This window comes from Arthrobacter ruber, assembly GCF_002954225.1.
In the GTDB taxonomy this organism is placed as follows: domain Bacteria; phylum Actinomycetota; class Actinomycetes; order Actinomycetales; family Micrococcaceae; genus Arthrobacter_D; species Arthrobacter_D ruber.
The window spans coordinates 1-229850 of record NZ_PPTH01000017.1 but is presented as its reverse complement, the minus strand read 5'-3'; the positions used below and the strand labels follow the sequence as shown (position 1 = coordinate 229850).

The following is a 229850-nucleotide window of genomic DNA, read 5'->3' as shown; positions in this document are numbered from 1 at the left end:
CGGGACTCCCGGACCGGGAGGCCCCGCGGAGCCTGATGCAGGAGCAGGGCTGACGGCGTCAGACCCCGGACCCCGCGCGTCCGCCTAGGGCGCCTCGCCGGACTGGTGCGCCGCCGGGTCGAGCAGCTGCGCCAGGTGGATGCCGCGGCGGTCGCTCAGGTCCTCGATCTGGGTGCGGCACGAGTACCCGTCCGCGAGCACCACGGCGTCCTCCGTGGTCGACCGGATGGCCGGCAGCAGCTGCTGTTCGGCGATCTGGACGGAGACCTCGTAGTGCCCCCGTTCCACGCCGAAGTTGCCCGCAAGGCCACAGCATCCGCCCAGCTTCTGGACGGTGGCACCGGCCCGCTCCAGCAGTGCCGCGTCGGGACTCCAGCCCATGACGGCGTGGTGGTGGCAGTGGGGTTGCGCCACCACCACGGTTCCGGCCAGGGAGGGCGGCTCGTAGCCGGGCACGGTCCGGAGGAACTCCGCGAGGGTGTGCGTGGACCGGGCCACCGCACCGGCGGCCTCGGTCCCCAGCAGTTCCACGGCCTCCGATCGGAGCACGCCCGTGCAGGAAGGCTCGAGGCCGACGATCGGGACGCCCTCGGCCACGGACCGGTTCAGCACCTCGACGGTGGATCGCAGCGTCTTCCGTGCGGAGTCGAGCTGCCCCGTGGAGATCCAGGTCAGTCCGCAGCACAGGGGCTTCTCGGGAAGGCGCACCTCGTAGCCCGCCGCCTCGAGGACGCGCACGGCGGCCTGTCCTACCTCCGGCGAGAAGTTGTCGGTGAACGAATCGGCCCACAGCATCACCCGCCGGGCGGCAGGGGTAGCGGAGGGCTGACGGTTCCGGAACCAGGAGTGGAAGGTCCGGGGAGCGAACGCGGGAATGTTCCGGCGCTGGTCCACCCCTGCCATCCGCAGGCTGACCTGGCGGATGCCGGGCAGACCCGTGAGGAAGTTCAGCACCCGTGGCGCCCGTGCCGCGAGTCCGGCCCAGCGGGGCAGCCAGCCCAGTGAGTAGTGCGAGGCCGGGCGGAGCCGGCCCTTGTAGCTCTGGTAGAGGACCTCGGCCTTGTACGCGGCCATGTCAGTTCCCGTGGGGCAGTCCGATGAGCAGCCCTTGCAGGAGAGGCACAGATCGAGTGCGTCATGCACCTCGGCCGCCCGCCAGTTGGGTTTCCCCGCGCCGGCGGCACCCCTGGTGGCACTCCCGGTGACGGACCCGTTGATCATCTCCTGGAGCGCCCTGGCGCGGCCGCGGGTCGAGTCCTTCTCCTCGAGGGTGGCGATGTAGGACGGGCACATCACGGCGCTGTTGTCCGAGTGCGCCGCACGGCACAGACCCACTCCCGTGCAGCGGTGGACCGCCTGGCTGAAGTCCCCGGCATCGTGGAGGTAGCCGAACCCGAGACCGGTCCGCAACGGTCCCGCCTCCGCCACGCGTACGTTGGCATCCAGTGGTTCGGGGTCCACGAGGATGCCCGGGTTCAGGAGGTTGTCCGGGTCGAGGATCCCCTTCACCTTGCCGAAGAGGCCGATCGCTGCCGGTGAGTACATGAAGGGGAGGAGTTCGCTGCGGGCCCGGCCGTCCCCGTGTTCGCCCGAGAGGGACCCTCCGTAGCGGGCGACCAGTTCCGCCGCGTCGGTCAGGAACGCGCGGAACGCCGCCGCGCCGTCGTCTTGCTGGAACGGGAAGTCGAGGCGGATATGGACGCAGCCGTCCCCGAAATGCCCGAAAGGGAAGCCGGTGAGGGAGTGCGCCAGGAGCAGCTCGTCGAACTCGCGGAGATAGTCCCCGAGGGTCTCCGGTGGCACCGCGGCATCCTCCCAGCCGGCATGCGCAGGAGCGCCGGCGGGTGATCGCCCGGCGAGCCCTCCCCCGTCCTCGCGGATGCGCCAGAGGGCCGCGGCCTGCCGCGCATCGGTGATGATCCTCGAGTGCCGTGCGGCACCGATCCCGGCGACGCGCCGGGCGCGGTCTGCCACCTCGACGGGGTCGTCACCGGACACCTCGACGAACAGCCATGCGGCACCGCCCGGCAGTTCGGGAACCGCCTGCGGTCCCTTGCGGGCCCGCACCACCTGCACGATCCGGGAGTCCAGCCCTTCACAGGCCGTGGGCGCGAACGGCAGCACCGCGGGGACGGCGTCGCCGGCGGCACCGATGTCGGGGAACCCCAGGACCACCATGGTCTTGTGCGGCGCATCGGCCACCAGCCGCACGCCGGCCTCCAGTACGACGGCGAGTGTCCCCTCGCTGCCGACGAGCGCCCGCCGCAGGTCGAAGCCGCGCTCCGGGAGCAGATGCTCCAGTGAATACCCGGAGACTTGGCGCCCGAACCGGCCCAGTTCGGTGCGGATGGTGCCCAGCTCCGCGCCGACGAGGGAGCGCAGCGCGTCGGTCTCCGACGACGACGGCGTGCCGTCCGCGCCCAGGTGGAGCCGCGTGCCGGACCCGGTGACGACGTCGAGGTGCGTGACATTGTCGGCGGTGCGGCCGTAGGCGAGAGCGCGTGAACCGCACGCATTGTTGCCGATCATCCCGCCCACGGTGCAGCGCGTGTGGGTGGAGGGATCGGGTCCGAACCGCAGGCCCTGGGCCAGTGCCACCTTCTGCAGCGTGGCATGGACGGCCCCGGGTTCGACGACGGCGGTGCGCGCTTCTGCATCGAGCTCGAGGACCCGGTTCAGGTGTCGGCTGAAATCGACGACGACGCCGCGGCCGATCGCGTTGCCGGCCAGGGAGGTGCCGGCGCCCCGGGACGTGAAGGGGACACCGCGCTCCCGGCAGAGCTCGAGGGTGGTGAGCACCTCGTCGAGGTGCCGGGGGAAGACGACGGCTGCCGGCTGCACCCGGTACAGCGACGCATCGCTCGAGTAGACAGCCCGTGACGTCGCATCATCACGCGCATCCCTCACCCCACGGGCCCGGAGCTCGGAGGCGAGGGACCGGGGTGCCGAAAGCATCATTGCCATAAGTAACATGTTAAGCACCCGTAGCGCGTTTCACCCCGGTTCCGGCCGGCACCCCTGCAAGGAGCTCCATGACCTACGTCGTCCCGGTTCCGACGCCTCCCAGCCTCCCGACCAGCGGTGGCGCGCTCTTTCCCGTGCGGCGCGTGTTCTGCGTCGGACGCAACTACGGCGATCATGCGCGCGAGATGGGCGCCGACCCGAACCGGGAGCCCCCGTTCTTCTTCACGAAACCCGCTGACGCCGTTTTCGCGCCGCAGCCGGCGTCGGGGGATGCCGGTCCGGCAGTCCCCTACCCGCCACAGACGGCGGACCTCCACCACGAGGTCGAACTCGTCGTGGCGCTGGGTCGGGGCGGCACCGCCGTCGATCCTGCCGATGCCCTCGATATGGTGTGGGGCTACGGCGTGGGCGTGGACCTGACCCGTCGTGACCTGCAGTCCGAGGCGAAGAACCTTCGGCGTCCGTGGGATCTCGCGAAAGGCTTCGATCTCTCGGGGCCGTGTTCGCCCCTCCGACCCGCCAGTGAGGTGGAGCATCCCGACCGGGGCCGGATCTGGCTGGGCGTGGACGGTGTGATCCGCCAGGAGGGAGATCTCGGCGACCAGATCTGGACGGTGCCCGAGATCATCGCGCACCTCTCCCGGTCCGTCGCCCTGTCTGCCGGCGACCTCGTCTTCACCGGGACACCGGCGGGCGTGGGGGCGTTGACACGCGGAGACATGGTCACGGCCGGCATCGACGGAGTCGCCGAGCTCTCTTTCACCATCGAGTGAGCCGGACACCCCCGCGTCAGACCACCCGGCAGCCCCTCGCCGACCAAGTCCACGGCGCACTGCTCGGGCAGCTCGTCGACGGCCGGCGGAAACCGGACGAAGTACTCAATCTCGTGTATCTCGCCCGCGAATTCGGGGTCAGCCAGACTCCGGTCCGGGAAGCCCTGGCCAGGCTCGAATCCACAGGACTGGTGATCCGGGAAGCCCACAAGGGGTACCGGGTGGCGCCGCTGTTCAGCATGGACGATCTCCGGAAGTTCATGGACGCCCGTCTGGTCCTCGAGCCGGCCCTCGCCTACGAGGCAGCTCTGCGGGTCACCCCGGAGTTCCTCGACCGCCTGTCCGAGACCATCGAGCACCTCGAAGCCGGCGCCCACCTCCCCGGCAGCCCCCCGGTCACGAGCTTCCTCCGGGCGGACGAGCAGTTCCACGCGGCGATCGCCCATCAGGCCGACAATCCGTTCCTCGAGGACGCGTGGGGATCCTTCGGTGGCCAGGCGCAGCGGTTCCGGTTGTATGCCAGAACCAGTTCGACGGCACCGACCACCACCGCGGCCGAACACCGGGCGATCCTCGACGCCCTGACCAGGCGCGATGCGGAAGGTGCCTCCTCTGCCATCCGGGTTCATATCGAGAACGCCAGGATCCGTGCCCTGCAGGACCGCCAGGCGGTCGCCGCGGAGGACTGAGGGGGATGCACGGACACCGTGCGAGCCGCCCTCCTACCCGAGCGGCGTGAGGATCATGGCGGTTCCGGCCCTGCCGCAGATCCCGCGAAGATGCTCGAGAAGGCCCTCCGGGATCGGGATGCCGTTGTGGCTGCGGTCGGCGCGCGCAAGGGCTTCGGGTTCGCCGGGCAGGACGACGTCGGGCTCATCCCGCGTCATGAGGCGGACGAGGTCGTCGACGTAGCGCGCGGTGTCCCCATCCGCCGCCACACTTCTCGGATCGACCACCAGGACGAAGTGCCCGAGGTTGTCACTGTCGCCGTCGGCGAGCGGGAGCGCGGCCCCCGAGAACGCCGCGCTGAGCACCTGGACCATCAGGCTGAGCCCGAATCCCTTGTGTCCGCCGGTCTCGGCGGTGGAGCCACCGAGCGGGCTGAGCGTCCCCTCCTGCGTGGTCAGCAGGGAGTAGGCGAGGGCGGCATCGGTCACAGGATTGCCGAGCCGGTCGTTGACCCAGCCGGGAGGCAGGTCCCGTCCACTCAGTGCATAGGCCTTCACCTTGTTCATCGCGACGACGCTCGTGGACATGTCCACCACGAGTTCCCCTCCGCCTACCCGGGGCGCGGCGAAGGCGATCGGGTTCGTCCCCAGGATCGGCGTCGTGCCTCCGAGAGCCGCCACCACGGGTGTCCGCGTGGTCGTCGCCATGAGGGCTACCAGGCCGTGCTGCGCGGCGCTGCGGACGTAGTAGCCGAGAGCTCCCAGGTGGTGCGAATTGCCCACGGCCACCGCCCCGATCCCGGACTCAGCGGCCTTCCCGATGGCCAGTTCCACTGCATGAAGACCTGCCGGATGTCCCAGGCCGGCACCGGCGTCGACGACGGCGAATGCGGGGGCATCGCGCACCACGCGGGGAACGGCGTCGAGCCTCAGGCGGTTCTCCGACCGGAGCTTCTCGTACAGCATCAGCATCGAGACGCCGTGGGAATCGATACCGGCGAGATCGGTCTCCACCATCACCGTCGCCGTAGCGGCGGCGGACCCGTCCGGCATGCCCCAGGCACGAAGAACTGCGACGATCTGCTCGTGCACCTGGACGGCGTCGAAGCGCCGCGCCTCCTCCCCGTTCACCGGTTCCGCTCCTCCATCTCGTCGGCGATGCGCCGGCCGATCTCCAGCGCGGCGGTCGCTGCCGGCGACGGCGCGTTGAGCACGTGGATCTGGCGGGGCGCCCTGTCGAAGTAGAAGTCATCGACGAGGTCGCCGTTCCGGCGCATCGCCTGCGCGCGGACTCCCGCGTGGGTCGGCACGAGGCTGTCGTCGCGGAGATCCGGGACGAGCTCCCGGAGGCTTGCCAGGAACTTCTTCCGGGACAGCGAGCGTGCGACCTCGGAGAGCCCTACTTTCCAGAATCGCGCGCCGAGCTTCCAGAGCCCTGGCCAGGCGGCACTTTCGAGGACGTCCCGCGGGTTGATCGAGAGCCAGGTGTAGCCCTCACGGGCCAGGGCGAAAACGGCATTGGGCCCCGCGTGCACCCCGCCGCCGATCATCCTGGTCAGGTGGACGCCGAGGAAGGGGAAACTCGGGTCCGGTACCGGGTAGATCAGGCCGCGGACGAGGTGGGACTGGTCCGGGGTGAGCTCGAAGTACTCGCCCCGGAACGGGATGATCCGCACCTCGGGGGTGAGGCCGGCCAACCGGGCGATGCGGTCGCTGTGCAGGCCGGCGCAGTTGATGAGCTCGTCGGCGGAGATCTCCCCGGTGGTGGTGGAGACGGTCACGGACCCGCCATCGGTTGAGATACCTACGACCTCGGTCCCCAGGCGGACCTCACCCCCGGCCTCGCCGATGAGCCGTGCCAGCACGTCGCAGATTCCCCGGTAATCGACGATTCCCGTGGATTCGACCCGCAGGGCTGCCACGCAGGCGACATGGGGCTCGTAGTCGCGGGCCTCCTCGGGAGAGATCATCCGGCAGGGAACTCCGTTCGCGAGGCCGCGGCGGTGGAGCTCCTCGAGCGCCGGGACCTGGTCCTGCCGGGTGGCGACCACCAGCTTCCCGCAGATGTCCACCGCCACCCCGTGGTCCTCGGCGAAACGGCGCATCGACTGCGCACCCGCGGTTCCGAGGGTCGCCTTCAGGCTCCCCGGCGCGTAGTACAGCCCGGAGTGGATGACGCCCGAGTTGTTCCCGGTCTGGTGGTCCGCGAGCCGGGGCTCCTTGTCGACGACGGTCACCCGGTAGCCGCGTAGCCCCAGCTCATATGCGGTGGCCAACCCGACGATCCCGGCACCCACGACTACTACGGCGCTCTTCATCTGCGTGTTCCTCGTCTGCCATCGTCGTCGTATAGGACTGCGAACCTCCCGTAACTCTATATCTTCGGCGTCAACAATATAGAGTTCCAGCCGGACGCGGTCTGCTCGGCAGAAAGCCTGCTCCGCAGAACCCGCCGGAAGGACGTGCCCGTGCCATCTCCCCCGAACGGCCCTGGCCTCTACCTGCTGAGCTCCCTCGTCGTCCGCAAGGCCCTGGACGACGTCGTCCTCCCTGCTTTCGAGGTGGCTTCCGGCCTGTCGGTCCGGACCGAATACCTCCCGACGACCATCCTCCTCGAGAAGGTCGATGCCGGCGCCCAACCGGACGTGCTGATCGGGACCCGGGAAGCGATGCTCGACCTCGAGGCATCGGGCGTTCTCGCCGGCGGGAGCGCGATGCCGCTGGTGACGTCGGCACTCGGGCTCGGCGTGGCCCAGGGCTCCGATCCGCCGTCGATGGCGACCGGGAGCGACCTCGTCGCTGCCCTGCTCGGCGCCCGGTCGGTTGCCTTCTCGCGGGCCGGGCAGAGCGGGATCTTCTTCCAGGGGCTGCTCCTCCGGCTCGGCATCGCGGACCAGGTGCTCGAACGTGCCACGGTCCTCGACTCGGGGTTCACGGGTACGGCCCTGACGGATGGCCGCGCCGATCTCGCCCTGCAGCAGGTCAGCGAACTGCTGTTCGTGGAAGGCATCGGGACTGTCGTCCCCCTGCCGGAGGAATTCCAGCAGCACACCGACTTCTATCTCGCCCCCGGCCCCGGCGCGGCAGGCAAGGCTGCCGCGCGACGCCTCGTGGACCACCTGACGGACGGCCCGGCACGGAGCGCCTACCTGGCAACAGGTCTGCAGAACATCGGCGCATGACTGAACGGGATTCTGGCGGATCAGCCCACCTGCCGCTGCAGCCTCCGGCCGGGTAGGGACGGAATGAACGGGGGGCTGATCCCCCGAAAAGGCGACAGCCACCCACTCCCGATGGAGTGGGTGGCTGCCCGCGGTAACCCTGTCCTGCCGTGCGGGGCAGGTGTTACTCGCTGTGTCGGTGCTGTCGGAACAGGCCGCCGGAGGTCAGAGCGCTCCGCCGGTGGTGCGGTTCTTGTCCAGCAGCGGATCATCCAGGGTGTCGGCGGAGCCGGTCTGCCGGGTGAGGGTCGTGTCGTCGTCCTCCGTCGGCAGGAGGGCGTCCCTGGTGCTGGGAGACAGCTCGCTCTCCCCGCTCGTGTACACCACCGGTGCCGCGTCATCGACCGGCGTGATCGTCACGTCGGCTTCCGTCGTCGTGTCGTCGTTGTCCTTCTTGCTGGCGGCTACCCCGACGGCCGCAGCGGCGGCAGCGAGCCCGATGCCTGCAGCGACCTTGCCCGAGATCCCTGCCTTCCCGCTGTCCCCACGGGACGCGGCAGCAGCCTCGACGCCGGGCTCTCCGGTATCGATGCCGGTTCCGACCGTTCCGCGCCAGGCTCCCGTGGCGTATCCCTCGTCCTCGATGAACGCCTTGAAGCGGTTGAGGTCCCCCTCGGCCTGGTTCTCGATGACGTTGAGCTTGTCACCGATCTTCTCGACCAGGCCCTCGGGCTCGTACTCGAGGACGAGGTGAACCTGTGTCTGTCCGCCTCCGACGTCCTCGAAGGACACCGAACCGGCGTTCGTTGCACCTTCGGTCGCAGCCCACGACACCTTCGTGTCCGGCACCTGCTCCAGGATGGTCGCCTCCCACTGCCGGCGGACGCCGCCGATCTCCACGACCCAGTTCAGGCGCTCGTCATCGAGCTGCGTGACGGACTTGACGCCACCCATGAAGTGGGGGAATTCTTCGAACTGGGTCCACTGGTTGTAGGCGATGCTGACCGGGACGTTGACGAGAATGCTCTTTTCGACCTTCGTGCTCATAGCGTCTCCTTCGGGTTGGGACGAACTGCGGCTGGCGGGATGAACAGCAACCGATGCGATTCATCAGCCTGCTTAGTATATCGCGGATTGCGCATTTTGCACTCGAGCAACGGTGATGAGCTGCAACAGGAGGCTGATGGTTCAGCTGACCGCCTTCGCCACCAACCGGCGCAACTCCTCCTCCACCTCGCCGTTCCATGCGGTGATCGAGAAGGCATTGGGCCAGAACACGCCGTCGTCGAGGTTCGCGGCGTCGTTGAAGCCGATCGTCGAGTAGCGCGACTCGAACTTCGCCGCCGCCTGGAAGAACGTCACCACCTTCCCGTCGCGGGCGTAGGCCGGCATGCCGTACCAGGTCTTGGGCTCGAGGTCGGGTGCGACGGCGGACACCAGCGCGTGGTACTGCTCGGCGATCCCGCGGTCCGGCTCCGGCATCTCGGCGATCTTGTCCTGGATCGCTTTCTCGCCGGCGGCGCGGTTCTTGCCGCGCTTCGCCTCCGCGCGCATCTCCGCGGCCCGCTCCTTCATGGCCGCGCGCTCCTGCTCGGTGAAGCCCTCGGTCGTGCCGGTCTGACGTGCCATTGGCCTGCTCCCCTCGGTGGAATGTGCGGGCTGTCCGCCCGATGATGCACCCACCCTAGGACGGCGGTGCCTGCGGCTCCAGACCCTGATGCCCATCGTCCGCCCGGACTCCGGCGGGGTCGCGCCAGGTCCGCGATCCGCACCCGACGACGGCGGGATGTGCCGAAGCACGGTGGAACCCGGAGTCATGACGAGGAGCGGCCCAGCGGTAGTCGGGGCGCCCGCTGGCCAGGTCTCCGCCGAGGAAGCCGCCGATCACCAGGAATCCGCCTCCCGCGCGGGCGAGGGCCACTCCCGATGCGAATTCCTGGCCTCTTTGCTGAAACACGAGCCCCACCAGCCCCAAATAACCAGTAGGCTTACGAGGCCGGGCCTGACGAGCGGGCGGCCATCAGGAAATGCTGCCCCGTCGTCCCGGCAGGTCTCATCGTCTTTTCAGCACTTCCTGTGCCACCGGCAGCAATCGGCGGCACAGGTCCTCGCACACTCATTTGGGAGAATTCCATGACCACCGCAAATACGCCCCACGCGGGCGCACGTACCAATGTCCAGAAGGCAGCCCTCGCCGTCGGCGCGGTCTTCCTGCTCGTCGGCCTGCTCGGCTTCATCCCCGGCATCACCTCGGACTACGACACCATGCAGTTCGCGGGCCACGAGTCGGAGGCGAAGCTCCTGGGCATCTTCCAGGTCTCCGTCCTGCACAACATCGTCCACCTGCTCTTCGGTGCTGCCGGCATCGCCATGGCCCGCACCATCAGCGGCGCCCGCTCCTACCTGCTGTACGGCGGCATCGTCTACCTCGTCCTGTGGATCTACGGCCTGGTCATCGACCAGAACTCCGCCGGCAACTTCGTGCCCCTCAACGGTGCGGACAACTGGCTGCACTTCCTCCTAGGCGTCGGCATGATCGCCCTGGCACTGCTGCTGACCCGCGACCACACCCGCAAGACCGCACGCGCATAACCCTTCCGCCGGTCCTCCGGCAGAAGCCCGCCGCACCTCGGCGGGACGCACCACCAGCAAGGCCCCGGGACCTCGTTCCCGGGGCCTTTCTCGCGCCCGGCGGTGAGCAGAGCCGAGGAATTAGGACACGCAGGCGTGACGTTATTTCTTGCACTGCTGGTTAGGAGAACCTAACCTGAGACCGTGCCCCTGACAGAACCCGCCGCCACGCCCGCCCTCGACGTCGTCGACCTCGGCGTCTCGTACGGCAGCCGGCAGGTCATCGGGTCCGTCTCCTTCGGCCTGAAGCCGGGCACCGTCACGGCCCTCATCGGCCCCAACGGTAGTGGCAAGTCCACGCTGCTCCGCACTATCGCCCGCCTTCACGTACCCGACGCCGGAACGGTCACGCTCGACGACGGCGCCGACGTCCTCGCGCTCTCGCCCCGGGAGTTCGCCCGCACCATCACCCTGCTGGCCCAGAGCCGTCCCGTGCCCGGCGGACTCACCGTGCGCGAGGTGGTCGGCTTCGGCCGCCATCCGCACCGCAGCCGCTGGACCGGCCAGGACCCGCACGGCACCGCCGCCGTGGGACGCGCCCTCGAGCTCACCCGCACCACGGAGCTCGCCGACCGGCCCGTCACCGCTCTCTCCGGCGGCCAGGTGCAGCGCGTCTGGCTCGCGAGCTGCCTCGCCCAGGACACCGGCGTGCTGCTGCTCGACGAACCCACCACCTACCTCGACCTGCGCTACCAGGTGGAGATCCTCGACGTCGTCCGCGACCTCGCCACCGAGCACGGCGTGAGCGTCGGCGTCGTCCTCCATGATCTCGACCAGGCCGCTGCCATCGCGGACCACGTGGTGCTGCTCGAGAACGGCTCCGTTCTGGCGCAGGGCACACCGGCGGACGTGCTCACCTCCGAGAACCTCTCCCGCGCCTACGGCGTGCGCGTCGACGTCACCGTCTCGGGAGGCACCATCTCCACCCGCGCCGTCGGACGCCACAACACAGCCCCGGCGCCCGTCGCCTCCTGATCCCCCCGCGCACTCCGCGCTCCGAAGAGAAATGAAACCGATGACACAACCCAAGATCCTCGCTGCCCTCGCAGCGGTGGCCCTGCTCTCCCTGACCGCGTGCGGGACCACGGAGGAGGCCACCGGCAGCACACCCACCGAGGAGGAGGCGGCCGGCGAGAGCATCACCGTCACCGACGCGCGCGGCAAGGAGGTCACGCTCGACGGACCGGCCGACCGCGTGGTCGCCACCGAGTGGAACGCCGTCGAGAACCTCGTATCCCTCGGCGTCATGCCGGTCGGTGCCGCCGACGTCGAGGGTTACGCCCAGTGGGTCAGCGCCGAACCGCTCGACGCCTCCGTGGCCGATGTCGGCGTCCGCGGCGAGCCGAGCATCGACACCCTCGTGTCCCTCACGCCCGACGTCGTCATCGTCACGGACCAGCTCGTCGAGGGCGCGATCGAGCAGATCGAGAAGACCGTGCCCGTCGTCGTCGTGGCCGGCGGCGACGCCACCGACAACATCGGCCAGATGTTCGAGACCCTCGACCTCATCGCCACCGTCACGGGCACCGAGGACCGGGCCGCGGAGCTGAAGTCCGGGTTCGGGGCGACGATCGCCGACGGCAAGGCCGCCATCGAGGAAGCCGGCGGTGCGGGCACCCCGGTCGCCTTCTCCGACGCGTACGTCGACGCCGGCAGTGTCTCGATCCGCCCGTTCACCGAGGGCTCACTCGTGGGCAGCGTGTTCGCGCAGCTCGGCCTCACCGACGCCTGGACCGTCGAGGGCGATCCCGCCTACGGGCTCGGACAGACCGACGTGGAGGGACTGACCGCTCTGCCGGAGGACACCGCCTTCTGGTACATCGCCAACGACGCCTTCGGCGACCCCTACCAGGAGCAGCTCAAGGACAACGCCGTATGGACGTCCCTGCCGTTCGTCGAGGCCGGCAGGGTGACGCGCTTCCCCGACGCCCTCTGGACGTTCGGCGGCCCGAGCTCCATGGACCAGTTCGTGGACGCGGCGGTCGACGCTGCGACCGCCCAGGCAGCGAAGTAGTCCGGTGCCGCCGGCAATCCTGACCAGGCCCGCTCCGCGTCAGGCCCGGGCCGAGGGCCCGCGCGCGGGCGTGCGCCTGGTCGTTGCCGGCGGCCTCCTCGCCGCCGCCACGCTGATCCTCGCCCTCGTGCACATCACGCAGGGCACCTCGAGCGTCGGTGCAGGGGACATCCTCGGCCTGCTGCTCGGGAACGACGACGGCGCCACCGGCGCGGTGGTCGCCGCGAGCCGCGTCCCCCGGCTGGCGGCGGGGCTGCTCGTCGGTGCGGCGCTCGGGGCGGCAGGCGCCGTCATGCAGTCCGTCTCGCGCAACGCCCTCGCCTCCCCCGACACGCTCGCCGTCAACGCGGGCGCGCACCTCGCCGTCGTCGCCGTCGCCGCCCTCGGCCTGCAGGTGCCGCTGCTCGGATCGGTGGGCGTGGCCTTCCTCGGCGGTCTCGGTGCCGCGGCCCTCGTCCTCGCGCTCTCGGGCGCCGGGCAGTCCTCCAGCGTGCGCCTGGTCCTCGCCGGTTCGGCGATCGCGCTCGCGTTCCACGCCCTGACCAGCACCCTCCTGCTGCTGTTCTCGCAGGAGACACGCGGCCTCTTCGCCTGGGGCTCGGGATCCCTGGGTCAGAGCGGACTGGAGAAGTTCGTGCTGCTCGCACCGCTGGCCGGATTCGCCCTGCTCGTGCTGCTCGTGAGATCGCGCTCCCTGGACCTGCTGACCCTCGGCGACGACCAGGCCCGCGTGCTCGGGATCAATGTCCGCGGCACGCAGGTCCTCGCGGTCGTGCTCGCCGTCCTGCTGTCCGCTGCGGCCGTGACGATCGCTGGACCCATCGGCTTCGTGGGCCTCGCAGCCCCCGCCGTCGTGCGCCTCGCGGCCCCCCGGATTCCGGGCCTGCACCGGCACATCGCCCTGATCCCGGCGTCGGCCCTGATGGGCGTCTTCCTCGTGCTCGGCGCGGACGTCCTCCTGCGCGCGGCCATCGGCGCGGAGAGCGCCGTCGAGGTGCCCACCGGTGTGGTGACAACGGTCTTCGGCGCCATCTTCCTCGTGGCCCTCGCGCACCGCATGCGCTCCGACGGCCCCACCCGTGAGGCGCGCGGGGTGTCGCTGCGTACCGCCGGCACGGCGCGCGGCACGGCGGTCCTCGTGGTCCTCGCGGCGCTGCTCGTGATCGTCACGATCGCCGGATTCCTGCTGGGTGACGCGAAGCTCCTCCTCGGCGACATCGTCAACTGGATCTCCGGGCAGGCCGGTCCGGTGGTGTCCAGCGTGATGGACTCGCGTGCGCCACGCGTGGGGGCGGCACTCCTCGCAGGAGCCTCCCTGGCCCTGGCCGGGACGGCGATCCAGGCCGTGACGCGGAACCCGCTCGCCGAGCCGGCGATCATCGGCGTCTCGGGCGGGGCCGGCGTCGGCGCGGTCCTCGTGATCACCGTCGTCCCGCTGGCCGGCTTCTGGACCATCAGTGCGGCTGCCGGCGTCGGTGCCGCGGTGGTCGCCCTGATCGTGTTCGGGCTGTCCTTCCGCGGTGGCATGCAGACCGACCGGCTGGTCCTCATCGGGATCGGCGTCTCGGCGGCGGCGACGGCCGTCATCACGCTGCTGATCGTCCTCACCGATCCGTGGAACGAGTCGAAGGCGCTCACGTGGCTGTCGGGTTCCACCTACGGCCGGTCGCTGCAGCACCTCGTGCCCATGACCGTGGCGCTCGTGGTCGCGCTACCCGTCGTCGCGTCCCTCGCCCGCGCCCAGGACCTGCTGGCGCTCGACGAGGACACCCCGCGCCTGCTCGGCCTGCGGGTGCCGCGGACGCGGGTGGTGCTCCTGGCCGCCGCGGTGCTGCTGACGGCGTCGTCGGTGGCAGGGATCGGGGTGATCGGCTTCGTGGGCCTGGTGGCGCCGCATGCAGCGCGCGCCCTCGTAGGGGGGTCGCACCGGCTCATTCTCCCGACGGCGGTGCTGCTCGGCGCGATCCTGGTGTGCCTGGGCGACCTCATCGGTCGGACGGCGCTCGCCCCGGCGCAGCTGCCCGCGGGGCTCCTGACGGCGCTGCTCGGTGCGCCCTACTTCATCCATCTGCTGTTCCGGAGCCGCCTCGGCCGCTGACGTAAGGAGCGTGGACGGGATGCGGACGGAACCTGTCCGGCACCCGGGTGCCGGTAGTCCACCGTGGGGGCACAATCGGCGCATGACTCTTCGCTGGTACTCCACCGTCATCGAATCCACCGACCATCAGGCCCTTGCGCGCTGGTGGTCCGACGCCCTGGGCTGGGAGGTGATGTTCGAGGACGACGAGGAGGCGGTACTCGTGCCGCCGTGGGCCCGCGAGCTGGGGCCGAAGCTCTCCTTCGAGCAGGTGCCGCCCGGTCTCGTGTTCGTGCGCGTGGACCACGAGAAGAGAGGCAAGAACCGCCTGCACCTCGACTTCGCACCGCACACCAGCGAGGACCGTGACGCCGAGATCGAGCGCCTCATCGCCCTCGGAGCCCGGCGCACGGACATCGGGCAGGGACCCGATGTCAGCTGGGAGGTCCTGGCGGACCCGGACGGCAACGAGTTCTGCGTGCTGTCCTCGAGGGACCAGTAGGACCGGACGAGGACCGGTAGGACGCACAGAGGACAGGAAGCACCGGAAGCCTTCCGGCGCGGTGACTCCTGTCCTCTCGACCGGCAGGCACCCGGGCGAGGTGCCGGATGCCGTCTACAGGTCGACGCGATCCGTCTCGATGACTTCCTTGCGCACCTGGCCGCTGACCACTTCGTCATGGACGCGGGCCTCGCGGCGCACGCGGACGCGCTCGATCGGCACGACCTCCATCTCGACGCGGGGCCGCTCCTCGTACAGGACCACTTCGGTGGTGTCGCCGTTGAAGGCCGTCTCCACGGCGGAGTACAGGCGCCCGCGCTCGGCCTCGGTGAAGGTTCCTTCGCCGTCGTCGTAGAAGGGCTTGCCGTCCTTGACGGGCACGCGCTCGACGACGAGCTCCTCACGGCGGATCTGCACCGTCATGGTGACGTCCTCCGTGACCACGCGCTTGACGAGGCGGACACGCTCGGTCTCGCGGATCTCCGTGCCGACGCGCAGCTGCTCCTCGGAGCGCGTCATGGAGTAGTCGCCCTCGGGGCGGGAGGACTGCGAGCGCGTACGGTCCGTGTCGGCGGCGTTCGTGTCGGCGACGTGCGTGTCGGTGACGCCTGCCCGGTCCGTCACGACGTCGTCCTTCCCTGCCATCAGACCGTAGTAGCGCAGCAGGTGCTGCTCCTCCTCGGGGCTGAGGTGTCCGTCCTGGGACATCTTCGGGGAGTCGTAGACCTTGGCGTGCGAGTAGGGCAGGCGGATGTCCCGGCCCGAGAGCACGGCACCCTGCAGCGGCGCGAACGACTCCGGGTTGCCCATGGTGTGCGTGGCCACCGTGACCCAGCTGGGCTCTCCGGTGGCGTCGTCGACGTAGAGCTGGCCCATGGAGCCGAGGACGGCGCCGTCCTCGCTCAGCACGTTGGCCCCGGCGTTCATCGAATCCTTCATCTGTTCGAGCGTGATCATGATGTCCCTTTCGAGGAGGTTGGCTCTCCTTCACCGTAGGTCTCCCCAGAGGCGATAGCAAGCAGGCTTACTACCCGGATCCCGAATTCTTTCCCGGTGACCCTCGGTGATGCGCCCGGGCGGTCCTATCCTTTCTGCATGCAACTCCAGCGGAGATCCCTTCGGGCGGCGCGCGTCTCCGACGAATCGCACCGCGTCACCACCTTCGAACTCTTCTTCGACCTCGTCTTCGTCTTCGCGTTCACGCAGGTCACCGGCTTCATGGCCCACGAGCACTCCTTCCCCGGAGTGCTGCAGGGCATGATCATCCTGGGCCTGCTCTGGTGGTCCTGGGTGTCCTACTCCTGGCTCGGGAACCAGACGCACGTGGACGAGGGCATCATGCGCCTCGGCCTGTCCGCCGTCATGGTCGCCATGTTCATCGCGGCGCTCGCCATTCCCGAGGCGTTCACCGATCTCGAGGGTGGTCTCAGCGGCCCGCTCGTCCTGGCCCTGGCCTATCTCACCGTGCGCGTACTGCACCTGGTGCTGTACTTCTACGCGGCGATGGACGACAAGCCGCTCCAGCGGCAGGTCATCAAGACGTCGGTGGCGATGTTCGCGGGGTCCACGCTCATCATCGTCGGCGCTGTGATCGGCGGACCGGCGCAGACCTGGTTCTGGCTCGGCGGGCTCGTGATCGACATCGCCCTGACCTACCTGACCTCCTCGGGCGGGAACTGGCGCGTGCATTCCGCCGCGCACTGGACCGAGCGCCACGGACTCGTCGTCATTCTGGCGCTCGGCGAGTCGATCGTGGCCATCGGCGTCGGCGCCTCACAGGAGCCCGTGAGCGTCCCGATCCTCCTCGGAGCGGTATTCGGGATCGCCCTGTCCGTGTGCCTGTGGTGGCTGCACTTCGACGTCACGGCGATCGGGGCCGAGCACCGGTTCGCCGCCCTGCAGGGTCAGGAGCGGACCTCGGCCGCCGTCGACGGTTATACCTACCTGCACCTGCCGCTCGTGGCCGGGATCATCCTCTCCGCCTTCGGAGTGGAGGACGTCCTGGCGTATATCTACAAGACCGAGGACTTCGGCCTCCTGGGATCCTTCGCGCTCTTCGGCGGCGCCGCCCTGTTCCTCCTCGGCAGTTCTGCGTTCTGGCGCAGGATCGGTGGCGGCTGGAAGAAGTGGCGCCTCGGCGGGGCGGCGGCGCTCCTCCTGCTCATGCCCGTGGGTGCCCAGCTGGCACCCCTGGGAGCCCTCGCCCTCGCGGCCGGGATGGCCGCGCTGCTCGTGGCTGCCGAGAGCCTGCTGTACGCGGAGGCCAGGACGTCGATCCGCGAGGGTCACCTCGACGGCCCGCACTGAACCGGCGATCGCCCCTAGGCGTCGTGCCGCAGGGCGTAGGCGGAACTGGGCAGGGAGTCGATGTTCCAGTCGGCGTGCGACGCCGGGTGGTCGGACGGCGCGTCCGTGCGGATGATCCGCAGGAGGTACCGAAGCAGCAGGGTCGTGAGGACGATGGCCAGAAGGATCAGGAGGAGGTTCATGCATCGATCCTCATCCTCTCCGCCAGCGAAAAAGAGTGGCAGAAACGACCCATAACGCTCAAAAACTGCCATACTGCTGGCATGCTCACCAAGGTCGCCGTGATCGTGCTCCCGGACCTCTCCATCTTCGAGTTCGGGGTGGTCTGCGAGGTGTTCGGCGTGGACCGCTCGTCGCTCGGCGTGGGCCTCCCCGCCTTCGACTTCCGCGTCTGCACGCCCGCTCCGGGCATGGTGCGGACGTCATCGGGCGTCTCCCTGCAGGTGGATGGCGACCTCACGGGCGTCGACGACGCCGACCTCGTCGTCATGGCTCCCTACTCGGCGGACACCGTGATTCCCAAGGCCGTCCTGGAGGCCCTCCAGGCCGCCGACCGGCGGGGTGCGCAGATCTTCTCGGTGTGTTCGGGCGCCTTCGCCCTCGCGGAGGCCGGGCTGCTGGACGGACGCTCCGCGACGACCCACTGGCGGTACACCAGGAGCCTTGCCGACGCCTATCCCGGCACCCGCGTGGACGAGAACGTGCTCTACGTGGAGGACGGCAACATCCTCACGAGCGCCGGTACGGCCTCGGGCATCGATGCGAGCCTGCACCTCGTGCGGCGGGAGTTCGGCCCACGGGCCGCGACGGCGATCGCCCGTGGGATGGTGGTACCCCCGCACCGCGACGGCGGGCAGGCCCAGTTCATCGAGCGGCCCGTCCCCACCGGCTGCGGGGCGTCGATGGAGGAGCTGCTGGTGTGGCTCGCCGACCACCTGGACCAGGACATCTCCGTGTCGACGCTCGCCCAGCGCCTGCACATGAGCGAACGGACCTTCGCCCGCCGGTTCCGCGCCGAGACGGGCACCACGCCGGCCGCCTGGCTCACCGGGCAGCGCCTCCTGCGGGCCCAGTCGCTGCTCGAGGAGACGCGGCTGACCGTCGACGCCGTCGCCCGGGCCTCCGGCTTCGGCCAGGCGGTGCTGCTCCGCCACCACTTCCAGAAGGCCCTCGGCGTGAGCCCCGCCGCGTACCGCCGCACCTTCCGCGGATCCGACAAGGGCTGCGACCTCGACCTGCACGACCTCGAGGAGCAGTTCGGCGGGCACCCCCTCAGCCGGTGAGCGCCCGGATGACGAGGAACACCACCGGCAGGTAGAGCACCCCGGCCACGGTCTGCAGCGTGATCATCGAGGCCATGAGCCGCGCGTCCCCGCCGAGTGCCCGCGCCATCACATAGGCCGACGACGCCGTGGGCAGGGACAGGAACAGGATCACCGTTGCCGCGGGCTCCCCCGTGAGGCCGAGTAGCAGGCATCCCGCGATCCCGAGACCCGGCAGCACCGTGAACTTCACCGCCGTCGCCAGCAGGACCGCGCCCACGTTGCGGCCCATGCTCCGCAGGTCCAGCGCCGCGCCCACGCACAGGAGTCCGAGCGGCAGCGACGCCGTTCCGAGGGCCCGCACGAACTCGGCGGCGCCCGGCGGCAGCCCGATCCCCGTGATGTTCAGCATGATCCCGATCACGCAGCCGAGGATCAGCGGGTTGGTGGCGATGCTCCGGACGGTACCGGCCATCGTCAGCGGTTCCGCCCCGTAGCGCGCGAAGGCGAGGGTGCAGAGGACGTTGACGAGCGGCACGAGGATGGTGTTCGCGATCGCGGCGAGGGCCACGCCGTCGGCCCCGAAGAGGGCGAGGGCGATCGAGAGGCCGAGGTAGTTGTTGAAGCGGATGCTGCCCTGCACCACCGAGGTGAAGGCGGGTCCGTCGAGATCCAGCCATCGCTGCGCGACCGCGAGCCCGAGCGCCGTCAGGACGACCGGTCCGGCGAGGATCGGCGCCATCAGGGCGATCGGCAGACCCGCGAGATCCGCCGTCGCGGTGCCGCTGATGAACAGCGCCGGCAGGAGGAGGAAGTAGCAGAGCCGCTCGGCCGGGGGCCAGAAGGCCGGCGCCAGGAAGCTGCGCGCACGGAGGACATGGCCGAGGGCGATCAGGCCGATCACCGGACCGAGCGCCACGAAGGTCTGCAGGATCACCGGGTCACGCCCGAGGGCTGGGCCGGACCGGTCACCAGCCCTGTGCCGTGAGCCAGTCGGCGGCCAGGCGGCTCCACTGCTCGGCGGCGCCGGCCCCGGTCGCCAGCCCTAGTCCGTGCTCGCCCTCGGCGAAGACGTGCAGGGCGTGCGGGACGGCGTGCGCTGCGAGCGCCTGGCCGAGCAGGTACGCGTGCTCCACAGGGACGGCCTCGTCCTCGGCGGTGTGCCAGACGAAGAACGGCGGGGCATCGCCGGTCACCAGGCGGTTCAGCGATGTCTCCGCGCGGAGGCGGCCGCCGGCGTCGGGCCCGACCAGCTCGTCCTGCGAGCCCCGGTGGGTCGCGAGTTCCATCGAGACCACGGGATAGCAGAGGACGGCGGCGTCCACGCGCTCGCCGCCCTCGGCGGAGGCCGTGAGGGCCGCGTGTCCGGCGAGGTGCCCGCCGGCCGAGAACCCGAGGAGCGCGAGGCGCTCCACGCCGGCGGCGCGGGCGCGGCGGATCTCCTCGCGGACGGCGTCCAGCGGGCCGGGATGCCGGGTCTGGACGGGATAGTAGAAGACGCTCGCCGAGAAGCCCAGCGAGCGCAGCCGTTCGGCGATGACCTCGCTCTCGGTGTCGGACAGCATGCCGTAGCCGCCTCCGGGCAGGACGATGACGTGGGAAGACTCCATGCCCCCACCGTACTGGTCAGCACGCGGCGCCACTCCCGCCGACGGGCGTTGACGGCGCCCCTGCGGTCGGCGTCGGCATCCGGGAGCCACCAGCGGCATCCTCATGCACGAAGGGGTACGAACGATGAAAGCCCCTGGCCGGAGGGCCAGGGGCTTTCGGTACGTCCGGAGGTGCTGTCAGCCCTCGCACTCGGTGCAGTACTTGTCGCCGTTCTTCTCGCGCGCAAGCTGGCTGCGGTGGTGAACCAGGAAGCAGGACATGCAGGTGAACTCGTCCTCCTGCTGCGGGATGACCTGGATCAGAAGTTCCTCGTGGGAGAGGTCGGCCCCGGGAAGGTCGATGCCTTCGGCGGTTTCACCGTCCTCGACATCGATCAGCGCGGTCTGCGTGGTCGCGCTGCGCTGAGCCTGGATGGCCTCGAGGGACTCGTTGGCTGGCTGGTCTTCCGGACGGACGCGTGGTTCGTCGTAGTCGGTTGCCATGGGGGTAGATCTCCTTCTGTGGGCGGGAATACGCCCAGATGCCACTCTCAACCTCGGAAGAGGCGGAAGTATTCCATATACCGGGTGCACATTACCCGGTGCGGCTGGGACTTTTCTCCATGGATCGCGCTTCGAGATCCACGCCACATCAAGTGACGCCACAGCCTCGGCGTGATACACACATCCCGGACGTGCCGTCGTCGTAGGGTTGGACGCGACCCCCTCCCCTCCCGTCCCAGGAGCTTCCATGGCCATGGCACTCGATCTCAGCGGCAAGACGGCATTCGTCACCGGATCCACGCAGGGTATCGGCCTCGCGATCGCGGTGGGCCTCGCCCGCGCCGGCGCCCGCGTGGGGGTGAACGGGCGGAGCACCCGCAGCGTCGCGCGCGCCATCGAGACCATCCGCCGGGACGTGCCGGAGGCCGACCTCGTCGCGGTCGCCGCCGATGTCACCACCGACGACGGCGTCGCCGGGGCACTCGGCGTCCTGCCCGCCGTGGACATCCTCGTCAACAACCTCGGGATCTTCGGCGCGCAGCCGGCCCTCGAGATCGACGACGCCGAATGGCGCCGCTACTTCGAGGTCAACGTGCTCACCGCCATCCGCCTCACGCGTTCCTACCTGCCGGGCATGATCCGGGCCGGCTGGGGCCGCATCCAGTACATCGCGAGCGATTCCGCCGTCGCCATCCCCGCGGAGATGATCCACTACGGCGTCTCCAAGACGGCACTGCTCGGCGTCTCGCGCGGCTTCGCGAAGGAGGCCAAGGGCACCGGCGTCACCGTCAACTCGGTCATCGCGGGCCCCACCCACACGGGCGGCGTGGAGGACTTCGTGTACCAGCTCGTCGACAAGGACCTCGAGTGGGAGGACGCGCAGCGGCAGTTCATGAAGGACCACCGCCCGCAGTCGCTGCTGGAGCGCCTGATCGAGCCGCAGGAGATCGCCAACATGGTCACGTACCTCGCCTCCCCGCTCGCCTCGGCGACCACGGGCGCGGCGGTACGCGTGGACGGCGGGTACGTGGACGCCATCCTCCCGTGACCCGCACCCGGACCCGAGCCCTCACCCCGAACGGCCCGCTCGAGGCGGGCCCGATGGCCGCGATCCTCGCGAACCATGCCATCCCGGGCTGCGAGGTCTCCGGCACGGGCTCGTCAGGCCGCTCGCACACGCGGATGCTGGCGACGCCGGGCGGTCCGCGCCGCATCACGGTCACCATCGGGCCCGACGACGTCGAACTCACGGCGGACACGGACGACGACGCCGCGTTCGCGCACCTCGTGCGCACCACGCGCGCCTGGCTGGACCTCGACACGGACGTGACCGCCGTCGCCCGTGCATTCGACGGCGACCCGCTCCTCGGCCCCCTCGTCCGCCGGCGCCCGGGACTTCGCGCCGTCGGGTACCCGGACGCCTTCGAGGCCGCGATCATGACGGTCCTCGGACAGCAGGTGTCCGTGGCCGCGGGGGCCACCTTCGGCGGACGGCTCGCGGCGGCCTACGGCACGCCGTCGGACACCGGACTCACACTGTTCCCCACGCCGCAGGCCATTGCCGACGCTCCGCACGAGGAACTGCGGGCCGCCGTCGGCGTGACCCGCACGCGAGCCGCGACGGTGCAGAACGTCGCGCGCGCCGTCGTCGACGGCCTGTCCCTCGACCCCGCCGGCGACCACGCCGCGGTGCGGAGGGACCTGCTGGCCATCCCGGGGATCGGCCCGTGGTCCGCCGACTACCTAGCCGTCCGCGTGCTGCACGACCCCGACGCCTTCACACCGGGCGACCTCGTGGCGCGGCGCGCGATGGGCAACCCGAGCATCCGGGACGCCGATCGCCGTTCGGAGGCGTGGCGCCCCTACCGCGCGTACGCCCTGTTCCATCTCTGGACCGCGGCCACCTACACGGGGGCCTAGGCCGGAGGGATCAGGCCGGGATCTTCCGGTCGCTGCGCAGCGCGATCTCCAGTTCGAAGCGCACCTTCGGGTCCTTCAGGTCCTCGCCGAACAGCTCGCGCAGCTGCAGGACCCGGTAGCCGACCGTCTGCGCGTGGATGCCGAGCTCCTCGGCGATCGGGGCACGCTGGCCCCAGTGCCGCAGCCAGGCCAGCAGCGTCTCCTCGAGCTTCTCGCGCTGGCTGTCGGGCAGGTCCGCCAGCGGCGCGAGCCTCCGACGGGCCAGCTCCCCGACGGCCGAGGGTTCGGCCGCGAGGACCACCTCTGTCATGTGATCGTCCGCCCAGACCGGAGGGTCTCCCGCGCCCTCGCGCGGTGGCAGCATGGAGGCGGCCAGAACCGCGAGGCGCAGCGACTGGGCCACGTGTTCGATCCCGCCTGCCGGTCCGATGGCCGCGCCCCTGCCCGTGAGCACGCGGTCGAGGTCGGCCCGCTGCCGCGGCCCCCGCCCGGGCACGAGGGCGACGGCGTCGGTCTCGCGCTCGATGACGATCGCTCCCGGTCCGAGCTGCAGCCGGAGCCCCTGTGCGCGATCCAGCGGCAGGGTCACCACGGCCACCCGCGCGGGCACAGCCCAGTCCGCGAGCGACGCCGCCTGCCGCAGCGCCGTCTCGTCCGCCCGGCCGAGCAGCAGCAGCTCCAGCAATTCGGCGCGGCGCCGGTCCACGGCCCCGGCGCGTTCGGACTGCTCGAACGCGTACGCCTCGGCGCTCACGGCGGAGAGTTCGTCGATGTAGGCCATGATCGACTCCCCGAGGTCCACGACGACGGCGGGGCCGAGGCCCTCCTCCATGGAGCGGCGCGACATCTCCCGGAACGTGACCCGTGCGCCCATCCGGTAGGCGCCGAGCAGTGCATCCATGCTGCGTCCCTGCCGGACCTCGCCGCGGCCGAGACCCGCGACCAGCTGGCGGCTCTGCTCCGACAGCGCGGGCAGGCTGGTGCCCGGCAGTTCGAGGAACCGCTCGAGCGCGGCAGCCACTCCCCGGCGCAGGCCGCGCCCGAAGTTCCCCTCGATGGGCCGGGCGTACGCAGGGACCAGCTGCGGCACCGCCTCGATGATGGCCTCGACGAGGTCCGCGGTGAGGGGCCTCAGGCGGTCGCTGACCTCCGGGGGGAGTGCGAGCCACGGCGGTTCCGGCGGCGGCGCCGCCAGCATCTCGTCGGAACTCACGAAACCAACCCCAATCTATTTCGTCAAGATAATTCTTCTCCGTCAACTCTACGCCCCGAGCGCACTGTTTTATCCGGGGAGGCTATATCGTTGGTTCAATGATCCGGTTCTCGAAGTTGGCGCGCGTGACCGCGGCGCTGACCACCCCGCTGACGGCGGAAGACTTCATGGCGCTCTTCAATCCCGTCTACTCCTCGCGCCAGCTGCGCGGCGTCGTGACGCGCGTGGTGCACGAGACCGAGGATTCCGCCACCATCTATTTCCGCCCCGGGAACGGCTGGCACGCGCATCAGGCCGGCCAGTGGGCGCGGATCGGCGTCGAGCTCGACGGCGTCCGGCAGTGGCGCTCCTACTCCCTGAGCAACGCCGCAGGGCACGACCCCGCCATCACCGTCAAGGACGCAGGAGCCGTGTCCCACGTGCTGGTCCGCGACACGAAGCCCGGCGACGTCCTGTTCCTCGCCCCGCCCCAGGGTGACTTCGTGCTCCCCGAGCACCCGCGCTCCCTGCTCATGCTCACCGCCGGCAGCGGCATCACGCCGGTCATGTCCATGATCCGCACGCTCATCCCGCGCAGGCCGGACGCCGACGTGGTGCTCATCAACTCCAACAGCACGCCGGAGAAGAGCGTGTTCCGCGAGGAGCTGGACGAACTCGCCGACCAGTTCCCCAACCTCACCGTCCGCCACTGGTTCACGAGCACCCGCGGCCGACTGGAGTTCAAGGCCAAGGCCATCGCGGAACTCTGCCCCGACTGGCGCTCGCGGGCCGCCTACGCCTGCGGGCCCGAAGGGTTCCTCAACGACGCCGAGGACCTGTGGGAGCGCGAGGCCGCCCTCGAGCGCTCGCGCACCGTGCCGGACGTCACCGCCGGAGCCGGGGCTGAGGCCTCCCGCACGGGCACGCTCACGATCGAGCGGTTCAGCACCGACCTGACGGCAGGAGCCGGGCACGACGGCGGCCTCGTCACCTTCGAGCAGTCCGACCGAGAGGTGCAGGCCGACGGCGACACCCCGCTGCTGGACATCGGCGAGGACGCCGGCGTCCTCATGCCGAGCGGGTGCCGCATGGGCATCTGCCACAGCTGCCTCGTCCCGCTCCGTGCCGGCCAGGTCCGGGACCTTCGCAGCGGCGAACTGCACAACACCCCCGGACAGCTCATCCAGACCTGCGTCTCGGCGGCCGCCGGGCCCGTGAACCTCGACCTGTAGACCCCCCCACAGAAGGAGCACCCTATGACCACCACGCTCACCCGCCCGGGCGCCCTTGCGGCGTCGGGCCACCCCCTGGTCCGCCCCGACGCCGCCAAGCACCTCACGGACGAGCAGGTCGAGGAACTCGGCCGCGAGCTCGACGCCGTCCGCGACGAGATCCTCGCCAAGCGAGGAGCCACGGACGCCGCCTACATCCGCCGTGTCATCAAGCTGCAGCGCTCCCTCGAGTTCGCCGGCCGCGGCACCCTGCTGTTCAGCAAGTACAAGCCCGCCTGGTTCGCCGGCACCGCCATGCTGAGCGTCGCGAAGATCCTCGAGAACATGGAGATCGGGCACAACGTGCTGCACGGCCAGTGGGACTGGATGCGCGACCCGGACATCCACTCCACCACCTGGGAGTGGGACTTCGTCACCCCGGCGCGTTCCTGGCAGCACACCCACAACGACCTGCACCACCGCTGGACCAACGTCATCGGCAAGGACCGGGACATCGGATACAACCTGCTCCGCATGGACCCCGACCAGCCGTGGAAGCCGTTCAACCTCGGCAACCCGCTGTACAACGCGATCCTGGCGCCGGTCTTCGAGTGGGGCATCGCGCTGTACGACCTCGAGATCCCCGAGTTCAAGGAGGGTCTGAAGTCCAAGGCGGACATGAGCCGCGACCTCAAGGCCGTGGGTGTCAAGGTGGTCAAGCAGTTCTCGAAGGACTACGCCGCAACCCCCGCCGTCGCCATGCTGACCGGTTCCGGCAAGCAGGCCCTCTACGGCACGCTCGCCGCCAACGCCATCCGCAACTTCTGGGCCCACGCCGTCATCTTCTGCGGCCACTTCCCCGACGGCACGGACACGTTCACGGAGGAGGAGGTGGACGGCGAGACCCGCGGGGACTGGTACGTCCGCCAGATGATCGGCTCTGCGAACATCTCGGGCTCGAAGCTCATGCACTTCATGACGGGCAACCTGTCCCACCAGATCGAGCACCACTGCTTCCCCGACCTGCCGTCCAACCGGTACGCCGAGGTGGCGGTCAAGGTCCGCGAGATCTGCACCCGCTACGGGCTGCCCTACACCACGGGCCCCCTGCCCAAGCAGGTCGGGTCCACCTGGGCGAAGATCTTCAAGCTCGCGCTGCCCAACCGCAAGCCGAAGGCAGCCACCGCGTAAGGCTCAGCACGCACGAAGGCGCCGTCGTCCCTTTCGGGGCGGCGGCGCCTTCGCATTCCTCGGCCGGGAGGACAGGAACGTCCGGTCGGACTTCTTGCGACAGCAATCCCTGTCCTCTCGACCCGATGACGGGCGCAGGCCCGGTCAGACGGCGGCGTCCTGCTCCGCGAGGATGGCGTCCACCTGCCCGAGGGCGCCCTTCAGCCCCTCCTCCATACCCATCTCCACCATCTGGTTGAGCTGTTCGAGCGACTCGAACCCGGTGACCAGCGTCATGCGGGTCCGGCCGCCGAGGTCCTCGAGCGTGACGACGGCGTGCGTCTCGCCGAGCTCGTCCATGGGTTCGCGGTCCTCGTTCGCGAAGCCGTCGTCGAACGTGAGGCGCGTGGGCGCGTCGATGGCGGTGATGCGCCACCAGCCGTGCGCCTTCTCGCCGTCGGGCCCCGTCATGTAGTACTCCGCACGTCCACCGGGCACGAAGTCGTAGGTGTCGAACGTCGCGGGCCACGTGGGCGGGCCCCACCACCGCTCGAGCTGCCGCGGGTCCTCCCAGATCCGCCAGACGCGCTTCACATCGGCGTCGAACTCGGCGACGAGCCGGAAATTCAGCTCCTGAGTATCCTTCTGCGCACTGATGACCGCCATGATGCTGCCTTCCTAGTTGCGATCCTCGTCTTCGGCGAGGATGTCCTCGATCCGGGCGACCCGTTGCCGCCAGATCCTCTCGTAATCGTCGAGCAGGCGGCGCGCCCTCTGCACGCCCTCCACCTCTCCCCGCACGATCTGCTCCCGTCCGCGCTTCTCCTTCGTGACGAGCGAGGCCCGCTCGAGCACGGCGACATGCTTCTGCACGGCGGCGAAGCTCATGTCGTACTGCTCGGCGAGGCCGGATACCGAGTACTCGGCGACGAGGACCCGCGCCACGATGTCCCTCCGTGTCGCGTCGGCGAGCGCCTGGAAAAGGCGGTCCACCTCGTCCTCCTGCAGCTGATCTACAACCATGTGGTTGTACGTTACGCCCGGTGCCGGTGTCCGTCAAGACCCCGGACGAGGAGTGTCGGACGCCCGCGTCGCACGGGCAGGAACGACCGCGGACAGCATGCGCGGGCGGCCATCCGTGCCCTCCCCCCACCGCCGGACAGCAGGACGGTGGCGTGACACCCGTTATGGCGGGTGCTCCGGGACCCTGCAAGACTGGGCGCATGACCCGCGGAATCTATGTGAGCGCCATGACCAACGGCTCCGGCAAGGCCCTGATCTCCCTGGGGCTGGCCGACATGCTGCACCGGCACGCCGACCGCGTGGGCTTCTTCCGGCCCATCGTCGAGGGCAGCGACCCCGCCGCCGATCCGATGGTGGGCCTCATGCGGCGCTCCTTCAACCTCCCCGAGAGCCGCGCCCGTGGGGGCCTCACCCGCGCCGAGGCCCGCGCGCTCCTCGTCACCGGCGACCGCGCCGAGATCGACGCCCGCTGCGTCGCCATCTACAGCGAGATCGCCGCGGAGTGCGACGTCGTGATCGTGGAGGGCACGGACCTCTCGGGCAACGACGCCGCCGTCGAGTTCGACCTCAACGCGCGCCTCGCCAACAACCTCGGCGCCATGGTGCTCGCCGTCGTCAGTGCCAAGGGCATGTCCGTGGACGAGGCGGCGGACGCCGTGGACGTCGCCCGCCGCGAGCTCGACGCCGCCAAGGTGTCCCTCCTCGCCATGATGGTCAACCGGGCGGCCGACGACGCCGTCACAGCCATCAGCGAGCACGTGCGCCCCGGGAAGTCGGGCCGACCCGTGTATGTGATCCCCGAGCTCGCCGAGGTCTCCCAGCCCACCGTCTCGGAGGTGTCCGCGGAGCTCGGCGCGCGGCAGATTGCCGGCAACTCCAACCTCGAGCGCGACGTCACGAGCATCCGGGTGGCCGCCATGAACGTGGGCAACTTCCTGCACCTGCTCAAGGACGGCGCCCTCGTGATCGTGCCCGGCGACCGCGCCGACGTGCACGTGGCCACCCTCGCGTCGTCGTTCTCCCCCGAGTTCCCGGTGCCATCGGCCATGTTCCTCACCGGCGGGCTCGCCCCCGAACCGAGCATCCTCGCCCTCCTGGCACAGGCGCCGTTCCCCGTCTTCGCGCTCGACGACGACACCTACACCGCCGCCCGGCGCGTCAGCGAGGTGCGGGGTGAGATCGCGAGCGGGCTGCGCCGCAAGGCGGCCTCCGCCCTCGGCGCCTGGTCGCGGCGGGTGGACGAGAACGAGCTCCTGGAGCGCCTCGAACTCCCGCGGCCGGTCAGCATGACCCCGCTGCGCTTCCTGCACGAGCTGATCCAGCGGGCACGGGCCGAGCGCCGGCACATCGTGCTCCCGGAGGGCGAGGACGTCCGGGTGCTGAAGGCCGCCGAGATCCTGCACCGCCGCGACGTCTGCGACCTGACGGTCCTCGGGCCCGAGGCCCGGGTGCGTGAGCTCGCGTCGGGGCAGGGCATCGACCTCACGGGCATCACGCTGATCGACCCGGCCACCTCCGAGCTGCGCGACGAGTTCGCGGCCGAGTACGCCCGGCTCCGCGCGCACAAGAACGTCTCGCTCGATCAGGCCCGCGAGCGCATGCTCGAAGGGGCATACTTCGGGACGATGATGGTGCAGCTCGGGAGGGTGGACGGCATGGTCTCGGGCGCGGCGCACACCACCGCGAACACCATTCGGCCGGCGCTCGAGTTCGTGAAGACGAAGGACGGCGCGAAGATCGTCTCCTCGGTGTTCCTCATGCTCCTGCAGGACCGCGTGCTGGTGTACGGGGACTGCGCGGTGAACCCGGACCCCGACGACGAGCAGCTCGCGGACATCGCAGTGGCCTCGGCGGAGACGGCCGCGCAGTTCGGGGTGGAACCACGCATCGCGATGCTCTCCTACTCCACGGGCGAGTCGGGCTCCGGTGGCGCTGTGGACGAGGTGCGCCGGGCCACGGAACTCGTGCGCAGGCAGCGACCGGACCTCGCGGTCGAGGGGCCCATCCAGTACGACGCCGCCGTCGACGCCTCGGTCGCCGCCTCCAAGCTCCCCGGCTCCACGGTGGCCGGTCAGGCGACGGTGTTCATCTTCCCGGACCTCAATACCGGCAACAACACCTACAAGGCGGTCCAGCAGTCCGCCGGGGCCGTCGCCGTCGGCCCCGTCCTCCAGGGGCTGCGCAAGCCCGTGAACGACCTCTCGCGCGGCTGCACCGTGGAGGACATCGTCAACACGGTGGCCATCACCGCGGTCCAGGCCCAGCAGCCCGCCTCCTGACCTGACCTCCCGCCCTACACGACAGGACCCCATGATCATCCTCGTCATCAATTCCGGCTCATCCTCGCTCAAGTACCAGGTCCGCGAGGGCGACGACGTCCTGGCCGAGGGGCTCGTGGAGCGCATCGGCGAGGCCGAGGTGCCCGACCACGCGGCCGCCCTCGACCGCGTGGACGGCGAGGTGGCCGCGGCGCTCGGCGACCGCGGGATCGACGCCGTCGGGCACCGCGTGGTGCACGGCGGCGAGCGGTTCAGCGAGCCCGTGCTGATCGACAACGAGATCACGCGGGCCATCGAGCGCCTGAACCCGCTCGCCCCCCTCCACAATCCCGCCGCCGTGACGGGCATCCGCGCCATCACGCACAAGTGGCCGGACCTGCCGCAGGTGGCCGTCTTCGACACCGCCTTCCACCGCACCCTGCCCGAGCACGCCTGGCGGTACGCCGTCCCCGACGAGCTCTACCGGAAGTTCGGGATCCGCCGCTACGGCTTCCACGGCACCTCGCACGCCTACGTGGCCCGTGGCGCCGCGGAACTCCTCGGCGCGGACACGTTCACGGGAGTGATCGCGCACCTCGGCAACGGCGCCTCGGTCACGGCCGTGCGCGACGGCGAGAGCGTCGACACGTCCATGGGCTTCACGCCCCTCGAGGGCCTGGTCATGGGGACGCGGTCGGGCGACATCGATCCGAGCATCCTGCTGTTCCTGCTGCGCGAGGGGTACACGGAGGAGGACCTCGACACGCTGCTGAACCGCAACAGCGGGCTGAAGGGCCTTACCGGCACGAACGACATGCGTTCCGTCGAGGAGGCCGCGGACGGCGGTGACCACCGGGCCGCACTCGCCCTCGACGTGGCCTCCTACCGGCTGGCGAAGTACGTGGGCGGCTACCACGTGGCCGTCGGCGGGGCGCAGGCCCTCGTCTTCACCGCGGGTATCGGCGAGAACGCCGCGGCCTTCCGCAGCGCCGTCGTCACCAGGCTCGGCGCCCTGGGCCTGGCGCTCGACGACGAGAAGAACGCGCAGCGCAGCAAGGAGGCCCGCGTCATCAGCACCGAGGCGTCCGCCTTCCCCGTCCTCGTGATACCGACCGACGAGGAGGCGGCGATCGCCGAGGCGACGGCCGCCGTCGTCGCCGGGTCCTAGCCGTGCCGGGAGACGCCCGCCTCGCCGGCATGCCTGCGTCCGGTGCCGTACCGTCGGGCGCACCGGCCGGTCACACCCGCTAGGGGAGATGTGCGGGAGGCTGGCCCTGGATCGTCTCCCAGGACCAGTTCGAGACGAGACCGGTTACCCCGAGCTCGCGCAGCCGCCGGTTCCCGAGCAGGCTGTCGTCGAAGCGCGCGCCGCCGCACCACGCACCCACGCGGGGCGGGCGGCCCGCGAGGCGGGTGAGCCGATGCACGACGTCGGTCACCTCGGAGGTCACCGTGGCGGGCGTGATGTCCTCCGCCATGCGGTGGGTCAGCGTATGGAAACCCAGCGGGTGCTTCCGTGCCAGCCGGATCAGCTCGTCGTCGCTCAGGGTGCCGGCGCGGTCGTCCTCGACCTCGACGGCGATGGGCAGGATCACGACGCGGAGACCGAGCCGTTCGCAGATCGGCACGATCATCTCCGCCGCGTCCCTGTACCCGTCGAACAGGAGGACGACGACCCGCGGGGGGAGCTCCTCGTCCCGGTCGGGTTCGAGGAGCCCCCGAAGCCTCGCCAGCTTGTTCAGCCGTCCGTCCACGGCCTCGAGGTGGTCCGGTGCGACGTCGTGGAAGTTCAGGGTCACCAGCGGGATCGCCCGGAGCTCGTCCTGCGACCATCCGGCGCCCTCACTCTCGAGCAGGAGTTCCCCGAGGACGCTCTGCAGGACGTACGCCTCGTACGTGAACGGTGCGGGTCGCCGGAGCGCCTCCGGAAGCCCCTCGAGGATGCCCGGGATCAGTGCGGACGGGTCCGCTCCGGCCGCGACGGCGGCGTCGTCGAGCAGCACCACCGGCGCTCCCCCGGGTTGCTCACCCTGATCGAGGATGTAGCTCTCGAGCTCGTCGGCGCTCTGGTCCGTGGTCATCGCATCGTCGCGGTCGTCGCGGTCGTCGCGGTCACGGACGCTCGCCGAGGACGAGCCGGGCGGTATGGCGGCCGGGCTCGCGGTACAGCGGCAGCAGCCCGGCAGCGACGGCGTCGACGGCGTCGCGGTCCAGCCACGCCGGCCCGCCGAGCCGCTGGACGGCGTCGGCCGTCAGGACCACTTCCCGCCACCCGTCCCCCTCGGGCCGCCGGCCTACACGGGCCAGATCGTCCCGGCCGCCGCCGGTCAGTCTCCGCACCCCCGCCTCGCCGATCCGGCCATAGGCCACCGTCTCCACCTCGGTCCCGGGCACCACGACCTTGACCGCCCGCGCCCCGCCCTCGCCGCCCTCGATCGATCCGGGGGGAGTCAGGTCGGCGACGAGCACCTCGAGACCGTGCTCGGCCATGATCGCCGACGGATCGGCCGTGGGGCTGGTCGGCAGATCGCCGAAACGTACGGTGGACCGGCGGGAGAACACCGTCGCGTCCAGGCGGGTCCATACCGCCGCCTGCTGCTCCGTACCGGCGGTCAGCCAGCCGACGGTCGCGTCGAGGACGCGCGCCTCCTCGGCGGCCGGGTCCACGACCGCCAGCGCGTCGTCCAGGTAGTCCTGCGGTGCGATGCCGCGGACGGCGGCCAGGGGGCCGTGCATGAACGCCTTGCGGGCCCGCGCCGACGCGAACTCGAGCACGGCCTTGCGCAGCGCCACGTCCCGGTCCGGGTGCGCGGCCTCGCCGCAGGCCGTGGCGACCACGAGATCGTCGCCGGGTGCGTGGCCGACGACGTACAGGTCGGGTACGCCGCGGTCGATCGACGCGATCTTGACCATCACGTCCACCCCGGCAGCGCGGAGGGCTCCGAGCGCCCGGCGGGTCTCGGCGTCCCCGTCGTCGGGGCCGAGTTCGATGACGGCACCGCGGTCGAGCGCCCGGAAGGTCAGACCGTTGCCGTCGCGCTGGAGGATCTCGAGGACACCGTGGACGACGGCCTGCCGCAGGCTCGTCCCCGCGCCCATCCCGTTGGCCACCGGCATCAGCAGTCGCTCACCCGTATCGCGCTCACCCAGCTCCGAGGGGCTGCTCGCGACGAGATCGACCGGCACGAGCACGGCCTGCCCGTCGAGCTCGAGGGTCGGCGCGCCGCGGGGGTCGCGGTCGTCCGTGCCACGGGTGGCGAGGGCGCGCCGCATCGGCACCCAGGTCAGCACCATGTCCTCCGAATAGGGGGAACCCGCCGGCAGTCCGAGTGTCCGCGGGTCGGCGACTCCCGCCGCACCGTGGCGACGCCGGAGCTCACTGTAGGACGCCGTCGTCCGCTCCAGCCGTCTGAACGCCAGGAGGGAGAAGGCACTCTCGACCGTCTCACCCAGAGCACCGACGCGCGCCTGTGCCGCCGACGGGCCGTACCCGACGCCGCCCAGAGCCACCCCCGGACCCCGCCACCAGGTGGCCCACGTCGGGACGCCGGTCCGGTCGAGGCCGTCGATGGCGAACTGGGCGCGCAGCCCCGGCAGCGCTGCCTCATAGGCTTCCGCGGCTGCCGTCAGCGCTTCCCCCGCCGACGGCGACGTGCTGCTCCTGTGCATCATGCACCCAGTAGAGCACACCACCGGCAGGCGCCCTCCGGGCAGGTGACATCATCCACCGCTGCCCTGCGTGGCCCCGCCGCAGGGCAGCGCTCGGGCAGACTGGGGCCATGACGACCCTGCGCATCACCCTCCTGTTCGTGCTGGCCGCCGGAGCGGAGATCGGCGGGGCGTGGCTGATCTGGCAGGCCGTCCGCGAGGGAAGGCCGTGGTGGTGGGCAGGGCTCGGCGTCATGGCGCTCGGTGCCTACGGTTTCGTGGCGACGCTGCAGCCGGATGCGAACTTCGGGCGGATCCTCGCCGCGTACGGCGGGGTCTTCGTGGCGGGATCGCTGGCGTGGGGGATGCTCGTGGACGGCTTCCGGCCCGACCGCTGGGACGTCATCGGCTCATCGGTCTGTCTGGTCGGTGTCGCGCTGATCATGTTCGTGCCGCGCCCGGCGGCGTAGCCGGCAGCGGCCTACGCCGCTCCCAGCAGCCGCGCGACCCCCGCCGCGAGCGCGCCGACCGCGACGACGACGAGGAACGGCGCCCGCAGCCACAGCGCGACCGCCGCGGCGGCCAGGGCGACGACCCGGGCATCGACGACGAGCACCTGTCCCGTGGCGAACGTGTTGACGGCCGTCAGCGCGGCGAGCAGGCCGATGGTCAGCGACCCGGCGACGCGGAGCATCCTGGGGTTGTCGAGCAGCTTCGCGGGCACGAGGAAACCTGCGAACTTCGTGGCGACCGACACCGCGCACGCCAGCAGGATCCAGCCCCAGAGGCTCATGCGTCGCCCCGTACCGGGCCGGGGACCCCGGAGGGGTAGGGGTCGACGTCGGGCTCCAGGCCCTCGGTGGCCGGACCGAGGCCCGCGAGGCCCAGGGTCGCGGCCACCACCGCCGCGATGAGGATCGGGACGCCCGGCGGTACGAGCGGGACGGCGACGAGCGTCACGACGGCGCACACGACGGCGATCGCGGCGGGCTCCTTCGCCCGGATCCGCGGCCAGAGCAGCCCGAGGAAGGCGGCGACGGCGGCGCCGTCGAGCCCCCAGCGGGCCGGATCGCCCATGGCGTTGCCCGCGAGCGCGCCGACGAGCGTGAAGAGGTTCCAGAGCACGAACACGCCGAGCCCGGCGGCCCAGAACCCGCGGCGCTGCTCGTCCGGGTCGGTCTGGCCCGTCGCGGTCGCCACGGACTCGTCGATGGTGAGGTGCGCGGCCGGCAGCTTCCGCCAGCCGGACGGGCGCAGCAGCACGTTGATCTGCATCCCGTAGACGCCGTTGCGGATGCCGAGCAGGGCGGCTGCGGACATCGCGGAGATGCCGCTGCCGCCTCCGGCGATCACACCGATGAACGCGAACTGGGATCCCCCGCTGAACAGCAGGAGGCTGAGGGCCATGGTCTGGAGGAGATCGAGCCCCGCGGTGACGGACAGGGCGCCGAAGGACAGCCCGTACAGTCCTGTGGCGATCGCGACGGAGAGGGCGATGCGCACCGCCGGAGACTGGAGAAGCGCCACATGTCAAGGGTAGGCGAGGCGGGCGCAGCTTCCCATCTGTGACGAACCGGTGAATAGTAGGAAAGGAAAGCCTACTTACTACCCGGAGGAGAACACCATGAAGGCAGTGACATGGCAGGGCAAGCGCAACGTCAGCGTGGAGAACGTCCCGGATCCCAAGATCCAGGACCCCACGGACGCGATCGTCCGCATCACCTCGACCGCCATCTGCGGTTCGGACCTGCACCTGTACGAGGTCCTCGGCCCGTACATGCACAAGGGCGACATCCTCGGGCACGAGCCGATGGGCATCGTCGAGGAGGTCGGCGCCGGAGTGACCAACCTGAAGGTCGGCGACAGGGTCGTCATCCCCTTCAACATCTCCTGCGGTTTCTGCTTCATGTGCACCCGCGGCCTGCAGTCGCAGTGCGAGACCACGCAGGTCCACGCGAAGGGATCGGGAGCTTCGCTGTTCGGTTTCTCGGAGCTGTACGGGTCCGTCCCGGGCGGCCAGGCCGAGTACCTCCGCGTGCCGTACGCCGACTACGGTCCCGTGAAGGTGGGTCACGAACTTCCCGATGAGCGCTACCTCTACCTCTCGGACATCCTGCCCACGGCCTGGCAGGGCGTGGATTACGCGGACGTCCCCGAGGGCGGCGTCCTCGCGGTCTACGGCCTCGGACCGGTGGGCCAGTTCGCCGCGCGGATCGGCAAGTACCTCGGCCACCGCGTCATCGCCGTCGAACCCGTGCCGGAACGCCGTGACATGGCCAAGCGCCACGGCATCGAGACCATCGACTTCACGAAGGACACGGCCGAGGAACTCCGCAGCATGACGAACGGCCGCGGTCCGGACTCGATCGTCGACGCTGTCGGCATGGAGGCGCACGGCTCACCCGTCGGCGCCTTCGCGCAGAACGCCCTCGGCATCCTGCCGGACAAGGTCGCGCAGAAGGTCATGGAGACCGGCGGCAGCGACCGCGTGGCGGTCCTCCACTCGGCGATGGACGCCGTCCGTCGCGGCGGCACGGTCTCCCTCAGCGGCGTCTACGGGGGATCCGCAACGCCCATGCCGCTGATGAGCATGTTCGACAAGCAGGTCCAGTTCCGCATGGGCCAGTGCAATGTGCGCCGCTGGACCGACGAACTGCTGCCGATCGTCGAGGAGCCCTCGGACCCGCTGGGCGTCACGGACCTCATGACGCACGAGGTCTCGATCGACGAGGCTCCGGCCGCCTACAGGAACTTCCAGAAGAAGACGGACGGCACCATCAAGGTGGTACTGAAGCCGCAGGGCGTCACGGCCTAGCCGGCACCCCGGCTCCGACGACCGACCTCACCGGTGACCCGGGTTGCTCCCGGGTCACCGGTGATCAGGCGCCGTCCTCGCCTCGGGCCGACCGCAGCGCATCGGCGGAACGCACGAGCGCCAGGTGCGAGAAGGCCTGCGGGAAGTTGCCCGCCATCCGGCCGTTGGCGGCGTCGTACTCCTCGGACAGCAGCCCGAGCTCGTTGGCGTACCCCACCAGCTGGTCCATGAGCCGGATCGCCTCGTCCTGCCGGCCGCTGTGCGCGTACTGCTCCACGAGCCAGAAGGAGCACGCGAGGAACGGGTGCTCGCCGGGCTCGAGTCCGTCGTCGGAGTTGTCCGTGCGGTAGCGCAGCAGCAGTCCCTGCCCGTTCAGGAGGTCCCGCTCGATCTGCGCGACGGTGCCGAGCATCATGGGGTCGTCGTAGTCGAGGAACCCCACCTGCGGGAGCTGCAGCAGGGAGGCATCCACCTCGGTGCCGCCGTAGACCTGCGTGAACGCGTTCAACCCGTGATTGAAGCCGCGCTCCAGGATCTCCTCCCGGAGTCCGTCCCGCAGCGCCGTCCAGTGCTCCTCGGGCCCGCTGAGCCCGTGGTCCCGCACCGCCCGCACGGCGCAGTCGAAGGCCGCCCACATCATCACCCGGGAGTGCGTGAAGTACTGCGGCGTGCCGCGCATCTCCCAGATGCCGTTGTCGCGGTCCATGAGGTGGTTCTCCGCGAAGCCGAGCAGGGCCCTCTGCAGGGGCCAGGAGAAGCTGTCCTCCGTCACGCCGTGGCCTCGCATCTTCTCCAGGGCCACCATGACCTCCCCGACGACGTCGGCCTGGTACTGGTCCACCGCGCCGTTGCCGATGCGGACCGGCAGGGAATCGGCGTAGCCCGGCAGGTGATCCAGTTCCCGCTCGGGGAGGTGCCGCTCGCCGGCGACGCCGTACATGATCTGCAGGTCCTCGGGATCACCGGCGACCGCCCGCAGCAGCCAGTTGCGCCACCCCAGCGCCTCCTCGGCGAACCCGTGGGTCATCATGGCCTCGAGCGTCAGCGCCGCGTCGCGCAGCCAGCAGAACCGGTAGTCCCAGTTGCGGGCGCCGCCGAACTGCTCGGGCAGTGACGTCGTGGGGGCCGCGACGATGCCGTCCGTGTCCTCGTGGGTCAGCGCCCGCAGCACGAGCAGCGAGCGCTGCACGGCGCCTGAGTACTCGCCGTCCCCGACGATGCTGGAACCCCACGCCCGCCAGTAGCTGATCGTGGTGTCCAGTGCCTCGTCGATGTGCAGCGCGGGCGGCGTGTCGCGGTGCGAGGGGTACCAGACGAGCTCCAGGTCGACGACGGCGCCCTCCGCGACCTCGAAGGTGCCCTCGTGGCGGTGGTCGGTGGCCCGCAGCCGGGGTCCGCGCAGCAGCAGCGCATCCGGTCCCGCGATGGCGAGGAGCATCGGGACGCCGTCGTCGGCCCCCTGGGTGACCCACGGGACGACGTCGCCGTAGCCGAAGCGGATCTCGAGCTCCTGGTGGAGGGTGACCGTGCCGCGCAGGCCCTGGATGCGGCGCACCACGTTGGCCCTGCGGTCCGTGAGCGGCATGAAGTCGGTGACCAGCACCTCGCCGTCAGGCGTCCTCCAGTGGGTCTGCAGGACGAAGGTCGAGTCGATGTAGCTGCGGCTCACCACCTCGGCCGCCGGATCCTGGGGGGCTACCAGCCAGCGGCCGTGCTCCGGTGTGCCGAGCATGGCCGCGAAGACCGAGTCGGAGTCGAACCGCGGGAAGCAGAGCCAGTCCACGCTGCCGGTCCGGGAGACCAGGGCACCGGTGTGGAGGTCGGACAGGAGCGCGTAATCCTCGATCGGCGATTGCATCCCCCCACTCAACCACAGCGGGCCGATGGCGTTGTGCGGTTACTGACCGTTGCCCAGCGCCAGCAGGATCCGTGCCGGGTAGTCCGAGGTCATCTCCTGCACTCCGAGTCCCGCGAGGAACAGGGCATCCTCCACGGTGTTGACCGTCCAGACCCGCACCCGCATCCCCTCGCTGATCCATCGGCGCACCCGCTCAGGATGCTCCCTGACGTACTCCACGCCCGGCCCCGCGATACCGACCTCGTGCCGGTCGATCAGCTCCTCGCCCTCCTTCAGCGCCCTCTGCAGGACGGTGATGAGGGCACCCTCGGCGATCGACCCGAACCGCAGGGCGTCGCGGACGTCCTGGGGTTCCACGTCGGCGACCAGCTGGCACAGCATGTGGTGCGGTGCCGACTCCGCGAGCTGCCGCATGGAGTCCGGGTTGAAGCTCATGAAACTGATCTCGAGGTTGCCCAGCCTCGAGGACTCCGGGTCCCATCCCTCGTCCATGAGGAAGGCGATCAGCGCCTCCTCCAGGCGCAGTCCGAAGGGGCTCGGGTGCTTCAGCTCGATGGCGAGCCGGAGAGGTCGGCCGGACCGGCGCAGCAGGACCAGGAGGTCGGCGAGCGTGAGGAACTGGTCCTCGACAGTGCCGTAGTCCGACGGGATGCTCACACCCTTCCAGGCGGACACGTCGAGCGTGCGCAGCTCGGCCAGCGTGCGGTCGGCCACGTCCCCGGAGCCGCTGGTGGTGCGGTCGAGTGTCGTGTCGTGGATGCAGACCAGCTGTCCGTCACGGCTCAGGTGGACGTCGCACTCCAGACCGTCGACCCCGTCCGCGAGCGCCTGCAGGTAGGCGGCACGCGTGTGCTCGGCGTAGGTGCCGCTGCTGCCGCGGTGGGCGAAGATCACAGGGGGCACGGACAAGCCCTTTCGGTCGTCGGTGGTGTCGGTATCACGGTACGTGACGGCGCCGGAGGTGCACCATCGGGCCGCCGTCGCCTTCTTCCCCGTAGGACGGCCTCGATAGACTCGGGAGGTGAATGCTCAGATGACCGGTACCGATGCCGAGCGGGCCGAGGCCCTTCGCCGGATGAAACTGCTGGCAACAGGTCTGCTCGCCGTGATGGCCGCCATCTTCCTGGTGGCCTTCGCCCTGCAGGACACCTACCCCTGGCTCGAGTACGTCCGGGCCGCGGCCGAGGGCGGCATGGTGGGCGCCCTCGCCGACTGGTTCGCCGTCACGGCCCTCTTCAAGCACCCGATGGGGCTGAAGATCCCGCACACCGCGATCATCCCGCGCAAGAAGGACCAGATCGGCGAATCGCTCGGGCAGTTCGTCGAGGAGAACTTCCTGTCCGAGGACGTGGTGCGGGCCAAGCTCGACTCCGCGCGGATCGCCCAGAAGGCCGGTGCCTGGCTGGCGAAGCCGGAGAGCGCCGACCGCGTGGCTGCGGAGGGCGCCGCCCTGATCCGCGGCATGTTCAGGGTGCTGGACGACGACGCCGTGCAGGGCGTGATCGAGTCGATGGCCCGCAAGCACCTGCTCGATCCGCCTTGGGGTCCGCCGGTGGGCAGCATCGCCGAGCGCATCTTCGCGGAGGGCCACCACCACCGGCTCGTGGACCTGCTGGTGGACCGTGCCGGCGACTGGGTGGACGCGAACTACGCCGTGGTCACGCGCGTCGTCGCCCAGCGCTCCCCCACCTGGGTACCGCGCCTGGTCGACGGCGTGGTCGGCGACCGCGTGCACGCCGAGCTGTCGAAGTTCATCCGCGCCGTGCAGGACGACCCGCAGCACGACGTCCGCCTCTCCATCGACAAGTACCTCCGGGACCTCGCGCAGGACCTGCAGCACAAGCCCGAGACCATCGCGAAGGCGGAGGAGATCAAGGGACAGCTCCTGGACGACCCCCGCGTGCGTGATCTGACAGCCCGCACGTGGGCCACCATCAAGAAGGCCCTGCTCGAGGCCGTGAACGACCCGGAGAGCGAGCTGACATCGAAGTTCAAGGCCGCCGTGCGGGACTTCGGCTCCCGCCTGACGAGCGACCCCGAGCTGGCGGGGAAGGTCAACCGCTGGATCGCCGACGGCGCCTCCTACGCGGTGCGCACCTACCGCAGCGAGATCGCCGGCGTCATCTCCGAGACCGTGGGGCGCTGGGACGCCGAGGAGACCTCCCGCAAGATCGAGCTTCAGGTGGGCAAGGATCTGCAGTTCATCCGGATCAACGGCACGGTGGTGGGCGCGCTGGCCGGGCTGTTGATCTTCACCCTCGCGAACGCGATCTTCGGTTAGGCCCGCTTCTGCTTCGACCCCGGGTCGGGAAGCTGCAGCACGTCGGCCAGCTCGCCGGGGATGGTCTGCGGCAGCGGGCCGAACGCCTGCCGGGTGGTCTGGATGACGGCCTTGCCCATGAGGTGGTTGCCTGTCCCGCCGATCACGGCACCGACCCCGAACGGCATGGCGCGTCCGAGCATGAAGCCTCCCTGCTTGGCCAGGAACTTCTTCAGGAACCGCCGCTGGATGGTTCCTGTGAGGGTCTTCACGAGCGACGGGGGCGCCGACTTGTTGACCAGCTGGCCCCAGTACTGCGGGGCGCCCTGCCCCGCGGAGGCCCCGAGGATGGAGCGGATCAGGGCGGTGCCCTCCTCGCCCATGAGGATCGCCATCACCATGGTCCGCGAGCGTTCGGGATCCTGCGTACTCACGCCGTGCAGTTCGGCGATCGATTCGGCGTACAGGGCCGTGGCCTCGAGGAACCCGACCGTCGCGGCGGCGGAGAGTCCGAGGGACGCTATCGTGCCGACCGCGGGCACCGCGGCGGTGGCCCCGACGGCGGCCCCGGCGGCCGTCGTCGCCCGCAGGTAATCCCGCTCGAGCAGGCGCGCCAGTTCCGCGGGGGAGGCCTTCGGATGACGGCGCCGCAGACGGCTGAGATTGGAGAGGATCAACGGCCGCTGGACGTCCAGGGCCCGCTCGATCCCCCGGAGGATCCCGGGCTTCGGGTTGCCGTCCTTGTCGAACAGCGTCCCGTTGGCAGCCTTCACGGCTGGGTTCTCCTTGTTCCTGCCAAACATCGTGGTCCTTCCGCGGGTGGATCGGCGTGCTCGAGTCGAGTCTAGGTGGGGGTGACAGGGTCGTGGTCGGGGTTCCGCTGGTGGCGCAGGGTCCTGCTATCGGGCCCTGCAACCGCAAAGGGCGCCACCGGTGTCCGGTAGCGCCCTTTCGTCAGCCGTCCCCCCGGGACAGCTGGTACCCGGAGCTAGACGCGCGAGCCGCGACGCTTGGTGATGGCGCCGTAGACGAGGAGCACGATCAGCGCGCCGATGACGGCGAAGAGGATGGACATCAGCGAGAAGGTGCTGCCGAGGTCGACACCCAGGATGCTGCCGCCGATGAAGCCGCCGAGGAAGGCGCCGACGACACCGAGCAGCATGGTCATGAGGATTCCGCCGCCCTGCTTACCCGGGAGGATGAGCTTGGCGAGTGCGCCTGCGATGAGGCCGAGGATGAGAAAACCGATGAAACTCATAAGATGCTCCTTCGAGTGATTTTCAGCGGGCCCCACGAGGAGGCCCACTGCCTGATAGTCCGATGCACCGGAGTGCAACTCCGCCCTACTGTACTTCATCAGCCTGCTTAGGATGCAATGGTAGCACCACGCTAATCCGGCTTATCAAGACGCCCGCCCCGATTTTGTCCGAACCGTTGCACGGACGCCGACGCCGGGCAGTGGACGCCCCAATCCCCGCTATGACGCGCACCACGCCCTATGCTGTCCTCCAGCGGGGCCGCGGCGGGAGGAAGCGGCGCAGGACGTTAACCGCTGGGGAATTCTCCCGAAACACTCGACACCGCTATCCGAAGGAGTTCTTGTAATGCGAATCGGTTCATCTATTTTCCTTATTGCACTGGGTGCAATTCTGGCTTTCGCCATTCAGGCGGATGTCATCAGCATCGTGGACATCAACCTCGTGGGCTGGATCCTCATGGGGGTGGGCGTGATCGGTCTCATCGCGTCCCTGGTCCTGGCGGCGCCGCGCCGGCAGAACCGCATCTCGGAGTCGCGTTCACTGGTGGATCCGGCCACCGGCGAGACGATCACCCGCCGCGAGACCCGCGACACCGGTCTCTGAGACCGTCCTGGAGGACCGACGGGCCGGAGCTCTGCTCCGGCCCGTTTTTATCTGTGTTTGTCTTCGAAACCGCGAATAAAGTGCTTGACGTCACATCACAATCGGCGGTAGAGTCACTCAAACGAAGATAAAGCCACATGCCGCGAGGTCGAAGCTCGCGGAAGACGACGGGGTCCCCATGTTCGCGGAAGAGCGCTACCGGCAGATCAGCAGCCTCGTCTCGGCCGACGGCCGCGTCACGGTCGCGGGCCTCTCCTCCCGTTTCGGGATCACCAAGGAGACCGTGCGCCGGGACCTCGCGCTGCTCGAGAGCGACGGCGTCCTGCGCCGCGTACACGGCGGAGCCATCGCCGGCAGCGGTGCAACGACCAACGAGCCCAGCCTCGTCAGCCGCTCCGAACAGCACTCCCCCGAGAAGAAGCGCATCGCCCAGGCCGCGCTCGCCCTCACCCCCGAGACCGGTGCGGTGGTGCTCGATGCAGGCAGCACCACCGAAGGCCTCGCCGAACTGCTCGTGGACGAGGCCCGCGCCGGACTGTCGGTCATCACGCACTCGGTCCCCATCGCGGCGCTCGTCTCCGGCGCCGGGCTGAGCGTCGAGCTCGTGGGCGGCCGGGTACGGGCCCTGACCAGCGCGGCAGTGGGCAGCAGCACCGTGACCCATTTCGCCCGCCTCCGCGCCGATATCGCCTTCATCGGCGCCAACGGCATCGGTGCGGACTTCGGCCTCAGCACCCCCGACGTCGACGAGGCGGCCGTGAAGACCGCCATCGTCGCCTCCGCCCGGCGCGTGGTGCTCCTGGCGGACTCGTCGAAGTTCGACGAGGAGACCCTGATCAGCTTCGCCACCCTGGAGGAAATCGATGCACTCATCACCGACCGCGCCCCCCGCGGCCCCCTCGCCGATGCTCTCGCCGACACCGATGTGGAGGTGATCGTGGCGTGATCCTGACCCTCACCGCGAACCCCAGCATCGACCGCACCGTCGCCATCGGCGCGCCCCTCGCACGTGGCGCCGTCCAGCGCGCCACCCACGTGGTGCAGGAGGCGGGCGGGAAGGGCGTGAACGTCAGCCGGGCCCTGACCATGTCCGGCACCCGGACGCTCGCCGTCCTGCCCGGCGACGACGACGACCCCGTGCTCGCGGGTCTGCGCTCGGTCTCCGTGCCCTTCCGCAACGTCGCCATCGGCGCAGCCCTCCGCACCAATACGGCCATCACCGAACCCGACGGCACGACGACGAAGATCAACGAACCCGGCCCCGAACTCTCCGTCGCGCAGCTCGAGGACCTCCTCGCCGTCGTCGTCGCCGAGAGCGACGGAGCGGACTGGCTGGTCCTCGCCGGATCCCTCCCTCCGGGCGTCCCGCCCACCTTCTACACGCGCGTCACCGCAGCGGTCCGCGAGACCTACGGGGCCTCAGCCCCCCGCGTGGCGATCGACTCCTCGGGCGAGCCGCTCGTCGAGGCTGCCGCCGGTGTCCCCGCACCGGACCTGCTCAAGCCCAACGCCGAGGAACTCAGCGAGCTCACGGGTATCGGCACCGGCGACGAGCTGGAGCTGGACCATGACTTGGCCGCCAAGGCCTGCGCGGTGCTCATCACCGCGGGGGTAGGGGCGGTCCTGGCGACCCTGGGATCCAGGGGCGCCCTGCTCGTGACGGACGCGGGGGCCTGGCACGCCGTGCACCCGCCCGTCACGGCACGATCCACGGTCGGTGCGGGAGACTCCGCACTGGCCGGCTACCTGCTGGCGCACAGCGCAGGCGAACTCCCGGAGAACTGCCTGCGCCAGGCCGTTGCCCACGGATCGGCGGCCGCCTCCCTACCGGGCTCCACCGTTCCCTCCCTCGACCAGACGACACCCGGCGTCGTCGTGGTCACGCCCCTCACGGTCACGCTGCCCGTGATCGAACCAAGCGCTACCGGGCCCACCGCTGGGTCCGCCGCACAGGAGGAAAACTGATGCCCGATCTCATCACTCCGGAGCTTGTCACTCTGGACACGGACCTGGGGACCGAGCGGTCCTCGGTGATCCGCTACCTCGCGGAGCAGGTCGCCGCGCAGGGCCGCTCCACGGAGGTCGACGGCCTGTACGCCGACGCCCTCGCCCGCGAGGAGAAGACCTCCACCGGTGTCCCCGGTGGAATCGCCATCCCGCACTGCCGGTCGAAGGCGGTCTCGGACGCCACGCTCGCCATGGCACGCCTGTCCCCCGCCGTGGACTTCGGCGCCAAGGACGGCCCCGCTGACCTCGTCTTCTTCATCGCGGCACCCGACGGCGCGGACCAGGAGCACCTGAAGCTGCTGTCCAAGCTCGCCCGGTCCCTGATCAAGAAGGACTTCACGGCCTCCCTGCGCGCCGCACGGACACCCGCCGACGTCGTCGCGCTCGTCAACGGCGCCCTCGGCCTCGGTGAGGTTCCGACGACGGCGCCGGCAGCGGGGGCGGGTGCCCACGCCGCCGGTACCGGCACCGCAGCCCAGCCCGGCGCCGCGCAGGCCCGTGAGGCCGCTGCGACGCTCGGCACATCGCCGGGCGGGACCGACACCACGGGACCCGCCGTCGAGCAGGGCCGGTCCACGGACACGGAGGTGCGGCGCCTCGTCGCCGTCACCGCCTGCCCCACCGGCATCGCCCACACGTACATGGCGGCCGATTCCCTGGTCGCCGCGGCGAAGGAGCGCGGAATCGACCTCCAGGTCGAGACGCAGGGCTCCTCCGGCGCCACACCGCTGGACCCCGCGGTGATCGCCGCGGCCGACGCCGTGATCTTCGCGGTCGACGTCGACGTGCGCGACAAGCAGCGCTTCGCCGGCCTCCCGGTGATCAGCGCCCCTGTCAAACGCGGCATCGACGAGCCGGGCGAGATGGTCGAGGAGGCCGTCGCGGCCGCCCGGAACCCGAACGCCCGCAGGGTCGCCGGCACCGCCGGCGGCGAGCAGACGGACGACAACGACGGCCGGGACGGCATCGGAAGCACCCTGAAGCGCGCCCTGCTCACCGGCGTCAGCTACATGATCCCGTTCGTCGCCGGTGGCGGACTCCTGATCGCCCTCGGCTTCCTGCTCGGCGGGTACCTCATCACCGAGACCGCCGACGCCGTGGTCCTCGAGAACAGCCTCACGAACCTCCCGGCCGGCGGACTCGGCGAGTACCTCGGGGCCGTGGCCTTCAAGATCGGCCAGCTGTCGCTCGGATTCCTGGTCCCCGCCCTCGCCGGCTACATCGCCTACGCGCTGGCCGACCGGCCGGGCATCGCGCCCGGCTTCGTCGCCGGTGCCGTCGCAGGGTTCATGGGCGCGGGCTTCCTCGGCGGGATCGTCGGCGGCCTGCTCGCCGGATACGTCGCCATGATGATCGGCCGCCTCTCGGTGCCGCGCTGGCTGCGGAGCCTGATGCCCGTGGTCATCATCCCGCTCGTGGCATCCATCGTCGCCTCGGGCCTGATGTTCCTGGTGCTCGGCGGACCGATCGCCGCCCTGACGGTGGGCCTGAATAATTGGCTGTCCGGCCTGACCGGTACAGCGGCCCTGGGACTCGGCGTCATCCTCGGCCTCATGATGGCCATCGACCTCGGCGGGCCCGTGAACAAGGTCGCCTACTCCTTCGCCGTCGCCGGCCTCGGAGCCGGGTCGCTCGACAACCCCGCACCCCTGCAGATCATGGCTGCCGTGATGGCCGCGGGCATGGTGCCGCCGCTCGCCATGGCGCTGGCCACCCTGATCGACCGCAACCGCTTCACGGAGCCCGAGCGCGAGAACGGTAAGGCCGCCTGGCTGCTGGGGGCCGCCTTCATCTCCGAAGGCGCCATCCCGTTCGCGGCAGCGGATCCCCTGCGTGTCATCCCCGCATCCCTCGTGGGTTCGGCGGTCACCGGCGCGATCATCATGGGGACCGGCGTCACCTCGCAGGCCCCCCACGGCGGACTCTTCGTGTTCTTCGCGATCGGTAACTTCGCGATGTTCCTCATCGCGGTCCTGGTGGGCACGGTCATCTCCGCACTGGCCGTGATCGCCCTGAAGCGCTACGCCAGGAGCAAGAAGAACACGCCCATCGCCGAGCCGGTTGCAGCCTGACCTCACGTCCGGTTGGCTGTACTGGAACACGCATTCACACGAAGGAGCACAACATGGCAGAACGCAAGGCAACCGTGGCCAGTCGCGTAGGACTCCACGCCCGTCCGGCCTCCATCTTCGCGGAGGCCGCCGGCGAACTCCCCCTCGAGGTGACCATCGCAATGGACGGTGAGCCCGCCGAGGAGGCGATGGACGCCTCGAGCATCCTGTCCCTCATGAGCCTCGGCGCCTCGCACGGCGACGTCGTGGTCCTGCGCGCCGAGGGCGACGGCGCGGAGGGGGCACTGGAGGGTCTCGCACGCATCATCGAGACGGACCACGACGCCGAGTAGGACGCGGGTCGGGGCGGCGTAGCAGGCCGCACCAGGAAGGGCACCATCTGCCGTGGATACGTGGCGGATGGTGCCCTTCGGCGTCCCCAGCGCTTAAGGACAAATAGGTGGGTCCACCCGTTCTAATGGACACACCTACCTGCCGGGTAACGATCCGCTGGCCCCCCACGGAAAGCGGCAGTTACATAATCATTATTCTCACACGGCATGATGAAACGGTGAATACCGGCAGGACACAATTGCGTCACTTTTATTGCAGCGGGCAAGCACCCCGACGCCGCGCCGACCGACGGTCCTAGTCGAGCCTCTTCGCCCTGGCGTTGCGCCGCCGGGCCAGGGTGTGACTCACCCAGATCAGGCCCAGGCCCAGCACGGTCAGCAGGATGGCCGAGAACGGCAGCAGGATGTCCCACGCCATCAGCTCGATCGCCGTCAGCCGCAGCAGGACGAAGACCACCACCAGCGAGAAGGCGAGGGCCAGCAGGGCGCATGCCACCCGGTGGATGGTGCGCGAGTGCCGGTCGGCCGCCGAGGCCACCGCGGGGACCACCAGGCACGCAGCCACGTACCCGGGGTAGAGACGTCCCACGGCGGCATACTGCTGCACGGTGTGCTGGTCCCCGAAGGCACGCAGGGCGGTGGAGCTGCCGGGCAGTTCGCTCGCCACGAAGAAGTACAGCGTCGCAGCGACGGTCACGCCGAGGGCCGCCAGACCGAAGGGGCCCACGATGAGTCGGCGGGCCGAGGACGACCCGAAGGCCGCGGCCATGCGGACCCCGAGCAGCACGAACACCGTGTACACGAGCAGCCGCAGGAGCAGGTTCGCGATGTTGACCTCCCCCAGGAGGGCGTCCACGGTCTCGTAGATCGGCGCGATGGAGAGCCCCACGGCGATCGTCAGGAGCACGAGGGCCACGAAGACCGTCCGCCCGCGCCCCTTCCGCACGCCCGGTATGCGGACCGCGGCCCCTGCGGCACACAGTCCCAGCGCCGCCCACTGGATGGTCGTGGGGGTCATCCGAGGTTCTCCCACATCGCGCGGTCCTTGCCGTCGTCGAGCTCCGCCCGGCGGAGCTGCTTGCCGAGCACGTCGAGCCGGTCGCGGGCGAGGAAGACCAGATCCAGGTCGCTCAGGGCACACAGCGCCCGGGCCCGGCCGTCCTCGGGCCACCCGCCCTCCGCGGGGGTGAGCAGCCCTGTCACCACGAGGCCGCTGGTCAGCGACACCCCGGCGATACGTGCGGCCTGCACCGCGATCTCGGGCGCGAGCCGCCCAGCGGTGAGCTGGGCGGAGAGGTTCTGCCGGGCCACGCCGGTGCTCGCGGCGAGCTGCTGGCGGATGTCCCCGGGATCGATCGCCTCGATCCATGCACGCACGGAGTTGCGGTGCGGGAACGGCGCGAGGTGCAGCTGCACGTCCGTGCAGGTGCTGTCCCTGTCCTCGCTGCGGGCCACGAGCAGGCGGAGAATGTCGATGTGCGAGACCTGGCTGACGAGTTCGGCGTCGGTCGGCGGTGCGATCCCGGCCTCGAGGTCCTCGTACCCCTCGAAGACGGAAAGTGCCTCCACGGGAGCGATCCCGTAGCCGCGGGCGATCGCGACGAGGGTGGGCGCGGACACCCTGCCCCGTACGAGCTGCTGGGCGAGCGTCGAACGCTTGACGCCGGCCTTGCGGCACGCGTCCGTGACCGTGTCCTGCGGGGCAATGCGGGAACGCCACAGCTGGAATGCCTTGGCTGTGACGGCCATCATCACCTTTCGATTGGACTTTTCGGGCTCGCGTAGAAGTATACTGAGATTGCTGGCTCCGATTTCTGCGATTCCCCCATACGCAGAACTCGGAGCCAGCTCCAATTAAGGCGACTTCCACACGGCGTCCGCTCCGGCTTCCACCCGGGCTCTCACCGCCCGGTGAATGTCCGGCGCGCGGCCGCGCCTACCAGCGGACCTTCTTCTCCGCCTTCCCCTGCTTGCTGCTCTCGTGCGCAGCCTTGACATGTGCCGCACCGGAAGCCGCGGTCGGATTTGCGCCGTGATTCTTCTTCGCGAGCGCGAGTTGCGCACGCGGATCGTCCTGCAGTCTGCGCGAACCGCCGTTCTTCGCCGCGGTCTCGTTCTCCGGACTCGACTGCCGGTCGGTATCGGGTTGCTCGTTCTGGGGCGTGCTGGTCATGGTGTTCCTTTCTGGTGCGTGCGCCCACGGAACGCCTCGGACCGGACGGCACGGCGCACGGAGAAACCTGCGCGACGGGTGCTGGAGGATCCGACAGATTCAGTGGGCGCCCTCGGAGGGGTGTCATCGACAAGTGGCGCTAGGGGTGGCTGGAGCCGGCCCCGCTACTGAAAAAGAATCGTCCTCATGCATCCGACCGTACACCCGGTCGTCCCGGGGCGACAAGGGTCGACTCCACCTTGGTGTGCAGGGACGCCGCTCAGCGCTGCCGGCCGCCGTGCAGGGTCACGTCGGCGTAGACCAGCCGGTGGTCGCTCGTGCGGAACGGGAAGATGCCGGTCAGTTCCGACCCCGGCGTGCCTGCCTGCGGCCAGAAGACACCCGATCCCGACACCCGCAGGGTGCGTGACGGGAGGACGTAGTCCACGCGGACGTTCCCTGCGGACCTGTCCTCGAAGTCGGCCGTGTCGTAGCGGGGGTCGCTGCGGTGCTCGGCATTCGCGCCACCCTGCAGCGCCGAGGCCTCCGTGGCACCCTTCGAGACCGGCATCGGGTCCTGGACGAGCTTGTTCCCGAGCAGACGGCCGATCGAGCCCGGGAGGGAGTCGCCGTCGAGGGGGTCGCTGTTCTGGTCGCCCATCACCACGAAGCGTTCACCGCGCTTGAGCCCACCCGTCGCACCGGCGTCGTCGTAGATGTACGAGGCATCGGCCCCGCCCGTCACGTAGTCCGACCAGAGACGGATCTCGTCGCTGTTCCGCCTGCCGTTGCGGTCCTCCTCCCCGTCGAAGACGGGAGGGGTGGGATGGCTTGCGAGCACGTGGACCGTCCTGCCCGCGATGCTGACGGGAACGTCCCAGTGCGACTTGCTGGACAGCGGCAGGACCGCCAGTTCGTTGGTGGAGTACCAGTCACCCTGCGCACCGGTCGCCGGATTGTCGGGCAGGAGCGCGCCCGGCATGTCCTTCCACAGGAAGTGCTGGAACGTCCGGACCGACTCCGTCTCGATGGGGTACTTCGAGTAGATCACCATGCCGTACTGGCCCTCGAACGCACCGAAGCCGAGGGCGTCGTCGGGCCCGCCCACACTGCCGTCATTGTTCAGGTCGAAGCCGCTCGGCACGCCCGTGTTGGACGGGGCTGTGTAGACGTACGGGTAGTCGAGCGGTTTCCTGCCGTTCTGGCCGACGCGGAGGTAGTTCTCGTTGAACAGGTCGGCGGCCCGGTTGCCGGGGACGTAGTCGAACTCGTTGAGGAGGACGACGTCGGGTCGGTTGATCTGCACCACTTCGGCGATCGCCTGCGCCTGGATGTTGCCCCCGGTCCCGAGGTCGCGGAGCAGCTCGCCCGGCGCCGTCCGGTTCAGGCTCGCGTTGTACGTCGCGAAGCGGACGTCCTGCCGGTCCCTGGATCCGGTGGCGGAGTCCACACTGAGGGTGTCGTCCGGCGGGGTCGCGAGCACGGCGGGCGCGGTTGCGATGAGCAGGGATGCAGCCAGCACGGCGGCCGTGCAGTGCGCCATGACGCGCATGATCCCTCCCCCTATTCCCGACCCGTCGCGACTGGACGGGTAGCACCCAAACTCGTTCGCTCCGGTAACTTGAATCCTAGTCGGGCAAGGCACTCCGGAGCCGTCGTGCAGGTAACGATTCAGGGTCATAAGGGAAGAGCGCGATGCCGCGCCGCGCGTCCTGTCCCAGGGGTTGCGAGACGGGATTCGGCGGTATCGAACGCCTGCTCCAGGCGGTCCACCGCCGCCGCATACCGCTCCACGTCGGGTGCGTCATCGCCGCCGTGCGCGGCATCGGCGGCCCGCAGGGCGCGGATCACGGGTTGCCCCACGGGGTGGCGGGGATCGTGCATGCCCGGGTGGTGGATCGCCTTCGCGGGGTCGAGATCGTAGTCCGCCCACCGGCGGAGCACCTCACCGTGACGCGCACGCAGCTCCGCCCACGCGTCCGTGCGCTCTGCCCTCACGGACGCCCTGTTCCGCCGATCATGGCGTCGCACCGACCAGGCCACCATGGCCGTTGTCACCGCCACTCCGACCACCCCCACCAGCACCGCGCCCGGGCCTCCGGCCGATCCTCCGGCGACGCCCACTCCCGTGATCACGACGACGCCACCGAAGCCCACCCAGAAGTAGTCGTCGGACCCTCCGCCGCGCTGCGAGACGGCATCGAGCCGCCATCCCGTGAGAGCCGCGACACCGGCCATCACGACGCAGGCAATCAGACTCCCGATCAGGGCAACCACGTCCACGGCCACTCCTCTGCTCGACACCGCTCGATCCCGCCCGGCCCGGCACCGCGTCGGCGCCCGCCGACACTGTGCTCCTCCTACCAGTGCAAACGAGCGGGAGCAGCGAGTCAATCCCCGGATCGGTGGAGATTCCGCCTGCTGCCATCCATCGATCCGTGACAGGCTGGGCCAGGTTTTTCGTCGTCGCGCCGTGCGACGCGGCCGCGATCCCGGTGCGGGAGAAGGAGGCACCCGGTGCCACTGGAGGTGCAGGCCTTCGCCTGGGGCGCGATCGCCGGAGCCGCACTGCTCATCGGGGCGGCCATCGCCTGGAAGTGGAAGGTGCCCCCACGCACCGTGTCCTTCGTGATGGCGTTCGGCGCCGGAGTGCTCATCTCCGCCCTCGCGTTCGAACTGGTCGCCGAGGCGCAGGAGGCCGGGGGGCTCGTCCCCACGGGGCTCGGCTTCCTCGTAGGAGCGGTGGCCTACGTGGGTGCCAATGCCGTCCTCGCACGGAAGGGCGCCCAGCACCGCAAGCGCTCGGGCGGCCAGCAGCCCAGGGAGACCGAGGACGCGGGCAGCGGTAACGCGATCGCGCTCGGTGCGCTGCTGGACGGCATCCCGGAATCGGTGGTCCTCGGGCTCGGGCTCGTGGCGAGCGGTACCGTGAATCCCGCCGTCCTCGTCGCGATCTTCATCTCGAACGTCCCCGAGGGTCTCTCGAGCAGCGCGGGGATGCGGAACGCCGGACGCGGCCCGCGCTACGTCTTCGGTCTCTGGGGCGGGATCGCCCTGGTCTCCGGGCTCTCCGCGCTCGCGGGCTACTCGCTGCTGGCCGGCGCCTCGGGCGTCACGATCGCGTTCATCACGGCGATCGCCGCCGGCGCGATCCTGGCGATGGTGGCCGACACCATGATCCCCGAGGCCTTCGAGAAGCAGCACATGCTGACCGGGCTCATCGCGGCCCTCGGTTTCCTCACGGCCTTCGTGGTCCACGAGGTGTCCGGATAGGCCGCTTGCACGAAGGAAGGGCCCCGGGAGACCCGGGACCCTTCCTCCGTACGACAGGTAGGCCCTGTGGGGCTCGAACCCACGACCCACGGATTAAAAGTCCGTTGCTCTAGCCAACTGAGCTAAGGGCCCGCCACACCGCCGCAAGCGGCGATGACCCGCTAACTTTATCGCAATCACTCCTGGTCCGAGGACTGCACCGCACCCGCCTTCCGGCGCGAAATTCCGCAGGAGTATCCTCGTTCCATGGACGGCGAATACACGAACAACAGCCCACGGCCGCACAAGCCGAAGCCCTTCGCTCCGGCTGACTTCGAGGTCTTCGCGGGCGGCGTGGATCCCTCGAGGGTCTCGGAGGCGGCCCATATGGCCGCCCATGCGCTCGTGCACCACGGCCGCGACGCCGAGGACCCGGACGTGACACGCCGCCTCGTCGAACTCGCCGACCAACAGGGCCTCGAGGCCATCGCGGAGATGTGGGCCGAGAGCCCGGCGCGGTCCCTGCCCGGTGCCCTGTGGCGCCTGTATGCCCTGCGTGCCGCCACGCAGCAGAACCCCGAGCGCATCGCCGCCTACTTCGCCTCGGGCAAGGAGGTGGCCCAGGTGTCCAAGGTCGTGGCCGGCGTCGCCGAGCCGCCCGGCGCCACCGAGATGACCACCATGGCCAACACCATCCTCTCCGGGGCGTTCGAGGGCGACTTCGATGTAGCACTCGAACGCTTCGCCGCGTTCTGTCGCGTCGTCGCACTCGGCCAGGCCAACCACGCCGACGACGCCGAGGTCGCCAACGGGCCCCACGCCGCGAGGCTGACCCGCAATTCGCACCAGCTGATCAAGACCGCCGAGGACCTCGAGCATGCCGCGGCATCCTGGCGGCGCGGGGAACTGGACTGACCCGCCCCGCGGCCCCGTGTTGACAGCGGCTCCGGGGACGGCAAGACTTAAAGCGGCGTCGGACCGTGGAACCCCCGGGCTTCAACACTCAGCCGCTTCGAGCGGCCTTCCGCCGAGAGGCGCTCCCGGTTCGGCGCCACTACTCTGCCACCGGGCCTGCCTGGTGAAACGTCCATATCCTGCGAGGAAGACTCCGTGAAACTACGCCTCTTCCCGCAGGAGAACGCTGGGCTGGAACTGCTCTCCCGGATGGCCCAGCAGCTGGTCCTCGGTGTGCGGACCATGTCCGCCATCCTGGGCGCGTCCACACAGGAGTACGACCGCCTCTCCGAGGAACTGCACCAGCACGAATCTGCGTCCACGGACCTGCACTTCGCCCTGCTGACGTCCATGCGCACCTCCTTCATCAACCCGCTGCCGCGCGAGGACCTCTACGTGCTGTCGAGGCTGCTCAACGAGGCGATCGAGAAGCTCGACGGCGCGGGCGAGCTCATCGCGCTGTACAAGCTGAACAAGCTGAGCCAGCGGGCCGCCGACCAGCTCGAGGTCATCAACCGGCAGGCCGAGCTGACCGCCGCCGCCATGCAGCGGCTGAACTCGATGGAGGACCTCGAGGAGTACTGGATCGAGATCCTGCGCCTGGCCCGGCGGGCGGAACGGACCCACCGCAGCTGGTGCGCCGAACTCCTGAACGACCACAAGCCCCTCGTGTACGCACGGCACCGTGACGTCGCGAACCAGCTGGTCGACGTCACGAAGGACATCCGGCGGGTCGCCACCCAGGTGGGCAGCATCCTCGTCAAGGAATCGTAGGTGGAGCCTCTCCTCCTCGGGACGGTGGTCCTCGCCGCGGGCGGCTTCGCCTTCCTCAACGGCTTCCACGACGTCTCGAACTCCGTGGCCACCGCGGTACGGACCCGGGCGCTCACACCGACCATCGCCGTCCTGCTCGCGGCCTTCTTCAATCTCGTCGGCGCGCTGCTCAGCACCTCGCTGGCGCTCTTCTTCACCGACGCCGGACTCGGGCTGCCCTCCGGGACCACCGGGCTCGGAATACTTTTGGCGGCGCTCCTGGCGGCCGGCATCTGGGGGGTCCTGACCTGGTATCGCGGCAAGCCGTCGTCGTCGACCCACGCGCTGCTCGGCGGCATCATCGGCGCGGGCGGGGCGTCGCAGCTCACCGATGGTCCGTCCATGGACGGCGCCGGGGAGGCGCTGCTGCTGCAGATCGCGCTGCCCCTCGTGCTATCCCCGGTCGTCGCCTACCTCCTGGCCTATGCGGCGGTGTTCCCCGCGACGTGGCTGCTGCGCCACGGGTCGCCCGGGAGCGTGAACCGGGGCAACAGGATGGCGCAGTCGGTCCTGGCCGGGGCCTTCGCCCTCGGGCACGGGCTGCAGGACGGCCAGCGGACCATGGCGGTCATCCTGCTGGCCCTGGTGGGTTCGGGCTTCGCGACGGGGTCCGACATGCCCCTCTGGGTGCAGGTGTTCGCCGCCGTGCTGCTGGCCAGCGGGTCAGTCTTCGGTGGGTGGCGCATCACGCACACCCTCGGCGATCGCCTGGTCCACATCGATCCGCTGCGGGGGATGACGGCGCAGGGGGTGAGTTCGGCGATGCTGTTCATCGGCGCCATCTCGCTGCACTTCCCGCTCTCGAGCACCCACACGATGGCCTCCGCGATCGTCGGGGCCGGCGCCAACCAGCGCTTCGCGTCCGTCCAGCGGCCGCGGGTGGTGCGCATCCTGCTGGTGTGGCTCGCGACGGCCCCGGTCACCGCACTGCTGGGCGCGGTCTTCTTCCTCGCGCTGAGCCCGCTGCTGTAGGACATCCGCTCCCCGAGCGGGGCCGCGCTACGCCGGCAAGGACGCGGGAACGACGACGGCGGCCCCCTCGGGAGCCGCCGTCGTCATGCTGTCGATGTGCCTATCCGAAACGACCGGAGACGTAGTCCTCCGTCGCCTTGATCGAGGGCTTGTTGAAGATGGTCGTGGTGTCGTCGTACTCGATGAGCTTGCCCGGCTTGCCGGTGCCGGCGATGTTGAAGAACGCCGTCTTGTCCGACACGCGCGCGGCCTGCTGCATGTTGTGGGTCACGATCACCACTGTGTACTCGGCCTTGAGCTCGTTGATGAGGTCCTCGATGGCCAGCGTGGAGATGGGGTCCAGGGCGGAGCAGGGCTCGTCCATCAGGATCACCTGGGGTGATACCGCGATGGCGCGGGCGATGCACAGGCGCTGCTGCTGGCCGCCGGACAGGCCGGACCCCGGGCGGGCGAGGCGGTCCTTGACCTCGTTCCACAGGTTCGCGCCGCTCAGCGACTTCTCCACGAGGTCGTCGGCGTCCGACTTGCTCATGCGCTTGTTGTTGAGCTTCACGCCGGCCAGCACGTTGTCGCGGATGGACATGGTGGGGAACGGGTTGGGCCGCTGGAAGACCATGCCGATCTGGCCGCGCACGGTCACGGGGTCGACGGCGGTGTCGTACAGGTTGTCGCCGTCGAGCAGCACCTCGCCCTCGACGCGCGCGCCGGGGATGACCTCGTGCATGCGGTTGAGGGTGCGGAGGAACGTGGACTTGCCGCAGCCCGAGGGGCCGATGAACGCCGTCACCGAACGGGCTTCGATGTTGATGTTGACGTCCTCCACGGCAAGGAACTTGCTGTAGTAGACGTTGAGGTCCTTGACGTCGATTCGCTTGGACATTGCTTCCTTATCGGTAATTGCAGCGAGCGGTCAGCGGCTGGTCTTGGGGGCGAACATGCGGGCGATGAACCGGGCGACCAGGTTCAGCAGCATCACCATGAGGATCAGCAGGAGCGCCGCGGCCCATGCGCGCTGTGTACTCGGATCGGGCGCCGTGGGAGAGGTCGGCGTGAGGATCTGGTAGTAGATGAAGGTGGGGAGCGTACTCATCCAGCCGCTGAAGACGTTCCAGTTGATGGAGCTCGCGAACCCTGCCGTCACAAGGATAGGCGCGGTCTCGCCGATGACGCGGGCGATCGAGAGGGTTACGCCAGAGGCGATACCGGAGATCGCCGTGGGGATGACCACGTTGGTGATCGTGCGCCATTTGCGCACTCCCAGGGCGTAGGAGGCCTCGCGGAGTTCGTTGGGCACGATCTTCAGCATCTCCTCGGTGGAGCGGACCACCACGGGGATCATGAGGACGGAGAGGGCGACGGCGGCCACGAATCCCGTCCGGGTGCCCGGACCGAACAGGAGCGCGAACAGGGCTGCTGCAAACAGGCCCGCCACGATCGAGGGGATGCCGGTCATGACGTCCACGAAGAAGGTGATCGCCTTGGTGAGGTTCTTGCCCGCCCCGTACTCGACGAGGTAGACGGCGGTGAGCAGGCCGATCGGCACCGAGATCAGGGTGGCCCAGAGGGTGATCTGCAGGGTGCCGAGCACGGCGTGGTAGGCGCCGCCCAGCACGGGTGTGCCGTTCTCCAGCGCCTGGTTGTCCGTCGCGCCGGTCACTCCGTTCATCGAGGTGAACAGGAAGTTGTAGCTGAGCCCCGGCACGCCCCGCTGCAGCACGGTCCACAGGACCGAGACGAGGGGCAGCAGCGCGATCAGGAAGGCGCCGTACACGAGGTAGGTGACGAGCCGGTCCTTGGCCTTGCGCTCACCCTCGGCCACCGCGGTGACGAGGGTGGCTGCGATCACGAAGACGACGGCGGAGATGACCGCCCAGCCGACCACGCTGAACCCGATGAGTGAGGCGAGCGCCGCCCCGAGGATGACGGAGGCGCCGAGCACCACCCATACGGCGTACGAGGGGAGGTGGCCGCGCGTGAGCTGGGACTGGCGACGCTGGAGTGTCTGGTTCGCTGCCATTAGTTAGCTCCCGAGAATTCTTTGTGCCGCGTGATGATGAAGCGGGCGATCATGTTGACGATCAGCGTGATGACGAACAGCACGAGGCCCGCCGCGATCAGTTCGTTGAGCCGCAGGCCGAACGCCTCCGGGAAGTTCAGCGCGATCTCCGCCGCGATGGTCTGGTTGCCCGTCCTGATGAGGCTGGCCCCGAGCGCGCCCGGCGAGAGGACCAGGGCCACGGCCATGGTCTCGCCCAGTGCGCGGCCGAGACCGAGCATGGTCGCGCTGATGATGCCGGGGCGTGCGAAGGGGAGCACCGCCATGCGGACCATCTCCCAGCGCGTGGCGCCCATCGCGAGCGCGGCCTCCTCGTGGAGGGTGGGGGTCTGCAGGAAGATCTCCCTGCTGAGCGAGGTGATGATCGGGATGACCATGACCGCCAGGACGATCCCGGCGGTGAGCATGGTCTTGCCGGTCTGGCTCGCGGGTCCGGTGAAGAAGGGGATCCAGCCGAGGTTCTCGGCGAGCCAGGTGTAGCCCTTGGCCAGCTGCGGTGCGAGGACGATGTAGCCCCAGGCGCCGTAGATCACCGAGGGGATGGCCGCGAGCAGGTCGATCACGTACCCGAAGGCCCGTGCCAGGCGGCGCGGGGCGTAGTGCGAGATGAACAGGGCGACGGCGATACCGATGGGCGTGGCGATCACGAGCGCGATGATCGCGGCGATGACGGTGCCGATGACGATCGGCAGGATGTAGGAGGTGAAGCCGTTCCCGCCGGTGATCTCCGTGGGGTCGGCGGTGAAGGTCGGTGCGGCCTGCACGAGCAGGAACACGGCGACGCTGAAGAGTACTGCCAGGATCAGGATGCCGGCGGTGAGGGAGATTCCGGAGAAGATCTTGTCGCCTGCGCGGCCTCGATCTGTCGACGCTTTCAGCGTATGGGTTGACACGTCTCTGCCTTCCAGGCGGTCGATTTCGGATGCAGTGACGGCCCGGTGGCGGGCCGAGGAGGGAAGGTCACTGCTGATTCCAGCCGTGAACGGCGGACGGTCCCGCCCGGTCATCATTAGACCAGACGGGACCGGATGCCTTCGCTAGGAAGCGACCTTGATGGAGTCGATGGCCGTCTTGGCCTTCTCGCTGAGGGTCGCGGACAGCGGGGCGTTGCCCGCGGAGGCCTCGGCCTCGGCCTGGCCCTCCTCGCTGATGACGTAGGTGCCGAACGCCTTCACGAGGTCGACCGTCTCCTGGGAGTCGTAGGAGGTGCAGTACACGTGGTAGCTGACGAGGACGACGGGGTAGGCGCCGGACTCGGTGGTGTCGCGCTCGAGCTCGAGGGACATGTCGGTCGCGGGGCGGCCCTCGACCGGCGTGGCGACCTCCACGGCCTTCGCGGCGGCGTCCGAGCTGAGCTCGGTGTACTCCTCGCCCACCTTGACCTTGGCCTTGCCGAGGTCACCGACCGCGGAGGCGTCGGCGTAGGTGATGGCGCCGTCGGTCGAGGTGACCGTCTGCACCACGCCCGAGGTGCCCTTGGCGTTCTCGGACTGCAGTTCCGCCGGCCAGGCACCGCTGACCTCGTAGGTCCAGTCCTGGGGCGCCGCGGCGGCGAGGTAGTCGACGAAGTTCTCGGTGGTGCCGGACTCGTCGGAGCGGTGCACCACGGTGATGGGGGTGTCGGGGAGCTCGACGCCCTCGTTCTGGGCGGCGATCGCGGGGTCGTTCCAGGTGCTGATCTTCTTGCCGAAGATCTGCGCGATGGTCGGGGCGTCGAGGTTCAGCTCGGTGACACCTTCGAGGTTGAAGGCGATCGCGATCGGGGAGATGTACGCGGGGATGTTGATCGCACCGTCGGGGCCGCAGACCTCGGTGGCCTGGGTCATCTCTTCGTCCTTGAGGTAGGCGTCCGAGCCGGCGAACTGCGCGCCACCGCTCAGGAAGGCCTTGCGCCCGGCACCCGATCCGTCCGGCGAGTACTGCACCATGGCGCCCTCGTTGGCGGACTCGAAGCCGGTCTTCCAGGCCTCCATCGCAGAGTTCTGCGAGGAGGCGCCGATGCCGGTCAGGGTTCCTGACACTGCAGTGCCTGCGGCGGCGGAGGAGGCTCCACCCTCCGCGGCGGGCTCGCCGGTGGCGTTGTCGGAACCACAAGCGGTCAGCGCCAGCGCGGCTACGGAGATAACTGCCGCAGCGCGGCCAAAGCGAAGAGCCTTCACTAGATATTGCCCCTTCCAGGGAGGTATTCATCGGTGCACGAATGGCACTCGGTAGAGATGTACGCGTTCTTGTACATCCTCAAGCTAGGCAGTGCAGGTAAAGAGACTGACCAAGGGACGTTAACGGAAGGTGAACAGCACGGGGCCATTGCCCCGCCCAGCCGGTTCCCAGTGGCGGATGAGACGAAGGTCTCGTCCCGGTGCACCTCCTAGACTGGGAGCATGCCGCCGCGCCAGGGACTCTCCGCAACCCTCGCCTTTCTGCGGAAGCGCTCGCGGATAGGGTTCAGGCGCAGTTCCAACTCCGTCATCCCGGCACTCCAGATGACCGTCTGCGCGGTGGGCGCCTACGCCTTCGCGGAGCAGATCCTGGGGCACAATGGGCCGCTGTTCGCGGCGACGTCGTCGATGATCTCCCTGGGCTTCTCCCGGGATCCCCGTCTACGGCGCGTCCTCGAGGTGGCGATCGGCTGCACCCTCGGCATCTCCGTGGGGGATCTGCTGCTCACCTTCTTCGGCACCGGCCTGTGGCAGGCCGCCGCCGTGCTGTTCATCTCGATCCTCCTGGCCCGGTTCCTGGACAGCGGGACCATCTTCACCACGCAGCTCGGGCTGCAGTCCCTGCTGGTGGTGCTGCTCCCGGCCCCGGAGGGCGGGCCGTTCACGCGGAGCGTCGACGCGATCGTGGGCGGCCTGTTCGCGCTCGTGATCACCGTCCTCCTGCCCCGCGACCCGCGCCGCGAGCCGAGGACGAACGTGCGCGGCCTCCTGGGTGAGTTGTCGGGTGTGATCCGCGACAGCGCCTCGGCGCTCCGGCAGAGCGATTCGACGCTGGCCTGGCACGCGCTGGTCCGGGCGCGGAACTGCCAGTCCCAGCTCGACACCCTGACGGGCAGCATGAAGGCCGCGCGGGAGGTCGCCCGCATCTCCCCCGCGTACCGGCGCCACCGCGACGAGATCGGGTCCCTGGGGAGCGCCATCGAGTCGATCGACCTCGCCATCCGCAACAGCCGCGTGTTCTCCCGCCGCCTGACCTCGGCCATCAACCACGCCGCCCTGACCGACGAGGCGATAGAGAGCCTCAGCCAGTCGCTCGAGGACACGGCCGACGCCGTCGACGCACTGAGCCGCGGCCTGTCGGCGCGGGATCCCGCAGAGAGGCGCCTCAACCTGCGCCGGGCACGCGAGGAACTGGCGGCCGTCGCCACCGATCTCCATCCGGACAGCCTGAACATCAGCCGGCTCGAGGGCGAGGGGCTCGTGCTCCTCCTCCGCCCGCTCGTGGTGGACCTGCTCGAGGCCACGGGCCTCACCCACGAGGACGCCGCGGACTACCTGCCCCGGCTCTGAGGCAGCACCAACGGCAGACGGTCACGGCGACTCTGTCGGTGCGCGCCGGTAGCCTGAAAGCATGCCCACGAAGACCTCCCCCGCCGCACGCGCGAGCCGCAGCAACGCGCCGAACTACCGCTGCGCCGAGTGCGGATGGACCACGGCGAAATGGGTGGGGCGCTGCGGCGAATGCCAGGCCTGGGGCACGGTCGAGGAGACGGGCCAGGTGGTCGCCCGCACCACGGCCGCGGCCGCGGTCACGACGCCCGCCCGGCGCATCGCCGACGTCGACGCCACACTGTCAGGGTTCCAGCCGACGAAGATCGACGAGCTCGACCGCGTGCTCGGCGGCGGACTGGTGCCGGGGGCCGTCATCCTGCTCGCCGGCGAGCCCGGCGTGGGCAAGTCCACGCTCCTGCTCGACGTCGCCGCGCGGGTGGCACGGCTGGGCAAGGACGTCCTCTACGTCACCGGCGAGGAGTCGGCGGCCCAGGTGAAGCTGCGGGCGGACCGCATCGACGCGGTGGCCGACTCGCTGTACCTGAGCGCTGAGACCGACCTCGGCCAGGCGCTCGGGCAGGTGGAGAAGATCGACCCGGCGCTGCTCATCGTGGACTCCGTGCAGACCCTCAGCAGTGCGGCCGTGGACGGCAGCGCCGGCGGCGTCACGCAGGTCCGCGAGGTGGCCGCGTCCCTCATCGGCGCGGCCAAGGCCCGCGGCATGACCACCCTGCTCGTGGGGCACGTCACGAAGGACGGGTCGATCGCCGGGCCCCGGCTCCTCGAGCACCTCGTCGACGTGGTCTGCCAGTTCGAGGGCGAACGCCATTCGCGCCTGCGCCTGCTGCGCGCGGTGAAGAACCGGTACGGCCCCACGGACGAGGTGGGGTGCTTCGACCTGACCGACGGCGGCATCGAGGGACTGGCCGATCCCAGCGGCCTCTTCGTCTCCCGTACCAAGGACCCCGTCTCGGGGACGTGCATCACGGTGACGCTCGAGGGGCGGCGGCCCCTGCTCGCCGAGGTGCAGGCGCTGCTGGCTGAATCGCCGAACTCCCAGCCGCGCCGGGCGACGAGCGGGCTCGACAGCTCGCGTGTCGCCATGCTGCTGGCGGTGCTGCAGAGCCGCGCGTCCGTCAGCCTGCACAAGGACGACAGCTACGTGGCGACGGTGGGCGGGGTCCGCCTGACCGAACCGGCCACCGATCTCGCCGTCGCCCTGGCCATCGCGTCCGCCAAGACCGACCACCCCCTGCCCGCGCGGCTCATCGCGTTCGGCGAGGTGGGTCTGGCCGGCGAGGTGCGTCCTGTGCCCGGGATCGGCCGGCGCATCCAGGAGGCGGAGCGCCTCGGGTTCACCCACGCGATCGTCCCGGCCTCCCCCGGCGGTACCGGCCCCGTCCCCAAGGGCTTCTCCGTACGGGAGGTCTCGACCCTCGCGGAAGCGCTCGCCCTCCTGTTCTAGGACGGTGGCGGGCCTGCCCGTGAGGATGCGGCACACGCCCCGAGGGCTCCGCGCCCGGAGTGTTACAGCGCTGCCACCAGGGCCGGTACTGAGGATTTCCTGAGCGCCAGTAGTATTATGTTCGGCTGCGCGGGTACTCCCGTGGCCTCTGCCTGCCGTCCGAGGTTCGATGGCGGCTGCCCGACTGCGCCGGGCCTTCGACAGCGCGGGCGGTGAAAGGATAGGCCATGGTTCGTAGTCCGGAGGACTCGCTGAAAGCCACCCTCGCCAGAGTAGCCCCGGGAACGCACCTGCGCGACGGTCTTGAGCGAATCCTGAGGGGCCGCACGGGTGCGCTGATCGTGCTGGGCTTCGACCGCACGGTGGACTCGATCTGTTCGGGCGGCTTCGACATCGGTATCGAGTTCTCGCCCACACGCCTGCGCGAACTGGCGAAAATGGACGGCGCCATCGTGTGCGACAAGGACGCGAGCCGGATCCTGCGCGCCGCGGTGCAGCTCGTCCCCGATCACACCATCGAGACGCAGGAATCCGGGACGCGGCACCGCACCGCTGAGCGCGTGGCGAAGCAGACCAACCTCCCGGTGATCAGCGTCAGCCAGTCGATGCAGATCATCGCCCTCTACATCGACGGTCTCCGCCACGTCCTCGAGGGGTCCGAGCCCGTGCTGGCACGCGCCAATCAGGCCCTGGCCACACTGGAGCGGTACCGCGCCCGGCTCGACCAGGTCACCAACTCCCTGTCCGCCCTGGAGATCGAGGCGATGGTCACCGTACGGGATGTCGCGGTCACGCTGCAGCGGCAGGAGATGGTACGCAGGATCTCCGAGGAGATCTCCCAGTACGTCCTCGAACTGGGCGTGGACGGCCGCCTGCTGTCGCTGCAGGTCGAGGAACTGACCACCGGGCTCGGCCCCGGTCCCGAGATGGTGCTGCGCGACTACATGGATCTCGGCAACAGCACGGTGCCGCTCGACGAGCGCGTCGCGACGCTGCAGGGCCTCAGTTCCACGGACCTCATCGACCTCGGGACCATCGCGAGCGTGCTGGGCTTCAACCCGTCCGTCGACTCGCTGGAGGCCGTCATCCAGCCGAAGGGCTTCCGCCTGCTCTCCGGGATCAAGGCGGTGCCGCCCGCCGTCGCGAACCGCCTCGTGGAGCACTTCGACGGGCTGCAGAACCTCATGGCAGCGAACATCGACGACCTCATGGCCGTGGACGGCATCGGCGAGCAGCGGGCGCGGACGGTCCGCGAGGGCCTGTCCAGGATCGCCGAGACGAGCCTCCTCGACCGCTTCATGTAGCGCTCGCCCGCGCTACCGCAGCGTGAACTCCACGGGGCTGCTGTCGCGGACCCCGAGCTTGGTGGTGAGCGCGTACTCGCCTGCCCCGGGCTTCTCGTCCGCCGGGGTGCAGCCCGGCATGCTGCGGTTGCGCCCCCACTCGAACCGCGCCCGCTCGTCGGCGCCCGCTTCGATGGTGTGCTCGAGGTCCTGCGAGGCCTGCTGGCAGTCGATGGAGGAGAACACGCGCTCGTCGCCGCTGGTCACCAGGAACTCCATCTGCGACGTGCCGACGTTCACACTGCAGGCCGTGTCCCCCGTGTTGCGGACCACGAGGGTCAGGACCACCATGTCATCCGGCCCGTACTCCTGCCGGTCGGTCTCGGCCTCGACCACCACCGTGCCGGGGTCGCATGCGTCGGCGGCGGACGACGACGTGGCCGAGGCGCTGGGTGACGGCGTCGCACCGGGTGTCGGGGTCCTGCTGGGTGTCGGTGTCGCCGTCGGTCCGGCCGGAGCCGTCGTCGCCGATGCGGTGGGGCCGGCCGACGGAGTCGGATCCGCGGAGGGGGTTCCGACCGGTGCCGGAGGGTCGCCCGCAGCTGTGTCCTGGCCACGGCCGAGCGCTCCGGCGAGCGCCGCGCCACCGACGGCGAGGGCCGCGACGACGAGGAGCGCGAGGAGGATCACGACCAGGCGCCGTCGGCGATAGATCGCTGGGCTCGGCCTCCGCCTGCTGCCGGTCCGTCCGCCCCTGCCGTGGTCGCCGCCGTGCCCCGTTGATGCCATCCATCAAGGCTAGGGAGGGTCCCGCGCATTCTTCAGGCCACCACGCCGGTGGATAGAGTATTGACCGAAATGACCCAGGAGCACCCATGACCCCCGGCAGCGCGACGAGTCCCGGTCCGGCGCGCCCGGCCGGTCGCACTTCCTCGCTCCCGCAGGATCGTCTCGCGCGGGACCTCCAGGTACGGGACCTCCATCTGCGGCTGACCGACTGGTTCGCGGAAGCCGCCCGGGATCTGCCGTGGCGGGACCCGGGGTGCTCCCCGTGGGGCATCCTCGTCAGCGAGGTCATGCTGCAGCAGACCCCCGTGGTCCGGGTCCTCCCCGTGTGGCGCGAGTGGCTGGACCGCTGGCCGAGCCCGGCCTCCCTCGCGGCCGAGCCCTCAGGAGCCGCGGTGCGCCACTGGGGCCGGCTCGGCTATCCCCGCCGCGCCCTCCGCCTGCACGCCGCGGCTGCGGCCATCGTGGCGCAGCACGGGGGCGCGGTGCCGTCCACCTACGACGAGCTGCTCTCCCTTCCCGGGATCGGCACCTACACGGCCGCCGCGGTGGCATCCTTCGCGTTCGGCCGCCGGGAGACCGTCGTGGACACCAACATCCGGCGCGTCCACGCCCGGCTCTTCGGTGGTGCAGCCCTTCCCGCCCCGGCGCTGACGGCCGCCGAGACGAAGCGGGCCGTCGAGCTGCTGCCCGACGACACCGCCCTGTCGGTGCGCTGGAACGCGGGCGTGATGGAGCTGGGCGCCGTCGTCTGCACGGCCAGGAACCCTCTGTGCGATGCCTGCCCGGTCCGGGACGCATGCGCCTGGGTAGCGGCGGGACGGCCGGCACCCGAGTACGTGCCGAAGGGCCAGGCCTGGGCCGGGACGGACCGGCAGGTGCGTGGCGCCATCGTCGCCGTCCTGCGGGACGCCGACGCCCCCGTTCCGCGGTCGATGCTCCTGGAGGCTCCGGTGGATCTCGCCATGGGCGCCGACGTCTCCCTGCAGCCTCCCGACCGCGGGCCGGGCGCGTTCGCCGCACTGCACGGGCTGCGCGCGCCCGCGGAGCAGCTCGAGCGCGCGCTCACCGGCCTCCTGGCCGATGGTCTCGCGGAGGAGGTCGACGGCGGGGTCCGCCTGCCGGCCTGAGGCGGACCCGCCGCACGGGAAGCAGGGCCCGGCGCCGCTCAGGCGGGTTCGCCGAAGCCGGACTCGACAGCCTGCCCGATGAAATCGACGGCCGCCTGCGCGTCCGGACCCCTGGCCTCCACCGTCACCGTCTTCCCCTGACCGAGTCCGAGGCTCATCAGCAGCATCACCGACTTGCCGTCCACCCCGTTGACCGTCACCTCCGCGTCGAGGTCCGCGAGGCCCGTGGCGAGCGTGGCAGCGGGCCGGGCGTGCAGACCCATCTGGTTCGGCAGGGTCCACGAGCCGCCGGCCGTCGGTCCTGCGGACGCCTCCGCTGCAGCCGACGACGCGCCGTCGGAAGCCCCGCCCTGCCCCGGGGACGCCGCGGCGTGACTGACGAAGGGCTCGAACTCCTCGGGGCGGACGGACACCACGGCACCCTCCGCCGCCCTGACCACCTCGTCGAGGGAAGCCCCGCCCTGGGCGTGCACGGCAGCCGCGATCGCTCCCTCCACCAGGGCCGCCTGGGCGAGCCGGACCGACTCCCGCGCCTCGGGCTCGAGGAACTCGAGCACCATCTCCGCCGTCATCACCGCGGAGCCGAGGTCGGTCAGGACCACCACGCCGTCGCCGCCCGAGGCCTGCTCGATCCCGGCCTGCACCCGCTCGAAGCTCGTGCCGATACGGGCGGGGCCCGGTCCGTCCTCCGCTCCTCCGGCGGCGACCAGGACGACGTCGGGCGCCATCTGCGCGGCCAGCTCGACGACGCCCTCGGCGATCTTCTCGCTGTGCGAGACGATGACGAGTGCGACGCTCACGCGACCTCGCCCCCGGCCGCCGCTGCGGCCGCCGTCAGGATCAGGGCCGACGACACCGCGCCCGGGTCCTGGTGCCCGGCACTGCGCTCACCGAGGTAGCTCGCCCTGCCCTTGCGTGCGATCAGGGGTTCGGTGGCCACCGCACCCGCATGGGCGGCGTTGGCGGCGGCCGCGAGCACCTCCGGGGCGGTCGCTCCGGCCTGGGCAGCGGTCTCGGCGGACTCGGTGGCGGGTGTCCAGGCGTCGACCATGGTCTTGTCCCCCACCTCGGCCTTCCCACGGGCCACGATGCCGTCCCGCGCCGCCCTGATCATGCCGGCGGCCGCGTCCGCATCGATCTCCCCCGCCTCCCCGAGGGACGTGGCGGCGCGGAGGAAGGCCGTCCCGTACAGCGGTCCCGCGGCTCCGCCGACGGTGGACATGAGCGTCATGGCGACCAGCTTGAGGACCGCCGCCGGCGTGGCGGGCGGCTCACCGGCGTCGAGTTTGGCGATGACGGCGCTGAACCCCCGGTCCAGGTTCTCCCCGTGGTCCGCGTCGCCGATCACCCTGTCGAGGTCGATCAGCAGGGCGCGGTTCTCCGCGACCACGCGCGCGGTCTCCTGGATCCACCGCACGGCCCACCGGGTGTCGAGGGATTCGGCCATCCTCATGCCCCCCAGCGCAGCGCGGCGGTGTGCACCGGGGTGTCCCAGAGCTCGAGCATCTCGTCGTCGGCCCGGAGGATGGTCAGGGATGCTCCCTGCATCTCGAGCGCGGTGATGTAGTTGCCGACGAGGGACCGCTCGATGCTGACACCGAGGTCCCCGAGAAGCTGTGCGACCTTCCGGTACATGATGTACAGCTCGCTCGCGGGCGTGCCGCCCATCCCGTTGACCATCACGATCGTGCGGTCTCCGGAGGTCAGTTTGAGGTCGGCCACGATCGGGTCGAGGAGCCGCTGCGTGATGCCGTCGACCTCCTCCATGGCGATCCGGTGCCGGCCCGGTTCCCCGTGGATGCCGATCCCGATCTCGATCTCGTCCTCGGCGAGCTCGAAGCTGGGCACGCCCGCGTGCGGGACGGTGCACGCCGCGAGCGCGACCCCCATGGAGCGGACGCCGTCCACGACGCGCTGGGCCACGGCGGTGACACCGTCGAGGTCGTCGCCGCGCTCGGCGGCCGCACCGGCGATGCGCTCCACGAGGACGGTCCCTCCGACGCCGCGGCGGCCCGCCGTGTACAGCGAGTCTTCGACGGCCACGTCGTCGTTCACGAGGACGGAGCGCACCGACACGCCGTCGGCCTCCGCCATCTCGGCGGCCGTCTCGAAGTTGAGGACATCGCCCGTGTAGTTCTTGACGATGTGGAGGACGCCCGCGCCGCCGTCGACGGCCGCGGTGGCGGGGATGATCTGGTCGGGTGTGGGGGACGTGAAGACCGCGCCCGGGACCGCGGCGTCGAGCATCCCTCGTCCCACGAAGCCCGCATGAAGTGGTTCGTGGCCGCTTCCGCCTCCGGACACGAGACCCACCTTGCCCTGCACGGGGGCGTCCCTACGGGTGATGAAGAGCGGTTCCGGATGGACGGTCACGAGGTCGGCATGCGCGATGCCGAATCCTTCGACCGATTCGTCGACCACGGCTCTGGGGTCGTTGATGAGCTTCTTCACGACGGCTGCTCCTTGACTGCGAAGGGACGTTCTGACGGCCCTGCAGCCCGCCTTCCATGGACCACCCCGGCCACTGGTGACATTACCGTCCGTTCCTGCCCCTGCCTATAGCCCCGCCGTCGGGCGGAGAACGCCTGAGGGAGGGACCCGCAACGGGTTCCCTCCCTCAGGAGACCGAGCCGCTCGCTCAGGCGTGCGGCCGGGATGGATCAGTGGCCCTTAAAGGCGTCCTTGATGTTCTCTCCGGCGTCCTTGAGCTTGGAGGTCGCCTGGTCCTTGTGGCCCTCGGCCTCCAGGTTCTCGTCGCCGCTGGCCTTGCCGAGGCCTTCCTTGACCTTGCCGCCCAGGCCTTCGCTCTTGTTCCCGATCTTGTCATCCAGTCCCATGATTCGGACCTCCTTCAGCTCGGTGTACGGCCACCGGTTCCGGTGGCCTGCCCGCATCCCGTTCAGGAATGCTAAGCACTCTTACCTTATCCTCCGGGATCCGGGGAAAGCCAGCCGCCCCGCTCAGAGTTCCCTGATCATCCGCGTGTTCCCGAGTGTGTTGGGCTTGACGCGGGCCAGGTCGAGGAACTCCGCGACACCCTCGTCATGGGAACGCAGGAGCTCGGAGTAGATGCGCGGATCGATGGCGGACTGGTCCGCCATGACCTCGAAACCGTGGCGGCGGAAGAACCCCACCTCGAAGGTCAGGCAGAAGACGCGGCTCACCCCGAACCCGCGGGCCTCGTCCAGTAGCTCCTCGACGAGCGCGTGGCCCACACCGCGTCCCCTGGCCGCCGGGGCCGTGGCGAGGGTGCGCACCTCGGCGAGGTCCTCCCACATGATGTGCAGTGCCCCGCAGCCGAGCACCTCGCCGTCGTCGGACTCGGCGATGCGGAACTCGGGCAGGCCCTCGTAGTACGCCACCGTCTCCTTGGCCATCAGGACGCGGTCCTGGGCGAGCGGCTCGACGAGCGCCTTGATGGCAGGGACGTCCGAGGTGCGCGCGCGGCGGATGGTGAAGGGGGTCACCCGCTCCACTCTACCGAGCCCACCCCGCCACGCCGGGGCTGCTATGCGCCTCCGCCTCCCTACAGGACGGCGTCCCTGCAGGAACAGCGGAACCCGCCCTGGTGACCAGGGCGGGTTCCGCTGTTGCCGTTCCGAACGGGCAGTGCTACTCGGAGACGGTCGCCTCCAGGGCGGCCGGTGCATCCTCGAGCTCCTTGGGAGCTCCGTGGCCCACGAAGGTGAAGTGCGCATCGACGCCCTCGCCCTCGACGTCCACGTCGACGCGCTCCCCCGACTTCAGGTCCCCGAAGAGGATCTTCTCGGAGAGCTGGTCCTCGATCTCGCGCTGGATGGTGCGGCGCAGGGGCCGTGCACCCATCGCGGGGTCGTAGCCGCGGGTGGCAAGGAGGACCTTGGCCGCGGGGGTGAGCTCGATCGTCATGCCCTTGTCCGCCATGCGGCGGCTCAGGCGCTCGAGGAACAGGTCCACGATCTGGACGATCTCGTCCTGGGTGAGCTGCGGGAACACCACGGTGTCATCGACGCGGTTCAGGAACTCGGGGCGGAAGTGCTGCTTGAGCTCCTCCGTGACCTTGGCCTTCATCCGGTTGTAGCTCGTGGTGGTGTCGGACCCGGACTGGAAGCCCGTCATAACACCCTTCGAGATGTCGCGCGTCCCGAGGTTGGTGGTCATGATGATCACGGTGTTCTTGAAGTCCACCATGCGCCCCTGGCTGTCCGTCAGGCGGCCGTCCTCGAGGATCTGCAGGAGCGAGTTGAAGAGATCGGCGTGCGCCTTCTCCACCTCGTCGAAGAGCACCACGGAGAACGGCTTGCGGCGGACCTTCTCGGTCAGCTGGCCGCCCTCCTCGTAGCCCACGTAGCCCGGAGGGGCACCGAAGAGCCGCGAGACGGTGTGCTTCTCGGAGTACTCGGACATGTCCAGCGTGATGAGGGCGTCCTCCTCGCCGAACAGGAACTCCGCAAGAGCCTTGGCGAGCTCGGTCTTGCCGACGCCGGTAGGGCCGGCGAAGATGAACGAGCCACCCGGGCGCTTCGGATCCTTGAGGCCGGCACGCGTACGGCGGATGGCCTGCGAGATGGCCTTGATGGCCTCGTTCTGCCCGATGACCCGCTTGTGCAGCTCGGCCTCCATGTTGAGCAGTCGCGAGGACTCGGCCTCGGTCAGCTTGAACACGGGGATGCCCGTGGAGTTCGCCAGCACCTCGGCGATGAGTTCCTCGTCCACCTCGGCGATGTCGTCGAGTCCGCCGGACTTCCAGCGGCGCTCCTTGTCGCTGCGCTCGTCGTGGAGCTTCTGCTCCTTGTCACGCAGCGACGCGGCACCCTCGAAGTCCTGGGAGTCGATGGCCGACTCCTTCTCGCGCTTGACGTCGGCGATGCGCTCGTCGATCTCCTTAAGCTCCGGCGGGGCCGTCATCCGGCGGATGCGCAGGCGCGCCCCCGCCTCGTCGATGAGGTCGATCGCCTTGTCCGGCAGGAAGCGGTCCGAGATGTAGCGCTCGGCCAGCGTCGCAGCGCTGGACAGGGCGCCGTCGGTGATGGAGACGCGGTGGTGCGCCTCGTAGCGGTCGCGCAGGCCCTTGAGGATCTCGATCGCGTGCGCCACGGAGGGCTCGGCGACCTGGATGGGCTGGAAGCGGCGCTCGAGGGCGGCGTCCTTCTCGATGTGCTTGCGGTACTCGTCCAGCGTGGTGGCACCGATGGTCTGGAGCTCACCGCGTGCGAGCATGGGCTTCAGGATCGACGCGGCGTCGATGGCACCCTCGGCGGCACCCGCACCCACGAGGGTGTGGATCTCGTCGATGAACAGGATGATGTCACCACGGGTGCGGATCTCCTTGAGGACCTTCTTGAGCCGCTCCTCGAAATCACCGCGGTAGCGTGAGCCGGCCACGAGGGACCCGAGGTCCAGCGTGTACAGCTGCTTGTCCTTGATGGTCTCCGGGACGTCGCCGCGTACGATCGCCTGGGCGAGGCCCTCGACGACGGCGGTCTTGCCGACGCCCGGCTCACCGATCAGCACGGGGTTGTTCTTGGTACGGCGGGAGAGGACCTGCATGACGCGTTCCATCTCCTGCTCGCGCCCGATGACGGGGTCGAGCTTGGACTCGCGCGCGGCCTGCGTGAGGTTGCGCCCGAACTGGTCCAGCACCACCGAACCGGCCGGGGTCCCCTCCTGCTGGGGGCCGCCGGCCGCTGCCGGCTCCTTGCCCTGGTAGCCGGACAGCAGCTGGATGACCTGCTGGCGGACCCGGTTGAGGTCGGCCCCGAGCTTCACGAGGACCTGCGCGGCGACGCCCTCACCCTCGCGGATGAGACCGAGCAGGATGTGCTCGGTACCGATGTAGTTATGGCCGAGCTGAAGAGCCTCCCGCAGGGAGAGCTCCAGCACCTTCTTGGCCCGGGGGGTGAAGGGGATGTGACCGGACGGGGCCTGCTGGCCCTGACCGATGATCTCCTGAACCTGCTCCCGTACGGCGCCCAGCGAGATGCTGAGCGACTCCAGGGCCTTGGCGGCTACACCCTCGCCCTCGTGGATGAGGCCAAGCAGGATGTGCTCGGTGCCGATGTAATTGTGGTTGAGCATGCGGGCCTCTTCCTGGGCCAGCACAACAACTCGACGGGCACGATCTGTAAATCTCTCGAACATCAGACACACACTCCTAGCTAACGCGTAATTCGATGCTACGGGCACGGGGTGTGCTTTGGGCGCGTGTTCGCCACAGGCGAGATACCGCCGGAGGGCTTCCCCTCCGGCGCCCGGAGGGGGTGGTCAGCGCTGGGCGGCGCGGTACGCCTCCACGATCTCGCTGTTGACGCGTCCGCGGGAGGAGACGTCGTAGCCGTTCTCGCGGGCCCACTCGCGGATCTGGGCGGCCTCCTGGTTGCGGGCCGGGGCCGGCGCGGCCGGGGCGCTGGACCGCTGCTTCGAGGAGTTGCTGCGGCGGGCGGCGGCCACGTAGTCGCCAAGGGCCGCGCGGAGCTCCGAGGCGTGTGCCTCCGAGAGGTCGATCTCGTACTGCACGCCGTCCAGGCCGAAGCGCACGGTCTCGTCGGCCTCGCCGCCGTCGATGTCATCGATGAGAATGATCTTTACCTTCTGCGCCACAATGCTCTCCTGATTTTCCTCGAAATGAAATGACCCCTGGATGATTATGGGCCACTATTCAATCGAGGTCAAAGAAGGGCATTCACCTGGGATCTATTTCCGGATTGTCTTTCTTCTCGTCCGCCGCCGCACGGCCACGCGCGTCCTCGGCGTCCTGCAATTCCTCGGCCTTCGCCATGGCCTCGCGTTCCGCGCGGTCCGCGTTGAATATGGCCTTGATCACGAAGTAGAAAAGGACGGCCAGGCACACGGACGGCAGCAGGACGGCGACATATTCCATGATTACTGTCCCGCCTCGGGCTTGAGAATGGGGAAGAGGATCGACTCGCGAATTCCGGCGTTCGTGAAAAGCATCACGAGCCGGTCGATTCCGAGGCCTATGCCGCCCATCGGGGGGGCGCCGTATTCGAGGGCGCGCAGGAAGTCCTCGTCCAGCTGCATCGCCTCGTCGTCGCCGGCGGCGGCCTGGCGCGACTGCTCGGTCAGGCGGTCGCGCTGGATGACGGGGTCGATGAGCTCGGAGAACGCCGTGCCGCGTTCCATGCCGCCGATGATGAGGTCCCACGCCTCGATGAGGCGCGGGTCCTCCCGGTGCGGCCGTGCCAGGGGCTGCGCCGAGGGCGGGTAGTCGTAGACGAACGTCGGCTGGATGAGGGTGGGCTCGACGATCTCGGAGAACAGTTCGAGGACCATCTTCTCGGCACCCCAGGCCGGGTCCAGCGGGACCTCGTGCCGTTCCGCGACGGCCAGCAGCTCCTCCGCCGCCGTGTCCGGCGTGATCTCCTGGCCCACGGCCGAGGACAGGCCCGGGTACACACCGAGCCAGGCCCACTCGCCGTCGAGGTCGATCGTGCCCTTCGCCGTCTCGATGGTGCGCGATCCCAGCAGGTCGGCGCAGGCGAGGATCATCTCCTTCATCCGCTCGGCCATCACGAACTGGTCCGCGTACGCCTCGTAGCACTCGAGCATCGTGAATTCGGGGCTGTGCGTCGAGTCGACGCCCTCGTTGCGGAAGATCCGGCCGATCTCGTACACGCGGTCGATCCCCCCGACCACGGCGCGCTTGAGGTACAGCTCCAGCGCGATCCGGAGCGTCATCTTCTGGTCGAACGCATTCAGGTGCGTCTCGAAGGGGCGGGCCGTGGCGCCGCCGTGGACGAGCTGCAGGACGGGCGTCTCCACCTCGATGTAGTCGCGGCTGTTGAGCGTCTCGCGCAGGGTCCGGGTGATGGCCGCGCGGGTGCGCACCATCTGGCGGGCCTCCTCGCGCACCATGAGGTCCACGTAGCGCTGGCGGACCCGCGTCTCCTCGTTCACCCCGGCGTGCAGGGTGGGCAGCGGCCGCAGGGCCTTGGAGGCCATGGTCCAGGAACCCGCCATGACGGAGAGCTCGCCGCGCCGCGAACTGATGACCTCACCCGAGACCTGGACGTGGTCGCCGAGGTCCACGAGCGCCTTCCACTGCGCCAGGCTGTCCGCACCGATCTCGGCGAGGCTGAGCATGGCCTGCAGCCGCGTGCCGTCGCCCTCCTGCAGCGTGGCGAAGCACAGCTTGCCGGAGTTGCGGATGAACACCACGCGCCCGACGACGGCGACCTGCCGGCCGCTGGACTCCCCCGTCCCGAGCTCGGCGAACTGCTCGCGGACCTCGGCGAGGGAATGCGTACGCTCGGGCCGGACCGGGTACGGCTCCAGGCCGGCATCGAGCAGGGCCGCCCGCTTCTGCAGCCGGAAACGCATCTGCTCGTTGAGGTCGTCCGGGGTCAGGGTTTCGTCAAGGGTCACGGAACACAAGTTTACGGCTCCCTGCGGGAGGTGCGGCGGGGAGGGGGTGTGCGTCAGCCCACAGCCGGCAGGACGGCGTTGTCGATGAGCCGCACGGCGCCCACCCTCGCGGCGACCACCGCGAGTGCGGGGCCCACCGCGGCGTCGTCCCCCGGTGCAGGGTGCGCGCGCGGGGTGAAGGTGGACGCGTCGACGACCTCGAGGTAGTCGAGGTCCACGCCCTCACGGGCGTCGATCTCCGCGCGGGCGCCCGCGAGGTCGAGGGGCTCGCCCCGCTCGGCGCGGGCACGGAGGGATCCCAGCACACGGGAGAGGACGAGGGCGGCGCTGCGCTCCTCGGCGTCCAGGAAGCGGTTGCGGCTGGAGAGGGCCAGGCCGTCGGTGTCGCGCACGATCGGCACGCCCTCGATCCGGACGGGGACGTCGAGGTCGAGCACCATGCGGCGGATGAGCGCGAGCTGCTGGGCGTCCTTCTCGCCGAAGTACGCGCCGTAGTCCGCATCGGTCCCCGGCAGCCCGAGGTTGAGCAGCTTCGCGACGACCGTGAGCATGCCGTCGAAGTGGCCGGGCCGCGACGCCCCCTCGAGCACCTCCCCCGCACGGCCGGCGCTCACGCGGACCAGCGGCTCGCCGCCCGGGTACATGTCCTCGACGGAGGGGGCGAAGACGACGTCCACGCCGCAGGCCCCGAGGAGCCCCAGATCGGCGTCGAGGGTGCGCGGGTAGCGGTCGAGGTCCGCCTGGTCGCCGAACTGCAGGGGGTTCACGAAGATGGACACCACGACGACGTCGCTGGCGCGGCGCGCGGTCCGCGCCAGGGTGGCGTGGCCCTCGTGCAGGCCGCCCATGGTGGGGACGAGTCCGAGCGTCGGCCGGCCGGCAGCGCCGCGGCGCGACCGTGCGCCGTCGAGCAGGGCGGTGGTCGCCGCGCGCAGGTCGGCGGGAGTGGAGACGAGGAGCGGGGTGGCCGGGCGCGGGGTGCCGGTCGGTGTCACGGAGGGTCCTTCCAGGACGGGGTCGGGGTGCCGGTGGCCGGCGGGGATCGGGGACGCGCGGCGGGACGTCACGGACGCGGACCGGGAGCGCCGCCCGGCGTCGCGCCCGGTGACCCGTCCGCGGGGGTGTCGGCGAGCGCCGCGAGGATGGCCTCGCCCTGCGCGGGCGAGAGGACCCCGCGTTCGAGGGCCCGCAGGGCCGTCGCGCGTGCCATGCCGAGGTATGCCTGCCGGGTGTCGGGGGCGTCGTGCTGCTCGAGGGCGGCGCGGTGGATGCGGACCGTCCCGGCGTCGCCGCGGGCCACGGGGCCGGTCAGGGCGCCCTCGCCGGCGGACAGTGCGTTCTCGAGCGAGGCCTTCATCAGCGGGCCGAGCATGCGGTCGGGGTGCTGCACCCCGAGGTCGGCGAGGAGCTGCGCCGATTGGGCCGCGATCGTGACGAGGTGGTTCGAGGCGTGGGCGAGGGCCGCGTGGTACAGCGCGCGGGACTCCTCCTCGATGACCACGGGCTCGGCTCCCATCTCGACCACGAGCGCCTGGGCGATCGGCAGCACCGCGGCGGGGGCCGTGATGCCGAACATGCTGTCCGGCAGCCGCCCGAGGTCCAGGCTCAGCCCGGTGAACGTCATGGCCGGGTGGATGGCCAGCGGGATGGCGCCGGCCGCACGCGCGGGCCCGAGCACGGAGGTGCCGTACCGCCCGGAGGTGTGCACCACGAGTTGGCCGGCCTGCCAGGCCCCGAGCCGGGCGAGGCCCTCGACGAGGGTGGGCAGGGTGTCGTCGGGTACGGCGAGCAGGACCAGCTCGGCGCGTTCGATCACGTCCCTGACCTCCAGCACCGGCACCCCGGGCAGCAGGTTCTCAGCGCGCTCGCGGCTGGCCTCGGACACCGCGGAGACGCCGACGACGGCGTGGCCCGCCGAGCGCAGGGCCGCACCCAGGACGGAACCGACCCTGCCGGCTCCGACCACGCCGACGCCGAGCCGGCCGGGGCGCCTCGAGGCGTCAGCGCCGGCCATCGGCGTCCACCCCGCTCCCGCTCGGTGCCGGGACGTAGCGCGGCACGTCCGGCATGACCTCGGGCACGGCCTCGGGCACGGCCTGGGGCTCGATGGTGCCGGCCCCGCCGACACCAGGTGCCGCGCCGCCCCGGGCATCCTCGGGATGATCGCCCGGAGCATCGTCGGGACCGGCGGCGGGGCCCGCTGCCGGAGGTGCGCTTACCGGGACGGGTTTCATCCACTGCTCCGGCCCGCTGCGGCGGCGTGCTTCAGCGGCCCGCGCCGCCTGCCCGTGGAAGAGGTCCCACGCCGTGCCGGAGTCGGCCAGCGCCACGCGTGCGCTGACCGGACCCGGCGTGGTCTGCAGCTGGAGGTCGGACACCCCGAAGCGCCGGGCCAGGGGCCCCTGGTGGAGGGAGAGCGACTGCGTGCGCTCGTGCGGCACGACGACGAGCCGGCGCCACAGCACACCGGAGCGCAGCAGCAGGGCCGTCCCCGTGACCGCGAACCCGTTGCGGCGCCACGCGAAGGGGGCGAGCCAGCGGGCGCGGCGGGGCGTGGTGGCGAACCCCTCGTCGTCGTCGCGGCCCACCAGGCCGGCGGTGAAGACCTCGACGGGGCGCGGCGTCCCGGGCTCGGGGAGCACCAGCGCCAGGGTCTGCAGCACCTCGTCCCAGGTCCCGACGGGCAGCAGCGTGGCACGCGCCTGCCCCTCGGTGGAGGCCGAGAGGCCGTACCCCGCCACGTTCACGGTGACGCGGTACCAGCCCTTGGGGCGCCACAGCGGCGGCTGCACGATGCTGAGCGCCTGGACCCGGCCGGGCGGGACGGTCTGCGACCTCGTGTCGAGCAGGCCGTAGCGCATCCGGATGCCGTCCGGCGACGTGGCGGCACGGAAGTTGTAGCCCGTGTTCAGGGCGGACCAGTAGGCGCCGGCCACGCCGATGAGGATGGGGATGAAGGACGTCGCGATGATCGGGGTGTCCAGGGTGATGCCGAGGGTGATGATCACGGCGGCTGCCAGTACCAGGGCCACGGTGGTCCCGGACAGGGCGACCGCGCCGACCACCCGACCCGGCGGGATCGCCACCACCTCGCGCTCGGGCGCCTCGACGATCGTCCCGGGGTGCTCCGGGTCCTCGGAGACGCCCGCAGCCCGCGCGAGGATCGTGGCGCGCAGCCTCCTGGCGTCGTCGAGCTTCAGAAAGGCGAGCCGGACGGCGGATTCCCCGGCGTCGGCCACCTCGAACTTCAGTTCGGCCAGACCGAAGATCCGGGCGAGGAACGGCTGGACGATGTCGATCGCCTGTACGCGGTCCAGCCTCGCCTGCCGCTGCTGCCGGAAGACGACCCCGGAGTGCACGCGCACGTGCTCGGCCGTCACCTGGTAGCGCGTGAAGTACCAGGAGACGAGGAAGACGGCGGCGACCACCAGGACGACGGCGAGTAGGACCCCGGCGGCGAGCAGGACGCCGACGCCCTCGGGCAGGGGTCCACGGCCCCTCGTCTCGCCCGAGAACATGCCCTCGAACCAGTCCCTGCCGACGAAGTAGAGGATGGCCACCAGGACGATCCAGCCGCGCACCAGCGGCGAGATGAAGTGGACGCGGTGCCAGGCGTCACCGCCCTGACCGCCCGCGTCCGGTTCCTCGGGCCCTGCGGGCGCCGGCAGCGCGTCGGAGGGGTTGTTCATGGAGGTCACAGCCCGGCCAGCCTGGCTTCTCCCCGCGCGGACAGCTGCTCGCGCAGGCGTGCACCCTCCTCGGCCGGGAGTCCCGGGATCAGGGCGTTGGTGGCGGGGGACGCGGTGTGCAGCTTCAGCGTGCAGATCCCGTAGGCGCGCTCCAGGGGCCCGACGGCGACGTCGACGTACTGCATGCGGCCGTAGGGCACCACCAGGGTCCGCTGGAAGAAGACGCCCTGGCGGACGAGGAGGTCGTCGTCGCGCTCCGCGTAGCCGATGGCCGCCACCTGCCGCGGGAGCAGGAGGCCGCGCCAGACGGCGATGACCAGCACGAGGGCCGGGAGCCCCCAGGCCATCCAGTCGGGCGGGAAGGAGTCCCAGACGCCGGTGAGCCGCAGCACCAGCGGGACCGCGGCGAGGACGAGCCAGACCAGGGACCCGATGAGCCACCCGATCAGCCTGACGCGCAGGTACTTCGGCGACACCCTGGACCACTCGAGTCCCGACGGATCGATTGGTTCCCTACGCATATTCCCCCTCGCTGGAGCCCGGAGCGCCCGTGCCGCCGTCGTCGGGCGGGAGCCGGCAGAAGTCCTCGACCACCAGTCCCACCATGATCATGATGATCCCACCCGCCATCAGCGCAGCCGATCCCCAGAGGGGCCCGGTGGTCGAGCGCACCGAGAGCAGTGCCACCTGGTCCACGAAGATCCCCGCGTGCCAGCCCAGGCTCAGCGCACCCGCGTAGGCGCAGGCCTGCGCGAGGACGAGGGTGCGGGTCGCCAGGATGGGATCGAGCGGGCGGTCGTGGTCGCCGTTGCGCCAGCGCAGCACACGCCGGCCGAACACGAGCGTGATCCCGATGATGACCGCCGTCGTCACGAGCGACGTCAGGGGCAGGGTCGGCGTGCCGTAGCCGTTGCGGGTGGCGAGCCAGTTGACCAGCCACCCGACGACTCCGGCCACCACGCCCACCACGGCCAGCCATCGGAACCGAAGGGTGCTCACAGCGTCCTAGACTCCCTCGAAGGGCACCAGGCCCGCAAGGTCCTCGGCGTCGGCCGCGAGCTCCGCGACGGACCGGCCGTCCAGGCGTGCCCCCGCGTCCATCCACGCCCAGGGCTGCAGGACGAAGGCACGGGACGCCGCGCGGGGGTGCGGGATGATGAGCTTCTCGTCGTCGGACGTCCAGGCACCGTAGGTGATGATGTCGACGTCGAGCGTCCGGGGGCCCCAGCGGACGGTGCGCCTGCGGAGGTGGCTGTCCTCGACGGCCTGGCAGTGCGCGAGGAGCTCGTACGGACCGAGGTCCGTCTCCACCTCGATCACCATGTTGAGGTAGTCGGGCTGCTCCGGGCCGCCCACCGGCTTGGTCCGCACCACGGGTGAGACCGCGTGCAGGCGCACGTGGTCGGACTCCACGAGGTCGGCGACGGCCAGCGCCAGGGTGTCGTTGCTGGCGCCGAGGTTGCTGCCGAGGGCGAGCACCGACCGGACGGTGCTGCTCATGCCCGGCTCCGGCGCAGGGTCACGGCCACGTCGCCGAACAGCACCTCGATCGGCGCCTGCGGCTTGTGGACGGTGACGTCCACGGCCGCCACCGGGAAGGACGCGAGGACCGACGCCGCGATGGTCTCGGCGAGGGCCTCGATGAGGCTGAACGGCTCGCCCTCGATGATCCGGTGCACCATGAGGGCGAGCTCGCCGTAGTGGGCGGTCCGGGTGAGGTCGTCGCTGGTACCGGCCGGCCGCAGGTCGAGGTGGAGGACGACGTCGACGACGAACGGCTGCCCGTCGCGGCGCTCGTGGTCGAAGACACCGTGGTACCCGGTGGCGGTGATGCCTTTCAGCACCACGGCGTCGAGGTCCCCCGACGGGGAGCCGGGGCGGACGGGGGCGGCCTGGACGGTCACGGCCGAGGACCGGCGGCCGCGGCGACCTTGACGGCGTCGAGGGTAGCGGCGGGGTCGTGGACGCGCACGCCCCAGGCGCCGGCGGCGGCGGCCAGGGTCGCGACGGCGAGCGACGCGTAACCGCGCTCGCCGGGCGCGGCGACCTTCCCGGCGGAGGTCAGCAGGGTTCCCAGGAACCTCTTCCGCGAGGCGCCGACGAGCACGCGGTGGCCCATCCCCGTGAAGGCGTCGAGGTTGCGGAGGATCTCCCAGTTGTGCTCGTCGGTCTTCGCGAAGCCCAGTCCCGGATCGAGGATGATCCGGTCCGCCGCGACGCCGGCCTCGACGAAGCGGTCCCGCAGGGCGGCGAGCTCGGCCGCCACCTCGGCGACGACGTCGTCGTAGTCGGCCAGCGCGTCCATGGTGGCCGCGGTCCCGCGGCGGTGGGTGAGGATGTACGGGACGCCGCGTTCGGCGACGAGGGCCGGCATGGCGGGGTCGAACTCGGCTCCCGAGATGTCGTTGACGATCGCGGCCCCGGCGTCGAGTGCCTGCCGCGCCGTCTCGGCGTGCATCGTGTCGATGCTCACGAGGGCACCGGCCTTCACGAGCGCCGCGACCACGGGGAGCACGCGGGTGAGCTCCTCCTCCACGGGGACCTGCCGGGCGTTGGGACGGGTGGACTCGCCGCCGACGTCGATGACGTCGGCGCCGCCGTAGTGCATCCGCAGGCCGTGGCCGATGGCGTCGTCGGTGGTCGCGTATCTGCCGCCGTCACTGAAGGAATCGGGCGTGACGTTCAGGATGCCCAGGACGACGGCGCGGTCCGCGGGAAGGTCATGGACGGTCCTGGGTGTACGGACGGGCCGGATGACGGGGAGTGGCGAGGTCGCCGGCCCTGTCCCGGGCGCTGCTGCGAGAGAATCCATCAGGGTGGTCCTACCTTCCGAGTATGAGGCTCATGGCCTCGGCGCGCGTAGCCGTCTCGCGAATCTGTCCGCGCACGGCGGACGTGACGGTCTTCGCGCCGGGCTTCCGCACCCCGCGCATCGACATGCACATGTGTTCGCACTCGATGACGACGATCGCGCCCTTGGGCTTCAGGTGTTCCATCATCGCATCGACGATCTGCGTCGTCAGCCGCTCCTGGACCTGGGGGCGGCGGGCGTACACCTCCACGAGCCGTGCCAGCTTGCTCAGGCCCGTCACGCGACCGTCCACCGAGGGGATGTACCCGACGTGGGCGGCCCCGTGGAACGGGACCAGGTGGTGCTCGCAGGTGGAGTAGAACGGGATGTCCTTGACCAGGACCAGTTCCTGGTGGTCCAGGTCGAAGGAGGTGGAGAGGACCTCCCCGGCGTCCTGGTGGAGACCGGCGAACATCTCCGCGTACGCCTTCGCGACCCGCTTCGGGGTCTCCAGCAGGCCGTCACGGTCGGGATCCTCACCGATCGCCGCGAGGATCTCCCGGACCGCCCGCCGGATGCGGGGCTGGTCCACGGGGGATCCTGTGGCGACCAAGGCGGCATCCACCACTTCGTCGTCGAAATCTGTCACGGGTCGTCTCCCCCTTCATCGGCACTGGCCGCCAGCCCTCTGGCCGGCGGTGGACACTGCGGGACTAGCTGTCCCCGGCCTCCCGGTGGCCTTCGCCCGATGCGGGTGAGGGGAGCTCCGAGCCGTGCACGTCGAAGTCACCGGGCAGGTTCGCGTCCGCGATCTGGTCCTGCGGGGCCACGGACTCGGGCGCGGGCCTGCCGCTCTCGAGCGCCTCGGCGCGTTCCTTCGGTGACGTGACCGGAGGCAGCGAGTGCACGGGGCGGGTCTGCTTGGACAGCCACACCTCGCGCAGCTCGCGCTGCCGGATCGCCGAGAAGACCTCGGCGATCTCGGCCTGGTTGAGCGTCTCGCGCTCCAGCAGTTCCAGGGCGATGCGGTCGAGCACGTCGCGGTTCTCCGTGAGGATCTGGTAGGCCTCGTCGTGCGCGTTGTCGATGAGGCGGCGCACCTCCTCGTCGACCACGAGGGCGATCTGGTCGGAGTAGTCGCGGTCGCTGCCCATGTCACGTCCGAGGAACGGCTCGCCGGCGCCCTGTCCGAGCTTCACGGCGCCGATGCGCTCGCTCATGCCGTACTGCGTGACCATCTTGCGCGCGGTCCCGGTGGCCTTCTCGATGTCGTTCGAGGCGCCGGTGGACGGGTCGTGGAAGACGATCTCCTCGGCCACCCGTCCTCCCATGGCGTAGGCCAGCTGGTCGAGCAGCTCGTTCCTCGTCACCGAGTACTTGTCGTCGCTCGGCATGACCATGGTGTAGCCCAGGGCGCGTCCGCGCGGAAGGATCGTGATCTTCGTGACGGGGTCCGTGTTGCGCAGCGCCGCCGCCACCAGGGCGTGGCCGCCCTCGTGGTACGCCGTGATCTTCCGCTCGAGTTCCTTCATCACGCGGCTGCGCTTCTGCGGGCCCGCGATGACGCGGTCGATGGCCTCGTCCAGTGCGCGGTCGTCGATCAGCTGGGCATTGGAGCGGGCGGTGAGGAGTGCGGCCTCGTTGAGGACGTTCGCGAGGTCGGCGCCCGTGAAGCCGGGGGTCTTCTTCGCCACGGCCTTGAGGTCCACGCCGGACGCCATGGGCTTGCCCTTGGAGTGCACGGAGAGGATGTGTTCGCGCCCCTTCATGTCCGGGGCCTCGACGCCGATCTGGCGGTCGAAACGGCCAGGGCGCAGGAGGGCGGGATCGAGGACGTCGGGGCGGTTGGTCGCCGCGATGAGGATCACGTTGGTGGTGGCGTCGAAGCCGTCCATCTCGACCAGGAGCTGGTTGAGGGTCTGCTCGCGCTCGTCGTTGCCGCCGCCCACGCCGGCACCGCGGTGGCGTCCGACGGCGTCGATCTCGTCGACGAAGATGATGGCGGGAGAGTTGTTCTTGGCCTGCTCGAAGAGGTCACGGACGCGGGACGCACCGACGCCGACGAACATCTCCACGAAGTCGGAGCCCGAGATGGAGTAGAAGGGGACTCCGGCCTCACCGGCGACCGCGCGGGCGAGGAGGGTCTTGCCGGTCCCGGGAGGGCCGTAGAGGAGGACGCCCTTGGGGATCTTGGCGCCGAGCGCCTGGAACTTCGCGGGTTCCTGCAGGAACTCCTTGATCTCGAGCAGTTCCTCGACGGCCTCGTCCGCACCGGCGACGTCGTTGAAGGTCACCTGGGGCATGTCCTTGGAGATCAGCTTGGCCTTGGACTTGCCGAACTGCATGACCTTGGACCCGCCGCCCTGCATGCGGCTGAGGAGGAACCAGAAGATGACGCCGAGGATCAGGATCGGGAAGATGAGGCCGGCGAGGCTGAGCAGCCAGTTGCTCTCGGCGGGCTGGTCGGTGAAGCCGTCGACGTCCGACGCGTTGATGGCGTCGACGATGCCCTCGGCGCGCGCGGTGCTGTAGTAGAACTGGACGCTGCGGCCCTTGTCCTCGTAGTCCTCGCTCAGGGTGAGGTCGACGCGCTGCTCGCCGTCGTAGATCTTCGCCTGCTCGACCCTGTCCTCCTGCAGGAGCCTCAGACCCTCGTCGGTGTCGATCCGGGTGCTGGTGCCGAAGAGACTCGGGAGGACCAGGAGGAGTGCCACGACCGCCAGCACGATCCAGAAGACGGGACCCTTGAAGATGTTCTTGAATGTCATTCGTCTCAGGGCGGCAAGCCCTGTCCCTCCTGCTGATGCAAGTAAAAGTATGCGGGCGCACTGCCACGCGGGTGCCCCGGGGGCACCTCAACATATACACCGTCCGAGATGGAGCACGCGCGGATCGGACCGATAGTTCCCTCTAGGCGTACTGCCCGGCCGTCGCCGGGTGCGTCCTATTCGTAGACGTGCGGTGCGAGCGTGCCGATGAAATCGAGGTTGCGGTACTTCTCCGCGAAGTCGAGGCCGTAGCCCACGACGAACTCGTTGGGGATGTCGTAACCCACGTACTTGACGTCGATCTCCACCTTCGCGGCGTCCGGCTTCCGCAGGAGCGTGCAGATCTCGACGGAGGCAGGGCCCCGGGACAGGAGGTTCGCCTTGAGCCACGACAGGGTCAGGCCGGAGTCGATAATGTCCTCGGCGATCAGCACGTGCTTGCCCATGAGGTCCGTCTCGAGGTCCTTGAGGATCCGCACGACACCCGAGGACTGCGTGCCCGAGCCGTAGGAGGAGACGGCCATCCAGTCCATCGTGATGTGCGAGTGCAGGGCGCGGGCGAGGTCCGCCATGACCATCACGGCGCCCTTCAGGACACCCACCAGGAGGATGTCGCGGCCCTGGTAGTCGGCGTCGATCTGCTGTGCCAGCTCGTTGATCCGCTGCTGGATCTCCTCCTTGGTGTAGAGGACGTGCTTGAGGTCTGACCGGACGTCGTTGGAATCCACCGATTACTCCTGGGTAGGTCGGCGTGAGCGCGTCACACCGGGGCCATCGTTGCTGCCATTGTTACTAAGGACAAGATTGCCATAGCTTGCTTCCCCCCGGAGAACCGCGCGGCCCCGCACCTGGCGGTGGACGCTGACCTTCCCGCCCAGCTGCACCGGGCCGGCGGATCCCCTGCGCTGCAGCAGCGACTCCGCGGCTCGGAGCCGCTCGGAACTCGGCTGGAACGCCCCGAGCTCGAGGGCGGCGAGGGCGAGGACGCGCTGCCTCAGGGCCGCGGGCAATCCCCGCAGTCCGTCCTCCGGGAGGAGCACCGCGCCGCCCTCGCCCGGGATCCGCAGCGAGGCGTACGCCTCGGCGCTCAGCTCCTCCAGGAGGTCCGCGTCCTGCCCGAGGATGCGGGCCGTCCGCGCCAGGGCCTGGGCGATCCCCGGGCCCAGCCGGTCCTCGAGGAAGGGCAGCACCTCGCCCCGCACGCGGGAGCGGGCGAAGGCGGGATCGAGGTTGGACGGGTCGTGCCAGGGGTCGAGGTGGTAGAAGTCGCAGATGGCCTCGGTGTCCGCGCGGCGCAGCTCCAGGAACGGCCGGAGGTAGAAGCCGCGGCGCGCCGGCATCCCTGCGAGGGAACGCGTACCGGATCCGCGGGCGAGGCCCAGCAGCACCTGTTCCGCCTGGTCGTCGAGCGTGTGGCCGAGCAGCACCGCAGCCGCCTCGAGGCGTCCGGCGGCGGCGTCGAGTGCGGCGTAGCGGGCGCTCCGGGCGGCCGCCTCGGGGCCCATCCCGTCGCCGTCCACGGCGACGCGGTGCACCTCGACGGGGTCGAGGCCGAGGCCGCGGGCGGCATCCGCGGCCCACTCCGCCGTCGCGGCACTGCCGGGCTGGAGCCCGTGGTCGACGACGACGGCGCCGACACGGCAGCGCCCGGTCTGTGCGAGGTGCGCGGCCACGGCTGCGAGCGCGAGCGAGTCCGGGCCGCCGCTGCAGGCCACCAGCACGAGAGGAAGCCCCTTGGACGGGAGGGTGGCCTCGGAGGGCGCGGCGCCCGCCGCATCACGGGCCGGTCCTTCCGGCGCGACCGACGTGGCGGTGTCGCCGGATGGTGCGTCCGGCCCGCCGGAGCCGCGTCCGTTCCTGGGCGCGGGTTCGGCGAGGATCCCCTCGAGGCTCGCCACCAGGAGGTTCCGTGCGGTGCCGACGGCGGGAAGCAGCCGCGGGCGCCTACCCATGGCGGTGCAGGCTCATCCTGTCGATCCACTCGTCGGGAGCGTGGATCTCGCGCTCGGTGGGCAGGTGCGATGCCGACTCCCACACCGCGTTGAAGCCGTCCATGCCGGTCTGGCTGACGACCCTCCGCACGAACTTCGAGCCGTCGCTGTACTGACGCATCTTCGCGTCCAGGCCCATGAGCTGCCGGATGACCTTCTCGAGCGGACCGCGGGACTTGCCGCGGGCGTTGAAGCGGCGGCGGATGGTCTTGACGGACGGGACGATGCTCCCGTCCACGCCGTCCATCACGACGTTCGCGTGGCCCTCGAGCAGGCTCATGACGGCGGTGAGGTGGGACAGGCGGGCCTTGTCGTCCGGGTCCTGAAGGATCGACAGGACGCCCAGGTTCTGGGGCGGGGCGCCCTCCGCCGTCGTGCCCTCGCCGCGTGCACGGGCCTTGGCCGCGGTGATGTTCCTGACGACGGCGCCGAGCCGCTCGGAGAGCGTGTCGGCCTTGTCGATCAGCCCGGACGTCAGCTGTCCGATGTGCCCGGTCATGTGGTCCTTCAACCACGGCGCGGCCGCGAACTGCACGCGGTGCGTCTGCTCGTGCAGGCAGACCCAGAGCCGGAAGTCGGAGGGGTCGACGTTCAGTTCGCGCTCCACCGAGATGATGTTCGGTGCCACGAGCATGAGCCGCCCGCCCTGCCCGTTGCGCGAGGGCACGAACGGGTCGTACTGGCCGAGCACCTTGCTGGAGAGGAATGCGAGGATGGCGCCGAGCTGGGCGCCCGTGACGGTGCCGCCGAGGACCAGCGACGCGGACTGCAGGACCTCGGGGCGCAAGGCCGCGAGCTGGTCCAGTGCGGGGTCCATGAGGGTGCGGAAGCTCTGCGAGTTCGCCTTCGCCCAGGAGGCGCGGTCGACGACCAGCAGCTCGGAATCGCGGAGGTCGCGGGCGGCGTCGAGGCGGGAGATGGCATGGACGTGCCCCACCGACGCATCGGCGAGCTCGCGCATGTTCTGGACGGCGCGGGCGATCTCCGCCGGTTTCATGGTGGGACCGGCGGGAGTCAGGGACGCGGCGGTGGAGGCCGCGATGTCCCAGTTGACCAGCTGCGGGCGGGGTACTGCGGACTCGTTCCTGGACATGGGCCTATTCGATCACATCCCGCTGACGAGGGCTCCCAGGGATCGGCAGGGCGGCGACGGCGCAGGATGTGCCCCGTGCGGTCCGCCACCGGGGCTCGCCGGACGGGAGCGACCGGCACGGGTCCGGACAGCCGTGCCGGGCGCGCAGGGAGCACGGAGGCGCAGCGCCGGGACGGCTACCGGCAGCCGCAGCCCGCGAGCACGGCGGCTGCAGTGTCCGCGGCCGCTCGCGCCTCGGCGGTGTTGCCCTCCAGCCCGAGGGCGAGGAAGGAGAACACGAGGAGGCGTCCGTCGGCCGTGACCACGTGCCCCGAGAGCCCGGTGACGGCGTTGAGCGTCCCGGTCTTCGCCCGCACGAGGCCCGCGCCGGCCCTGGCCGGTCCGGCGTCGGGCGTGAAGCGTGCCGCCAGCGTGCCGGTCAGACCGGCGATCGGCAGGGACCGGGCGACGGCGGCGAGCCCCTCCTCCCCCGAGGTGGTGGTCCCGCGGACCAGCGTGGCGAGCTGGTCCGGCGAGACGGCGTTCCGGACGGACAATCCCGCCGCATCCCCGACGAGAAGCCCCTCCTGAGGGACGCCGAGGCGGGCGGCCGCGGCGGTGAGTGCCTCGGTGGCCCCTCCGAAGGACGCCGGGCGCCCGCTGTCGAGGGCGGCGATCCGCGCCAGTGCCTCGGCCAGGTAGTTGTCGGAGATCTCCAGCATGCGGCGCACCTGATCCTCCAGCGGTGCCGACTCGACGGCGGCCAGCGCCTCGGCGTCGTCGGGCGCCGTCGAGCGCTGCACCTCGGGCAGCACGGTGATGCCTCGCTCCGCCGCGGCGGGGACGAGGGCCGCCGCGAAGAGACGCGCCGCGTCGAGGGCTGCATCCTGGGAGCGTGGCCCGGCGGTGCGCCCCTCCTCGAGCCAGGCGGAATTGACCGCGAGCGGATGCAGCGGGGCGATCTCCCCGGCCTCGATGTCCCCCTGCGCCCAGGTGGGGTTCAGGGTCGCGCCGGCGAACAGGGTGTCGTCCAGGTACACGGAGTACGGCCCGGAACCGTCGGGGAGGGCCGCAGCGGCGTCGGCTGCGAGCGTCCCCAGCCCCGCCCGCCCGACGACGGCGGCAGGATCGGAGGTGCCCGAGCCGAGGAGGACGTCGCCGCCCCCGCGCAGGTAGAGATCTCCCGCCTCGGCCTCGGACGCCAGGACCGACGTCGTCAGCGTGTCCCCGGGCTGCCCGAAGGTCAGGGCGGCGACGGCGGTGAACAGCTTGATGTTCGACGCCGGGGGCTGCACGCGCCCGGCGTCCCGCGTGTACAGGACGCTGCCGTCCGAGGAGTCGACGACGGTGCCCGCGAAGCTGCCCGGACCCGCAAGCTGCAGGGCTGCGTCGAGCTCCGCACCGAGGACCGCCGGGGCGGGTGCGGGGGCCGACGGTGAGAGCGCGGGGACGACGTCGGGCACGGCCACGGCCGTGGGCGGGACCTGCAGCGCCGGGACGACGGGCGGTTCCACCGGAGGCGGCGGGTTCACGGCCGCCAGGACGTGCGGCATGACGTGGGTGGTGACGGGCACCGCGACGGCCGCCATGACCAGGACCAGGAGGAGACCGGTCAGCAGGCGGAGCGCGCGCACGGGAGGTCCTTTCTCGAGGTTTCGCGGGGCAGCACCGAAACCGGGCGGAAATGCCCGGGTACCGGCGGCCGACCGATATGTTAGGGCTGACGATTAAACAGTAGACCGGCGCGGCTCTCCTCCCCGAAGGGCGCGGCCGCAGCCGGTCCCCCATAGACCCACCCCCAGGAGTTGCCATGAGAATCGACGTCACCATCGAGATCCCGAAGGGCTCACGCGTCAAGTACGAGATCGACCACGACACCCACCGGCTGCGCCTCGACCGTGTCCTGTTCACGTCCATGCAGTACCCCACGCACTACGGCTACTTCGAGAACACGCTCGGCGAGGACGGCGACCCGCTGGACGCGCTCGTGCTGCTCCAGGACTTCGACCTGATCCCGGGCGTCCTGGTCGAGTCCCGGCCCATCGGCGTCTTCAACATGACCGACGACGGCGGCGGAGACGCGAAGGTCCTCTGCGTGCCCGTCGACGCCCGCTTCGAGCACATCAAGGACCTGTCGGACGTCTCCGACTTCCTGCTCGACGAGATCAAGCACTTCTTCACGAAGTACAAGGACCTCGAGCCGGGCAAGTGGGTGGAAGCCGCCGAGTGGGCCGGCCGTGAGGAGGCCGAGGCCGAGGTCGAGGCGTCGCTCAAGCGCTTCAAGGAGGTCGGCGAGGGCAGCGCACAGGACGAGCCGCAGGGCCGTTCCGTGGACGTCGAGGCGAAGAACGCCACCGAGACGCCCGAGGGCCGCTAGTACCCGAGGCGCCGCAAGCAGCTCAGCACCGGGCTCCCGCACATCACGGATGGGCGGGAGCCCCGTGCATCCGGGGGCAGCCGGCGCTCCGGTTCACGGAACGGACTGCCGGGCGCGCGGAATATCAACGCAAATGAGTTGAGAAGCAGGGCCCGGCGTCCATACTGATGCCATGCACTACGTCCTGACCATCAACCAGCGCGACTCGCGCGAGGTGGGCGACCTCGTGGAGGACCTGCTCAAGGCACTGCGCCACCTGCCCACCGTGATCCCGTTCCAGCGCTCGGTGGGCGACGAGGTGCAGGGCGTCGTCGGCTCGGCGACCACGGCCGTCGACGCCGCGCTGCGCGCCGTCCGCTACCGGCGCTGGCACGTGGGGATCGGCGTCGGCGGGCTCACGCCCCCGGTGCCCGAGCGGATCGTCGACGCCCAGGGCTACGGGCTGGTCTACGCGCGCCGGGCGGTGGACCGGGCACGCAAGACAGGTGAGCGGGTCCCGCTGGCGGTCGAGGGGCCCGACGGCGGGATCGCCGCGGAGGCGGAGGCGGTCCTCCGGCTGCTCGGGCAGATCGTCTCCACACGCACCGACGCGGAGTGGGCCGTGCTCGACCTCATGACGCCGGGCGCGCGGGGGCAGCAGAAGTACGTGGCCCAGGAACTCGGCATCACCACGCAGGCCGTGAGCCGCGCCGTCGTCCGGTCGCACTGGATCGAGGAGTGGGCCACGCGGCCCGCCGCCGCCCGCCTGCTGGATCTGACCCACGGACCGGCGTCGCTCCCCGAGGCGAGCCTCGCGTACTGAACCATCACCCCGGCCGGCCGCCGGCCGCGGCCCGGAAGGGCCGGACGTCAGACCAGCGAGCGCAGCACCTTCGCCGCGCCGTCGTCGAGCACGCTGCCCGTGACCTCGGAGGCGATGGAACGGACCTCCTCCGGAGCCTGCCCCATCGCGACCCCGCGGCCGGCCCACTGGAGCATCTCGACGTCGTTGCGGCCGTCGCCGACCGCCACGGTGAGGCCGGGATCCGTCCCGAGGCTCCGGCGGAGGGACTCCAGGGCCGTGGCCTTCGTGACGCCTGCGGCCGCGATGTCGAGCCAGGCGGTCCAGCCCACCGAGTAGGTCACCCCGTGCAGCCCGATCGCCGCGACGGCGTGGCCGAACTCCTCGGCCGAGGAGTCGGTGCTGAAGACGACCACGCGCACGGCGCGGCTCTCGAGCATCTCCTCGAAGTCCACGTTCTGCGCCTCGGAGCCGAAGCTCGCGTCCTGGAAGCTCTCGGTGGACAGGAACCTGCCGCGGTCGTCCTCGAGGGCGTACTTGGCGGAGGGGAGCCGTTCGCGCAGCGCGGTCAGGGCGGGCCTCGGGTCGAAGGTGACGCGCTCGAGGACCTCGAAGCCTCCGGGCAGGTCCGCATCGATCCTGAGCGTCACCCCGCCGTTGGAGCACACCGCGTGCCCCCGGGTGATGCCGAGGAGTCCGATGACGGGCAGCGTGGCCCCGAGGGACCGCCCGGTGGCGATGATGACGTCGTGGCCGGCCTCGATGACCGCCCGCACGGAATCACGGACCTCCTCCGTCATGGACCCCTCGTGGTCCACGAGGGTGCCGTCGACGTCGAGGGCGATGAGGTGGTGCTTGCGGTTCTCCGGCCGGTCGTCGGTGCCGACGTTGCTCAAGGTACTCATACCTCAGTGAACCAGACGCCGCCGACGCCCTGCTAGCGCGGCACCGATACCGGGAAGGTTTCCATCCCGTTGAGATAAGGACGCAGCGCCGCCGGCACCGTGACCGAGCCGTCGGCGTTCTGGTGGTGCTCGAGGATCGCCACGATCCAGCGCGTGGTCGCGAGCGTGCCGTTGAGGGTGGCGACGGCGCGTGTCCCCTTCTGCCCCTCGCCCTCCTGGCGCTCGCGGATGTTCAGGCGCCGTGCCTGGAAGGTGGTGCAGTTGGAGGTCGAGGTCAGCTCGCGGTAGTCGCCCTGCGTGGGGACCCAGGCCTCGCAGTCGAACTTGCGGGCCGCGGACATCCCGAGGTCGCCCGCCGCCGTGTCGATCACGCGGTAGGGCAGTTCGACCTTCGCGAGCATCTCCTCCTCCCAGGCGAGGAGGCGCTCGTGCTCGGCGGCGGCGTCCTCGACGGTGGTGTACGTGAACATCTCCACCTTGTTGAACTGGTGCACACGGATGATGCCGCGGGTGTCCTTGCCGTGCGAGCCCGCTTCCCGGCGGTAGCAGGAGGACCAGCCCGCGTAGCGGACAGGGCCGGCGGTGAGGTCGATGATCTCGTCGGAGTGGTATCCGGCGAGGGCCACCTCGGAGGTACCCACGAGGTAGAGGTCGTCCGCCTCGAGCCGGTAGATCTCGGCGTCGTGGGCGATGTCGAAGCCGGTGCCCTGCATGGTCTCGGGGCGCACGAGCGTGGGGGTGATCATGGGGGTGAAGCCGGCCGTGATCGCCTGGTCCATGGCCATCTGCAGCAGCGCGATCTCGAGCCGGGCACCGACGCCCTTGAGGAAGTAGAAGCGGGATCCGGAGACCTTCGCGCCGCGCTCCATGTCGATGGCGCCGATCAGCTCGCCGATCTCGAGGTGGTCGCGGGGCTCGAAGCCCTCGGCGGCGAAGTCCCGTGGGGTGCCGACGGTCTTGACGACCACGTAGTCGTCCTCGCCGCCCTCGGGCGCGCCGTCCTGCACGAGGTTCGGCAGCTTGCGCAGCAGCGCCTCCTGCTCGGCCTTGGCCTCCTCGGACCCGGCGGAGGCGGCCTTGACGGCCGCGGCGAGCTCCTTCACCTCGGCCAGGAGGGCCTGCTTCTCCTCGCCCCGGGCCTGCGCCACCCTCTTGCCGAAGGCGTTCTGCTCGGCGCGGAGCGTCTCGTAGGAGGTGACCGACTCGCGGCGCCGGGTGTCCGCCGCGAGGACGGCGTCCACGAGGGACTCGTCCGCCCTGCGGGCGCGCTGCGATGCTCGGAACTGCTCGGGATTCAGGCGGAGGTCGTTTACGTCGATCACACGCCCAAGACTACCCAAGCCCGCGGGCCCGCCTGCCCGGCCGGGCGGTCCCGCTATTGTGGATGACCATGCGCCGCAAACTGCTCGCCGGTACCGCCGCGGCGTCCGCCGCCGCCGCGTCCCTCCAGAGCTACTGGTCGGTCCGGCGGCTCCAGCAGACCCGCACCCCCACCGCCTCAGTCCACGAGCCGACGCCGGTGCCCGAGGGCCCGCAGCGGGTCGCCTTGGTGCTGAATCCCTCGAAGCTGCAGGCCGCCGCCACGCGGGCGCTCGTGGAACAGGCCTGCTCGGACGCAGGCTGGGATCCTCCCCTGGTCCTGGAGACCACCATCGAGGACCCGGGGACGGGCCAGGCCGCCCGGGCGCTCGAGGCCGGGGCCGACGTCGTCCTCGCGGCGGGCGGCGACGGCACGGTGCGCGCCGTGGCGCAGGTCCTCGCGCACGGCCCGACGGCGCTGGGGCTGCTGCCCCTCGGCACCGGGAACCTGCTGGTGCGCAACCTCGGCCTGCCCTACAACGATGTGGCCGGCTGCCTCCGCCTCGCGCTGCATGGCCACGAGCGCCGGATCGACATGGCGCGGATCAGCCTGCGCAACGACCGCACGCAGGTCACCGCCGAGCACCCGTTCCTGGTGATGGGCGGCGTGGGCTTCGACGCCAGCGTGATGACCGACGCGAAACAGGACCTCAAGGAGAAGTTCGGGTGGCTCGCCTACAGCGAGGCGGGCGTCCGGCACCTGCCCGGCCGCCGGCGCCGGATCTCCATCAGCCTGGACGGCCAGCCGCCCCAGAGCCGCAAAGTCCGCAGCCTGCTCGTGGCGAACTGCGGGAAACTGCCGGCGGGCGTGGACTTCGTGCCGGATGCGGTGATCGACGACGGCTACCTCGACGTCGTGGTGCTCAGCCCGCGCAGTCTCCTCGGCTGGACGTGGATGGCCGCGAAGATCCTCCTGCGGCACCGCGGGGGTATCCCCGTCATCAGCTACTACCGTGCCCGGGAGGTCACCATGTGGTCCGGTGACCCGATCGCCACGCAGCTCGACGGTGACCCCTCGGGGTCCGTCACCACGATGACGGCCCGCGTGGACCCCCACGCGCTGACGGTGCGGGTGCCGGCGGCGGCGCCGGGACCGTCCGCGTTCCCTTCGGAGGCGGCAGGGCCCCGCCTGCAGGCACTCCGGACCTGGCAGCGGCGGATGCTGCGCCGTTCCTAGCGCAGCATCCGGCCCGTCCTAGCGGTCGGTGTCGGTGTACCCGCCCTGGCCCTCCGGCTCGTCCACGACGGGCTTGTCCATGTCGGTGTACTCGCCCTCCTCCGCAGGATCCTGCGCGGAGGTGTAGCCGCCGGAGCCGCCGACGGGCTCGGCGCTCGTGTAGGTGCCGTCCTCCTCGGCCGCATCGATGTCGTCCTGCGTGCGGTCGGCGCGGCCGGCCTGCTGGTTGATGAGGGCCTGCTCCTCGGCGAAGCGCACGTCGTTGCCCTGGTCGCCGAGGTCGCCCCGCCAGTTCGGGTCCGACGTCGAGCCGTCGCCCTCGTTGCGGTTGACGTCGCCCTCGTCGGGGTTGACGATGTGTCCTCCATGAGCCTTCTCGGTCATGATTCTGCCTTTCGTCGAAGGATGCGCTCCTTGATGGGCGCCCGCTGCCAGCGTACTGACGAACGGGGTGGTTGGAAATGTGCGGGTTCAGTCGCGCAGGAGCTCCTGCACGGCCTTCTCGGAGGCCGAGTAGGTGGTGATCGGGATGACCTCGCCGCTCATGAACCTGTCGACGAGCCGGGGGTCCACGTAGGAGCTCCGGGCCACGGTGGGGGTGTTGCCGAGGTGGTCGGCGACGGCCTTCATGGTGGCGCTGACGGCTTTCTGGCGGGCCGTCCGGCTCGTCGCCTTGATGTCCTCCTTGGCGAGGGCCATCGCGGCGACGACGGTGGCCTGCCAGGTCCTGAAGTCCTTGGCCGTGAACGGCCCGCCGGTGACCTGCCGGAGGAACTCGTTGAGGAGCGAGCCGTCCACGTGGTGCCACTTGCCGTCGTCGCTCTGGTAGGCGAGCACGGTGTCGGCGTCCTCGCGTTCCAGCATGGGACGCAGCGCATCAGCGAGGTCCTCGTCCTCCAGCACGGTGTCCCAGTGCTGCCCGCTCTTGCCGGGGAAGTCGAACGCGACCGTGTGCCCGTCGATGCTGCAGTGCTCCACGAGGAGCGTCGTGACGCCGAAGGACCCGTTGGCCTCCGCGTACTGGGCGGAGCCGATCCTCAGTGCGCCGGAGTCCACGATCCGCAGTGCCGCGGCGAAGGCGCGCTCCCTCGAGAGGCCGTCGCTGCGCAGGTGCTGGGTGATGGCACGGCGGGCGCTCGGGAGCTTGGCACCGAAGTCCAGCGCGCGGTCGAACTTCTCGCGGTCCTTCTGCTCGCGCCAGGCCGGGTGGTACATGTACTGGCGCCGCCCGGCGTCGTCCGTCCCGATGGCCTGCACGTGCCCGTTGGGATAGGGCGCGATCCACACGTCCTTCCACGCCGGCGGGATCACGAGGTCGCGGATGCGCCCGATCTCGTCGCGGTCCTGCAGCAGTTCGCCGTTCGGCGCCCGGTAGCTGAAACCCTTGCCGTGGCGGCGTCGGGTGATGCCGGGCCTGCGCGTGTTGCTGCGGCGCAATCGAGCCATCGTGGAACCAGCCTTCAGTAGGAGGACCTTCGATAGTAAGCCTACTGTGCTTTACGTCTTGCCGGTGGGGCATCCGCCGCAGGACCGAGGATGCTTGCGAGCCACGCGTCGGCGGCCCCGAAGGCGTCGTCGGAGGTGTGGCGTTCGACGGCCGGTGAGCGGCGGTCGGCCCGGGCATAGGACCCGAGGAACCGCAGCCCGGGACTGATGCGGTGCAGTCCCTTCAGCGCGTCGGCGACACGGGCGTCCTCGACATGGCCGTCGGCATCGACGCTGAAGAAGTAGTCGCCGAGGAACTGGCCCGTGGGGCGCGACTCGATGCGGCTGAGGTTCACCCCCCGCGCGGCGAACTGGTCCAGGATCTGCATCAGGGCTCCGGGGTGGTCCTCGGGCAGCGGGATCACGAGCGTGGTCTTGTCCGCCCCCGTGCGCGGCGGCACGGCATCCGGCCTGCCCACGAGGATGAACCGCGTGACGGCGTCCGTGACGTCCCCGATGTCCAGGGCCAGGACGGCCAACCCGAGGCGCTCGGCCACGAGCGGGGAACAGATCGCGGCGTCGTACCCGGCAGCCCGGAGGGCGTCATGGCCATCGTCGTGGGCCTGCCCGTCGGCCAGCCCGTAGGCGGCGGCCGCGGTGGAGGACGCGGGGAGGTATTCCGCGTCCGGCACATGGGCATCGACCCAGGTCCGGCACTGTGCCCAGGCGTGGCCGTGCGTGGCGATGCGTCGGACGCCGTCGAGCGACGCCCCCGGCCGCGCCGCGAGCACGAAGGTGATGGGCACGAGTTCCTCGCGCAGGATGCGCAGCGGCTCTCCGACGGCGATGGCGTCGAGCGTGGCGCTCACACCGCCCTCCACGGAGTTCTCGATGGGCACCATCGCGGCGTCCACGTCTCCGGCACGGACGGCCTCGAGCGCTGCGCCGACGGTCGACGACGGGACGCGGCGGGCAGCTGCGGCGCCGGGCACCTGCAGGAGGGCGGCCTCGGTGAAGGTGCCCTCCGGTCCCAGGTAGGCGAAGGAGGAACGGGACGGACCGGTCACAGGACGGTGGGCTCGGCGCCCGTCTCGGACACCATCGGCTTGCCGGCCTCGAGCCAGGCTCCCATGCCCCCGCTCACGTTGATGGCCGTGTAGCCGTTGCCCTCGAGCCACTCGGCAGCACGCTGGGACCGTCCGCCGGACCGGCAGATGACGTGCAGGTCCTCGTCCGGGTCCAGCTCCTCGAGCCGTGCGGGGAGCTGGTCGAGCGGGATGTGCACGGCGCCGTCGGCGTGGCCGGCCTCCCACTCGTAGTCCTCGCGGACATCGAGGATCCGCGCATCACTGGGCACGGCGGTCACCGGGACGTTCTGGGGTTCACTCATGCGCCTACCTTTTCACGGTCCGGCGTGGCACCGCCATCACCACCACGTCGGGCAGCGCGCACCGGGCTCCTATAGTTGTCCTTGTCGTCCCGTCAGGGCCTGAGGCGCGATGAGCCGGCGACAGCCCGCTGCCGACTGGAGCCCCATGAGTGAACTGCACGAACTCTCAGCACTCACCCTCCGGGACGCGCTGGCGCGCGGGGCCGTCGGTGCGCGCGAGGTCACGGAGCACTTCCTCCGGCGGATCGACGCGATGAACCCGGAACTCGGCTCGTTCATCACCGTCACGCACGACGACGCCCTGCGGGCCGCCGACCATGCCGACCGCCTGCGCGCCTCCGGGGTGGCCCTCGGTCCGCTGCACGGCGTGCCGCTGGCGCACAAGGACCTCACCGACGTGGCGGGCGTGAGGACCACGCTCGGCACGGCCGCGCTGGATCACGCCGTCGCCGAGAAGGATGCACCCCTGGCCGCGGTGCTGCGGCGCTCCGGTGCCATCAGCCTCGGCAAGACCCAGGTCCCGGAGTTCGGGCTGAGCTGCTACAGCGAGAACCGCATAGCGCCCCCGGCCCGCAACCCCCTCGACCCGCGCCTCAGCCCTGCCGGCTCCTCGGGCGGCAGCGCGGCCGCGGTGGCCGCCCGGATGATCCCGTTCGCGCCCGGGACCGACGGCGGCGGATCCATCCGCATCCCCGCCGCCGCCACCGGGCTGGTGGGGCTGAAGCCGAACCGGGGACGCGTGCCCTCCGGCTCCGGGCAGGCTGACCTCGGGCAGTTCGTGGTCGCCGGCCCCCTGGCCCACTCGGCCGTGGACGCCGGGCTGCTCCTCGACGCCCTGGTGCGCGAGCCCAACTACCGGCCCACGAGTGCCGCCTCCCGATATCCCGGGTCCTTCACCGAGGCGGCCCTGCGCGGCGAGGGCCGCTTCCGCATCGGTGTCAGCACGGCCTCCCCGTTCGCCGCCGCGATGGACATCAGCCTGGACAGTGCCGCGACCGACGCGTTCTCGGCCGGGATCGAGGTGCTGCAGCGGGCCGGCCACGACGTCGTGGACGCGGACCTGCGCTACGACGCCCGCTACCACGACGCCTTCCAGCTCGTCTGGACCGCGGGACTCGCCGCGGCGCCCATCCCCGAGGACCGCGAGGACCGGCTGACGGACATCACGCGCGTGCTGCGTCGCCGCGCCATGGGCCGGACCGCCGCACAGCTCGCCGGTGCCGTCGAGGTGCTGCGGCAGTTCGAGCAGGACACGATCGAGCAGTACTCCCGCTACGACATGGTCCTGACCCCCGCGGTGGCCATGACGCCCCGCCCGATCGGCTGGTACACCGACGCCGACGGCGACACCGACTACCTCCGGCAGTGCCTGTACTCGCCGTACACCTCCATGGTGAACGTGTGCGGCCTGCCCGCCGTGACCGTGCCCACACTGCTCCTCCCGGACGGCCTGTCCATGAGCGTGCAGCTCATCGGCCGTCCCGGCGAGGAGGCCCAGCTACTCGCGGCGACCGCGCAGATCGAGGCCCTCCTGCAGCGGCCCGATGTTTTGCGCTTCTCCCACCCGAGCGGCACCATGGAGTAAGTGAGCACCACCAAGCAGACCCCCGCCGCCGGCGGGAAGACGTTCCTCGGTCACCCGCGAATGCTGGCGAACCTCTTCAGCGTGGAACTGTGGGAGCGGTTCTCGTTCTACGGCATGCAGGCGCTGCTGCTGTACTACATGACCTACTCCGTGGCCGAGGGCGGCCTCGCGTTCGACGGGACCACGGCGGCCGGGCTCGTCGGAGCCTACGGCGGGGGCGTGTACCTCTCGACCATCCTCGGCGCCTGGCTCGCCGACCGCGTCCTCGGGTCCGAGCGCGTGCTGTTCTACTCCGCGATCATCATCATGTGCGGCCACATCGCCCTGGCACTGCTGCCGGGCGTGGTGGGCCTCACGATCGGCCTCGTGCTGGTCGGGATCGGTTCGGGCGGCCTGAAGGCCAACGCCTCGTCCCTCGTCGGCACGCTCTACGCTCCCGGCGACGAGCGCCGCGATGCGGGCTTCTCCATCTTCTACATGGGCATCAACATCGGCGCCCTCGTGGGTCCGCTGCTCACCAACCTCGCGTGGGACACCTACGGCTTCCACGTGGGCTTCGGCCTGGCCGCCATCGGGATGGCCGCGGGGCTCGTGCAGTACGGCCTCACCCGCAAGAACCTCCCCGACGCCGCCCACGAGGTCGAGAACCCCCTGCCCCGCACCGCCTATCCGCGCTGGATCGGCATCGCAGCGGCCTTCGTGGTGATCGTCGGCGTGGTCCTCGCCACGGGCCTGCTCGACGCCGGGAACCTGGCCAACGTCATGGCCTACACCGCGATCGTGGCGACCATCGCCTACTTCGCCGTCATCCTGACCAGCAGCAAGGTCACGCCCGTGGAACGGCGCCGCGTCTACTCCTTCATGCCGCTGTTCATCGCCAGCGCCGCCTTCTGGTCGCTGTTCCAGCAGCAGTTCACGGTCGTCGCGCTGTACTCGGAGAGCCGGCTCGACCGGAACCTCTTCGGCTGGGAGATGCCCCCGGGCATGGTGCAGTCGATCAACCCGATCTTCATCATCGTCTTCGCGGGCGTCTTCGCCACCGTCTGGACGCGCCTGGGCAGCCGCCAGCCGTCGTCGCCCCTGAAGTTCTCCTTCGGCCTGATCGTGATGGGCCTCGCCTTCCTCGCGTTCATCCCCTTCGCCGGGGGCGGGCCGAACAGCACGCCGCTGATCGGCCTGGCCGCGATCCTGCTGCTGTTCACCTGGGCCGAGCTGTTCATCTCCCCCATCGGCCTGTCCGTGACCACCAAGCTGGCACCGGAGGCCTTCCGCACCCAGATGCTGGCCCTGTTCTTCCTCTCCATCTCGCTCGGCACCACCGTCTCCGGGCTCCTCGCCGGCTTCTACTCCGAGGCGAACGAGGTGCCGTACTTCGCGTTCAGCGGTATCACCGCGATCGTCCTCGGCGGTGCCCTCATCGCGGGCGCCCCGGCCATCCGGAAGGCCATGAGCGGGGTCCGGTAGCAACACCCCCGTACCGCACACGGCAGGGCCCGCCCGGCACCCCGGGGCGGGCCCTGTTGCGTGCGCGCCGCCGATCCCACAGACTTCTACCCACCGGTAACTTCCGTGCCGGCAGCAGCAGATGCACCCCGGATCGAAGGAGATCGCGTGCCGAACCTCGCCAACAATCTCGTGGCCACCGCGACGAGGAGCCCCTCGGCCGTGGCCATCAAGCTCGACGACGTCGAGGTCACCTTCGGCGCCCTCGAGGCGCTCAGCCAGAAGGTGGCGACGATCCTCGCGGAGCAGGGCGTGGGGCGGGGTGACCGGGTCGCACTCGTGATGCCCAATATCCCGCAGATGGCATTCGTCTACTACGGTGTGCTGCGGGCCGGCGCCGTCGTGGTCCCCCTGAACCCGCTCCTCAAGGGACGCGAGGTGGCCTACCACCTGACCGACTCCGGGGCCCGCCTCGTCTTCGCCTGGGAAGGCGTCCTCGCGGAGGCACAGGCAGGTGCCGAGGAGTCGGGCGCCGGAACCGGCAAGGACGTCGTCGTCATCCCGGTGGACAGCGGCGCCTTCATGCAGCGCGTCGCCGGCGCCGAGCCCACACCCGGGGTGGTGGAGCTCGACGGCGAGGACACCGCCGTCGTCCTGTACACCTCCGGTACCACCGGGCGCCCCAAGGGGGCCACCCTCTCCCACACGAACCTCTCGCGGAACACGGAGATCTCACGCGACCTCATGGGCACCAGCGAGGGCGAGGTGCTCTTCGGCGGCCTGCCGTTCTTCCACATCTTCGGGCAGACCTGCGCGCTCAACGCCGCCGTCCTCACCGGTGCCACGGTGACGCTCCTGCCGCGGTTCGAGCCGGGTAAGGCGCTCGAGATCATCGCCCGGGACCGCGTCACGATCTTCGAGGGCGTCCCCACGATGTACATCGCGATGCTGCGCCACCCGGGCGTCACGGACACCGACCTCTCCTCCGTCCGGGTGGCCGTCTCGGGCGGGTCGGCGCTGCCGGTCGAGGTGCTGCACGAGTTCGAGCGCGTTTTCGGGGCGGACCTGCTGGAAGGGTACGGCCTGTCCGAGACCTCGCCGATCGTGAGCTTCAACCGGGTGGGCCACCTCCGCAAGCCCGGCTCCATCGGCACGCCCGTGGACGGCGTCGAGGTGCGCATGCTCGACCCCGAGGGCAACGAGGTGCCGCAGGGCGAGGTCGGCGAACTGGCCGTGCGCGGGCACTGCGTCATGAAGGGCTACTGGGAGAACCCGGACGCCACGGAGGCGGCCATCCCCGACGGCTGGTTCCGCACCGGGGACCTCGCGCGGGTGGACGAGGACGGGCTGCTGTTCATCGTGGACCGCAAGAAGGACGTGATCCTGCGCGGCGGCTACAACGTGTACCCGCGCGAGGTCGAGGAGGTGCTGTACGAGCACCCCGCCGTCGCGGAGGCCGCCGTGATCGGCGTGCCGGACGACCTGCACGGTGAGGAGATCGTGGCCGTCATCGGCATCAAGGCCGAGCACGTACCGGCCGACGACGACGCCCGCGAGGCGCTCGGTGCCGAGATCGTGGGGTTCGCCAGGGAGCGCGTGGCCGCCTACAAGTACCCTCGGCGCGTGGTGCTCGTGGACGCCCTGCCCAAGGGCCCCACCGGCAAGATCCTCAAGCGCGAGATCAAGGTCTAGCCCGGGCGGTTCGCACCGAAGACGCCGTACACCTGCGCGGCGGCCTCCTCCATCAGAGCCCCGGCCCCCTGGATCAGCTCGTCGAGCGCCATGGGGCCGGTGGCGATGGAGAACGCCGCCGCCAGACCGGCGTCCTGCACCTCCGCCGCCGTGAGCTGCACGCGTCCGGCGATGGCCACCACCGCGCATCCCGCCGGGGCGTTCCCGACCACGGCCTGCACCACCTTCCCGCCGAGGGACTGCGCGTCCAGGGACCCCTCCCCCGTGAGGACGAGGTCCGCGTCGGCGAGCGCCGCGGACAGCCCGACGGCATCCGCCACCAGGGCCGAGCCGGGCACGATCTCCGCGCCGAGGAACGGCACGAGCACGGCCGGCAGCCCGCCGGCGGCACCCGCACCGGGCACCTCGAGCACCGCCACGCCGGTGGCCTCCTCCACGATGCGCGCGAGGTGCGCCAGGCCCGCGTCGAGCACGACGACGTCGTCGGGCGTCGCGCCCTTCTGCGGGCCGAAGACGGCGGCGGCGCCGCGCGGTCCGCACAGGGGGTTGTCGACGTCCACGGCGATGCGCCAGCGGACGGACCGGGCACGGGGGTGGAGGTCGGTGGTGTCGATCGAGGCCAGCGCCGCCAGTGCCCCTCCGCCGGGCGGCAGGGGGTCGCCGTCGCGGTCGAGGAACCGTGCACCGAGGGCGGACAGGAGCCCGGCGCCGCCGTCGGTGGTCGCGGATCCGCCGATGCACAGGAGGATCTCCTCCGCGCCGTCGTCGAGCAGCCGGGCGGCGATCTCGCCGACGCCGTAGCTCGTGGCGGTGAGGGCGTCGAGGGGGAGGTCGGCCACGAGGGGCAGGCCGTTGGCCTCCGCCGCCTCGAGGACGCCCATCGTCCGGGGGATGCCGGAGGTCCCGGACGACGAGATGCCGTAGCGGGCGCTGCGCGCCCGGCCCGCGGCATCATGGCAGGCCGTGGTCCGCGGTTCGACGGACCAGGCGGTCAGGAGCGCGTCCAGCGTCCCCTCGCCGCCGTCGGCCAGCGGGGCCAGCACGACGCGCGGCGCCGGGTGGCCCAGGCGTGCAGCCGCGGCCCTGACACCTCCGGACATGGCGAGGGCAGCCTCCGCTGCGGGGAGGCTGCCCTTGAGGGAGTCCGGCGCGAGGACGATCCGGAGCGGACGCTGGGGTGCTGGTGCGATCACCCCTTCACCCTAGCCGCGGTGGCCGGGGTCGCGGTCGATCCCCGTCATGGGCCGTCAGGCGACGGACCCGCCGCCGTTGTCGGCTTCGAAGCCAGGGGCTATCTCGTCCTCGGTGCCGGGGCCGCCGTAGCCGCCGGCATCCTGCTCCTCGAGCTTGCCGGCCTTCTCCGCGCCCTGCTCCTCGGGGTCTCCGGTGGGGGTGTCGCTGGGATTCTCGCTCATGGTGGTACCTTCCGTCATCCGTCCGCCCCCGGCTGGGTGCTGATACTCAGCTTACTGATGATCCCGGGGTGGGCAACGGCCGGCCCGATAGCCGTCCTCACCACCCGATCACTACCGGTTCCGGCCGTGGCGGGTGTAATCGCGCGCGTTCTTTGGCATGCTGGGCCCATGGCTAACCGAGCGGGCACCGTAGCCCTTCCCAGCGACCTCGTAGACGTGACCCAGCTGCTCGACGCGTATTTCGACGTCGAACCCGACCTCGGGGACCCCGCGCAGCGCGTGGCCTTCGGGACCTCCGGGCACCGCGGCTCGTCCCTCAAGTCCTCCTTCAACGAGGGGCACATCGCAGCGATCACGCAGGCGATCGTCGAGTACCGTGCCGGGCAGGGCATCACCGGGCCGCTCTTCATGGGCAAGGACACGCACGCCCTGTCCGAACCCGCGCAGGACACCGCCCTCGAGGTGCTGGCCGCCAACCGGGTGAACGTGCTGATCGACGCGCGCGGCGCCTACACCCCCACCCCCGCGGTCTCGCACGCCATCCTCACCTACAACGCGACGCGCACGGAGCAGGCCGACGGCATCGTCATCACGCCCTCGCACAACCCTCCGGGGGACGGCGGCTTCAAGTACAACCCGCCGCACGGCGGCCCCGCCGACTCGGACGCCACGAACTGGATCGCGAACCGCGCCAACGACCTCCTCGAGGGCGGCCTGCGCGACGTGAAGCGCCTGCCGATCGCCCAGGCCCGTACCGCCGACGGCATCAGCAGCTACGACTTCCTGCAGCACTACGTCGACGACCTCCCGTCCGTGCTGAACCTCGATGCCATCCGGGCGGCCGGCGTGCACATCGGCGCCGACCCCATGGGCGGTGCCTCCGTGGACTACTGGGGTGCGATCGGCGAGCGCCACGACCTGAACCTGACGGTGGTCAATCCGCGGGTCGACCCGCAGTGGGCGTTCATGACCCTGGACTGGGACGAGAAGATCCGCATGGACTGCTCGTCGCCGTCGGCCATGGCCTCGCTGATCGGGCGGGCCACGGAGTTCGACATCGCCACCGGGAACGACGCCGACGCCGACCGCCACGGCATCGTCACCCCCGACGCCGGGCTGATGAACCCGAACCACTACCTCGCCGTCGCCATCCAGTACCTCTACGCGAACCGCCCGAACTGGCGCGCGGATGCGGTGATCGGGAAGACCCTCGTCTCGTCGTCGATCATCGACCGCGTGGCCGCGGACCTCGGCCGGGTGCTGCAGGAGGTCCCGGTGGGCTTCAAGTGGTTCGTGCCGGGCCTGCTCAGCGGCGAACTCGCCTTCGGGGGCGAGGAGTCCGCCGGTGCGTCCTTCCTGCGCCTGGACGGCACGCCGTGGAGCACCGACAAGGACGGCCTCCTCCTGGCCCTGCTGGCCTCGGAGATCACCGCGGTGACGGGCAGGACGCCGTCGCAGCACTACGCCGGACTGACGGACCGCTTCGGCGCGCCCGTGTACGCGCGGATCGACGCCGCGGCCACGCGCGAGCAGAAGGCCGCCCTGGGCAAGCTCGCGCCGTCGGACGTCACCGCCACGACCCTCGCCGGCGAGGAGATCACGGCCCGGCTGACGGAAGCCCCCGGCAACGGCGCCCCCGTGGGCGGCCTGAAAGTCACCACCGAGAACGCCTGGTTCGCCGCCCGCCCCTCGGGCACCGAGGACGTCTACAAGATCTACGCGGAATCGTTCCGCGGCGAGGAGCACCTGAAGCAGGTGCAGGCCGAGGCGAAGGCCCTCGTGGACGCCGTCATCAGCTGACCCGGGCCTAGAGGAGCCTGCGCAGCAGCTTCCTCTTGAGCGGACCGAAGGGCGGATAGGCGAGGCGCAGCGTGTCCAGCCGGGTCGGCTTGGAGAACACGGGTTGCTGATGGCTGAACGTCTCGAAGGAACGCCGCCCGTGGTAGCTGCCCGTGCCGCTCGCGCCCACTCCGCCGAACGGCAGTCCCGGGACCGCGAGCTGGATGGTGCAGACGTTGTGCGCCAGCCCGCCGGCCTGCACCCGCCCGGCGAACTCCCGCAGGTGTTCCTCGTGATCGCTGAACAGGTATGCGGCCAGCGGGTGGGGCCGCGCGCCGATGAAGCCGATCGCCTCGTCGAGGTCCTCCACCTCGACGATGGGCAGCAGCGGACCGAAGATCTCCTCCTGCATGAGCGTGGACCCGGGGTCCACATCGCGCAGGACGGTGGGTTCGAGGTACCGCTCGGCGCGCTCGTACCGTCCGCCGGAGGCCACCGTCCCGTCGGTCAGGAGCCCCACGAGGCGGTCGAAGTGCTGCTCGTTGATGATGCGCCCGTAGTCGTGCGAGGCCCTCGGGTCGCTCCCGTAGAAGTGCCGGACGGCGTCCGCCAGCGCGTCCGCGAGGACGGGGGCGGCATCCGGCGTGGTCAGGACGTAGTCCGGAGCCACGCACGTCTGGCCGGCGTTCATGAACTTGCCGTAGGCGATCCGCCGCGCCGCCGCACGGACGTCGCCACCCACCACGACCGCGGGCGACTTGCCGCCCAACTCCAGCGTCACGGGGGTGAGGTGCTCCGCCGCGGCCTTCATCACAATCTTTCCCACGCGTTCACCGCCGGTGTAGAAGACGTGGTCGAACGGCTGGGCCAGGAGATCCGTGCTCGCCTCCACGCCTCCCTCGACGACTGCCACGGCCTGCGGATCGAGGTACAGCGGGACGAGCCGGGCGAGCAGGCGCGACGTCGAGCCGGCCAGCTCGCTGGGCTTCAGCACGGCCGTGTTGCCTGCGGCGAGAGCTCCGACGAGCGGTGCCAGCACGAGCTGCAGCGGGTAGTTCCAGGGTCCGATGATCAGCACGGTGCCGAGGGGCCGGGCCTGCGTCCAGGCACGGGCCGGGCGCAGCCCGAGGGGGACGGCGATCCTCTCCGGGGCCATCCACCGGTCGAGGTGCCGCAGCGCGTGGTCGGCCTCCGCCCGGACGACGGCGATCTCGGAGAGGAACGCCTCCGTGCCGCTCTTGCCGAGATCCTGCTCCAAAGCGCCGGTCACCTCCTCCTCCCGCTCGCCGAGCAGCCGCAGGAGCGCATGCAGCTGATCCCGGCGCCAGGCGGCGCTCCTGGTGGCTCCGGAGGCGAAGTACCGGCGCTGGCCGGCGAGGAGCCGTGCAGCACCCATCAGGCGTTCCCCTTCCGTGCCGCGCCGGCCGTGGAGCCGGTCGGGCGGCCGGTGAAGTGCTCCATGGAGCTGTACACCTTGAAGACCCGCCCCGCGACGACGTCCCAGACGGGTTGGGGCAGCAGGTTCCGGAGTGTCCCCCCGAGCTGCACGGTCCAGGGCAGCTGGACGCGCGCCCGGCCGGCGAGCATGCCGCGCCACGCCCTCTCCACCACGTGCCCCGGTTCCATGAGCGGCGTCAGGAGGGGCCCGCGGGCGCCCTCGAACATCCCGGTCCTGATGTAGCTCGGGATGAGGGTCGTGACGGCGATCGGGTGACCGGCCGCCACGAGCTCGAGGCGGAGGGAGTCGCTCCAGCCGATCACGGCCCACTTCGACGCCGCGTACACGCTCATCCTGGGCACGGCCAGCGTCCCGGACGCGGAGGCCACGTTGAGGATCCGGGCCGGTGTGCCGCGCTCCATCATGGCCGGGAGGAACGCGCGCGTGACGTGCATCGGGCCGGCGGTGTTGACGGCGAGCGTGAGGTCGATGTCCGCGCGGTGGTCGTGCTCCCAGAAGTACTTGCCGCGCACGATGCCCGCGTTGTTCACCAGCACGTCCGGCACGCCGACGTCGCCGAGGACGGCACCGGCCGCCGCCTGGATGGATTCCACCGAGGCGACGTCCACCACGTAGCTGTGCAGCGTGGTCGCTTCGGCCGCAAGGCTCGCGACCACCTCCTCGAGGGCGCGCCCGTCGACGTCCCAGAGCACGACGGCGGCCGCTCCCTCGCGGACGGCGCGCTCGGCGTACAGCCTGCCCATGCCCATACCCGCACCGGTGACCAGGACGGTGCGTCCTCGGACCGTGAATACCATTGCCTGCCCTCTCCCTCGATCACCTGCAACGTAGCATCGAAGATCACGCGCGGCCGATAGGCTTTCGGGAAACCCCTCGAACCCCTTCGGAAGGCAGACCCATGAGCGCACGAGGCATCGGCTGGACCCTCCACGGGGATGGCAGGAACGTGCTTCCGGGCCGTTTCGTCGCCCCCGAGGAACGCCTGAGCTGGCCGCGGACCATCGGCATCGGCGCCCAGCACGTCGTCGCGATGTTCGGCGCGACCTTCCTGGTCCCGCTCATCACGGGCTTCCCGCCCTCGACCACCCTGCTCTTCTCCGGTGTCGGGACCATCCTGTTCCTCGTCATCACGGCGGGGAAGGTCCCGAGCTACCTCGGTTCGAGCTTCGCCTTCATCGCGCCCATCGCCGCGGCGCAGTCGCAGTACGGGGCTGCGGGCGCACTCGGCGGCATCATCATGGCCGGCGCGGCCCTCGCGATCATCGGCGGGATCGTGCACACCGGCGGAGCCCACTGGATCCAGCTGGCCATGCCGCCGATCGTCACCGGGTCGATCGTCGCGCTGATCGGCCTGAACCTGGCTCCCACGGCGAAGGCGAGCTTCGAACAGGCGCCCCTCACCGCGCTGGTGACCGTCATCGCGATCCTGCTCGTCACGGTGCTGTTCAAGGGCATCCTGGGGCGGCTGTCCATCCTCGTCGGCGTCCTCGCAGGCTACGTCGTCGCGATGATCCGCGGGGAGGTGGATTTCGCCGCCATCGGCAACGCCGCGTGGATCGGCCTGCCGGACTTCTCCGCCCCGGAGTTCCACCTCTCCGTCGTCGGGCTCTTCGTCCCCGTGGTCCTCGTGCTCGTCGCGGAGAACATCGGTCACGTGAAATCCGTGGCGGCGATGACCGACCGCGACCTGGACCCCCTGACCGGGCGCGCACTCATGGCGGACGGCCTCGCCACCATGATCGCCGGTGCGGGAGGCGGATCCGGCACCACCACGTACGCCGAGAACATCGGTGTCATGGCGGCCTCCCGCGTCTACTCGACGGCCGCCTACTGGGTGGCCGGGATCGTCGCCATCCTGCTGAGCCTCTTCCCGAAGTTCGGGGCGCTCATCGCCACCGTCCCCGCCGGCGTGCTCGGTGGTGCAGGCGTGGTGCTCTACGGCATGATCGGCATCCTCGGTGTCCGCATCTGGGTGCAGAACCAGGTGAACTTCTCGAACCCCATCAACCTGTCGACGGCGGGGGTCGCGCTGGTCATCGGGATCGCGGACTTCACCTGGGTCATCGGCGACCTCACCTTCGCGGGGATCGCCCTCGGCACCGCCGCGGCCCTGATCATCTTCCACGGCATGACGGCGATCGCCCGGGCGCGCGGCAGCGAACACGTTCCCGGCCCCGAGGAGCTAGAGTCCAGCGACCACGGCAGCAGGCCCTCGAAGCTGGGCTGACCCGGTGTAACAATGGGCGCATGTGTCACTTCCACTGCCCTGCCGGCGCCCGATGAACTCCCGCGAGGTCTGGTCGACGTCCGAGTGGCGGCAGCAGGCGGAGCAGTGGATCGACGCCGTGCTGGAGGCCCTCGGCGTCGTGCGGCTGGGGCCGGCCGAGCAGCCGCGCATCCGCTTCTGGTCGACGCAGCTGACCGTCCCCACCGACCACGGCACGCTGTGGTTCAAGGAGAACAACCTCGGGCAGTTCGCGGAGGCCTCGATCATGTCCCTGCTCGGGGAACTGGCACCGGATCACGTCACGGCCCCCCTGGCCATCGAGCCGTCCCGCGGCTGGATGCTCACGGCGGACCACGGGGCCACCCTGGACAGCCTCGGCTCGGACGACCCCTCCGTCTGGGCGCGCATCACGAGCGACTTCGCGGACCTGCAGCAGCGCGTCGCGCCGCACGGGGAGCGGCTGTCGGAGGCGGGCCTGGTGCTCATGAACCCGGAGGTGGCCGCCAATTTCGTGGAGAACCAGCTGCTGCTCCACACCGGGCTGCCGTCCGAGCATCCGCTGTACCTGTCCGCGGACGAGGCCGACGACGTCGTCCGCCGCCTGCCGGCCATCGGCGACGCCGTCGAGGTGCTGCGCGGCGTCGCGGTGCCGCTCTCCCTCGACCACAACGACCTGCACGCCCGGAACTGCTTCCTGCCCGGCGCGAGCGCGGATCCCCTGCGGTTCTTCGACTTCGCGGACGCCTACTGGGCGCATCCGTTCAGCACCCTGCTCGTGCCCATCACGCAGATGCGCGAACAGTGGAAGACGACGGCGGACGACCCGCGGATCCAGCGGGTCATCGCCGCCTACCTCGAGCGGTGGACGGATTTCGCCCCGCTGCCGGAGCTGCGCGCCGCCGTCGAACCCGCTTTGGCGCTGGCCGGCGTGCACCGGTACGGTTCCTGGCTCCGCCTGCTGGTGTACGCCGACGACGCGTCGATGCGCGCCTATGCTCCTACGGCCCTGCACTACCTGAGGACCCTGACCGACCCGGTTCTCCGACCGTAGGCCCGGCAGGGAGACCCCCGGCACGAACAGCCCGGACGCCCGGTGGGGGGCGGACGTGACGGTATGCCGACTTCTTCTTCCCTGCTTGACCACCGCAGCAGTCCCGTGCCACTCTTCTACAACGATGTAGACAACGATGTAAATGGGTTCCCGCGCACCGCGGCCCTCCTCTCCGCCGTCGAAAGGACCACGTGATAATGACGTCACGTAAGAGATACTGGACGCGTCCCGCGAGCCTCGTCGCCGCGCTCACCCTCGCACTCACCGCTGTGGCCCTGCCCGCGAGCGCCGGGCCCAAGGATCCGGCCCGGCCCATCACCCTCACGCAGCAGTCGGCCGCCGCCGGCCTCGATGATCTCGTGGGCGGCAAGTCGGTGGTCGGCGACACCAGCCCCATCCATGATCCGGCCCTCATCATCGACGACGACGGCACCTGGTACGTCTACTCCACCGGGCTGCTGGCCCGCGAGAACGGCGGCACCATCCAGATCTGGTCCTCCCACGACGAGGGCACCACCTGGGAGTACACCGGCACCGTATGGGACGAGATCCCCGCGTGGATCGACGAGCACTTCTCGGGCGGTCCTCTCCCCGAGAATCTCTGGGCTCCCGAGATCTACGAGAACGACGGCACCTACTACCTCTACTACTCGGCGTCGCAGTTCGGCGGCAACAATTCCCTGACCGCGCTGGCCACCAACACGACACTCGATCCGGAGGACCCCGACTACGAGTGGGTGGACCAGGGTGTCGTCGTCGAGTCCCCCGTCACCGGGCTGGATCCCGCCAACCCGAACAAGACCTTCAACGCGATCGATGCGGGGATCGTCGAGGACGCGGACGGCAAGCCCTACATGTCCATCGGTTCGTTCTGGTACGGCATCTTCCTGGTTCCGCTCGAATGGCCGAGCGGCAAGCCGGTGGAGGACTGGCAGTCCCGGACCGTCAACCTCGCGGACCGCTTCATCCCGGGCAACCCCATCGAGGCGCCCTACATCATGCAGCGTGACGGCTACTACTATCTCTTCACCTCCTTCGACTTCTGCTGCCGCGGCGCGGACTCCACGTACAAGATCGCGGTGGGACGCTCCACGTCGGTCACCGGTCCGTACCTGGACAAGGAGGGCCGGGACATGTTCGGCGGCGGTGGCTCGATCCTCCTCGAGTCGCACGGCGCGATGAACGGGGTGGGTGGCCAGTCCGTCTTCGGCGACTACCTCGCGTTCCACTACTACGACGCCTCCAACGAGACCACGCCCTACATCCCGACCCTCGGCCTGCAGAAGATGGGCTGGGAGGACGGGTGGCCCACCGTGGACCAGGGCGTCGGTGTCCCCGAACTCGGAGTCGTCCCCGAGTCGACAAGGGTCCGGGAGGGCCACAAGGCGCACTTCACGGCGCGTGCCACCGGGACGCCCGAGCCCGTCGCGGTCTGGGAGAGCTCGGACGACAGCGGCGCCACCTGGCAGGTCGCGCAGGTGACCCAGCGGGCCGAGCGGGCCGACGATGGGACGTATACCTCCGTCGCGGAGGTGAAGAAGGCAGCGGCCGCCGACGACGGACGACTGTTCCGTGCCACGTTCTCGAATGCGCACGGCGCGGTGACCACGGATCCCGTGGAGCTGGGCGTCGAGGCGAAGCCCGGCAAGAGCCGCCCATAGATTCCTGCGGTGCCCGCAGCGCGGGCACCGCAGGCACCAGGCTCGGTGGTTCAGCGGCGGGCGCGATACCGACGCTGACGCACCGAAACCGAGGGAGCCCGGTCGCGGGAGTGGCCGCGACCGGGCTCCTGCACGTCCGGGAGCAACACTGCACCCGGCCTCCTCGTCCACGAACGGCCGGTATGCGCGACAGCCGCCGGAGTTGCGCATCGGCGGCTTCGGGACTGCGCGGTCACCCCTCCGGCCGGTCGCCGTTCTGCGGCCACGCCGCGCGGTCGGCCAGGCAGGAGGCGAGCACGTCCGCGGCGTCGGACACGAGGCCGTCGACGCCGAGATCGAGCAGCCTGTCCATGTCCTCGCGCGCGTTGACGGTCCAGACATGGACGTGGAGGCCGGCCGCGTGGCACGAGGCGACGAAGCGGCGCGTCACCACGCGGACGCCACGATACGTCTCGGGTACCTGCAGCGCCTGGATCTCGGCTATCCGTGCGAGGGGACCTGCCAGCCCGAGGGGTGCGGCCAGCTTCAGGAGTGCGTTGACCGCCATGCCGGCGGACGACGCCGTCGGCCTGTCGAGCAGGCGCAGCACCCTCCGGCGGCGACGGTCGGAGAACGAGGCGACGAGCACGCGGTCATGGGCGCCGAGCCGGTTGACGAGCTCGGCGAACGGCCTGGCGCAGTCGTCGCTCTTGACGTCGATGTTCAGGCGCAGTTCCGGCCAGCGCAGCAGCACCTCCTCGAGCGTGGGGATGCCGCCGCCGCCGCCCACCGGCAGAGCGCCCAGCTCCGCCGCCGTCCGCCCCGCGATCGGCCCCCGGGCGTCGGTCACGCGATCGAGCAACTCGTCGTGGAAGACCACCACCACGCCGTCGCCCGATGCGCGGACATCGATCTCGAGGTACCGGAAGCCGAGCTCGACGGATCGCTCGAAGGCCGCCATGGTGTTCTCGCCGCCGGCGGGGGCGAACCCCCGGTGCGACAGTGCGAGGGGGGACGCGTCGGACCGCGTGCCGGAGCGGTTGTCGAGGTAGGGGTAGCGGCCCGGGTCAGGCCGTGCGGAGCGCCGCAAGCCGTTCCTCCAGCACCTGCGCCACGCCGTCCTCCTCGAACGGCGGCGCCACGAGGTTCGCGGCCGCGAGCGCGTCCGGGTGGCCGGAGGCCATGGCGTACCCGTGGCCGGCCCAGCCGAGCATCTGGACGTCGTTCGGCATGTCACCGAAGGCGACGACGTCCGCGGCGTCGATCCCGCGGTCCGCCGCGTACCGGGCGAGCGTGACGGACTTGTCGATATCGGGGACAGCCATCTCGAGCAGGGCGATGGTCGGCGCGGAGTGCGTCGTCGAGACGAGGTGGGCGACGGCCGGCCGCACGGCCGCGAGGAACTCGTCGGGTGAGACGGTCTTCTCGCGTGCGAGGAACTTGACGACGTGCTCGCCGGGCAGGGACTCCTCGAACGGCTGCGCCGTGATCCCGCCGAGCAGCTCGGAGGTCGCTCCGTCGGCGAAGCCGGACTCGATCTGGAAGCCCGACACCGTCTCGGCAGCGAAGGTGGCCGCAGGGTAGAGCCCGCGGATGATGTCGCGCGCAGCGTAGACGTCCTCGGGTTCGAGGAGCCTCGCGTCGAGGACGCGCTCCTCCTGGAGGTCGTACGTCAGCGCGCCGTTCGAACAGATGACCGTCCCGGTATGACCGAGCTGGTCGCGCAGGGGCTGCAGCCAGCGGGGAGGACGGCCCGTGACGAAGACGACGTCGACCCCCGCCTCCACGCATGCCCGGAACGCACGGATGGTGCGCTCGCTCATCGTGCCGTCGTGGCCCACGACGGTCCCGTCCATGTCGCTCGCCACGAGGCGCATCGCTGACTCCTTCAGGTTCCGGACTTCCACCCTACCGGCGGATGGGCCTCGAGGCCGTCCCGCTACCGCTCGAACGTGCCGATGAGCCGGGCACGGCCGATGGTGCTGGAGAAGAGGTTGAAGCCGAGGTAGGCGGGCGAGGCCTCGGCCGGGAGGTCGAGGGACTCGACGTCCAGCGCGTGGACGACCACGTGGTAGTGGTGGGGGCCGTGGCCCTCGGGAGGTGCGGCACCCACGAACCCGGCGAAGCCGCCGTCGTTGCGCAGTTGCAGGGCGCCCTGGGGCAGCAGGCCGGAGCCGTCGGTGCCCGCACCTGCGGGCAGGGACGTGGTGGTGGCGGGCAGGTTGGCGACCGACCAGTGCCAGAACCCGCTCGCGGTGGGTGCGTCGGGGTCGTAGACGGTCACGGCGAAACTCCTCGTGGCTTCGGGGAAGCCGCTCCAGCTGAGCTGCGGTGATTCGTCCCTGCCTCCCGCGCCCATCACCCCGGAGGCCTGTGCGGGATCGAGCGGCCCGTGGTGGGTGATCGTCTCGCTGGTCAGCTCGAACTCGGGTACCTGCGGCAGGTCTGCATAGGGATCGCGGGTCATGGGTGTGCTCCTGGTGTCGTGGTCGATCGCGGCGGTCAGGCCTGGCGTGTCATCTCGTCGCGCGAGGGCGGGTTCGCTCCCGCGCGCGAGACGGTGATGGCTGCCGCCCGGGCTGCGTACTGCAGCATCCCGGTCAGCTGCCCGAGGCTGATTCGGCGCAGCTCCTCGCGCCGATGGGCGCCGTCGAGTTCGTTGTCCACGAGCGCCCCCACCAGGGCCGCCATGAAGGAGTCCCCGGCGCCCACGGTGTCCACCACGCTCGCGGAGGGTGCGGGAACCGACACCTCGCCCGTCCGGCAGATCGCCCACGGCCCCTGGGACCCGCGGGTCACCACGACGACGGCGGCGCCGGCGTCCAGCCAGGCGCGCGCCGACTCCTCCGGGGTGCGATCGGGGTAGAGCCATTGGAGGTCCTCGTCGGAGGCCTTGATCACGTCGGCGAGCGCGACGAACTTCCCGGCCTGGGCACGGGCGTGCTCCACGTCGTCGATGATGGTGGGCCGGCAGTTGGGATCGTAGGTGACCGTGACGAGGGGGTGCGCCGCCGTGACCAGGGCGAGCACGTCGGCTGCCCCGGGGGTGAGCATCGTGGCGATGGAGCCGGTGTGCAGAAGGGTGGCGCCGTCGAGGAGCGTGTCCTTCCGGGCGACCAGCCCCGGCAGGTCCCAGACGAGCTGGAAGTCGTAGGACGCCCCACCCGCGGGGTCGAGGCGCGCGGTCGCGACGCTCGTGGGGGCGCCGTCGGGTTCCACGGGGAAGGGCACGGAGTTGTCGCGGAGGTGCTTCCGGATCATGCGGCCGTACTCGTCGTCGCCGTACCGGCCCACGAACTGGGCCGGATGCCCCAGGCGGGCGAGTCCCACGGCCACGTTCATGGGGCTTCCACCCACGTGCGCGCTCATGGGTGCGGTGTCGCTGACGACTTCGTCGATGAGGGTTTCCCCGATCACGGTGAGCACTCCCTCAACGTACCAGCCGCCGTGTCCCCGCCACCGGGGAAGTTCCGCGTCGCGGGCGGATCCCGCGTACGCGATGGCGGTCCGGCCTACTCCGTCTCCGGCCGCAATCCGCGGGGGCGCGCGGGGAGAGGGCGGCCGCGGAACCGGCGCACGCTGTAGACGATCAGCACGAGGGCGATGATCGAGGACGCGATGAGGCTGATACCCGTGCCCGTCCCCCCGAACAGCCACCACTTGTCCGCGAGGAACCACCAGGACGGCACGGCGGGCTGGAGGATCCAGATCACGCCGAGGGTCATGATCACGAGGGCACTCGCACAGCTCACGGCGATGCGGGGGATGGTCGCCACTCCGAGCGCTGCTGCGTGATAGGCGTTGGACTTCAGCGGCTTCAGGTAGCGGCGCGCCCAGTGGTACTGCTGCGACAGGACCGCGAGGCCGGCGGCGAGCATCAGGAGTCCCGGTCCGGGCAGCACCAAGGCGGCGATCCCGAGTACCACGAGGGTCCACCCGACCACCTCGATACCGGTGCGGCGGACCCACCCGGAGACCCACCCTCTCGCTGCCATGCGAACAGGATGACACAGGAAGCTGGGGGCCCACGACGGTCAGCAGGCTGCCTATCGCCCGGAGGGCACCGGCAGGCCGGGGAACAAATGCCGGATTGCATGCGTTTGCATGGACATGCCGGCGCTCGCCCGGCCGGCCCCATCAAGGAGGACAGCGTGACTGCACAAACCGAAGGTCTCCACCACGTCACCGCGATCGCCGGTGATCCCCAGAAGAACATCGACTTCTACATCAGGGGGCTGGGGCTGCGGCTCGTCAAGAAGACCGTGAACTTCGACGACCCGGGTACCTACCACCTGTACTACGGCGACGAGTCCGGGCGCCCCGGATCCCTCCTGACCTTCTTCCCGTGGCAGGGCATCCGCAGCGGACGCATCGGCAGCGGACAATCGACCACCACCGCCTTCTCCGTGCCGCAGGGCACGCTGGGCTGGTGGCAGGAGCACTTCAAGGCACTCGGCGTCGAGTCCCCCATCTCCCGCGCCTCGTCCGAGGAGGAGCGCCTCTCGCTGCGCGACCCCGACGGACTGCAGATCGACCTCGTGGCCTCCTCCATCTCCGATCCACGCAATCCGTGGGACTCCGCCTCGGTGCCCGCCGAGTACGCCGTGCGCGGCCAGCACTCGTCCGTCCTGACGGTCCAGGATCCCACCCGCACCCTCGAGACGTTCACGCGCGACCTCGGTATGACGGTCCTCGGCGAGAAGGACGGCCGATACCGTCTGAGCACGCACGCCGGCGAGCCCGGCACGGTCGTCGACGTCGTCACCGACGCCCGCGGTGAGCGCGGCCTCGTGGCCGGCGGCACGGTGCACCACATCGCGTTCCGTGTCCCCGACCAGCAGACCCAGGAGCTCTGGCGCCAGGAGCTCGCCGAGCGCGGCTACGGCGTGACGGCGATCCTCGACCGCCAGTACTTCACCTCCCTCTACTTCCGCGAGCCGGGAGGCACGCTCCTCGAGATCGCCACCGACACCCCGGGCTTCGACATCGACGAGCCCCTGCTGGAACTCGGCCGTTCCCTGAAGCTGCCGCCGTGGCTCGAGCCGAACCGCGAGGCGATCGCCCATTCCGTGGCGAAGATCGAGCTGCCCGCGGAGAACAACCCGGCCGTCCAGGCCTTCTTCAGGAGCTGACATGAGCGCGATCCACCAGTGGCCGCACCTGTTCGAGGAAGGAGCACCCGGCACCCCCGTGCTGCTGCTCCTGCACGGCACGGGCGGCACCGAGCACGACCTCCTGCCGCTCGCCGAGCGTCTCGCCCCCGGCGCGGGTCATCTCGCTCCCCGTGGACCCGTGCAGGAGCACGGCATGAACCGCTGGTTCCGCCGCTTCGGCGAGGGCGTGTTCGACGTCGACGACGTCGTACGCCGCGCCGGTGAGCTCGCGGCGTTCGTCGGCTGGGCACGGGACCACTACGGGATCGGCGGTCGGCCGCTCGTGGCCGTCGGTTTCTCCAACGGGGCGAACATCGGCCTCGCGACCGCGCTGCTCCACCCCGATGCCGTCAGGAACGCCGTCGCGTTCTCCGGCATGTACCCGCTGGAGGGGCGGACGATCGAGGCGGACCTGTCCGGATCGTCGGTCGCCCTGTTCAACGGGGAGTCCGACGCCATGGCCCCGATCGAGAGCGTGGTCCGCCTGGGATCGATCCTCGAGAGCCGTGGCGCCGAAGTAAGCCGGAACGTCCGCCAGGGCGGTCACGGGATCCACCCCACGGAGGTGGACGGTGCAGCCGCCTGGATCACCTCGCACACCCGGAAGGTACTCAATGACTGACGCACGCAACGACCTCGCCGCGAAGGCCGCCAACCTCGCCCAGCTGCACGCCGCCCCCGAGATCCTGCAGGTGGTGAACGTCTGGGACGCCATCAGCGCGAAGACCATCGCCGCCGTCCCCGGCACGACGGCCCTTGCCACGGCAAGCCACTCGATCGCGGCGTCGCTGGGCTACGACGACGGTGAGAACATCCCCGTGGAGGAGATGGTCGGCGCCGTAGGACGGATCGCCGCGGCGACGGACCTGCCGGTGTCCGCGGACCTGGAGTCGGGCTACGGCGACCCGGAGGACACCGTCCGCCGGGCGATCGGCGTCGGGATCGTCGGCGCGAACATCGAGGACCAGATGCGTCCGCTGGCCGACGCCGTGGCGCAGATGGAGGCGGTCCTGCGGGCAGGCACGTCGGAGGGGATCGACTTCGTCCTCAACGCCCGTACGGACGCCTTCGTGAGAGCCGGGGACCGCGATCCCGCGGACGTCCTGGCCGACGCCGTGGAGCGCGGCAGGGCGTACCTGGCGGTCGGTGCCACGAACGTGTTCGTGCCCGGGCTGCTGGACGAGCACGCGGTGACCACCCTCGTGGAGGCCTTCGGTCCCCGGCGCCTGAGCGTCATCAACGTGCCGGGCAGCCTCGCGCCGGCGCGCCTGCAGGAACTGGGCGTGGCCCGCATCTCCTACGGCCCGTGGACGCAGCGCGTCGCGCTCACCGCGCTCGCGACCACGGCACGCGACCTGCTCGCCGGCGGCGCCCTGCCCGAGGGCACGCTTCCCCTCAACTAGGGATGCCCCCACCGGACCCCGGTCAGCCCCCGACGGGCGGGCCGGGGTCCCCTGCATCGGCGGCGTCGGCGGCGTCGTCGAGCAGTCCGACGATCCGCTCCCAGGCCTCGGAGCCGGGGGTGATGACGGCGAAATGGTCCCCCGGGACGAGGACCAGCTCTGCCCTCGCGCCTGCCGCCGTGGCCTCCCTCACGTAGCCCTCCGACTGGCTGAGCGGCACGGTGGCATCATGCATGCCATGCACTGCATACACGGGGACGTTCAGGGGTATGGCGGTCATCGGGTCCGCGAACCGGTACCGCTCCGGGTCCCCGGGGTCGCCGAGCAGGTTCTCCACGGCGCCGTCGCTCAGTCCGAGCCTGCGGGCCTCCCCGAGGTCCAGCACCCCGGCCTGGCTGACGACGGCGGTGAGCGGCACGGTGGGGACCCCTGCACCGGGCGCGCCGGACGGCAGTCCTGCCCTCCCCGCAGCCCATACGGCCAGGTGTCCGCCGGCGGAGTGGCCCAGCGCCGTCGTCGAGCGGAGGTCGAGGCCGTGCTCCCCCGCGGCGGCGGCGAGCGCATCGATGCCGGCGGCGACGTCGTCGAACGTGGCGGGCCAGCCGCCCCCGTTGCCCGCCCTCCGGTACTCGAGGTTCCAGCAGGCGTAGCCCCGGCCCGCGAGATCCTGCGCGAGCGGCTCCCCCAGCTCGGCTCCATAGGTGGACCGCCAGTAGCCGCCGTGGATGATGACCACGACGCCGCGGACCGCGAGGCCCGCGGCGGGCAGGTGGAGATCGGCGAACTGGCTCGGATCCTCGCCGTAGCCGTACCGCTGCGGTGCGGCAGGCGACGCGGTGCCGCTGCCGGTCCGGAGGCGGCAGGCCGTGAGCACGGCGGCCCCGGCCGCGACGAGGAGGGCCAGGAGGGAGCGTCGACCCACGGGGTGCACCGGATTCACAGGGGAAGCGTAACGGTCACCCGCGTTGGCTACGATGAAGGTTCTCCTTCGAAAGGCACGGTGCATGGGCGCATGGGATGATCTCGACGAGCGGCTGAGGCCTACCGTCGAGGCGCATACGCGTGAGTACGAGCGCGTTCGGCCGGCCCTGGACCGCGTCACCGCCGCCATGCGGGACAGCATCGAGGGCATCTTCGACGGCACGGGCCTCCAGCCGCTGTTCGTCACGGCGCGCACCAAGACCGTGGAATCCTTCCGCGACAAGGCGTCCCGCACCCTGCCGTCCCCTGATACCGGTGCGACGCCCGTCCTCGTGTTCCCCGACCCGCTGCGCAACCTGACGGACCTGGTGGGCGTCCGCATCATCACCACGCTGCCGCACGAGGTGGACCTCGCGGCGAACCTGCTCAAGCGCCAGCGCCACGAGTTCGACTGCCGCGGTGACCGGGAGAAGGACATCGGGTCCATCGAGTCCGGCACGTACGGCTATTCGAGCCGGCACCTCATCATGCGTACCATCCACAACGAGGTGGTCCGGGCCTTCCAGCAGACCGTGGATCCCGAGACGAAGGCCGCCGGCAGCTACCTCTTCGAGGTTCAGGTGCGGACGGTGCTGGCGCACGCGTGGTCCGAGATAGAGCACGACATCCGCTTCAAGGCATCCAATCCGAAGGCCTGGAGCCCCTACTTCGACCGGCAGTTCACCGGTACGGCGGCCATGCTGGAGACCGTGGAAGCCGCCTTCGCCGAACTGCACGAGCGGTACGAGACGGTCACGGGATTCTGGGACGAGGAGGGCGAGGGCAGCGCCCCGCTCACGCCCAACCGCGTCCGTGACGTCTGGCAGACGCTGCTGCCGCACGTGGACCGGAAGTCGGACGACAACTGGGGCTGGGCGGCCGAACTCCTCGCCGCCCATGGACTGAGGACCACGCTGCAGCTCGTGTCCCTGCTGCAGGCCGACACCATCACGACGGTCCGCAAGGCGCTCGACCACCGCTACTCGCCCGGACCGGACCGGCTCCTCGACGACATGCTGCTCTGGCACTACGGCGAACGGCACATCGACCTCACCGCTGAGCCCATGGACGCGGACGCGACACCGCGACGGGACAGCCTCCAGCGCCGGTACCGGCAGATGCAGGCCTACCGGGCGCTGCATCCCGCCTGATCGGTCGGGGGACGGCGGTGCGGCTCAGCCGCGGTCCTTCCGCGCGCCGGTCGAGGCGGCAGGCGGCCGGCAGGGTCCTGACCCGCACCGTACGGCGACGGCCGACCCCGAGGGAGCGGCCGTCGCCGTACGATCGACGCCTCGGGGCACCCGGGAATCAGGCCTCCGAGACCTGCGCCGCGAGATTGGCGAGCGTGGAGTCCAGGGCGTCCTGCGACACCTCGGGGAAGCTCAGCTTCTTCAGGATCGCCTTGTCCGTGACGGCGGACCAGTCGTAGCTCACGGAGACCTCGGTGGAGTCGGGGCCCGAGGGCTGCAGTTCCCACACCCATTCCCAGCCCGGCGGCACCTCGCCGGCCGGCGCCGTCTTCCAGGCGAGCAGCTTGTTCGGGTCGTAGCCCACCACGTGGTTGTCCGTCTGGTAGTCACCACCCATCTTGTCCCACTGCTGGTTCATGGTGAACACCTGGCCCACGGCGGTGATGCGGTCCGACTTGCTGTCCGACTGCACCATGCCCGAGCCGTCGAGGGCGGCATGGCGGGCGGGATTGGACAGGATGTCGAAGATGGCACCGGCGGGTGCATCGATGGTGCGGGTCGAGGAAATGCGGGACTCGGTCATAGGGCGTTCTCCTTCTGGTCGTGGACCACGGGTTTTACTTCGCGTCGTCCGGCGAAGATTCGTCGAGCATCCAGCCGGTGATGGACTCGAGGTCCTTCCCGGCGTCGCGCGTGTACTGCCAGGCGCGCTGCCGCTGGTCCTGCAGGTCCTGCCGGAAACGGGCCTGGGTGGCGCCGAGGGCCGGTACGCGGTCGATCACGTCCATGGCCAGCTGGAACCGGTCGATCTGGTTCAGCATCGCCATGTCGAACGGCGTCGTGGTGGTGCCTTCCTCTTTATACCCGCGCACATGGAGGTTCGCGTGGTTGGTGCGCCGGTAGGTCAGCCGGTGGATGAGCCACGGGTAGCCGTGGTAGGCGAAGACCACGGGCTTCGACTTCGTGAACAGGGTGTCGAAATCGCGGGCCGAGAGCCCGTGCGGGTGCTCCGAGCTGTCCTGCAGGCGCATGAGGTCGACGACGTTGACCACCCGGATCTTCAGCCCGGGGACGCCCGCGGCCAGCAGGCGCGCGGCGGCCACGGTCTCGAGCGTCGGGACGTCACCGGCACATCCGAGGACGACGTCGGGCTCCACCCCGGGCTCCTCCGACCCCGCGAAGCCGAAGATTCCGATGCCGCGCCTGACGTGCAGGAGCGCCTCCTGGGGGCCCAGCCAGGTGGGCGTGGGCTGCTTGCCGGTCACGATCACGTTGATGGTGTCGCGGGTCTTCATGCAGTGTTCGGTGACCGCGAGCATCGTGTTGGCATCCGGCGGGAGATAGACCCGGATGACGTCCGCCTTCTTGTTCATCACATGGTCGATGAAGCCGGGGTCCTGGTGGGAGAAGCCGTTGTGGTCCTGCTGCCAGACGTGGCTGGAGAGCATGTAGTTGAACGAGGCGATGGGCTGCCGCCAGGGCAGCGTCCGGTGGACCTTGAGCCACTTGGCGAACTGGTTGAACATCGAGTCGACGATGTGCACGAAGGCCTCGTAGCAGTTGAAGACCCCGTGGCGTCCCGTCAGCAGGTAGCCCTCGAGCCAGCCCTGGCACAGGTGCTCGCTGAGGACCTCCATGACCCGCCCGGACCGTGCGAGGTGCTCGTCGACGTCCTCCAGGCGTGGCTGCCAGACCCTGTCCGTCACCTCGAACACGGCGGACAGGCGGTTCGACGCCGTCTCGTCCGGACCGAACAGGCGGAAGGTGTGGGGATTGCGCTCGATGATGTCGCGGAGATAGCCGCCGACGGTGATCATCGGGCTCGCCTTCTCCGTGCCCGGATGCGGCACCTCCACGGCGTGCTCCAGGTACGAGGGCAGCACGAGGTCGCGGAGGAGCCACCCGCCGTTGGCGTAGGGCGTGGCGCTCATCCGGAGGTCGCCGTCGGGGGCCAGCGCGGCGATCTCCGGCCGGAGTTCCCCCGTCCCGGTGAAGAGCGACGCCGGATCGTAGGACCGCATCCAGTCCTCGAGCTGGTGCAGGTGGTCCTCGTTGCTGTGGATCTCCGAGAGCGGCACCTGGTGGGAACGCCACGTGCCCTCCACGGCCTTGCCGTCCACCACCGCCGGTCCCGTCCAGCCCTTCGGAGAACGCAGCACGATCATGGGCCACCGGGCCTCCGCGACGTCCGCACCCGCCAGGGACGTCCGCGCCGCCTCCTGGAGGGTGTGGATACTGTCCATACAGGCGTCCAGCACGTCCGCGAAGTCGCGGTGGGCCGCCTCCGTGGCCGTGGGGTCGGACACCGTGACGAAATGCGGCTCGTACCCGTAGCCGTACATCAGCTGCCGCAGCTGCTCCTCGGGCATGCGGGCGAGCACGGTGGGATTGGCGATCTTGTAGCCGTTGAGGTGCAGGATCGGTAGCACCGCGCCGTCGACCGTCGGATCCAGGAAGCTGTTCGAGTGCCAGCTCGTGGCCAGCGGCCCGGTCTCCGCCTCGCCGTCGCCCACCACCGCGACGGCGACGAGCCCGGGGTTGTCGAAGACGGCCCCGTAGGCGTGCATGAGCGTGTAGCCCAGCTCGCCGCCCTCGTGGATGGATCCGGGTGACTCGGGCGCGGCGTGGGAGGGGATGCCGCCGGGGTAGCTGAACTGCTTGAACAACGCGTCGAGCCCCGCACCGTCCTTGCCGATGCTGCTGTAGATCTCGGAGTACGTCCCCTCGAGCCAGGCGTTGGCCACCACCGCCGGTCCGCCGTGGCCGGGCCCTGTCACGAACAGCATCTCCTGCCCGCGCTCGGCGATCACGCGGTTCAGGTGCGTGTAGATGAAGTTGAGCCCGGGCGTGGTGCCCCAGTGACCCAGCAGCCGCGCCTTCACGTCCTCCCCCGTGAGCGGCCGTGTCAGCAGGGCGTTGTCGCGGAGGTAGATCTGGCCCACCGAGACGTAGTTGGCAGCCCGCCACCAGGCGTCCAGTGCCTGGATATCGAGAGTGCTCATATATGCCTCCTGGGTGATATTCGGTGGATGGGCGTGGATCAGAGTTCGACGACGACGTCGGACGGCGTCTTATCGGGCCTCCAGCCGCGCCAGACGGGATGACGGAGACGACCGCTGCCGGTGTGCTCGCTGTACTGGACCTCCCCCACGAGGGCGGGCCGGACCCAGTGCGCGTCGGACGCGTCGATGCCCGGCACGTCGTCGAGCGGTGCGGTCTTCCGCCCCAGCTTCTTCAGGCGGGCACCGGCCTCCGCGAGGTCCCGCTCGGTCAGCCCGGATCCCACACGCCCCACATAGCGCAGGTCGACACCGTCGGGCACCGCGACGAGCAGGGACCCGATCTTCGAGGCGCGGGTGCCCTTGCCGGGCCGCCAGCCCACCACCACGACCTCCTGCGTGCGCAGGTGCTTGATCTTCACCCATGACGACGACCGCGCCCCGGGCTGGTAGTCGCCGGTGAGGCGCTTGGCCATGATCCCCTCGAGGCCGAGCTGCCTGCTCGCCTCGACGGCTTCCGCGAGCGTCGCATCGAGGATCGGAGGGACCTGCACATGACCGTCGTCCGCCTCGTCGACGGCCTTCTCGAGCAGTTCGCGCCGCTGCCGGTACTCGAGGCGGGTGAGGTCGTTGCCCTCGAGGTCGAGCAGGTCGAAGAGCATCAGGCGGACGGGCGTCACCTGGCGGGCCGCCTCGATCTCGGCGCGGCGGGTCAGCTTCATGCGTGTCTGGAGCAGACCGAAATCGGGCCGGCCCCGTGCGTCGAGGGCCACGATCTCACCGTCGAGGACGGCGCTGTCGGCGCTGAGGTAGTGCCCCAGGTCCCCGAGCTCCGGGTAGACGAGCGTGGTGTCGATCCCGTTGCGGCTGACCAGGGTCACCGCCCCGTCCCGGACCTGCGCGATGCAGCGCACCCCGTCCCACTTCATCTCATAGGCCCAGGCCTCGGGATCGGGGATGGTCTGCTCGGAGCCGAGCGTGGCCAGCATGGGCCGGACGGCCTCCCTCCGGGGGCCGGCGAGCACCGGCTCCTCCAGCGCATCCGGTGCGGAGGACGCCGACGGCGCGGAGGACGGGGAGGGTGCGGACAGGGACACCGAAGGGTCGGAGGTGGCGCCCTCAGGATCGTCCTGCGCCTGCGCGGGCTGGTCCTTCATGAGGTGGATCAGCCAGTTGCTCCTGCCGCCCGCTCCGCCCCCGGTGTTGATGAGGGCGTAGCGGCGGACGGCCGTACCGGCCTGCGCGAGGCCGCCGTCCGGCCTGCCGTGCAGCGTGCAGATGACTTCCTTACCGTCCCTCCACTTCTCCAGCTCGTACGTGCCCGCGTCCCAGATGGACACCTCCCCCGCGCCGTATTCCCCTTTCGGGATACTTCCCGCGAACGAGCCGTACTCGAGGGGGTGGTCCTCGGTCTGCACGGCCAGGTGGTTCCTGCTCGGAGTCAGCGGTGGACCCTTCGGAATGGCCCATGACACCAGGACACCCTCGTGTTCGAGCCGGAAGTCGTAGTGGAGACGGCGGGCATGGTGCTCCTGGATCACGAAGCTGTTGCCCCCCGAGGGCCCCACCGCCTCCGGGACCGGCTCGGGCGTCTTCGCTGCGTCGCGCATCGCCCGATAGGTGGACAGGCGGTCCGTCGGCGCAGCACCGCTCCCGGCGTCGTTCCCGGCCGTGCGCGTCGTCGCCGGGGCGAGGAGGTCCCCGAGGTCCAGGACGCGCTGCATGACGTCCCGGTAGTCCAGGTGCCGGAGGTCCTCGCCGCCGTCGAGCTCCTCCCAGGTGCGCGGGGTGGCGACGGTCGGCTCGGCACGCCCGCGGAGCGAATACGGGCTCACGGTCGTCTTGTTCGCGTTGTTCTGGCTCCAGTCGACGAGCACCCTGCCCGAGCGCAGCGCCTTCTTCATATCGCTGACCGCGAGGTCGGGGTGGTCGGCCTCGAGGGCCCGGGCGAGTTCGCGGGCGACGGCGGACACCTGCTCGGAGGTCTGGCGGCCGTCGAGGGCGCAGTAGAGGTGGATCCCCTTGGAGCCGCTGGTCACGGGGAGCGGCTCGAGTCCCATGCCCTGCAGGATGGGCCGTGCGAGCAGCGCCACTGCGGCGCAGTCGGCCACCCCGGCACCGGGACCGGGGTCGAGGTCCAGCACGAGGCGGTCAGGATTGCCCCGGGCGCCGTCCGCCGTGAAACGCCACTGCGGCACATGGATCTCGAGTGCCGCGATCTGCCCGAGCCACGTGAGGGTCGCGAGGTCGTTCACCATCGGGTACACGTTGGTGTGGTCCTTGTGCTGGATCGCGTTGCGCGGCACCCACGCCGGAGCGTTCTCGTCGATGTTCTTCTGGAAGAACATCTCGCCCGGTTCCCCGGGCGTCCCCACGCCGTGGACCCAGCGTTTCCGGGTGGCCGGGCGCCCGCCGGCATGATGGATGAGATGCGGGGCGACGGCCGCGTAGTAGGCGAGGACGTCCGCCTTGGTGGTCCCGCTCGCCGGGTAGAGCACCTTGTCCAGGTTGGAGAGACGCAGTGTGCGCCCGTCCACGGTGACGGTCTGCTGCCGCGCCGTGCGGGGAGGAACCATGCCCCCAGTCTCGACCGGATGCCGGTGGCGGTCCAGCGAAGATTCCGCGGGCGGGTCCGCCCGGCCTCGTCAGTCCCCGAACTGCTCGCGGTACCGGTTCACGTAGACGTCCCAGAGCGAGGGGTCCTGGCCGAGGTTGCGCTTGTTGAGGAAGTCGTCGAGCCCGGCGATGGTCAGGTGCCAGCCGGCGGCCATGGTGGCCGAGTGCCGGGGGCTGCCCGGTGTCAGGAGCAGCACGAGCTGCGTGCCGTTGTCGCCCGTCCGCGTGAGGTCCCAGCGCAGGCTGTCCCGCTCCCAGGTGTAGGCGAGCACGCCCGGCCGCTCGGCCTCGAGGACGGTCCCGCGCAGGGGCTTCTGGTCCGCGTACCGGAACAGGATCTCCGTGTCCTTGCGCGGCTCGAACTCCATCTCGCAGGGGAACCAGTACTTCAGCTTGTCGGCGTCCGTCAGGTGCTTCCACAGCACGGTCGGAGGGAACGCGAACTGGAATTCCAGGCGCAGCACGGTGCCGCCGTCGTCGCTCGTGGTCTTGCTGACGATGGGCTCTACGGTCTCGGAAGTCACCCCCCAAGTCTAGGGGCGGGCGGCCCGGACCCTCTGGCATGCTAAGCCTGCTTGGTGTTCACTTGACCCATGAGAGCCATCTGGAAGGGTGCGGTCGCGTTCGGGCTGGTCAACGTACCGGTCAAGGTCTACAGCGCCACCGAGGACCACGACATCCCCCTCCACCAGGTGCACGACGAGGACGGCGGCCGGATCCGCTACCAGCGGCGGTGCGAGATCTGCGGCGAGGTGGTCGACTTCAAGCACATCGACAAGGCGTACGACGACGGCGAGCACACCGTGGTCCTGACCGAGGAGGACCTCTCGTCCCTGCCGGTGGAGAGGAGCAGGGAGATCGAGGTGGTGGAGTTCGTGCCGAGCGACCAGATCGATCCGGTCATGTTCGACCGCTCGTACTACCTCGAACCGGACAGCACCTCGACCAAGGCGTACGTGCTGCTGCGGCGCACGCTCGAGGAGACGGACCGCACCGCGATCGTGCAGTTCTCCCTGCGGCAGAAGAGCCGGCTGGCCGCGCTGCGTGTCCGCGGGGACGTCCTCATGCTCCAGACGCTGCTGTGGGACGACGAGGTGCGCGAGGCCTCCTTCCCCGCCCTCGAGGAGAAGGTGCGCATCTCCGCGAAGGAGAAGCAGATGTCCGCGGCCCTCGTCGACTCCTTCTCCACCGATTTCGACCCGGAGAGCTTCAGTGACGACTACCAGGTGCAGCTGCGCACCCTGATCGACGCGAAGATCGAGAAGGGGGACACGATCGACACCGAGGAGACCTTCGGTGTGAGCAAGGACGACGACGACGACAACGTGCTCGACCTCATGGAGGCCCTGCGTCGCAGCGTCGAGAAGAACCGCGAGAAGAAGGCCGGCGGCACGAAGGCCGCCGGCACCTCCAAGAAGAAGGGCGCATGATGGGATTCCTCACCGACAGCCTCGGCCGCCAGACCGTCGTGCTGAAACCGAACGCGCCGATCCTCGGGTGGGCGCTGCTCGGCGCCGCCTCCTTCATGGCGCTCGAGGAACGCAACCGCGAGCGGCTCCGCCTCGCGAGCTCGGCCTGCCTCGCGGTCTGGGCGGCGCTGGAGGTGATCTCCGGGCAGAGCGGCTTCCGGCGCAGCGCCGGGTCCCTGACGCTCTCCTGGCTGCTGCGGAAGGCCCGCTGACGCGGGTGCGGGCCCTGACGCGGGCGACCTGCCGGGGCTGACCGGAGGGCACCGCGATAGCACCGCGCCCTGACGTCGCTACTGGCGGTATCCCTCGACCTGGCTGACGGGGCGCACGTCCGCGTCGGCGGGGTTCTCCCCGGCGTCGGCCTTCGCACGGCGCTGGCGGAGCAGGTCCCAGCACTGGTCGAGGTCCTCCTCCACCTTCCTCAGGCGCGCCGTATGCTCCTGGTGCGCCTCGCCGGCGCCGGCGTCCTGCGGCTGCTCGCGGAGCTCGTGCTCCTCCTGAACGAGTGCCTGGATGCGCTGCAGCAGGTCCTGGTTGTCCATGGTGCGGTCCCTTCGTCGTCGCCGTACCGGCGGTAGCGGATGATCAGCAGGCTTTCCTTCAGGCTACTGAGGTGACGGAGCCATGACCAGCGCGTACCCCCGGACATCCCGGGATCGGCCAGGAGCATCCCGGGGAATTTGGCGCGGCGCCCCTATGCCCTAAGCTGTTGGAGAACCAGTTGCCTGTGTAGCTCAGTCTGGTAGAGCATCCGCTTCACACGCGGAAGGCCCGGGGATCGAGGCCCCGCGCAGGCACGAGGATCAGCTGGAGACAGCGCCACAGGAAGGCCCGTACCGATGCATCGGTGCGGGCCTTCCTGCATGAGGGTGTGTTCGTTGGAAGCGAACAGGAAAATCCTTAGCACTCTCCAAGGGTGAGTGCTAACATTTTTCGTAGTTGAGCGAAGGATGCTCAACCTTCAGGAATCCTCCACCTCTCCGGTGGCATATGCGAAGGAGTTGTTTCCCGTGGCCAAATTCGATCCGTTCCGTGAGCTGGACCGCGTTGCCGGCGCCCTCCTGGAGAGCCGTCCCGGGCTCCGCCTCATGCCGATGGACCTCTACCGCGAGAAGGACCACTACATCCTCTCCGCGGACCTTCCGGGCATCGACCCCGGATCGGTCGACATCGACGTGGACGGCCAGCTCCTGACCATCCGCGCCGAGCGCACGCTGCGCAGCGCCGAGGGCGTCAAGTGGCTGACCCGCGAGCGCGAGAGCGGCTCGTTCCTCCGCCAGCTCAGTCTGGGCCAGGGCGTCGACACCGAGGGCATCTCCGCCCGCTACGAGAACGGCGTCCTGAGCGTCGCGATCCCGGTCAGCGAGCGCGCGAAGCCGCGCAAGATCGAGATCGTCAGCGGCGACGCCTCCACGCCGGTCCAGTCCAGCGCCGTCAAGGGCTCCGGCACGCAGGGCGCCGTCGAGTCCTGATCCCCCTACCAGCACCCCCGGGCTCCTGGCCCGGGGGTGCTCCGGGTCCACGGCCCCCTTGCGGCGGCGCACATCGGGCACGAAGGATGGGGGCATGGACTTCACCCCCACCAAAGCAATCGTCACCGGCTCCGATTCCGGCATCGGCCGGGCCACCGCCATCGCCCTCGCAGCGGCGGGCTGCGATGTCGGCGTCACCTGGCACTCCGACCAGGAGGGCGCCGAGGAGACCGCGCGCCTCGTCCGCGAGAAGGGCGTCCGGGCCGCCGTCGCGCAGCTCGACACCACCGACGCGCCCGCGTGCGGCGACGTCGTCGACCAGCTCGCGAAGGAGCTGGGTGGCCTCGACGTCTTCGTCAACAACGCGGGCGTCAACGGCGGCACCATGTTCATGGAGACCGACTGGGACACCTGGCGCGGCACCATGGGTGCGAACCTCGACGGCGCCTTCGTCTGCATCCAGCGCGCCGCCCGGCACATGATCGACGGCGGCAGGGGCGGGCGCATCATCGCGGTCACCAGCGTCCACCAGGAGCAGCCGCGCGTGGGTTCAGCGGCCTACGACGCCTCCAAGCACGGGCTCGGCGGGCTGATCCGCACCATCGCGCTCGAGCTCGCGGACCGGGGCATCACCGCGAACGCCGTCCTTCCCGGGGAGATCAACACCCCGATGAACGCCTCCGCCGACGAGGACCCCCGCACCATGGACCGCCCCGGGATCCCCGTGGGCCGGCCGGGCGCACCGGAGGAGATCGCCGACGTCGTCGCCTTCCTGGCCTCCGGGGCCTCCAGCTATGTCAACGGCGCCTCGTTCGTGGTGGACGGCGGGATGCTGCTCATGGGACCGCAGGCGGGGTCGCACCTCACCAGCGGGGACTGGCGCACGCTCTGATCGGGAGGGTGTGAGGGACACCACAACCTTCAGCGCGCGTTCATGCGACGTTCAGGAGCGCCCGTTAGCGTGGGAGATCCCGGACTGCTTCCGAAAGGCCCGCCATGAATGCCCCCCTCACCCCGGTCAGCACTGACGACGTCCAGGACTGGTCGGGCTTCAAGCGCGGCGAGCAGATCACCTTCCAGCACCCGGCAGGGACGCAACTGTGCGGCGTGCTGGACATGAGGACCGATGACGCCTCCGTGGTGTGGATCCAGCTCGACGACGGTGGTGGCCGCCGGCTCGTGCACCGGGGCGACGGCTACCGCCTGCGGCGCGGGTGAGCTGACCCCGGGACCGGATCAGCGGGTTCACCTGCTGTCCACCTGAGGTTCACCCCTCCGCCACCTGTAACGTGGCTGGGGTGAGAAGCCGTGCCGTACCGTCCCTGTCCCTCGCCGTCGTCCTCGGTCTCACGGCCTGTGGCTCGGACTACCCTCTGGGTGCCGAGCAGGAAGCAGCGGCGCAGCGCGGGGACACGAGCCTGCAGGGAGCGGTGACCGCCTCCGGGTCCTCCGCGCAGGGACCGGCCATGGACGCATGGCGCTCGGGATTCGCCGCCCTCTACCCGCGGGCGCAGGTGCAGTACTCGCCTGACGGCTCGGGAGCCGGCCGCGGTGCGCTGCTGGCCGGCGCCGTGGGCTTCGCCGGATCGGACGCCTACCTCGACGACGAGGAGCGTGCCGAGTCCACGGAGGTGTGCGGTCCGGGTGGCGCCTTCAACATCCCGGCCTACGTCTCCCCCATCAGCGTGGCGTTCAACCTGCCCGGTATCGAAGCCCTGGACCTCGATGCCGCGACCGTGGCCCGGATGTTCCGCGGGGAGATCGCGATGTGGAACGATCCCGCGATCGCGGCCCAGAACCCCGGCGTGGAACTCCCCGCCCGGCCCATCTCGGCCGTGAGCCGGTCCGACGACTCCGGCACCACCGAGAACTTCACGGACTACCTGCACGCGGTGGCACCCGAGGCCTGGCCGGAGGAGCCCGACGGGATGTGGCCGGCGGACCTGGAGAACGAGAACGCCAAGGGCAACGCCGGCGTGGTCACCACGGTCGCCGGCACGGTGGGGGCCGTCACCTATGCCGACGATTCCGCCGTGGGGGACCCGCTCGGGCGCGTGGCCCTCCGGGTCGGGGACACGTACGTCCCGGTGAGCTCCGAGGCGGCCGCCGCCGCCGTCGATCTCGCGGCCCGCGTCCCCGGCCGCCAGGAGTACGATCTCGCGCTCGACCTCGACCGCACCACCACCGCGCCGGGCGTCTACCCTCTGGTCCTGGTGTCCTACCACGTCTACTGTGCGCGGTACGAGAACGAGGCGACCGCCGTCGTCGTCCGGGCCTTCGGTACGTACGCCGTCAGTGCCGAGGGGCAGGCCGAGGCTGCCGCGGCGGCGAAGAGTTCACCCATCTCGGCGGGCCTGTCCCGACAGGCCACCGAGGCGATCGCCTCGATCGAGGTGGGCCGCATCCCCTAGGACGACCCGAGGCGGACCCCCCCTAAGGGATCCGCCTCGAGTGCCGTTCGGGTGCGGGTCAGCCGACGCGCGGTCCGCCCGAGTCGGGGTCGTTCGTGGACGTGTCCGGCAGCGCATCGTTCGCCGGCGTGGCGTCCCCGCCACCCGTCGGCGGGGCGTCGACGTTCCCGCGCCAGGCGCCGGTCTCCCCGCCGCTCTTCTCGATGAACTGCTTGAACCTCTTGAGGTCGCCCTTCACCTGCGCGGAGTCGGCGTTCACCACGGCGCCGATCTTCTCCGTGAAGGTCTCGGGGTGCCAGTCGATCTGCACCATGAGCCGCGTGGTGGTCGCGTCGAGGCGGTGGAAGGTCACCACGCCGGCATGGGACTCGCCGTCGGTGCTCTTCCAGGCCACACGCTCGTCCGGGTGCTGCTCGGTGATCTCGGCGTCGAACTCGCGCCGGACGCCGCCGATGCTCGTCACCCAGTGCGTCCGGGTGTCCGAGGTCTGCGTGATGGACTCCACGCCCCCCATGAACTGCGGGAAGCTCTCGAACTGGGTCCACTGGTTGTAGGCCGTGCTCACCGGTACTGCTACGTCGATAGATTCCTGCACTGAAGCCAAAGGTTCCTCCTCGTAGAGACTCCGGCGCCGTTACCACCCCTGATCGGGAATGCGGCACGGCTAACCATAAGTCCCCTTAGCGTATGCAGATCCGGTGGAATTGACCAACGCGCGGGTCTAGGGTGAAAGGAGTCCATCCGGCGGGAATCGGTGTGTCCGGACCCCGCCTGGAGCAGGAAATCGAGCACTGGAGGATTCATGAAGGCTTCACCCACCCTGACGGACAACATGCAGGCCGTGCTGGTCGACCTCATCGAACTGCACCTGCAGGGCAAGCAGGCCCACTGGAACGTGGTCGGCAAGAACTTCCGTGACCTCCACCTGCAGCTGGACGAGATCATCGACGACGCCCGCACCTTCGCCGACGAGATGGCGGAGCGCATGCGCGCCCTGCACGCCGTCCCCGACGGCCGCAGCGTCGCCGTCGCCGAGGGCACCAAGATCCAGCCGTTCCCCGCCGGGCTCGTCTCGACCAGGGACACCGTGGGCCTCGTGGTCAACATGCTGAACGCCGCCGTGAACACCATGCGCGAGGTCCACGACCAGATCGACGAGGAGGATCCCACCACCGCCGACCTGCTGCACGGCTTCATCGCCCGGCTCGAGCAGTACGCGTGGATGGTCGACGCCGAGAACATGGAGCCGACAGCCGAGGTCGTCACGCCCGTCGGCACGGATCACGCCACGGTCTGACGCCCTGTACCCCCGCCCGACCGGGGATCTGACGGGGGTCTGACGGGGTCTGACGGGAAGGGAGGCACCGGCCGGTGCCTCCCTTCCCGTGTCCGGTTCGTGCTCCTGCGCGGCGGCCGGCCCTGCACACCCGCTAGCAGGTACTGCCTCCTCCGTGGAGCGCATGCACCTGTTGCGGCATGGACGGGCACGATGCCACGGTGGAGGAAACGAGAGGAGCGAGGCAATGGACCCCGTAGAGCAGTGGTGGACACGCGTGGACATCGACGCGAAGCAGTGGCTCCGGGAGCACAACGGTGCCGAGGACCTGCCGGAGTCCGTGAGGACGGCGGTCACCGAGGCGGGCGGACCGGGCAACGGCGGGCTCGACGACGACGCCTGGCAGTTCATCGACCTCCAGTCGGAAGCAACGGACTAGGGGGCGTGGACATGCAGCAGCGGTTCGAGGACAAGGTCGTCATCGTGACGGGCGCCGGTTCGGGTATCGGGGAGGCGACGGCGCGGCGCTTCGTCGCCGAGGGGGCGCGGGTGGTCCTGACGGATTCCGTCGCGGACAAGATCGACGCCGTCGTCGCGTCCCTGCCCGAGGACCGGGCGACGGCGGTGACCACGGACTCCTCGGACTACGGTCAGGTGGCCGTCATGGTGCAGGAGACCGTGCAGCGGTACGGGCGGCTCGACGTCCTCGTGAACAACGCGGGCACCATCACGCAGGGCACCGTGCAGGACACGAGCGTCGAGGAGTGGCATCGCGTCATCGAGACCGACCTCTCCGGCGTGTTCTACGGGACGAAGGCCGCCCTGGAGTACCTGCTGGAGAGCAGGGGGTGCATCGTCAACGTCTCCTCGGTGTCCGGCGTGGCCGCCGACTGGCGCATGAGCGCGTACAACGCCGCCAAGGGCGGGGTCAGCAACTTCACGCGCGCCATCGCCCTGGACCACGGCAAGGACGGGGTGCGCGTCAACGCCGTGGCCCCGGGCTTCATCTGGACGGACCTCACGACCGAGGACGGCGACCCGCACGAGCTGTCCGACGAGTTCGCCGGCCGCATAGCGCTCGGCCGCGGCGGCCTGCCGGAGGAGGTCGCCGCCGCCATCACCTTCCTCGCGAGCGACGACGCCCGCTTCATCACCGGCGTCGTGCTCCCGGTGGACGGGGGCACGATGGCCAGCAACGGCCAGCCGGCGCAGGCCTAGGCGCGCCTCCCCTGCGCCTGGGGTGCGCAGCTGCTGCAGGGCCGCGACGCCTACAGCAGCGCCGCGAGGGAACGCCCCACGGTGCGGCCGGAGAAGATGCACCCGCCCAGGAACGTCCCCTCGAGGGCGTTGTACCCGTGCGCGCCGCCGCCGCCGAACCCGGCGGCCTCCCCCGCGGCGTACAGCCCGTGGATCGGGTTGCCGGCGGCGTCGAAGGCCCTGCCGGTCAGGTCCGTCTGGATGCCACCCAGGGTCTTCCGCGTGATGACGTGCAGCTTCACGGCGATCAGCGGGCCGGCAGCGGGATCGAGGATCTTATGGGGAGGCGCGGTCCGGGTCAGCCGGTCCCCGAGGAAACGGCGCGAATTGTGGATGCTCATGACCTGCGCGTCCTTGGAGTAGGCGTTGTCCATCTCCGCGTCACGCTGCCGGATCTGCCGTTCGATGAGCCCGGCGTCCAGCAGCGGGGTGTCGGTCAGTGCGTTCATCGCGTCCACGAGGTCCGGCAGGGTGCCGGCGACCACGAAGTCCTCGCCGTTCTCCTTGAACGCCTCCACCGGTGGAGGCGCCCCCTTGCCCAGCCGGCTCCGGAGCAGCAGCTTCCAGTCCCGGTCCGTGAGATCGGGGTTCTGCTCCGAGCCCGACAGGGCGAACTCCTTCTCGATCATCTTCTGCGTCAGGATGAACCACGAGTGGTCGTGCTGCGCGAGGTCCGGGGTGGTGCGGAGGATCTTCAGCGTCCCGATGGTGTCGTGTCCGGGCAGGCCGGGAGCGGGCAGGCGCCGCCCGAGCGCGTCGAACCACATCGAGGACGGACCGGGCAGGATCCGGATGCCGTGCTGCGGCCACACCGGGTTCCAGTTCCGCACGCCCTCGGTGTAGTGCCACATGCGGTCCCGGTTGACCAGGCGCACACCGGCGTCGGCTGCGATGTCGAGCATCCTGCCGTCCACGTGCTCCGGCACGCCGGTGATCATCCTCGACGGCGGCGTGCCGAGGCGTGGGGGCCACCACGCACGCACCTGTTCGTGGTTGCCGCCGATCCCGCCGCTGGCGATCACCACGGCCTGCGCCCGCAGTTCGAACCCACCCACGGCCTCCCGGTTCGAGGAGACGCCACGGGCGGCGTCGTCGGCCGCCAGGACCGTCCCGTGCACGCCGGTCACGGTGTCCCCGTCCAGGATGAGCCCGTCCACGCGGTGGCGGAAGTGGAAGGTCAGCGATCCCTCCTCCGCGGCCGCCCGCGCCTTGTCGGCGAAGGGCTCGGAGATTCCGGTCCCCGTGCCCCACGGCACGTGGAACCGCGGCACGGAGTTGCCGTGGCCTGCCGCCGTCCCACTTCCCCGTTCGGCCCAGCCGACGAGCGGCGTGAACCTCACGCCCTGCTCCTGGAGCCAGGGCCGCTTGTCGCCCGCGGCGAACTCGACGTACGCGCGGCCCCACCGGGCGGCCCACTCGTCCTCCGGCAGATCGCCGTCGAACCGGTCCCAGCCGGCGGAGCCCTGCCAGTCCTGCCAGGCGAGGTCGAACGAGTCCTTCACGCCCAGGCGCCGCTGCATGGGTGTGTCGACCAGGAAAATCCCGCCGAAGGACCAGAACGCCTGGCCGCCGAGGTTGTGGGCGTTCTCCTGCTCCACGATGGCGACCGTCCTGCCCGCCCTCACCAGCTCGTTACTGGCGACGAGGCCGGCGAGTCCTGCACCGATGACGAGGACGTCTGCGTCCATGGGCTGCTCCAGGGGATGGCGGGCGGTTCCGGCGCGTCGACGCGACCGGAGGGCAGGTCCATTCTGCACCGCTGCCCGGCGCGGAGGCCGTCAGCGCCGCTTGCCCCGCGTGCCCGAGGGGCGGGCCGGTTTCCCCTGCTGCGGTCTCCCGGCGCCCTTGGAGGCCCTGCCCCCGCCGCTCCCCTGTGCCGCGGCCTTCTTGGCCGCCGCCTTCTGCGCTGCGCTCTTCTTCGGTGCCTCGCGCTGGGATGGCTGCCTCGAGCTCTGGGCCGTCCGCCCCCGGACGATCCCGATGAACTCCTCGACGTCGTCGGACTCGTCCTCCATCCGCCAGGCGATGCCGATCGTCGTGGCGGGCAGGCCGGGGACGGGGCGGTGCACGGCGTCCTTCCGCGCGTACAGGCGGGCGAGGGACATCGGCAGGACGACGACGCCGGCGCCCGAGGCCGCCACCTCCACGGCCGTCTTCGGGCCGCCGCACGCGGCGACGTCGAGCAGGTCCTCCCCCTCGAGTTCCCCGAGCGGCACGTCCTCGTAGAGCGAGAGTTCGTTCTCCCGGGACATGACGGCCACGGGCTGCTCCTCGTAGAGGGGGATCAGGTGCAGTCCGGTACGGTCCACGGGAAGGCGTACGAAGACGACGTCGTCGGAGGCGTCCCGGAGCGCCGCCACGGCGTCGTCGTGCTGGTGGAGCTCGAGGGGTACCTCCGGATGCCGCTCGCGCCAGCGGGCCACCCATTTGCCCGGCGTCACGCCCGGCACGAAGCCCACGGACAGGGTTCGGGGCTGATCGGCGGACACCCCATCACAGTAGCGCCTCCCCGTGGCGGAAGGACGTGACCGTTAAGCTGGGACCATGAACCCCCCGAGGACCCCTCAGACCCTGAAGCCCGCCACTGCGGCCAAGAAACTGGGCATCTACCTGCCCGCCGCTCCCCAGGACTTCCAGGAGACCGAGCTGACCCGCGCGGAGTTCAACGAACTGCAGCAGTCCCCGCCGGAGTGGCTCGCCGAACTGCGCCGCACCGGCCCGCACCCGCGTCCCGTGGTCGCGCAGAAGCTCGGCATCTCCATCAGCGGGCTGGCCCGCGGCGGGGTCACCGATCCCCTGACGAGCGAGCAGATCACCGCACTCCTGCAGGATCCGCCCGCCTGGCTGGTCAGCGAGCGGTCCACCCAGGCCGCGGTCCGCGCGGAGGCCGCACGGGTCAAGGAGCGCGATGCCGCCCGCGGGTCCACCGACGCCTGAGGCCTCGGAAAAGCCGTTCGAGGGCGGCCGACCGGTGCATCTCCCTACACCGTGAACAGGAATTCCCGGCCCATCGACACTGATTGACTTAATAGAACACCTATTCGAATATTAGGGAGTGACGCCTCCAGCTGCCGGCCGTTCCCTCGAAGGGGATGAGCCCTCTCCCGACTCCGGGGACGCACACCACCCGGGCTCCACCGCCCGCCGCGGGGCTTCAGCAGCCGAGATCACCCTGGATCTCCAGGCCCGCATCAACGGCATGCAGGCCAGCAGGCTCGATTCCCGCCGGCTGCCCACGGTTCCGGCCCTCGCGCGGATCCTGCCCGGCGGCGGCCTCCAGTCCGGCGGCTCGTACGCCGTCCGGAACTCCACCTTCCTCGCCATGGCCATGCTCGCGGGCCCTTCCGCGACGGGCGCGTGGTGCAGCGTCGTCGGCATGCCGGACTTCAGCGTGGAGGCGGCGCAGGCCTTCGGCATCAACCTCGAACGCCTCATCCTGGTCCCCGATCCCGGGGCCCAGTGGCTACCCGTCACGGCAGCCCTCGTGGACGTCGTCTCGATCGTCCTGACCCGCTCCCCGGACCATCTCACCCCCACGGAGGAAGCCCGCCTGAAGGCGAGGCTGCGCCAGCGCGGCGCGGCCCTGATCACCCTCGGTGCCTGGAAGCCGAGCGATTCGACCATCGGCGTGGCCGAGAGCGCCTGGGAGGGCCTCGGCTCGGGAACCGGCCACCTGAGGGCACGCTCCATGAAGATCACCGCTACCCAGCCCTCGGGGCGGCTCCGCCACGCCTATGTGCAACTCACGGACCTGCACGGCGCCCCGGCGGGAACGGCGTCCCAGGGCGCGGTCCTGCCACAGGGATCACAGGACGACGGCAGACCGGATGCGTCCGGTCCGGCAGCCGGGACCCTGTTCGAGCCCCGGCTCCTGAAGTCCTCATGACGTCCGGTCTTCCCGCCCGGCCCACCGATCCCGCCCGGTTCACGGGGTCCACCCAGCCTTCGGGCGCTGCTCCGGCCACCCGGACCATGGTGCTCTGGTGCCCCGACTGGCCCATCACGGCGGCGCTGCGCGAGCACGCGCTGCCCGCCGACGCAGCCCTCGTCCTCGTGGACCGCGGGGAGGTCTTCGCCTGTTCCCCGGCGGCGCGGCAGGACGGCGTGAAGCGGGGCCTGCGCATCCGCGAGGCCCAGGCGCGCAGCACGGGGCTCGTATCCCTCCCCTACGACCCGTCGCTCGACGAACGCACCTTCGAACCCGTGATCGTGGCTGTGGAGGCCATCCTGCCCGGGGTCCAGGCCCTCCGTCCGGGACTGTGCGCCATCAGGATCAAGGGGCCGTCACGCTACTACGGCAGCGAGCGCAACGCCGCGGACGTGGTCTTCCAGGCCCTCGCCGCCATCGGCCTCACCGACGTGCGGATCGGCATCGCGGACGGGCCGTTCGCCGCCGAACAGGCGGCCAGGGCCACCGACGAGCTGGACGACGACGTCGAGCAGCTGGTGATCATCCCGCCGGGCGGCTCGGCGTGGTTCCTTGCGAGCTATCCCCTGGAAGTCCTCGGACAACCCCGGCTCACCGTGCTGCTCAAGCGCCTCGGCATCCGTTCCCTCGGCGACTTCGCGGCGCTGAAAGCCTCCGACGTCCGCAACCGCTTCGGCATCGAGGGGGCCATCGCCCACCGCCAGGCGAGCGGAGTGGACCACCGGAGGGTCGTCGCCCGCACGCCACCACCCCACCTCGACACCCTCGCCGATTTCGAGCCGCCCCTCGCCCGCATCGACCAGCTCGCCTTCGCGTTCCGGACCAGGGCCGGAGAGTTCGTCGACACACTCCGCGAGGCGGGGCTCGTGTGTACCGCGCTGCACGTCACGCTGCACACGGAGTCCGGTGAGACGTCCGAGCGCCGGTGGCAGCACCCGCGCTGGTTCGACGCCGACGACGTCGTGGACCGCGTGCGCTGGCAGCTCCAGGGCACCAACGCGACCGATCACGGACTGACCTCCGGCATCACCCGGGTCCACGTCGTCCCCGCCATCGTCGAGGACCTCGGCGACCACGCGGACGGCCTGTGGGGGACGGGACCGGACGAGGGGATCCACCACGGACTGGCCCGCGTGCAGAGCATGCTGGGTCACGGCGCCGTGCTCACCGCCGTGATCGCCGGAGGGCGGCTCCTGGCGGACCGCCGCGTGTACATCCCGTGGGGTGATGCCCCGGCCGGTCGGCAGCCGTCCGCGAAGGTGCCGGCGAGGGACCGCCACCAGCCCTGGCCCGGCCGGCTTCCCGGACCGGCCCCGGCCACCGTGTACGCCGCTCCCGTGCCCGCCGCCGTCGTCGATTCCCGCGGCAACCCGGTGGACGTGGACTCCCGCGGACTCCTGAGCGCCGATCCTGCCTTCTTCAGCGCCGGGCCGGACGACGGCCGGCGGCCCGTGCACTCGTGGGCGGGGCCCTGGCCGATCAACGAGCGCTGGTGGGACCCGAAGGGGCGCGTACTCAACCGCTTCCAGCTCGTGGACCGGTCAGGATCCGCCTGGTTGCTGCTGCTCGAGGACCATGCGTGGTGGGTCGAAGCCGGCTACGACTGACGGCGGCCGCCACCGCGACGACATCCGGGCAGCCGGACAGAAGACATCCAGACAGGGAGGGACGCCATGGGCTGGAACAACCCGCCGATCCCGTGGTCGGACTTCGAACGGAACCTCTCGGCCACCCGCCCTGGAGCACCTCCCCCGGGGGCCGACGGCGGGGACAGCCCCGCCTGGTCGCGGAAGCGCCAGCCCTACACGGCTCCCGCGGAGGCCCCCGCTCCCGAGGGTCCCGTGGTGCCGTACGCGGAGCTGCACGTCCACTCCAATTTCAGTTTCCTCGACGGCGCGTCGAGCCCCGAACACCTCGCCGAGGAGGCCCAGCGGCTCGGGCTCAGCGGTATGGCCCTCACCGACCACGACGGACTGTACGGTGCGGTGCACTTTGCGGAGGCCGCCGAGAAGTACCCGGGCTTCTCGACCCTGTACGGCGCGGAGCTGTCCCTCGACCTGTCCGGACCGCAGAACGGGGAGGCCGACCCCGAAGGGCGGCACCTGCTGGTCCTCGCCCGCGGATCCGCCGGCTACCACCGGCTGTCCACGGCCATCACCGAGGCCCAGCTGGCTGCCGGAGCCGAGAAGGGGAAACCCCGCTACAGCCTGGAGAGTCTTGCCGGGCACGCCGACGGCCAGTGGATGGTCCTCACCGGATGCCGGAAGGGGGCCGTGCGCTCGGCTCTCGTCGCGGAGGGTGAGGCCGCGGCCGAGGCCGAGCTGAGGACGCTCGTCGAGCTGTTCGGCCGCGAGGCGGTCGCCGTCGAGCTCATCAACCAGGGCAACCCGCTCGACACCGCCCACAACGACGCCCTGGCCGCCGTCGCCGCCCGGCTGGGACTGCCCACCGTGGCCACCAACAACGTGCACTACGCCACCCCGAAGCAGCACCGGCTCGCCTCCGCCCTGGCCGCCGTCCGGGCGCGCCGGAGCCTCGACCAGATGGACGGCTGGCTCCCCGCGGCCGCCGCCGCCCACCTGCGCAGCGGAGCCGAGATGGCGCGGCGGTTCAGGGACTATCCCGGAGCGGTGGAACGCACCGTGGACATCGCCTCCGATCTCTCCTTCACGCTCCGGAGCGTCCGGCCCGGGCTCCCGACCATCGACCTCCCCGAGGGCCACACCCAGATGAGCTACCTGAGCGAACTCGTCTGGCAGGGCGCCGACAGGCTGTACGGGGGGCGGGCCGATGTCCGCGAGCGGATCGAACGCGAACTGGAGGTGATCGAGGAGAAGAAGTTCCCGGGCTACTTCCTGATCGTCCACGACCTCGTGCACTACGCGCGCCGCCACGGCATCCTGTGCCAGGGGCGGGGATCGGCGGCCAATTCGGCGGTCTGCTACCTGCTCGAGATCACGGCCGTGGACTCCATCAAGTACCAGCTGCCCTTCGAGCGGTTCCTCTCGAGCATGCGGGACGAGGAGCCGGACATCGACGTGGACTTCGACTCGGACCGCCGCGAGGAGGTCATCCAGTACGTCTACCGGAAGTACGGTCGCTTCAATGCCGCCCAGGTGGCCAACGTCATCACGTACCGCCCCAAGTTCGCTGTCCGCGACATGGCGAAGGCCCTGGGTCACAGTCCGGGACAGCAGGATGCCTGGTCCCGGCAGATCGAGCGGTGGGGCGGACTCGTCTCGAGCAGTGACCACGACATACCGGACGCGGTGGTGGACCTCGCGCAAGAGGTCCTGAAGTTCCCGCGCCACCTGGGCATCCATTCGGGCGGGATGGTGCTGACCGACCGGCCCGTGGGAGAAGTATGCCCCATCGAGCATGGCCGGATGGAGGGCAGGACGGTCCTGCAGTGGGACAAGGACGACTGCGCGTGGATGGGGCTGGTGAAGTTCGACCTGCTGGGCCTCGGCATCCTCGCGGCCATCCAGTACAACTTCGACCTCGTGGAGCGGCACTTCGGCGAGGTGTGGGAGCTGCACACCATCCCCAAGGAGGAGCAGGGCGTCTACGACATGCTGTGCTTCGCCGACTCGGTAGGGGTCTTCCAGGTGGAGAGCCGCGCGCAGATGGGCATGCTCCCGCGCCTGCAGCCCCGCCAGTTCTACGACCTCGTGATCGAGGTGGCCCTCGTGCGGCCCGGCCCCATCCAGGGCGGCGCGGTCCACCCCTACATCAAGCGGAAGATGGGCGAGGAGGAGGTCCGGTACATCCACCCCGACCTCAAGCCCGTCCTGGAACGGACCCTCGGGGTGCCGCTCTTCCAGGAGCAGCTCATGCAGATGGCCATGGTGGTGGGCGGCTGCAGCGGCGCGGACGCCGACCTCCTGCGCCGTGCCATGGGATCCAAGCGGGGCGAGGAGCGGATCGACTCCCTCAAGGCCAAGCTGTACGAGGGCATGGCGTCCAACGGGATCACCGGCGACGTCGCCGACACCATCTACAACAAGATCCACGCCTTCGCGAACTTCGGGTTCGCGGAGAGCCACTCGATCAGCTTCGCACTGCTGGTCTACGTCAGCGCCTGGCTGCGCCTGCACTATCCCGGCGCGTTCCTCGCCTCGCTCCTGCGCGCGCAGCCCATGGGGTTCTACTCCCCGCAGACGCTCGTCGCGGACGCCCGGCGGCACGGCGCCGTCGTCCTGCGCCCCGACATCCTGCACTCCGGGGTGCACGCCGACCTCGAGCCGCTCGAGGGCTACGAGCCACCGGAGGACCCCCGCGGGCGGACCACCGGCATGGACTGCTGCACCGAGGAGGAACAGGCCCCGGTCGGATACTTCGATCAGGACACACCCTTCGATTCGACCCCCCACCGCCGTGACGGCAACTACGCGGTGCGGCTGGGGCTCGCCAGCGTGGAATCGCTCGGGGTGAAGCTCGCGGAGAGGATCGTCGCCGAGCGGGAACGGAACGGACCCTACGAGGACATGCCGGACCTGGCACGGCGCACGGGCGCCAATGCAGGCCAGCTCGAGGCCCTTGCGGCGTCGGGTGCCTTCGACTCGATGGGCCTGAGCCGCCGCGAGGCACTGTGGAACGCCGGCCCGGCCTCCACCGAGCGTGAGGGCCAGATCAAGGGGACCGCCGTGTATATCCAGCCTCCGCTGATGCCCGAGCTCTCCGACATCGACAAGGTGGGGTCCGATCTCTGGTCCACCGGCATCACCCCGGACGACCATCCGGTGCGCCACGCCAGGGGCAGGCTGGAACGCCGGGGCGCCCTGACCGCCGCCCAGCTGAAGACCGCGGAATCCGGGCGCCGCATCGAGGTGGCGGGAGTGGTGACGCACCGGCAGAGGCCCGCGACGGCGAGCGGCATCACCTTCATGAATCTCGAGGACGAGACGGGGCTGGTGAACGTGATCTGCTCCGTGGGCGTCTGGCAGCGCTACCGCCGCGTGGCACGGGAAGCCAGCAGCGTGATCGTCCGCGGAGTCCTCGAGCGGTCCTCCGAGGGGATCGTCAACGTGGTCGCGGACCGCATCGAGGTCCTGCAGCTCAAGGCCACCACCCGCTCGCGCGACTTCCGCTGACATCACCCGCCACCTACGACGAAGGGCCTCCGCACAGCGGGGGCCCTTCGTCGTCGTACAGTGTGCGCGAGGGGGGATTTGAACCCCCACACCCTTTCGGATACTGGCACCTGAAGCCAGCGCGTCTGCCGTTCCGCCACTCGCGCATCTCGAGATCCCAACTCCGTACGCCAGGCGCAGGTGTTGTGAACAGCAGAGTCCAGCATAGCCGAGCACCGGTGGAATCACCTAAACGGCACGGTTCCTCCGTCCTCCGGCGGCTCCCGGCACCCGTGCGCGATCGGCGGATCGTTAGGACAAAGTAATCCTCCGGACCCGCCGATGGAGCCCATTCCCAGAGGCTCCCAGTAGTATCGGTCTGAACATGCCCGGCTGGACATCGCCGTCCCCAGGACCGGGAGAAGCCCCGCAGCCACCGCTGGCGGGGTCCGAAACCACAGTGCAGCACGAGGGAGGAGGCGACGTATGGGCATTCTCGACAACGTCGAGCGCGGACTCGAGAAGCTGGTCCGGGGCGCCTTCACCACGGGCTCGCGATCCCAGGTCCAGCCTCTCGAGATCGCCAGCGCCCTGCGCAAGGAACTGGACAACCGCTCCCTCGTCCTGTCCCAGGGCCGTACCCTCGCCCCCAACGTGTTCTCGGCGCGCCTGTCCGACTCCGACTTCGCCCTCGCCCAGCAGTGGGGCTCGGCCCTCGCCGAAGAGCTCTGCGACGTCGTGATCGCGCACGTCAACAGCCAGCAGTACAGCCTCCAGGGGCCCGTCCGCGTCTCGTTCGAGCATGATCCGGACCTGAAGGCGGGTGTCTTCGAAATCGATTCGTCGATCGAGAAGCAGGCCGCCGCCCACCGCCCGGCCGCCCCGACCGCGCCTGCGGCGCCACGACGCCAGCCCACCCGCTATCAGCCGATCCTCGAGATCGACGGCCGGCGCTACTCGATCAACTCGGGATCGATCGTGCTCGGTCGGTCCTCCGAGGCGGACATCCCCGTCGACGACACCGGCGTCTCCCGACGACACCTCGAGATCCGGGTCCACGAGGGACGCGTATACGCCGTCGACCTCGGCTCCACCAACGGCAGCTACGTCAACGGACAGCACGTGGACGGGCAGACCGAACTCACGGACGGATCCGTGATCACCATGGGGCGGTCCCGCCTCACCTTCCGCCTGGTGCCGGCACAGAACAGTGGTGCCCAGCGATGAGCGAAGCCGGGGAACTGACCGTCACGCTCCTGCGCTTCGGATTCCTGATCCTGCTGTGGGTCCTGGTCCTCAGCACCGTGGGGGCGCTGCGCCGCGACCTCGTGGTGGGCCGGCGCAACAAGGTCGGCACGCCCACGGCACGGGAGATCCGCAGGAATCCCGAGCTCGTGGAGGAGCCGGCGCCCGTGCGCACACCCGCGCGTCGACTCGTCGTCACCGAGGGACCGCTCACCGGGACCACGCTGGACCTCGCAGCGAGTCCGATCCTCCTCGGACGCGCTCAGGAGGCGACCCTCGTGCTCGAGGACGACTACGCGTCAGGCCGCCATGCCCGCCTGTTCCCGCAGGGCAGCCGCTGGTTCATCGAGGACCTGGGATCCACCAACGGGACCTACCTGGCAGGCACGCAGCTCACCCGCGCCCTGCCCGTCGAGCCCGGCGTCCCCATCCGGATCGGTAAGACGGTCATCGAATTGAGGCAGTAGGCGTGCGGCTTGCCCTGAGGTTCGCCGCCCGCTCCGACGTGGGCATGGTCCGGGCGAAGAACGACGACTCCGCCTACGTGGGCCGCTATCTGGCCGTCGTCGCCGACGGCATGGGCGGACATGCGGGCGGCAACGTGGCCTCCGCCTCGACCGTCCTGGACCTGGTGCACCTCGACCACAACGCCCACGGCGGCAAGGCCGGCACGCATCTTGCCGACGAGATCCAGACCGCCAACTCGCTGCTCTCCGAACTCGTGGCCACCAACCCCCAGCTCGCGGGCATGGGCACCACCGTGACGGCGATCCTGCTCGAGGACGCGACGCTGCAACTCGCCCATATCGGCGATTCCCGCGCCTACCGCCTCAAGGACGGGGTGTTCACGCAGATCACCACCGACCACACCTTCGTGCAGCGCCTCATCGACGAAGGACGCCTCCGGCCGGAGGAGGCGGAGATCCATCCGCACAAGAACGTGCTGATGCGCGTCCTCGGCGACGTCGACGCGAGCCCCGAACTGGACCTCGAGCAGTTCGACGCCGTGCCCGGTGAACGCTGGCTGCTCTGCTCCGACGGCCTGAACGCGGTGCTCAGCGACCGCATCGTGGAGCAGGTCATGCGCGAGACCAGGGATATCCGCGACTGCGTGAACACCCTCGTCGAGCTGACCCTGGCGGGCGGTTCGCCCGACAACATCACCATCGCCGTCGTCGAGGTCATCGAAGCGGACGACGACGACTCCGCACCTCCTGCCTCGATCCCCCCGGCGCGGCAGGCCGCGGGCGAACGCGACACCCCGGCCGCGCCCGCCGCGGCGTCCTTGCACGAGATCGACCGGAACGGTGACCTTCCCGGTACCGCCATCCGCGCGGACATCATCCGCCAGGATCTGCTGACACGGCCGCACGTCCTCGTGGGATCCGCGGCCCTCGCCACCGAGACCGGGCAGATCCCGATCGTGACGCAACGCTCGACCGAGCGGCGTGCCGCGATGATGCTGACGCATAAGGCGGAGCCCGAACTCGACGACGGGGACGACACCGGCAACGACACCACGACGCCGCGTCGACGCTGGCTGGTCCCGGCGTTCCTGTCCCTCATGACGCTCATCCTGATCGCCGTCCTCGGCCTCGGCTACACCTGGACCCAGACGCGCTACTACGTGGCGGAGTCGGAGAACCGTGTGGCCATCTTCACCGGCGTGCCGCAGAGGCTCGGGCCCATCAGCCTCAGTGAGGTCTACGAGGTGACCGACATCCCGGTCTCGAACCTGCCCGAGTACCAGCGATCGCGGGTGATGAACACGCTTCCGGCGGCGGGCCTCGAGGAAGCCGAGCGGATCGTGGGTGACCTGCGCAGCGAACTGCGAGCCGTCTCCTGCGATCCCGCCCCCGGAGCGGCGTCCCCGTCCCCGGGGCCCTCCGGAACACCGGCACCCTCCGGAACACCAACGCCCTCCCCCTCGGCCCCTTCCGGGACACCCGCTCCGTCGGCGTCACCGGCTCCCTCCGCAACTCCGGCCCCCTCCGCGACGCCGGTTCCCTCCGCAACGCCCGCTTCCACAGCGACACCCGGCGCCTCCGGGTCGCCGTCGCCGAACCCCTCGTCCCCCGCCGCCGACTGCGGAGATACAGCCAATGAGTGATGTCCTGACCGTGCCGCGGTCGCGGCGCAATGTCGAGCTCGCGCTCCTGGTGCTCGCCCTCGCCGTCGCCGTCGGAGCCAACTACCTCGCCGGTACCGGACGGGAGGAGCCCTTCAGCGACTACTTCTGGTCGCAGGCCCTCACGCTGGGTCTGATGGGCCTGTTCGTCCACGGAATCCTGCGCTTCCGCGCCAAATATGCCGATCCTGTGATTCTTCCGGTTGTCATCGCCCTCAATGGGATCGGCCTGGCGATGATCCATCGCCTGGACCTGGCCGCGGCCGTAAACCCGGACTTCGCCCCCGTGGCCCCGCAGCAGGTCCTCTGGACAGCCGTGGCCATCGGTGCAGCGGCCATCCTGCTCCTCCTGCTGCGCGACCACAGGATCCTGCGCCGCTTCACCTACATCTCCCTGATCGTCAGTGCCGTCCTGCTGCTGCTGCCCCTGACGCCGCTCGGGCTGGAGATCAACGGAGCACGCATCTGGATCTCCGTCGGCTTCGGTACCTTCCAGCCCGGCGAGGTCGCGAAGATCACCCTCGCAATATTCTTTGCTGGGTATCTATCGACCAACCGGGACCTGATCCTGCTGGCGGGCAAGAAGATCGGGCCGCTGCAGTTCCCGCGCTTCCGGGACCTGGCCCCGATGGGCGCGGCCTGGCTGGTGAGCATCGGCGTGCTGATCTTCCAGCGCGACCTCGGCTCGTCGATCCTCTTCTTCGGTCTCTTCATGGTCATGATCTACGTCGCCACGAGCCGGGTCAGCTGGGTGCTGATCGGCCTGGCGGCGATCGGCGCCGGGGTCTTCGTGGCCCTCGAACTGTTCTCCCACGTGGCGCTCCGCTTCGATTCCTGGATCAACGCGTTCTCGCCCGAGGTGTACGAGCGCGTCCCGGGGGGAAGCCATCAGGTGGTCCAGGGTCTTTTCGGCCTGGCTAACGGCGGGCTGCTCGGAACCGGCCTCGGTGGGGGCAGGCCGGATCTCGTGACGTATGCCAACAGCGACATGATCATCGCGGCGCTGGGCGAGGAACTCGGACTCATCGGTGTCGTCGCGATCGTGATGCTGTACATGATCCTCGTCTCCCGCGGCATCCGGGCGGCGCTCGGCACGAAGGACGGTTTCGGGAAGCTGCTCGCGTGCGGTCTCTCCTTCACCATCGCCCTGCAGTGCTTCGTGGTGATCGGCGGCATCACGCGCCTGATCCCCCTGACCGGCCTCACCACGCCGTTCATGTCCGCGGGTGGGTCCTCGTTGCTGGCAAACTGGCTCATTGTGGCGTTGATCCTCCTGATCTCCGAGACCGCGCGGCGACCGGCGCCGACGGGACCGATGAAGGACTCGTTCCCCGAGGCGCTCGGTGTGAACGGCAAGCCCGTCAAGAAGAGGGCCGAGAGGGAGGCGACGCGATGAACCAGGCCATCCGCAGTGCGTGGGTCGTGGCGATCGGCATGTTCGCGCTCGTGCTCGGTTCCCTCACCTTCGTGCAGTTCTTCCAGGCGGAGAGCCTGAACACCGATCGGCCGGAGTGGAACAGCCGCCAGCTGTACCAGGATTTCGGCCGGCAGCGCGGGGCCATCCTGGTGGACGGCCGGGCCATCGCCCAGTCCGTACCCTCCGACGACGAGTTCAACTTCCAGCGCGTCTACGAGGAGCCCGAGCTGTACGCGCACCTGACGGGCTACTACTCCCTGTCGCTCGGATCGACGCAGCTCGAGCAGTCGCAATCCGACATCCTCTCCGGTACCAGCAGCTCCCTGTTCTACGACCGGATGGTCCGGCTGTTCTCCGGTGCGGGATCCGAGGGCGCATCCGTGGAGCTGACCATCGACCCCCAGATCCAGAGACTCGCATCGGACCTCATCCCGGACGGACAGCGGGGTTCGATCGTGGTCATGGAGCCCTCCACGGGCAACATCCTGGCGATGGTCTCCAAGCCGACCTACGACCCGAATCTCGTCTCGGGCCACGACACCGCCGTGATCGAGCAGAACGCCGCGCTGCTCAACGAGCAGCCGGGCCTCTCCATCTACTCCAATCCGGCCACGCAGTCCCTCGTGGCCCCGGGATCCGTGTTCAAGCTCATCGACGCCGCGGCGGCCCTCGAGTCCGGGCGGTACGACGCCCGGTCGGAGATCCCCAACCCGCCGGCCCTCGAGTTCCCCGGCATCGAGTACGCGCTGCCCAACTTCGTCACCGGCGGCTGCGCGAGCAGGACGACGGCGGATCTCCGGTTCGCCCTGGAGCAGTCCTGCAACACGCCCTTCGCGCAGATCGCGCTGGATCTCGGTGAGGACGCCATCCAGGAGCAGGCCGCGAAGTTCGGTTTTGGCGAGGAACTGTCCATCCCCACGCAGGTCATCGCGAGCACCTTCCCCTCGGACCTGACGGAACCCGAACTGGCACAGTCCGCCATCGGGCAGTTCGACACGCGCGTGACGCCGCTCCAGATGGCCATGGTGGCCTCGGCCATCGCCAACGACGGGCAGCAGATGCAGCCGCAGCTCATCAAGTCGATCCGCGCCGCGGACCTCAAGCTGATCGAGTCGCCCCAGCCCGAGGTGCTCCGCCAGTCGGTCAGCCAGGCGACGGCGGACCAGCTCACCGACTGGATGGTGAACGTCGTGGACAACGGCACGGCGGCCGGAGCCCGGGTTCCCGGAGTCCGGGTGGCCGGCAAGACGGGCACCGCCGAGGTCTCCGAGACCGGCGACAACGCCTGGTTCACGGGATTCGCCCCGGCGGACGACCCCCAGGTAGCCATATCGATCGTGATGGAGAACGTGGACATCCCTACTGGTCAGCAGCTGACCTCACCCAGTGCCAAGAGACTCATAGAGGCGGTGTTGAACAGATGAGGCCCACATCGGGAATCACCCTGGGCGGCAGATTCGAACTGACCGAGCGCATCGCCATCGGCGGTATGGGCGAGGTCTGGAAGGCCCGCGACCAGATCCTCGGGCGTGTCGTCGCGATCAAGATCCTCAAGGAGGAGTACTCGGGCGACCCGGCCTTCCTCAACCGCTTCCGGGCCGAGGCACGCCACACCGCGCTGCTGAACCACGAGGGCATCGCCAACGTGTTCGACTACGGCGAGGAGGCGGGGTCGGCGTACCTCGTCATGGAACTCGTGCCCGGACAGCCGCTGTCCGCCGTGATCGAGAAGGAACAGGTCCTCTCGCCCGACCGCACCCTCTCGATCATGGGACAGACGGCCACCGCCCTCGGCGTCGCGCACCGGCAGGGCCTCGTGCACCGCGACGTGAAGCCCGGCAACATCCTCGTGATGCCCGACGGCAGGGTCAAGATCACCGACTTCGGTATCGCCCGGCTCGCCGACCAGGTCCCCCTGACGGCCACGGGCCAGGTCATGGGGACGGCGCAGTACCTCGCGCCGGAGCAGGCCACGGGCCAGCCCGCCACGGGCTCCTCCGACATCTACGCCCTCGGTGTCATCGGGTACGAGCTGCTGGCCGGCCGCCGGCCCTTCTCCGGGGAGTCGCAGATCGCCATCGCCCTGGCCCAGGTCAACGACGCGCCACCGCCGCTGCCGGAGTCGATCCCGCAGCCGGTCCGGGCGCTGGTCGGTTCGATGCTCGCCAAGGATCCCGCGGACCGCCCGGCCGACGCCGAGGCCCTGGCCCGCGCCGTCGACGCCATCCGGTCCGGCAACGTCCGCGCCGCCGAGGCTGCCGTCCCGGGCATGCTCGCCTTCGGCACCGCGGCCGACGTCGCCACGACCGCCGTCCCGCGCCAGAACACGCAGGCGACGACGGCGGTTCCCGCACCCACCACCTCCGCACTGCCGACGGTGGCGGCCCCTGCAGCGGCCGGTGCCGCGGCGGGCATCGCCGCGTCCCGCGACTGGTCGCAGGAGGACGTCGACTCGGCAGAACCCCGACCGCCGGGTCAGCCGTACCGGCGCGAGGAGGAGAACCGCCGGAGCCCCTGGCTGATCCCCCTCATCGTCCTGCTCCTCCTGGCCCTGGCCGCCATCGCCTTCTTGATCCTCCAGCCCCTGCTGGCGGGTGACGATCCTGTCGACGTGCCGGCCGCATCGAGCACCTCCGCGAGCACCACTCCGTCGCGGACGCCCGCACCGACGCCGTCGACGCCGTCCACCTCGCCCACGCCGTCGCCGAGCACCACGGAAGCGGACGACCGCGTCGTCATCACGCCGAGCCAGTACCGGGGACGGCCCGAGGCCGAGGTCGCCGCGGAACTCGGCGCGCTGGGGTTCCGCGTCGAGATCCAGCGCCAGTTCTCGGCGGACGTCGCGGCGGGACTCGTCACGGACGTCGCCCCCGTGGGAAGCCTCAGCCCTGGGGAAACCATCACCGTGACGTCGTCGAGGGGCCCTGAGCCGGTGGAGCAGGTCACCGTGCCCGCCAACCTGCAGGGACGGACCGCGGCAGAGGTGGAGCAGATCCTCGTGGACCTCGGCCTGAGGCCGCTCAACGTGGGATCCGAGCCATCACAGCAGCCGGAGGGCACCGTCATCCGGGTCGATCCCGGGGCGGGTGCAGTGCTTTCCCCCGGGACACAGGTGACCTACGTCGTCTCGGCAGGGCCGCCCGCGACCCAGGCTCCCACCCCGACGCCCACCCCCACACCCACCCCCACGTCGGCACCGGTACCGACGGCGACGGCGACCCCCACGTCATGATCGGTGCGGTCCGGGGCCGGAAGGGCACGAAGTGATGACCACCGAGCGCATCCTGAACGGGCGGTACGAGGTCCTCGAGCTGATCGGGCGCGGGGGCATGGCCGATGTGCACCTCGGCCGCGACCTCCGTCTGGGCCGGTCGGTGGCCATCAAGGTCCTGCGGCAGGATCTGGCACGGGATCCGCTCTTCCAGTCGCGCTTCCGCAGGGAGGCGCAGGCCGTGGCGGGGCTCAACAACCCCACCATCGTCGCCGTGTACGACACGGGCGAGGAGGAGATCCCCGACCGTCCGCAGCACGAGGTCCGGGTGCCCTTCATCGTGATGGAGTACGTCGCCGGGCGCACCCTCCGCGACCACGTCAAGTCCGGCGATCTGACGCCGGGTGACAGCATCACCTACCTCGGCGGGGTGCTGGGCGCCCTCGAATACAGCCACAAGGCCGGCATCGTCCACCGGGACATCAAACCGGCCAACGTCATGATCACACCCGACGGCGCCGTGAAGGTCATGGACTTCGGGATCGCCCGCGCGATCGCCGATTCGCAGGCCACGATGACGCAGACCCAGGCCGTGCTCGGCACGGCGCAGTACCTGTCCCCGGAACAGGCCCGCGGCGAGACGGTGGACGCGCGCAGCGACCTGTACTCGGCGGGCTGCCTGCTCTTCGAGCTGCTCACCGGCCGGCCGCCGTTCATCGGGGACAGCCCCGTCTCCGTGGCCTACCAGCACGTGCGGGAGGACCCGCCCGTCGCCAGCAGCCTCGAACCCGCGGTGACGCCGGCGCTCGACTCCGTGCTCGCCAAGGCGCTGCAGAAGAATCGCGACCACCGCTTCCAGGACGCCGCGTCCTTCCGTCGGGCGCTGCTCGACGCCGCCCACGGCATCTCCGTGGCCGGCGGAGCGGGGATGCCCACCGAAGCGCTGGATGTGCATGCACCGCGCGCACGCGGCGTCAGGACCGGAGCCAGGGCCGCCGTCCCGCTCGCCGTCGAGCCGCAGACGCGTGCCATCGACAGGGTCTCGACGGAACGTCCCGTGCCGCACCATGCGGAGGACGACGACCGGCTCGACCTCCTGCGGTCGAGCGGTACGGCGGACGAGCTGCAGGACCGGCGACGGAGGTCGTCGAGGATCGCCTGGATCACCGTCTTCTTCGTGGCGGTCCTGCTCGTGCTCGCGGGAGGATACGTCCTCCTGAACAACATCTCGGACACCCGGCCCTCCCAGGAGGTGGTCACGGTCGCCGTACCCGACCTCGTCGGCATGAGCGAGGCGGACGCCACCGACGCCGTGGTGGATGCGGGACTGGTGCCCTCCACCGACGACGAGTACAACGCGACGGTGGACGCCGGTGACGTCATCGCCTCCGATCCTGCGGCAGGGACGTCGGTGGAGAGGGAATCGCGCGTCAACATCACGGTCTCGCTGGGTCCTGCCAACGTGGTGCTCCCGGACACTCTCGCCGGACTCACGGAGTCCTCCGCGCGCGACGCGCTCGAGGACCTCGGTCTGAGGGGCGGCACGATCACGGAGGAGACGAGCGCTGAGGTCACGGAAGGCAGGGTCATCACCACGAACCCACAGGCCGGCCAGACGGTGCCGGTCGGGAGCGCCGTGAACCTGGTGCTGTCCAACGGCAAGGTGACCGTCCCCCTGCTCACGGACCTGACGGTCGACCAGGCCCGGGCCTTGCTGGCCGATCCTGCGGTCCGGTTGCCGTCCTCCGTCCGGGAGGTCGAGAACAGCGTCGTCACCCCGGGGATCGTCACGGCGCAGTCGGCGCCGGCACGCTCGCAGGTCGACCAGGGCACGGAGATCGTCCTGACCGTCGCGAAGGCACCCCCGGCGGAGCCCGCCCCTGAGCCGGTGGAGCCCACCCCCGGGCCGTCGGAGACATCGGGCGGTCAACCGACCGAGGGCCCGGACGAGCCGACCGAGACGCGGCCCACGGAGGGCGACGACTGACAGGCGGCGTCGGGACAGGCGGACCGCCGGTACATGCCCTGGTGGGAAAGGGCTGCTAGCGCGCGATGAGCGGGCTGAGGCCCGCCGCCTTCGCTGCCGCGCCCTCGAGTCCCAGCGACTCCAGCCAGTTGCCCAGCATCTGGTAGCCGCCCTCGGTGAGGACCGACTCCGGATGGAACTGGACGCCGCACAGGGGAGCCGTCCTGTGTTCGAGGCCCATGATGATGCCGCTGGCCGTGCGCGCGGTGACGGTCAGATCCGCCGGGACGTCGTCGCTGACCGCAGCGAGGGAGTGGTAGCGCGTCGCAGTGACCGGGGACGGCAGGCCGGCGAAGACACTCGTCGCATCGTGTTCCACGAGGGAGGTCTTGCCGTGCATGAGTTCGGGAGCATGCGTCACGGTTCCGCCGTACGCCTCCGCCAGCGCCTGGTGTCCGAGGCAGACCCCCAGCATCGGCTTGGCGTGCTCGCCGCACCACCGGATCAGCTCCACGCAGACACCGGCTTCGGCGGGTGTGCCCGGGCCGGGGGAGATCAGCACACCGTCTCGGGAAGCGGCCATCTCCTGCGCCTCGGCGAGGGTGACGTCGTCGTTCCTCACCACCGTGGTCTCGGCGCCCAGTTCCTGGAGGTAGCCCACCAGGGTGTAGACGAAGCTGTCGTAGTTGTCGACGACGAGGATGCGGGCGGTGTCAGCCATGAGCTAGGGGGAACCAATCGTTGAATCTGTGAGCGGGTTGAACTGGGAGACCCAGGGGAACACGGCGACCATCAGCACCGTGACCGCTGCGAGGACCAGCAGCACGGAGAGGACGATGCGCATCCAGAGCGGCCCGGGCAGGGACCGGAAGATCCATCCGTACATCGCGGCTACCCCTGTCCTGCGGCGCGTGCCACGTGCTCGGCGATCTCGGGCGGCGGGCCGGCGTCGGCGGGACGCCAGGACTCGAGCACCGAGTACGCAATGATACGCTCCTGCGCTCCGAAACGCGGATTGCAACTGGTCAGCGTCAGGATCCTGTCCACCGGCTCGGCGGCGGGCTCGGTGGGGACCGGTGCGATCACATCCGCGCGGTCCGGCAGGACGATCTCGGTGTTCCGGAACACGTAGGTGTAGTAGCCGTCGCGTGTCTGGACGTAGAGCCGGTCCCCGGGGACGAGCGTGTGGATCTGGTCGAGTACCTGGCCGTGGGTCTGTCGGTGGCCGGCGAGCGCGAAGTTCCCCACCGCTCCTGGAGCCCCCGTGCCGGGGTAGTGACCGAGGCCGAGGTTGTCGAGGACGTCGGTGCCGACACCGGCGGTGACGGGGCGTGAGTAGTCGTCCCCGAAGCGCGGGATGTAGACCACCGCGAAGGTGCCCACGAGGTCCCCCTGCGGCAGGACGGCAGGGTCACCGAAATCCTCGGGTGCGGGGGCGTCGGGGCCTGCGCCGGCAGGTGCGGGACCGGCCGCGGGCGGCACGTCGGCGAAGAACTCCTCGAGCGCCTGCTCCTGCTTGATGCTGGAATCGATGTTGGTCCACCAGAGCTCCCAGCCGACGAAGAGCAGCAGGACCACTCCGGCGGTGATCAGGAGTTCGCCCAGGACCTGCGCTACCAGCTGGCCGGGAGTACGACGACGGCGTGCCCGATCCGGGCGCCCCACCCGTGGTTCGGGTGGGGCGTCGATGGTCGACCTCGCCACTGCCGCTCCTGCCACTCGGGATGCACCGGTATCCGAACGATCTTGGCTAGAATCGTTTCCGAGAACCGGGCCGCCGGATGAAGTTCTTCCCACAGGATAACCTGCGGGCCCGAACGCACCGGCGCTGCCCTGCGAGACAACCGGCGCCGCTGATCCGCAGCGGCCCCCCGTCGAGGAGAATCCGTGCCCGAGTCGAAGCCCCGCAAGAGAGCCAGCACCGCCGCGTCCGCCGTGGGGTCGTCGCAGCCCAAGCCGAACCCGGTCTGGTACAAGCCGGTGATGTTCGGGCTCATGATCATCGGCCTGCTGTGGATCATCACGTTCTACATCTCCGAGGCAACCCTGCCGGTGGCGGCCTGGGGATCCTGGAACATCCTTGCCGGCTTCGGCATCGCGATCGTGGGCTTCCTCATGACCACGCGCTGGCGGTAGCCACAGCACCCGACGCCGGGCTCGGCGTTCGCTGCAGCGCCGAGAAGGCACCAGGGCCCCGGTCCTGCCGTTCACCCCGCCCTCGACGGTGCGTGCACCGTCGTCGGTCGAGGTGGACGGGTCGACCGGCGTACTGGAGGGTAGCAGGGAACCGGCACCGAGGGGATTTCCCGCTGTACACACGCTGTGTATGAAGTTATCCACAGTTGTGCATGAGACTGTTGATCCTCCTAGGACCGGCCCGAAATTCCGGGCCACGCTTATCCACAGGTGTGGAATTACATGTGTGTAAGTTATCCCCCATGTGGATAACTGGTGTGGAAAACTCCGAAGGGGCCGGTGCGCAGTGCACCGGCCCCTTCCTGCGACGTGCTCCTAGAGCGGGAGGAGGGAGACTCCCACGAAGGTCAGGAGGGCGAGTAGCACCACGACGCCCCCCAGTCCCAGCAGCTGGGTCTTCGCCTGCCGCGCCCCACGCGGAGCGTAGGCGATCGCAGCGGCGCATGCTGCACCGGCGATCAGGCCCCCGAGGTGCGCCTGCCATGCGATCCCTGCCACCACGAAGCCGATCACCGCATTGATCGCGATCAGCACCACGATCTGGCGGACATCACCGCCGCGCTTGCGCTGCACGATGAAGAGCGCCCCGAACAGCCCGAATACCGCACCGGATGCACCGACGACCGGCTGCAGCGGATTGTCGCTGAGCAGCAGTACCCCGATCGATCCGCCGAGGGCCGAGATCAGGTACAGCGCCAGGAATCTGGCCCTGCCCATCGCCGGTTCCAGGACCTTCCCGAGGATGTACAGCGCGTACATGTTGAACGCGATGTGGAGGAAGGAACTCGGCGAGTGGAGGAAGGCCGCGGTGAGCATGCGCCAGGGCTCTGCCGGGATCACACCTCCCGCTCCCGCCGTGTACACGGGTGCATAGGCGAAGGAGCGGATGATCCCCGGCACCACGAGCTGCAGCAGGTACACCACCACACAGAGACCGATCAGGGTGTAGGTGACCACCGGGGTGTCCCCGCGGACCGCACCCCCGAACGCGTTCCGGCGAGCCGGGACACTCGCGGCCTGCTCGCGGACGCAGTCCACGCACTGGAAACCCACCGCAGCCGGACGCTGGCATTCGGGACAGGCCGGACGGCCGCACCGCTGGCACCGCACGTAGCTGACGCGGTCGGGGTGTCGCGGGCAGACCGGTGCCTCCTGGCTGCCGGCATCGGGCGCGGGGACACCATAGGACATACGGCTAGAGCTGTTCCACGGTGATGCTGTCGATGACGACGTTGTCGAGGGGCTTGTCCCTCATGTCGGTGGCGATGGCGTTCAGCTTGTCGACCACCTTGCGGGATTCCGGGTCGGTGACGTCACCGAAGATGGTGTGCTTGCCCTGGAGCCAGGTGGTGGGCACGGAGGTGATGAAGAACTGCGACCCGTTGGTGCCGCGCCCTCCCTGGAGGCCCGCATTGGCCATGGCCAGCTTGTAGGGCTCGTTGAAGGTCAGGTCCGGGTTGATCTCGTCGTCGAACTTGTAACCGGGGCCGCCGATGCCCTGGCCCAGGGGATCGCCGCCCTGGATCATGAAGTCCTTGATGATGCGGTGGAAGACGGTGCCGCTGTAGAGGGGGGCGTTGCTCTCCTCGCCGGTCTGCGGGTGGGTCCAGGTGATCTCGCCCGTGGCGAGACCGACGAAGTTCTTCACGGTCTTCGGGGCGTGATTGCCGAAGAGGTTGACCTCGATATCGCCCTGGTTGGTGTGGATGGTCGCTTTTGCTGTCGGAATAGCAGTCATTGGCCCATTCTTCCACGCGGCTCCTGACAATAAGCTGGAGTGGTCCCATTCCGCGCACAGTGAAACGCCGCCCTCCTGGCGCGGCCGGGACCCATACGGATAGCACCCCCTGCCCATGCAACGTAGGCTGATCAAAACGAACAACCACCCCTGGAGGTTTTTGTGAAGAAGAACGTACGCGACACCCACGAGCTGGAGGAAGGCGTCGCTCTCGGACTGGCAGCAGCAGCCGGACTGGCTGCAGCGCGGGATTGGGCGGCGCCCCATGTCGACGCTGCCTACGGCTGGGTGAAGCCCCGATGGGAGAAGGGCGTCGAGACCGCGACCCCGGCCCTGCAGGACACCGTCCGCAAGGCGACCGAGGGGATCGCCGGCGGAGTCGCCGCAGTCCAGGGCAGTGTCGACAAGGTCGGCCCCCGGATCACACAGGTGATCGATGGCACCACCCCGAAGATCCAGGAGACGCTCGGCAAGGCGGCTCCGGCACTGGACTCCGCCAAGGGCAGGGTTGTGGAGGAGTACCTGCCGGCGCTCTCGACCAGGCTCGGTGAGGCGGCCGAGACCGCGTCCCGTTCGCTGGCAGCCACGACCATGCCACCCGCGGTCGAGAAGGCCGTCACCCGGATCACCGGGGACAAGAAGGCTGCGAAGAACGCCCAGAAGCGGCTCGTCGTCGCGGCCATGCAGGCCTCGAAGGACCTGAAGAGGAGCAAGGCCCGCAAGTCGGGCAAGGGCTGGCTCGTCCTCGGGATCATCGCATCGGCGATCATCGCCGGTGTGGCCGCCTGGCGGGCATCCAAGCCCGTCGAGGATCCGTGGAAGACACCTGCCCCCATCAAGGCCACGGCCGGCCCTGCGTCACCCCAGAAGTCGAAGGATTCCAAGGACGCCGTCATCAGCATCAAGGAGGCGGCCGACCGTGCCGCCGCGGCGTCCGGCGAGGTTCCTGCGGCCACCGCGAACACGAACCCCGACGCAGCGCCGTCCGCTTCGGACACGGCGAAGGGCACCGACGGCGCCAAGCACGCCGCTGAGCCCACGGACGATCCCAAGGTCTGACATCCGCTCGATCTCCTGAAACAGGAAAGGACCCCGGCCTCGTGCCGGGGTCCCTTCTCGTTCCGAGACATATACCATCCAGCATATATTCCTCGGCGCGACTACTCTCCGCCGCGTACCGGCGGGGGTGTGGGCTCTCTCTCCTCCGCGAGGGATCGACGGCGTCGGCTCAGGCGTTGCTGTCCCCGGATCACGACGACGAGACCCACGATGATCAGCCCCAGTCCGCCGTACGTCCCGGCAGGCAGCGTCTCGCCGAGGAACACTGCGGCGAGGATGGCCGCCCCCGGGATCTCCAGCAGGATGATCATCGAGACCACGAGCGGGCTCATCACGGCCAGCAGGTGGTTGAACACCGAATGCCCCATGATCTGCGCCATGAGGGTCACCGCCAGGATGCCTGCCCAGGCAGCGGGGGGAAAACCGACGACCGGCTGGCCCGTGACGGCGCAGAGCACCAGGAGGATCACGGCGCAGGCACCGTAGCAGAGGGTCGTGTACGTCCCTGTCGACATGGTCCGGCGGGCCGTCGCCCCCACCATCTGATAGACACCCGCCAGCGCTCCTCCTGCCAGGGCGAGGAGATCGCCGAGCAGTGCATCGCGCGAGAGCGAGAGATCGAACCCGGTGATGACGACCACGCCGAGGAACGCCACTCCCAGCCCCGCCACCGTGGCGCGAGGGGGCCGGGAGCCGAGCAGCGCATCGAACAGAGCGATCCAGGCCACCTGGAGGCAGACGAGGGCCGTTGCCGCCGCCACGGAGGTGAGCTTCAGCGCCGTGATGAAGCAGGCGAAATGCAGGGCGAGGGCTACCGCGGCGAGGGCCGTCCTCCGGTAGTCGACGGCGCGGAGCGCCATGAACTCCGATCGCTTCGACAGCGCGGCGGGCCCTCCCATGAGGAAGGCTCCGAGCAGGTTCCGCCAGAAGGCGATGGCCAGGACCGGGGCGGCGGTCGCTGCCATGATCGGCCCGGACGCCGAGACCCCGATGACGCCGAGGATCGAGAGGAAGATGGTCACGCGGCAACCCTATGGCACTCCGTACGCACCCCGGCACCACGGCCCTCAACGCAGGAAGTCCCGGTCGATGACCGGGACTTCCTTTCGGTGGAGGCACGGGGACTCGAACCCCGAACCCCCTGCTTGCAAAGCAGGTGCGCTACCAATTGCGCCATGCCCCCGAATGAACCCTGTCCGGTGTACTTTCGCCGGATCGGGCCTTTTGCTACGCTATGTCGTCCGTCGCGTTGCTCCAGACGTTCTTGCTCTTCTCTGAATCCTGCCACCGCTTGTACACGAGGACACCTGCTGCAGCCGCTGCCGCGATGAGCAACTTCTTCACAACTGTCTCCTTGCAGTCACCTGCCGGTAGTGGATCCGTGGGCGTACCAGGACTTGAACCTGGGACCTCTTCGTTATCAGCGAAGCGCTCTAACCGCCTGAGCTATACGCCCCGATACCTCTTCGGGCCGAGATACGACTTTACAGTAGTGGCTCGGCTTTCTTCAAATCGCCGTGGGGCGCCGAAGAGACCCGGTCTCCTAGTCGTCGGTGAGCGTGACGCCGATGCCGCCGACGAGGGTGGACGAGATGTTGTAGAGCACCGCCGAGAGCATGGCCAGAGCGGTCAGGAGCACCACGTTGACCACGGCGATGATCGTCGCGAAGGAGACGACCTGCGGGAGCGAGGCGAACTGACGGAGGTCGAATCCGCCGCTCTCCGATCCTGCGATCTCGCCCAGGAGCGCATTCACGCCGTCGAAGATGCCCGTGAGGTCCAGGACGGTCCAGATGACGATCGCCGCCACGACGGTGACGATGCCCAGGGCGACCGACAGCAGGAACGCCATCTTGAGGACGGACCAGGGGTCCACCTTGCTCACGAGCAGGCGGGCCTTGCGGGCTTTCGCCTTCGGGGCGGGCTTCACGAGGCCCGGCCGCTGCCCGGCCTGCCCTCCGGCCGAGGCCGGGCGCTGGGCGGGTCGCGCGGGGGCGTTCACGCGCGGAGGGGTCCCCGGCGTTCGCACTTGTCCGCTGGCGGACCGCGGGTTGGTGTTGGCCGAGCTCACTCAGTACCTCCGTGTTCCGGCGACTCAGCGTCAGGCTCAGCCGTTTCCTCTGTCGACAACCGTACTTCATCGGCTGTGAACTGCGCAGGATCGTCCTCCGGGGTGACCGTCCCGAGGACGTCCACGTCCGGGCTGGCCTCGGAGGGATCCTCGATGAGGCCCTCCTCGACGGCGACGCTGCGCTCGCTGTTGCGGGCCACCGCGATGATGCGGTCCGACTTGTCGGGCTTGGCGAAGATCACGCCCATCGTGTCGCGTCCCTTCGCGGGCACGCCGGCCACGGCGGAGCGCACCACCTTGCCGCCGCCCATGACCACGAGCACCTCGTCCTCCTCCTGCACCACGAGCGCTCCCACGAGGTCACCGCGTTCCTCGGCCAGCTTCGCGACCTTGATGCCGAGCCCGCCCCTGCCCTGGACCCGGTAGTCGTCGACCTTCGTCCGCTTCGCGAAACCACCCTCGGTCACGATGAAGACGTACGAGTCGTCCGTGACCACATTGGCTGCCAGCAGGTCGTCGTCATCACGGAACTTCATGCCGGTCACGCCCGAGGTCGCGCGTCCCATGGGCCGCAGGGCGTCGTCGTCGGCCGTGAAGCGCAGTGACTGTCCCTTGCGGGAGACGAGCATGATGTCGTCCTCGCTCGAGACGAGCTGTGCGGAGACGAGTTCGTCGTTGTCGCGGAGGTTGATGGCGATCACGCCGGCCGTCCGGTTAGTGTCGTAGTCCTCGAGCCGCGTCTTCTTGACCAGGCCGCGCTTCGTGGCGAGCACGAGGAACGGCGACTGCTGGTAGTCGCGCAGGTCCAGGACCTGCGCGATCGTCTCGTCGGGCTGGAAGGCGAGCAGGTTCGCGACGTGCTGGCCCTTGGCGTCGCGCGCCGCCTCGACCAGCTCGTACGCCTTCGCGCGGTACACCCTGCCGAGGTTCGTGAAGAACAGGAGCCAGTGGTGCGTCGTGGTCACGAAGAAGTGTTCGACGACGTCGTCGCCGCGCAGCTGCGCCCCCTTGATGCCCTTGCCACCCCGCGCCTGCTGGCGGTAGTTGTCGCTGCGGGTCCGCTTGACGTATCCGCCGCGGGTGATGGTGACGACCATCTCCTCCTCGGGGATCAGGTCCTCCATGCTCATGTCGCCGTCGTAGCCCATGAGGATCTCCGTGCGGCGGTCGTCGCCGAACTTCGCGACGATATCGGCGAGCTCGGTGCTGACGATGCCGCGCTGCACGTCCTCGGAGGCGAGGATGCGGTTGAACTCGGTGATCATGGACTCGAGTTCCGCATGGCGGTCCTGGATCTTCTGCCGCTCCAGGGCGGCGAGGCGCCGCAGCTGCATGTTCAGGATGGCCGTGGCCTGCAGCTCGTCGATGGACAGCAGCCCCATGAGCCCGTCGCGGGCCTGCTCGGTCGTCGAGGACGCGCGGATCAGGGCGATCACCTCGTCCAGGGCGTCGAGGGCCTTCAGCAGACCCCGGAGGATGTGTGCCTCCTCCTCCGCCTTGCGCAGCCGGTACCGCGTCCGGCGGACGATGACCTCGAGCTGGTGGGTGACCCAGTGGCGGATGAACGCATCCAGGCTCAGCGTGCGGGGGACGTCGTCGACGATGGCCAGCATGTTCGCGCTGAAGTTGTCCTGCAGCTGCGTGTGCTTGTAGAGGTTGTTCAGCACCACCTTGGCGACGGCATCCCGCTTGAGCACGATCACGAGCCGCTGGCCCGTGCGACCGGACGTCTCGTCGCGCAGGTCGGCGATGCCGCTGATCTTGCCGTCCTTGACCAGTTCGGCGATCTTGATCGCCAGGTTGTCCGGGTTGGCCTGATAGGGCAGCTCCGTGACGACGAGGCACGTGCGGTTCTGGATCTCCTCGACGTTGACGACGGCGCGCATCGTGATGGAGCCGCGACCGGTCCGGTAGGCGTCCTCGATGCCCTTGTGTCCGAGGATCTGGGCGCCGGTCGGGAAGTCGGGGCCCTTGATGCGGGCGATCAGGGCCTCGAGCAGCTCCTCCCTGGTGGCCTCGGGGTTCTCGAGGTACCACTGGACGCCGTCGGCTACCTCGCGCAGGTTGTGCGGCGGGATGTTGGTGGCCATGCCGACAGCGATGCCGGAGGACCCGTTGACGAGCAGGTTCGGGAAACGCGACGGCAGGATGGTGGGTTCCTGGTTCTTGCCGTCGTAGTTGTCCTGGAAGTCGACGGTCTCCTCGTCGATGTCCCGCACCATCTCCATGGCGAGCGGCGCCATCTTCGTCTCGGTGTACCGGGGGGCCGCCGCGCCGTCGTTGCCGGGCGAACCGAAGTTCCCCTGGCCGAGCGCGAGCGGGTAGCGCATCGTCCAGTCCTGGATCAGGCGGACCAGCGCGTCGTAGATCGCCGAGTCGCCGTGCGGGTGGTACTGACCCATGACCTCGCCGACCACGCGCGCACACTTGTTGAACGAGCGGTCGGGCCGGTAGCCGCCGTCGAACATCGCGTACAGGACACGGCGGTGGACGGGCTTCAGTCCGTCGCGGACGTCGGGCAGGGCCCGGCCGACGATCACGGCCATCGCGTAGTCCAGGTAGGACCGCTGCATCTCCGTCTGCAGGTCCACCTGCTCGACGCGGTCCGTCAGGACCTCGCCCTCGATGGGCTCGTCCGGTCCGTTGCCGGTAATGTCGTCACTCATGAATCAGTTCCGTTCGTGAAGGGTTCTCAGCCACAAGGGTGAGTCGACCGCGAGCCGGTGCCCGACATCTTGTGTAGGCGCTTTAATATTCGCGAGGAACGAGCGAATTTCGTTGCGCCGGCAAGATGCCGGGTATCGGCACTCAGATGTCGAGGAAACGCACGTCCTTGGCGTTCTGCTGGATGAAGTTGCGGCGGGACTCGACATCCTCGCCCATGAGCACCGAGAAGACCTGGTCCGCAGCGGCGGCGTCGTCCATGGTCACCTGGAGCAGCGTGCGGTGGTCCGGATCCATGGTGGTCTCCCACAGTTCCGTGTAGTCCATCTCACCGAGGCCCTTGTAACGCTGGATCCCGTTGTCCTTGGGCAGGCGCTGGTTGTTGGCGAGGCCCATTTTGATGACCTCGTCGCGTTCGCGGTCGCTGAACACGTAATCGTGCTTGGCGTTGGACCACTTGATCCGGTACAGCGGCGGCTGCGCCAGGTAGACGAACCCGTTCTCGATCAGCGGCCGCATGTAGCGGAAGAGCAGGGTGAGCAGCAGCGTGGTGATGTGCTGGCCGTCCACGTCCGCATCGGCCATGAGCACGATCTTGTGGTACCGGGCCTTGTCCACGTTGAAGTCCTCGCCGATCCCCGCGCCGAACGCTGTGATCATGGCCTGGACCTCGCTGTTGCCGAGGGCGCGGTCGAGGCGGGCGCGCTCCACGTTCAGGATCTTCCCGCGCAGGGGGAGGATGGCCTGCGTCTCGGGATTGCGTCCCCGGACCGCCGAACCACCGGCGGAGTCGCCCTCCACGATGTAGATCTCGGAGCGGGCGGGGTCCTTGGACTGGCAGTCCTTGAGCTTGCCGGGCATGCCACCCGATTCCAGCAGTCCCTTGCGGCGCGTGGACTCGCGCGCCTTGCGGGCCGCGAGACGGGCCTGGGACGCCTGGATGGACTTGCGAATGACGTCGCGTGCGGGTCCGGGGTTGCGCTCGAGCCAGTCGCCGAGCTGGTCGGTGACCACGCGCTGGACGAACCCCTTCGCCTCGGAGTTGCCCAGTTTGGTCTTCGTCTGGCCCTCGAACTGCGGCTCCGACAGTTTGACCGAGATGACGGCGGTGAGGCCTTCACGGATGTCGTCACCCGTGAGGTTGTCGTCCTTCTCCTTGATGATGTTCTTCTCGCGCGCGTACTTGTTGATCAGCGTGGTCATGGCCGCACGGAAACCCTCTTCGTGGGTGCCGCCCTCGTGCGTGTTGATCGTGTTCGCGTAGGTGTGCACGCTCTCGGAGTACGCCGACGTCCACTGCAGAGCCACCTCCACGGCCATCCTGCGATCCGTGTCCTCGGTCTCGAACGCGATCACGTCCGCGTGGATGACATCCACGCGCTTGGAGGAGTTGAGGTGGTGGACGTAGTCCAGCAGTCCGTTCTCGTAGAGGTAGACCACCGACCGGTGCTTCGGTTCTCCGTCGGACTCCTGCGCACTGTCCACCTCCGCGACCTCGTCCGTCTCCACAGCGTCCGCCCGCTCGTCCGTCAGCGTGATGCGCAGTCCCTTGTTGAGGAAGGCCATCTGCTGGAAGCGTGCGCGGAGCGTCTCGAAGTCGAACTCGGTGCTCTCGAAGATGGTGTCGTCAGGGTAGAACGTCTGCGTGGTGCCCGTCTCCGAGGTCTCCTCGCCCTTCCTCAGTTCACCGAACGGCTTGCCGCCGTCCGCGAAGGACTGCCGCCAGACGTGCCCCTGGCGGCGCACCTCGGTCTCGACGCGCTTGGACAGGGCGTTGACCACGGAGATACCCACGCCGTGGAGGCCACCCGACACCGCGTAGCCACCACCGCCGAACTTGCCGCCCGCGTGCAGGATGGTCATGACCACCTCCACGGTGGGACGCCCCTCGGTGGGGTGCATGTCCACGGGGATGCCTCGGCCGTTGTCCACGACCTTGACGCCGCCGTCGGCCTGGAGCGTGATCTCGATGTGGTCGCAGTACCCGGCCAGCGCCTCGTCCACCGAGTTGTCCACGACTTCGTAGACCAGGTGGTGGAGGCCGCGCGGCCCGGTCGAGCCGATGTACATGCCCGGCCGTTTCCGGACGGCTTCCAGTCCTTCGAGGACGGTGATCTCACTGGCGCCGTATGCGTGCTCGGTGGCGGCCTCCAGAATCGGGGACTCACCCTCGCCGATCAACACATCACTTGCGTTCAACTCGTTCTCGTGTGCCACAGGCGTAGAAGGCTCCTCAGCTGGATAGACCACATCAGTCTCGTCCATTCTACCCTGCGCATGGTTGCGGCAGCGCACCAACCACCCCTCACCGGCCAAGAAACCGGGGTCAGAGACAGTAGCGGGTCCTTCCATGAGGACGGATACGACGGACGGTCCCCTGATTGCGCTACAGGCCGCTCAGCGGATGCGGCCTTCCGCTCCCGGCTCACCCGTAGGTGTCGCGCGGACCGCGTCCCTTGACGGAGCGGCCGCCCTTGCGCCAGCTCGGCGCAGCGGGTCCGACGACGGACAGCCGCTTCACGACACCGGCGCCAAGCTCGGCCTCGAACCGCTGCAGCACCTGCGGGGTCATCAGCCGCAGCTGGGTGGCCCAGGTTGTCGAATCGCACCGGACGAGGACGGTGTCGGCGTCGAAACTCTCCGGGACGCAGTGTGCCGCGATGTCCGCTCCGACGATCTCGTCCCAGCGGGACAGCACCGACCCGATGGCCACGGGCGATTTCCAGCCGCGTTCCGCGAGCATCCTCGAGAAGACGTTGCCCACGCCCTCCGGATCCCGCCCGCCGTAGGTGGGTTCGGGCGAATACCGGCGCCGCGGTGCCTTGCCCTGCTGCTTCGGAGCCGGACCGCGCGGCGTCCCCCTGGCCTGGGAGGCGCTGCGAAGCCGGTTCAAGAGGGCCTGCGGGGCGTCCTGTTCCGGAGGATCGGGCGTCCGTGACGGCTCCGGTCCGCGATCGGGGATCTCTTCCCGGTCGGGGACCGCGGAAGACGCCGGATCCTCCCCGTGGCGTTCCTCAGGCATCAGGCTCTCCGGCGGAAGGGACGGCTGCGGGCTCGTCGCGGTCCTCCGCGACGGATCCGGGGCCGTCCGTGGTCCCTGCCAGTCCTCCCGGGACCACGCGGATCTGCCGGCCGAGGAGTGCCGCGGGGATGTCGTCGCCCACGGCCGCCGTGACCAGCACCTGTTCGGCCGGCGCCACGATCGCGGCGAGGCGGGTACGCCGCTGGGCGTCGAGTTCGGCGAAGACGTCGTCGAGGATCAGGACCGGATCGCCGCCCGGCGTGTGGTCCTCCTCGAGCAGCAGGTAGTAGGAGGCCAGCCGCAGGGCCAGGGCCATCGACCACGTCTCCCCGTGAGATGCGTACCCCTTCACCGGTGCCTGACCCAGGAGGAGGCCGAGCTCGTCGCGGTGCGGACCCACGAGGGAGATGCCGCGGTCCAGTTCCTTCCTGCGGTGGCGCAGGAGGTTCTCCACGAACAGATCGGTGAGCGCCGGCAGCTCGAGGTCCCCGAGCCGCTCCCGGTCACCGTCGTGCAGGGCGTCCGCGCCGTCGTCGTCCATGGCGAGGTCCGCCGACGACGAGACGCTTGGGAGGTAGACGATGTCCGCGACCTTCGACCCGTCCGTGAGCTCCTTGTAGGCACGCTGGACGTGGGGGCGGAGGTGGTCGACGAGCAGGAGCCGTGCGGCCAGGAGTCGCGCACCGGCTTCGGCGAGGTGCTGGTCCCACACATCGAGAGTGGCTTCGTGCGCCGTCGAGAACCGTCCCGCGGCCCGGGCCGACTTCAGCAGGGCGTTGCGCTGCTTGAGCACACGCTCGTAGTCGGCACGCAGCGCCGACTGGTGCGGCAGCAGCGACACCATGACCTCGTCCAGGTACCGACGCCGTCCGGAGGGGTCGCCCTTGACGAGCGACAGGTCCTCGGGGGCGAACAGGACGGTCTTGAGGATCCCCGCCGCATCCCGTGCCCGTACGGGGTTGGCCCTGTTGATCCGGGCACGGTTCGCCGTCTCCGCGTTGATCTCGACCTCGACGCCGGTGCGCTGCGTGCCGCGGACGAACCGGCCACGGATGATGGCGCGGTCCTGGCCGAAACTGATCAACGGTTTGTCGCTGCTCACCCGATGCGAGGACAGGGTGGCCAGGTAACCGATCGCCTCGACGATGTTGGTCTTGCCCACGCCGTTGGGACCCACGAAGACCGTGATGCCGGGTTCGATCGCCGTGTCCAGTTGCGGGTAGCTCCGGAACCCGGTGAGCGAGAGGTGCTCGACGTACACCGGGAACTGCCTACTTCGGCTGGGCGGGCTTCACCGCATGGCCACCGAACTGGTTGCGCAGGGCGGCCACCATCTTCATGGACGGCGAGTCCTCCTGCCGGGAGGTGAACCGGGCGAACAGGGCGGCAGTGATAGCCGGTGCCGGCACGGAGTTGGCGATGGCCTCCTCCACGGTCCACCGGCCTTCACCGGAATCCTCGACGAATCCGGCGATCTGCGACAGTCCGGGGTCCTCCTGCAGCGCCTTGACCAAGAGATCCAGCAGCCAGGAGCGGACCACGGTGCCCTTCTGCCAGGCGGCGAAGGTGCCGTGCACGTCCTTGACGATGTCCTTGGCCTCGAGCAGCTCGTACCCTTCGGCGTAGGACTGCATGAGTCCGTACTCGATGCCGTTGTGGACCATCTTCGCGTAGTGTCCGGCGCCCACATCGCCCACATGCACGAAGCTCTCCGCGCGTTCGCCCTCGGGCCGCAGTGCATCGAAGATCGGCATGGCGCGTTCGACGTCGTCCTCGAGACCGCCGGCCATCAGCCCGTAGCCGTTCTCGAGACCCCATACCCCGCCCGATACACCGCAGTCGAGGAACCGGATGCCCTTCTGGGCGAGCAGGGTCGCGTGGATCTGGTCGTCCGTGAACTTCGAGTTGCCGCCGTCGATCACGAGGTCACCCTCGGACAGGACCTCGGAGAGGTCCTTGACCACGGCGTCGGTGATCTGGCCGGCGGGGACCATGACCCAGACGATCCGGGGTGCGGGAAGGGCGGACACCAGTTCGTCGAGGCTGGACACATCGGTGCGGTCGGGGTTGCGGTCGAAGCCGGTGACCTCGATGCCGTTCCTGCGAAGGCGTTCCCTCATGTTGAATCCCATTTTGCCGAGTCCGATGAGACCTATGTGCATGAGTTTCTCTTTCTGACGATGTGTCCGGCCGGTGGGCCGGTCGGGATACCTGCGGTGCTGCTACTGGTTGGGCAGCCGTACGGGCATCAGCAGGTATCTGTAGTCTTCCCTGTCCTCGCCGGAGGCGTCATCCTGCGCGGAGATCACCGCGGGTTTGGGGGGTGAGGTGAAGGAGAACCGGACGTACGGGCTGCTGAACGCGCCCAGACCCTCGCTGAGGTAGTGGGGGTTGAAGGCCACGGTGATGTCGTCGCCGTCGAGTGTCGCCTCGATGGCCTCGGACGCCTGGGCGTCCTCCCCGGTACCTGCGTCGAGGGTCACCTGGCCTTCGGTGAACGCCAGTCGCACGGGGGTGTTCCGCTCCGCGACGAGCGACACACGGCGGACGGCCTCGACGAGCACGCTCGTCTGCACCGTGGCGTGGATGGGCGTCTTGTCCGGGAAGAGCGAACGGATCTTCGGGTAGTCCCCGTCGACGAGCAGGGAGGTGGTCCGGCGTCCACCGGATTCGAAGCCGATGAGTTCGGAGTCGTCCGAGAGGGCGATGTTCAGATCGCCGGCACCTCCGAGGGTCTTCGCGACCTCGTTGAGGGTCTTCGCCTTCACGAGGGCGCTGGTGGAGATCCCGGGGGTCGACGGTTTCCAGGACACCTCCCGCAGGGCGAGGCGGTAGCGGTCGGTCGCCAGCAGCGTGATGAGGTCGTCCTCGATCTCCATGCGGACACCGGTGAGGATCGGGAGGGTGTCGTCACGACTCGCGGCGATGATCACCTGCGAGACGGCCTGGGCGAAGGCATCACCGTCGACGACGCCGCTGACCGCGGGGAGCTTGGGCAGCTCCGGGTATTCCCCTTCGGGCATAGTCGCGAGGTTGAAGCGGCTGTTCCGGCAGGTGAGGGTGACTTTCGAACCGTCGGTGGCGACCTCGACGGGTGCGGACGGCAGGCTCCTGCAGATGTCGGCGAGAAGACGGCCTGAGACGAGGATCGTGCCTTCCTCGAGCACATCGGCTGCGATCTCCAGCCGGGCCGAGATCTCGTAGTCGAAGCTCGCTAGACTCAGCGAACCACCCTCTGCCTTGATCAACAGGCCCGCGAGAACGGGGACGGGTGGTCTCGGTGACAGGGAGCGGGCGGTCCAGGACACGGCCTCCGCAAGTACATCCCGCTCGACTCTGAATTTCACGGAGCAGTGCCGCCTTTCGCCAGATCAAAAAAACAGCCACCGGCGAAGCACCGGCGGATGGTTGGGTCGGAGGTCGTCCGCGGAGGTCTCCGGGCACGGGAACTACAAACCCTACTGCGGAACAGCTTAGCCGGGTAGCGCTCCTGCGCAGCAGGGCGGTGCGGGCAGGGGGACGGACGGGACGTGGAGTGTTATCTGAAGAACTTTTGAAGTTTAAGGTTCGTAGTGTTAATAACTGCTGTGGATTCTGTGGATAAGTGCGCTGGTCGGGGCGCTGATGCGGATCTGCCCTGTGGATAACGTGTGTGTCCGGGCGACGGCCTCCTGCCGGCAGCTGTGGGCAGAATCCTTGTCATTCTGCGGATCCACAGGCAGGACGGGGGTTTTCCTCAGGTTGAGGCTCCCTGTGCCCATGGTTATCCACAGCTGTGTCCACACCTGTTAATTACAGGGGTGCGATTCGAGTAACCGGCCGGTCAGGCTTCGCGCTGCTTGTGCTTGATGCGGTTGGTGAGCTCGGTGACCTGATTGAAGATGGCGCGCCGCTCCGCCATGAGCTCGCGGATCTTCCGATCCGCGTGGATGACCGTCGTGTGGTCGCGGCCGCCGAGTTCCTGCCCGATCTTGGGCAGGGACATGTCCGTCAGCTCCCTGCACAGGTACATCGCGATCTGGCGCGCCGTCACCAGGGTCCTCGTGCGCGACTTGCTGCACAGCTCGTCCATGCTGATCTGGAAGTAGTCCGCGGTCTGCGCCATGATCACCGTCGAGGTGATCTCCTGGGCGCCGTCGTCGGAGATGAGATCCTTCAGCACCACCTCGGCCAGGTTCACGTCCACCGGCTGGCGGTTGAGGCTCGCGAAGGCGGTGACCCGGATCAGGGCACCTTCCAGTTCGCGGATGTTCGTCGCGATCTTCGAGGCGATGTACTCGAGGACGTCGTCCGGTGCACTCAGGCTGTCGCTGATCGCCTTCTTGCGGAGGATGGCGATGCGGGTCTCCAGCTCCGGCGGCTGGATGTCGGTCAGCAGACCCCACTCGAACCGCGACCGCATGCGCTCCTCGAACCCGATGAGCTGCTTGGGCGGCATGTCCGAGGTGATGACCACCTGCTTGTTGTGGTTGTGCAGGGCGTTGAAGGTGTGGAAGAACTCCTCCATGGTCCGGTCCTTGCCGGAGAGGAACTGGATGTCGTCGATCAGCAGGATGTCGACATTGCGGTAGGTCTGCTTGAAGCTCGACCCCTCGTCGTCGCGGATCGAGTTGATGAAGTCGTTGGTGAACTCCTCGGAGTTCACGTAGCGCACGCGGATCCCCGTGTAGAGGTGTCGGGCGTAGTGCCCGATGGCGTGCAGGAGGTGGGTCTTGCCCAGGCCCGAGTCGCCGTAGATGAACAGCGGGTTGTACGCCTTCGCCGGCGCCTCGGCCACCGCTACCGCGGCAGCGTGGGCGAAGCGGTTCGACGAGCCGATCACGAACGTGTCGAAGATGTACTTGGGATTGAGTCGGCCGAACTCGGAGGAGTTGCTGGGTGGCGTGGGTGAGGGTTTCGTCTCGCCCTTCGGCTCGGGCGAGACCCGCTCGGGTTCCTGCTCCGGGGCTTCCTCGGCCACGGGCGTCAGCTCGGGGTCGATCACGAAGGCGCACTGGATGTCCTCGCGGAACACATCGCGCAGCGCCTCGTCCAGGGCTGCCTTGAGCTGGGTCTGCAGGACTTCGCGCGTCAGCTCGTTCGGGACGGCGATGAGCATGGTGGTGCCGATGAGTCCCTGGGCCTGGGCCAGCACCATGAACCCCCGCTGGCGCGGTGTTACGCGATCGTCGTGCTCGAGGGTCCGGATGACCTTGCGCCAGGAGCTCCCGACGTCGTTGACCTCATCTGTACCCACGAAACCCTCTCTTGGCTGTGCTGTCCGCACTCGACAAGGTCCGTTCTCCACAGAGTTGTACACAGCTCGTGGATAAACGGACCAGAGCCAAGACTAGAGGATGAAAAGTGCAGAAGATAGCGGACTGGAGCGGCACCGGAGGCACTGTGAAGGGACTCACGCGGGGCTGCCGGGCCGACGTGTAGTGTGACTCCGGCAGCAGTTGTCCACAGGTTGGTGGAAAACGGGTCCACAGGCTGGTGACAGCGGGTTTGACGCCCCCGAGCCGCGTCCCCTAACGTTATGTAGTCCAACATGTCTGCATTTCGCATGCCATCACTGATGTTTCCGGGTACTAAGTGGCCTCGGGATGTGACAGCTCTTCCGCGAATGTCGGATGTACACCTTCATCGCGTCAGTCTGTTCTTCCCCCTTGTTGCAATGGGCCGGACGCATCTCAAGATCGTTCTGGAGTAACTACAGTGAGCAAGCGGACTTTTCAGCCGAATAACCGCCGTCGTGCCAAGAAGCACGGTTTCCGTCTTCGCATGCGCACCCGTGCTGGTCGTGCCATCCTGTCGGCACGCCGCGGCAAGGGCCGTACCGAACTCTCGGCATAAGCGGTTCCTCCCACGCCATGCGTCCTTCGGGTGATCGCGCGGGCACAGGGTTCCTCGCTCGGACAGAGAACAGGACCCCGTAGTGCTACCGATGATCCACAGGGTGCGGACGGCGGCGGATTTTGCACGTACCGTACGTTCCGGTGCCCGCTCAGGGCGCCGGAACGTCGTGCTATACGGCTCCAGAACCCCCGACTCCTCGCCCTCCCGCGTCGGCTTCATCGTCGGGAAGAACGTCGGGAACGCGGTCATCCGCAACCTCGTTAAGAGAAGGCTTCGTCACGTGTCGGCGGAGTGGGTCGCTCTGCACCCGCACGGGTACGACGTCGTCGTCCGTGCGCTACCAGCGGCCGCGGACAGCGATTGGCCGGCCCTGCAGAAGGACTTCTCCGGTTGCGTCGCCACGGTGGTCCGCAGGCTGGACGGCTCCGCGTCGGCGGAAAGGCAAGGCAGAGTATCGTGAGCAGGGTCGCTATCAGTGTGCTGGCCTTTGTCGTCGGGCTGCCCCGCCTGGCGGCGATCGGATTCCTGATCGCGTACCGGAAGGTCGTCTCTCCGCTGTACGGGCCGGTATGCCGGTTCTACCCGAGTTGTTCCGCCTATGCGCTCGAGGCCGTGACCGTTCACGGGTTCGTGCGCGGTGTGTGGTTCGCCTCCAGGCGGCTCGTCCGCTGCAACCCCTGGAACGACGGCGGCGTGGACCACGTGCCCGCCGGTTCCAGGGTCTTCCCGGACGGGAAGACCCCCTCGATTGTTGTGTTGAACCATCCGGTGATCCCGGCCGATGACGAAAGCCGCCCGGCGGCTTGAGGAGCTAACTGATTATGGATTTTTTCGAGACGATCCTGGCGCCGTTCAGGTGGCTCGTGTCGTGGATCATGTTCATGTTCCACGAGGGCTTCACGTTCCTCGGAATGGACCCCGCGTCCGGCTGGACCTGGGTGCTGTCGATCGTCGGGCTCGTCGTCGTCATCCGTGCCGCTTTGATCCCCGTCTTCGTGAAGCAGATCAAGGCCCAGCGAGGCATGCAGGCCCTGCAGCCGGACCTGCGGAAGCTTCAGCAGAAGTACAAGGGTAAGACGGACCAGCTCTCGCGCCAGGCGATGACGCAGGAGCAGATGGCGCTGTACAAGAAGCACGGGACCAACCCGTTCGCGGCATGCCTGCCCATCCTGATCCAGATGCCGTTCTTCTTCGCGCTCTTCACCGTCCTGAACGGCATCTCCCGCGCGAGCGAGGAGGGCACCGAGATCGGCGCCCTCTCCCCGGAATCCGTACGGCAGTTCGACGATGCGACGATCTTCGGCGCACCCCTCTCCTCCACGTTCCTGGGCAGCTTCGGCGCCAACTGGAACGCGAGCGTGGTCATCCTGTCCGTGATCATGATCATCGCGATGACAGCCTCGCAGTTCATCACGCAGAAGCAGATCATGGCGAAGAACATGTCCGAGGAGGCCATGCAGAGCCCCTTCATGCGTCAGCAGAAGATCATGCTCTACATCCTCCCGCTCGTGTTCGGTATCGGCGGCATCAACTTCCCCATCGGCGTCCTGGTGTACTGGACCACCACCAACATCTGGACCATGGCCCAGCAGTTCTACGTCATCCGCCGCATGCCCACGCCCGGTTCACCGGCGGCGAAGGCATTCGCCGAGAGGCGCGCGAAGAAGGGCCTGCCCACGGTCCAGCTCCTCGGTGAGCGGAAGACCGAGCCCGCGATCGAAGCTGTTCCGGAGCCACGGGGCCAGCGTGTGCAGCCCCGCAAGAAGAGGAAGAAGCGATGACGGTAGACAACGAAGAGCACACTCCCGATCCAGGTGGTACCGCCTCCGACGACGACGTCGCGACCGACGGTGGTACCAAGGCCTCCCGGCTCGATGAGGAGGGCGACGTGGCCGCCGATTACCTCGAGGAGCTGCTGGATATCGCCGACATCGACGGCGACATCGACATCGAGGTCCGCAGCGGCCGCACGTACATCTCCATCGTCTCCGAGGACCGGTCCGACGCCGGGCTCAGTTCGCTGGTCGGACGGGACGGGGAGGTGCTCGAGGCTCTGCAGGAGCTCACGCGCCTCAGCGTCCTGACCGCGACGGACTCCCGCTCACGCCTGGTGCTCGACGTCGACGGTTACCGCGACCGTCGTGGCCGCGAACTGGCGAAGATCGCCCAGGACGCGGTCGACACGGTGAAGGAGACGGGCGAGGACGTGGCACTCGAACCGATGTCCGCCTACGAGCGCAAGATCGTGCACGACGTCGTGGCGGATCTGGGTCTCCTCAGCGAGTCCGAAGGCGAGGGCGCTGCACGGCACATCGTCGTGTCACCCAGTGATGACTGACGCACCACAGCCGAGCACCGGGGTGTTCCCCGAGCCCTCGATGGAGGAGTCGGTAGCAGCTGAAGCGGTCTTCGGCGCACGGTTGGACACGGCCCGCGGGTTCGTCGCACACCTCGCGTCCTCCGGGATCGAGCGCGGCCTGCTGGGCCCCCGGGAGGTACCCCGTCTGTGGGGCCGGCATGTCCTGAACTGCGCGGTCGTGGCCGACCTCATGGAACAGGGTGCGTCCACGGTGGACGTCGGGAGCGGGGCGGGACTCCCGGGACTGGCGATCGCCATCGCGCGCCCGGACCTGTCGCTGCACCTCGTGGAACCCCTCGAGCGTCGGGTGACATGGCTGAACGAGGTGGTCGACGACCTCGGGCTCACCAACGTGGCGGTACATCGCGCCCGAGCGGAGCAGATGGTCGGACAGATCGCCGGTGACTACGTCACCGCGCGCGCCGTATCCGCACTGTCCACGCTCGCAGGTTGGACCATCCCCCTGGCCAAGCCGGGTGGGGAGGTCCTCGCGATCAAGGGCCGGAGTGCGTCCGAGGAGATCGAGAAGGCGCGCAAGATGATCCGGAAACTGGGCGGCGGAACCGCGGAGATCGTCACCGTCGGTAGTGGAGTCCTTCCGGAGCCGACCACGGTCGTCCGCATCCCCGTCAGGACCGCTTGATCCGTGGCACTCCCGTGGCCGCGCTGCGCCTCATGAGGTGGCGGTGAGCGGCTACCCTTGTAGATAACGACGTCTGGCATGTGAGAGTGAGTTACTGAGTGACCATCAAGGACGCCCCTACCCTGAAGTCCGAGCCCTTCTCGGTGGCTGCAACCGCGCCTGCTCTCGGTCTTCGGGAAATACAACCCGATGTGTTTGCAGACCCGGCAAATACCGGCGTGGTTCCACGTGAAACCTCCGCGTCTGCCTCGGACGCCATCGACGCGCCGGCGCCGAGGAAACAGAGCAAGGGCAGGAACGTCATGGAGGCCATGGACGAGTCCTCGCCGCTCGGTCGCGAACTGGCCAGTGAGGCCAAGCGACGGGAGAAGCTGCTGGGCAAGGCTCTCCCCAAGCCACAGAGCACACGCATCATGACCATCAGCAACCAGAAGGGCGGGGTCGGCAAGACGACGACGACGGTCAACATCGCGGCCGCCCTCGCCTCAGCCGGCCTGCAGGTCCTGGTCATCGACATCGACCCGCAGGGCAACGCGTCGACCGCCCTCAACATCGACCATCATGCGGACGTGGACTCGATCTACGACGTATTGATCGATGACGTGCCGCTGGGTGACGTCGTCGCCAAGTGCCCGGACGTGCCGAACCTCATCTGTGCCCCCGCCACGATCCACCTCGCGGGCGCCGAGATCGAGCTCGTGTCCCTGGTGGCCCGCGAGCAGCGTCTCCGCCGCGCGATCGACGTGTATGCCAAGGAGCGTCAGGAGAAGGGCGAGCCGCGTCTGGACTTCGTCTTCATCGACTGCCCTCCGAGCCTGGGACTCCTGACCGTCAACGCGTTCGTCGCGGCAAAGGAAGTTCTGATCCCCATCCAGTGCGAGTACTACGCCCTCGAGGGACTGAGCCAGCTGCTGAAGAACATCGAGATGATCCAGAAGCACCTCAATGCCGACCTCACGGTGTCGACGATCCTGCTGACGATGTACGACGGACGGACGAACCTTGCCGCGCAGGTAGCCGCCGAGGTGCGCGAGCACTTCCCAGAGCAGGTTCTGAAGGCCGTTGTACCCCGGTCCGTCCGCATCTCCGAGGCGCCGAGCTACCAGCAGACCGTCATGACCTACGACCCATCCTCGAGCGGCGCCCTCTCCTACCAGGAAGCGGCATCGGAGATAGCCTCGCGCTCGTAGCAGGACCTCGGGCTCGTCCGTTCGACGGGTCCAACTCGGAGTAGTGGTGGAGTCCTGCTCCATCGATCGGAAGGAATGACATGGCGGAAAAGCGGCGGGGACTGGGTCGAGGGCTCGGTGCCCTCATCCCCAGCGCCCCGGAAGAGGTTCCTGAGGAGGCTCCGGTCGAGGTTGCTCCGCAGCAAGAGGAATCGTCTCATACCAGTGCAACGGAGTCCTCGAAGAAGCAGGGCGGCCGTCCCGTCGATCTGTTCTTCGAGCGGGTCACCGAGGAGGACGTGGCCGAACAGCCCCGCTCCTATTCCTCTGCGCTCCGCAGCGGCATCAACAAGAATGTCTTGGAAGCACAAACGAAAAGGGTAGCGAAGTCGTCCGCGCGGAAGACCACTGCGGCCGGTAGCGGCACGAAGGGACGCGCCGCGTCGTCCGAGCAGCCCGCTCACGAGGGCAGTGCGGAGGAAGGTGCCGGCGCTCGTTCGGAGCAGCAGGAGGCGTTGAAGAAGTCGGTCACCGACGGGTCCGCGAAGGTTGTGCCCGCGCCGTCGGTCGTGTCCGCCGCGGACGCGCAGGCCTCTGCTACCGAGACAGCAGGTGCCGACGCGGAGAGGCAGGATGTCGGGAGCACGCCTCGGTCGGAAGCCGGGTCTGCGAGAACGGCGATTAATTCGCCTGCGGAGTCGAAGGATGACCGGTCCGATCTGCCCAGCGCGACGGAGTCAGGATCACGTGAGACACCGACGACCGACGAGGCGGCCCCGACGACCTCTGGGGCGAAGAGCCGGGATGGTCTGCTGCAGGTGCCCGGGGCGACGTTCGCCGAGCTCCCCCTCGACAGTATTCACCCGAACCGGAAGCAGCCCCGCGTCGAGTTCAACGAGGACGAACTCGCGGAATTGGTGCACTCCATCCGCGAGATCGGCGTGTTGCAGCCGGTGGTCGTCCGTCCCTCACAGGAGAACGGCGAGACGGGCTATGAGCTGGTCATGGGTGAACGCCGTTGGCGTGCGTCGCGGGAGGCGGGTCTGGCGATAATCCCCGCCATTATCCGCTCCACGCTCGACGACGATCTGCTGCGGGATGCTCTCCTCGAGAACCTCCATCGAAGTGCACTGAATCCTCTTGAAGAAGCGGCTGCCTATCAGCAGCTATTGGACGACTTCGGATGCTCACATGACGAGCTGGCGGGGCGCCTCGGCAGGTCGCGCCCGCAGATCTCGAACACGCTGAGATTGATGAAGCTCCCTCCGCTGGTACAGCGTCGGGTTGCGGCCGGCGTGCTCTCCGCAGGGCATGCTCGGGCGCTGCTCGGCCTCGCGGATGCTGCCGATATGGAGAAGCTGGCTCAGCGCATCGTAGCTGAGGGGTTGTCTGTTCGGTCGACCGAGGAGATAGTAGCCCTGAGTGGCGGACTGCGGAGGGCGAGTAAGCCTTCCACCCCCCGGGATGGAGCTCGCCATGAGCGACTCGATTACCTGGCGACTTCCCTGTCGGATCGCCTCGACACCAATGTGAAGATCACACTGGGGGCCAAGAAGGGCCGTGTGAGCATCGAGTTTGCCAGCGTTGACGACCTCAACCGCATCATCGGGGTGCTGTCGCCGGCCGCGGACTGATGTGCCAGCTGAAAAGCGAGAGGGCCTTGTTTCACGTGAAACAGGGCCCTCTCGCTTTTCTGGTGGTCGTCGTTGGTACGTCTGGTCGGCCAAGCGGCCTCTCGGCTCCGACGCTGGCGCTTCAGTCGGTTGCTGTAGCCGAAGGCGCTCGTGGGTCTTCCGCTAGGGATCGATGGCGTTGGAAGTGAAGTGCTGCCATCGTTCAACGCTGGAAGTGCTCCGTACGACCGGAGGAAGGACAGTTTGTTTACAACGCGCTGTCTCGCGTGTCCTTGTGTACGGATAGCTCGAACGGCGCCGGCCTCGTTTCACGTGAAACACCCCGAAGCGCGGTTCACCAGGTCGAACGCTCCTTCGGTCGACGACCAGAGGGAGCCGTGGGCTGCTGGTCTCCATGAGCGATGAAGCTACAGCTGCAATAGTCGCAACATTCGCGCTGATGGATCAGTAAGTGTTTCGTGCAGCATGACCGGGCACGGCAGCGCACGTGGAGGGCCGTAGCGAGCAGGCGATACTGGAGAGCACCAGCGGTTCTGTACGAGATTCTCACCGCGTGGGTGGTGATCCCATCTTCATGCCAGCTATAGCCATCGTTTTGCATGCCGAAGTCGGGGCTGAATCGTGCATAGCGCGGCCGCGGCCGGCCCTAGTACCGTTCCACTTGATCACCCGGCCCGTGAGGTCGCTTGGATATTATTCTCTCGCGCTGCTCCCTTCGACCCTGAGTCGGTAGTGGACAGGCGGACAGGGGATGAGGGACATAGCTTGCGCCGCGCCGCCCGTACTCCGCCCGCACCCCTTTGGCCTGACGGTCCAGGTGACCTGATGTCCCGTGGTTTCACGTGAAACGTGCGAGATTGTCCCGGTTACTGGTTACTGGTTACTGGCTACTGGTCACTGGTCGCCGGCCCCCGGACACCGATCCAGCGCAGCGGGGGTGATGGACGGGGTCCAGCACGCGGCTCCTACCGTGTCTGGGTACGGCCGATTCTGCTGTTGACACGATCGAATGCTGCGTTCGCGCGATGCCAGCGCCTACCGACCGTCGATCACGCCTGACCGCCTCGCTCCAGCAGAGGCGCCTCCCTGAGTTCGCAGCGAAGAATCGTCAATGTAGCTGCGCGGGTTATATAGAGGCGCGCTAAGACGGGCGGTCCGCTGCGCCGTCAACGGACTATTTGGGCCCGTCGAGTCCTGGTCGCCCCGAGCCATCGGTGTTGGACGAAAACATCGTGAGAGGACTGGCTGCAGCTACTCCAGGGCACTCGCAGGCGCTGGTCTGAACATCAGGGCAACCTCAGTGCGGGCGAGAGGAGGAAGCGACGCTGCTATAGTTACGGGCGGTTTCACGTGAAACTGTATGGGGAGCATCACCCTGCGGGCTACGACGTCAGTGCAAGAACGAGCGCGGAGTGTGTTTCACGTGAAACCGCACTAGCAACTTACGATGGGGAGCCTGCGATCCGCCGGCGGCACGCCCCGACGGTTTTCGTTCTCCACTCGCAGCGCCAGGAACCGGCGAAGGAAGGAGCTTCGACCCTCCGCGGTCGGGCATATCGATGAGCTCGTCCGTGGCATCGGTGATCGGCATTCGCTGAAAGGTGTCATCCGATTCGCCGTCCCTTGCGCAGACACGGCGAGCTTCTACGACCGATAGGACGGGAGCAAGGCTCAGGGCGTACGAGCTACCGCAGCCCCCCTGGTTGTCGACCAGCATGGCAAGGCGCAAAGGCGGCAGGGCGACTGGTCATGAACTCCTCTTGAGCGGAGGCCCGTGAAGCGTGTACGACGCGCATCCGGAACTGCAGGTTCGGGCAGGAGCAGCGCAGCTCGCCTGACCCTGCCCACTCGGGTCATGGTGCTCTGCTCACACCGGCGCAGCCACGGGGCGGGTACCCACCCCTCCGCCCTCCTCGCCACCCGACCTCAGGGCACTGCTACCCGTGTCAGCGTGTCGCCCGTGGTCCCGCCGTTTTTCATGGGTCACTTCCTAGGGGAACCTTCCCGCGCTGCACCCCGCGCACCTACTGGGACGGCTTTAGCTCCGACTCGTCGTGTTTCACGTGGAACCTCATGTCGACCGGGTACTCGCCCGACTGGCCTGGACGTGTAGACCTCACTGGTCGGGGCAGTGCCGAGGTTCCGCAGGACGTCGACCGTCATCCCGACCGACGGGAACAATTCGGCGGAAGAGAGTAGGACCAGTTCCTTCGAGTCATGGACCTGGGCAGTACTACATATGGTCCGGGCAGAAATGGGCCTCGAAGAATTCCTAAGCTACTCGAGACGTTGTAGCATCAGCAGCCCGTCCACAGTCCGCTGTGGGAGGTTGTTATCCCTCCGATCACGTTATGTCCAAGCGCTACGACCGGATGGCTCGTCGCCGCGGCTATCACTAGCCGCTCAGCTGACCCCAGCCACGTCATCCTTCCGCGTCGGTCATGGCCGATCTGGTTTGATCGGTGGGCCGACCCGTCGGATACCATCCGGTGTCCGCACTGCAGGAGTCGGCCGGGATGGGCCGCCGTTGATGGAGGGGCGGAGGTCGCCGGATCATCCGTTCTATTCGCTTGAGCGCACGGTATCGGGAGCCCTGCTTGTGCGCTGCCGGTCCTCTCGACGGAATGACGCGCCGCGCGTCGATTAGGGCTCTCCGGTGTGGGCTCCACAGGTGCATCTCCCTACGACGTCATTCACCGACGAATCCGAAGAGAGACCCCTCCGGGCGCCGTTTCACGTGAAACCTGTGTCCACGCCCGGGAGCGACCGGGAGCGGTGTCCGCTCCGGATGGCCGGACCGGGTCGAGCCCCCGGACGGGCGGTGGACGCACGAGCGATGGGGATCGGAGGATGCGCGGGACGGGTCGATGGACACACCCGTCGATGCGAGGGCCGGCATCACCGGGCAAAAAGAAGGGCCCGCCGGGAACCGGCGGGCCCTTCTATCAACCACGGATCAGTTGATGAACGCTGCGAACTCCTGCTCGAGCACCTGCTTCGGCTTGGCACCGATCGAGGTCGCCGCGACCTCCCCGCCCTGGAAGACGTAGACGGCGGGAATGGAGGTGATCCCGTACTTGGCGGCGATGGCGGGGTTGTCGTCGACGTTCACCTTCACGACGTCGACCTTCTCCGCGTGCTCGGCGGCGATGTCGTCGAGGATGGGTGACAGCATGCGGCAGGGCCCGCACCACTCGGCCCAGAAATCGACGATGACGGGCTTGGTTGACTTCAGGACGTCGGCGTCGAATGACGCGTCAGTCACATCCTTTGCGTTGCTCATTGCGGTTCTCCTTGTGGTTGAACGATCAGAGGGAAGCTGATTCGGATACTGCTTCGGCCGGCGGGGTCGGGACCCGTGCAGCCGTCTGGGAAAGGCTGACCGTGTCGGCGAGGTAGTGCTCGACGTCGAGGGCAGCGACGCAGCCACTGCCGGAAGCCGTGATGGCCTGGCGATACGTCGGGTCGATCACGTCACCCGCCGCGAACACGCCCGCGAGAGAGGTCTTGGAGGTCCGACCCTGCACCGCGATGGTTCCTTCGCTCGTGAGCTCGAGCTGATCCTTGACGAGGTCGACGCGAGGATCGTTGCCAATTGCGACGAAGATACCCGTCACGTCGAGATCGGTCGTGGAACCGTCCACTGTGCTGGCCACCTTCACCCCGGTGACCTTGTCCGCCCCATGGATGCCCACTACCTCCGAGTTCCACAGGAAGCGGATCTTCTCGTGGGCGAAGGCGCGGTCCTGCATGATCTTGGAGGCACGCAGCGTGTCGCGGCGGTGGATCACGGTCACGGAACGGGCGAACTTCGTCAGGAAGAGGGCCTCCTCCATGGCGGAGTCGCCACCACCGACGACGGCGATGTCCTGGTCGCGGAAGAAGAATCCGTCGCACGTGGCACACCAGCTCACGCCATGGCCGGACAACCGCTTCTCGTCCTCGAGGCCGATCTCGCGGTATTCGGAGCCCGTGGAGATGATGACGGCACGGGCGAGGAACTCCTCGCCCGTGGCGATGGTGAGCTTCTTGACCCCGCCGGAGAGTTCGGCCGAGACGACATCCTCGAAGAGGATCTCGGTCCCGAAGCGGCGCGCCTGCTTCTCGAACTGCTCCATCAGATCGGGACCCATGACGCCGTCGGCGAAGCCGGGGAAGTTTTCCACGTCGGTGGTGTTCATGAGTTCGCCACCGGCCTTGACCGAGCTCGCGAGCATGATCGGCTTGAGATTCGCGCGTGCGGTGTACACCGCAGCGGTGTAGCCGGAGGGGCCGGATCCAACGATGATCACGTCGTGGATCTTCGGGTCGCCGCCGGAGCCGTCGGCAGTGGGCGTGTCGAGCTGGACGTCGGTTTGCGTTGTCACGATGGGTAAAGACCTTTCTGTCTTCTCATGCGCTGATACGGCCGCATCGGGCATATCCGCGGACACTCTCCTCAACGGAACCACATGCATGGATATTCCGCCGACTGGACCGTCCGAGCACGCCCGACGGCGCGGTCGGGAGGACCGCTGGTCGGGGAATCACCGTCCGGTCAGGTGACCCGGACCTCAGCGATCCGGACACCGAAGGGGAACTGTGCCTGGATATTGGAGAGCCGCGGCAGCTGGGTGAAATTGATGATCACGAATCGGGCCTTTTCAGGGCCCTCCGCACCGGCCGGGACGGGAAGGTTCACCGTCGGCGAGGTGAAGCCGCTCCGCGTGATCTGACGGGCACCGTCGAGCGTGGGTGCATCGTTCAGCGAGACCGTGAAGGTACCACCGGCGCCGTTGAGCTGGTCGATGGACACCTGCGAGACGGTCGACTCCTCCTCGAGTTCCACCACCAGCGCCATGCTCGTCGCCAGGCCGCCGAAGGTGTCGCTCGCGTAGACCTGATTTCCCCAGTACGTCGTGGGATTGCCGTCGATGATCAGCGGCAGGGTGCGGTCATTGCCCGCGTCGAGCCCGGGATTGTCCGGGACGAGTCGTGTGATGCCGGTGATGACGGGAGGAACGGCCTCGACCACCGGCTCGGCCGTCGGTGTGGCGGGCGCCGTGGTGGGGTCCTCGCTCGCAGCAGCACCGGGGGTCTGCTGCGTACCGTCGGCAACAGGGTCCTGGCCGCCGACGAGCGATCCGAGTGTCGTCGCAGCGAGCACGACGGCGATCACCAGGACGATACTGAGCACCACGCCGACGAGGACGCGCGTGAACTTGCGCCCACCGCCGTCGTTGTCGTCGTCGACCCCGTCCGAACCGCCGTCGACGCCATCCGAGTCGTCGTGGGCATCCCGATCCTCGTCGCGGTCGAACAGGGGGAAGCGCGAGGCGGCCCGCTCAGGCTGTACGGCCACGGCCGCTGCAGCTGCAGCGCCGCCGGCGACGCCCGCCGTCACCGGCGCACGGACGGGACGCGACTCGCCGGTCTGCTCCTCCGGATCCTCGCGGTAGGCGGCAGGGGACGCACCGACCGGTCGGCGGCTGGGGGGCGGCGGGACGAGGTGCGCCGTGGGCCTGTGCTCAGGGACGGGATCCGCTGCGACGGGAGGGAGATCGGAGGTCTCGTCCTGCTGCTCGTCCTCCGGTTCCTGCCGGCCCCGTCGCCAGGGTAGGCCGGAGAGTCGGAACTTCCGCTGGTGCCGGGTGTCCTCGTCGTCCTCGTACTGGTCCTCGTAGTCGTAGGTCTCCGGCTCCGTGGACCGCGGGCGGCCGAAGATCTCGGACCCGAGGGTGTCCGTGAAGAACGGCTCCACGTACGGCTTGTGCTCGACCGGTGCGTCCTGCTGCACGATGAGGTCGAGCATGTCCGCCGCGGGGGCGCGATTGGTGACCAGGTAGGTACCTGTTTCGGTGATGCCGAGATCGAGGACCTGGATGCTGCCCATCCTGTCGCCGGTGGCCAGTTCCCGGGCGCTCGTGGCGACCTGGGAGGCGTTGCCGGCCGACGCGACGAGGATGCTGACAGGCCGGTTGAGCACCTGGTCCATGCCGTCGAGCACGAGGTCCTTCTCAGCAGAGGCCAGCACGTAGGCGGTCACCTTGTAGCGACCACCCAGCACTGAACCCACGTCTACTGCTTCTGGCACGAGTTCCTCCCGGCGGACCCTGGCTGATTTCTCTCCATGCTACCGGTCGGTCACACGTTTCCCGGGCTGGACGGGCGAGCGCCGCTCCGCCGGAACCGCGCGAGAAGCGGCCCTACGAACTCGCTCAGTTCGGTGATCCTGAGCAGTTTCAGCATCCCCAGGTAGACCACCGACATCACGAGTCCGCCGACCACGAGCACCACTGCGGCATTGAGCTTCGACTGCCAGAGGAAACCTGCGGCATCGTAACCTCCGAACGCCCAGCACAGCGCGGTCCCGACGACGGCGGCCACGATCCCCGCGATCGTGAGCCGCACGTGGACGTCGAAGACGTGCCCCGCACCGTAGTGGCCGATGGACCTGGTCAGGAACAGGTGGCTGACGACGACGGCGATCACGTTGCCGAGGGAGTAGGCGACAGCGAGCAACGGCACGATGAACCGGGGGTCGAACATGCCGGCGGCGAGGGCGAACACGACGCCCACGACGGACAGGACGATCTGGATCTTGAGCGGTGTCCTCACGTCCTCGCTCGCGTAGAACACCCTGTTCAGGAAGAAGTTCGCGCTGAGGAACGGTGCTCCTACGGCGAGGATCGCGATGATCACACCGTTCAGGGCGGCGCTCTCGGCGGATTCGCTGAACAGCATGCCGAGGGGCCCGGCGAACGTGAGCAGGGCCGCCGCACCGAAGACGGTAGCAACCCCGATGATGCGCAGCCCCTGGGACAGGGTGGAGCGCACAGTGGGCAGGTCGCCGTCGGCGTGGGCGGCGGAGAGCTGGTTGAACATGACGGTGGCGAGGGACAGCGCGATCACCGCGTGCGGCAGCTGGTACACCATGGCGCCGAACTCGAGGTTCGTCGAGCCCGCGATCTGCACGGGGGGATCCTGCGCGAGGAACCGTGGCCGGGCATCGGAGGCCATCGTGGCGACCCGCAGGTTCACGAGGTAGAGCCCGTTGCCGATGAGCATGGTCACGATCGTGACGGACGCGAGCTTCCCGGTCCGTCCGAGCCCTGTCCCGCGGACACCGAATCTCGGCCGCAGGCCCAGGTTCAGGCGCTTGAGCGGGACGAACAGCACGAGCGCCTGGATGATGATGCCGAGCGTCGTCCCGCCGGCGAGCAGCAGGGTCTGCCCCGACGTCCAGGTCCCGGGACTGTGCCGTTCCACCTGCTCCGTCCCCACCACGGCGATGAAGACCACCAGGAAGGCGATCGACACGATGTTGTTGACGACCGGCGCCCACATGTACGGGCCGAACGAGCCGTTGGCATTGAGGACCTGACCGATCACCGCGTACATGCCGTAGAAGAAGATCTGCGGCAGGCACCAGTACGCGAAGGCCGTGGTGAGGGCGAGGTTGGGTCCCGTGAAACTCGTCGTCACGCTGACGATGACCGGTGCCGCGAGCGTCACGAGCACGGTGAGGACGAGCAGCGCGGCGGCCGCGAGCGTGAGGAGCCTGCTGACGTAGTCCGACCCGCGGTCGGGCTGCCGGCTCGCGCGGATGATCTGTGGCACCAGGACGGCGTTGAACACGCCCCCCGCGAGCATCAGGTAGATGAAGTTCGGCAGGTTGTTCGCCGAGGTGAAGAGGTCGGACACCTGACCCGCGGCGCCGATCGCGGTGGCGAGCAACGCCACCCGGACCAGGCCGAGGACCCGCGAGACGAGCGTCCCAGCGGCCATGATGGCGCTCGAGCGTGCGGTGGATCCGCTGCTCGGAGTCGGGGGATCATCACGGACCGGCTGTCCGGCATCCTGCAGGGGGGTCGAGGCTGTATTGGTGTCGGACATCGTTCTCCATCGTCTCATTTCTGGGAGGCGACGACGGTGTCCGGGACGTGCGCACTGCTCAGAGGTGCTCGGGCAGGACCTCACGGGCGAGATCGGCGATCCGGCGCTCGTTGGGGAAGGAGAGCCGCCGGCCGAGTTCATGCAGGGGGACCCACGCGACGTCGACGGCCTCATGGTCCGGGTCGTTCTCGATGGTGAGGTAACCGCCGGTCGCGATCAGCAGGAAGTGGTGGACGGTCTTGTGCACACGGTGGCCGCTGACCGTGAACCAGTAGTCGATGCTGCCCAGCGCCGAGACGATCCTGCCCTCGATGCCGGTCTCCTCGGCGATCTCGCGGACGGCCGCCTCCTCGCTGTTCTCCATGCCTTCCGGGTGGCCCTTCGGCAGGCACCATTCCAGCCGTCCACCACGGTTCAGGCGGGCGATGATGGCGACGTCGAGGGACTCCTTCGTGGTGTCCACGACGATCCCGCCGGCGGACACCTCCTCCACCGTGGGCAGCTGGTGCTGCACGGCAGGCATACCCGTGGTTCCCATTGACACGGTCAACGGGGTGCGCTTGGGAGCACTTGGAACGGGTCGGTCCATGCAGACCACTCTAACGATCTTTAAGAGGAGTCGATGACGGTGCGACGCGTCGCACGCCCGTTCGTACAGCATCCGCATGGGCTGTCCGAGGTGTGGGAAACCGTGACCGATCTGGCACCCTTAAGGGACTATGGCGCACCTGCTGGACACTTCGACACTCACCGCACCCCTTCCTCCCGTGGTCCTCGAGGTCGGGGAACTCTTCGGCGCTGCAGGGCACGAACTCTCGCTCGTCGGCGGGCCGGTACGGGATCTGTTCCTCGGCAGGGTGTCACCGGATCTCGACTTCACCACCGACGCCGATCCGGATCAGACCCTCGCGGTCATCGGGCGCTGGGCCGACGCCCACTGGGAGATCGGCCGGGCGTTCGGCACGATCGGCCTCCGCAAGGGCGGCCACCAGATCGAGATCACCACCTACCGTGCCGAGGCCTATGACCCGGCGTCCAGGAACCCGGTGGTCGCCTTCGGCACGAGCCTCGACGACGACCTCCTCCGCCGGGATTTCACCATCAACGCCATGGCGCTGCGGCTGCCCTCCCTCGAACTCGTCGACCTCTTCGGCGGTGTGCGCGACCTCCACGCCGGAGTCCTGCGGACGCCCGGCACGCCGTCGTCGTCGTTCTCCGACGACCCGCTCCGCATGATGCGTGCCGCGCGGTTCACGTCCCAGCTGGGCGTGACGGTTGCACCCGAGGTCGCGGAGGCCATGGAATCCATGGCCGAGCGGATCTCGATCATCTCCGCCGAGCGCGTACGCGACGAGCTGGTCAAGCTCATCGAGGGCAGGGCGCCCGACGCCGGGATCGACCTGATGGTGGAGACCGGCCTCGCCGAGCACGTGCTGCCCGAGGTGTCGGCGCTGCGACTGGAGACGGACGAGCACCACCGTCACAAGGACGTCTACCAGCACTCGCTGACCGTCCTGCGTCAGGCCTGCGCCCTCGAGACCGGCGACGACGGCGCTGTGCCGGCACCCGACGTCGTCCTGCGCCTCGCCGCGCTCCTGCACGACATCGGCAAGCCCGCCACACGGAAGTTCGAGCCGGGCGGTGCCGTGAGCTTCCGCCACCACGACGCCGTGGGCGCCAAGCTCACCGCCAAGCGCCTGCGGGCGCTGCGGTTCGACAACGACACCATCAAGGCCGTCGCCCGTCTCGTGGAACTGCACATGCGGTTCTACGGCTACGGCGAGGCCGGCTGGAGCGACTCCGCGGTGCGGCGGTACGTGAACGACGCCGGCCCCCTCCTCGAGCGGCTCCACCGCCTCACCCGTTCCGACGTCACCACCCGCAACCGCCGCAAGGCCGAGCGCCTCGCCTTCGCCTACGACGACCTCGAGGAGAGGATCGCGGCGCTCGCCGAGCAGGAGGAGCTGGACTCGATCCGCCCGGACCTCGACGGTGAACAGATCATGGCGCTCCTCGGCATCCGCCCCGGTCCGGTGGTGGGGCGTGCTTACCGGTTCCTCCTCGAGGAACGCATGGAGCACGGGCCCCAGGGCCCGGCAGAGGCCGAGACCGCGCTCCGCCGATGGTGGAGCGACCAGCCCGAATCCCAGGAGAGCACACCATGACGCCCATGACCGGCGCCGCAGCACCGGACCTCACGCCCACCGGTACGCCGCTCCCGAAGCTCTGGCTCCTGCGGCACGGGGAGACCGAGTGGTCCAGGGACGGCCGCTACACGGGCCTCACGGACCTCCCGCTCACGCAGCACGGGGAGGACCAGGCGCTCGCCGCCCGCCACCATCTCAAGGGCGTGGACTTCGACCTCGTGGTGACCTCGCCCCTGCAGCGTGCGGTCCGCACCGCCGAGCTCGCCGGCTTCCCCGACGCCGAGGTCCTGCCGTTCGCGCACGAGTGGGACTACGGCGACAACGAGGGCCTGCACAGCGCAACGGTCCGCGAGGAGAACCCGGGGTACCTCATCTGGAACGACGGCGTCCCCAACGGGGAGACGCTCGATCAGGTCTCGGAGCGGGCGGACCGCGTCATCGCCCGCGTACAGGCAGGCTGCGGCACACCCGCGGACCGCGACCCCGCAGCGACGCCGGTGGAGAATGCCCTGCTCGTCGCTCATGGTCACTTCCTGCGGATCGTCGCCGCCCGCTGGCTGCAGTTGGGCGCGATCGAGGGCCGCCACCTGGTTCTCGGTACGGCCGCGGTCTGCGCGCTCGGCTGGGACAAGCGGACGCCCGCGATCGTGCACTGGAACCTCTGACCGGCGTCCGACACGGAACCGAATTCACACCCGAAAGAACTCGACCAATTAATTCGGGCCCAGGGCTATCCTCGCGCCTATTCGGTGGGGTAGCTTAACTCATGTGCCATTGGGCGTTCCCAACCCGAACATCGGGGGAACGTCCGGGCCGTCCGACCGCGTTATCGACGAAATGGAGGTGGAGATCGTGAATACCATGCTCAGCGGAGCCTTTGCCCGCAGCACCGATCCCGCCTTCGTCCTCCGTACGCACTAGGAAGTCTGCGCACCGGCAGCTGCCGGTTCACCCCGTGTCACCTCGCATCCGTGCGCGGCTTCCTTTCGTCCACCTTTATCGGCGGCTTTCTCCTCCTGCCATTTCTGGCTCATTCCTGCCGTTCCACGCGTAGAAAGTTTTATCATGCCCAATTCACGGCTTCATCATGCCCAATTCACGGATGAACCTGTATCGACCGCCACGACGCCCGATCCTGCTATTCCCGCGCATGGCGAATTCATCATGGGCGGGTCACTGACTCCCCTCCCGCACGGCATCACCCCTTTACAGGACCTGCGGGACCTGCGGGACCTGCCGGGAGTCCTGCCGGCACCCATGCCCGCGTTCCACACCAGGAAGGAGGTGCAGATCATGCTGAGGAGATGGCGGAACGGCCTCGAGCTGTGGGGACGGATCCTGGCTGCCCCGTCGCACGGTTCCCGTGACGCCTGCCAGCGCTACCTGCTGCCCAACCACACCCTGTACATCAAGTGAACGGCACTGCACCGGAGGCACGCCCCCCTTCGGCGTCCCCCGGAGTACCCACCGGAGAAGCCCGCGCTTCCGGCGCGGGCTTCTCCCTGTAAAGCACCGTCCGCCGAGGCGCCCGGATGCTCCGTTGTCGCGGGCATCCCCGGAATGCAGTGCGAGGACGCCGCGTTATAGGGTCAGAAGGGCCCGACCGGCCCTGTCCCAACCGGTCGGAGAGGAGAGGATGTGTCCGGCGTCAGGCGCGTAGCCATGCTGTCCCTGCACACCTCGCCCTTCGACCAGCCCGGGGCGGGCGACGCCGGTGGGATGAACGTCTACGTCAGGAGTACGGCGCTCGAACTGGCGGGAGTGGGGATCGACGTCGAGATCTTCACCCGGGACGCGGGAGAGGGCCGGCCCCGCCGGGAAGCCCTCGCCGACGGCGTGCTGGTCCACCACCTCGAGGCCGGGCCGCGTCGGCGCATCCCGAAGGAGACCCTGCCCGATCTCACGGAGACGCTGGCCGACGCGATCACCGACGTCGCCGACCTCCTGGCCGACGGTCACTTCGACGTACTGCACTCCCACTACTGGGTGTCGGGCACCGTGGGTCTCACCCTCAGCCGTGAGATGAACCTCCCGCTCGTCCACTCGATGCACACCATGGCGAAGGTCAAGAATCGGCACATGAGGGCCATGACCTCGCCGGAGCCCGCGGACAGGGTCGCGGGCGAACTGGGCATCGTCGCCGGGGCGGCACGCCTGATCGCCAACACCACCACCGAGGCCTCCGAGCTGGTCTCGCTGTACGGCGCGTCACCGGACCGGATCGACGTCGTGGCGCCCGGCGTGGATCTGTCGACCTTCCACCCCGGTGACCGCGCCGCCGCCCGCGCCGCCCTCGCGTTCCCCGAGGACCAGTTCCACGTGCTGTTCGCCGGCAGGATCCAGAAGCTCAAGGGTCCCCAGGTCCTCGTTGCGGCGGCCGCCGAGCTGCGCCGTCGTAGGCCGGACATCCCGCTCGCCGTGAGCATCCTCGGCTCGGGCAGCGGATCCGAGGCGCTCGCACTCCAGCCCGCCATCGACCGGGCGGGCCTCACCGGCGCCGTCCGGCTCTACCCGCCGGTCACGGCGGCTCACCTGGCGCAGTGGTTCAGGGCCGCCGACGCCGTGGTCATGCCGTCCTTCAGCGAGTCCTTCGGGCTGGTGGCACTCGAGGCGCAGGCCTGCGGCACTCCCGTGGTCGCGGCGAACGTCGGCGGCCTCCCGCAGGCCATCAGTGATGGACGCAGCGGACTCCTCGTGGACGGCCACTCCGCGGGCTCCTGGGCGGACGCCCTCGAACGGCTGTACGACGACGTGCACCTCCGGGCGGCGCTCGGACGGGGGGCGGCGACCCATGCGCTCGCCTTCGGCTGGCAGCGCACGGCCCTGCTCACCGCACAGACGTACCGCACCGCCGTCGACCGCTTTCCCACCGCCGCCACGCGCTGAGGGCCCCTGCCGTCGCCCCTACGATGGAAGGGTGAATACCGCCGAGCTTGCCGAGTACCTCGATTCCGTGAAGATCACCGGCGAGGTCGCCACGACCCGGCAGGACAACCTGAAGCACATGCGCCTGTTCCTCGAGGGCAACGAGCACCTGGGGTTCGGTGTGGAACTGACGCGGGAATGGTCGTTCGACGACGTCTTCGACCTCATGCACGAGCGCGTGGGCACGAGCCCCGACCGGAGCCACACCGAGGGGCAGGACACCATCGACGCGATGAAGTGCGTCGCCGCCCTCGACCGTCTCGCCGACCGCCTCGGAGCCTCGGCGCGCCGGGGTGAGCGCATCCTCTTCGCCACCGGGCACCCCGCGGGCCTGCTGCCCGTCCACGCAGCGCTCGCCCGCGCGGTCGCCGCTGCGGGCGCCGTCGTGGTGCAGGTCCCCGAGGGACGGCACTTCGGGGCAGGGGACATCCGGCAGGTGTTCGGTGTCCTCGTCTGGCACCAGCACGGCGGGCTGATGCACACCCACTTCCCCGAACCCATGCGCCTGAGCCTCGAGACCCTCACCGCGAACGGTGCGGCGATGCCGGACCTCGTGGTGGCTGATCACGGGTGGGCCGGACAGGCCGCCAGTTCGGGTATCCCCACGCTCGGGTTCGCCGACTGCAATGATCCCGGACTGTTCGTCTCCGAGGCGCAGGGCCAGGTGGAGGTGGCCGTCCCCCTCGACGACAACGTGACCCCCGGACTGTACGCCCCGCTCATCGCCTACGTCCTCGAACGTGCCGGACTGCCGGCGGCCTGACCGGTGTCCGCTGATAGGTTGGCCGCATGAGCGATCTTGAGATTGCCCGCGCCGCCGCGGTCAGACCCATCGAGGACATAGCCGCTGCTGCAGGGATCCCCCGGGATTCTCTCGAGTTCCACGGCCGCTTCAAGGCGAAGATCGACCCCGGACTCCTGCCGTCCGGCACCACTCCGGGTCGGGTGGTCCTGGTCACCGCCATGAGTCCCACACCCGCCGGCGAGGGGAAGTCCACCTGCACCGTCGGGCTCGCGGACTCTCTCGCCCGTGCCGGGAAGCGCGTGATGATCGCCCTCCGGGAGCCGTCGCTCGGTCCGGTCCTGGGCATGAAGGGTGGCGCGACCGGTGGTGGCTACTCTCAGGTGCTGCCCATGGACGAGATCAACCTGCACTTCACCGGTGACTTCCACGCCATCACCTCGGCGAACAACGCCCTCGCCGCCCTGATCGACAACCACATCCACCAGGGCAACGAACTCGGGATCGACCCGCGCCGGATCACCTTCAAACGGGTCCTGGACGTCAATGACAGGGCGCTGCGCGAGGTGGTGATCGGCCTCGGGGGTCCGGCCCAGGGAACACCCCGTCAGGACGGCTTCGACATCACCGTGGCATCCGAGATCATGGCGGTCTTCTGCCTGGCCACGGACCTCGGGGACCTCAAGCAGCGGCTCGGCGACATCACGTTCGGTTACACCTTCGACCGCAGGCCGCTGACCGTCCGCGACCTGCAGGTCGAGGGGGCCCTGGCCCTTCTGCTCAGGGACGCCCTCAAACCGAACCTCGTGCAGACCATCGCCGGGACGCCGGCCCTCGTCCATGGCGGCCCCTTCGCGAACATCGCCCACGGCTGCAACTCCGTCATCGCCACGCAGACGGCCCGGCGCCTCGCGGACATCGTGGTGACCGAGGCGGGCTTCGGCGCCGACCTCGGAGCGGAGAAGTTCATGGACATCAAGGCACGTACCGCGGACGTGGCACCGGACGCCGTCGTCGTCGTCGCGACCATCCGTGCCCTCAAGATGCACGGAGGCGTCGCGAAGACCGACCTGGCGCGAGCCGATCTGGACGCGCTCCGCGACGGCACCCCCAACCTGCTGCGCCATGTGCGCAACATCGAGAAGTTCGGCATCTCGCCCGTCGTCGCGATCAACCGGTTCGGCACCGACACACCGGAGGAGCTCGACTGGCTGATGGCATGGTGCGCGGACGAGGGCGTCGACGCAGCCGTCGCCGATGTCTGGGGTCAGGGAGGCGGCGGTCCCGGCGGCGACGACCTCGCCGCGAAGGTCCTCGCAGCCCTCGAGCGGCCCGTCGACTTCACGCACCTCTACCCTCTGGGTCTCCGCGTCGAGGACAAGATCCGGACCATCGTGCAGGAGATCTACGGGGCCGACGGCGTCGACTTCTCCGTGCCGGCGCTGAAGCGGCTGCAGGAGATCGAAGCGAACGGGTGGGCGGACCTGCCCGTGTGCATGGCGAAGACGCAGTATTCCTTCTCCGACGACGCGAGCCTGCTCGGCGCCCCCAAGGGTTTCACCGTGCACGTCCGGGACCTCATCCCCATGACCGGGGCCGGCTTCATCGTGGCCCTCACGGGGTCCGTGATGACCATGCCGGGGCTGCCCAAGGAGCCGGCCGCACTCCGGATGGACGTCGACGGCGAGGGCAACGCCGTCGGGCTGACCTAGGGCGCACCCACCCCCGCGCCCAGCTCGCGGGACCCGACGGGGCGGCGTCGCGGCCGGACCGTGAGGTAGAGGGCCGTGACGCCGGCGGCCACGAGGGCCGCGGTGAGCCACGCCGTGCCCGGATCGTCGGCGAGCAGCCTCGGGATGGACCGGGAGGGGACCGTCGCCGCGAAGAGGAAGGCGATGAGCAGTCCCAGGTAGCTGCCCGCCATGTTCATGGCATGGGCGCGGATGTCGCGTCGCACCGCTGCTATGACTCCGAGGCTGACCGTGACGATGGTGAGCAGGGACAGTCCGTGGAGCCAGCTGTAGTGGCCGTCGGTCACGATCCAGAAGCTGCTGCCGCAGACGTAGTACATGGACGCCGCCCAGGTGTAGCCGAGGAGGTGGTGGGCCCGGTCGCGCCGGCGCCGCAGGATGTTGATCGGACCCACCAGGAGCGCGTACAGAGCGGCGACCACATGGGTCGCGAGGAGCGAGTTCCAGTCCATGCCAATAGGATAGTTCGACTATCTTATGATGGGTATCCGGATAGTACGGGCCGGGTCACCTATCCGGCGGCAAGAGGGAGGAGAGGCCGGTGCGACTGGCGCAACTGAGCGAGGAGTCGGGTACCAGCCCCGCGAGCATCAAGTTCTACCTGCGCACAGGGCTCCTGCAGCCCGGCGTCGCGATCAATCCGACGAGGGCCGACTACGGGGATGGGCATGTACGCAGGCTGCGCCTGATCCACGGGTTGCGGTCCACCGTGGGACTGGGCCTGGAGGACGTCCGTCGCATCGTCGAGGCCTCGGCGGGCGTCGAGACCTCCCGTTCCCGGAGGCTGGCCCTTCTCGCCACGGTGCAGTCGGTGGTCCTCCGGCTCGACGGCGATGCCGATGCAGCCTCGCCCGCTGGCGATGCGCTGGTGCAGGCTCTGGCGTGGCCGGACGAGGGCAGCGAGGCACGCTCCGCGGTGAACCGGCACCTCGCGGTCATGGACGCCGCCGGCGTCGGGGTGGGCGCCGACGTCCTGGAGGCCTACGGCCGCGCGGCGGACGCGATCGCCGCCGCCCAGCTCGCCGCAACGGACCTGCGGGACACCGTGGAGGACTTCATCCTCACGGCGGCTATCGGCATGCACCTGCACAACCAGCTGATCCTGAAGATCGTCGCGCTCGCCCAGGCCAGCCAGTCCATCAGGCGCTACGGTACCGGGACAGCCCCGGACGCGACGGGGCCGGGACGGCCGTAGCGCGTCCCGGCCCGGCACCGGTCGTCCTAGCGGTCGATCTCGCCGCGGATGAAGGCTTCGACCTTCTCGTGGGCGACGTCGTCCGCGTACTGTTCCGGCGGGGACTTCATGAAGTAGCTCGACGCCGAGAGGATCGGGCCGCCGATACCGCGGTCCAGGGCGATCTTCGCGGCCCGGATCGCGTCGATGATGACGCCGGCGGAGTTCGGGGAGTCCCAGACCTCGAGCTTGTACTCCAGCGAGACGGGGGCGTCGCCGAAGTTGCGGCCCTCGAGGCGGACGAACGCCCACTTGCGGTCGTCGAGCCAGGCCACGTAGTCCGAGGGTCCGATGTGCACGTCGTCGGCGCGCAGCTCGGCCTTGACGTTGGAGGTCACGGCCTGGGTCTTGGAGATCTTCTTCGACTCCAGGCGGTCGCGTTCGAGCATGTTCTTGAAGTCCATGTTGCCGCCGACGTTGAGCTGGTAGGTGCGGTCGAGGGTGACGCCGCGGTCCTCGAACAGCTTCGCCATCACGCGGTGGGTGATGGTCGCACCGATCTGGCTCTTGATGTCGTCGCCCACGATGGGCACACCGGCCTCGGTGAACTTGTCAGCCCACTCCTTGGTGCCGGCGATGAACACCGGCAGGGCGTTCACGAACGCGACGCCGGCATCGATCGCGCACTGCGCGTAGTACTTCGCCGCGTGCTCTGACCCGACCGGGAGGTAGCACACGAGGACGTCGGCCCTGGAGTCCTTGAGCTGCGCGACGATGTCCACGGGCTCCTCGTCCGACTCCACGATGGTCTCGCGGTAGTACTTGCCCAGGCCGTCCAGGGTGTGGCCGCGCTGGACGATCACGCCGGTGGGCGGGACGTCGGCGATCTTGATCGTGTTGTTCTCGCTGGCCCCGATGGCCTCGGCGAGGTCGTGGCCCACCTTCTTGCCGTCGACGTCGAACGCCGCCACGAACTGGACGTCCCCCACGTGGTACTTCCCGAACTCGACGTGCATGAGGCCGGGAATGGTCCCCGATGCGTCAGCATCCCGGTAGTAGTGCACACCCTGCACCAGGGACGCGGCACAGTTGCCGACTCCAATGATTGCCACGCGAATGGGGTTCTGTCCCACAGTTCTCCTCGAAAGCCCGATGAATATGCCCCGGCCGTCGTCGCCCCGGCGCGGTCGGCAGGAATTGCCAGTCTACGTTCCGTTATCAACCCCTTTTTCTCCGTGCCCATTCCCGGGACCCGGCGCAATGCCGCGCCGGGCGCTCCGGAATGGCCCCCAGCAGGGGCACCGGACCATTACGCTCGGGGAATGAGGCCGGGTACGGGAGCGCGCGGACCGTACCGCATCGGTATCCCGAGCCGGGCCGATGCCGCGCTGCGGCCACTGGTGGAGGGGACCGGCGGGCCGCTGGGCAGGCACGCGGATCCGGGGCGCGTGGCACCTCTCTGGTTCACCGTGGAGCGCGTGCTCGTCCTGCTCACCGTTGCGTCGGCCGTCCTCGCCGTGATCGCCAAGAACCCGTGCCGTACCGCGGGGTGGGCCTCACCCGACTACTTCTACCGGGCGTGCTATTCGGACTGGACCGAACTCTTCCAGAGCCGGGGCCTCGGCGAAGGCGTCCGTCCGTTCATCACTCCCGGCGCACTGTTCGAGTACCCCGTCCTCCTCGGCCTTCTCGCCTCCGGTATGGCGTTCCTCGTGGATCTCGCTGCCGGTGGCGCCGACCCCGGGTCGAAGTCGCTGCTCTACTTCGATGTGAACGCGGTGCTCCTCAGCGCCGTCTGGATCCTGACCGTGCTGGCGACGCTCCGTCTCGCCGCCCGACGCCCGTGGGACGCCGCCATCGTGGCCACCGCGCCGGTCATCATCCTGTCCGGGACCATCAACTGGGACCTGTGGGCCGTGCTGCTCGCGACGGCCGGGATGCTCGCCTTCGCACGCAACCATCCGGTCCTGGCGGGCGTCCTGTGGGGACTCGGCGCGGCAGTGAAGCTGTACCCGGTCCTGCTGCTCGGCGCCGTGCTGGTCCTGGCGCTGCGGACGGGACGGTATCGGCCGTGCGTCGCGGCGTTCGCCGGTGCGGCCGCCGCGTGGCTGGCCGTGAACGTGCCCTTCATGCTGCGGGACTTCCGAAGCTGGAGCTACTTCCTCACGTTCTCCGAGACGCGCGAGGCCGGGTTCTCCTCCGGGTGGTACGTGTACAACGCGCTGGCCCGCCAGACCGGCGGCGCTGTGCTGCCACCCGCGGCGATCAACGCCGGAGCCGCCCTCCTCTTCCTCCTCGCCTGCGCCGGTATCGCGGTCCTCGCGCTCCGTGCGCCACGGCGCCCCCGCCTGGCCCAGCTCGCGCTGCTGATCATCGGTGCGTTCATCCTGTGCAACAAGGTCTACTCACCGCAGTACGCCCTCTGGCTCGTACCCCTGATCGCGCTCGCCGTGCCCCGCTGGCGCGTGGTGTTCGTCTGGCAACTCGTCCAGATCCTCCACTGGGCGGCCGTCTGGCTCTATCTGGGCGGCCAGACCAGCGGCGGAGCGCCCGAGCACAATCTGGGACTCGGCACGTATGCCTGCGCAGTCATCGCCCATATTCTTGCTACTGCATACATCATGGTGGTCGTGGTGGCAGAAGTCCTCGTCCCCGAGCGGGACGTGGTGCGGCGGATCGGCATCGATGATCCGCACGCCGGGCCGTTCGACCGCGCACCCGACCGCGCACCCGACAGGGCGTCCCGGCGGTCCGCCGCGCGGCTGCCGGCCGGCCCGCCGGACAGGGCCGCGGCCCGCCCGGCTCCGATAGGGTTGCAGGACGGCGTGGGCGCCCAGCCTCGCCAGGACCACCTCCCGGGACCACTACCAGCGGAAGATCATTTGTGAGCGCAGCACCCCTGACCTACACCACCGTCGACCCGAGCGGGTTCGAGGCGCTCGCGGCCGCGCACCCCGAGGTGGTGATCCCCATCGAGCAGACCCCCGCCTGGGTCGACTTCGAGCGGGCGCTCGGGCGCACGCCGCTGGGCATCTGGGCGTACAGGGATGCGGGCGGATCGCTCGTGGCCACCGCGAGCTATGTGCACGTGGCCCGCCGGTCCAGGGAATCCGTGGTGGTGGTCAATGGTCCGGTCTGGTTCGCCGAGCGCACTCCGGCGGCCGAACGCCTGCTCATGGAGACCGTCCGCCGGCAGTTCCGGGACCACCCCTCCGTGGACCCGCTCTACGTGAGGATGCAGGTGGCCACGCCGCAGCCACCCGCGACCGGCCCCATCGAGCACGGATGGTACGAGCGGGAGATCGTGGTGGACCTGACGCCGTCCGAGGCGGATCTGCTCAAGAGCTTCCGTCCCAATGCACGCAACAGCATCCGGCGTGCGCAACGCAACGGTGTCGAGGTCAGACACATTCCTAGGGAGGAATGGAGGATCGTCTTCGCGGAACAGCTGTTCCCGATCATGCAGGAGACCGCGGAACGGGACGGGTTCCGGTCCTTCGACTCGGCGTACTACGAGACGCTGCTGACCGTCCTGGGTGACCACCTGCGCCTGCTCGTGGCCTACCGCGACGGCGTGGCGCTGAGCTGGCTCATGACCACGGAGTACCGCGGGTACTCCGTCTACTACTTCGCCGGCAGCACGCACGAGGCCCGTTCGACGTTCGCGCCCTACCTGCTGCTCTGGGAGGCTTTCAGGGTGCTGAAGGCTGCCGGCAATACGGCATGCGGACTCACGGGCATCGTCAGCGAGAACTACCCCGGCCTGGCGAACGTCACCACCTTCAAGCGGAACTTCTCGAAGAACGTGGTGGTGGTCCCCACCACCTACGACATCCCCCTCAACCCGGCACGGTATGCCGTCGTCGCCGCACTGCTCGCCGCCCGCCGGACGGCTCCGGCGACGGCGCGTGCAACGGCGCAGGCGGTCGGGCGGCGCGCTCCTGGACTCGTGCGGCACGCCGCCGGGGTCGTGCGGCGCTCCGGGCGGAGGGTCGTCGGGGTCACCGCGCCCGCGGCCCCTGCCGCAGCCACCGCGACCACCGAGCAGACGTAGCGCCCGGCGGGGACGGACCCCGGCGGGCAGGAGAGGAGATCCATGCCAGATGTCGTGGTTGTCGGAGCGGGCCCCAACGGGCTCGCTGCCGCCGTCGTCATGGCCCGCGCCGGACTGTCGGTCCGGGTCCACGAGTCCGCGCCGACGCTGGGAGGCGGGTCGCGGTCCATCCAGCTCATGGAGGAGGGGCACCTCCACGACTTCTGCTCCGCCGTCCATCCGATGGCCCTCGCCTCACCGTTCTTCCGGGCCTTCGAACTGAGTCGGCGCATCGGCTTCGCCGTCCCCGAGGTCTCCTTCGCGCACCCGCTGGACGGCGGGCGGGCCGGGGTCGCCCACCGCAGCCTGGAGAGGACGGTGGAGGGACTCGGCGTGGACGGCGACGCCTACCGCCGCCTGCTGCAGCCGCTCACGGAGCGGGAGCAGGGCATCCTGGCCTTCACACTCAACTCCGTGCTGCGGATTCCTTCGCGGCCGGAGGCGGCGCTGCGCTTCGGCCTCGCGGTCCTCGATCAGGGACTGCCCACCTGGAACCGCCGCTTCAGCACCGATGAGGCCCGCGCGCTCGTCACCGGCGTCATGGCGCACCCCGTGGGGACGCTGCCCGCCCTCACCGGCGCCGGCGCAGGCCTGGTGCTGAACCTGCTCGCGCACACCGTGGGTTGGCCCATCCCGGTGGGCGGCTCGCAGTCGATCGCGGACGCCCTGGCGCTGGACCTCCTCGAGCACGGCGGCGACGTGGTGACGGACAGCAGGATCGAGACCCTGGCCGAGGTGTCGGACGCGCGCGTCGTGCTCCTCGACGTCGCCCCGAAGACCTTCCAGGCGATGTCCCGCGGACGACTCCCCGCCGTCTACGACGCCGCGCTGTCGGCCTTCACCTACGGCAACGCGGCGTGCAAGGTGGACTTCATCCTGTCCGGCCCGGTGCCGTGGACGCACCCGGACCTGCATCGGGCGGGGACGGCGCACCTCGGGGGGACGCGGGAGGAGATCGCCGCCGGCGAGAAGCAGGTCAGGCAGGGCAGGCATCCGGAGAATCCGTACGTCCTCGTGTCCCAGCCGTCCTCCTTCGATCCGACCCGGGCCCCCGAGGGCAGGCACACGCTGTGGACGTACTGCCATGTCCCGCGCGGTTCCACCCAGGACATGGCCGGGGCGATCACGGCGCAGATCGAGCGGTTCGCGCCCGGCTTCCGGGACGTCGTCGTGCGCAGCCATACGACGACGGCGAGCGACCTCGAGGTGTACAACGCCAACTACGTGGGCGGCGACTTCAGCAGCGGTGCCGTGAACCTGCGTCAGATCGTCGCGCGGCCCGTCCCGTCCCTGCAGCCCTGGGCCACGCCGATCAAGGGCGTCTACCTCTGCTCCCAGTCCACGCCGCCGGGACCGGGCGTCCATGGCATGGCGGGCCTGAACGCGGCCCGGCTGGCCCTCAAGAGGGAGTTCGGGCTGCCGGTGCCGCCGCTGGGTCTCTGAGCGGCCTCGACGGCGGATGATGTCGGGAGTCCCTATGCGCCCTCGGGCATCCGGACGGGAGGTCAGCTCCTCGGCCGGATGATCCGCCGGGCGGCCTCCACCGCGGAGGCCCGATGGGCGGCCAGGGGCGTCCCCGACGCATTCGCATGGGCCACCAGCGGAGCCTGCACCCAGGCCTGGGCGACCCCGAACAGAAGAGGGAGGAGTTCCTCGGGCGCCCAGGACGGGTCGACGTGCCCGTGGTCCTGCGCCTCCCGCAGCGCCGCCAGCTTGCGGTCCGGGTGGGATCCTCCCGGGAGGTCGTACTCCATGCCCTCGAGCCGCGCCCAGGTCAGCATCCGCAGGATCTCCGGGTACTCGTGCGCGTGGTCGAAGGCGGCCCCCACGAACCCCGGCACATCGGCCGGATCGAGCGCCACCGCCTCATGGAACCGGGCAGCACCCGCGTCCAGCACGGCCTGGAACAGGGCGGACTTGTCGGCGAAGTGCGCGTAGAGGCGCTCCTTGCTGGCAGCAGCTGCCTTCGCGATGCGGTCGATCCGGGCGCCGGCGAGGCCGAAGGCGGCGAACTCGACCCTGGCAGCCAGCAGGATGCGGGTCCGTACGTCCGTCGTCGCATGCATCCCTTCACTATACCCAAACGAACTAGTTCGTTTGACTGAGGGCCGAGGGCGCACCTACTCTCGATCGAGACCACTACGAGGAGATCCATGTCCGTCCCCACTCCGGGTTCATCCGGTACGTCCACCATCGACGCCGCCCGAAAAGCCCCCGCCAATCGCTGGCTCGTGCTGGCCATCATCGCGCTCGCCCAGCTCATGGTCGTCCTCGACGGCACCATCGTGAACATCGCCCTTCCGCAGGCACAGGCGGAGCTCGGCATGTCCGACAGCGATCGCAGCTGGGTGGTCACGCTCTACGCCCTGACCTTCGGCGCGCTCCTGCTCCTCGGCGGCCGGATCGCCGACTTCTGGGGCAGGAAGCGGTCCTTCATCGTCGGCATGGCCGGTTTCGCCCTCGCGTCGGCCATCGGCGGAATAGCCACCTCGGGTGAGACGCTCCTGCTGGCCCGCGGACTCCAGGGCGTCTTCGCCGCGCTGCTGGCCCCCGCTGCGCTGGCCATCCTCTCCGTGACCTTCCCCGGCGGCAAGGACCGCGTGCGGGCGTTCGCGGTCTACGGCACCATCGCCGGCGGCGGAGCCGCTGTGGGCCTCCTGCTCGGCGGTGTCCTCACCGAATACTTCAGCTGGCACTGGTGCCTGCTCGTGAACGTGCCCATCGCCGTCGTCGCCATCGCCCTCGGCCTGCCCGTGCTCCGCGAGAGCCGCGCCGAGGGGAGCACCCGCTACGACGTGCCGGGTGCGGTCCTCGTGAGTCTCGGTCTCGCCTCCGTGGTCTACGGGTTCTCCCGCGCCGAGGCCGGCTGGGTCCGGGCCGACACGCTCGGGTTCCTCGCCCTCGGCGTCGTGCTGCTGGCCCTCTTCATCCTCGTCGAGTCCCGCTCGCAGCACCCGCTGCTGCCACTGCGGATCATCACGGACCGGGCACGGGCGGGCGCCTACCTGACCTCGATCGCCGTCGGAGCCGCGCTCCTCGGCGCACTGCTCTACCTGACGCTGTATCTGCAGATCGTCCTGGGCATGAGTCCGCTGGTCTCGGGACTCGCATCACTGCCCATGACCGTGGCCATCATCGTCTGCGCCGGGGTGGTCTCGCGGCTCCTGCCGACGGTCGGGGCGCGCATCCTGATGACGGTGGGACCGCTGGTCGCTGCCGCCGGGTTGCTGCTGCTCAGCCGCATCACGGTCGGCGGCTCCTACGCGCTGGAGGTGCTTCCCGCGCAGATCCTCCTGGGCGTGGGACTCGCGCTCATCTTCGTCCCGCTCCAGAACGTCGCACTGCTCGGGATCGCCCCCCGCGATTCGGGCGTCGCCAGCGCTGCCGTCACCGCGACGCAGCAGATCGGCGGATCGATCGGCACGGCCGTGTTCACCGCGCTGTACACGGTGGGTGCCGGAACCGGCACGGCCGAGGGTGCCGCCGGCGGGCTGCAGGCCCTCGTGGACGGCTACTCCGTGGTGTTCCTGGCCGCCGCCGTGGTGCTGGCCCTTGCATCGCCCGTCTGCTGGTTCATGATCAGGGTCGCACGTGACGAGTTCACGATGTCCGACGAGGCCGTGCACCTGGGCTAGGCGCCTCAGGCGCTCGCGGGCTGCTCGTGGGCGCCGCTCTGCAGCCACGCGACGGCCATGTGCCGCGAAGTGAAGAACCGGGTGGGGCAGGGTGGCGAGTTCACGCCGAGGAAGAAGTTGGCGATCATCCGGTCCACGGGCGAGGACCCGAGCAGGGCGATCCGCGACGCGGCGCACGGGGTGGCGAAGACCGCCCGGGCATCACGGGTGACCGTCCGCGTGGTCTCCATGTCGACGAGCATGGGATGCCCGTCCGCCTCGGCGAGATCGTTGACCGCGACCATGGCCGCCTGGGCGTCGTCCGCCGTGATGGTGCAGTCCTTCTCCCACTCGAGGTGCAGGATCCCGTTGGGGAGCAGGGCGAGCGTGGCCTTGCCTCCCTCGATCGGCTGTGCGGGCATGGCCTGTCTCCTCACGACGCTGAGGCTTCCGGGCCGGACGGCCCCGAGTTCCCGGTGAGACCAAGGATCAGCGAGCGCCCATCATAGCGAAGTACCCGGGGATCCTGGTGCTGGACCGGCCACCCATCGGAACGGCCTCGATGGTCACCGCACCGTCCGCGAGGACGCTCCACACGCCGTCGGGGAACGCCGCCCGACGCTCCGCCGATCCGAAGTGGCCGGGCACCGGGATGCCGCCGATGGCCCTCCGGAGCGGGGCCGGGATGCTCCCCGGCTTCGCGCCGAGACTCTGCATGTAGGACAGCGGATTGCCACGGTAGTTCGTCTCGGTCAGCAGCACCCGGCCCCGGCTGCCCACGATGTGCCGGAGGTTCTCGCCGAGGTGTTCCCGCTGGCGTGGTTTCAGAACGTGGAAGACTCCCCGTACGAAGACGTTCGCGTCGCCGTGCTCCTCCTGCAGCAGTCTGCCGGTACCCGGGGCCGTCAGGTCCATCACCCGGAAGGCGACGGCGGAGTGGTCCCGCGATTCGTGCGCGGCACGCTCCACGGCGCTGTCGGCGACGTCGACACCGAGCGCCGAGGGAAAATGCCCTGCGAGCCACCGGGTCCATCGTCCGTTGCCGCAGCCGACGTCGATGACCGGGAGGCTGCCGTCCATGTGGCTTCGGATGGCGTGCGTGTACTGCTCCGCCTCGGGGCCGATGTCCGCGTCCCAGAGCACCTCACCCCGGGTGCCGGTGGTGCGCACGCGGCTCCAGTAGCCCTCCCATGCCTCGGCCGGGTCGCGGGGCGCCCGCACGGCGAGGCGTGCCACTTCCGGCACCATCCGGAGCTGGTCGACGATTCTGAGCATAGGAAGAGGGTACCGACGGGCATGGCGTTCCCGATCCACCCGAGTGTTCCTGCAGGATCGAGGTGTCGCGGGCCGACGATCGCACCCGTTCGTCGGACGCTCGGGAAGCCCGCCCGCGCGGAACGGATAGCGGACCGGCTGGAGAAACGCCAGGCCGGAGCCGATCTGCCCGGTGGTCGTGCCGACATCTGGCAGTGTGTTACCCATGACCTCCGACCCTCAAGCGCGAGTCGCACTCATCATCGAAGACGACGCCGATGTGCGGCAACTGTTGGTGATGACCCTGGGAATGAGCGGATTCACCACCATCGAGGCCGAGAACGGCCGTCAGGGCGTGGCGCTCGTGCGAGAGCGCCACCCCGATCTGGTGACCCTCGACCTGAACCTGCCGGACATCGACGGGGTGGAGGTGTGCCGCCAGATCCGACCGCTGACCGACGCGTACGTCATCATGATCACGGCGCGGCAGGACGAGATCGACCGCCTGATCGGCCTCGAGATCGGGGCCGACGACTTCATCGTCAAACCGTTCAGCCCCCGCGAGGTGGGCGCCCGCGTGAACGCCATGTTCCGCCGGCCGAGGAGCACTGTCCGCAACGTGGCGCAGCCCCTGCCCGGCGCGGAGGCGGCGGAGGAGTCGCAGTCCGCGGCGGGGGTGATCACCGCACCGCCTGCCGCCCCCGAGCAGACCGAGAACCTGCTGATCCACGGGCCCCTCACCATCGATCCCGAGGGCCGCATCGCGATGCTCGACGGCATCGAGCTCCCGCTCACGCGGATCGAGTTCGATCTCCTGGCCACGCTCGTCTCCGGACCGCGTCGCGTGTGGCAGCGGGAGACCCTGCTGTCGCGCATCTGGGGTGAGGGCTGGGTCAACGATCAGCACCTCGTGGAGGTGCACATCCGGAACCTGCGGAAGAAGCTGGGAGAGGACACCAAGGCACCGCGATTCATCCGGACCGTCCGCGGGGTCGGTTATCGGATGATGCCGCCCAGCGCGGCCTGAAATTCCACCCCGAGGCCCTGCAGCTGCGTGATGAGCGCGGCGGCGTCGCCCGGCTCGTCCACCCGGTCCAGCGCAGCGGATGCCGCCTCCTCGAGGCGGCGGGCCCCGACCATCGAGGCACTCACGTTGAGGCTGAGCAGTGCGACGACGACGGCGTCGGTGTCGCGGTCTGCGAAGGCGTCCTCGACGGCGCCGATGCGCTGCGGGAGCATGTCGACGAACATCCCCGCGAACTGGAGGGCCCCGGCCTGGCTGGACAGTTCCACCCCGAGGTTCTCGAGGATCGCCCGGTCGAGCGCGGGAAGCTGGGACATCAGGGCCTTGTCGGTCGCGGGTCGGTGGGTGTGGAGGCTGATCGGGGCGTTCGCCGGGACGGCGGCGTCATCGGTCGGGCCGTCGGCGTCGTCCTTCGGACGTGACCAGATCATGAGGAGCAGGGAGCCCACGAGGACCGCCGGGATGCCGTAGACCAGGACGTGACTGACGGCAGGGGTGCGCAGCGCGCGGATCACGTTGCCGACCTCGGGGATGACGGCCGTGGCCTCGTAGACGGAGTCGCCGTCCAGCGTCGCGAGCCAGGGATCCACGGACTCGTTGGCGTCGCCCTTGGTGCGGACCGCCGTGCTGCCGTCGGCTCCCCGGACGACCTCGATCACGCGGTGGGTCTCCACGCGGTGGTCCTCGACGGGGATGTGGTAGCTGATGACGTCGCCCACGGCGACCTCGCCGACGGGCTGGAGAGTGGTGACGACGACGTCGCCCGGCATGATGTCGGGCGCCATGCTCCCGGTCAGCATCGTCGCGGTCTGGTAGCCGAAGAAGCGCGGGCCGATGGCGAAGAACAGGACGGCGACCACGGCGACGACCATGAGCAGGGTGCCGAGGAGGCTCGCGAGGCGCTGGAGGGGGGACGGACGCTCCACGGTCGCCACCGGTGCCCCGATCACGGCGGCCGGTTGTGCGGGTGCAGGTGTGATGGCGGGAGCGGCGTGGCGCGAGTGCCGGCGGGTCCGCGCCTCGGGGGTGATGGACGGAAGGTCGATCGTCGTCACGCCTGCTCCTCTGATGTGCCACTGATTCCTGGTGAAGCTGCCCGCCGGTTCCGGTGGACGGACCGGAACCGGAGGGAAGACGGATGGAGTGCTGGACTCCTGGGAACCACTCTGGTCGACGCCACTCAAACGCGGCGGGGTCCAAGGGCGAAAGAACACCGAAGAAAGACCGAAGCCGGGGCGTTCTGGCGGTCCGCCCCGGCGTTCCTAGGCGAGCATCTCCCTCACCATGGGGATGACCTTCGTGCCGTACAGCTCGATGCTGTGCATGAGCTTCTCGTGCGGCAGGGGCCCGGCGCTGTACTTCATGTCGAAGCGGTCGATCCCGAGCGTCCGCGCCGTCGACGCGATCTTCTTCGCGACGGTCTCCGGCGAGCCGACGTAGAGCGAGCCGAAGTCGGCCTCCTGGTCGAACTCCGCGCGCGTCGTCGGACCCCACCCGCGCTCGCGGCCGATGCGGTCGCGCATGATGCGGTTGTCCGGCCACAGCTCCTCGCGGGCCTGCTCGTCGGAGTCGGCGACGTACCCGGGGGAGTGGACGCCGATCGGCAGGGTGGGCCGGCCGAGCTGGTTGAGCGCACGGTGGTACAGGTCCACATAGGGCGCGAAGCGCGCGGGGTCCCCGCCGATGATCGCGAGCATCAGCGGCATCCCGTAACGGGCGGCCCGCACCACGGACTCCGGGCTTCCGCCGACGCCGATCCACGTCCTGAGGTGCCCCCCCTCGGTCTTGGGGTACACCTCGTGGTTCTCGAGCGGAGGGCGCGTGCTGCCGGACCAGGTGACCGGTCCCTCCTTGATCAGCTCGGAGAAGAGGTCGAGCTTCTCCTCGAAGAGCCGCTCGTAGTCGGAGAGGTCGTAGCCGAACAGGGGGAAGGACTCGGTGAAGGAGCCGCGGCCGAGGATGACCTCGGCACGGCCGTCGGACGCCGCGTCGAGGGTGGCGAAGCGCTGGTAGACGCGCACGGGATCGTCGGAGCTGAGTACGGTGACGGCCGAACCGAGCCGGATGCGTTTCGTCTGCCCGGCGATGGCGGCCAGCACGGTCTCGGGTGCGGAGACGGCGAAGTCGTCGCGGTGGTGCTCGCCGATACCGATGAAGTCGACGCCGACCTCGTCGGCGAGGACGGCCTCGGCGATGACGTTGCGGATGACCTGCGGATAGGGGAGCGCCCGGCCGTCCTCGCCGCGCGTGACGTCCCCGAAGGTATCGAGACCGAGTTCCAGTTCGCGTGCCATGACAGTACTCCCCGTGCTTGGTGATCGGGCCCGCCCTGGACCCGATGGTAGAACGGGCGCGGCATCACGGATATTCCATGCAAACGTATGTACGCGTGATGGGCGGGCGGGTCGCACGGTGCCCGCTGGACCCGGGACGGGGCGTGGCACGTGGCGCCGCACCACGAGGCGTCGCAGGACCTGATCATCCAGGCCGCCGGGAACGGTTCGAGCACGCACGTCACGAACCGGGCCTGACCGGCCGGGCCTGGCGGCCGGTCTACCGGCGACCGAGCTGGCGTGCCTCCGCCGCGCGGTCGGCCCGGTCGATGCTGGCGGGATCGAGGAGGTCGACGCCGGCGCGTGCCGCGGCCGCCCTGGCCGCCGGGCTCTTCAGGTCCGGCAGGACGAACTCCTCCGGCCGGATCCGGGAATCCTCGGCGGCGTGTACGCCCTGCTGCCGTGCGAGGGCCGGAGCCGACAGCTCGGCGGCCTGCAGCGTCTGCTGGGTGACGCCCCCAGGGGTTCCCGTGAGCGACGCGCCCATCAGGGGGACGTACCCCGAGGCGTGTCCCGCCTGGTTCGGGTGGTACGAGTCCGAGACGGGGTTGGAGAGCCCGTTCACCCACTCGGATGCATCGCACACCGCATGGCCGGTGAAGGCCGCCGTCGGGTTGCGGAAGGCGAAGCCCGCCGCCGCGGCGGCTGCCGCCGTCGTCCTGTTCAGCAGGTCCGCCGTGGCGTTCAGGCGGGACTCCTCCGCGGGCGAGAACCAGGTGGCGGCGTTGCAGTCCTCGCCGTTGAAGATCCGCGGGTAGCCCGCGATCGTCACCGATGCGTATGGCGCCCGTGCGCGGATCTGCCGGTACAGCGAGGAGAGACTGCCTGGCAGCTGGTTCGTGATGACGGCCTGCGCCCTGTCGATCGACGCCGTGCAGTTGCTCATCCAGGCGGGTTGCGCGCATTCGGTCAGGACGTCCACGAAGGCGGCGTCGTTCCCGCCCACGCTGAGGGTGACGTACGACGTGGCCGGGCCGAGGGCGCCGAGCTGGGTCGCGACGACGTCGGGGACCGTGGCGCCGGAGCATGCACGGAAGTTCAGGGCGTAGCCCCTGGCGCTCGCGATGAGCGAGGGGTAGGCGTACACCGAGCGCTGGCAGGACGAGCCGTCCGCGAGGTAGGCGCGCGTGCCCGTGCCGGAGGAGTAGGAATCACCGAGCGCCACGTACGAGGCCCCCGCCGCGGTGGCCGGCGGGGCGGACAGGAGGGCGGCGGCGAGCAGGACGACGACGGCGGCGGCCGAGCGGAAGCGGGGGATCATCGGTGATACTCCTGGTGCCGGAAGTGCGGGTGTTCTCACGCTAGCTGCGGCAGGCCGCGAGCGGGAGGGCTCCGCCGGCCTTTGTGCACAACCCCTTCCACGGCTCCCCGGCCTCGGGTACTGTTCCGTCGGCGCGGGGTGTCTTTGCCTCGTGTCCGGCCCGCGCGGTAAGCTGTGGGGCGGCTCACAGCCGCACGACCCAACTGAATACGCCATCGATCTGCAGCGGGAGAGTTCTGCCGTTGACCACACACCGGCAGGCGCCGTAGGAGCAAATCCTCCCCAGGAATCTCTCAGGCCGAAGTACCGCTGCGGATAGGCAACTCTGGAAAGCAGCCCGGACGCGGTCCGGTGCTCACCGACGGTGCAAGCAGGCGCGGAGTCCTGCGGAAACTCTCAGGTCCCACACAGAGCGGGGAGGAACTCGACCAGGCACGCGCGCCCGCGCTCCCATCTGACGTACGGAGTTCCCATGACCGCCACACCCGACACGGCTTCCGGCACCGCCGCGACCTTCGCCGACCGCCACATCGGCCCACGCACCGCCGATGCCGGGAAGATGCTCGAGGTCCTCGGGTACCCGAGCCTCGAGAAGCTCGTGGACCTGGCCGTGCCCGCCAGCATCCGCCTGGATCGCGCACTCAGCCTGCCGGCGGCCCTCAGCGAGACCGAGGTCCTGGCGCAGCTGCGCCGGATCGCCGGCCGTAACCGGACCGCCGTGCAGATGATCGGCCAGGGCTACTTCGACACGGTCACCCCGCCGGTCATCCGCCGCAACGTCCTCGAGTCGCCCGCCTGGTACACGGCGTACACGCCCTACCAGCCCGAGATCTCCCAGGGCCGCCTCGAGGCCCTCCTGAACTTCCAGACCATGGTGCAGGACCTCACCGCCCTCGACATCGCCAACGCCTCGCTGCTCGACGAGGCCTCCGCCGTCACCGAGGCCGTGCTGCTCATGCGCCGCTCCGGCAAGAACAAGGGCCGCACCGTCATCGACGCCGACGCCCTCCCGCAGACCGTCGCCGTCGTCCGCGGCCGCGCCGAGGCCCTCGGGTTCGAGGTCGAGATCGCCGACCTCTCCGCCGGCCTGCCCGACGGCGACATCAACGGCGTCGTCCTGCAGCAGCCCGGCGCCTCGGGTGCCCTGCGGAACCACGCCTCCGTCATCGCCGCGGCCAAGGAGCGGGGCGCGCTCGTCACGGTCGCCGCCGACCTCCTGGCCCTCACGCTCATCACCGCGCCCGGCGAGCAGGGCGCGGACATCGCCGTCGGCTCCGCGCAGCGCTTCGGCGTGCCCCTCTTCTTCGGCGGCCCGCACGCCGCCTACATGGCGGTGCGCAAGGGTCTCGAGCGCATGCTGCCCGGACGCCTCGTGGGCGTGTCGAAGGACGCCGACGGTGCTCCCGCCTACCGCCTGGCCCTCCAGACCCGCGAGCAGCACATCCGCCGCGAGAAGGCCACGAGCAACATCTGCACCGCGCAGGCGCTGCTGGCGATCGTCGCGTCCATGTACGCCGTGTACCACGGCCCGGAGGGGCTCACGGCGATCGCCCGCACCACCCACCAGCGCGCCGTCGCGCTCGCCGCGGCTCTCGAGGAAACGGGCGCGGCCGTCGTGCACGAGGCGTTCTTCGACACCCTCCTGGTCCGCGTGCCCGGCAAGGCCGCCGAGTACGCGGACGCCGCCGAGGCCGAGGGCTACAACCTGCGCCGCGTGGACGCCGACCACCTCGGCATCTCCTGCGACGAGACGACCACGCCGGAGCACGTCGCGGCCATCGCCGCTGTCTTCGGTGGAACAGCCGAGGGGACCGCCCGCGGGGAGCGCCTCCCGGAGGACCTGCGCCGCACCTCCTCCTTCATGACCCACCCCGTGTTCTCGCGGCACCGCTCCGAGACGGCGATGCTCCGGTACCTGCGCAGGCTCTCCGACAAGGACCTCGCCCTGGACCGCACCATGATCCCGCTGGGCTCGTGCACCATGAAGCTCAACGCGACGGTGGAGATGGAGTCCATCTCCTGGCCCGAGTTCGCCTCCATCCACCCCTTCGCGCCCGAGAGCCAGACCGAGGGCTGGCGTGAGCTGATCACCGACCTCGAGGACCGCCTCGCGGAGATCACGGGCTACGCCCGCGTGTCCCTGCAGCCGAACGCCGGGTCTCAGGGCGAACTGGCGGGCCTCCTGGCCATCCGCGGCTACCACCGCTCGCGCGGCGACGAGAACCGCACGGTCTGCCTCATCCCGTCCTCGGCGCACGGCACCAACGCCGCGTCCGCCGTGCTGGCCGGGATGAAGGTCGTGGTGGTCGGCACCGCCCCGAACGGCAACATCGACCACGACGACCTGCTCGACAAGATCGAGCAGCACGCCGACAACCTCTCGGCCATCATGATCACCTACCCCTCCACGCACGGCGTGTTCGAGGAGGACGTGCGGTGGGTCTGCGAGAAGGTGCACGACGCCGGCGGCCAGGTGTACATCGACGGCGCCAACCTCAACGCGCTCGTGGGCCTCGCCCAGCCGGGGGCCTTCGGCGGTGACGTGTCCCACCTGAACCTGCACAAGACGTTCTGCATCCCGCACGGCGGCGGCGGACCCGGCGTGGGGCCCGTGGCCGTCGCCGCACACCTCGCGCCGTTCCTGCCGGGCGACGCCAACCGCGACATCGCCACGGACGGCGGACCGGACGCCGCGGGCGGGACGCCCGTCTCGGGTTCGATGTACGGTTCGGCCGGCGTCCTGCCGATCTCGTGGGCGTACGTGGCCCTCATGGGCTCCGAGGGGCTCACGAGCGCGACGGCCCACGCCCTCCTCGCAGCGAACTACGTGGCCGCACGCCTGACCGAGCACTTCCCCGTGCTCTACACCGGTGTGCAGGGCCTCGTGGCGCACGAGTGCATCCTCGACCTGCGCCCCGTGACCGCCGCCACCGGCGTGACCGCCGAGGACGTCGCCAAGCGCCTGATCGACTACGGTTTCCACGCCCCCACGCTGTCGTTCCCCGTCGCGGGGACCCTCATGGTGGAGCCGACGGAATCCGAGGACCTCGCCGAGCTGGACCGCTTCATCGACGCGATGATCTCCATCAAGGGCGAGATCGACCGCGTGGCCGCCGGGGAGTTCGGCATCGAGGAGAGCCCGCTGCGCCAGGCGCCCCACACCGCGCAGGTCCTCATCGGGGACGAGTGGACGCAGGCCTACCCGCGCGAGCTCGCCGCCTACCCCCTGCGATCGCTGCGCCATGACAAGTACTTCCCGCCGGTGCGGAGGATCGACGGCGCCCACGGCGACCGCAACCTCGTGTGCTCCTGCCCGCCCATCGAAGCCTTCGAAGACTAGGAACCCCTTGAGCGAGCAGAGCAGACACACGGCCCTCCACACACAGCACGAGGCGCACGGCGCATCGTTCACCGACTTCGGCGGGTGGCAGATGCCGCTGAAGTACCGCAGCGAACTCCAGGAACACCACACCGTCCGGAAGGCGGCGGGGCTCTTCGACCTGTCCCACATGGGCGAGGTGCTCGTCACCGGTCCCGAGGCGGGCGAGTTCCTCAACTACGCCCTGGTCAGCAATCTCGCGGTCATCGCCGTCGGGAAGGCGAAGTACTCGCTGATCTGCACACCCGAGGGAGGCGTGATCGACGACCTCATCACGTACCGTCTCGCCGAGGACTCCTTCCTGGTGGTGCCCAACGCCTCCAACGCGGGCGTCGTCGCGGAGGAACTGCGCGTACGGGCCAAGGGCTTCGACGTCGCCGTCGAGGACCAGTCCGAGGCCACGGCCCTGATCGCCGTGCAGGGCCCCACGGCCGAGGCGGTGCTCCTGGACCTCGCGCGGCCCGAGGACGCGGACACGATCCGGGGCCTGAAGTACTACGCCGCCGTGGAGCTCGAGCTCGCCGGCCTGCCCGTCCTGCTGGCGCGCACCGGGTACACCGGGGAGGACGGCTTCGAGATCTTCATCGGCAGCGGCTTCGCCGTACGCCTCTGGGACGAGGCACTGCGGGCGGGGAGTGCCCACGGGCTGCTGCCCTGCGGCCTCGCGGCTCGCGACTCCCTGCGGCTGGAGGCCGGCATGCCCCTCTACGGGCACGAGCTCGGCCTCGGGACCAACCCCTTCGAGGCAGGCCTCGGACCTGTGGTGAGTACCAAGAAGGCCGACGACTTCGTGGGGCGTTCGGTCCTCGAGCCGCTCAAGGCCGTCGAGCCCGCGCGACGCCTCGTAGGCCTGCGCGCCGTGGGCCGCCGGTCGGCGCGCGCCGGGTACGACGTCGTCGTCGACGGCACGCGGGTGGGATCGGTGACCTCCGGCCTGCCGAGCCCGACCCTCGGCTATCCGGTGGCCCTGGCCTACGTGGCGTCGGAGTACTCCGATCCCGGTACGCAGGTGCAGGTGGACCTGCGCGGCCGCCCGGAGCCCTTCACCGTGATCGCCACCCCGTTCTACAGGCGCGAGAAGCCCGCCGGTAGCGCGCAGTGACGATCAGCGCCTTCGACCTCTTCAAGATCGGCATCGGCCCTTCCAGCTCGCACACCGGCGGACCGATGACCGCCGCGTACCTGTTCACCGAGCTGCTCCGTGCCGAGGGGATGCTGCCCGACGTGCAGCGTGTGCAGGTGGACCTCTTCGGGTCGCTCGGGGTCACCGGGCACGGTCACGGGACCGTGAAGGCGGTCCTGCTCGGACTCGAGGGGGACCAGCCGCACCTCGTGGATCCGACGTCCGCCGACGCCCGAGTGGCCTGCATCGGCGAGTGCCGGTCACTGAATCTGGCCGCCGGGTACCGGATCTCCTTCGACCCCGAGACCGACGTCGTGCTGCACCGCAGACAGCGCCTCGACTACCACACCAACGGTATGCGATTCTCGGCATATTCCGCACAGGGCATTATGCGGGTGAGGGAATACTTCTCGGTCGGTGGTGGGTTCGTTCTCAACGAGGACCAGATCGGTACGGAGACGGCCGATCTCGCCCCCCTGCCGGCGTCCCACCCCTTCGACACCGCGGACCAGTTGCTGGACATCTGCCGGTCCACGGGCTGGTCCTTCTCCGACGTCGTCCTCGCCAACGAGCGGGCCTGGCGCCCGGAGGCCGATGTGCGGGCCGGCCTGCTGGAGATCTGGGCCGTCATGCAGGACACCATCCGGCGCGGTACCACCACCGGCGGCATCCTGCCGGGCGGCCTGAGCGTACGCCGCCGCGCCGAGCGGCAGCGCCAACTGCTCGAGAAGGCCGACGACCCCTCCGACCGGCTCGGCACCATGGAATGGGTCACGCTGTTCGCCCTCGCGGTCAACGAGGAGAACGCCGCGGGCGGCCGCGTGGTCACCGCGCCCACCAACGGTGCCGCCGGGATCATCCCGGCGGTCCTGAAGTACTACGTGGACTTCGTGCCGGGAGCGGACGACGACGGCGTGGTGCGCTTCCTGCTCGCCGCCACGGCCATCGGATCACTGTTCAAGAAGAACGCCTCGATCTCCGGGGCCGAGGTGGGCTGCCAGGGAGAGGTGGGTTCGGCATGCGCCATGGCCGCCGGTGCGCTGGCCGAGGTCCTCGGCGGGACGCCCGAGCAGGTGGAGAACGCCGCCGAGATCGGGATCGAGCACAACCTCGGGCTGACGTGCGATCCCGTGGGCGGACTCGTGCAGATCCCCTGCATCGAGCGGAACGCCGTCGGGGCCATGAAGGCCATCACCGCAGCGCGCATGGCCGTGCGCGGCGACGGGCAGCACCACGTGTCCCTCGACGTGGCGATCAAGACCATGCGTGATACGGGTGCGGACATGATGGACAAGTACAAGGAGACCGCACGCGGCGGGCTGGCGCTGAACGTCGTGGAGTGCTGACCTGAGCACGGCCGGGCTGCCCGTCCGCATCGAGGTGGTTCCCGGGGACGGCCTCGTGGAACGGTTGCGCGCGCACGTGCCCGCTCCCGCAGCCGTGACCGTCACGTGCCTGCCGCAGCATGGTCCGCGGAAGGCGGTGGAGGTGGCGGTGGGCCTGGCAGGAGCCGGGTACACGGTGATCCCGCATCTGGCCGCCCGTTCGGTCACGGACCGCGCCGAGCTCGCCCGGTACGTGGCGCAGTGCGGTGACGCCGGCATCACAGACGTGTTCGTGGTCGGCGGAGACGCCGCCGAACCCGCGGGTCCCTATACGTGGAGCGGCGCATTGATGGAGGACATCGCCGACCTCTCGGGCGGGACCCTGCGCATGGGGATCGCCGTCTACCCCGAGGGACACCCCGGGACGTCCGATGCGGAGCTGGCCCGGACGCTGCGCGCCAAGCAGGAACTGGCGTCCTGGTGCGTCACCCAGCTCTGTTTCTCGCCCGCCACACTGCGCGCCTACCCGTCCCGGCTGCGCGAGGCGGGCATCGGTCTGCCGGTGTGGGCCGGTGTCCCCGGGCCCGTGCGCATGAGCCGCCTCGTCCGGCTCGCCGGACGGATCGGGGTAGGCCAGTCACTCGGGTTCCTCCGGCGATCGGTGGGCGGAGCGGGCGCCGGCTCGGTGGTCCGGCAGCTGCTCTCCTCGGCGTCCTACGATCCGGCGCCGCTGGTGGCCGCACTCGACGGCGCCGGCTACGCGGGAGTGCACCTGTACAGCTTCAACGACCTCGCGGAGCTCGTCTCCTCCGGACTCACGCGGTCCGCCGGCTAGGTCCGGAGGCGCGACGCCGCGCCGTGCCGGCTCACCCGGACACTGCACGAGCGCAGGGCGGAATCTCCACCGAGGACTACGTCACCGACCTTCCTGCCGCCGATCGGACCGAGTGGGTGACCGGCAGGATAACAGGAGGCAGCGCGCCTTAATGCCGGGTGAACTCTGCCGGACAAGTCCGCCGGACGCCGCCGTTCCAGGGATTTCGGGCACTCGGCGCCCCTAGCCTTGCAAGAGTTCGAGCAGGCGGAGTGAAGGGCGAGCGATGGAACAGGTGACGGACACCCCCGTGGTCTCCGGTGGACCGAGGGAGCGGACCGGCCACAGGTCACCGCCGTCGACGCCCGCCGCCGGCCCTGCTCCGCGGCCGGTGCAGCGCAGGCGCCGGACCCCCTGGAAAGCCTGGCTGCTGTTCCTGCTCTTCGCGGGGCCCAACGTGGCCCTGCTGGTGATCTTCACCTACAAGCCGCTCCTGCAGTCCCTGTACTACTCGACGCTGCAGTGGAACATCGGCTCGGCGGTCGCCATGCCCGTCGGCTTCCAGAACTACGCCGACTGGTTCACGGACCCGACGACGCCCCGGATCATCGCCGTGACGCTCGTCTTCACGCTCGCCACCGTGGGCGGCGGCATGGTGATCGGGCTCCTCCTCGCGCTCGTCCTCAACCGCAGGCTGCGCGGCACCGGCGCTGCGCGGACCGTCGTCGTCGCGCCGTACGTGCTGTCCGGCGTCGCCGTCGGGCTGCTCTGGCTCTTCGTGTTCGATCCGAACTTCGGTGTCACCGCGGCCCTGCTGCGGCTCGTGGGCCTCGCCTCGCCGGACTGGTACAACGACCCGCAGTGGGCGCTCGCCATGGTGATCGTGGTCTACCTGTGGAAGAACGTGGGCTACGTGGCGCTCATCTATCTGGCCGCCCTGCAATCGGTGCCGCGGGACCTCGTGGAAGCCGCCTCGATCGACGGGGCGACATCCCTGCGGTCCTTCCGGTCCATCGTGCTGCCGCTGCTCGGTCCCACCACGTTCTTCCTCGCCATCACCACGCTGCTGACGTCGCTGCAGTCCTTCGACATCATCCAGGCCATGACCAAGGGAGGACCGCTCGGGGGGACCACCACGATGATGTACCAGATCTATCAGGAGGGCTTCCAGAGCGGGCGCGCCGGCTATTCGTCGGCGGTCGCCACCATCCTCTTCGCGGTCCTGCTGCTCGTGACGTTCGCCCAGCTGAAGTACGTCGACAGGAAGGTGCACTACTGATGGGTGCCACGACAACGCAGGCGGGCGTCGCGCGGCGCCGGACACCCACCCCCTGGGGGAGCTACCTCACGCTGGCGGTCGCGGTGGCCGTCATGGTCCTGCCCCTGGTCTGGATGGTGCTGGCGGGCTTCAAGGACCCCGACGAGATCTACAGCTCACCCATCCAGTGGCTGCCCGCCACGGTGGATGCCACGAACTACGCATCGGCGATCAACGCCGTGCCCTTCGGGAACTTCTTCCTCAACAGCGCCATCACCACCGTGATCGGCGCCGGCCTCAAGATGATGCTGGGCCTGACGACGGCGTACGCGCTCGTCTTCCTGGACTTCCCGCTCAAGAAGCTCGTCTTCGGCGTGGTGATCTTCGCGCTGCTCGTGCCGCAGCAGATCGTCATCATCCCCAACTACACGCTCGTGGCCGAGCTCGGCTGGATCAACACCTACCAGGGCATCATCGTGCCCGGCCTCGCGAGCGCCTTCGGCACCTTCCTCTTCCGCCAGCACTTCCTCACACTGCCTGCCTCCATCCTCGAGGCGGCCGCGCTCGACGGCGCCGGCCACTGGACGCGCCTGTGGCGCTTCCTCGTCCCGATCTCGGCCCCGACCATCGCCGCCGTGGCCCTCGTGTCGATCGTCGCCGAGTGGAACGAGTACCTGTGGCCGCTGCTCGTCGTCGACCGCGCCGAGATGATGACCCTTCCCGTGGGACTCACGCTGCTGCAGAACAACGACGGCATGGCCGACTGGGGCGTCCTCATGGCCGCCACGGTGCTCGTGACCGCCCCCGTCCTCATCGCCTTCTTCGCCCTGCAGAAGCGGATCGTCTCCGGCCTCACCGCCGGTGCCGTCACCGGCTGAACCCCACCTGTTCCCTCCGATACAGCCCTACCACCCAGGAGTCACCATGTCCCCGCGCCCGCAGATCGACCTCGACCGCCGCCAGTTGCTCCAGTTCACCGCGCTATTCGGGGGCGCCGCCGCACTCGCAGCCTGCAGCGGCCCGTCCGTCAGCTCCGACGTCTCCGGCGGTGCCGCCACGGAAGCCGCCACCGACTGGGCGTCGGTCACCCCCGCGAAGGAGATCACCTGGTGGAGCAACCATCCGGGTGCCTCCAGGCCCGTCGAGGAGGAGCTGATCAGGCGCTTCACGGCCGAGAGCGGCATCAACGTCAACCTCGTCACGGCGGGGGCCAACTACGACGAGGTGGCCCAGAAGTTCCAGGCCGCCACGGGCACCGGCAACGGGCCTGACGTCGTCGTCGCCAGTGACGTGTGGTGGTTCCGCTACATGATCAACGGGCAGACCCTGCCCATGGATCAGATCGCGGAGCACCTCGGGTTCGATACCGCGGACTACAACGAGACGCTCTACAGCGACTACCGGTTCAAGGACGCACACTGGGCCGTGCCCTATGCGCGGTCCACCCCGCTGTTCTACTACAACAAGGACGCCTGGGCCGCGGCGGGCCTGCCGGACCGCTCGCCCGAGACATGGGACGAGTTCATGGAGTGGGCCCCGAAGCTCGCCGCCGGTGGCATCACGCCGCTCGGCCTCGGCAAGGGCACCTCGTGGGCCGCCTGGTGGTTCTGCAACTTCCTCTGGGGCAGGGGAGGCGCGTACTCGGACGAGTGGACCATGACGCTGGACACCCCGGAGGCCCTGGACGCCGCGAAGTTCGTGCAGTCCATGATCTTCGAGGACAGGGTGGCCGCCATCGCGGCGACCGACAACGCCGTCGACTTCGGTGCTGGGCTCACGGGCTGCACGATCGCCTCCACCGGTTCGCTGACCGGGATCCTGAAGGCCGCGAAGTTCGAGGTGGGCACCGGGTTCCTCCCGGCGGGTCCCGAAGGTCCGGCCTGTCCCACGGGCGGTACCGGGGTGGCCATCAGCGCGGACCGTACGCCGGAGCAGCAGCTCGCCGCGGGCATGTTCCTCAGGTTCCTCACGAGCACCGACAGCACCGCATACTTCTCCTCGAACACCGGCTACATGCCCGTGCGGACCTCGGCACGCGACAGCAGCATCATGGCCGAGGTGTACGCGAAGTCACCGCAGTTCCGTACCGCCGTGGACCAGCTCGAGACCACGCGTGTTCAGGACTGGGGCCGCGTGTTCGTGCCGGGCGGGGACAAGGAGCTGACGACGGCGCTGGAGAGCATCATCCTGCAGCAGGGCGACCCTGCGACGGCCTTCGCGACCGCCAGCACCGCGATCCAGCGCTCCTTCGAGCAGAACGTGGAGCCGTACCTCTAGAACCGCGGGCGCGGTCGGATCCACTCCCTCTCCCACGCGGCGAGCAACGGCAGCGCGCCTCGTCGAACCCGACGCTCCTCGCAGAGGGACGTTCTGTCTGCGTCTCGATGCAGGCCAGCCCCTCGCTGATCCGTACTCCTAATCCATCCTGCTGTCGTGTCGACTTGGGTGGGTCTCGGCTTCCGCCCAGAGCTGGTGGAAGTGGTTGATGGGTCCGTTGCCCTGCCCGACCTGCAGTTCATCGGCATGGGTAAGGGCATCCTGCAGCCAGTTCTTGGTGTCGGAGAGTGCGCGGGTCCAATCGCCGGTCCTCGCCATCACGGTGGCGATGGCGGAGGACAGTGAACACCCGGTTCCGTGTGAATTCCTGGTGTCCACCCGGGGGGTGATGATCTCGAAGACCTCTCCGTCGTGGGTGCTTCCCAGTCGTCCGGAGGTGTCGACGAGTGCGTCGGGGCTGCCCTCGGCGTCCAGGTGGCCGCCCTTGACGAGCACCACCGTTCCGGAGGTAGTGGACAGTTCTCGGGCCTGGTCGAGAGCTACGGGCCACTGTGCGGTGATCGGTCCGCCCACCAGGACGGCTAGTTCGGGAAGGTTGGGGGTCACCAAGTGAGCCTGGCCGACCAGTTCGCGCAACGCGGTCTCGGCGTCAGCGGCCAGGAGCCGGTCCCCGCTGGTGGCAACCATGACAGGATCCAGCACCACCAGAGGCGGCTGTGCCCGGCCGAGCCATTCCCGGACAACGGTGATGGTCGCTACGTCTCCCAGCATGCCGATCTTCACCGCATCGATCGTCACATCGTCACTGACCGCGTCGAGTTGTTCTCCGAGGAACGTCGGTGGTGGGGTGTGGACGGAACGAACGCCCCGCGTGTTCTGCGCCACCAGGGACGTGACGACCGCCATTCCATATCCGCCGAGGGCGGCGATGCTCTTCAGGTCGGCCTGAATGCCCGCGCCACCGGTCGGGTCGGTTCCGGCGATGCTGAGAATCCGAGGAACTTCACGCGGGTTCAGATCATTCAGGAACACCATGCCTCCTTCAACGCCTCTGCCGCGGACCTGGGATCCTTCGACGCGCAGATGGCGGATACGACGGCCACCCCGCCTGCACCGGCATCTCGCAGAGGGCGTAGATCAGCGCCACTGATTCCCCCGATCGCGACACACGGCAGGGAACTTGCCGTGACGAGGGCACTGAAGCCGCTGATCCCCAAGGGCTCAGGATGATCGGGCTTGGTAGCGGTCGCATGAATGGCACCGACCCCTAGGTAATCCACCATCCCGACCGGCAGCCGGTGCGCCGCCCGGATCTCGGCCGTGGTTGCCGCACTCAAGCCGACGATGGTCTCCGGTCCTACCAGCGCCCGGACGAGGTCTGCCGGCACGTCGGACTGACCGACATGCACCCCGGCTACCTGCGCTCCCGCGGCCCGAGCCGCCAGGAAGATATCCACCCGGTCATCGACCAATACCGGCACGGTGCCTCCGACAGAATCCGCGACAGTCACGAGCAGGTGCAGCAGATCCCGCGCGGAGGCTTCCTTGTCCCGCACCTGGATCATCGTGGCACCGCCGGCCACGGCCTCGGCCGCGACTGTCGCGACCGATCGTGGGCTGCACTGCGCCGTATCAGTCACCAGGTACAGCGGCAGGTGCTGGCTGAGGTCCGCCCTGAAGCCCTGGCGGATCATCGTGCGGAGCCCGATGCTTCGACGGAACGGAGGTCCAGCCTCATGATGACGTCGTCAGGTGTGAGGCCTGCAAGCATGTCGAGGAAGCTCACCGCGAAGCTCCCCGGGCCGTGTGCCTGCGCCGCAGCCTGCTCCGCTGCGATGGTGTAAGCACCGGTGGCTGCTGTCGCGGCCAACACTGCATCATCGGTCAGCGACGCGAAAGCGGCCATCACCGCACCCAACGCGCACCCGCCACCCGTGACGCGGGTCAGGAGGGAGTTCCCATTGGCTGCAGCGACCATCTGTCCGTCCGGTCCGACGAACAGGTCGACCGCACCGGATACCGCCACCGCCGACCCGGACGAGGCAGCCAACTGCCTGGCGGCCTCGAGAGCGGAGGCGGGCTCTTCGGTTGAATCCACTCCCCGGCCCCCGGTTCCTACCCCGGCCAGAGCCAGGATCTCCGACGCGTTGCCGCGGATGATGCTCGGGCGGTGGGTGGCAAGCTGATGGGCCAAGTGTGTGCGGACGGTCAGAGATCCGATTGCCACCGGATCGAGGACCCATGGGGTGCCGGCGGTATCGGCGGCCTGCACGGCCTCGACCATCGCGGCCCGCTGCTCCTGCCCTGGGGTGCCCAGATTGACCAGGAGCCCCGATGCTACGGAGGCGAATTGCCCGGCCTCCTCCGGTATGTCCACCATCGCCGGAGCTGCCCCTAGGGCGAGCAGCACATTGGCGGTGAAGTTGGTCACCACCGCGTTGGTGATGATCTGCACCAGAGGGCTCCGGGCCCTCGACTCCTCGAGCAGTGCGGCACAATCCGATGATGTATAGCGAATAGCCATCCGCGACATCCCTTCGCTAGTTCGAACTAGATCAGGTTCAACGGGTATCGATTCTCAGCTGCACCATTGGCGGGCAGCACCCCGTGTCACTACTGCCACCCTAGCGTTTCCCCGCACAACGCATGGAACAGCAGCCACTTGTGGAAGGCGCGTGGCTCCCGTCGGAGCCAGCCGGAGCACCAAGGCCCCGGCGCTGCCATGATCGTCTGAATCCACCCCGTCCCGCCGATCCGGCCGACCCTCCTCCAGCCGGCCGGGGTTAGTGTGGAGGTAGTGACACGGGGTGCCGGTTCCCACCGGCTGAGATGACACCCGTTGAACCTGATCCAGTTCGTACTGGCGAAGGGATGTCCTCCCGGCCCCTGCGGGTGTCGGTTCCGCATTCTGTCGCCCTGAAGCCAGGGAAGTCCCTTCATGCAACTCAGAGAGCAGATCGTGTTGATCACCGGTGGCGGCCGCGGACTCGGCTCCAGCATCGTCGAGGCCTTCGCCGCCGAAGGCGCACGGGTGGTGATCAACTACCGCGTCAGCCACGACAGCGCCCAGGAACGCGCAACTCGTATCGGTTCGTCACGGGCTGTAGCGCTGGAAGCTGATGTCACCGATCCCGAACAGGTACGCGCCATGCTCGAACACGCGCAGCAACACTTCGGAGCACCGATCACCACCGTGGTCAACAACGCGCTAGCGCCCTTCTCCTTCAACGGAGACGCCCGCCCGCATGCAGCTGAGATTGATTGGGATGCGTTCGAAGCCCAGTTCTCCGGAAGTGTCCGAGGAGCCCTGAACACAATCCAAGCCGCTCTGCCCGGAATGCGGGAACAAGGGTTCGGGCGGGTCATCAACATCGGCACCAACTTGTTCCAGAACCCTGTGGTGCCCTACCACGACTACACCGCGGCGAAAGCGGCCCTGCTCTCGCTGACCCGGACTCTGGCCAAGGACCTGGGCCAGCACGATGTCACGGTGAACATGGTCTCTGGCGGCCTGCTGCGCACCACCGATGCCAGCGCAGCCACCCCCGAGGAGGTGTTCGACCTCATCGCGTCCTCCACCCCGCTGGGACGTGTCACCACACCGCAGGAATTCGCGGACACGGTCCTTTTCTTCGCCTCTCCCTGGGCCCGGGCGATCACCGGGCAGAACCTGGTGGTCGACGGGGGCCTCGTCATGGACTGACCCTGGAAACAACCCGGGCCGCACAGGTCTCGGGGCATCAATGAGCCCATGAAGCGGCCACGATCAGGTTGCCAGCCGAGCGACCTGTCGCGTGCCTGGTCGGTACACCGTCCCACATCCACCGAACCGACCAGGTCCGGCCGAGGCGGTCGGCGTTCGGCTTGTGCTCCTGACACCTCGTCGCACCGTCCGGGACTCCCGGAACCATGCGGGGATCGGGAACGCAGGTGATCGCCCATCACAGGAGGCGAGGGCAGGAGCAGCGGCATTCCTCGAATCAACAGACCCAGGGGTGGTTCCAGTGCAACGAAGAACATAGGGCCATCCCCTACAGGACGTCGGCGTCGGGGCCTCAGAGGTCTTCCGAGAAGACCCGGTCTGATCCACGGATGAGGTACGAGTCGAGGTCGGGGGGGGCGAGTGTCCTGCCGGCGGTGGGCAGACCGTAGCCGATGATGAGGCCTCCACTGCCACCTGGATGTGGCTCGGCGACATCGCCGGGCTGGTTACAGTCTTCCTCACTGCGTTCACGGTCGTATGGGCATACGAGTTCCGTCTTCATCCGGCTGCTGCCCAGCAGGTCCGGCACCGCCTGGCATGAGCTCACCCCTGGACGGGCTCGACCCGACACTCAACCAGCCCGAACGCCTCGCCGCGATCGTTCCTCAGCGACCACGCCCCCAACACGCCCGCCCGCTAGACGATCCCGCACTGGGAGGCAGGACCAGGTGGTTTTGCGATGATCGGCTGAAACCGCTGATCTCGTATGGGACACAAGGAGCGCTTCTGAGCGTTCCCGATTCAGGTGGGGGACCAGTGTGTAGCAGCAGTGAGTACAGCGGTAGCGGCGAGTGTGGCGCGCACTGTGTTCGCGGTCGTCCAGTGGTGGCTGTAATCGTTCCAGAAAGTTGAACCGTCTCGTTCGAGCCGCCTATTGAGTGGGACATTGACCGTCATCGTTACGACGGTGCTCGCCAGGGATGCCCCCGCGATGACCAGTTCGATGGTGTTTCCTCGGGGTGCTGCGGTTATGGCGGAACCGGTGGCTGCCAGGGCGGCGACTCCGAACATCACGATGAAGGGTCCGCGTTCTGCTTTCCTGTTGATCTGGATCATTGCGGCGGTGGCGCCTTCATCGTCGAGGCGTCGTAGCGCGGGAATGACCATTGCGGAGAAAGCTGCGTATACGCCGCCAAGAAGACCTGCGCCCACGACTGTGGCGACCTGGATCACGACCAACCTCCAGCTTCGACGGTGCGCTGCGCGTAGGTCTGCAGTGATGAAGGCTGACGGTCGAGGAGGACCTGGATTCCGTCAGTGAGTGAGGCGTTGCGGCCGTCGAGGATGTCCGTGAAGAGGTGTGCCAGAGGTTCGGCTTCTTGGGCTGGTATCCCGTCGGCGGCGAGATCCTCCACGAAGGTCGGAACATCGACCGATTCGAAGGTCACCGGCCTGCGACATACCTCAGCGAGGATTTCAGCTGCTTGCGCGAAGGTCAGCAGCTCCGGGCCCGATAGCTCGTACGTGGCATCGAGTGGGGCCGGTCGAGTAAGGGCCAGCACCGCGGCGTCGGCGACGTCGTCGAGATCGACAAATGCTTCTGGTACATCAGGTGCTGGCAGCCGCAGCCGACCGCGACGAACGGGTCCAGAGAGGAAATGCTCGGAGAAATTCTGCTGGAACCAGGAACAGCGCAGCACTGTGGTCGGCACGCCGCCACTGCGCAGGGCCGCTTCGCTCGCTCTCGCTCCCTCCTCACCCCGGCCCGAGAGCAGTACGAGCCGCTCGAGTCCTGCCTGTGCTGCCAGAACACCGAGGGCTTCCATTTTTGCGGGAACCCCGGGAAAAGCGAGGTCGGGAGTGAAGCAGACATAAGCTGCCGTGCTACCACGCACAGTGGTCGCCCAGGTTCCTCGGTCGTCCCAGTCGAAACCAGTTCGACGTGATGCGAACCGGACCGGCGCAGCGGTAACGGTCAGGCGGTCGAAGACCCGTGAGCCAGAACGCCCGGGCCCTCCGAGGATGAGAGTTGTCATAACCCCAGTACATAGGCCACTGGCTGGACGTGAAATGGTTCAGACGCTGGACTTACTTCGTCATCGTCTACATTCATGAGCATGGATCCCTTGACGCATTTCCTGGACGGCCCTCGCGCTGTGGGTGCTTTCGCCCTGGCGATGCACATGAGTGCTCCCTGGGGCGTCCGCGTCGACGATCACGCCGCACTGACGATCGTCGCCGTCACCCGCGGCCAGGCCCGGGTCGATGAGATGCTGTTGACCGCAGGTGACGTCGCCCTGATCCGGGGCCCAGAACCATACTGCGTGACAGATGACATTGCCAGCATGCCCTCCATCACGATCGGCCCTGGTCAGCAGTGCACCACTGTTGATGGTCGTGACCTTCGAGATGAATTCAGGCACGGCATCCGGCACTGGGGCAACACCTCAGATGGTGAAACATCCCTTCTCATCGGCACGTATGAGCGTCCGGACGAGGCGGGTGGCCTCGTCGCTCGCGCCCTTCCCCGACTGGTCGTCGTATCGCACGCAAGAGCCGACGGCGCTTTCCTTGATCTGCTCGAGCGCGAGATCACGAATGATGACCCTGCGTCTCAGGTCGTGATCGATCGTCTTCTCGACATACTCGTCATCAACACCATCCGTAGCTGGGCCAACGACCCGACCCACCCTCGGACACCCACCTGGCTCACGAGCAAGGACTCTTTGGTGAAGCGCGCCCTCGAGTATCTTCATGCCGAGCCCGCAGCACCATGGACTGTGGAACTCCTTGCCCGGCAAGTGAATACTTCCCGCGCATCACTTGCCGCCCGCTTCCGCTCCGATGTAGGCGAACCACCCATGACCTACCTCACCCGCTGGCGCCTCACCCTGGCCGGAGACCTGCTCCACTCCCTCGACACGACAGTTGCAGACGTCGGCCGCAGCGTCGGATACAACAACGCTTACGCCTTCAGCACTGCCTTCAAGCGTCAAGTGGGCGCAACACCATCAGAGTTTCGTCGACACCGTCCTGTGTTGTCCCCGGATCACTGACTGCACGGCTCACACGATCACGGTCCTGCCGTTCCATGCCCCGACTGACCCCGATCACTCCGCTTCCTGTATGAGAACGATTCTCATATAGTTAGGGCATGCACCTCGTTCTCATCACGTCCCTCGATGCGCTGAGCCGCAACAACGCCGCGTCGGTCCTGGCGGATCTCTCGCCCGGCACGCCCGTCATTCTGCACGATCTGCTCGACGGCGGCGTGGTGACACGTCGCGTTCATCGCAACAGTGCGTTGGTGGAGCGCGAGTCGACGGTGCTCGAGCATGGGTGCCTGAGTTGCACCGTCCGATTCGATCTCGCGCCGGCTCTTCTCCGTCTAGCCGCTGCAGGTGCAACTCGAGCGATCGTAGGGCTGCCACCTGGCACCACCGCCGAGAACGCTCTTGATGGCCTCAACACTGCGGCGCCGCGGTCCTTCGCCATCGACACCGTTGCACTGGCAGTCCGACCCGAGGATGTCGAGGACCAGCTGTGGGACCACCACACCCTGTTCGCATCCGGCTACACCGCCGTTCCCGAGGACTCCCGGACCCCGGGCGAGTTCCTCATAGGTGAGTTCCTTTTCGCCGACACGGTCCTGACCGCGACGAGCGATCTCCTGCCGAGCGACCCCGAACTCCTGCTGCGGGGCGTGCAGCTCATCGGCGAACTCGCCCCGCATGCCACCATGGTGTCGCTCGCGGGCATGACAGGCCTAGGCGGCCTTGGGGAACATGATGACGGGCAGGCCCGCACCCGCAGCCTTCCGGGAATGGTCCTGGCGCCGGTGAGACCATCGGCTTCGTTCTCGGCGGCAGCCTCCGAGGCATCAACGGAGCCGTTTCGGACCGTTGAGCATCGCGTTGAGAGACCCCTGCATCCCGATCGTTTCCGGACCGCCCTCGGCGCGATAGCCCGAGGCTGCTGTTTCGTTCGCGGAACCGTCTGGATTGCAGGCATGCCCGATACCCGCGTCGCCGTGCAGGGGGTTGGTCCGCGTGTGGCACTGGCGAACGGCGGCGCTTGGAGCATTGACGCGCGCCACGGCGAGTGGTGCCGCGGCACGCACCTGGCCCTCACCGGTGACGACCTGGATGACGCCGACATCGCCGGCCTGCTCGATGCCTGCGCCCTCACCGATGAGGAACTCCGATCCATGCCATCCCCGGGTGCTGCCAGCACCCCTCACCAGGCCTGACCACCATCACCACCGACAGCAATCCCTGAAGGAGCATGATGAAAGTACGCAATTCCCTCCGAGCGTTGAAGAAAGTCCCGGGAGCCCAGATCGTCCGACGTCGCGGCAGGACCTTCGTCATCAACAAGAAGAACCCGCGCATGAAAGCCCGGCAGGGCTGACCCCATGGAACAGGGGTCAACACCGGATGGGGCGTCGGATACGAGGCGCGCAAACGGGAGCGGCAAGCAGCCGGCCGGCCTCGTCATAGCGCTCTGCGCGGGTCACCGATGCGCCGCACTGACCCGTATGTGCGGTGGCACTGATCTTGCAGCAGCCGTCGCCCGCTCCCGGGGAGGCGTACTCGTTTCCGCGCCGTGCTTGGGCCAGTGCGCCCAGGGCCCTGTCGGTGTGATCGCGCTTCGCTCCTCGCGTGCCGACATCACCGGCCCCTCCGTCTGGCTGGGTGGCCTCGACTCCACCGGGCGCCTGCAAACCCTCAGCGACTGGGTGGAGCAGTGGCAACCCACCGAAGAGAGTGGCGGCGCACTGCCACAGGACCTCGATGCCGCCGTGCTGGGATCCGGCCCTCCGATTCGCCTGGCCCTGACCGACCACTGAGATCGAAGGACTGCGGGACGGAGAAGCAGATACGGCCGGCCGGAGCACCCCCCTACGGCCCGCCACCGCCAGGCTTCCAGATGGAACAGTTCAGCACCGGACCCGTGAGGGGCCGGTGCTGATCCCCAGGAGCTGAGGGCGGTCCGAGGCGGGCAGGGGTGTCCTAGTGCTCGTCGTAGTGGTCGCCGTGCTCGGCGTGGCGGTGACCGTCATGGACGTAGTCGGTGTGGTCACCGTGCTCGACGGCCTCGTGGTTGCAGTCCTCTGCGCCGTGGGTGTGGTCGGCGACGCTGTGCTCGGCGTGCTCGTCGTGCTCGTCGTAGTGGCCATCGTGCTCGGCGTGGCGGTGACCGTCGTGGAGGTAGTCGGTGTGATCGCCGTGCTGCACGGTTTCGTGCGTGCAGTCAGCGGTGCCGTGCTGGTGCTCGTCGAGGGTGTGCTCGGCCTTGATCTCGGTGCTCATGCTGATCTCCTTGATGCGGGTGTGCCCGCGCATGTGATGGCTCTGCCTAGTGGCTGTGGTTCGTCGTCGGTGAAGCCTCGACCGTATGGGCGATCGCATCATCGATGACGTGGGCTACGTGCTCGTCGGTCAGCGCGTAGATCGCTTCGCGTCCTGACCTGCTGACGGTGACGAGGTTCATGCTGCGCAGCACCCGCAGGTGCTGCGACACCAGAGGCTGGGACAGCCCTGTCGACTGGACGAGGGAGCCCACGGACCCCTCACCACCGGCGAGGGATGTCAGGATTCTCAGCCGGGATACCGTGCTGAGTGCCTTGAACAGCTCCGCTACCTGTTCGAGCTGAGCGTCATCCGTCATGCAAATACATAAACACGTATGCATGTGATTATGCAAGCGTGGCGGCGACCTTGCCGTCCTCATGCGGCGTGCCAGACGTGATCAGGCCACTACTGCTGCGTCTTCCTCAACGGTGTTCCTCTTCTGGCGACGGGGCTTTGTGGGGAGGGTGAGCCCGGAGGCGGAGACGGCCAGGACGGAGGCGAGGATCAGGGCTGATGCCGGCGCGAAGACGGCCCAGGGAGCGCGTTCGACGTAGGCCATGCCTTCGGACAGGACGAGTCCCCAGTCGGGGCTGGGCGGGTTGGCGCCGAGGCCGAGGAAACCCAGTGCTGCCAGGGCGAGGGCGGTTCCGGGGAGGCGGAGCATGGCGTGCCGGAAGAGGGGGCCGATGATGTGCGGGAGGATGTGCCGGGTCAGGGTTCGGGCGCGTCCCACANTGAGGTCCGGTTCGGTGTTGTCCGACCAGTCCAGGTTCACACCATCATCAGTGCCCGTGGCAGCCAGAGCGCCCGGAAGCCCGGGAGCGATCGTGTCCTTCACTGTTGCGGAAACGGGAGCGGACAGAACCGATTCGTTACCGCTCTTGTCCACGGCCGACACCTTGTAGAAGGACTCGACGCCCATCGGTGCGGCTACGTCGTTGTACTTGATTGCGTTTTGTGGTGTTGCTGTGAGCTTCGCGTACTCACCATCGCGGGAAGCAGCCCGGTAGACGACGTAGCCTGCCAGATCGCTTTCCTTTCCTGCTATCCAGGTAAGACCGATACTGGCGGCGTTCGCTTTTGCAGTGAGAGCGCTTATAGCAAATGGCGCGGTCGTGTCGGGGACAGCCATAACCAGTTGCGCTTCTTTAGAAACGTAGCCGCCCCGATCGACGGCGGTGATTCGATAGTAGTAGGCCGTGTTGGCTGCGGCTGTCGTGTCGAGGAACGCAGAGTCGGAAATCGTGGAGGGAGTCAGCTTGGTGTACGGACCTCCGGACTTGGTAGCGCGGGAAACCATGTATCCGGCGAGGTCTGCTTCAGTGTTGTCAGCCCACTGGAGGTCAATTCCGGCGGTCGTGCGCGTTCCGACGAATCGTGCGGGAGCAGCCGGAGCAATGCCGTCTTTGCGGACATTACTTATCGCTACAGGGGTGGACTCATTCCCGCTCTTGTCCAGGGCCGTCACCCTGTAGAAAGTCGTAACACCTATCGGTGCAGTGGTGTCGGGATAGTCCGAGCCTTTTCGCGGTGTAGTAGTGAGCTTCACATATTCGCCGTCAAGTGAGCTGGCGCGATATATCAGGTACCCAGCAAGGTCTTTTTCTGTGTTGTTGGTCCAATCGAGCTTGATGCGGGACTTGTCGGAGCTAGTAACCATCTTCGTCACTGGCGCCGGGGCGGTAGTGTCAGCGGCCTGAGCGGAGACCACACCTGAACTGAGAAGGACGACAGCCGTGAGCGCGGCCACCGATCCGGAGCGGATAACTGGAAAAAGTTGCCAAGCATCGAGTCGGCATGACAGTGGTTTCGCGTGAGCCTGGACTGCTGAGTTCAGGGGTGCTTTAGGCACAGTAATCTCCTCGGGAAAAGCTAGATGGCTTGCGGGAGTGAGACCACTGCCTTTATGAAAAGCAGGCCAGAATAATACTGGGCACAAGTTGAATGGATACACTTTGAGTCTCAGAGCGGGCTAGTACGAATTTCTCTGATGTGCACTTTGCATGCCTGGCAGATACACGTACGGCCCTTCCCGAGAAGGTTATATGAAGGATTCCCACAAGATGCACCAGAACGGGCCAATCCTCGAAGTCACGTAGTGATGTCGCAAAAATTGAGTATGACGTGAGTAAGGGCAGGTAGCCTCCTAGGTGAGATGAAGCTCGCGCTAGGCGCCTTTACACAAGTGAATAACGCTCTTCCCTGGTAGTCGTACTCGTAGGTTGTCATACCCTGGCATCGGAAGCGGCGTCCCTGCGAGGTGCGGGCGAATTCGAGAGGCAGCTCGAGAAGCCTGGGGAGGCCTCTGGATTGTGAGGCGCTTTGAGCGAACTGACCTAAGTCATTGCCTTCAGTGCTATGGCGCACAGATGGGTCGCGCGATGACGCGACTCCGTCAGTATTTGGTGCCGGCTATTGCTCCTCAATGGAGTTTTATCCATTTGCTCTCACTGACGGGTCAGCGTGTGGGGTAGAGACCGTTGGGCGGAGGGACAGTTGAGAAATGATGTTGACCGCGGTGGGTTCGATTCCCCTGCAGCACCTATGTCGTTACTGCTGAACCTTTTGATGAGCCCGCGTCACTCGATCGAAGAGTTCGTCTGTGCTGCCTTGATGTCGGGACGAGTCGGCGAAATGTTGGTGCGTGCGACCGGGACACTAGGGATCTGCAGTAGGGATGTAGTTGATGGTGGTGAAGTTTCTGATGCTCGCCCTAAGCGGTGAGGGGTGCCTCTCACAGCGCCGGGTGTATATCAGCCTTCACAGCAGCCGTCTTTTGGCGTTGGCGTTTCATGGGAAGGGTGATGCCGGAGGCGGAGACGGCCAGGACGGAGGCGAGGATCAGGGCTGATGCTGGTGCGAAGACGGCCCAGGGAGCGCGTTCGACGTAGGCCATGCCTTCGGACAGGACGAGTCCCCAGTCGGGGCTGGGTGGGTTGGCGCCGAGGCCGAGGAAACCCAGTGCTGCCAGGGCGAGGGCGGTTCCGGGGAGGCGGAGCATGGCGTGCCGGAAGAGGGGGCCGATGATGTGCGGGAGGATGTGCCGGGTCAGGGTTCGGGCGCGTCCCACACCGAGGACCGGGAGAACGGCGACGAACGGCAGGCTCCGGGCCTGCAGGGTCAGGGCGGAGGTGTGCGCGGCCAGGGGCGCCCAACTCACCAGCGCCACGGCGAGGGCGGCGCCCCCGATGGACGCCCCGGAGATCGCGGCGACGATGATCCCGGTGATCACGGGCGGCGCGGCGTTGGCGACCTCGAGCGGCCCTGTGCCCAGGCGTGGCAGGGACCCGATCAGGATGCCGATCAGCAGGGACACCATGACCACGATGAGAGCTGTGCCCACGGTGGACACGGTGCCGTGTCCGACCCGTGCGAGCAGGTCGCGCCCGCTGGCGTCCGCCCCGAAGGGCAGGGCCCAGCTCGGGGGTGCCAGACGCGGATGGGCTGAGATGAAAGGATCACGCAGGACCCCGGCCACAGTGAGCAGCCCGAGGAGTATTGCCGCTGTCAGGGGCACGGCGAGGTCCCGGCGACGGAATGCGGGAGGGACGACGGCGACGGGCACGACGCCCAGACGCCCGGCAGGACCGAGCAATACCTGGCGGATCAGTGCCGCGACCATCCCGGCGAGGATCGCCAGGACGAGGAGGGAGAGGACGCCGGCCTGCAGCACGGGGATGTCCTGCGAGGTGGCAGCACCCAGGGTCGCCCGTCCTATGCCCGGGATCGCGAAGACCCGCTCCACCGCGACCGCACCGCCGGTGAGTCCGACGATGACCAGCGCGGCCTGGCTGGAGACCGTCGGTAATGCCCGCCGCAGGAGCCCGACCGCGATCTGGCCGCGGGCGAAACCGGCCGACAGCCATGCGGACACCCACTGTTCATCCCCGGCGGAGCCGATGGCGTCGGCCAGGAGTTTACCCAGCAGCCCGCCGGCGGGCAGGCCCATGGCCAGGGCGGGCAGGACCGCGTAATGCAGTCCCAGCCATCCCGACGGCGGGAACCAGCCGAGCCAGACCGCGCCGATGACCAGGAACAGGGACGCCAGCAGGAACTCGGGCAGGGCTGTCGCTGTCGTCGCCAGCAGGCCGGCACCGCGTCGGCGTTCACCCTTCGAGGTGCGCAGGAGCGCAGGCAGGGAGAACAGCCCGGCGACCAGTAGGGCGACCGTTCCGGCGCAGATCATGAGCGTCACCGACACACCGAGGGCGCCGAGCGTCCCGGGCAGCACGGGGGAATTGGAGATCCAGGACCGGCCGAAGTCCCCGGTGAGGATCCCGGAGAACCAGTCGACGAAGACCAGGATCGGTCCCCGGTCCAGACCGAGTTCGGCCCGGACCATCGCCAGTGATTCAGGTGTTGCTTCCAGGTCGGCGTACCGGGCGCGAAGGACCGTGTATTCCGGGCTCTGCCCGGACAGCCAGGGCAGCATCCCGATCACCATCACGACGGCCAGCAGCGCTCCCGCCCGTGACAGGCCTACCAGGACGGCACTGGCGGGAAATACCCTGGTGGGGATGCGTGTCACTGCTCGATGCGGGTGTCGCCGGTGACCAGCGTCCGCTCACGAGGGTCCCGGGCCGCGCCGTCCACGCCTGCCGCTTCGCCCTGGATGACGCGCTCGTGCAGCATCGGGACCGCAGCGTCCCGGGCAAGGATCTCCGCTTCGGCGGCGATGATCGCGTCCCGTCGTTCGGCACCTGCCGGCAGCGCCGCCGCCGTCTTCAACGCCTCATCGACGGCAGGGTCGCAGAACTGCGAGATGTTGAAGGACCCCTCGCACGCGAAGTCGCTGTACATGTACGCCACGGGGTCCCCGGAATCGAGGACCGTGGCACGGGACAGGATGAACGCGTCGAACGTGCCGTCGAGGGCGTCGGCCTCGATGAACTGGTACTCGCGCACGTCCTGCTCGACGACGAACCCGGCCGCTTCGAGCTGCTGCTCGAGCTGTACGGCGACCTCGGGAAGTTCCGCACGATCCGTGAACGTGCCGAGGCTGATCCGCACACCATCGACCGTGGCAGGTGCGGGCCGATCCTCGAGGATGGCCTGATAGTCATCGTCGCGTTCTTCTGCCGCCCATGGGAGTGCCGGGCCGAGGAGCCCTTCGGCGATGTCCGCCCGGCCCTCGTACACGTTCGAGACGATGGTCGCCCGGTCGATGGCCTCCCGGGCCGCAGCGCGCACCGCGGGGTCCGCGAACGGCCCCGATCCGGTGTTCAGGTACAGGGTGTTCGTTCGCGGCATCGGTACCTCGAACACCAGGTCCTCATCGATCTGCGCGACCTGGCTCACCGGGATCGCTTCCACGACGTCGGCCGTCCCGGTCCTCAGGGCCGCTGCGCGCGCGGTACCGTCCGGCACGAACTGCACATCGATCCCCGCGGCTGCGGCTGCGTCACCCCAGTAGTCCTCGTTGCGGTCCAGCGTCGCCCCCGACGTACCGTCGACGGCGGTCAGGACGAACGGACCGGTCCCGGTGCCGACCGGGTCGACGGCGTCACCTTCGTAGGCGTCGGCGGCCAGGATGGAGAGCTGGGGGCTGGACATGCGCTGCGGCACGAGCGGGTCCGCGACCGCGGTCGTCACGGTCACCGTCATCTCGTCGCTGGCGACAGCGGTCAGATCCACGCCGTCCAGGATGCGCGGTGTGGGGGACGCCTGCGCGGCGGCAGTCAGTGATCGGGCGACGTCCTCGGCGGTCAGCGGGGTGCCGTCGTGGAAGTTCACCCCGTCGCGGATGGTGAACGTCCACTCCGTGGGGGCGGTCTGTTCCCACTCCGAGGCCAGAGAGGGTTGCGCTTCCCCGAGCTCGTCGAGGACGACGAGGGTTTCGGCCGTGGACCAGCGTGAGAGCTTGAACGCATCATCGCTGAGCGGGGTCAGGCCCGAGCGGGGCGGCTGCAGCATCGCGATCGACACCCGCTCCTCTCCCCCCTCACCGCTGCTGCCCGTAGCCCCGGCGGACTCGGGAGATCCGGATGAGAAGCAGCCCGTCAGCGCGAGGCAGCTGATGGTCGAGACGGCGAAGAGGGCAAGGG

At 69.3% G+C, this 229850-nt stretch carries 217 protein-coding genes, 5 tRNA genes and 3 riboswitches (1 of these 225 running past the window's edge); of the genes, 102 read left to right on the top strand and 120 right to left on the bottom strand.

The window, feature by feature from the left end:
• A protein-coding gene (locus tag CI785_RS12195) for an IlvD/Edd family dehydratase (protein ID WP_105032363.1) crosses the window boundary here: on the top strand, positions 1-53 show its 3' end. Its footprint begins 1714 nt before the window's first position; the window shows 53 of its 1767 coding nt (coding positions 1715-1767); the start codon falls outside the window, past its left edge; its stop codon occupies positions 51-53.
• A gap of 31 nt (positions 54-84) precedes the next feature.
• Here CI785_RS12195 and CI785_RS12190 read toward each other — a convergent pair whose 3' ends face one another.
• Positions 85-2964 carry an FAD-binding and (Fe-S)-binding domain-containing protein gene (locus CI785_RS12190; RefSeq protein ID WP_105032362.1) on the bottom strand — a complete coding sequence of 960 codons (2880 nt, stop codon included), beginning with the start codon at positions 2962-2964 and terminating at the stop codon, positions 85-87.
• Between the two features lie 68 nt (positions 2965-3032).
• Between CI785_RS12190 and CI785_RS12185 the strand changes: the two genes are divergently transcribed.
• Both CI785_RS12185 and CI785_RS12180 read left to right on the top strand, forming a co-directional pair.
• On the top strand, positions 3033-3737 hold the full coding sequence (locus tag CI785_RS12185) for a fumarylacetoacetate hydrolase family protein (protein ID WP_105032361.1): 705 nt from the start codon (positions 3033-3035) through the stop codon (positions 3735-3737).
• On the top strand, positions 3734-4426 hold the full coding sequence (locus tag CI785_RS12180) for a GntR family transcriptional regulator (RefSeq protein ID WP_105032360.1): 693 nt from the start codon (positions 3734-3736) through the stop codon (positions 4424-4426). Before CI785_RS12185 ends, CI785_RS12180 begins: the two co-directional genes overlap by 4 nt.
• Positions 4427-4459: 33 nt before the next feature.
• Here the strand turns inward: CI785_RS12180 and CI785_RS12175 are convergent, their stop codons facing one another.
• Together CI785_RS12175 and lhgO are read right to left on the bottom strand one after the other, a co-directional pair.
• Positions 4460-5536 carry an Ldh family oxidoreductase gene (locus CI785_RS12175; RefSeq protein WP_205753622.1) on the bottom strand — a complete coding sequence of 359 codons (1077 nt, stop codon included), beginning with the start codon at positions 5534-5536 and terminating at the stop codon, positions 4460-4462.
• On the bottom strand, positions 5533-6723 hold the full coding sequence (gene lhgO, locus CI785_RS12170; RefSeq protein WP_105032359.1) for an L-2-hydroxyglutarate oxidase: 1191 nt from the start codon (positions 6721-6723) through the stop codon (positions 5533-5535). The genes CI785_RS12175 and lhgO overlap by 4 nt, the downstream gene beginning before the upstream one ends.
• Before the next feature lie 150 nt (positions 6724-6873).
• Between lhgO and CI785_RS12165 the strand changes: the two genes are divergently transcribed.
• A complete protein-coding gene (locus CI785_RS12165) occupies positions 6874-7587 on the top strand; it encodes a substrate-binding domain-containing protein (protein WP_157940251.1) in 714 nt (237 codons plus the stop codon).
• 204 nt (positions 7588-7791) lie between these two features.
• Here CI785_RS12165 and CI785_RS12160 read toward each other — a convergent pair whose 3' ends face one another.
• The gene (locus tag CI785_RS12160; protein WP_105032357.1) at positions 7792-8613 is read right to left on the bottom strand and encodes an SRPBCC family protein; all 822 of its coding nucleotides are present in this window, start codon (positions 8611-8613) and stop codon (positions 7792-7794) included.
• 141 nt (positions 8614-8754) lie between these two features.
• Positions 8755-9195 (bottom strand): iron chaperone, encoded by a 441-nt coding sequence (locus CI785_RS12155; RefSeq protein ID WP_105032356.1) that lies wholly within the window; start codon positions 9193-9195, stop codon positions 8755-8757.
• A gap of 504 nt (positions 9196-9699) precedes the next feature.
• On the opposite strand from CI785_RS12155, the gene CI785_RS12145 reads away from it, so the two are divergent.
• From CI785_RS12145 to CI785_RS12125, 5 genes are all read left to right on the top strand, one after another.
• Positions 9700-10158 carry a DUF4383 domain-containing protein gene (locus CI785_RS12145; protein ID WP_105032354.1) on the top strand — a complete coding sequence of 153 codons (459 nt, stop codon included), beginning with the start codon at positions 9700-9702 and terminating at the stop codon, positions 10156-10158.
• Between the two features lie 183 nt (positions 10159-10341).
• On the top strand, positions 10342-11172 hold the full coding sequence (locus CI785_RS12140; RefSeq protein WP_105032353.1) for an ABC transporter ATP-binding protein: 831 nt from the start codon (positions 10342-10344) through the stop codon (positions 11170-11172).
• Between the two features lie 40 nt (positions 11173-11212).
• A complete protein-coding gene (locus CI785_RS12135; RefSeq protein ID WP_105032352.1) occupies positions 11213-12211 on the top strand; it encodes an ABC transporter substrate-binding protein in 999 nt (332 codons plus the stop codon).
• 4 nt (positions 12212-12215) lie between these two features.
• Positions 12216-14309 (top strand): iron ABC transporter permease, encoded by a 2094-nt coding sequence (locus tag CI785_RS12130; protein WP_205753621.1) that lies wholly within the window; start codon positions 12216-12218, stop codon positions 14307-14309.
• Between the two features lie 82 nt (positions 14310-14391).
• On the top strand, positions 14392-14790 hold the full coding sequence (locus CI785_RS12125) for a VOC family protein (protein ID WP_105032350.1): 399 nt from the start codon (positions 14392-14394) through the stop codon (positions 14788-14790).
• 114 nt (positions 14791-14904) lie between these two features.
• On the opposite strand, the gene CI785_RS12120 is transcribed toward CI785_RS12125, so the two are convergent.
• The gene (locus CI785_RS12120) at positions 14905-15747 is read right to left on the bottom strand and encodes a YsnF/AvaK domain-containing protein (protein ID WP_105032349.1); all 843 of its coding nucleotides are present in this window, start codon (positions 15745-15747) and stop codon (positions 14905-14907) included.
• Between the two features lie 138 nt (positions 15748-15885).
• Between CI785_RS12120 and CI785_RS12115 the strand changes: the two genes are divergently transcribed.
• Positions 15886-17097 (top strand): low temperature requirement protein A, encoded by a 1212-nt coding sequence (locus CI785_RS12115; RefSeq protein ID WP_105032348.1) that lies wholly within the window; start codon positions 15886-15888, stop codon positions 17095-17097.
• A gap of 14 nt (positions 17098-17111) precedes the next feature.
• Here the strand turns inward: CI785_RS12115 and CI785_RS17130 are convergent, their stop codons facing one another.
• Positions 17112-17279 (bottom strand): hypothetical protein, encoded by a 168-nt coding sequence (locus tag CI785_RS17130; RefSeq protein ID WP_157940250.1) that lies wholly within the window; start codon positions 17277-17279, stop codon positions 17112-17114.
• Between the two features lie 81 nt (positions 17280-17360).
• On the opposite strand from CI785_RS17130, the gene CI785_RS12110 reads away from it, so the two are divergent.
• Complete coding sequence (locus tag CI785_RS12110) at positions 17361-18380, top strand: GlxA family transcriptional regulator (protein WP_105032347.1); 1020 nt, start codon at positions 17361-17363, stop codon at positions 18378-18380.
• Here the strand turns inward: CI785_RS12110 and CI785_RS12105 are convergent.
• The 3 genes from CI785_RS12105 to CI785_RS12095 form a co-directional block, all read right to left on the bottom strand.
• Positions 18370-19296, bottom strand: coding sequence for an AEC family transporter (locus tag CI785_RS12105; protein WP_105032346.1), 927 nt, complete (start codon positions 19294-19296; stop codon positions 18370-18372). The two genes, CI785_RS12110 and CI785_RS12105, sit on opposite strands and share 11 nt — an antisense overlap.
• Positions 19297-19327: 31 nt before the next feature.
• Positions 19328-19969 (bottom strand): alpha/beta hydrolase, encoded by a 642-nt coding sequence (locus tag CI785_RS12100; RefSeq protein ID WP_105032345.1) that lies wholly within the window; start codon positions 19967-19969, stop codon positions 19328-19330.
• Between the two features lie 177 nt (positions 19970-20146).
• On the bottom strand, positions 20147-20452 hold the full coding sequence (locus CI785_RS12095) for a DUF4193 domain-containing protein (RefSeq protein ID WP_104048589.1): 306 nt from the start codon (positions 20450-20452) through the stop codon (positions 20147-20149).
• Positions 20453-20705: 253 nt separating this feature from the next.
• Here CI785_RS12095 and CI785_RS12090 point away from each other — a divergent pair, with 253 nt between their 5' ends.
• On the top strand, positions 20706-21500 hold the full coding sequence (locus CI785_RS12090; protein ID WP_105032666.1) for an SDR family NAD(P)-dependent oxidoreductase: 795 nt from the start codon (positions 20706-20708) through the stop codon (positions 21498-21500).
• Positions 21497-22372, top strand: a complete 876-nt coding sequence (locus CI785_RS12085) for a DNA-3-methyladenine glycosylase family protein (protein ID WP_240615174.1) — start codon at positions 21497-21499, stop codon at positions 22370-22372. The genes CI785_RS12090 and CI785_RS12085 overlap by 4 nt, the downstream gene beginning before the upstream one ends.
• Positions 22373-22382: 10 nt before the next feature.
• On the opposite strand, the gene CI785_RS12080 is transcribed toward CI785_RS12085, so the two are convergent.
• Positions 22383-23585: a PucR-like N-terminal domain-containing protein gene (locus tag CI785_RS12080; protein WP_338064906.1), complete on the bottom strand. Its 1203-nt coding sequence runs from the start codon at positions 23583-23585 to the stop codon at positions 22383-22385.
• A gap of 98 nt (positions 23586-23683) precedes the next feature.
• Here CI785_RS12080 and CI785_RS12075 point away from each other — a divergent pair, with 98 nt between their 5' ends.
• The gene (locus CI785_RS12075; RefSeq protein ID WP_105032344.1) at positions 23684-24796 is read left to right on the top strand and encodes a ferredoxin reductase; all 1113 of its coding nucleotides are present in this window, start codon (positions 23684-23686) and stop codon (positions 24794-24796) included.
• Positions 24797-24820: 24 nt separating this feature from the next.
• A complete protein-coding gene (locus tag CI785_RS12070; protein WP_105032343.1) occupies positions 24821-25966 on the top strand; it encodes a fatty acid desaturase family protein in 1146 nt (381 codons plus the stop codon).
• 144 nt (positions 25967-26110) lie between these two features.
• Here the strand turns inward: CI785_RS12070 and CI785_RS12065 are convergent, their stop codons facing one another.
• Together CI785_RS12065 and CI785_RS12060 are read right to left on the bottom strand one after the other, a co-directional pair.
• Positions 26111-26611: an SRPBCC family protein gene (locus CI785_RS12065; protein WP_105032342.1), complete on the bottom strand. Its 501-nt coding sequence runs from the start codon at positions 26609-26611 to the stop codon at positions 26111-26113.
• A gap of 12 nt (positions 26612-26623) precedes the next feature.
• Positions 26624-26968 carry an ArsR/SmtB family transcription factor gene (locus CI785_RS12060; protein WP_105032341.1) on the bottom strand — a complete coding sequence of 115 codons (345 nt, stop codon included), beginning with the start codon at positions 26966-26968 and terminating at the stop codon, positions 26624-26626.
• Positions 26969-27168: 200 nt separating this feature from the next.
• Here CI785_RS12060 and pta point away from each other — a divergent pair, with 200 nt between their 5' ends.
• Both pta and CI785_RS12050 read left to right on the top strand, forming a co-directional pair.
• Positions 27169-29247 (top strand): phosphate acetyltransferase, encoded by a 2079-nt coding sequence (gene pta / locus CI785_RS12055; protein ID WP_105032340.1) that lies wholly within the window; start codon positions 27169-27171, stop codon positions 29245-29247.
• Positions 29248-29278: 31 nt separating this feature from the next.
• A complete protein-coding gene (locus CI785_RS12050) occupies positions 29279-30394 on the top strand; it encodes an acetate/propionate family kinase (RefSeq protein ID WP_105032339.1) in 1116 nt (371 codons plus the stop codon).
• A gap of 79 nt (positions 30395-30473) precedes the next feature.
• Here CI785_RS12050 and CI785_RS12045 read toward each other — a convergent pair whose 3' ends face one another.
• Both CI785_RS12045 and CI785_RS12040 read right to left on the bottom strand, forming a co-directional pair.
• Positions 30474-31307 carry a polysaccharide deacetylase family protein gene (locus CI785_RS12045; protein ID WP_105032338.1) on the bottom strand — a complete coding sequence of 278 codons (834 nt, stop codon included), beginning with the start codon at positions 31305-31307 and terminating at the stop codon, positions 30474-30476.
• Positions 31308-31338: 31 nt separating this feature from the next.
• The gene (locus tag CI785_RS12040) at positions 31339-32898 is read right to left on the bottom strand and encodes a YcaO-like family protein (protein ID WP_105032337.1); all 1560 of its coding nucleotides are present in this window, start codon (positions 32896-32898) and stop codon (positions 31339-31341) included.
• Positions 32899-33005: 107 nt separating this feature from the next.
• On the opposite strand from CI785_RS12040, the gene CI785_RS12035 reads away from it, so the two are divergent.
• Positions 33006-33344, top strand: a complete 339-nt coding sequence (locus CI785_RS12035) for a YnfA family protein (protein WP_105032336.1) — start codon at positions 33006-33008, stop codon at positions 33342-33344.
• Between the two features lie 11 nt (positions 33345-33355).
• Here the strand turns inward: CI785_RS12035 and CI785_RS12030 are convergent, their stop codons facing one another.
• Together CI785_RS12030 and CI785_RS12025 are read right to left on the bottom strand one after the other, a co-directional pair.
• Positions 33356-33667, bottom strand: a complete 312-nt coding sequence (locus tag CI785_RS12030; RefSeq protein WP_105032335.1) for an AzlD domain-containing protein — start codon at positions 33665-33667, stop codon at positions 33356-33358.
• Entirely contained in the window at positions 33664-34401 is a 738-nt protein-coding gene (locus CI785_RS12025; RefSeq protein WP_105032334.1) for an AzlC family ABC transporter permease, read from the bottom strand. Before CI785_RS12025 ends, CI785_RS12030 begins: the two co-directional genes overlap by 4 nt.
• Before the next feature lie 97 nt (positions 34402-34498).
• Between CI785_RS12025 and CI785_RS12020 the strand changes: the two genes are divergently transcribed.
• A complete protein-coding gene (locus CI785_RS12020) occupies positions 34499-35689 on the top strand; it encodes a zinc-dependent alcohol dehydrogenase (protein WP_105032333.1) in 1191 nt (396 codons plus the stop codon).
• Positions 35690-35753: 64 nt separating this feature from the next.
• On the opposite strand, the gene CI785_RS12015 is transcribed toward CI785_RS12020, so the two are convergent.
• Both CI785_RS12015 and CI785_RS12010 read right to left on the bottom strand, forming a co-directional pair.
• A complete protein-coding gene (locus CI785_RS12015; protein WP_276308031.1) occupies positions 35754-37565 on the bottom strand; it encodes a glycoside hydrolase family 15 protein in 1812 nt (603 codons plus the stop codon).
• A 21-nt stretch (positions 37566-37586) separates the two neighbouring features.
• Positions 37587-38450 carry a glycerophosphodiester phosphodiesterase gene (locus CI785_RS12010; RefSeq protein WP_105032663.1) on the bottom strand — a complete coding sequence of 288 codons (864 nt, stop codon included), beginning with the start codon at positions 38448-38450 and terminating at the stop codon, positions 37587-37589.
• A 130-nt stretch (positions 38451-38580) separates the two neighbouring features.
• On the opposite strand from CI785_RS12010, the gene CI785_RS12005 reads away from it, so the two are divergent.
• Positions 38581-39828: a DUF445 domain-containing protein gene (locus CI785_RS12005; protein ID WP_105032331.1), complete on the top strand. Its 1248-nt coding sequence runs from the start codon at positions 38581-38583 to the stop codon at positions 39826-39828.
• On the opposite strand, the gene CI785_RS12000 is transcribed toward CI785_RS12005, so the two are convergent.
• Together CI785_RS12000 and CI785_RS11995 are read right to left on the bottom strand one after the other, a co-directional pair.
• A complete protein-coding gene (locus CI785_RS12000; RefSeq protein ID WP_240615173.1) occupies positions 39825-40580 on the bottom strand; it encodes a hypothetical protein in 756 nt (251 codons plus the stop codon). The genes CI785_RS12005 and CI785_RS12000 overlap by 4 nt on opposite strands.
• A gap of 215 nt (positions 40581-40795) precedes the next feature.
• Entirely contained in the window at positions 40796-41065 is a 270-nt protein-coding gene (locus CI785_RS11995; RefSeq protein ID WP_105032329.1) for a GlsB/YeaQ/YmgE family stress response membrane protein, read from the bottom strand.
• 346 nt (positions 41066-41411) lie between these two features.
• On the opposite strand from CI785_RS11995, the gene CI785_RS11990 reads away from it, so the two are divergent.
• The 5 genes from CI785_RS11990 to CI785_RS11970 all read left to right on the top strand — a co-directional run bounded on the left by CI785_RS11990 (position 41412) and on the right by CI785_RS11970 (position 46080).
• On the top strand, positions 41412-41669 hold the full coding sequence (locus CI785_RS11990; protein WP_105032328.1) for a DUF6458 family protein: 258 nt from the start codon (positions 41412-41414) through the stop codon (positions 41667-41669).
• Between the two features lie 178 nt (positions 41670-41847).
• A complete protein-coding gene (locus CI785_RS11985) occupies positions 41848-42615 on the top strand; it encodes a DeoR/GlpR family DNA-binding transcription regulator (RefSeq protein ID WP_105032327.1) in 768 nt (255 codons plus the stop codon).
• Entirely contained in the window at positions 42612-43634 is a 1023-nt protein-coding gene (locus CI785_RS11980) for a 1-phosphofructokinase family hexose kinase (RefSeq protein ID WP_105032326.1), read from the top strand. Before CI785_RS11985 ends, CI785_RS11980 begins: the two co-directional genes overlap by 4 nt.
• The gene (locus tag CI785_RS11975; RefSeq protein ID WP_105032325.1) at positions 43634-45748 is read left to right on the top strand and encodes a PTS fructose transporter subunit IIABC; all 2115 of its coding nucleotides are present in this window, start codon (positions 43634-43636) and stop codon (positions 45746-45748) included. The genes CI785_RS11980 and CI785_RS11975 overlap by 1 nt, the downstream gene beginning before the upstream one ends.
• A 53-nt stretch (positions 45749-45801) precedes the next feature.
• Positions 45802-46080 carry an HPr family phosphocarrier protein gene (locus CI785_RS11970; RefSeq protein ID WP_105032324.1) on the top strand — a complete coding sequence of 93 codons (279 nt, stop codon included), beginning with the start codon at positions 45802-45804 and terminating at the stop codon, positions 46078-46080.
• 295 nt (positions 46081-46375) lie between these two features.
• On the opposite strand, the gene CI785_RS11965 is transcribed toward CI785_RS11970, so the two are convergent.
• The 5 genes from CI785_RS11965 to CI785_RS11945 form a co-directional block, all read right to left on the bottom strand.
• Positions 46376-47098, bottom strand: coding sequence for a hypothetical protein (locus CI785_RS11965; RefSeq protein ID WP_105032323.1), 723 nt, complete (start codon positions 47096-47098; stop codon positions 46376-46378).
• The gene (locus CI785_RS11960) at positions 47095-47829 is read right to left on the bottom strand and encodes a hypothetical protein (protein ID WP_105032662.1); all 735 of its coding nucleotides are present in this window, start codon (positions 47827-47829) and stop codon (positions 47095-47097) included. The genes CI785_RS11965 and CI785_RS11960 overlap by 4 nt, the downstream gene beginning before the upstream one ends.
• 187 nt (positions 47830-48016) lie before the next feature.
• Positions 48017-48253, bottom strand: coding sequence for a hypothetical protein (locus tag CI785_RS11955; RefSeq protein WP_105032322.1), 237 nt, complete (start codon positions 48251-48253; stop codon positions 48017-48019).
• A 259-nt stretch (positions 48254-48512) separates the two neighbouring features.
• Positions 48513-49784, bottom strand: a complete 1272-nt coding sequence (locus CI785_RS11950; protein ID WP_420808235.1) for an endonuclease/exonuclease/phosphatase family protein — start codon at positions 49782-49784, stop codon at positions 48513-48515.
• Between the two features lie 125 nt (positions 49785-49909).
• Complete coding sequence (locus CI785_RS11945; protein ID WP_105032321.1) at positions 49910-50515, bottom strand: hypothetical protein; 606 nt, start codon at positions 50513-50515, stop codon at positions 49910-49912.
• A gap of 234 nt (positions 50516-50749) precedes the next feature.
• Here CI785_RS11945 and CI785_RS11940 point away from each other — a divergent pair, with 234 nt between their 5' ends.
• On the top strand, positions 50750-51505 hold the full coding sequence (locus CI785_RS11940) for a ZIP family metal transporter (RefSeq protein ID WP_105032320.1): 756 nt from the start codon (positions 50750-50752) through the stop codon (positions 51503-51505).
• A gap of 58 nt (positions 51506-51563) precedes the next feature.
• Here the strand turns inward: CI785_RS11940 and CI785_RS11935 are convergent.
• A tRNA-Lys gene (locus tag CI785_RS11935) sits at positions 51564-51637 on the bottom strand.
• A gap of 114 nt (positions 51638-51751) precedes the next feature.
• Between CI785_RS11935 and CI785_RS11930 the strand changes: the two genes are divergently transcribed.
• The 3 genes from CI785_RS11930 (at position 51752) to CI785_RS11920 (ending at position 54223) form a co-directional block, all read left to right on the top strand.
• Positions 51752-52399: a hypothetical protein gene (locus CI785_RS11930; RefSeq protein WP_105032319.1), complete on the top strand. Its 648-nt coding sequence runs from the start codon at positions 51752-51754 to the stop codon at positions 52397-52399.
• 195 nt (positions 52400-52594) lie between these two features.
• Complete coding sequence (locus CI785_RS11925) at positions 52595-53212, top strand: DUF47 domain-containing protein (protein WP_105032318.1); 618 nt, start codon at positions 52595-52597, stop codon at positions 53210-53212.
• Complete coding sequence (locus tag CI785_RS11920; protein WP_105032317.1) at positions 53213-54223, top strand: inorganic phosphate transporter; 1011 nt, start codon at positions 53213-53215, stop codon at positions 54221-54223.
• Positions 54224-54323: 100 nt separating this feature from the next.
• On the opposite strand, the gene pstB is transcribed toward CI785_RS11920, so the two are convergent.
• From pstB to CI785_RS11900, 4 genes are all read right to left on the bottom strand, one after another.
• Complete coding sequence (gene pstB / locus CI785_RS11915) at positions 54324-55103, bottom strand: phosphate ABC transporter ATP-binding protein PstB (protein WP_105032316.1); 780 nt, start codon at positions 55101-55103, stop codon at positions 54324-54326.
• 30 nt (positions 55104-55133) lie between these two features.
• The gene (pstA, locus tag CI785_RS11910; RefSeq protein ID WP_105032315.1) at positions 55134-56240 is read right to left on the bottom strand and encodes a phosphate ABC transporter permease PstA; all 1107 of its coding nucleotides are present in this window, start codon (positions 56238-56240) and stop codon (positions 55134-55136) included.
• Entirely contained in the window at positions 56240-57172 is a 933-nt protein-coding gene (gene pstC, locus CI785_RS11905) for a phosphate ABC transporter permease subunit PstC (protein ID WP_105032314.1), read from the bottom strand. The genes pstA and pstC overlap by 1 nt, the downstream gene beginning before the upstream one ends.
• A gap of 144 nt (positions 57173-57316) precedes the next feature.
• On the bottom strand, positions 57317-58438 hold the full coding sequence (locus CI785_RS11900) for a phosphate ABC transporter substrate-binding protein PstS (protein WP_105032313.1): 1122 nt from the start codon (positions 58436-58438) through the stop codon (positions 57317-57319).
• Positions 58439-58660: 222 nt separating this feature from the next.
• Here CI785_RS11900 and CI785_RS11895 point away from each other — a divergent pair, with 222 nt between their 5' ends.
• The 3 genes from CI785_RS11895 (at position 58661) to disA (ending at position 62539) form a co-directional block, all read left to right on the top strand.
• The gene (locus CI785_RS11895; RefSeq protein WP_105032312.1) at positions 58661-59788 is read left to right on the top strand and encodes an FUSC family protein; all 1128 of its coding nucleotides are present in this window, start codon (positions 58661-58663) and stop codon (positions 59786-59788) included.
• A gap of 61 nt (positions 59789-59849) precedes the next feature.
• Entirely contained in the window at positions 59850-61235 is a 1386-nt protein-coding gene (gene radA, locus CI785_RS11890; RefSeq protein WP_105032311.1) for a DNA repair protein RadA, read from the top strand.
• A 227-nt stretch (positions 61236-61462) separates the two neighbouring features.
• On the top strand, positions 61463-62539 hold the full coding sequence (gene disA, locus CI785_RS11885) for a DNA integrity scanning diadenylate cyclase DisA (protein ID WP_105032310.1): 1077 nt from the start codon (positions 61463-61465) through the stop codon (positions 62537-62539).
• A 12-nt stretch (positions 62540-62551) separates the two neighbouring features.
• Here disA and CI785_RS11880 read toward each other — a convergent pair whose 3' ends face one another.
• Positions 62552-63307, bottom strand: a complete 756-nt coding sequence (locus CI785_RS11880) for a hypothetical protein (protein WP_157940249.1) — start codon at positions 63305-63307, stop codon at positions 62552-62554.
• Between the two features lie 86 nt (positions 63308-63393).
• On the opposite strand from CI785_RS11880, the gene CI785_RS11875 reads away from it, so the two are divergent.
• Positions 63394-64434: an HhH-GPD family protein gene (locus CI785_RS11875; RefSeq protein ID WP_105032308.1), complete on the top strand. Its 1041-nt coding sequence runs from the start codon at positions 63394-63396 to the stop codon at positions 64432-64434.
• A 38-nt stretch (positions 64435-64472) separates the two neighbouring features.
• Here the strand turns inward: CI785_RS11875 and dhaM are convergent, their stop codons facing one another.
• The 23 genes from dhaM to dacB form a co-directional block, all read right to left on the bottom strand.
• The gene (gene dhaM, locus CI785_RS11870; protein WP_105032307.1) at positions 64473-65234 is read right to left on the bottom strand and encodes a dihydroxyacetone kinase phosphoryl donor subunit DhaM; all 762 of its coding nucleotides are present in this window, start codon (positions 65232-65234) and stop codon (positions 64473-64475) included.
• Complete coding sequence (gene dhaL, locus CI785_RS11865) at positions 65231-65887, bottom strand: dihydroxyacetone kinase subunit DhaL (protein WP_240615172.1); 657 nt, start codon at positions 65885-65887, stop codon at positions 65231-65233. The genes dhaM and dhaL overlap by 4 nt, the downstream gene beginning before the upstream one ends.
• On the bottom strand, positions 65884-66885 hold the full coding sequence (dhaK, locus tag CI785_RS11860) for a dihydroxyacetone kinase subunit DhaK (RefSeq protein ID WP_105032305.1): 1002 nt from the start codon (positions 66883-66885) through the stop codon (positions 65884-65886). Before dhaK ends, dhaL begins: the two co-directional genes overlap by 4 nt.
• Positions 66886-67094: 209 nt before the next feature.
• Positions 67095-67271 (bottom strand): CsbD family protein, encoded by a 177-nt coding sequence (locus CI785_RS11855; protein WP_105032660.1) that lies wholly within the window; start codon positions 67269-67271, stop codon positions 67095-67097.
• A gap of 123 nt (positions 67272-67394) precedes the next feature.
• The gene (locus CI785_RS11850) at positions 67395-67901 is read right to left on the bottom strand and encodes an amino-acid N-acetyltransferase (protein ID WP_105032304.1); all 507 of its coding nucleotides are present in this window, start codon (positions 67899-67901) and stop codon (positions 67395-67397) included.
• Positions 67902-68046: 145 nt separating this feature from the next.
• Entirely contained in the window at positions 68047-70554 is a 2508-nt protein-coding gene (locus CI785_RS11845) for an ATP-dependent Clp protease ATP-binding subunit (RefSeq protein WP_105032303.1), read from the bottom strand.
• A gap of 123 nt (positions 70555-70677) precedes the next feature.
• Positions 70678-71013 carry a histone-like nucleoid-structuring protein Lsr2 gene (locus CI785_RS11840; protein WP_105032302.1) on the bottom strand — a complete coding sequence of 112 codons (336 nt, stop codon included), beginning with the start codon at positions 71011-71013 and terminating at the stop codon, positions 70678-70680.
• An 82-nt stretch (positions 71014-71095) separates the two neighbouring features.
• A complete protein-coding gene (locus CI785_RS11835; RefSeq protein ID WP_105032301.1) occupies positions 71096-71293 on the bottom strand; it encodes a hypothetical protein in 198 nt (65 codons plus the stop codon).
• Between the two features lie 2 nt (positions 71294-71295).
• A complete protein-coding gene (gene lysS, locus CI785_RS11830; RefSeq protein ID WP_105032659.1) occupies positions 71296-72753 on the bottom strand; it encodes a lysine--tRNA ligase in 1458 nt (485 codons plus the stop codon).
• 98 nt (positions 72754-72851) lie between these two features.
• Positions 72852-73793: a pantoate--beta-alanine ligase gene (gene panC / locus CI785_RS11825; protein WP_105032300.1), complete on the bottom strand. Its 942-nt coding sequence runs from the start codon at positions 73791-73793 to the stop codon at positions 72852-72854.
• A gap of 68 nt (positions 73794-73861) precedes the next feature.
• Positions 73862-74812, bottom strand: a complete 951-nt coding sequence (locus CI785_RS11820) for a Rossmann-like and DUF2520 domain-containing protein (protein WP_105032299.1) — start codon at positions 74810-74812, stop codon at positions 73862-73864.
• Entirely contained in the window at positions 74799-76487 is a 1689-nt protein-coding gene (locus CI785_RS11815; protein ID WP_105032658.1) for a PH domain-containing protein, read from the bottom strand. Before CI785_RS11815 ends, CI785_RS11820 begins: the two co-directional genes overlap by 14 nt.
• A gap of 5 nt (positions 76488-76492) precedes the next feature.
• Positions 76493-77008 carry a PH domain-containing protein gene (locus CI785_RS11810; protein ID WP_105032298.1) on the bottom strand — a complete coding sequence of 172 codons (516 nt, stop codon included), beginning with the start codon at positions 77006-77008 and terminating at the stop codon, positions 76493-76495.
• On the bottom strand, positions 77001-77486 hold the full coding sequence (locus tag CI785_RS11805) for a DUF3180 domain-containing protein (protein WP_105032297.1): 486 nt from the start codon (positions 77484-77486) through the stop codon (positions 77001-77003). Before CI785_RS11805 ends, CI785_RS11810 begins: the two co-directional genes overlap by 8 nt.
• Before the next feature lie 6 nt (positions 77487-77492).
• Positions 77493-77987, bottom strand: a complete 495-nt coding sequence (gene folK, locus CI785_RS11800) for a 2-amino-4-hydroxy-6-hydroxymethyldihydropteridine diphosphokinase (RefSeq protein ID WP_105032296.1) — start codon at positions 77985-77987, stop codon at positions 77493-77495.
• Positions 77984-78391: a dihydroneopterin aldolase gene (gene folB, locus CI785_RS11795; RefSeq protein WP_105032295.1), complete on the bottom strand. Its 408-nt coding sequence runs from the start codon at positions 78389-78391 to the stop codon at positions 77984-77986. The genes folK and folB overlap by 4 nt, the downstream gene beginning before the upstream one ends.
• Complete coding sequence (gene folP / locus CI785_RS11790; protein ID WP_105032294.1) at positions 78388-79299, bottom strand: dihydropteroate synthase; 912 nt, start codon at positions 79297-79299, stop codon at positions 78388-78390. The genes folB and folP overlap by 4 nt, the downstream gene beginning before the upstream one ends.
• 10 nt (positions 79300-79309) lie before the next feature.
• The gene (folE, locus tag CI785_RS11785; RefSeq protein ID WP_205753620.1) at positions 79310-79927 is read right to left on the bottom strand and encodes a GTP cyclohydrolase I FolE; all 618 of its coding nucleotides are present in this window, start codon (positions 79925-79927) and stop codon (positions 79310-79312) included.
• 64 nt (positions 79928-79991) lie between these two features.
• Positions 79992-82046, bottom strand: coding sequence for an ATP-dependent zinc metalloprotease FtsH (gene ftsH, locus CI785_RS11780; RefSeq protein WP_105032292.1), 2055 nt, complete (start codon positions 82044-82046; stop codon positions 79992-79994).
• Positions 82047-82222: 176 nt separating this feature from the next.
• A complete protein-coding gene (gene hpt, locus CI785_RS11775; protein ID WP_105032291.1) occupies positions 82223-82774 on the bottom strand; it encodes a hypoxanthine phosphoribosyltransferase in 552 nt (183 codons plus the stop codon).
• A 3-nt stretch (positions 82775-82777) separates the two neighbouring features.
• Positions 82778-83998: a tRNA lysidine(34) synthetase TilS gene (gene tilS, locus CI785_RS11770; protein WP_105032290.1), complete on the bottom strand. Its 1221-nt coding sequence runs from the start codon at positions 83996-83998 to the stop codon at positions 82778-82780.
• A complete protein-coding gene (locus CI785_RS11765; RefSeq protein ID WP_105032289.1) occupies positions 83991-85130 on the bottom strand; it encodes a zinc-dependent metalloprotease in 1140 nt (379 codons plus the stop codon). The genes tilS and CI785_RS11765 overlap by 8 nt, the downstream gene beginning before the upstream one ends.
• Before the next feature lie 176 nt (positions 85131-85306).
• On the bottom strand, positions 85307-86743 hold the full coding sequence (gene dacB, locus CI785_RS11760) for a D-alanyl-D-alanine carboxypeptidase/D-alanyl-D-alanine endopeptidase (protein ID WP_240615171.1): 1437 nt from the start codon (positions 86741-86743) through the stop codon (positions 85307-85309).
• A 176-nt stretch (positions 86744-86919) separates the two neighbouring features.
• Here dacB and CI785_RS11755 point away from each other — a divergent pair, with 176 nt between their 5' ends.
• Together CI785_RS11755 and CI785_RS11750 are read left to right on the top strand one after the other, a co-directional pair.
• The gene (locus tag CI785_RS11755) at positions 86920-87486 is read left to right on the top strand and encodes an inorganic diphosphatase (protein ID WP_105032288.1); all 567 of its coding nucleotides are present in this window, start codon (positions 86920-86922) and stop codon (positions 87484-87486) included.
• A 172-nt stretch (positions 87487-87658) separates the two neighbouring features.
• The gene (locus CI785_RS11750) at positions 87659-88288 is read left to right on the top strand and encodes a hypothetical protein (protein ID WP_105032287.1); all 630 of its coding nucleotides are present in this window, start codon (positions 87659-87661) and stop codon (positions 88286-88288) included.
• Positions 88289-88335: 47 nt separating this feature from the next.
• On the opposite strand, the gene CI785_RS11745 is transcribed toward CI785_RS11750, so the two are convergent.
• Positions 88336-89172 (bottom strand): HAD family hydrolase, encoded by an 837-nt coding sequence (locus tag CI785_RS11745; protein ID WP_105032286.1) that lies wholly within the window; start codon positions 89170-89172, stop codon positions 88336-88338.
• Positions 89173-89204: 32 nt separating this feature from the next.
• Positions 89205-90494: a serine--tRNA ligase gene (gene serS, locus CI785_RS11740; RefSeq protein ID WP_105032285.1), complete on the bottom strand. Its 1290-nt coding sequence runs from the start codon at positions 90492-90494 to the stop codon at positions 89205-89207.
• Positions 90495-90562: 68 nt separating this feature from the next.
• On the opposite strand from serS, the gene CI785_RS11735 reads away from it, so the two are divergent.
• A complete protein-coding gene (locus CI785_RS11735; RefSeq protein ID WP_105032284.1) occupies positions 90563-91708 on the top strand; it encodes a diacylglycerol/lipid kinase family protein in 1146 nt (381 codons plus the stop codon).
• 18 nt (positions 91709-91726) lie between these two features.
• On the opposite strand, the gene CI785_RS11730 is transcribed toward CI785_RS11735, so the two are convergent.
• From CI785_RS11730 to CI785_RS11715, 4 genes are all read right to left on the bottom strand, one after another.
• Complete coding sequence (locus CI785_RS11730; protein ID WP_105032283.1) at positions 91727-92092, bottom strand: hypothetical protein; 366 nt, start codon at positions 92090-92092, stop codon at positions 91727-91729.
• Between the two features lie 87 nt (positions 92093-92179).
• A complete protein-coding gene (locus tag CI785_RS11725; protein WP_105032282.1) occupies positions 92180-93154 on the bottom strand; it encodes a DNA topoisomerase IB in 975 nt (324 codons plus the stop codon).
• 41 nt (positions 93155-93195) lie between these two features.
• Positions 93196-94200, bottom strand: a complete 1005-nt coding sequence (pheA, locus tag CI785_RS11720) for a prephenate dehydratase (RefSeq protein WP_105032281.1) — start codon at positions 94198-94200, stop codon at positions 93196-93198.
• Entirely contained in the window at positions 94197-94523 is a 327-nt protein-coding gene (locus CI785_RS11715; protein ID WP_105032280.1) for a rhodanese-like domain-containing protein, read from the bottom strand. Before CI785_RS11715 ends, pheA begins: the two co-directional genes overlap by 4 nt.
• Positions 94524-94668: 145 nt before the next feature.
• On the opposite strand from CI785_RS11715, the gene CI785_RS11710 reads away from it, so the two are divergent.
• The 3 genes from CI785_RS11710 to CI785_RS11700 all read left to right on the top strand — a co-directional run bounded on the left by CI785_RS11710 (position 94669) and on the right by CI785_RS11700 (position 99243).
• Entirely contained in the window at positions 94669-96108 is a 1440-nt protein-coding gene (locus tag CI785_RS11710) for an amidase (RefSeq protein WP_105032279.1), read from the top strand.
• On the top strand, positions 96109-97572 hold the full coding sequence (locus CI785_RS11705) for a peptide MFS transporter (RefSeq protein WP_276308027.1): 1464 nt from the start codon (positions 96109-96111) through the stop codon (positions 97570-97572).
• 147 nt (positions 97573-97719) lie between these two features.
• Positions 97720-99243 carry a long-chain-fatty-acid--CoA ligase gene (locus CI785_RS11700; RefSeq protein ID WP_105032278.1) on the top strand — a complete coding sequence of 508 codons (1524 nt, stop codon included), beginning with the start codon at positions 97720-97722 and terminating at the stop codon, positions 99241-99243.
• Here CI785_RS11700 and CI785_RS11695 read toward each other — a convergent pair.
• Both CI785_RS11695 and CI785_RS17125 read right to left on the bottom strand, forming a co-directional pair.
• Positions 99240-100436 (bottom strand): glycerate kinase, encoded by a 1197-nt coding sequence (locus CI785_RS11695; RefSeq protein ID WP_240615170.1) that lies wholly within the window; start codon positions 100434-100436, stop codon positions 99240-99242. The genes CI785_RS11700 and CI785_RS11695 overlap by 4 nt on opposite strands.
• A gap of 54 nt (positions 100437-100490) precedes the next feature.
• Positions 100491-100658, bottom strand: a complete 168-nt coding sequence (locus CI785_RS17125) for a hypothetical protein (protein ID WP_157940248.1) — start codon at positions 100656-100658, stop codon at positions 100491-100493.
• A gap of 168 nt (positions 100659-100826) precedes the next feature.
• Between CI785_RS17125 and pgm the strand changes: the two genes are divergently transcribed.
• Positions 100827-102458, top strand: a complete 1632-nt coding sequence (gene pgm / locus CI785_RS11690; protein ID WP_105032277.1) for a phosphoglucomutase (alpha-D-glucose-1,6-bisphosphate-dependent) — start codon at positions 100827-100829, stop codon at positions 102456-102458.
• A 7-nt stretch (positions 102459-102465) separates the two neighbouring features.
• Here pgm and CI785_RS11685 read toward each other — a convergent pair whose 3' ends face one another.
• Together CI785_RS11685 and CI785_RS11680 are read right to left on the bottom strand one after the other, a co-directional pair.
• A complete protein-coding gene (locus CI785_RS11685; protein ID WP_105032276.1) occupies positions 102466-103833 on the bottom strand; it encodes an aldehyde dehydrogenase family protein in 1368 nt (455 codons plus the stop codon).
• Positions 103833-104693, bottom strand: coding sequence for an SDR family NAD(P)-dependent oxidoreductase (locus CI785_RS11680; protein ID WP_105032275.1), 861 nt, complete (start codon positions 104691-104693; stop codon positions 103833-103835). The genes CI785_RS11685 and CI785_RS11680 overlap by 1 nt, the downstream gene beginning before the upstream one ends.
• A 101-nt stretch (positions 104694-104794) precedes the next feature.
• On the opposite strand from CI785_RS11680, the gene CI785_RS11675 reads away from it, so the two are divergent.
• The 3 genes from CI785_RS11675 to CI785_RS11665 all read left to right on the top strand — a co-directional run bounded on the left by CI785_RS11675 (position 104795) and on the right by CI785_RS11665 (position 108835).
• On the top strand, positions 104795-106123 hold the full coding sequence (locus CI785_RS11675) for a uracil-xanthine permease family protein (protein WP_105032274.1): 1329 nt from the start codon (positions 104795-104797) through the stop codon (positions 106121-106123).
• Positions 106124-106145: 22 nt separating this feature from the next.
• Positions 106146-107174: a hypothetical protein gene (locus CI785_RS11670; protein WP_157940247.1), complete on the top strand. Its 1029-nt coding sequence runs from the start codon at positions 106146-106148 to the stop codon at positions 107172-107174.
• Positions 107175-107371: 197 nt separating this feature from the next.
• The gene (locus CI785_RS11665) at positions 107372-108835 is read left to right on the top strand and encodes a glycoside hydrolase family 43 protein (RefSeq protein WP_105032272.1); all 1464 of its coding nucleotides are present in this window, start codon (positions 107372-107374) and stop codon (positions 108833-108835) included.
• A 232-nt stretch (positions 108836-109067) separates the two neighbouring features.
• On the opposite strand, the gene CI785_RS11660 is transcribed toward CI785_RS11665, so the two are convergent.
• The 5 genes from CI785_RS11660 to CI785_RS11640 all read right to left on the bottom strand — a co-directional run bounded on the left by CI785_RS11660 (position 109068) and on the right by CI785_RS11640 (position 112809).
• A complete protein-coding gene (locus CI785_RS11660) occupies positions 109068-109904 on the bottom strand; it encodes a glycerophosphodiester phosphodiesterase family protein (RefSeq protein ID WP_240615169.1) in 837 nt (278 codons plus the stop codon).
• Entirely contained in the window at positions 109882-110691 is an 810-nt protein-coding gene (locus CI785_RS11655) for an HAD family hydrolase (protein WP_105032271.1), read from the bottom strand. The genes CI785_RS11660 and CI785_RS11655 overlap by 23 nt, the downstream gene beginning before the upstream one ends.
• Positions 110692-110753: 62 nt before the next feature.
• Positions 110754-111281 (bottom strand): YbhB/YbcL family Raf kinase inhibitor-like protein, encoded by a 528-nt coding sequence (locus CI785_RS11650; RefSeq protein ID WP_105032270.1) that lies wholly within the window; start codon positions 111279-111281, stop codon positions 110754-110756.
• A gap of 35 nt (positions 111282-111316) precedes the next feature.
• Positions 111317-112240 (bottom strand): carbohydrate kinase family protein, encoded by a 924-nt coding sequence (locus CI785_RS11645; RefSeq protein ID WP_105032269.1) that lies wholly within the window; start codon positions 112238-112240, stop codon positions 111317-111319.
• An 86-nt stretch (positions 112241-112326) separates the two neighbouring features.
• Entirely contained in the window at positions 112327-112809 is a 483-nt protein-coding gene (locus tag CI785_RS11640) for a PGPGW domain-containing protein (protein ID WP_105032268.1), read from the bottom strand.
• A 156-nt stretch (positions 112810-112965) separates the two neighbouring features.
• Between CI785_RS11640 and CI785_RS11635 the strand changes: the two genes are divergently transcribed.
• Genes CI785_RS11635 through CI785_RS11625 form a run of 3 tightly spaced genes read left to right on the top strand, consistent with a single transcriptional unit; the run spans position 112966 to position 115370 of the window.
• Positions 112966-113946 carry a ring-cleaving dioxygenase gene (locus tag CI785_RS11635; RefSeq protein ID WP_105032267.1) on the top strand — a complete coding sequence of 327 codons (981 nt, stop codon included), beginning with the start codon at positions 112966-112968 and terminating at the stop codon, positions 113944-113946.
• A gap of 1 nt (position 113947) precedes the next feature.
• Entirely contained in the window at positions 113948-114589 is a 642-nt protein-coding gene (locus CI785_RS11630) for an alpha/beta hydrolase (protein ID WP_105032266.1), read from the top strand.
• Positions 114582-115370 (top strand): isocitrate lyase/PEP mutase family protein, encoded by a 789-nt coding sequence (locus tag CI785_RS11625; protein WP_105032265.1) that lies wholly within the window; start codon positions 114582-114584, stop codon positions 115368-115370. Before CI785_RS11630 ends, CI785_RS11625 begins: the two co-directional genes overlap by 8 nt.
• A gap of 22 nt (positions 115371-115392) precedes the next feature.
• Here the strand turns inward: CI785_RS11625 and CI785_RS11620 are convergent, their stop codons facing one another.
• Positions 115393-116244: an alpha/beta hydrolase gene (locus CI785_RS11620; RefSeq protein WP_240615201.1), complete on the bottom strand. Its 852-nt coding sequence runs from the start codon at positions 116242-116244 to the stop codon at positions 115393-115395.
• A gap of 130 nt (positions 116245-116374) precedes the next feature.
• On the opposite strand from CI785_RS11620, the gene CI785_RS11615 reads away from it, so the two are divergent.
• The gene (locus CI785_RS11615) at positions 116375-117481 is read left to right on the top strand and encodes a GTP pyrophosphokinase (RefSeq protein WP_105032263.1); all 1107 of its coding nucleotides are present in this window, start codon (positions 116375-116377) and stop codon (positions 117479-117481) included.
• A 157-nt stretch (positions 117482-117638) separates the two neighbouring features.
• Here CI785_RS11615 and CI785_RS11610 read toward each other — a convergent pair whose 3' ends face one another.
• From CI785_RS11610 to CI785_RS11595, 4 genes are all read right to left on the bottom strand, one after another.
• Complete coding sequence (locus CI785_RS11610; protein WP_105032262.1) at positions 117639-118103, bottom strand: SRPBCC family protein; 465 nt, start codon at positions 118101-118103, stop codon at positions 117639-117641.
• A gap of 34 nt (positions 118104-118137) precedes the next feature.
• Positions 118138-120522 (bottom strand): phosphoketolase family protein, encoded by a 2385-nt coding sequence (locus tag CI785_RS11605; RefSeq protein WP_105032261.1) that lies wholly within the window; start codon positions 120520-120522, stop codon positions 118138-118140.
• A 38-nt stretch (positions 120523-120560) separates the two neighbouring features.
• On the bottom strand, positions 120561-123095 hold the full coding sequence (locus CI785_RS11600; RefSeq protein ID WP_105032260.1) for an ATP-dependent DNA ligase: 2535 nt from the start codon (positions 123093-123095) through the stop codon (positions 120561-120563).
• 69 nt (positions 123096-123164) lie between these two features.
• Positions 123165-123659 carry an SRPBCC domain-containing protein gene (locus CI785_RS11595; protein WP_105032259.1) on the bottom strand — a complete coding sequence of 165 codons (495 nt, stop codon included), beginning with the start codon at positions 123657-123659 and terminating at the stop codon, positions 123165-123167.
• 69 nt (positions 123660-123728) lie between these two features.
• Between CI785_RS11595 and ku the strand changes: the two genes are divergently transcribed.
• Together ku and CI785_RS11585 are read left to right on the top strand one after the other, a co-directional pair.
• Positions 123729-124565, top strand: a complete 837-nt coding sequence (gene ku, locus CI785_RS11590; protein WP_105032258.1) for a non-homologous end joining protein Ku — start codon at positions 123729-123731, stop codon at positions 124563-124565.
• Positions 124562-124816, top strand: coding sequence for a hypothetical protein (locus CI785_RS11585; RefSeq protein ID WP_157940246.1), 255 nt, complete (start codon positions 124562-124564; stop codon positions 124814-124816). The genes ku and CI785_RS11585 overlap by 4 nt, the downstream gene beginning before the upstream one ends.
• 78 nt (positions 124817-124894) lie before the next feature.
• Here CI785_RS11585 and CI785_RS11580 read toward each other — a convergent pair whose 3' ends face one another.
• A complete protein-coding gene (locus CI785_RS11580; protein ID WP_105032256.1) occupies positions 124895-125146 on the bottom strand; it encodes a DUF2630 family protein in 252 nt (83 codons plus the stop codon).
• A gap of 181 nt (positions 125147-125327) precedes the next feature.
• Here CI785_RS11580 and CI785_RS11575 point away from each other — a divergent pair.
• The 5 genes from CI785_RS11575 to pstS all read left to right on the top strand — a co-directional run bounded on the left by CI785_RS11575 (position 125328) and on the right by pstS (position 128487).
• Positions 125328-125401 (top strand) — tRNA-Val (locus CI785_RS11575).
• A 213-nt stretch (positions 125402-125614) separates the two neighbouring features.
• Positions 125615-126076: an Hsp20/alpha crystallin family protein gene (locus CI785_RS11570; RefSeq protein ID WP_105032255.1), complete on the top strand. Its 462-nt coding sequence runs from the start codon at positions 125615-125617 to the stop codon at positions 126074-126076.
• Positions 126077-126170: 94 nt separating this feature from the next.
• A complete protein-coding gene (locus tag CI785_RS11565; RefSeq protein WP_105032254.1) occupies positions 126171-126968 on the top strand; it encodes an SDR family oxidoreductase in 798 nt (265 codons plus the stop codon).
• A gap of 104 nt (positions 126969-127072) precedes the next feature.
• Complete coding sequence (locus CI785_RS11560; protein ID WP_105032253.1) at positions 127073-127294, top strand: hypothetical protein; 222 nt, start codon at positions 127073-127075, stop codon at positions 127292-127294.
• Positions 127295-127374: 80 nt separating this feature from the next.
• Complete coding sequence (pstS, locus tag CI785_RS11555; protein ID WP_240615168.1) at positions 127375-128487, top strand: phosphate ABC transporter substrate-binding protein PstS; 1113 nt, start codon at positions 127375-127377, stop codon at positions 128485-128487.
• A gap of 58 nt (positions 128488-128545) precedes the next feature.
• Here pstS and CI785_RS11550 read toward each other — a convergent pair whose 3' ends face one another.
• Entirely contained in the window at positions 128546-129082 is a 537-nt protein-coding gene (locus CI785_RS11550) for an SRPBCC family protein (RefSeq protein WP_338064915.1), read from the bottom strand.
• 207 nt (positions 129083-129289) lie between these two features.
• On the opposite strand from CI785_RS11550, the gene CI785_RS11545 reads away from it, so the two are divergent.
• The 3 genes from CI785_RS11545 (at position 129290) to budC (ending at position 130981) form a co-directional block, all read left to right on the top strand.
• Positions 129290-129784, top strand: coding sequence for a Dps family protein (locus CI785_RS11545; RefSeq protein WP_105032250.1), 495 nt, complete (start codon positions 129290-129292; stop codon positions 129782-129784).
• A 226-nt stretch (positions 129785-130010) separates the two neighbouring features.
• Entirely contained in the window at positions 130011-130202 is a 192-nt protein-coding gene (locus CI785_RS11540) for a hypothetical protein (RefSeq protein ID WP_105032249.1), read from the top strand.
• A gap of 11 nt (positions 130203-130213) precedes the next feature.
• Complete coding sequence (budC, locus tag CI785_RS11535; RefSeq protein WP_105032653.1) at positions 130214-130981, top strand: meso-2,3-butanediol dehydrogenase; 768 nt, start codon at positions 130214-130216, stop codon at positions 130979-130981.
• Between the two features lie 50 nt (positions 130982-131031).
• Here budC and CI785_RS11530 read toward each other — a convergent pair whose 3' ends face one another.
• Both CI785_RS11530 and CI785_RS11525 read right to left on the bottom strand, forming a co-directional pair.
• Positions 131032-132708, bottom strand: coding sequence for an FAD-binding dehydrogenase (locus CI785_RS11530; RefSeq protein WP_105032248.1), 1677 nt, complete (start codon positions 132706-132708; stop codon positions 131032-131034).
• 90 nt (positions 132709-132798) lie between these two features.
• The gene (locus CI785_RS11525; protein WP_105032247.1) at positions 132799-133509 is read right to left on the bottom strand and encodes a LysR substrate-binding domain-containing protein; all 711 of its coding nucleotides are present in this window, start codon (positions 133507-133509) and stop codon (positions 132799-132801) included.
• 55 nt (positions 133510-133564) lie between these two features.
• Here CI785_RS11525 and CI785_RS11520 point away from each other — a divergent pair, with 55 nt between their 5' ends.
• From CI785_RS11520 to CI785_RS11505, 4 genes are all read left to right on the top strand, one after another.
• Complete coding sequence (locus CI785_RS11520) at positions 133565-133957, top strand: DUF5997 family protein (protein ID WP_105032246.1); 393 nt, start codon at positions 133565-133567, stop codon at positions 133955-133957.
• Between the two features lie 118 nt (positions 133958-134075).
• On the top strand, positions 134076-134906 hold the full coding sequence (locus tag CI785_RS11515) for a hypothetical protein (RefSeq protein ID WP_105032245.1): 831 nt from the start codon (positions 134076-134078) through the stop codon (positions 134904-134906).
• Complete coding sequence (locus CI785_RS11510) at positions 134903-136555, top strand: DNA polymerase Y family protein (RefSeq protein ID WP_105032244.1); 1653 nt, start codon at positions 134903-134905, stop codon at positions 136553-136555. Before CI785_RS11515 ends, CI785_RS11510 begins: the two co-directional genes overlap by 4 nt.
• A gap of 66 nt (positions 136556-136621) precedes the next feature.
• On the top strand, positions 136622-140041 hold the full coding sequence (locus CI785_RS11505; protein WP_105032243.1) for an error-prone DNA polymerase: 3420 nt from the start codon (positions 136622-136624) through the stop codon (positions 140039-140041).
• Between the two features lie 63 nt (positions 140042-140104).
• On the opposite strand, the gene CI785_RS11500 is transcribed toward CI785_RS11505, so the two are convergent.
• A tRNA-Leu gene (locus CI785_RS11500) sits at positions 140105-140187 on the bottom strand.
• A gap of 319 nt (positions 140188-140506) precedes the next feature.
• On the opposite strand from CI785_RS11500, the gene CI785_RS11495 reads away from it, so the two are divergent.
• The 7 genes from CI785_RS11495 to pknB are packed head-to-tail and all read left to right on the top strand — an operon-like array spanning position 140507 to position 150008.
• Positions 140507-141247 carry an FhaA domain-containing protein gene (locus CI785_RS11495; RefSeq protein WP_105032242.1) on the top strand — a complete coding sequence of 247 codons (741 nt, stop codon included), beginning with the start codon at positions 140507-140509 and terminating at the stop codon, positions 141245-141247.
• Positions 141244-141732, top strand: a complete 489-nt coding sequence (locus tag CI785_RS11490; RefSeq protein ID WP_105032241.1) for an FHA domain-containing protein FhaB/FipA — start codon at positions 141244-141246, stop codon at positions 141730-141732. The genes CI785_RS11495 and CI785_RS11490 overlap by 4 nt, the downstream gene beginning before the upstream one ends.
• A 44-nt stretch (positions 141733-141776) precedes the next feature.
• Positions 141777-143375, top strand: coding sequence for a protein phosphatase 2C domain-containing protein (locus CI785_RS11485; protein ID WP_105032652.1), 1599 nt, complete (start codon positions 141777-141779; stop codon positions 143373-143375).
• Positions 143368-144789, top strand: coding sequence for an FtsW/RodA/SpoVE family cell cycle protein (locus CI785_RS11480; protein ID WP_105032240.1), 1422 nt, complete (start codon positions 143368-143370; stop codon positions 144787-144789). The genes CI785_RS11485 and CI785_RS11480 overlap by 8 nt, the downstream gene beginning before the upstream one ends.
• Positions 144786-146234, top strand: coding sequence for a peptidoglycan D,D-transpeptidase FtsI family protein (locus CI785_RS11475; RefSeq protein ID WP_105032239.1), 1449 nt, complete (start codon positions 144786-144788; stop codon positions 146232-146234). Before CI785_RS11480 ends, CI785_RS11475 begins: the two co-directional genes overlap by 4 nt.
• A complete protein-coding gene (locus CI785_RS11470; RefSeq protein WP_105032238.1) occupies positions 146231-148042 on the top strand; it encodes a protein kinase domain-containing protein in 1812 nt (603 codons plus the stop codon). Before CI785_RS11475 ends, CI785_RS11470 begins: the two co-directional genes overlap by 4 nt.
• Before the next feature lie 34 nt (positions 148043-148076).
• Complete coding sequence (gene pknB, locus CI785_RS11465; RefSeq protein ID WP_105032237.1) at positions 148077-150008, top strand: Stk1 family PASTA domain-containing Ser/Thr kinase; 1932 nt, start codon at positions 148077-148079, stop codon at positions 150006-150008.
• A gap of 55 nt (positions 150009-150063) precedes the next feature.
• Here pknB and CI785_RS11460 read toward each other — a convergent pair whose 3' ends face one another.
• From CI785_RS11460 to CI785_RS11455, 3 genes are read right to left on the bottom strand one after another with little or no spacing between them, the layout of a single operon-like run.
• Positions 150064-150708, bottom strand: coding sequence for an aminodeoxychorismate/anthranilate synthase component II (locus tag CI785_RS11460; RefSeq protein WP_105032236.1), 645 nt, complete (start codon positions 150706-150708; stop codon positions 150064-150066).
• 3 nt (positions 150709-150711) lie between these two features.
• Positions 150712-150873, bottom strand: coding sequence for a hypothetical protein (locus tag CI785_RS17295; protein ID WP_170068235.1), 162 nt, complete (start codon positions 150871-150873; stop codon positions 150712-150714).
• A gap of 5 nt (positions 150874-150878) precedes the next feature.
• A complete protein-coding gene (locus tag CI785_RS11455) occupies positions 150879-151691 on the bottom strand; it encodes a class E sortase (protein ID WP_205753619.1) in 813 nt (270 codons plus the stop codon).
• A 183-nt stretch (positions 151692-151874) separates the two neighbouring features.
• On the opposite strand from CI785_RS11455, the gene CI785_RS11450 reads away from it, so the two are divergent.
• Positions 151875-152123, top strand: coding sequence for a cell division protein CrgA (locus CI785_RS11450; RefSeq protein ID WP_105032234.1), 249 nt, complete (start codon positions 151875-151877; stop codon positions 152121-152123).
• Positions 152124-152498: 375 nt separating this feature from the next.
• Here the strand turns inward: CI785_RS11450 and CI785_RS11445 are convergent, their stop codons facing one another.
• Complete coding sequence (locus CI785_RS11445) at positions 152499-153374, bottom strand: rhomboid family intramembrane serine protease (protein WP_105032233.1); 876 nt, start codon at positions 153372-153374, stop codon at positions 152499-152501.
• 4 nt (positions 153375-153378) lie between these two features.
• Entirely contained in the window at positions 153379-153921 is a 543-nt protein-coding gene (locus tag CI785_RS11440; protein ID WP_105032232.1) for a peptidylprolyl isomerase, read from the bottom strand.
• A gap of 162 nt (positions 153922-154083) precedes the next feature.
• Between CI785_RS11440 and CI785_RS11435 the strand changes: the two genes are divergently transcribed.
• Positions 154084-154980, top strand: a complete 897-nt coding sequence (locus CI785_RS11435; RefSeq protein WP_105032231.1) for a hypothetical protein — start codon at positions 154084-154086, stop codon at positions 154978-154980.
• Between the two features lie 101 nt (positions 154981-155081).
• Here the strand turns inward: CI785_RS11435 and CI785_RS11430 are convergent, their stop codons facing one another.
• The 12 genes from CI785_RS11430 to dnaA all read right to left on the bottom strand — a co-directional run bounded on the left by CI785_RS11430 (position 155082) and on the right by dnaA (position 167973).
• The gene (locus CI785_RS11430; protein WP_105032230.1) at positions 155082-156002 is read right to left on the bottom strand and encodes a DMT family transporter; all 921 of its coding nucleotides are present in this window, start codon (positions 156000-156002) and stop codon (positions 155082-155084) included.
• 88 nt (positions 156003-156090) lie between these two features.
• Positions 156091-156163, bottom strand: a tRNA-Ala gene (locus tag CI785_RS11425).
• Between the two features lie 44 nt (positions 156164-156207).
• Positions 156208-156324, bottom strand: a complete 117-nt coding sequence (locus CI785_RS17545; RefSeq protein ID WP_240615167.1) for a DLW-39 family protein — start codon at positions 156322-156324, stop codon at positions 156208-156210.
• A 38-nt stretch (positions 156325-156362) separates the two neighbouring features.
• Positions 156363-156436 (bottom strand) — tRNA-Ile (locus CI785_RS11420).
• Between the two features lie 87 nt (positions 156437-156523).
• On the bottom strand, positions 156524-157051 hold the full coding sequence (locus CI785_RS11415; RefSeq protein ID WP_105032229.1) for a DUF3566 domain-containing protein: 528 nt from the start codon (positions 157049-157051) through the stop codon (positions 156524-156526).
• Complete coding sequence (gyrA, locus tag CI785_RS11410) at positions 157048-159717, bottom strand: DNA gyrase subunit A (RefSeq protein ID WP_105032228.1); 2670 nt, start codon at positions 159715-159717, stop codon at positions 157048-157050. Before gyrA ends, CI785_RS11415 begins: the two co-directional genes overlap by 4 nt.
• A gap of 142 nt (positions 159718-159859) precedes the next feature.
• Entirely contained in the window at positions 159860-161932 is a 2073-nt protein-coding gene (gene gyrB / locus CI785_RS11405; RefSeq protein ID WP_240615166.1) for a DNA topoisomerase (ATP-hydrolyzing) subunit B, read from the bottom strand.
• 208 nt (positions 161933-162140) lie between these two features.
• Complete coding sequence (locus CI785_RS11400) at positions 162141-162737, bottom strand: DciA family protein (protein WP_105032227.1); 597 nt, start codon at positions 162735-162737, stop codon at positions 162141-162143.
• A complete protein-coding gene (gene recF, locus CI785_RS11395; protein ID WP_105032226.1) occupies positions 162730-163998 on the bottom strand; it encodes a DNA replication/repair protein RecF in 1269 nt (422 codons plus the stop codon). The genes CI785_RS11400 and recF overlap by 8 nt, the downstream gene beginning before the upstream one ends.
• Before the next feature lie 10 nt (positions 163999-164008).
• Positions 164009-164899: a phosphogluconate dehydrogenase (NAD(+)-dependent, decarboxylating) gene (gene gnd / locus CI785_RS11390; RefSeq protein WP_105032225.1), complete on the bottom strand. Its 891-nt coding sequence runs from the start codon at positions 164897-164899 to the stop codon at positions 164009-164011.
• Between the two features lie 60 nt (positions 164900-164959).
• The gene (gene dnaN / locus CI785_RS11385; RefSeq protein WP_105032224.1) at positions 164960-166084 is read right to left on the bottom strand and encodes a DNA polymerase III subunit beta; all 1125 of its coding nucleotides are present in this window, start codon (positions 166082-166084) and stop codon (positions 164960-164962) included.
• A 476-nt stretch (positions 166085-166560) separates the two neighbouring features.
• On the bottom strand, positions 166561-167973 hold the full coding sequence (dnaA, locus tag CI785_RS11380) for a chromosomal replication initiator protein DnaA (RefSeq protein ID WP_105032223.1): 1413 nt from the start codon (positions 167971-167973) through the stop codon (positions 166561-166563).
• A 461-nt stretch (positions 167974-168434) separates the two neighbouring features.
• Between dnaA and rpmH the strand changes: the two genes are divergently transcribed.
• The 8 genes from rpmH to CI785_RS17290 all read left to right on the top strand — a co-directional run bounded on the left by rpmH (position 168435) and on the right by CI785_RS17290 (position 174380).
• Complete coding sequence (rpmH, locus tag CI785_RS11375; protein ID WP_022892375.1) at positions 168435-168572, top strand: 50S ribosomal protein L34; 138 nt, start codon at positions 168435-168437, stop codon at positions 168570-168572.
• Between the two features lie 91 nt (positions 168573-168663).
• Positions 168664-169035: a ribonuclease P protein component gene (gene rnpA / locus CI785_RS11370; RefSeq protein WP_240615199.1), complete on the top strand. Its 372-nt coding sequence runs from the start codon at positions 168664-168666 to the stop codon at positions 169033-169035.
• Complete coding sequence (yidD, locus tag CI785_RS11365; RefSeq protein ID WP_420808233.1) at positions 169032-169382, top strand: membrane protein insertion efficiency factor YidD; 351 nt, start codon at positions 169032-169034, stop codon at positions 169380-169382. The genes rnpA and yidD overlap by 4 nt, the downstream gene beginning before the upstream one ends.
• 14 nt (positions 169383-169396) lie before the next feature.
• A complete protein-coding gene (gene yidC / locus CI785_RS11360; RefSeq protein WP_105032220.1) occupies positions 169397-170356 on the top strand; it encodes a membrane protein insertase YidC in 960 nt (319 codons plus the stop codon).
• Positions 170353-170913, top strand: coding sequence for a Jag family protein (locus tag CI785_RS11355; RefSeq protein WP_105032219.1), 561 nt, complete (start codon positions 170353-170355; stop codon positions 170911-170913). The genes yidC and CI785_RS11355 overlap by 4 nt, the downstream gene beginning before the upstream one ends.
• A 40-nt stretch (positions 170914-170953) precedes the next feature.
• On the top strand, positions 170954-171577 hold the full coding sequence (rsmG, locus tag CI785_RS11350) for a 16S rRNA (guanine(527)-N(7))-methyltransferase RsmG (RefSeq protein ID WP_105032650.1): 624 nt from the start codon (positions 170954-170956) through the stop codon (positions 171575-171577).
• A 302-nt stretch (positions 171578-171879) separates the two neighbouring features.
• Positions 171880-172767 carry a ParA family protein gene (locus tag CI785_RS11345; RefSeq protein ID WP_105032218.1) on the top strand — a complete coding sequence of 296 codons (888 nt, stop codon included), beginning with the start codon at positions 171880-171882 and terminating at the stop codon, positions 172765-172767.
• 494 nt (positions 172768-173261) lie between these two features.
• A complete protein-coding gene (locus CI785_RS17290; RefSeq protein ID WP_420808245.1) occupies positions 173262-174380 on the top strand; it encodes a ParB/RepB/Spo0J family partition protein in 1119 nt (372 codons plus the stop codon).
• Between the two features lie 2956 nt (positions 174381-177336).
• Here CI785_RS17290 and trxA read toward each other — a convergent pair.
• From trxA to CI785_RS11315, 5 genes are all read right to left on the bottom strand, one after another.
• On the bottom strand, positions 177337-177663 hold the full coding sequence (gene trxA, locus CI785_RS11335) for a thioredoxin (RefSeq protein ID WP_105032217.1): 327 nt from the start codon (positions 177661-177663) through the stop codon (positions 177337-177339).
• Positions 177664-177688: 25 nt separating this feature from the next.
• Complete coding sequence (trxB, locus tag CI785_RS11330) at positions 177689-178681, bottom strand: thioredoxin-disulfide reductase (RefSeq protein WP_420808244.1); 993 nt, start codon at positions 178679-178681, stop codon at positions 177689-177691.
• Positions 178682-178917: 236 nt separating this feature from the next.
• Positions 178918-180453: a hypothetical protein gene (locus CI785_RS17360; protein ID WP_476692379.1), complete on the bottom strand. Its 1536-nt coding sequence runs from the start codon at positions 180451-180453 to the stop codon at positions 178918-178920.
• A 50-nt stretch (positions 180454-180503) separates the two neighbouring features.
• A complete protein-coding gene (murJ, locus tag CI785_RS11320) occupies positions 180504-182255 on the bottom strand; it encodes a murein biosynthesis integral membrane protein MurJ (RefSeq protein ID WP_105032215.1) in 1752 nt (583 codons plus the stop codon).
• A 58-nt stretch (positions 182256-182313) separates the two neighbouring features.
• Complete coding sequence (locus tag CI785_RS11315; protein ID WP_105032648.1) at positions 182314-182844, bottom strand: NUDIX hydrolase; 531 nt, start codon at positions 182842-182844, stop codon at positions 182314-182316.
• Positions 182845-182974: 130 nt separating this feature from the next.
• Here CI785_RS11315 and CI785_RS11310 point away from each other — a divergent pair, with 130 nt between their 5' ends.
• From CI785_RS11310 to CI785_RS11285, 6 genes are all read left to right on the top strand, one after another.
• Positions 182975-184420, top strand: a complete 1446-nt coding sequence (locus tag CI785_RS11310) for a CCA tRNA nucleotidyltransferase (protein WP_105032214.1) — start codon at positions 182975-182977, stop codon at positions 184418-184420.
• A complete protein-coding gene (locus CI785_RS11305; RefSeq protein WP_240615162.1) occupies positions 184417-185067 on the top strand; it encodes a histidine phosphatase family protein in 651 nt (216 codons plus the stop codon). Before CI785_RS11310 ends, CI785_RS11305 begins: the two co-directional genes overlap by 4 nt.
• A 499-nt stretch (positions 185068-185566) precedes the next feature.
• On the top strand, positions 185567-185818 hold the full coding sequence (locus tag CI785_RS11300; RefSeq protein ID WP_105032213.1) for a hypothetical protein: 252 nt from the start codon (positions 185567-185569) through the stop codon (positions 185816-185818).
• Positions 185819-186040: 222 nt separating this feature from the next.
• Positions 186041-187288 (top strand): D-inositol-3-phosphate glycosyltransferase, encoded by a 1248-nt coding sequence (mshA, locus tag CI785_RS11295; RefSeq protein ID WP_105032212.1) that lies wholly within the window; start codon positions 186041-186043, stop codon positions 187286-187288.
• Positions 187289-187319: 31 nt separating this feature from the next.
• Entirely contained in the window at positions 187320-188090 is a 771-nt protein-coding gene (locus CI785_RS11290) for a phosphatase (protein ID WP_240615161.1), read from the top strand.
• A gap of 26 nt (positions 188091-188116) precedes the next feature.
• Positions 188117-189781, top strand: a complete 1665-nt coding sequence (locus tag CI785_RS11285; RefSeq protein WP_105032210.1) for a formate--tetrahydrofolate ligase — start codon at positions 188117-188119, stop codon at positions 189779-189781.
• Here CI785_RS11285 and CI785_RS11280 read toward each other — a convergent pair.
• Entirely contained in the window at positions 189778-190272 is a 495-nt protein-coding gene (locus tag CI785_RS11280; RefSeq protein ID WP_105032209.1) for a DUF2306 domain-containing protein, read from the bottom strand. The genes CI785_RS11285 and CI785_RS11280 overlap by 4 nt on opposite strands.
• 89 nt (positions 190273-190361) lie before the next feature.
• On the opposite strand from CI785_RS11280, the gene CI785_RS11275 reads away from it, so the two are divergent.
• Positions 190362-191015 (top strand): MerR family transcriptional regulator, encoded by a 654-nt coding sequence (locus CI785_RS11275; RefSeq protein ID WP_105032208.1) that lies wholly within the window; start codon positions 190362-190364, stop codon positions 191013-191015.
• Positions 191016-191041: 26 nt separating this feature from the next.
• Here the strand turns inward: CI785_RS11275 and CI785_RS11270 are convergent, their stop codons facing one another.
• On the bottom strand, positions 191042-192127 hold the full coding sequence (locus CI785_RS11270; RefSeq protein ID WP_105032207.1) for an inositol-3-phosphate synthase: 1086 nt from the start codon (positions 192125-192127) through the stop codon (positions 191042-191044).
• A gap of 189 nt (positions 192128-192316) precedes the next feature.
• Between CI785_RS11270 and CI785_RS11265 the strand changes: the two genes are divergently transcribed.
• The 3 genes from CI785_RS11265 to CI785_RS11255 are packed head-to-tail and all read left to right on the top strand — an operon-like array spanning position 192317 to position 196530.
• On the top strand, positions 192317-193882 hold the full coding sequence (locus CI785_RS11265; RefSeq protein ID WP_240615160.1) for a glycosyltransferase family 87 protein: 1566 nt from the start codon (positions 192317-192319) through the stop codon (positions 193880-193882).
• Positions 193879-195048, top strand: a complete 1170-nt coding sequence (locus CI785_RS11260; protein ID WP_105032206.1) for a lipid II:glycine glycyltransferase FemX — start codon at positions 193879-193881, stop codon at positions 195046-195048. The genes CI785_RS11265 and CI785_RS11260 overlap by 4 nt, the downstream gene beginning before the upstream one ends.
• Before the next feature lie 42 nt (positions 195049-195090).
• On the top strand, positions 195091-196530 hold the full coding sequence (locus tag CI785_RS11255) for a phytoene desaturase family protein (RefSeq protein WP_105032205.1): 1440 nt from the start codon (positions 195091-195093) through the stop codon (positions 196528-196530).
• A 62-nt stretch (positions 196531-196592) separates the two neighbouring features.
• Here CI785_RS11255 and CI785_RS11250 read toward each other — a convergent pair whose 3' ends face one another.
• Positions 196593-197153: a TetR/AcrR family transcriptional regulator gene (locus CI785_RS11250; protein ID WP_105032204.1), complete on the bottom strand. Its 561-nt coding sequence runs from the start codon at positions 197151-197153 to the stop codon at positions 196593-196595.
• 87 nt (positions 197154-197240) lie between these two features.
• On the opposite strand from CI785_RS11250, the gene CI785_RS11245 reads away from it, so the two are divergent.
• Complete coding sequence (locus tag CI785_RS11245; RefSeq protein ID WP_105032203.1) at positions 197241-198722, top strand: MFS transporter; 1482 nt, start codon at positions 197241-197243, stop codon at positions 198720-198722.
• A gap of 5 nt (positions 198723-198727) precedes the next feature.
• On the opposite strand, the gene CI785_RS11240 is transcribed toward CI785_RS11245, so the two are convergent.
• Together CI785_RS11240 and CI785_RS11235 are read right to left on the bottom strand one after the other, a co-directional pair.
• Positions 198728-199123 carry a DUF7793 family protein gene (locus CI785_RS11240; RefSeq protein ID WP_105032202.1) on the bottom strand — a complete coding sequence of 132 codons (396 nt, stop codon included), beginning with the start codon at positions 199121-199123 and terminating at the stop codon, positions 198728-198730.
• A 67-nt stretch (positions 199124-199190) separates the two neighbouring features.
• On the bottom strand, positions 199191-199976 hold the full coding sequence (locus tag CI785_RS11235) for a class I SAM-dependent methyltransferase (protein WP_105032201.1): 786 nt from the start codon (positions 199974-199976) through the stop codon (positions 199191-199193).
• A gap of 205 nt (positions 199977-200181) precedes the next feature.
• On the opposite strand from CI785_RS11235, the gene CI785_RS11230 reads away from it, so the two are divergent.
• Entirely contained in the window at positions 200182-200982 is an 801-nt protein-coding gene (locus CI785_RS11230; RefSeq protein WP_105032200.1) for a response regulator transcription factor, read from the top strand.
• Here the strand turns inward: CI785_RS11230 and CI785_RS11225 are convergent.
• The 3 genes from CI785_RS11225 to CI785_RS11215 all read right to left on the bottom strand — a co-directional run bounded on the left by CI785_RS11225 (position 200952) and on the right by CI785_RS11215 (position 204573).
• Complete coding sequence (locus CI785_RS11225; protein WP_240615158.1) at positions 200952-202034, bottom strand: signal peptidase I; 1083 nt, start codon at positions 202032-202034, stop codon at positions 200952-200954. The two genes, CI785_RS11230 and CI785_RS11225, sit on opposite strands and share 31 nt — an antisense overlap.
• A 207-nt stretch (positions 202035-202241) precedes the next feature.
• Entirely contained in the window at positions 202242-203273 is a 1032-nt protein-coding gene (locus CI785_RS11220) for an LLM class flavin-dependent oxidoreductase (RefSeq protein WP_105032199.1), read from the bottom strand.
• Between the two features lie 259 nt (positions 203274-203532).
• The gene (locus CI785_RS11215) at positions 203533-204573 is read right to left on the bottom strand and encodes an SGNH/GDSL hydrolase family protein (RefSeq protein ID WP_105032198.1); all 1041 of its coding nucleotides are present in this window, start codon (positions 204571-204573) and stop codon (positions 203533-203535) included.
• Between the two features lie 216 nt (positions 204574-204789).
• A riboswitch (glycine riboswitch) is annotated at positions 204790-204892 on the top strand.
• 153 nt (positions 204893-205045) lie between these two features.
• On the opposite strand from CI785_RS11215, the gene gcvP reads away from it, so the two are divergent.
• From gcvP to CI785_RS11180, 7 genes are all read left to right on the top strand, one after another.
• On the top strand, positions 205046-207913 hold the full coding sequence (gcvP, locus tag CI785_RS11210) for an aminomethyl-transferring glycine dehydrogenase (RefSeq protein ID WP_105032197.1): 2868 nt from the start codon (positions 205046-205048) through the stop codon (positions 207911-207913).
• Positions 207914-207920: 7 nt separating this feature from the next.
• Complete coding sequence (gene gcvT, locus CI785_RS11205) at positions 207921-209054, top strand: glycine cleavage system aminomethyltransferase GcvT (RefSeq protein ID WP_105032196.1); 1134 nt, start codon at positions 207921-207923, stop codon at positions 209052-209054.
• Positions 209051-210421 carry an L-serine ammonia-lyase gene (locus tag CI785_RS11200; protein ID WP_105032195.1) on the top strand — a complete coding sequence of 457 codons (1371 nt, stop codon included), beginning with the start codon at positions 209051-209053 and terminating at the stop codon, positions 210419-210421. Before gcvT ends, CI785_RS11200 begins: the two co-directional genes overlap by 4 nt.
• A 55-nt stretch (positions 210422-210476) precedes the next feature.
• On the top strand, positions 210477-211235 hold the full coding sequence (locus CI785_RS11195; protein ID WP_240615157.1) for a methylenetetrahydrofolate reductase: 759 nt from the start codon (positions 210477-210479) through the stop codon (positions 211233-211235).
• 265 nt (positions 211236-211500) lie between these two features.
• Positions 211501-212493, top strand: coding sequence for a carbohydrate ABC transporter permease (locus CI785_RS11190; protein ID WP_105032193.1), 993 nt, complete (start codon positions 211501-211503; stop codon positions 212491-212493).
• The gene (locus tag CI785_RS11185) at positions 212493-213350 is read left to right on the top strand and encodes a carbohydrate ABC transporter permease (protein ID WP_105032192.1); all 858 of its coding nucleotides are present in this window, start codon (positions 212493-212495) and stop codon (positions 213348-213350) included. Before CI785_RS11190 ends, CI785_RS11185 begins: the two co-directional genes overlap by 1 nt.
• A gap of 46 nt (positions 213351-213396) precedes the next feature.
• Complete coding sequence (locus CI785_RS11180) at positions 213397-214749, top strand: ABC transporter substrate-binding protein (RefSeq protein ID WP_105032191.1); 1353 nt, start codon at positions 213397-213399, stop codon at positions 214747-214749.
• Positions 214750-214887: 138 nt separating this feature from the next.
• On the opposite strand, the gene thiD is transcribed toward CI785_RS11180, so the two are convergent.
• From thiD to thiM, 3 genes are all read right to left on the bottom strand, one after another.
• Positions 214888-215784: a bifunctional hydroxymethylpyrimidine kinase/phosphomethylpyrimidine kinase gene (thiD, locus tag CI785_RS11175; protein ID WP_105032190.1), complete on the bottom strand. Its 897-nt coding sequence runs from the start codon at positions 215782-215784 to the stop codon at positions 214888-214890.
• Entirely contained in the window at positions 215772-216443 is a 672-nt protein-coding gene (gene thiE, locus CI785_RS11170; RefSeq protein ID WP_105032189.1) for a thiamine phosphate synthase, read from the bottom strand. The genes thiD and thiE overlap by 13 nt, the downstream gene beginning before the upstream one ends.
• Positions 216440-217273 (bottom strand): hydroxyethylthiazole kinase, encoded by an 834-nt coding sequence (gene thiM, locus CI785_RS11165; RefSeq protein WP_105032188.1) that lies wholly within the window; start codon positions 217271-217273, stop codon positions 216440-216442. The genes thiE and thiM overlap by 4 nt, the downstream gene beginning before the upstream one ends.
• A riboswitch (TPP riboswitch) is annotated at positions 217265-217367 on the bottom strand. It overlaps the preceding gene by 9 nt.
• Positions 217368-217542: 175 nt before the next feature.
• A riboswitch (TPP riboswitch) is annotated at positions 217543-217638 on the top strand.
• A 49-nt stretch (positions 217639-217687) separates the two neighbouring features.
• Between thiM and CI785_RS11160 the strand changes: the two genes are divergently transcribed.
• A complete protein-coding gene (locus CI785_RS11160) occupies positions 217688-218452 on the top strand; it encodes a 3-oxoacyl-ACP reductase (RefSeq protein ID WP_105032187.1) in 765 nt (254 codons plus the stop codon).
• Between the two features lie 801 nt (positions 218453-219253).
• On the opposite strand, the gene CI785_RS11155 is transcribed toward CI785_RS11160, so the two are convergent.
• Positions 219254-219685: an anthrone oxygenase family protein gene (locus CI785_RS11155; protein ID WP_105032186.1), complete on the bottom strand. Its 432-nt coding sequence runs from the start codon at positions 219683-219685 to the stop codon at positions 219254-219256.
• On the bottom strand, positions 219682-220488 hold the full coding sequence (locus CI785_RS16855) for an SDR family oxidoreductase (RefSeq protein WP_108724249.1): 807 nt from the start codon (positions 220486-220488) through the stop codon (positions 219682-219684). The genes CI785_RS11155 and CI785_RS16855 overlap by 4 nt, the downstream gene beginning before the upstream one ends.
• 75 nt (positions 220489-220563) lie before the next feature.
• Here CI785_RS16855 and CI785_RS11145 point away from each other — a divergent pair, with 75 nt between their 5' ends.
• From CI785_RS11145 to CI785_RS11130, 4 genes are all read left to right on the top strand, one after another.
• Entirely contained in the window at positions 220564-221508 is a 945-nt protein-coding gene (locus CI785_RS11145) for an AraC family transcriptional regulator (protein ID WP_240615156.1), read from the top strand.
• 98 nt (positions 221509-221606) lie between these two features.
• The gene (locus tag CI785_RS11140) at positions 221607-222701 is read left to right on the top strand and encodes a GTP-binding protein (RefSeq protein WP_105032184.1); all 1095 of its coding nucleotides are present in this window, start codon (positions 221607-221609) and stop codon (positions 222699-222701) included.
• Positions 222702-222739: 38 nt separating this feature from the next.
• The gene (ykgO, locus tag CI785_RS11135; RefSeq protein ID WP_058931424.1) at positions 222740-222862 is read left to right on the top strand and encodes a type B 50S ribosomal protein L36; all 123 of its coding nucleotides are present in this window, start codon (positions 222740-222742) and stop codon (positions 222860-222862) included.
• Positions 222863-223091: 229 nt separating this feature from the next.
• Positions 223092-223301, top strand: coding sequence for a hypothetical protein (locus tag CI785_RS11130; protein ID WP_157940245.1), 210 nt, complete (start codon positions 223092-223094; stop codon positions 223299-223301).
• 163 nt (positions 223302-223464) lie between these two features.
• On the opposite strand, the gene CI785_RS11125 is transcribed toward CI785_RS11130, so the two are convergent.
• From CI785_RS11125 to CI785_RS11105, 5 genes are all read right to left on the bottom strand, one after another.
• Positions 223465-223764, bottom strand: coding sequence for a hypothetical protein (locus CI785_RS11125; protein WP_105032643.1), 300 nt, complete (start codon positions 223762-223764; stop codon positions 223465-223467).
• 46 nt (positions 223765-223810) lie between these two features.
• Complete coding sequence (locus CI785_RS11120; RefSeq protein WP_105032182.1) at positions 223811-224122, bottom strand: ArsR/SmtB family transcription factor; 312 nt, start codon at positions 224120-224122, stop codon at positions 223811-223813.
• Positions 224123-224203: 81 nt separating this feature from the next.
• Positions 224204-224728: an ABC transporter permease subunit gene (locus CI785_RS17780; RefSeq protein ID WP_476692381.1), complete on the bottom strand. Its 525-nt coding sequence runs from the start codon at positions 224726-224728 to the stop codon at positions 224204-224206.
• A 1812-nt stretch (positions 224729-226540) separates the two neighbouring features.
• Positions 226541-228334, bottom strand: coding sequence for an ABC transporter permease subunit (locus tag CI785_RS11110; protein WP_338064901.1), 1794 nt, complete (start codon positions 228332-228334; stop codon positions 226541-226543).
• The coding region (locus CI785_RS11105) for an ABC transporter substrate-binding protein (RefSeq protein WP_240615155.1) at positions 228331-229850 on the bottom strand (1520 nt) is incomplete at its 5' end. The genes CI785_RS11105 and CI785_RS11110, both read right to left, overlap by 4 nt.

Coding starts and splice junctions, on each gene's coding strand:
- CI785_RS12190 (WP_105032362.1), bottom strand. CDS start 2,964: ATGGCAATGATGCTTTCGGCACCCCGGTCCCTCGCCTCCGAGCTCCGG.
- CI785_RS12185 (WP_105032361.1), top strand. CDS start 3,033: ATGACCTACGTCGTCCCGGTTCCGACGCCTCCCAGCCTCCCGACCAGC.
- lhgO (WP_105032359.1), bottom strand. CDS start 6,723: ATGAAGAGCGCCGTAGTAGTCGTGGGTGCCGGGATCGTCGGGTTGGCC.
- CI785_RS12160 (WP_105032357.1), bottom strand. CDS start 8,613: ATGAGCACGAAGGTCGAAAAGAGCATTCTCGTCAACGTCCCGGTCAGC.
- CI785_RS12155 (WP_105032356.1), bottom strand. CDS start 9,195: ATGGCACGTCAGACCGGCACGACCGAGGGCTTCACCGAGCAGGAGCGC.
- CI785_RS12145 (WP_105032354.1), top strand. CDS start 9,700: ATGACCACCGCAAATACGCCCCACGCGGGCGCACGTACCAATGTCCAG.
- CI785_RS12135 (WP_105032352.1), top strand. CDS start 11,213: ATGACACAACCCAAGATCCTCGCTGCCCTCGCAGCGGTGGCCCTGCTC.
- CI785_RS12125 (WP_105032350.1), top strand. CDS start 14,392: ATGACTCTTCGCTGGTACTCCACCGTCATCGAATCCACCGACCATCAG.
- CI785_RS12120 (WP_105032349.1), bottom strand. CDS start 15,747: ATGATCACGCTCGAACAGATGAAGGATTCGATGAACGCCGGGGCCAAC.
- CI785_RS12115 (WP_105032348.1), top strand. CDS start 15,886: ATGCAACTCCAGCGGAGATCCCTTCGGGCGGCGCGCGTCTCCGACGAA.
- CI785_RS17130 (WP_157940250.1), bottom strand. CDS start 17,279: ATGAACCTCCTCCTGATCCTTCTGGCCATCGTCCTCACGACCCTGCTG.
- CI785_RS12110 (WP_105032347.1), top strand. CDS start 17,361: ATGCTCACCAAGGTCGCCGTGATCGTGCTCCCGGACCTCTCCATCTTC.
- CI785_RS12100 (WP_105032345.1), bottom strand. CDS start 19,969: ATGGAGTCTTCCCACGTCATCGTCCTGCCCGGAGGCGGCTACGGCATG.
- CI785_RS12095 (WP_104048589.1), bottom strand. CDS start 20,452: ATGGCAACCGACTACGACGAACCACGCGTCCGTCCGGAAGACCAGCCA.
- CI785_RS12090 (WP_105032666.1), top strand. CDS start 20,706: ATGGCACTCGATCTCAGCGGCAAGACGGCATTCGTCACCGGATCCACG.
- CI785_RS12075 (WP_105032344.1), top strand. CDS start 23,684: ATGATCCGGTTCTCGAAGTTGGCGCGCGTGACCGCGGCGCTGACCACC.
- CI785_RS12070 (WP_105032343.1), top strand. CDS start 24,821: ATGACCACCACGCTCACCCGCCCGGGCGCCCTTGCGGCGTCGGGCCAC.
- CI785_RS12065 (WP_105032342.1), bottom strand. CDS start 26,611: ATGGCGGTCATCAGTGCGCAGAAGGATACTCAGGAGCTGAATTTCCGG.
- CI785_RS12060 (WP_105032341.1), bottom strand. CDS start 26,968: ATGGTTGTAGATCAGCTGCAGGAGGACGAGGTGGACCGCCTTTTCCAG.
- pta (WP_105032340.1), top strand. CDS start 27,169: ATGACCCGCGGAATCTATGTGAGCGCCATGACCAACGGCTCCGGCAAG.
- CI785_RS12050 (WP_105032339.1), top strand. CDS start 29,279: ATGATCATCCTCGTCATCAATTCCGGCTCATCCTCGCTCAAGTACCAG.
- CI785_RS12045 (WP_105032338.1), bottom strand. CDS start 31,307: ATGACCACGGACCAGAGCGCCGACGAGCTCGAGAGCTACATCCTCGAT.
- CI785_RS12040 (WP_105032337.1), bottom strand. CDS start 32,898: ATGATGCACAGGAGCAGCACGTCGCCGTCGGCGGGGGAAGCGCTGACG.
- CI785_RS12035 (WP_105032336.1), top strand. CDS start 33,006: ATGACGACCCTGCGCATCACCCTCCTGTTCGTGCTGGCCGCCGGAGCG.
- CI785_RS12030 (WP_105032335.1), bottom strand. CDS start 33,667: ATGAGCCTCTGGGGCTGGATCCTGCTGGCGTGCGCGGTGTCGGTCGCC.
- CI785_RS12020 (WP_105032333.1), top strand. CDS start 34,499: ATGAAGGCAGTGACATGGCAGGGCAAGCGCAACGTCAGCGTGGAGAAC.
- CI785_RS12005 (WP_105032331.1), top strand. CDS start 38,581: ATGACCGGTACCGATGCCGAGCGGGCCGAGGCCCTTCGCCGGATGAAA.
- CI785_RS11995 (WP_105032329.1), bottom strand. CDS start 41,065: ATGAGTTTCATCGGTTTTCTCATCCTCGGCCTCATCGCAGGCGCACTC.
- CI785_RS11990 (WP_105032328.1), top strand. CDS start 41,412: ATGCGAATCGGTTCATCTATTTTCCTTATTGCACTGGGTGCAATTCTG.
- CI785_RS11985 (WP_105032327.1), top strand. CDS start 41,848: ATGTTCGCGGAAGAGCGCTACCGGCAGATCAGCAGCCTCGTCTCGGCC.
- CI785_RS11975 (WP_105032325.1), top strand. CDS start 43,634: ATGCCCGATCTCATCACTCCGGAGCTTGTCACTCTGGACACGGACCTG.
- CI785_RS11970 (WP_105032324.1), top strand. CDS start 45,802: ATGGCAGAACGCAAGGCAACCGTGGCCAGTCGCGTAGGACTCCACGCC.
- CI785_RS11965 (WP_105032323.1), bottom strand. CDS start 47,098: ATGACCCCCACGACCATCCAGTGGGCGGCGCTGGGACTGTGTGCCGCA.
- CI785_RS11960 (WP_105032662.1), bottom strand. CDS start 47,829: ATGGCCGTCACAGCCAAGGCATTCCAGCTGTGGCGTTCCCGCATTGCC.
- CI785_RS11955 (WP_105032322.1), bottom strand. CDS start 48,253: ATGACCAGCACGCCCCAGAACGAGCAACCCGATACCGACCGGCAGTCG.
- CI785_RS11950 (WP_420808235.1), bottom strand. CDS start 49,784: ATGCGCGTCATGGCGCACTGCACGGCCGCCGTGCTGGCTGCATCCCTG.
- CI785_RS11930 (WP_105032319.1), top strand. CDS start 51,752: ATGGACGGCGAATACACGAACAACAGCCCACGGCCGCACAAGCCGAAG.
- pstB (WP_105032316.1), bottom strand. CDS start 55,103: ATGTCCAAGCGAATCGACGTCAAGGACCTCAACGTCTACTACAGCAAG.
- pstA (WP_105032315.1), bottom strand. CDS start 56,240: ATGGCAGCGAACCAGACACTCCAGCGTCGCCAGTCCCAGCTCACGCGC.
- CI785_RS11895 (WP_105032312.1), top strand. CDS start 58,661: ATGCCGCCGCGCCAGGGACTCTCCGCAACCCTCGCCTTTCTGCGGAAG.
- radA (WP_105032311.1), top strand. CDS start 59,850: ATGCCCACGAAGACCTCCCCCGCCGCACGCGCGAGCCGCAGCAACGCG.
- disA (WP_105032310.1), top strand. CDS start 61,463: ATGGTTCGTAGTCCGGAGGACTCGCTGAAAGCCACCCTCGCCAGAGTA.
- CI785_RS11880 (WP_157940249.1), bottom strand. CDS start 63,307: ATGGCATCAACGGGGCACGGCGGCGACCACGGCAGGGGCGGACGGACC.
- CI785_RS11875 (WP_105032308.1), top strand. CDS start 63,394: ATGACCCCCGGCAGCGCGACGAGTCCCGGTCCGGCGCGCCCGGCCGGT.
- dhaL (WP_240615172.1), bottom strand. CDS start 65,887: ATGAGGATGGCCGAATCCCTCGACACCCGGTGGGCCGTGCGGTGGATC.
- CI785_RS11855 (WP_105032660.1), bottom strand. CDS start 67,271: ATGGGACTGGATGACAAGATCGGGAACAAGAGCGAAGGCCTGGGCGGC.
- CI785_RS11845 (WP_105032303.1), bottom strand. CDS start 70,554: ATGTTCGAGAGATTTACAGATCGTGCCCGTCGAGTTGTTGTGCTGGCC.
- CI785_RS11835 (WP_105032301.1), bottom strand. CDS start 71,293: ATGGAATATGTCGCCGTCCTGCTGCCGTCCGTGTGCCTGGCCGTCCTT.
- lysS (WP_105032659.1), bottom strand. CDS start 72,753: ATGCGTTTCCGGCTGCAGAAGCGGGCGGCCCTGCTCGATGCCGGCCTG.
- CI785_RS11820 (WP_105032299.1), bottom strand. CDS start 74,812: ATGGCCGGCGCTGACGCCTCGAGGCGCCCCGGCCGGCTCGGCGTCGGC.
- CI785_RS11815 (WP_105032658.1), bottom strand. CDS start 76,487: ATGAACAACCCCTCCGACGCGCTGCCGGCGCCCGCAGGGCCCGAGGAA.
- CI785_RS11810 (WP_105032298.1), bottom strand. CDS start 77,008: ATGCGTAGGGAACCAATCGATCCGTCGGGACTCGAGTGGTCCAGGGTG.
- folK (WP_105032296.1), bottom strand. CDS start 77,987: ATGAGCAGCACCGTCCGGTCGGTGCTCGCCCTCGGCAGCAACCTCGGC.
- folP (WP_105032294.1), bottom strand. CDS start 79,299: ATGGATTCTCTCGCAGCAGCGCCCGGGACAGGGCCGGCGACCTCGCCA.
- ftsH (WP_105032292.1), bottom strand. CDS start 82,046: ATGACATTCAAGAACATCTTCAAGGGTCCCGTCTTCTGGATCGTGCTG.
- tilS (WP_105032290.1), bottom strand. CDS start 83,998: ATGGGTAGGCGCCCGCGGCTGCTTCCCGCCGTCGGCACCGCACGGAAC.
- CI785_RS11765 (WP_105032289.1), bottom strand. CDS start 85,130: ATGTCCAGGAACGAGTCCGCAGTACCCCGCCCGCAGCTGGTCAACTGG.
- CI785_RS11755 (WP_105032288.1), top strand. CDS start 86,920: ATGAGAATCGACGTCACCATCGAGATCCCGAAGGGCTCACGCGTCAAG.
- CI785_RS11750 (WP_105032287.1), top strand. CDS start 87,659: ATGCACTACGTCCTGACCATCAACCAGCGCGACTCGCGCGAGGTGGGC.
- CI785_RS11745 (WP_105032286.1), bottom strand. CDS start 89,172: ATGAGTACCTTGAGCAACGTCGGCACCGACGACCGGCCGGAGAACCGC.
- CI785_RS11735 (WP_105032284.1), top strand. CDS start 90,563: ATGCGCCGCAAACTGCTCGCCGGTACCGCCGCGGCGTCCGCCGCCGCC.
- CI785_RS11730 (WP_105032283.1), bottom strand. CDS start 92,092: ATGACCGAGAAGGCTCATGGAGGACACATCGTCAACCCCGACGAGGGC.
- CI785_RS11725 (WP_105032282.1), bottom strand. CDS start 93,154: ATGGCTCGATTGCGCCGCAGCAACACGCGCAGGCCCGGCATCACCCGA.
- CI785_RS11715 (WP_105032280.1), bottom strand. CDS start 94,523: ATGAGTGAACCCCAGAACGTCCCGGTGACCGCCGTGCCCAGTGATGCG.
- CI785_RS11710 (WP_105032279.1), top strand. CDS start 94,669: ATGAGTGAACTGCACGAACTCTCAGCACTCACCCTCCGGGACGCGCTG.
- CI785_RS17125 (WP_157940248.1), bottom strand. CDS start 100,658: ATGAGCGAGAATCCCAGCGACACCCCCACCGGAGACCCCGAGGAGCAG.
- pgm (WP_105032277.1), top strand. CDS start 100,827: ATGGCTAACCGAGCGGGCACCGTAGCCCTTCCCAGCGACCTCGTAGAC.
- CI785_RS11685 (WP_105032276.1), bottom strand. CDS start 103,833: ATGGGTGCTGCACGGCTCCTCGCCGGCCAGCGCCGGTACTTCGCCTCC.
- CI785_RS11680 (WP_105032275.1), bottom strand. CDS start 104,693: ATGGTATTCACGGTCCGAGGACGCACCGTCCTGGTCACCGGTGCGGGT.
- CI785_RS11675 (WP_105032274.1), top strand. CDS start 104,795: ATGAGCGCACGAGGCATCGGCTGGACCCTCCACGGGGATGGCAGGAAC.
- CI785_RS11665 (WP_105032272.1), top strand. CDS start 107,372: ATGACGTCACGTAAGAGATACTGGACGCGTCCCGCGAGCCTCGTCGCC.
- CI785_RS11655 (WP_105032271.1), bottom strand. CDS start 110,691: ATGCGCCTCGTGGCGAGCGACATGGACGGGACCGTCGTGGGCCACGAC.
- CI785_RS11650 (WP_105032270.1), bottom strand. CDS start 111,281: ATGACCCGCGATCCCTATGCAGACCTGCCGCAGGTACCCGAGTTCGAG.
- CI785_RS11640 (WP_105032268.1), bottom strand. CDS start 112,809: ATGGCAGCGAGAGGGTGGGTCTCCGGGTGGGTCCGCCGCACCGGTATC.
- CI785_RS11630 (WP_105032266.1), top strand. CDS start 113,948: ATGAGCGCGATCCACCAGTGGCCGCACCTGTTCGAGGAAGGAGCACCC.
- CI785_RS11625 (WP_105032265.1), top strand. CDS start 114,582: ATGACTGACGCACGCAACGACCTCGCCGCGAAGGCCGCCAACCTCGCC.
- CI785_RS11615 (WP_105032263.1), top strand. CDS start 116,375: ATGGGCGCATGGGATGATCTCGACGAGCGGCTGAGGCCTACCGTCGAG.
- CI785_RS11610 (WP_105032262.1), bottom strand. CDS start 118,103: ATGACCGAGTCCCGCATTTCCTCGACCCGCACCATCGATGCACCCGCC.
- CI785_RS11605 (WP_105032261.1), bottom strand. CDS start 120,522: ATGAGCACTCTCGATATCCAGGCACTGGACGCCTGGTGGCGGGCTGCC.
- CI785_RS11600 (WP_105032260.1), bottom strand. CDS start 123,095: ATGGTTCCTCCCCGCACGGCGCGGCAGCAGACCGTCACCGTGGACGGG.
- ku (WP_105032258.1), top strand. CDS start 123,729: ATGAGAGCCATCTGGAAGGGTGCGGTCGCGTTCGGGCTGGTCAACGTA.
- CI785_RS11585 (WP_157940246.1), top strand. CDS start 124,562: ATGATGGGATTCCTCACCGACAGCCTCGGCCGCCAGACCGTCGTGCTG.
- CI785_RS11580 (WP_105032256.1), bottom strand. CDS start 125,146: ATGGACAACCAGGACCTGCTGCAGCGCATCCAGGCACTCGTTCAGGAG.
- CI785_RS11565 (WP_105032254.1), top strand. CDS start 126,171: ATGGACTTCACCCCCACCAAAGCAATCGTCACCGGCTCCGATTCCGGC.
- CI785_RS11560 (WP_105032253.1), top strand. CDS start 127,073: ATGAATGCCCCCCTCACCCCGGTCAGCACTGACGACGTCCAGGACTGG.
- CI785_RS11545 (WP_105032250.1), top strand. CDS start 129,290: ATGAAGGCTTCACCCACCCTGACGGACAACATGCAGGCCGTGCTGGTC.
- CI785_RS11540 (WP_105032249.1), top strand. CDS start 130,011: ATGGACCCCGTAGAGCAGTGGTGGACACGCGTGGACATCGACGCGAAG.
- budC (WP_105032653.1), top strand. CDS start 130,214: ATGCAGCAGCGGTTCGAGGACAAGGTCGTCATCGTGACGGGCGCCGGT.
- CI785_RS11530 (WP_105032248.1), bottom strand. CDS start 132,708: ATGGACGCAGACGTCCTCGTCATCGGTGCAGGACTCGCCGGCCTCGTC.
- CI785_RS11520 (WP_105032246.1), top strand. CDS start 133,565: ATGAACCCCCCGAGGACCCCTCAGACCCTGAAGCCCGCCACTGCGGCC.
- CI785_RS11510 (WP_105032244.1), top strand. CDS start 134,903: ATGACGTCCGGTCTTCCCGCCCGGCCCACCGATCCCGCCCGGTTCACG.
- CI785_RS11505 (WP_105032243.1), top strand. CDS start 136,622: ATGGGCTGGAACAACCCGCCGATCCCGTGGTCGGACTTCGAACGGAAC.
- CI785_RS11495 (WP_105032242.1), top strand. CDS start 140,507: ATGGGCATTCTCGACAACGTCGAGCGCGGACTCGAGAAGCTGGTCCGG.
- CI785_RS11490 (WP_105032241.1), top strand. CDS start 141,244: ATGAGCGAAGCCGGGGAACTGACCGTCACGCTCCTGCGCTTCGGATTC.
- CI785_RS11485 (WP_105032652.1), top strand. CDS start 141,777: ATGGTCCGGGCGAAGAACGACGACTCCGCCTACGTGGGCCGCTATCTG.
- CI785_RS11480 (WP_105032240.1), top strand. CDS start 143,368: ATGAGTGATGTCCTGACCGTGCCGCGGTCGCGGCGCAATGTCGAGCTC.
- CI785_RS11475 (WP_105032239.1), top strand. CDS start 144,786: ATGAACCAGGCCATCCGCAGTGCGTGGGTCGTGGCGATCGGCATGTTC.
- CI785_RS11470 (WP_105032238.1), top strand. CDS start 146,231: ATGAGGCCCACATCGGGAATCACCCTGGGCGGCAGATTCGAACTGACC.
- pknB (WP_105032237.1), top strand. CDS start 148,077: ATGACCACCGAGCGCATCCTGAACGGGCGGTACGAGGTCCTCGAGCTG.
- CI785_RS11460 (WP_105032236.1), bottom strand. CDS start 150,708: ATGGCTGACACCGCCCGCATCCTCGTCGTCGACAACTACGACAGCTTC.
- CI785_RS17295 (WP_170068235.1), bottom strand. CDS start 150,873: ATGTACGGATGGATCTTCCGGTCCCTGCCCGGGCCGCTCTGGATGCGC.
- CI785_RS11445 (WP_105032233.1), bottom strand. CDS start 153,374: ATGTCCTATGGTGTCCCCGCGCCCGATGCCGGCAGCCAGGAGGCACCG.
- CI785_RS11440 (WP_105032232.1), bottom strand. CDS start 153,921: ATGACTGCTATTCCGACAGCAAAAGCGACCATCCACACCAACCAGGGC.
- gyrA (WP_105032228.1), bottom strand. CDS start 159,717: ATGAGTGACGACATTACCGGCAACGGACCGGACGAGCCCATCGAGGGC.
- CI785_RS11400 (WP_105032227.1), bottom strand. CDS start 162,737: ATGCCTGAGGAACGCCACGGGGAGGATCCGGCGTCTTCCGCGGTCCCC.
- gnd (WP_105032225.1), bottom strand. CDS start 164,899: ATGCACATAGGTCTCATCGGACTCGGCAAAATGGGATTCAACATGAGG.
- rnpA (WP_240615199.1), top strand. CDS start 168,664: ATGATCCACAGGGTGCGGACGGCGGCGGATTTTGCACGTACCGTACGT.
- yidC (WP_105032220.1), top strand. CDS start 169,397: ATGGATTTTTTCGAGACGATCCTGGCGCCGTTCAGGTGGCTCGTGTCG.
- CI785_RS11355 (WP_105032219.1), top strand. CDS start 170,353: ATGACGGTAGACAACGAAGAGCACACTCCCGATCCAGGTGGTACCGCC.
- rsmG (WP_105032650.1), top strand. CDS start 170,954: ATGGAGGAGTCGGTAGCAGCTGAAGCGGTCTTCGGCGCACGGTTGGAC.
- CI785_RS11345 (WP_105032218.1), top strand. CDS start 171,880: ATGGAGGCCATGGACGAGTCCTCGCCGCTCGGTCGCGAACTGGCCAGT.
- trxA (WP_105032217.1), bottom strand. CDS start 177,663: ATGAGCAACGCAAAGGATGTGACTGACGCGTCATTCGACGCCGACGTC.
- murJ (WP_105032215.1), bottom strand. CDS start 182,255: ATGTCCGACACCAATACAGCCTCGACCCCCCTGCAGGATGCCGGACAG.
- CI785_RS11315 (WP_105032648.1), bottom strand. CDS start 182,844: ATGGACCGACCCGTTCCAAGTGCTCCCAAGCGCACCCCGTTGACCGTG.
- CI785_RS11310 (WP_105032214.1), top strand. CDS start 182,975: ATGGCGCACCTGCTGGACACTTCGACACTCACCGCACCCCTTCCTCCC.
- CI785_RS11305 (WP_240615162.1), top strand. CDS start 184,417: ATGACGCCCATGACCGGCGCCGCAGCACCGGACCTCACGCCCACCGGT.
- CI785_RS11300 (WP_105032213.1), top strand. CDS start 185,567: ATGGGCGGGTCACTGACTCCCCTCCCGCACGGCATCACCCCTTTACAG.
- CI785_RS11285 (WP_105032210.1), top strand. CDS start 188,117: ATGAGCGATCTTGAGATTGCCCGCGCCGCCGCGGTCAGACCCATCGAG.
- CI785_RS11280 (WP_105032209.1), bottom strand. CDS start 190,272: ATGGACTGGAACTCGCTCCTCGCGACCCATGTGGTCGCCGCTCTGTAC.
- CI785_RS11265 (WP_240615160.1), top strand. CDS start 192,317: ATGAGGCCGGGTACGGGAGCGCGCGGACCGTACCGCATCGGTATCCCG.
- CI785_RS11255 (WP_105032205.1), top strand. CDS start 195,091: ATGCCAGATGTCGTGGTTGTCGGAGCGGGCCCCAACGGGCTCGCTGCC.
- CI785_RS11250 (WP_105032204.1), bottom strand. CDS start 197,153: ATGCATGCGACGACGGACGTACGGACCCGCATCCTGCTGGCTGCCAGG.
- CI785_RS11245 (WP_105032203.1), top strand. CDS start 197,241: ATGTCCGTCCCCACTCCGGGTTCATCCGGTACGTCCACCATCGACGCC.
- CI785_RS11240 (WP_105032202.1), bottom strand. CDS start 199,123: ATGCCCGCACAGCCGATCGAGGGAGGCAAGGCCACGCTCGCCCTGCTC.
- CI785_RS11235 (WP_105032201.1), bottom strand. CDS start 199,976: ATGCTCAGAATCGTCGACCAGCTCCGGATGGTGCCGGAAGTGGCACGC.
- CI785_RS11230 (WP_105032200.1), top strand. CDS start 200,182: ATGACCTCCGACCCTCAAGCGCGAGTCGCACTCATCATCGAAGACGAC.
- CI785_RS11220 (WP_105032199.1), bottom strand. CDS start 203,273: ATGGCACGCGAACTGGAACTCGGTCTCGATACCTTCGGGGACGTCACG.
- CI785_RS11215 (WP_105032198.1), bottom strand. CDS start 204,573: ATGATCCCCCGCTTCCGCTCGGCCGCCGCCGTCGTCGTCCTGCTCGCC.
- gcvP (WP_105032197.1), top strand. CDS start 205,046: ATGACCGCCACACCCGACACGGCTTCCGGCACCGCCGCGACCTTCGCC.
- CI785_RS11190 (WP_105032193.1), top strand. CDS start 211,501: ATGGAACAGGTGACGGACACCCCCGTGGTCTCCGGTGGACCGAGGGAG.
- CI785_RS11185 (WP_105032192.1), top strand. CDS start 212,493: ATGGGTGCCACGACAACGCAGGCGGGCGTCGCGCGGCGCCGGACACCC.
- CI785_RS11180 (WP_105032191.1), top strand. CDS start 213,397: ATGTCCCCGCGCCCGCAGATCGACCTCGACCGCCGCCAGTTGCTCCAG.
- thiD (WP_105032190.1), bottom strand. CDS start 215,784: ATGGTGTTCCTGAATGATCTGAACCCGCGTGAAGTTCCTCGGATTCTC.
- thiE (WP_105032189.1), bottom strand. CDS start 216,443: ATGATCCGCCAGGGCTTCAGGGCGGACCTCAGCCAGCACCTGCCGCTG.
- thiM (WP_105032188.1), bottom strand. CDS start 217,273: ATGGCTATTCGCTATACATCATCGGATTGTGCCGCACTGCTCGAGGAG.
- CI785_RS11160 (WP_105032187.1), top strand. CDS start 217,688: ATGCAACTCAGAGAGCAGATCGTGTTGATCACCGGTGGCGGCCGCGGA.
- CI785_RS16855 (WP_108724249.1), bottom strand. CDS start 220,488: ATGACAACTCTCATCCTCGGAGGGCCCGGGCGTTCTGGCTCACGGGTC.
- CI785_RS11145 (WP_240615156.1), top strand. CDS start 220,564: ATGAGCATGGATCCCTTGACGCATTTCCTGGACGGCCCTCGCGCTGTG.
- CI785_RS11140 (WP_105032184.1), top strand. CDS start 221,607: ATGCACCTCGTTCTCATCACGTCCCTCGATGCGCTGAGCCGCAACAAC.
- ykgO (WP_058931424.1), top strand. CDS start 222,740: ATGAAAGTACGCAATTCCCTCCGAGCGTTGAAGAAAGTCCCGGGAGCC.
- CI785_RS11125 (WP_105032643.1), bottom strand. CDS start 223,764: ATGAGCACCGAGATCAAGGCCGAGCACACCCTCGACGAGCACCAGCAC.
- CI785_RS11120 (WP_105032182.1), bottom strand. CDS start 224,122: ATGACGGATGACGCTCAGCTCGAACAGGTAGCGGAGCTGTTCAAGGCA.